The 221,922-nt window shown below is 66.2% G+C and carries 227 protein-coding genes, 5 tRNA genes and 1 pseudogene (2 of these 233 running past the window's edge); 119 read left to right on the top strand and 114 right to left on the bottom strand.

Features of this window, described 5'->3' with window-relative positions; all coding sequences use genetic code 11:
• Positions 1-108, bottom strand: a pseudogene (locus AC1DIN_RS00240) (aspartate/glutamate racemase family protein); its annotated part reaches 26 nt to the left of the window's first position; the annotation flags it as partial.
• A gap of 208 nt (positions 109-316) precedes the next feature.
• Here AC1DIN_RS00240 and AC1DIN_RS00245 point away from each other — a divergent pair.
• Positions 317-691 carry a VanZ family protein gene (locus tag AC1DIN_RS00245; RefSeq protein WP_441471754.1) on the top strand — a complete coding sequence of 125 codons (375 nt, stop codon included), beginning with the start codon at positions 317-319 and terminating at the stop codon, positions 689-691.
• Between the two features lie 152 nt (positions 692-843).
• A complete protein-coding gene (locus AC1DIN_RS00250; RefSeq protein WP_441471753.1) occupies positions 844-2,286 on the top strand; it encodes an undecaprenyl-phosphate glucose phosphotransferase in 1,443 nt (480 codons plus the stop codon).
• Between the two features lie 541 nt (positions 2,287-2,827).
• Here the strand turns inward: AC1DIN_RS00250 and AC1DIN_RS00255 are convergent.
• From AC1DIN_RS00255 to AC1DIN_RS00265, 3 genes are read right to left on the bottom strand one after another with little or no spacing between them, the layout of a single operon-like run.
• Positions 2,828-4,381 (bottom strand): DHA2 family efflux MFS transporter permease subunit, encoded by a 1,554-nt coding sequence (locus AC1DIN_RS00255; RefSeq protein WP_476808265.1) that lies wholly within the window; start codon positions 4,379-4,381, stop codon positions 2,828-2,830.
• Positions 4,374-5,654, bottom strand: coding sequence for an HlyD family secretion protein (locus AC1DIN_RS00260; protein ID WP_476808266.1), 1,281 nt, complete (start codon positions 5,652-5,654; stop codon positions 4,374-4,376). The genes AC1DIN_RS00255 and AC1DIN_RS00260 overlap by 8 nt, the downstream gene beginning before the upstream one ends.
• Positions 5,647-6,117 carry a MarR family winged helix-turn-helix transcriptional regulator gene (locus AC1DIN_RS00265; protein WP_476808267.1) on the bottom strand — a complete coding sequence of 157 codons (471 nt, stop codon included), beginning with the start codon at positions 6,115-6,117 and terminating at the stop codon, positions 5,647-5,649. The genes AC1DIN_RS00260 and AC1DIN_RS00265 overlap by 8 nt, the downstream gene beginning before the upstream one ends.
• Before the next feature lie 174 nt (positions 6,118-6,291).
• Here AC1DIN_RS00265 and AC1DIN_RS00270 point away from each other — a divergent pair, with 174 nt between their 5' ends.
• The 4 genes from AC1DIN_RS00270 (at position 6,292) to AC1DIN_RS00285 (ending at position 10,443) form a co-directional block, all read left to right on the top strand.
• On the top strand, positions 6,292-7,995 hold the full coding sequence (locus AC1DIN_RS00270; protein ID WP_476808268.1) for an alpha/beta hydrolase: 1,704 nt from the start codon (positions 6,292-6,294) through the stop codon (positions 7,993-7,995).
• 272 nt (positions 7,996-8,267) lie between these two features.
• On the top strand, positions 8,268-8,717 hold the full coding sequence (locus tag AC1DIN_RS00275; RefSeq protein ID WP_441471748.1) for a hypothetical protein: 450 nt from the start codon (positions 8,268-8,270) through the stop codon (positions 8,715-8,717).
• A 17-nt stretch (positions 8,718-8,734) separates the two neighbouring features.
• Entirely contained in the window at positions 8,735-9,370 is a 636-nt protein-coding gene (locus tag AC1DIN_RS00280) for a L,D-transpeptidase (RefSeq protein ID WP_441471747.1), read from the top strand.
• Positions 9,371-9,411: 41 nt separating this feature from the next.
• Entirely contained in the window at positions 9,412-10,443 is a 1,032-nt protein-coding gene (locus AC1DIN_RS00285) for an amino acid ABC transporter substrate-binding protein (RefSeq protein ID WP_476808269.1), read from the top strand.
• A gap of 95 nt (positions 10,444-10,538) precedes the next feature.
• On the opposite strand, the gene AC1DIN_RS00290 is transcribed toward AC1DIN_RS00285, so the two are convergent.
• Positions 10,539-10,623, bottom strand: a tRNA-Tyr gene (locus AC1DIN_RS00290).
• Positions 10,624-10,785: 162 nt separating this feature from the next.
• Positions 10,786-11,340 (bottom strand): AAA family ATPase, encoded by a 555-nt coding sequence (locus AC1DIN_RS00295; RefSeq protein WP_476808270.1) that lies wholly within the window; start codon positions 11,338-11,340, stop codon positions 10,786-10,788.
• 99 nt (positions 11,341-11,439) lie between these two features.
• On the opposite strand from AC1DIN_RS00295, the gene rlmB reads away from it, so the two are divergent.
• Positions 11,440-12,240, top strand: coding sequence for a 23S rRNA (guanosine(2251)-2'-O)-methyltransferase RlmB (rlmB, locus tag AC1DIN_RS00300; RefSeq protein ID WP_476808271.1), 801 nt, complete (start codon positions 11,440-11,442; stop codon positions 12,238-12,240).
• 55 nt (positions 12,241-12,295) lie between these two features.
• Here the strand turns inward: rlmB and AC1DIN_RS00305 are convergent, their stop codons facing one another.
• Positions 12,296-12,817 (bottom strand): hypothetical protein, encoded by a 522-nt coding sequence (locus AC1DIN_RS00305; protein WP_476808272.1) that lies wholly within the window; start codon positions 12,815-12,817, stop codon positions 12,296-12,298.
• A gap of 366 nt (positions 12,818-13,183) precedes the next feature.
• Between AC1DIN_RS00305 and AC1DIN_RS00310 the strand changes: the two genes are divergently transcribed.
• The 8 genes from AC1DIN_RS00310 (at position 13,184) to AC1DIN_RS00345 (ending at position 19,752) form a co-directional block, all read left to right on the top strand.
• Positions 13,184-14,794 carry an MFS transporter gene (locus AC1DIN_RS00310; RefSeq protein WP_441471742.1) on the top strand — a complete coding sequence of 537 codons (1,611 nt, stop codon included), beginning with the start codon at positions 13,184-13,186 and terminating at the stop codon, positions 14,792-14,794.
• A gap of 238 nt (positions 14,795-15,032) precedes the next feature.
• On the top strand, positions 15,033-15,326 hold the full coding sequence (locus AC1DIN_RS00315) for a GYD domain-containing protein (protein WP_476808273.1): 294 nt from the start codon (positions 15,033-15,035) through the stop codon (positions 15,324-15,326).
• Positions 15,327-15,524: 198 nt separating this feature from the next.
• A tRNA-Thr gene (locus tag AC1DIN_RS00320) sits at positions 15,525-15,599 on the top strand.
• Positions 15,600-15,963: 364 nt separating this feature from the next.
• The gene (locus tag AC1DIN_RS00325) at positions 15,964-16,371 is read left to right on the top strand and encodes a hypothetical protein (RefSeq protein WP_476808274.1); all 408 of its coding nucleotides are present in this window, start codon (positions 15,964-15,966) and stop codon (positions 16,369-16,371) included.
• Between the two features lie 314 nt (positions 16,372-16,685).
• Positions 16,686-17,075, top strand: coding sequence for a hypothetical protein (locus AC1DIN_RS00330; protein WP_476808275.1), 390 nt, complete (start codon positions 16,686-16,688; stop codon positions 17,073-17,075).
• Positions 17,076-17,304: 229 nt separating this feature from the next.
• A complete protein-coding gene (locus AC1DIN_RS00335; protein WP_441471738.1) occupies positions 17,305-17,769 on the top strand; it encodes a hypothetical protein in 465 nt (154 codons plus the stop codon).
• A gap of 188 nt (positions 17,770-17,957) precedes the next feature.
• Positions 17,958-18,827, top strand: a complete 870-nt coding sequence (locus AC1DIN_RS00340; RefSeq protein WP_476808276.1) for an MBL fold metallo-hydrolase — start codon at positions 17,958-17,960, stop codon at positions 18,825-18,827.
• 151 nt (positions 18,828-18,978) lie between these two features.
• A complete protein-coding gene (locus AC1DIN_RS00345; RefSeq protein ID WP_441471736.1) occupies positions 18,979-19,752 on the top strand; it encodes an NAD kinase in 774 nt (257 codons plus the stop codon).
• Between the two features lie 12 nt (positions 19,753-19,764).
• On the opposite strand, the gene AC1DIN_RS00350 is transcribed toward AC1DIN_RS00345, so the two are convergent.
• Both AC1DIN_RS00350 and AC1DIN_RS00355 read right to left on the bottom strand, forming a co-directional pair.
• Positions 19,765-20,979, bottom strand: coding sequence for a DUF2336 domain-containing protein (locus tag AC1DIN_RS00350; protein WP_476808277.1), 1,215 nt, complete (start codon positions 20,977-20,979; stop codon positions 19,765-19,767).
• Positions 20,976-22,055: a lytic transglycosylase domain-containing protein gene (locus AC1DIN_RS00355; protein WP_476808278.1), complete on the bottom strand. Its 1,080-nt coding sequence runs from the start codon at positions 22,053-22,055 to the stop codon at positions 20,976-20,978. Before AC1DIN_RS00355 ends, AC1DIN_RS00350 begins: the two co-directional genes overlap by 4 nt.
• 193 nt (positions 22,056-22,248) lie before the next feature.
• On the opposite strand from AC1DIN_RS00355, the gene AC1DIN_RS00360 reads away from it, so the two are divergent.
• From AC1DIN_RS00360 to AC1DIN_RS00370, 3 genes are read left to right on the top strand one after another with little or no spacing between them, the layout of a single operon-like run.
• The gene (locus AC1DIN_RS00360; RefSeq protein ID WP_476808279.1) at positions 22,249-22,746 is read left to right on the top strand and encodes a MaoC family dehydratase; all 498 of its coding nucleotides are present in this window, start codon (positions 22,249-22,251) and stop codon (positions 22,744-22,746) included.
• Positions 22,747-22,750: 4 nt separating this feature from the next.
• A complete protein-coding gene (locus AC1DIN_RS00365; RefSeq protein ID WP_476808280.1) occupies positions 22,751-23,629 on the top strand; it encodes an HpcH/HpaI aldolase/citrate lyase family protein in 879 nt (292 codons plus the stop codon).
• A gap of 19 nt (positions 23,630-23,648) precedes the next feature.
• Complete coding sequence (locus AC1DIN_RS00370; protein ID WP_476808281.1) at positions 23,649-23,864, top strand: heavy-metal-associated domain-containing protein; 216 nt, start codon at positions 23,649-23,651, stop codon at positions 23,862-23,864.
• A 136-nt stretch (positions 23,865-24,000) separates the two neighbouring features.
• Here the strand turns inward: AC1DIN_RS00370 and AC1DIN_RS00375 are convergent, their stop codons facing one another.
• Together AC1DIN_RS00375 and AC1DIN_RS00380 are read right to left on the bottom strand one after the other, a co-directional pair.
• Entirely contained in the window at positions 24,001-24,609 is a 609-nt protein-coding gene (locus AC1DIN_RS00375; protein WP_476808282.1) for a flavin reductase family protein, read from the bottom strand.
• 1 nt (position 24,610) lies between these two features.
• On the bottom strand, positions 24,611-25,180 hold the full coding sequence (locus AC1DIN_RS00380) for a nitroreductase family protein (protein WP_476808283.1): 570 nt from the start codon (positions 25,178-25,180) through the stop codon (positions 24,611-24,613).
• Between the two features lie 103 nt (positions 25,181-25,283).
• On the opposite strand from AC1DIN_RS00380, the gene AC1DIN_RS00385 reads away from it, so the two are divergent.
• On the top strand, positions 25,284-26,192 hold the full coding sequence (locus AC1DIN_RS00385; RefSeq protein WP_476808284.1) for a hypothetical protein: 909 nt from the start codon (positions 25,284-25,286) through the stop codon (positions 26,190-26,192).
• Positions 26,193-26,209: 17 nt separating this feature from the next.
• Here the strand turns inward: AC1DIN_RS00385 and AC1DIN_RS00390 are convergent, their stop codons facing one another.
• The 5 genes from AC1DIN_RS00390 to thrS all read right to left on the bottom strand — a co-directional run bounded on the left by AC1DIN_RS00390 (position 26,210) and on the right by thrS (position 32,573).
• A complete protein-coding gene (locus AC1DIN_RS00390) occupies positions 26,210-26,935 on the bottom strand; it encodes an SGNH/GDSL hydrolase family protein (protein ID WP_476808285.1) in 726 nt (241 codons plus the stop codon).
• Between the two features lie 23 nt (positions 26,936-26,958).
• The gene (locus tag AC1DIN_RS00395) at positions 26,959-28,185 is read right to left on the bottom strand and encodes an OpgC family protein (protein ID WP_476808286.1); all 1,227 of its coding nucleotides are present in this window, start codon (positions 28,183-28,185) and stop codon (positions 26,959-26,961) included.
• 318 nt (positions 28,186-28,503) lie between these two features.
• Complete coding sequence (locus tag AC1DIN_RS00400; RefSeq protein ID WP_476808287.1) at positions 28,504-29,121, bottom strand: GDYXXLXY domain-containing protein; 618 nt, start codon at positions 29,119-29,121, stop codon at positions 28,504-28,506.
• On the bottom strand, positions 29,121-30,413 hold the full coding sequence (locus tag AC1DIN_RS00405) for a DUF2157 domain-containing protein (protein ID WP_476808288.1): 1,293 nt from the start codon (positions 30,411-30,413) through the stop codon (positions 29,121-29,123). The genes AC1DIN_RS00400 and AC1DIN_RS00405 overlap by 1 nt, the downstream gene beginning before the upstream one ends.
• Positions 30,414-30,575: 162 nt before the next feature.
• Positions 30,576-32,573, bottom strand: coding sequence for a threonine--tRNA ligase (gene thrS / locus AC1DIN_RS00410; protein ID WP_476808289.1), 1,998 nt, complete (start codon positions 32,571-32,573; stop codon positions 30,576-30,578).
• Between the two features lie 244 nt (positions 32,574-32,817).
• Between thrS and AC1DIN_RS00415 the strand changes: the two genes are divergently transcribed.
• A complete protein-coding gene (locus AC1DIN_RS00415) occupies positions 32,818-33,051 on the top strand; it encodes a hypothetical protein (RefSeq protein ID WP_476808290.1) in 234 nt (77 codons plus the stop codon).
• Here AC1DIN_RS00415 and yidD read toward each other — a convergent pair.
• Positions 33,014-33,361, bottom strand: a complete 348-nt coding sequence (yidD, locus tag AC1DIN_RS00420; RefSeq protein ID WP_476808706.1) for a membrane protein insertion efficiency factor YidD — start codon at positions 33,359-33,361, stop codon at positions 33,014-33,016. The two genes, AC1DIN_RS00415 and yidD, sit on opposite strands and share 38 nt — an antisense overlap.
• A 215-nt stretch (positions 33,362-33,576) precedes the next feature.
• Here yidD and AC1DIN_RS00425 point away from each other — a divergent pair, with 215 nt between their 5' ends.
• On the top strand, positions 33,577-34,257 hold the full coding sequence (locus AC1DIN_RS00425; protein WP_441471721.1) for a phosphatase PAP2 family protein: 681 nt from the start codon (positions 33,577-33,579) through the stop codon (positions 34,255-34,257).
• Here AC1DIN_RS00425 and AC1DIN_RS00430 read toward each other — a convergent pair whose 3' ends face one another.
• Positions 34,258-34,704 (bottom strand): iron-sulfur cluster assembly scaffold protein, encoded by a 447-nt coding sequence (locus AC1DIN_RS00430; RefSeq protein ID WP_476808291.1) that lies wholly within the window; start codon positions 34,702-34,704, stop codon positions 34,258-34,260.
• Positions 34,705-34,889: 185 nt separating this feature from the next.
• On the opposite strand from AC1DIN_RS00430, the gene folE reads away from it, so the two are divergent.
• The 3 genes from folE (at position 34,890) to AC1DIN_RS00445 (ending at position 37,191) form a co-directional block, all read left to right on the top strand.
• Complete coding sequence (folE, locus tag AC1DIN_RS00435; protein WP_441471719.1) at positions 34,890-35,534, top strand: GTP cyclohydrolase I FolE; 645 nt, start codon at positions 34,890-34,892, stop codon at positions 35,532-35,534.
• Positions 35,535-35,612: 78 nt separating this feature from the next.
• A complete protein-coding gene (hisI, locus tag AC1DIN_RS00440) occupies positions 35,613-36,020 on the top strand; it encodes a phosphoribosyl-AMP cyclohydrolase (protein ID WP_441471718.1) in 408 nt (135 codons plus the stop codon).
• 136 nt (positions 36,021-36,156) lie between these two features.
• Positions 36,157-37,191, top strand: coding sequence for a patatin-like phospholipase family protein (locus AC1DIN_RS00445; RefSeq protein WP_441471717.1), 1,035 nt, complete (start codon positions 36,157-36,159; stop codon positions 37,189-37,191).
• 120 nt (positions 37,192-37,311) lie between these two features.
• On the opposite strand, the gene AC1DIN_RS00450 is transcribed toward AC1DIN_RS00445, so the two are convergent.
• Both AC1DIN_RS00450 and AC1DIN_RS00455 read right to left on the bottom strand, forming a co-directional pair.
• Positions 37,312-37,743 (bottom strand): CBS domain-containing protein, encoded by a 432-nt coding sequence (locus AC1DIN_RS00450; protein WP_441471716.1) that lies wholly within the window; start codon positions 37,741-37,743, stop codon positions 37,312-37,314.
• Between the two features lie 199 nt (positions 37,744-37,942).
• Entirely contained in the window at positions 37,943-38,755 is an 813-nt protein-coding gene (locus AC1DIN_RS00455) for a rhomboid family intramembrane serine protease (protein WP_441471715.1), read from the bottom strand.
• Positions 38,756-39,163: 408 nt separating this feature from the next.
• On the opposite strand from AC1DIN_RS00455, the gene AC1DIN_RS00460 reads away from it, so the two are divergent.
• The 3 genes from AC1DIN_RS00460 to AC1DIN_RS00470 all read left to right on the top strand — a co-directional run bounded on the left by AC1DIN_RS00460 (position 39,164) and on the right by AC1DIN_RS00470 (position 41,430).
• A complete protein-coding gene (locus AC1DIN_RS00460) occupies positions 39,164-39,733 on the top strand; it encodes a PAS domain-containing protein (protein WP_441471714.1) in 570 nt (189 codons plus the stop codon).
• A 60-nt stretch (positions 39,734-39,793) separates the two neighbouring features.
• Complete coding sequence (locus tag AC1DIN_RS00465; RefSeq protein ID WP_441471713.1) at positions 39,794-40,408, top strand: PilZ domain-containing protein; 615 nt, start codon at positions 39,794-39,796, stop codon at positions 40,406-40,408.
• Between the two features lie 386 nt (positions 40,409-40,794).
• Entirely contained in the window at positions 40,795-41,430 is a 636-nt protein-coding gene (locus AC1DIN_RS00470) for a transglutaminase-like cysteine peptidase (RefSeq protein WP_441471712.1), read from the top strand.
• A gap of 143 nt (positions 41,431-41,573) precedes the next feature.
• On the opposite strand, the gene AC1DIN_RS00475 is transcribed toward AC1DIN_RS00470, so the two are convergent.
• Positions 41,574-42,104 carry a gamma carbonic anhydrase family protein gene (locus tag AC1DIN_RS00475; protein ID WP_441471711.1) on the bottom strand — a complete coding sequence of 177 codons (531 nt, stop codon included), beginning with the start codon at positions 42,102-42,104 and terminating at the stop codon, positions 41,574-41,576.
• A 56-nt stretch (positions 42,105-42,160) separates the two neighbouring features.
• The gene (locus AC1DIN_RS00480; protein ID WP_476808292.1) at positions 42,161-42,487 is read right to left on the bottom strand and encodes a DUF6949 family protein; all 327 of its coding nucleotides are present in this window, start codon (positions 42,485-42,487) and stop codon (positions 42,161-42,163) included.
• Positions 42,488-42,664: 177 nt separating this feature from the next.
• Here AC1DIN_RS00480 and AC1DIN_RS00485 point away from each other — a divergent pair, with 177 nt between their 5' ends.
• The gene (locus AC1DIN_RS00485) at positions 42,665-43,384 is read left to right on the top strand and encodes a hypothetical protein (RefSeq protein WP_441471709.1); all 720 of its coding nucleotides are present in this window, start codon (positions 42,665-42,667) and stop codon (positions 43,382-43,384) included.
• Positions 43,385-43,401: 17 nt separating this feature from the next.
• Here AC1DIN_RS00485 and AC1DIN_RS00490 read toward each other — a convergent pair whose 3' ends face one another.
• Positions 43,402-43,614, bottom strand: a complete 213-nt coding sequence (locus AC1DIN_RS00490; protein ID WP_149128549.1) for a DUF3126 family protein — start codon at positions 43,612-43,614, stop codon at positions 43,402-43,404.
• A gap of 166 nt (positions 43,615-43,780) precedes the next feature.
• Between AC1DIN_RS00490 and AC1DIN_RS00495 the strand changes: the two genes are divergently transcribed.
• The 3 genes from AC1DIN_RS00495 to AC1DIN_RS00505 all read left to right on the top strand — a co-directional run bounded on the left by AC1DIN_RS00495 (position 43,781) and on the right by AC1DIN_RS00505 (position 46,849).
• Complete coding sequence (locus tag AC1DIN_RS00495; RefSeq protein ID WP_476808293.1) at positions 43,781-45,160, top strand: serine hydrolase domain-containing protein; 1,380 nt, start codon at positions 43,781-43,783, stop codon at positions 45,158-45,160.
• Between the two features lie 330 nt (positions 45,161-45,490).
• A complete protein-coding gene (locus AC1DIN_RS00500; protein WP_476808707.1) occupies positions 45,491-46,213 on the top strand; it encodes a class I SAM-dependent methyltransferase in 723 nt (240 codons plus the stop codon).
• A 294-nt stretch (positions 46,214-46,507) separates the two neighbouring features.
• Positions 46,508-46,849 carry a hypothetical protein gene (locus AC1DIN_RS00505; RefSeq protein ID WP_476808294.1) on the top strand — a complete coding sequence of 114 codons (342 nt, stop codon included), beginning with the start codon at positions 46,508-46,510 and terminating at the stop codon, positions 46,847-46,849.
• A 56-nt stretch (positions 46,850-46,905) separates the two neighbouring features.
• Here the strand turns inward: AC1DIN_RS00505 and AC1DIN_RS00510 are convergent, their stop codons facing one another.
• Both AC1DIN_RS00510 and AC1DIN_RS00515 read right to left on the bottom strand, forming a co-directional pair.
• A complete protein-coding gene (locus AC1DIN_RS00510; RefSeq protein ID WP_476808295.1) occupies positions 46,906-47,403 on the bottom strand; it encodes a GNAT family N-acetyltransferase in 498 nt (165 codons plus the stop codon).
• 24 nt (positions 47,404-47,427) lie between these two features.
• The gene (locus AC1DIN_RS00515) at positions 47,428-48,750 is read right to left on the bottom strand and encodes an aminotransferase class I/II-fold pyridoxal phosphate-dependent enzyme (protein WP_476808296.1); all 1,323 of its coding nucleotides are present in this window, start codon (positions 48,748-48,750) and stop codon (positions 47,428-47,430) included.
• 120 nt (positions 48,751-48,870) lie between these two features.
• Between AC1DIN_RS00515 and AC1DIN_RS00520 the strand changes: the two genes are divergently transcribed.
• Positions 48,871-49,788, top strand: coding sequence for a LysR substrate-binding domain-containing protein (locus AC1DIN_RS00520; RefSeq protein WP_476808297.1), 918 nt, complete (start codon positions 48,871-48,873; stop codon positions 49,786-49,788).
• A gap of 141 nt (positions 49,789-49,929) precedes the next feature.
• On the opposite strand, the gene cysE is transcribed toward AC1DIN_RS00520, so the two are convergent.
• Both cysE and AC1DIN_RS00530 read right to left on the bottom strand, forming a co-directional pair.
• Positions 49,930-50,778, bottom strand: a complete 849-nt coding sequence (cysE, locus tag AC1DIN_RS00525) for a serine O-acetyltransferase (RefSeq protein ID WP_441471704.1) — start codon at positions 50,776-50,778, stop codon at positions 49,930-49,932.
• Between the two features lie 187 nt (positions 50,779-50,965).
• Entirely contained in the window at positions 50,966-51,733 is a 768-nt protein-coding gene (locus AC1DIN_RS00530) for an alpha/beta fold hydrolase (RefSeq protein WP_476808298.1), read from the bottom strand.
• Between the two features lie 109 nt (positions 51,734-51,842).
• Here AC1DIN_RS00530 and AC1DIN_RS00535 point away from each other — a divergent pair, with 109 nt between their 5' ends.
• The 4 genes from AC1DIN_RS00535 (at position 51,843) to AC1DIN_RS00550 (ending at position 54,880) form a co-directional block, all read left to right on the top strand.
• The gene (locus AC1DIN_RS00535; RefSeq protein WP_476808299.1) at positions 51,843-52,820 is read left to right on the top strand and encodes a heparan-alpha-glucosaminide N-acetyltransferase; all 978 of its coding nucleotides are present in this window, start codon (positions 51,843-51,845) and stop codon (positions 52,818-52,820) included.
• Between the two features lie 77 nt (positions 52,821-52,897).
• A complete protein-coding gene (locus tag AC1DIN_RS00540; protein ID WP_476808300.1) occupies positions 52,898-53,149 on the top strand; it encodes a zinc-finger domain-containing protein in 252 nt (83 codons plus the stop codon).
• Positions 53,150-53,224: 75 nt separating this feature from the next.
• Positions 53,225-54,403, top strand: coding sequence for an FAD-dependent monooxygenase (locus tag AC1DIN_RS00545; protein ID WP_476808301.1), 1,179 nt, complete (start codon positions 53,225-53,227; stop codon positions 54,401-54,403).
• A gap of 162 nt (positions 54,404-54,565) precedes the next feature.
• A complete protein-coding gene (locus tag AC1DIN_RS00550) occupies positions 54,566-54,880 on the top strand; it encodes a hypothetical protein (protein ID WP_476808302.1) in 315 nt (104 codons plus the stop codon).
• Positions 54,881-55,061: 181 nt separating this feature from the next.
• On the opposite strand, the gene AC1DIN_RS00555 is transcribed toward AC1DIN_RS00550, so the two are convergent.
• A complete protein-coding gene (locus AC1DIN_RS00555; protein WP_441471807.1) occupies positions 55,062-56,324 on the bottom strand; it encodes a hemolysin family protein in 1,263 nt (420 codons plus the stop codon).
• A gap of 126 nt (positions 56,325-56,450) precedes the next feature.
• Between AC1DIN_RS00555 and AC1DIN_RS00560 the strand changes: the two genes are divergently transcribed.
• Together AC1DIN_RS00560 and AC1DIN_RS00565 are read left to right on the top strand one after the other, a co-directional pair.
• A complete protein-coding gene (locus tag AC1DIN_RS00560) occupies positions 56,451-57,098 on the top strand; it encodes a DUF938 domain-containing protein (RefSeq protein ID WP_476808303.1) in 648 nt (215 codons plus the stop codon).
• Positions 57,099-57,230: 132 nt separating this feature from the next.
• Positions 57,231-57,830, top strand: coding sequence for a DUF6778 family protein (locus AC1DIN_RS00565; RefSeq protein WP_476808304.1), 600 nt, complete (start codon positions 57,231-57,233; stop codon positions 57,828-57,830).
• A gap of 34 nt (positions 57,831-57,864) precedes the next feature.
• Here AC1DIN_RS00565 and AC1DIN_RS00570 read toward each other — a convergent pair.
• The 4 genes from AC1DIN_RS00570 to AC1DIN_RS00585 all read right to left on the bottom strand — a co-directional run bounded on the left by AC1DIN_RS00570 (position 57,865) and on the right by AC1DIN_RS00585 (position 63,323).
• Positions 57,865-57,951, bottom strand: a tRNA-Leu gene (locus tag AC1DIN_RS00570).
• Positions 57,952-58,031: 80 nt separating this feature from the next.
• Complete coding sequence (locus AC1DIN_RS00575; RefSeq protein ID WP_476808305.1) at positions 58,032-58,703, bottom strand: DUF1190 domain-containing protein; 672 nt, start codon at positions 58,701-58,703, stop codon at positions 58,032-58,034.
• A gap of 13 nt (positions 58,704-58,716) precedes the next feature.
• The gene (locus AC1DIN_RS00580; RefSeq protein ID WP_476808306.1) at positions 58,717-60,282 is read right to left on the bottom strand and encodes an AMP-binding protein; all 1,566 of its coding nucleotides are present in this window, start codon (positions 60,280-60,282) and stop codon (positions 58,717-58,719) included.
• Positions 60,283-60,503: 221 nt separating this feature from the next.
• The gene (locus AC1DIN_RS00585) at positions 60,504-63,323 is read right to left on the bottom strand and encodes a phosphoenolpyruvate carboxylase (protein WP_476808307.1); all 2,820 of its coding nucleotides are present in this window, start codon (positions 63,321-63,323) and stop codon (positions 60,504-60,506) included.
• Between the two features lie 177 nt (positions 63,324-63,500).
• Between AC1DIN_RS00585 and AC1DIN_RS00590 the strand changes: the two genes are divergently transcribed.
• The 3 genes from AC1DIN_RS00590 (at position 63,501) to AC1DIN_RS00600 (ending at position 65,569) form a co-directional block, all read left to right on the top strand.
• The gene (locus AC1DIN_RS00590; RefSeq protein WP_476808308.1) at positions 63,501-64,121 is read left to right on the top strand and encodes a DUF2239 family protein; all 621 of its coding nucleotides are present in this window, start codon (positions 63,501-63,503) and stop codon (positions 64,119-64,121) included.
• A complete protein-coding gene (locus AC1DIN_RS00595; RefSeq protein ID WP_476808309.1) occupies positions 64,118-64,561 on the top strand; it encodes a DUF1330 domain-containing protein in 444 nt (147 codons plus the stop codon). The genes AC1DIN_RS00590 and AC1DIN_RS00595 overlap by 4 nt, the downstream gene beginning before the upstream one ends.
• 114 nt (positions 64,562-64,675) lie before the next feature.
• Positions 64,676-65,569 (top strand): DMT family transporter, encoded by an 894-nt coding sequence (locus tag AC1DIN_RS00600; RefSeq protein ID WP_476808310.1) that lies wholly within the window; start codon positions 64,676-64,678, stop codon positions 65,567-65,569.
• A gap of 16 nt (positions 65,570-65,585) precedes the next feature.
• On the opposite strand, the gene gpt is transcribed toward AC1DIN_RS00600, so the two are convergent.
• The 5 genes from gpt to AC1DIN_RS00625 all read right to left on the bottom strand — a co-directional run bounded on the left by gpt (position 65,586) and on the right by AC1DIN_RS00625 (position 71,424).
• A complete protein-coding gene (gpt, locus tag AC1DIN_RS00605; RefSeq protein ID WP_441471690.1) occupies positions 65,586-66,095 on the bottom strand; it encodes a xanthine phosphoribosyltransferase in 510 nt (169 codons plus the stop codon).
• A gap of 122 nt (positions 66,096-66,217) precedes the next feature.
• On the bottom strand, positions 66,218-68,026 hold the full coding sequence (locus AC1DIN_RS00610) for a methyl-accepting chemotaxis protein (protein ID WP_476808311.1): 1,809 nt from the start codon (positions 68,024-68,026) through the stop codon (positions 66,218-66,220).
• A 324-nt stretch (positions 68,027-68,350) separates the two neighbouring features.
• Positions 68,351-69,121 (bottom strand): competence/damage-inducible protein A, encoded by a 771-nt coding sequence (locus AC1DIN_RS00615; RefSeq protein ID WP_441471688.1) that lies wholly within the window; start codon positions 69,119-69,121, stop codon positions 68,351-68,353.
• A 201-nt stretch (positions 69,122-69,322) separates the two neighbouring features.
• Complete coding sequence (locus tag AC1DIN_RS00620) at positions 69,323-70,177, bottom strand: FkbM family methyltransferase (RefSeq protein ID WP_441471687.1); 855 nt, start codon at positions 70,175-70,177, stop codon at positions 69,323-69,325.
• A gap of 65 nt (positions 70,178-70,242) precedes the next feature.
• Complete coding sequence (locus AC1DIN_RS00625) at positions 70,243-71,424, bottom strand: HD-GYP domain-containing protein (RefSeq protein WP_476808312.1); 1,182 nt, start codon at positions 71,422-71,424, stop codon at positions 70,243-70,245.
• 220 nt (positions 71,425-71,644) lie between these two features.
• Here AC1DIN_RS00625 and map point away from each other — a divergent pair, with 220 nt between their 5' ends.
• The 8 genes from map (at position 71,645) to AC1DIN_RS00665 (ending at position 80,238) form a co-directional block, all read left to right on the top strand.
• Entirely contained in the window at positions 71,645-72,469 is an 825-nt protein-coding gene (gene map, locus AC1DIN_RS00630; protein ID WP_476808313.1) for a type I methionyl aminopeptidase, read from the top strand.
• Complete coding sequence (gene radC / locus AC1DIN_RS00635; protein WP_476808314.1) at positions 72,466-73,218, top strand: RadC family protein; 753 nt, start codon at positions 72,466-72,468, stop codon at positions 73,216-73,218. Before map ends, radC begins: the two co-directional genes overlap by 4 nt.
• 32 nt (positions 73,219-73,250) lie before the next feature.
• Complete coding sequence (locus AC1DIN_RS00640; protein WP_441471683.1) at positions 73,251-73,622, top strand: DUF488 domain-containing protein; 372 nt, start codon at positions 73,251-73,253, stop codon at positions 73,620-73,622.
• Between the two features lie 203 nt (positions 73,623-73,825).
• Positions 73,826-75,241, top strand: a complete 1,416-nt coding sequence (locus tag AC1DIN_RS00645) for a circularly permuted type 2 ATP-grasp protein (protein ID WP_441471682.1) — start codon at positions 73,826-73,828, stop codon at positions 75,239-75,241.
• A gap of 73 nt (positions 75,242-75,314) precedes the next feature.
• On the top strand, positions 75,315-76,256 hold the full coding sequence (locus AC1DIN_RS00650; protein WP_441471681.1) for an alpha-E domain-containing protein: 942 nt from the start codon (positions 75,315-75,317) through the stop codon (positions 76,254-76,256).
• A 64-nt stretch (positions 76,257-76,320) separates the two neighbouring features.
• On the top strand, positions 76,321-77,148 hold the full coding sequence (locus tag AC1DIN_RS00655; RefSeq protein WP_476808315.1) for a transglutaminase family protein: 828 nt from the start codon (positions 76,321-76,323) through the stop codon (positions 77,146-77,148).
• A 42-nt stretch (positions 77,149-77,190) separates the two neighbouring features.
• Positions 77,191-77,940 carry a proteasome-type protease gene (locus AC1DIN_RS00660; RefSeq protein ID WP_476808316.1) on the top strand — a complete coding sequence of 250 codons (750 nt, stop codon included), beginning with the start codon at positions 77,191-77,193 and terminating at the stop codon, positions 77,938-77,940.
• Positions 77,941-78,012: 72 nt separating this feature from the next.
• Positions 78,013-80,238 carry a putative bifunctional diguanylate cyclase/phosphodiesterase gene (locus AC1DIN_RS00665; RefSeq protein ID WP_476808317.1) on the top strand — a complete coding sequence of 742 codons (2,226 nt, stop codon included), beginning with the start codon at positions 78,013-78,015 and terminating at the stop codon, positions 80,236-80,238.
• Between the two features lie 9 nt (positions 80,239-80,247).
• On the opposite strand, the gene AC1DIN_RS00670 is transcribed toward AC1DIN_RS00665, so the two are convergent.
• Positions 80,248-80,847: an exopolysaccharide biosynthesis protein gene (locus tag AC1DIN_RS00670; protein ID WP_476808708.1), complete on the bottom strand. Its 600-nt coding sequence runs from the start codon at positions 80,845-80,847 to the stop codon at positions 80,248-80,250.
• A 121-nt stretch (positions 80,848-80,968) separates the two neighbouring features.
• The gene (locus AC1DIN_RS00675; RefSeq protein WP_441471677.1) at positions 80,969-81,238 is read right to left on the bottom strand and encodes an usg protein; all 270 of its coding nucleotides are present in this window, start codon (positions 81,236-81,238) and stop codon (positions 80,969-80,971) included.
• Positions 81,239-81,396: 158 nt separating this feature from the next.
• Here AC1DIN_RS00675 and bcsS point away from each other — a divergent pair, with 158 nt between their 5' ends.
• Complete coding sequence (gene bcsS, locus AC1DIN_RS00680; protein ID WP_476808318.1) at positions 81,397-82,128, top strand: cellulose biosynthesis protein BcsS; 732 nt, start codon at positions 81,397-81,399, stop codon at positions 82,126-82,128.
• A 3-nt stretch (positions 82,129-82,131) separates the two neighbouring features.
• Here the strand turns inward: bcsS and AC1DIN_RS00685 are convergent, their stop codons facing one another.
• Genes AC1DIN_RS00685 through AC1DIN_RS00700 form a run of 4 tightly spaced genes read right to left on the bottom strand, consistent with a single transcriptional unit; the run spans position 82,132 to position 85,397 of the window.
• Entirely contained in the window at positions 82,132-83,733 is a 1,602-nt protein-coding gene (locus tag AC1DIN_RS00685) for an NTP transferase domain-containing protein (protein ID WP_476808319.1), read from the bottom strand.
• 12 nt (positions 83,734-83,745) lie between these two features.
• On the bottom strand, positions 83,746-84,438 hold the full coding sequence (locus AC1DIN_RS00690) for an XdhC family protein (RefSeq protein WP_476808320.1): 693 nt from the start codon (positions 84,436-84,438) through the stop codon (positions 83,746-83,748).
• 4 nt (positions 84,439-84,442) lie between these two features.
• Positions 84,443-85,072, bottom strand: a complete 630-nt coding sequence (locus tag AC1DIN_RS00695) for a LysE family translocator (protein WP_476808321.1) — start codon at positions 85,070-85,072, stop codon at positions 84,443-84,445.
• 1 nt (position 85,073) lies between these two features.
• Complete coding sequence (locus tag AC1DIN_RS00700) at positions 85,074-85,397, bottom strand: XdhC family protein (RefSeq protein ID WP_476808322.1); 324 nt, start codon at positions 85,395-85,397, stop codon at positions 85,074-85,076.
• Positions 85,398-85,557: 160 nt separating this feature from the next.
• Between AC1DIN_RS00700 and AC1DIN_RS00705 the strand changes: the two genes are divergently transcribed.
• On the top strand, positions 85,558-86,214 hold the full coding sequence (locus AC1DIN_RS00705; protein ID WP_476808323.1) for an alpha/beta fold hydrolase: 657 nt from the start codon (positions 85,558-85,560) through the stop codon (positions 86,212-86,214).
• Here AC1DIN_RS00705 and AC1DIN_RS00710 read toward each other — a convergent pair.
• The 3 genes from AC1DIN_RS00710 to AC1DIN_RS00720 all read right to left on the bottom strand — a co-directional run bounded on the left by AC1DIN_RS00710 (position 86,204) and on the right by AC1DIN_RS00720 (position 88,910).
• The gene (locus AC1DIN_RS00710; RefSeq protein WP_476808709.1) at positions 86,204-87,421 is read right to left on the bottom strand and encodes a vWA domain-containing protein; all 1,218 of its coding nucleotides are present in this window, start codon (positions 87,419-87,421) and stop codon (positions 86,204-86,206) included. The two genes, AC1DIN_RS00705 and AC1DIN_RS00710, sit on opposite strands and share 11 nt — an antisense overlap.
• Before the next feature lie 133 nt (positions 87,422-87,554).
• Positions 87,555-87,935 (bottom strand): nuclear transport factor 2 family protein, encoded by a 381-nt coding sequence (locus tag AC1DIN_RS00715; RefSeq protein ID WP_476808324.1) that lies wholly within the window; start codon positions 87,933-87,935, stop codon positions 87,555-87,557.
• A 54-nt stretch (positions 87,936-87,989) separates the two neighbouring features.
• Positions 87,990-88,910 (bottom strand): AAA family ATPase, encoded by a 921-nt coding sequence (locus AC1DIN_RS00720; RefSeq protein ID WP_441471669.1) that lies wholly within the window; start codon positions 88,908-88,910, stop codon positions 87,990-87,992.
• Positions 88,911-89,032: 122 nt separating this feature from the next.
• Between AC1DIN_RS00720 and AC1DIN_RS00725 the strand changes: the two genes are divergently transcribed.
• On the top strand, positions 89,033-89,386 hold the full coding sequence (locus tag AC1DIN_RS00725; RefSeq protein WP_476808325.1) for a SnoaL-like domain-containing protein: 354 nt from the start codon (positions 89,033-89,035) through the stop codon (positions 89,384-89,386).
• A 154-nt stretch (positions 89,387-89,540) separates the two neighbouring features.
• On the opposite strand, the gene AC1DIN_RS00730 is transcribed toward AC1DIN_RS00725, so the two are convergent.
• The 3 genes from AC1DIN_RS00730 to AC1DIN_RS00740 form a co-directional block, all read right to left on the bottom strand.
• A complete protein-coding gene (locus AC1DIN_RS00730) occupies positions 89,541-90,350 on the bottom strand; it encodes an FAD binding domain-containing protein (RefSeq protein ID WP_441471667.1) in 810 nt (269 codons plus the stop codon).
• A 17-nt stretch (positions 90,351-90,367) separates the two neighbouring features.
• The gene (locus AC1DIN_RS00735) at positions 90,368-92,731 is read right to left on the bottom strand and encodes a xanthine dehydrogenase family protein molybdopterin-binding subunit (protein WP_476808326.1); all 2,364 of its coding nucleotides are present in this window, start codon (positions 92,729-92,731) and stop codon (positions 90,368-90,370) included.
• Between the two features lie 94 nt (positions 92,732-92,825).
• Positions 92,826-93,326, bottom strand: a complete 501-nt coding sequence (locus tag AC1DIN_RS00740; protein WP_441471665.1) for a (2Fe-2S)-binding protein — start codon at positions 93,324-93,326, stop codon at positions 92,826-92,828.
• A 339-nt stretch (positions 93,327-93,665) separates the two neighbouring features.
• Between AC1DIN_RS00740 and AC1DIN_RS00745 the strand changes: the two genes are divergently transcribed.
• Positions 93,666-94,997, top strand: a complete 1,332-nt coding sequence (locus AC1DIN_RS00745; RefSeq protein WP_476808327.1) for a methyl-accepting chemotaxis protein — start codon at positions 93,666-93,668, stop codon at positions 94,995-94,997.
• Positions 94,998-95,044: 47 nt separating this feature from the next.
• Here the strand turns inward: AC1DIN_RS00745 and AC1DIN_RS00750 are convergent, their stop codons facing one another.
• From AC1DIN_RS00750 to AC1DIN_RS00760, 3 genes are all read right to left on the bottom strand, one after another.
• Complete coding sequence (locus tag AC1DIN_RS00750; protein ID WP_476808328.1) at positions 95,045-95,497, bottom strand: CoxG family protein; 453 nt, start codon at positions 95,495-95,497, stop codon at positions 95,045-95,047.
• 135 nt (positions 95,498-95,632) lie between these two features.
• Complete coding sequence (locus tag AC1DIN_RS00755; RefSeq protein WP_476808329.1) at positions 95,633-96,151, bottom strand: flavin reductase family protein; 519 nt, start codon at positions 96,149-96,151, stop codon at positions 95,633-95,635.
• Between the two features lie 141 nt (positions 96,152-96,292).
• Positions 96,293-96,982, bottom strand: a complete 690-nt coding sequence (locus tag AC1DIN_RS00760) for a GntR family transcriptional regulator (protein WP_476808330.1) — start codon at positions 96,980-96,982, stop codon at positions 96,293-96,295.
• 178 nt (positions 96,983-97,160) lie between these two features.
• Here AC1DIN_RS00760 and AC1DIN_RS00765 point away from each other — a divergent pair, with 178 nt between their 5' ends.
• The 8 genes from AC1DIN_RS00765 (at position 97,161) to AC1DIN_RS00800 (ending at position 104,747) form a co-directional block, all read left to right on the top strand.
• Complete coding sequence (locus tag AC1DIN_RS00765) at positions 97,161-97,487, top strand: cupin domain-containing protein (protein WP_441471660.1); 327 nt, start codon at positions 97,161-97,163, stop codon at positions 97,485-97,487.
• Positions 97,484-98,716 carry an NAD(P)/FAD-dependent oxidoreductase gene (locus AC1DIN_RS00770; protein WP_476808331.1) on the top strand — a complete coding sequence of 411 codons (1,233 nt, stop codon included), beginning with the start codon at positions 97,484-97,486 and terminating at the stop codon, positions 98,714-98,716. The genes AC1DIN_RS00765 and AC1DIN_RS00770 overlap by 4 nt, the downstream gene beginning before the upstream one ends.
• A gap of 392 nt (positions 98,717-99,108) precedes the next feature.
• Positions 99,109-100,032: a branched-chain amino acid ABC transporter permease gene (locus tag AC1DIN_RS00775; RefSeq protein WP_441471658.1), complete on the top strand. Its 924-nt coding sequence runs from the start codon at positions 99,109-99,111 to the stop codon at positions 100,030-100,032.
• Positions 100,033-100,036: 4 nt separating this feature from the next.
• Complete coding sequence (gene livM / locus AC1DIN_RS00780; protein WP_476808332.1) at positions 100,037-101,422, top strand: high-affinity branched-chain amino acid ABC transporter permease LivM; 1,386 nt, start codon at positions 100,037-100,039, stop codon at positions 101,420-101,422.
• Positions 101,422-102,276: an ABC transporter ATP-binding protein gene (locus AC1DIN_RS00785; RefSeq protein ID WP_476808333.1), complete on the top strand. Its 855-nt coding sequence runs from the start codon at positions 101,422-101,424 to the stop codon at positions 102,274-102,276. The genes livM and AC1DIN_RS00785 overlap by 1 nt, the downstream gene beginning before the upstream one ends.
• Entirely contained in the window at positions 102,273-103,004 is a 732-nt protein-coding gene (locus tag AC1DIN_RS00790; protein ID WP_476808334.1) for an ABC transporter ATP-binding protein, read from the top strand. Before AC1DIN_RS00785 ends, AC1DIN_RS00790 begins: the two co-directional genes overlap by 4 nt.
• Positions 103,005-103,128: 124 nt before the next feature.
• Positions 103,129-103,503 carry a DUF6867 family protein gene (locus AC1DIN_RS00795; RefSeq protein ID WP_441471654.1) on the top strand — a complete coding sequence of 125 codons (375 nt, stop codon included), beginning with the start codon at positions 103,129-103,131 and terminating at the stop codon, positions 103,501-103,503.
• Between the two features lie 128 nt (positions 103,504-103,631).
• On the top strand, positions 103,632-104,747 hold the full coding sequence (locus AC1DIN_RS00800) for a branched-chain amino acid ABC transporter substrate-binding protein (protein WP_441471653.1): 1,116 nt from the start codon (positions 103,632-103,634) through the stop codon (positions 104,745-104,747).
• Between the two features lie 78 nt (positions 104,748-104,825).
• Here AC1DIN_RS00800 and AC1DIN_RS00805 read toward each other — a convergent pair whose 3' ends face one another.
• From AC1DIN_RS00805 to AC1DIN_RS00835, 7 genes are all read right to left on the bottom strand, one after another.
• Positions 104,826-105,272, bottom strand: coding sequence for a VOC family protein (locus tag AC1DIN_RS00805; RefSeq protein WP_476808335.1), 447 nt, complete (start codon positions 105,270-105,272; stop codon positions 104,826-104,828).
• Between the two features lie 240 nt (positions 105,273-105,512).
• Positions 105,513-106,178, bottom strand: a complete 666-nt coding sequence (locus AC1DIN_RS00810) for a class I SAM-dependent methyltransferase (protein WP_476808336.1) — start codon at positions 106,176-106,178, stop codon at positions 105,513-105,515.
• A gap of 61 nt (positions 106,179-106,239) precedes the next feature.
• Complete coding sequence (locus AC1DIN_RS00815) at positions 106,240-106,818, bottom strand: RBBP9/YdeN family alpha/beta hydrolase (protein WP_441471650.1); 579 nt, start codon at positions 106,816-106,818, stop codon at positions 106,240-106,242.
• A gap of 43 nt (positions 106,819-106,861) precedes the next feature.
• Positions 106,862-108,166 (bottom strand): adenylosuccinate lyase, encoded by a 1,305-nt coding sequence (purB, locus tag AC1DIN_RS00820; protein WP_441471804.1) that lies wholly within the window; start codon positions 108,164-108,166, stop codon positions 106,862-106,864.
• Between the two features lie 141 nt (positions 108,167-108,307).
• Complete coding sequence (gene rpe / locus AC1DIN_RS00825; protein ID WP_476808337.1) at positions 108,308-108,991, bottom strand: ribulose-phosphate 3-epimerase; 684 nt, start codon at positions 108,989-108,991, stop codon at positions 108,308-108,310.
• Positions 108,992-109,027: 36 nt separating this feature from the next.
• Positions 109,028-109,711, bottom strand: coding sequence for a glutathione S-transferase family protein (locus AC1DIN_RS00830; RefSeq protein ID WP_476808338.1), 684 nt, complete (start codon positions 109,709-109,711; stop codon positions 109,028-109,030).
• A 47-nt stretch (positions 109,712-109,758) separates the two neighbouring features.
• On the bottom strand, positions 109,759-110,736 hold the full coding sequence (locus AC1DIN_RS00835) for a hypothetical protein (protein WP_476808339.1): 978 nt from the start codon (positions 110,734-110,736) through the stop codon (positions 109,759-109,761).
• A gap of 264 nt (positions 110,737-111,000) precedes the next feature.
• Here AC1DIN_RS00835 and AC1DIN_RS00840 point away from each other — a divergent pair, with 264 nt between their 5' ends.
• The 3 genes from AC1DIN_RS00840 to AC1DIN_RS00850 all read left to right on the top strand — a co-directional run bounded on the left by AC1DIN_RS00840 (position 111,001) and on the right by AC1DIN_RS00850 (position 114,585).
• On the top strand, positions 111,001-112,251 hold the full coding sequence (locus AC1DIN_RS00840) for an NAD(P)/FAD-dependent oxidoreductase (protein ID WP_476808340.1): 1,251 nt from the start codon (positions 111,001-111,003) through the stop codon (positions 112,249-112,251).
• A 195-nt stretch (positions 112,252-112,446) separates the two neighbouring features.
• The gene (locus AC1DIN_RS00845) at positions 112,447-113,586 is read left to right on the top strand and encodes a dipeptidase (protein ID WP_476808341.1); all 1,140 of its coding nucleotides are present in this window, start codon (positions 112,447-112,449) and stop codon (positions 113,584-113,586) included.
• Between the two features lie 180 nt (positions 113,587-113,766).
• Entirely contained in the window at positions 113,767-114,585 is an 819-nt protein-coding gene (locus AC1DIN_RS00850; RefSeq protein ID WP_476808342.1) for an RNA methyltransferase, read from the top strand.
• Positions 114,586-114,779: 194 nt separating this feature from the next.
• Here AC1DIN_RS00850 and AC1DIN_RS00855 read toward each other — a convergent pair whose 3' ends face one another.
• A complete protein-coding gene (locus AC1DIN_RS00855; RefSeq protein ID WP_476808343.1) occupies positions 114,780-116,924 on the bottom strand; it encodes a TonB-dependent hemoglobin/transferrin/lactoferrin family receptor in 2,145 nt (714 codons plus the stop codon).
• 501 nt (positions 116,925-117,425) lie between these two features.
• Between AC1DIN_RS00855 and AC1DIN_RS00860 the strand changes: the two genes are divergently transcribed.
• Positions 117,426-118,703, top strand: a complete 1,278-nt coding sequence (locus tag AC1DIN_RS00860; protein ID WP_476808344.1) for a flavin monoamine oxidase family protein — start codon at positions 117,426-117,428, stop codon at positions 118,701-118,703.
• On the opposite strand, the gene AC1DIN_RS00865 is transcribed toward AC1DIN_RS00860, so the two are convergent.
• Positions 118,692-119,642, bottom strand: a complete 951-nt coding sequence (locus tag AC1DIN_RS00865; protein ID WP_476808345.1) for a bifunctional helix-turn-helix transcriptional regulator/GNAT family N-acetyltransferase — start codon at positions 119,640-119,642, stop codon at positions 118,692-118,694. The two genes, AC1DIN_RS00860 and AC1DIN_RS00865, sit on opposite strands and share 12 nt — an antisense overlap.
• Positions 119,643-119,777: 135 nt before the next feature.
• Here AC1DIN_RS00865 and murI point away from each other — a divergent pair, with 135 nt between their 5' ends.
• The 3 genes from murI (at position 119,778) to rpsD (ending at position 121,851) form a co-directional block, all read left to right on the top strand.
• Positions 119,778-120,638 carry a glutamate racemase gene (gene murI / locus AC1DIN_RS00870; RefSeq protein ID WP_476808710.1) on the top strand — a complete coding sequence of 287 codons (861 nt, stop codon included), beginning with the start codon at positions 119,778-119,780 and terminating at the stop codon, positions 120,636-120,638.
• Positions 120,639-120,701: 63 nt separating this feature from the next.
• Positions 120,702-120,932 (top strand): hypothetical protein, encoded by a 231-nt coding sequence (locus AC1DIN_RS00875; protein WP_476808346.1) that lies wholly within the window; start codon positions 120,702-120,704, stop codon positions 120,930-120,932.
• Positions 120,933-121,233: 301 nt separating this feature from the next.
• Positions 121,234-121,851, top strand: a complete 618-nt coding sequence (gene rpsD / locus AC1DIN_RS00880; RefSeq protein WP_441471639.1) for a 30S ribosomal protein S4 — start codon at positions 121,234-121,236, stop codon at positions 121,849-121,851.
• 269 nt (positions 121,852-122,120) lie between these two features.
• On the opposite strand, the gene AC1DIN_RS00885 is transcribed toward rpsD, so the two are convergent.
• The gene (locus AC1DIN_RS00885; RefSeq protein ID WP_476808347.1) at positions 122,121-122,441 is read right to left on the bottom strand and encodes a DUF1059 domain-containing protein; all 321 of its coding nucleotides are present in this window, start codon (positions 122,439-122,441) and stop codon (positions 122,121-122,123) included.
• A 70-nt stretch (positions 122,442-122,511) separates the two neighbouring features.
• Between AC1DIN_RS00885 and AC1DIN_RS00890 the strand changes: the two genes are divergently transcribed.
• Positions 122,512-122,826: a hypothetical protein gene (locus AC1DIN_RS00890; protein WP_476808348.1), complete on the top strand. Its 315-nt coding sequence runs from the start codon at positions 122,512-122,514 to the stop codon at positions 122,824-122,826.
• Positions 122,827-122,857: 31 nt separating this feature from the next.
• Here the strand turns inward: AC1DIN_RS00890 and AC1DIN_RS00895 are convergent, their stop codons facing one another.
• On the bottom strand, positions 122,858-123,010 hold the full coding sequence (locus tag AC1DIN_RS00895; protein WP_441471636.1) for a hypothetical protein: 153 nt from the start codon (positions 123,008-123,010) through the stop codon (positions 122,858-122,860).
• Positions 123,011-123,220: 210 nt separating this feature from the next.
• Here AC1DIN_RS00895 and AC1DIN_RS00900 point away from each other — a divergent pair, with 210 nt between their 5' ends.
• A complete protein-coding gene (locus tag AC1DIN_RS00900; RefSeq protein WP_441471635.1) occupies positions 123,221-123,463 on the top strand; it encodes a hypothetical protein in 243 nt (80 codons plus the stop codon).
• A gap of 56 nt (positions 123,464-123,519) precedes the next feature.
• Here the strand turns inward: AC1DIN_RS00900 and AC1DIN_RS00905 are convergent, their stop codons facing one another.
• Positions 123,520-124,236: an MgtC/SapB family protein gene (locus tag AC1DIN_RS00905; protein ID WP_476808349.1), complete on the bottom strand. Its 717-nt coding sequence runs from the start codon at positions 124,234-124,236 to the stop codon at positions 123,520-123,522.
• Positions 124,237-124,355: 119 nt separating this feature from the next.
• Complete coding sequence (locus AC1DIN_RS00910) at positions 124,356-124,982, bottom strand: Spy/CpxP family protein refolding chaperone (RefSeq protein WP_441471633.1); 627 nt, start codon at positions 124,980-124,982, stop codon at positions 124,356-124,358.
• 173 nt (positions 124,983-125,155) lie between these two features.
• Between AC1DIN_RS00910 and AC1DIN_RS00915 the strand changes: the two genes are divergently transcribed.
• From AC1DIN_RS00915 to AC1DIN_RS00935, 5 genes are all read left to right on the top strand, one after another.
• Complete coding sequence (locus tag AC1DIN_RS00915) at positions 125,156-126,154, top strand: P1 family peptidase (protein WP_441471632.1); 999 nt, start codon at positions 125,156-125,158, stop codon at positions 126,152-126,154.
• Between the two features lie 123 nt (positions 126,155-126,277).
• Positions 126,278-126,592, top strand: coding sequence for a hypothetical protein (locus AC1DIN_RS00920; RefSeq protein ID WP_441471631.1), 315 nt, complete (start codon positions 126,278-126,280; stop codon positions 126,590-126,592).
• Positions 126,589-128,049, top strand: coding sequence for a methyl-accepting chemotaxis protein (locus AC1DIN_RS00925; RefSeq protein WP_476808350.1), 1,461 nt, complete (start codon positions 126,589-126,591; stop codon positions 128,047-128,049). Before AC1DIN_RS00920 ends, AC1DIN_RS00925 begins: the two co-directional genes overlap by 4 nt.
• A gap of 42 nt (positions 128,050-128,091) precedes the next feature.
• Entirely contained in the window at positions 128,092-128,880 is a 789-nt protein-coding gene (locus AC1DIN_RS00930) for an ATP12 family chaperone protein (protein ID WP_476808351.1), read from the top strand.
• 119 nt (positions 128,881-128,999) lie between these two features.
• A complete protein-coding gene (locus AC1DIN_RS00935) occupies positions 129,000-130,529 on the top strand; it encodes an acyl-CoA carboxylase subunit beta (protein WP_476808352.1) in 1,530 nt (509 codons plus the stop codon).
• Between the two features lie 9 nt (positions 130,530-130,538).
• Here the strand turns inward: AC1DIN_RS00935 and fabF are convergent, their stop codons facing one another.
• The 6 genes from fabF to AC1DIN_RS00965 all read right to left on the bottom strand — a co-directional run bounded on the left by fabF (position 130,539) and on the right by AC1DIN_RS00965 (position 136,081).
• Positions 130,539-131,804 (bottom strand): beta-ketoacyl-ACP synthase II, encoded by a 1,266-nt coding sequence (gene fabF / locus AC1DIN_RS00940; RefSeq protein ID WP_476808353.1) that lies wholly within the window; start codon positions 131,802-131,804, stop codon positions 130,539-130,541.
• 10 nt (positions 131,805-131,814) lie between these two features.
• Positions 131,815-132,330, bottom strand: a complete 516-nt coding sequence (locus tag AC1DIN_RS00945; RefSeq protein WP_476808354.1) for a winged helix-turn-helix transcriptional regulator — start codon at positions 132,328-132,330, stop codon at positions 131,815-131,817.
• A gap of 73 nt (positions 132,331-132,403) precedes the next feature.
• Entirely contained in the window at positions 132,404-133,543 is a 1,140-nt protein-coding gene (locus AC1DIN_RS00950) for an ABC transporter permease (RefSeq protein WP_476808355.1), read from the bottom strand.
• Positions 133,540-134,433 (bottom strand): ABC transporter ATP-binding protein, encoded by an 894-nt coding sequence (locus AC1DIN_RS00955; protein ID WP_476808711.1) that lies wholly within the window; start codon positions 134,431-134,433, stop codon positions 133,540-133,542. Before AC1DIN_RS00955 ends, AC1DIN_RS00950 begins: the two co-directional genes overlap by 4 nt.
• Positions 134,434-134,462: 29 nt before the next feature.
• The gene (locus AC1DIN_RS00960) at positions 134,463-135,422 is read right to left on the bottom strand and encodes an HlyD family secretion protein (protein ID WP_476808356.1); all 960 of its coding nucleotides are present in this window, start codon (positions 135,420-135,422) and stop codon (positions 134,463-134,465) included.
• Complete coding sequence (locus tag AC1DIN_RS00965) at positions 135,419-136,081, bottom strand: CerR family C-terminal domain-containing protein (protein ID WP_476808357.1); 663 nt, start codon at positions 136,079-136,081, stop codon at positions 135,419-135,421. The genes AC1DIN_RS00960 and AC1DIN_RS00965 overlap by 4 nt, the downstream gene beginning before the upstream one ends.
• Positions 136,082-136,238: 157 nt before the next feature.
• On the opposite strand from AC1DIN_RS00965, the gene AC1DIN_RS00970 reads away from it, so the two are divergent.
• The 3 genes from AC1DIN_RS00970 to dksA all read left to right on the top strand — a co-directional run bounded on the left by AC1DIN_RS00970 (position 136,239) and on the right by dksA (position 139,228).
• Positions 136,239-137,612: an MBOAT family O-acyltransferase gene (locus AC1DIN_RS00970; RefSeq protein WP_476808358.1), complete on the top strand. Its 1,374-nt coding sequence runs from the start codon at positions 136,239-136,241 to the stop codon at positions 137,610-137,612.
• On the top strand, positions 137,587-138,621 hold the full coding sequence (locus tag AC1DIN_RS00975; protein WP_476808359.1) for a hypothetical protein: 1,035 nt from the start codon (positions 137,587-137,589) through the stop codon (positions 138,619-138,621). Before AC1DIN_RS00970 ends, AC1DIN_RS00975 begins: the two co-directional genes overlap by 26 nt.
• Positions 138,622-138,805: 184 nt before the next feature.
• The gene (dksA, locus tag AC1DIN_RS00980; protein ID WP_441471620.1) at positions 138,806-139,228 is read left to right on the top strand and encodes an RNA polymerase-binding protein DksA; all 423 of its coding nucleotides are present in this window, start codon (positions 138,806-138,808) and stop codon (positions 139,226-139,228) included.
• Between the two features lie 121 nt (positions 139,229-139,349).
• On the opposite strand, the gene AC1DIN_RS00985 is transcribed toward dksA, so the two are convergent.
• The 6 genes from AC1DIN_RS00985 to flgF all read right to left on the bottom strand — a co-directional run bounded on the left by AC1DIN_RS00985 (position 139,350) and on the right by flgF (position 144,931).
• Complete coding sequence (locus AC1DIN_RS00985; protein WP_476808712.1) at positions 139,350-140,327, bottom strand: HAD family hydrolase; 978 nt, start codon at positions 140,325-140,327, stop codon at positions 139,350-139,352.
• 162 nt (positions 140,328-140,489) lie between these two features.
• Positions 140,490-141,212 (bottom strand): 2'-5' RNA ligase family protein, encoded by a 723-nt coding sequence (locus AC1DIN_RS00990; RefSeq protein WP_476808360.1) that lies wholly within the window; start codon positions 141,210-141,212, stop codon positions 140,490-140,492.
• A gap of 320 nt (positions 141,213-141,532) precedes the next feature.
• Positions 141,533-142,285 carry a flagellar basal body L-ring protein FlgH gene (flgH, locus tag AC1DIN_RS00995; RefSeq protein ID WP_441471618.1) on the bottom strand — a complete coding sequence of 251 codons (753 nt, stop codon included), beginning with the start codon at positions 142,283-142,285 and terminating at the stop codon, positions 141,533-141,535.
• 17 nt (positions 142,286-142,302) lie between these two features.
• Entirely contained in the window at positions 142,303-143,358 is a 1,056-nt protein-coding gene (flgA, locus tag AC1DIN_RS01000) for a flagellar basal body P-ring formation chaperone FlgA (RefSeq protein WP_441471617.1), read from the bottom strand.
• A gap of 16 nt (positions 143,359-143,374) precedes the next feature.
• Positions 143,375-144,166: a flagellar basal-body rod protein FlgG gene (gene flgG / locus AC1DIN_RS01005; protein WP_441471616.1), complete on the bottom strand. Its 792-nt coding sequence runs from the start codon at positions 144,164-144,166 to the stop codon at positions 143,375-143,377.
• A gap of 21 nt (positions 144,167-144,187) precedes the next feature.
• Complete coding sequence (flgF, locus tag AC1DIN_RS01010; protein WP_441471615.1) at positions 144,188-144,931, bottom strand: flagellar basal-body rod protein FlgF; 744 nt, start codon at positions 144,929-144,931, stop codon at positions 144,188-144,190.
• Between the two features lie 283 nt (positions 144,932-145,214).
• Between flgF and AC1DIN_RS01015 the strand changes: the two genes are divergently transcribed.
• The 5 genes from AC1DIN_RS01015 (at position 145,215) to AC1DIN_RS01035 (ending at position 151,867) form a co-directional block, all read left to right on the top strand.
• On the top strand, positions 145,215-145,712 hold the full coding sequence (locus AC1DIN_RS01015) for a flagellar basal body-associated FliL family protein (RefSeq protein ID WP_476808361.1): 498 nt from the start codon (positions 145,215-145,217) through the stop codon (positions 145,710-145,712).
• A gap of 43 nt (positions 145,713-145,755) precedes the next feature.
• Positions 145,756-146,883 (top strand): flagellar motor switch protein FliM, encoded by a 1,128-nt coding sequence (gene fliM / locus AC1DIN_RS01020; RefSeq protein WP_441471613.1) that lies wholly within the window; start codon positions 145,756-145,758, stop codon positions 146,881-146,883.
• Positions 146,884-146,894: 11 nt separating this feature from the next.
• Positions 146,895-147,356, top strand: a complete 462-nt coding sequence (locus AC1DIN_RS01025; protein WP_476808362.1) for a DUF6468 domain-containing protein — start codon at positions 146,895-146,897, stop codon at positions 147,354-147,356.
• Complete coding sequence (locus tag AC1DIN_RS01030) at positions 147,353-148,186, top strand: MotE family protein (protein WP_441471611.1); 834 nt, start codon at positions 147,353-147,355, stop codon at positions 148,184-148,186. Before AC1DIN_RS01025 ends, AC1DIN_RS01030 begins: the two co-directional genes overlap by 4 nt.
• A gap of 276 nt (positions 148,187-148,462) precedes the next feature.
• Positions 148,463-151,867 carry a tetratricopeptide repeat protein gene (locus tag AC1DIN_RS01035; protein WP_476808363.1) on the top strand — a complete coding sequence of 1,135 codons (3,405 nt, stop codon included), beginning with the start codon at positions 148,463-148,465 and terminating at the stop codon, positions 151,865-151,867.
• A gap of 107 nt (positions 151,868-151,974) precedes the next feature.
• Here the strand turns inward: AC1DIN_RS01035 and AC1DIN_RS01040 are convergent, their stop codons facing one another.
• The 3 genes from AC1DIN_RS01040 to AC1DIN_RS01050 all read right to left on the bottom strand — a co-directional run bounded on the left by AC1DIN_RS01040 (position 151,975) and on the right by AC1DIN_RS01050 (position 154,764).
• On the bottom strand, positions 151,975-152,319 hold the full coding sequence (locus tag AC1DIN_RS01040; protein WP_441471609.1) for a lipid-A-disaccharide synthase N-terminal domain-containing protein: 345 nt from the start codon (positions 152,317-152,319) through the stop codon (positions 151,975-151,977).
• Positions 152,319-153,062 (bottom strand): glycosyltransferase family 2 protein, encoded by a 744-nt coding sequence (locus tag AC1DIN_RS01045; RefSeq protein WP_476808364.1) that lies wholly within the window; start codon positions 153,060-153,062, stop codon positions 152,319-152,321. Before AC1DIN_RS01045 ends, AC1DIN_RS01040 begins: the two co-directional genes overlap by 1 nt.
• 181 nt (positions 153,063-153,243) lie before the next feature.
• Entirely contained in the window at positions 153,244-154,764 is a 1,521-nt protein-coding gene (locus AC1DIN_RS01050) for an ArnT family glycosyltransferase (RefSeq protein ID WP_476808365.1), read from the bottom strand.
• Between AC1DIN_RS01050 and AC1DIN_RS01055 the strand changes: the two genes are divergently transcribed.
• Complete coding sequence (locus tag AC1DIN_RS01055; RefSeq protein WP_476808366.1) at positions 154,711-155,817, top strand: hypothetical protein; 1,107 nt, start codon at positions 154,711-154,713, stop codon at positions 155,815-155,817. The genes AC1DIN_RS01050 and AC1DIN_RS01055 overlap by 54 nt on opposite strands.
• A gap of 122 nt (positions 155,818-155,939) precedes the next feature.
• Here AC1DIN_RS01055 and AC1DIN_RS01060 read toward each other — a convergent pair whose 3' ends face one another.
• On the bottom strand, positions 155,940-156,047 hold the full coding sequence (locus tag AC1DIN_RS01060) for a DUF7696 family protein (RefSeq protein WP_476808367.1): 108 nt from the start codon (positions 156,045-156,047) through the stop codon (positions 155,940-155,942).
• A 36-nt stretch (positions 156,048-156,083) separates the two neighbouring features.
• Positions 156,084-156,290: a hypothetical protein gene (locus AC1DIN_RS01065; RefSeq protein WP_441471603.1), complete on the bottom strand. Its 207-nt coding sequence runs from the start codon at positions 156,288-156,290 to the stop codon at positions 156,084-156,086.
• A 400-nt stretch (positions 156,291-156,690) separates the two neighbouring features.
• On the opposite strand from AC1DIN_RS01065, the gene AC1DIN_RS01070 reads away from it, so the two are divergent.
• Positions 156,691-156,912 (top strand): hypothetical protein, encoded by a 222-nt coding sequence (locus AC1DIN_RS01070; RefSeq protein ID WP_476808368.1) that lies wholly within the window; start codon positions 156,691-156,693, stop codon positions 156,910-156,912.
• A gap of 394 nt (positions 156,913-157,306) precedes the next feature.
• On the opposite strand, the gene AC1DIN_RS01075 is transcribed toward AC1DIN_RS01070, so the two are convergent.
• From AC1DIN_RS01075 to AC1DIN_RS01085, 3 genes are all read right to left on the bottom strand, one after another.
• Positions 157,307-157,383, bottom strand: a tRNA-Arg gene (locus AC1DIN_RS01075).
• Positions 157,384-157,421: 38 nt separating this feature from the next.
• Positions 157,422-157,727: an ETC complex I subunit gene (locus AC1DIN_RS01080; RefSeq protein ID WP_441469523.1), complete on the bottom strand. Its 306-nt coding sequence runs from the start codon at positions 157,725-157,727 to the stop codon at positions 157,422-157,424.
• Positions 157,728-157,795: 68 nt separating this feature from the next.
• Positions 157,796-157,872: transfer RNA gene (locus AC1DIN_RS01085), tRNA-Pro, on the bottom strand.
• Positions 157,873-158,363: 491 nt separating this feature from the next.
• Between AC1DIN_RS01085 and AC1DIN_RS01090 the strand changes: the two genes are divergently transcribed.
• Positions 158,364-158,663: a hypothetical protein gene (locus tag AC1DIN_RS01090; RefSeq protein ID WP_476808369.1), complete on the top strand. Its 300-nt coding sequence runs from the start codon at positions 158,364-158,366 to the stop codon at positions 158,661-158,663.
• A 94-nt stretch (positions 158,664-158,757) separates the two neighbouring features.
• On the opposite strand, the gene AC1DIN_RS01095 is transcribed toward AC1DIN_RS01090, so the two are convergent.
• Entirely contained in the window at positions 158,758-159,231 is a 474-nt protein-coding gene (locus AC1DIN_RS01095; protein ID WP_476808370.1) for a DUF192 domain-containing protein, read from the bottom strand.
• Between the two features lie 207 nt (positions 159,232-159,438).
• Here AC1DIN_RS01095 and AC1DIN_RS01100 point away from each other — a divergent pair, with 207 nt between their 5' ends.
• A complete protein-coding gene (locus tag AC1DIN_RS01100; RefSeq protein WP_476808371.1) occupies positions 159,439-161,286 on the top strand; it encodes a hypothetical protein in 1,848 nt (615 codons plus the stop codon).
• A complete protein-coding gene (locus AC1DIN_RS01105; RefSeq protein ID WP_476808372.1) occupies positions 161,276-161,989 on the top strand; it encodes a CatB-related O-acetyltransferase in 714 nt (237 codons plus the stop codon). Before AC1DIN_RS01100 ends, AC1DIN_RS01105 begins: the two co-directional genes overlap by 11 nt.
• Here AC1DIN_RS01105 and AC1DIN_RS01110 read toward each other — a convergent pair.
• The 5 genes from AC1DIN_RS01110 to aspS all read right to left on the bottom strand — a co-directional run bounded on the left by AC1DIN_RS01110 (position 161,961) and on the right by aspS (position 166,514).
• Positions 161,961-163,013, bottom strand: a complete 1,053-nt coding sequence (locus AC1DIN_RS01110) for an acyltransferase family protein (RefSeq protein ID WP_476808373.1) — start codon at positions 163,011-163,013, stop codon at positions 161,961-161,963. The genes AC1DIN_RS01105 and AC1DIN_RS01110 overlap by 29 nt on opposite strands.
• On the bottom strand, positions 163,010-163,891 hold the full coding sequence (locus tag AC1DIN_RS01115; RefSeq protein ID WP_441469529.1) for a glycosyltransferase family 2 protein: 882 nt from the start codon (positions 163,889-163,891) through the stop codon (positions 163,010-163,012). Before AC1DIN_RS01115 ends, AC1DIN_RS01110 begins: the two co-directional genes overlap by 4 nt.
• Positions 163,892-164,034: 143 nt before the next feature.
• Positions 164,035-164,337, bottom strand: a complete 303-nt coding sequence (locus AC1DIN_RS01120; RefSeq protein ID WP_476808374.1) for a hypothetical protein — start codon at positions 164,335-164,337, stop codon at positions 164,035-164,037.
• A 15-nt stretch (positions 164,338-164,352) separates the two neighbouring features.
• A complete protein-coding gene (locus AC1DIN_RS01125) occupies positions 164,353-164,724 on the bottom strand; it encodes a hypothetical protein (protein ID WP_476808375.1) in 372 nt (123 codons plus the stop codon).
• Between the two features lie 5 nt (positions 164,725-164,729).
• A complete protein-coding gene (gene aspS, locus AC1DIN_RS01130; protein WP_476808376.1) occupies positions 164,730-166,514 on the bottom strand; it encodes an aspartate--tRNA ligase in 1,785 nt (594 codons plus the stop codon).
• A gap of 138 nt (positions 166,515-166,652) precedes the next feature.
• Between aspS and rnd the strand changes: the two genes are divergently transcribed.
• Positions 166,653-167,792, top strand: a complete 1,140-nt coding sequence (gene rnd, locus AC1DIN_RS01135) for a ribonuclease D (protein WP_441469533.1) — start codon at positions 166,653-166,655, stop codon at positions 167,790-167,792.
• A gap of 132 nt (positions 167,793-167,924) precedes the next feature.
• Here rnd and fliP read toward each other — a convergent pair whose 3' ends face one another.
• Positions 167,925-168,695, bottom strand: a complete 771-nt coding sequence (gene fliP / locus AC1DIN_RS01140; protein ID WP_476808377.1) for a flagellar type III secretion system pore protein FliP — start codon at positions 168,693-168,695, stop codon at positions 167,925-167,927.
• A 148-nt stretch (positions 168,696-168,843) separates the two neighbouring features.
• On the bottom strand, positions 168,844-170,238 hold the full coding sequence (locus tag AC1DIN_RS01145) for a hypothetical protein (protein WP_476808378.1): 1,395 nt from the start codon (positions 170,236-170,238) through the stop codon (positions 168,844-168,846).
• Between the two features lie 209 nt (positions 170,239-170,447).
• Between AC1DIN_RS01145 and flgB the strand changes: the two genes are divergently transcribed.
• The 7 genes from flgB to cckA all read left to right on the top strand — a co-directional run bounded on the left by flgB (position 170,448) and on the right by cckA (position 176,408).
• Entirely contained in the window at positions 170,448-170,849 is a 402-nt protein-coding gene (gene flgB / locus AC1DIN_RS01150; protein WP_441469536.1) for a flagellar basal body rod protein FlgB, read from the top strand.
• A 17-nt stretch (positions 170,850-170,866) separates the two neighbouring features.
• Positions 170,867-171,277 (top strand): flagellar basal body rod protein FlgC, encoded by a 411-nt coding sequence (flgC, locus tag AC1DIN_RS01155; protein WP_400508392.1) that lies wholly within the window; start codon positions 170,867-170,869, stop codon positions 171,275-171,277.
• Positions 171,278-171,309: 32 nt separating this feature from the next.
• Entirely contained in the window at positions 171,310-171,633 is a 324-nt protein-coding gene (fliE, locus tag AC1DIN_RS01160; protein ID WP_441469537.1) for a flagellar hook-basal body complex protein FliE, read from the top strand.
• Between the two features lie 24 nt (positions 171,634-171,657).
• The gene (gene fliQ, locus AC1DIN_RS01165; protein ID WP_441469538.1) at positions 171,658-171,924 is read left to right on the top strand and encodes a flagellar biosynthesis protein FliQ; all 267 of its coding nucleotides are present in this window, start codon (positions 171,658-171,660) and stop codon (positions 171,922-171,924) included.
• A gap of 77 nt (positions 171,925-172,001) precedes the next feature.
• Positions 172,002-172,760 (top strand): flagellar biosynthetic protein FliR, encoded by a 759-nt coding sequence (gene fliR / locus AC1DIN_RS01170; RefSeq protein ID WP_441470023.1) that lies wholly within the window; start codon positions 172,002-172,004, stop codon positions 172,758-172,760.
• Positions 172,761-172,767: 7 nt separating this feature from the next.
• Positions 172,768-173,835 (top strand): flagellar biosynthesis protein FlhB, encoded by a 1,068-nt coding sequence (gene flhB / locus AC1DIN_RS01175; RefSeq protein ID WP_476808379.1) that lies wholly within the window; start codon positions 172,768-172,770, stop codon positions 173,833-173,835.
• Between the two features lie 71 nt (positions 173,836-173,906).
• The gene (gene cckA / locus AC1DIN_RS01180; protein WP_476808380.1) at positions 173,907-176,408 is read left to right on the top strand and encodes a cell cycle histidine kinase CckA; all 2,502 of its coding nucleotides are present in this window, start codon (positions 173,907-173,909) and stop codon (positions 176,406-176,408) included.
• 183 nt (positions 176,409-176,591) lie between these two features.
• Here the strand turns inward: cckA and AC1DIN_RS01185 are convergent, their stop codons facing one another.
• A complete protein-coding gene (locus AC1DIN_RS01185) occupies positions 176,592-177,905 on the bottom strand; it encodes an MFS transporter (protein WP_476808381.1) in 1,314 nt (437 codons plus the stop codon).
• Between the two features lie 324 nt (positions 177,906-178,229).
• Between AC1DIN_RS01185 and recA the strand changes: the two genes are divergently transcribed.
• From recA to AC1DIN_RS01200, 3 genes are all read left to right on the top strand, one after another.
• Positions 178,230-179,276 (top strand): recombinase RecA, encoded by a 1,047-nt coding sequence (gene recA, locus AC1DIN_RS01190; protein WP_476808382.1) that lies wholly within the window; start codon positions 178,230-178,232, stop codon positions 179,274-179,276.
• A 187-nt stretch (positions 179,277-179,463) separates the two neighbouring features.
• Positions 179,464-182,106 carry an alanine--tRNA ligase gene (gene alaS / locus AC1DIN_RS01195; protein WP_476808383.1) on the top strand — a complete coding sequence of 881 codons (2,643 nt, stop codon included), beginning with the start codon at positions 179,464-179,466 and terminating at the stop codon, positions 182,104-182,106.
• Positions 182,106-182,750: a hypothetical protein gene (locus tag AC1DIN_RS01200; protein WP_476808384.1), complete on the top strand. Its 645-nt coding sequence runs from the start codon at positions 182,106-182,108 to the stop codon at positions 182,748-182,750. Before alaS ends, AC1DIN_RS01200 begins: the two co-directional genes overlap by 1 nt.
• A 49-nt stretch (positions 182,751-182,799) precedes the next feature.
• Here AC1DIN_RS01200 and AC1DIN_RS01205 read toward each other — a convergent pair whose 3' ends face one another.
• Complete coding sequence (locus tag AC1DIN_RS01205; RefSeq protein WP_055728979.1) at positions 182,800-182,988, bottom strand: hypothetical protein; 189 nt, start codon at positions 182,986-182,988, stop codon at positions 182,800-182,802.
• A 260-nt stretch (positions 182,989-183,248) separates the two neighbouring features.
• Positions 183,249-184,463 carry an NADP-dependent isocitrate dehydrogenase gene (locus AC1DIN_RS01210; protein ID WP_476808385.1) on the bottom strand — a complete coding sequence of 405 codons (1,215 nt, stop codon included), beginning with the start codon at positions 184,461-184,463 and terminating at the stop codon, positions 183,249-183,251.
• Positions 184,464-184,680: 217 nt separating this feature from the next.
• Here AC1DIN_RS01210 and AC1DIN_RS01215 point away from each other — a divergent pair, with 217 nt between their 5' ends.
• From AC1DIN_RS01215 to AC1DIN_RS01230, 4 genes are all read left to right on the top strand, one after another.
• Positions 184,681-185,499, top strand: a complete 819-nt coding sequence (locus AC1DIN_RS01215) for a hypothetical protein (RefSeq protein WP_476808386.1) — start codon at positions 184,681-184,683, stop codon at positions 185,497-185,499.
• A 78-nt stretch (positions 185,500-185,577) separates the two neighbouring features.
• Positions 185,578-186,315, top strand: a complete 738-nt coding sequence (locus AC1DIN_RS01220; protein WP_476808387.1) for an SDR family NAD(P)-dependent oxidoreductase — start codon at positions 185,578-185,580, stop codon at positions 186,313-186,315.
• Positions 186,316-186,404: 89 nt separating this feature from the next.
• Complete coding sequence (locus AC1DIN_RS01225; RefSeq protein ID WP_476808388.1) at positions 186,405-186,950, top strand: 2,4'-dihydroxyacetophenone dioxygenase family protein; 546 nt, start codon at positions 186,405-186,407, stop codon at positions 186,948-186,950.
• A gap of 115 nt (positions 186,951-187,065) precedes the next feature.
• Positions 187,066-188,238, top strand: a complete 1,173-nt coding sequence (locus tag AC1DIN_RS01230; RefSeq protein WP_441469548.1) for an alpha/beta fold hydrolase — start codon at positions 187,066-187,068, stop codon at positions 188,236-188,238.
• Positions 188,239-188,289: 51 nt separating this feature from the next.
• Here AC1DIN_RS01230 and AC1DIN_RS01235 read toward each other — a convergent pair whose 3' ends face one another.
• Positions 188,290-188,697, bottom strand: a complete 408-nt coding sequence (locus tag AC1DIN_RS01235; RefSeq protein ID WP_441469549.1) for a flagellar assembly protein FliX — start codon at positions 188,695-188,697, stop codon at positions 188,290-188,292.
• Positions 188,698-188,925: 228 nt separating this feature from the next.
• Here AC1DIN_RS01235 and AC1DIN_RS01240 point away from each other — a divergent pair, with 228 nt between their 5' ends.
• The 8 genes from AC1DIN_RS01240 (at position 188,926) to flaF (ending at position 195,514) form a co-directional block, all read left to right on the top strand.
• Positions 188,926-190,059 carry a flagellar basal body P-ring protein FlgI gene (locus AC1DIN_RS01240; protein WP_441469550.1) on the top strand — a complete coding sequence of 378 codons (1,134 nt, stop codon included), beginning with the start codon at positions 188,926-188,928 and terminating at the stop codon, positions 190,057-190,059.
• Positions 190,059-190,415: a rod-binding protein gene (locus AC1DIN_RS01245; RefSeq protein ID WP_441469551.1), complete on the top strand. Its 357-nt coding sequence runs from the start codon at positions 190,059-190,061 to the stop codon at positions 190,413-190,415. The genes AC1DIN_RS01240 and AC1DIN_RS01245 overlap by 1 nt, the downstream gene beginning before the upstream one ends.
• On the top strand, positions 190,402-190,890 hold the full coding sequence (locus tag AC1DIN_RS01250) for a hypothetical protein (protein WP_476808389.1): 489 nt from the start codon (positions 190,402-190,404) through the stop codon (positions 190,888-190,890). Before AC1DIN_RS01245 ends, AC1DIN_RS01250 begins: the two co-directional genes overlap by 14 nt.
• Positions 190,891-191,116: 226 nt before the next feature.
• Positions 191,117-191,542: a hypothetical protein gene (locus AC1DIN_RS01255; RefSeq protein WP_476808390.1), complete on the top strand. Its 426-nt coding sequence runs from the start codon at positions 191,117-191,119 to the stop codon at positions 191,540-191,542.
• 259 nt (positions 191,543-191,801) lie between these two features.
• Positions 191,802-193,121: a flagellin N-terminal helical domain-containing protein gene (locus AC1DIN_RS01260; RefSeq protein ID WP_476808391.1), complete on the top strand. Its 1,320-nt coding sequence runs from the start codon at positions 191,802-191,804 to the stop codon at positions 193,119-193,121.
• 201 nt (positions 193,122-193,322) lie between these two features.
• Positions 193,323-194,714, top strand: coding sequence for a flagellin N-terminal helical domain-containing protein (locus tag AC1DIN_RS01265; protein WP_441469555.1), 1,392 nt, complete (start codon positions 193,323-193,325; stop codon positions 194,712-194,714).
• A 52-nt stretch (positions 194,715-194,766) separates the two neighbouring features.
• Positions 194,767-195,159 (top strand): flagellar biosynthesis repressor FlbT, encoded by a 393-nt coding sequence (gene flbT / locus AC1DIN_RS01270; protein WP_441469556.1) that lies wholly within the window; start codon positions 194,767-194,769, stop codon positions 195,157-195,159.
• On the top strand, positions 195,143-195,514 hold the full coding sequence (gene flaF, locus AC1DIN_RS01275; protein WP_441469557.1) for a flagellar biosynthesis regulator FlaF: 372 nt from the start codon (positions 195,143-195,145) through the stop codon (positions 195,512-195,514). The genes flbT and flaF overlap by 17 nt, the downstream gene beginning before the upstream one ends.
• Before the next feature lie 89 nt (positions 195,515-195,603).
• Here flaF and AC1DIN_RS01280 read toward each other — a convergent pair whose 3' ends face one another.
• The 8 genes from AC1DIN_RS01280 to AC1DIN_RS01315 all read right to left on the bottom strand — a co-directional run bounded on the left by AC1DIN_RS01280 (position 195,604) and on the right by AC1DIN_RS01315 (position 204,633).
• Positions 195,604-197,121: a flagellin gene (locus AC1DIN_RS01280; RefSeq protein ID WP_441469558.1), complete on the bottom strand. Its 1,518-nt coding sequence runs from the start codon at positions 197,119-197,121 to the stop codon at positions 195,604-195,606.
• 7 nt (positions 197,122-197,128) lie between these two features.
• Positions 197,129-199,000 carry a flagellar hook-associated protein FlgK gene (flgK, locus tag AC1DIN_RS01285; RefSeq protein ID WP_476808392.1) on the bottom strand — a complete coding sequence of 624 codons (1,872 nt, stop codon included), beginning with the start codon at positions 198,998-199,000 and terminating at the stop codon, positions 197,129-197,131.
• A gap of 59 nt (positions 199,001-199,059) precedes the next feature.
• On the bottom strand, positions 199,060-200,457 hold the full coding sequence (locus AC1DIN_RS01290; RefSeq protein WP_476808393.1) for a flagellar hook protein FlgE: 1,398 nt from the start codon (positions 200,455-200,457) through the stop codon (positions 199,060-199,062).
• 175 nt (positions 200,458-200,632) lie between these two features.
• A complete protein-coding gene (locus AC1DIN_RS01295; protein WP_441469561.1) occupies positions 200,633-201,646 on the bottom strand; it encodes a YcjF family protein in 1,014 nt (337 codons plus the stop codon).
• 26 nt (positions 201,647-201,672) lie between these two features.
• A complete protein-coding gene (locus tag AC1DIN_RS01300) occupies positions 201,673-203,118 on the bottom strand; it encodes a YcjX family GTP-binding protein (protein WP_476808394.1) in 1,446 nt (481 codons plus the stop codon).
• A gap of 157 nt (positions 203,119-203,275) precedes the next feature.
• The gene (locus AC1DIN_RS01305) at positions 203,276-203,803 is read right to left on the bottom strand and encodes a SixA phosphatase family protein (protein WP_476808395.1); all 528 of its coding nucleotides are present in this window, start codon (positions 203,801-203,803) and stop codon (positions 203,276-203,278) included.
• A 38-nt stretch (positions 203,804-203,841) separates the two neighbouring features.
• A complete protein-coding gene (locus tag AC1DIN_RS01310; RefSeq protein WP_441469564.1) occupies positions 203,842-204,066 on the bottom strand; it encodes a helix-turn-helix domain-containing protein in 225 nt (74 codons plus the stop codon).
• Between the two features lie 9 nt (positions 204,067-204,075).
• A complete protein-coding gene (locus AC1DIN_RS01315) occupies positions 204,076-204,633 on the bottom strand; it encodes a DUF2975 domain-containing protein (RefSeq protein WP_476808396.1) in 558 nt (185 codons plus the stop codon).
• Positions 204,634-204,729: 96 nt separating this feature from the next.
• Here AC1DIN_RS01315 and AC1DIN_RS01320 point away from each other — a divergent pair, with 96 nt between their 5' ends.
• A complete protein-coding gene (locus AC1DIN_RS01320) occupies positions 204,730-205,356 on the top strand; it encodes a hypothetical protein (RefSeq protein ID WP_476808397.1) in 627 nt (208 codons plus the stop codon).
• Here the strand turns inward: AC1DIN_RS01320 and AC1DIN_RS01325 are convergent.
• Positions 205,331-206,176: an AAA family ATPase gene (locus tag AC1DIN_RS01325; protein WP_476808398.1), complete on the bottom strand. Its 846-nt coding sequence runs from the start codon at positions 206,174-206,176 to the stop codon at positions 205,331-205,333. The genes AC1DIN_RS01320 and AC1DIN_RS01325 overlap by 26 nt on opposite strands.
• Before the next feature lie 213 nt (positions 206,177-206,389).
• Between AC1DIN_RS01325 and AC1DIN_RS01330 the strand changes: the two genes are divergently transcribed.
• Complete coding sequence (locus AC1DIN_RS01330; protein WP_476808399.1) at positions 206,390-208,183, top strand: cation:proton antiporter domain-containing protein; 1,794 nt, start codon at positions 206,390-206,392, stop codon at positions 208,181-208,183.
• Here the strand turns inward: AC1DIN_RS01330 and AC1DIN_RS01335 are convergent.
• Together AC1DIN_RS01335 and AC1DIN_RS01340 are read right to left on the bottom strand one after the other, a co-directional pair.
• Positions 208,119-209,222 carry a glycosyltransferase family 4 protein gene (locus AC1DIN_RS01335; RefSeq protein WP_476808400.1) on the bottom strand — a complete coding sequence of 368 codons (1,104 nt, stop codon included), beginning with the start codon at positions 209,220-209,222 and terminating at the stop codon, positions 208,119-208,121. The two genes, AC1DIN_RS01330 and AC1DIN_RS01335, sit on opposite strands and share 65 nt — an antisense overlap.
• Positions 209,222-210,127, bottom strand: coding sequence for a UDP-2,3-diacylglucosamine diphosphatase (locus tag AC1DIN_RS01340; protein WP_476808401.1), 906 nt, complete (start codon positions 210,125-210,127; stop codon positions 209,222-209,224). The genes AC1DIN_RS01335 and AC1DIN_RS01340 overlap by 1 nt, the downstream gene beginning before the upstream one ends.
• Before the next feature lie 141 nt (positions 210,128-210,268).
• Here AC1DIN_RS01340 and AC1DIN_RS01345 point away from each other — a divergent pair, with 141 nt between their 5' ends.
• The 4 genes from AC1DIN_RS01345 (at position 210,269) to AC1DIN_RS01360 (ending at position 214,302) form a co-directional block, all read left to right on the top strand.
• Complete coding sequence (locus tag AC1DIN_RS01345) at positions 210,269-211,048, top strand: SDR family oxidoreductase (protein ID WP_476808402.1); 780 nt, start codon at positions 210,269-210,271, stop codon at positions 211,046-211,048.
• A gap of 119 nt (positions 211,049-211,167) precedes the next feature.
• Entirely contained in the window at positions 211,168-212,091 is a 924-nt protein-coding gene (locus tag AC1DIN_RS01350; RefSeq protein WP_476808403.1) for a DMT family transporter, read from the top strand.
• A 175-nt stretch (positions 212,092-212,266) separates the two neighbouring features.
• Positions 212,267-212,887: a helix-turn-helix domain-containing protein gene (locus AC1DIN_RS01355; protein ID WP_441469573.1), complete on the top strand. Its 621-nt coding sequence runs from the start codon at positions 212,267-212,269 to the stop codon at positions 212,885-212,887.
• Between the two features lie 302 nt (positions 212,888-213,189).
• Positions 213,190-214,302, top strand: coding sequence for a GGDEF domain-containing protein (locus tag AC1DIN_RS01360; protein ID WP_476808404.1), 1,113 nt, complete (start codon positions 213,190-213,192; stop codon positions 214,300-214,302).
• A 136-nt stretch (positions 214,303-214,438) separates the two neighbouring features.
• On the opposite strand, the gene AC1DIN_RS01365 is transcribed toward AC1DIN_RS01360, so the two are convergent.
• From AC1DIN_RS01365 to lysM, 6 genes are all read right to left on the bottom strand, one after another.
• Positions 214,439-215,368 carry a c-type cytochrome gene (locus AC1DIN_RS01365; protein WP_476808713.1) on the bottom strand — a complete coding sequence of 310 codons (930 nt, stop codon included), beginning with the start codon at positions 215,366-215,368 and terminating at the stop codon, positions 214,439-214,441.
• A gap of 191 nt (positions 215,369-215,559) precedes the next feature.
• The gene (locus AC1DIN_RS01370) at positions 215,560-215,991 is read right to left on the bottom strand and encodes a c-type cytochrome (protein WP_441469575.1); all 432 of its coding nucleotides are present in this window, start codon (positions 215,989-215,991) and stop codon (positions 215,560-215,562) included.
• 130 nt (positions 215,992-216,121) lie between these two features.
• Entirely contained in the window at positions 216,122-218,431 is a 2,310-nt protein-coding gene (locus AC1DIN_RS01375; protein ID WP_476808405.1) for a xanthine dehydrogenase family protein molybdopterin-binding subunit, read from the bottom strand.
• A 100-nt stretch (positions 218,432-218,531) separates the two neighbouring features.
• Positions 218,532-219,491, bottom strand: a complete 960-nt coding sequence (locus AC1DIN_RS01380) for a YiiG family protein (RefSeq protein ID WP_476808406.1) — start codon at positions 219,489-219,491, stop codon at positions 218,532-218,534.
• A gap of 50 nt (positions 219,492-219,541) precedes the next feature.
• On the bottom strand, positions 219,542-219,859 hold the full coding sequence (locus tag AC1DIN_RS01385; RefSeq protein WP_149133446.1) for a rhodanese-like domain-containing protein: 318 nt from the start codon (positions 219,857-219,859) through the stop codon (positions 219,542-219,544).
• A gap of 140 nt (positions 219,860-219,999) precedes the next feature.
• Positions 220,000-220,443 carry a peptidoglycan-binding protein LysM gene (gene lysM, locus AC1DIN_RS01390; RefSeq protein WP_476808407.1) on the bottom strand — a complete coding sequence of 148 codons (444 nt, stop codon included), beginning with the start codon at positions 220,441-220,443 and terminating at the stop codon, positions 220,000-220,002.
• A 177-nt stretch (positions 220,444-220,620) separates the two neighbouring features.
• Between lysM and AC1DIN_RS01395 the strand changes: the two genes are divergently transcribed.
• The gene (locus AC1DIN_RS01395) at positions 220,621-221,049 is read left to right on the top strand and encodes a GlcG/HbpS family heme-binding protein (protein WP_441469579.1); all 429 of its coding nucleotides are present in this window, start codon (positions 220,621-220,623) and stop codon (positions 221,047-221,049) included.
• Between the two features lie 103 nt (positions 221,050-221,152).
• A protein-coding gene (locus AC1DIN_RS01400; RefSeq protein ID WP_476808408.1) for an NAD(P)/FAD-dependent oxidoreductase crosses the window boundary here: on the top strand, positions 221,153-221,922 show its 5' portion. Its footprint extends 292 nt past the window's final position; 770 of the gene's 1,062 nt are visible here — the first part of the coding sequence; the start codon lies at positions 221,153-221,155; its stop codon lies beyond the right edge, outside the window.

Consider the following 221,922-nt stretch of genomic DNA (forward strand, 5'->3'; position numbering starts at 1 on the left):
TGCGTGGAAAGCGCGCCTCCGGCATCAGGTGCCGAGCGGCACGCCATGGATGGCCTTGCCGCCCGGCGCGATCCGCTCCGCCGACGACGCGGCAGAACTCTCCAGCATGAAACCTCTCCCGTTCATCGCCGACATGTTGACCCGACGCTCTTACGACAGCATAGACGGTGCGAAGACATGACGCAGATTTCACCTATGCCATTGCTTCGCCGTTTTTACATTGCCATAAGGGCATAGCTGGGCATCGGCGCGAAACGATTCTTACAGTGCTGGCCTAGATCTTGCTGTGCGCCCCGCCAGCATTCGGAGTTCCGGTTTGAACGCCTCCCTCGACAAGCTGCGCCGCGCCGCCGTCCTGATCGGCTGGACCGCCCTCCTCGTGATCGTCGTTTCGACGCTGTCGCCGATCGATGCGCGGCCCCACCTCATGGACCTGGGTGCGGATACCGAACGCTTCCTCGCCTATCTTGCCGCCGGCGCATTGCTCACCTTCGCTTACCCGCGCCAGCGCTGGCTGGTGCTGCCCGGCCTGATCGGTCTGGCCGCAGGTTTGGAATGGCTGCAGACGCTGGAGATGACCCGTCACGGGCTGCCTCATGACGCGTTGGTCAAGATCATGGGGGCGCTTGTCGGCTCCGCCATGGCGAGCTCCTTCGAATATATGCTCCGGCGCTTCCGCAACGCCATCTGAACGTGCAACCCGCCAGATCCAGTGTCTCGATCTGGGCCACCTGTTGGCGGCACAGGCATTGCCACCTCAGCCTTCACGACGGATCCGCTGTGAGCCTGCGTCCCGCTTTGGGACGAGGCGTCGCTGCCGCTCGGATCTGAAGGCGGGGTGACATGAGCGTCAACGATCTGGACAGCACGCTGCTGACAACGTCCGAAAGCCGGCCGCGCCTCTGGCGGTACTGGCTCGGGCCGCTCACTGCGGCGAGCGACGCGATCATCGTCGGCTCTCTCGTCGGTGCGGCGTCGGCCGCCTATTACCTGGTAACCCAGAACGAGATTGGCATGGATCGCGCTGCCCCCGAGCTGGCGGCGATGCTGATGACGATCTTCGTCTTCATCAATCTGATGCAAGGGCGCTATCAGCTCAAAAACTACCTCTCGCCCCAGGGCCAGATCGCATCGGCCTTCTCGGTCTGGAACATCACGATGGTCGCTTTCCTGGCGCTCATCTTCGTCGCCAAGATCACTGGTCACTATTCGCGGATCGTCATTTTCACGACCTATTTCGCCGGGATACCGGTGATCGCGCTGTCGCGCTCGCTTCTTGCCCGGTGGGTCGCAGCCGGTAGCAAGGCAGGTCGGATCACGTCCGAGCGCGTGTTCCTGATCGGGCGGGAAGACAACGTGATGTCCTTCGTCGCCCGGCACAAACCCTGGCATGTCGGTTTCGCGATCGCAGACGTTGCGTTCCTGAAATCGGGCCGGGATGGCAATCCGGCGGAACTCTCGGCCAATCTGGCCGCCGCCGTGGCAAATTGCCGGGCCAGGCGGCCCGATGCCGTCCTCATCGCCCTGCCCTGGTCGGAGCAGAAGACCATCGAGGCCTGCGTCGGCGCCTTCACCAATCTTCCGGTCGCGATCCATCTCGCGCCTGAGCCGATCATGGAGCGTTTTGAGACGCCGCATTTCGTTCGCTCCGGCTCGTTTTCCAGCCTGCGCCTGACCCGTCAGCCGCTGTCCGGAGCGGAGATCGCCACCAAGCGCGCGCTCGACATGGTTGCTGCCGTCTCGGGTTTGGTCCTGACCCTGCCGCTCCTCATCATGATCGCCGCGTTGATCCGGCTCGACTCGCCCGGCCCAATCCTCTTCCGGCAGCGTCGCTATGGCTTCAATCAGCAGGCGTTCCGCATCTTCAAGTTCCGGACCATGACCACGACCGACGACGGCCAGGTCGTCGTCCAGGCCAAGCGCAACGATCCCCGGATCACCAGGGTCGGGCAGGTGCTGCGCCGCTACAATCTCGACGAACTGCCCCAGCTTCTGAACGTGATTGCCGGCGACATGTCGCTGGTGGGGCCGCGGCCGCATGCGCTCGCCCATGATGTCGAGTTCCAGTGCAGGATCGCCAACTACGCGCGCCGTCACAACGTCAAGCCGGGCATCACCGGCTGGGCTCAGGTGAACGGCTTTCGGGGCGAGACCGACACCGACGAGAAGATGGCCAAGCGCGTCGCCTATGATCACTGGTACATCGACAACTGGTCGTTCTGGCTCGACGTCGCGATCCTGTTCCGAACGGTGTTCAGTCGAAAGGCTTTCACCAACGCGCGCTAGAACCGGGTCCGGCCAGGTTGAATCAACCTGCTCGGAACCTCCTCTAACTTATTGAGAGAAAACGCATGATCCGGTCGGATTGCGGCGCAATCGGATCGGTGCGTGCTCTGACGCAAGCGTTGCGCGGCCCCGCTCGCCAGCCAGTGCGGCCGGCGCGCAGTCCCTCAGGTCAACAGCCGCCAGATGGTGCGCCCGAACCAGACGGCGCAGCCGAGCATGATCGCCAGCGCCGCCACCAGCGCCACGAGGATCACGAACCGCCCGACGAAAAAGCTCGCCATGCTCGCGGGATTTTCGGGAACGTTGTCGTTCGCCGCCCGCGGCATCCGAGCCGGGCTGGAGATGCGGAACGGGGTGGGGATTCGAGGCACGCGCTCTGGTCGCATGACACGGGCTCGTAGCGTTAAAATTGCGTTAATCCGACACCATGATAATCGACTGAAATCGATCTGCGCAAAAGCTCTAGGTGCGATTTCAGGCGAGTTTGACCGAACAAGGTTAACCTTGGGTCAGCCCCAAGGCCGACGCGCCACGCGAGGCGCTACTCCATCACCATCGCGTGGTCCTCAGCCGGCGCAGCTGCCTTTTGGCGAGGCGTGCGCAACAGCGCCAGGAAGGGCAGCGCTGCAAGGCAGAGGATCATCAGCAGCTTGAAGTCGTCGACATAGGAAATGATCGTCGCCTGCCGCGTCACGACCTCGTCGAGCGCGGCGCGCCCCGCCAGCGTCAGCGGATCCCAGGCCTCCTTGATCGCCGGCATATCGAAGATGCGGTTGAACGGCGTGACATAATTCGCGATCTCGGCATGGTTCACCTGCACGTTGCGGGTGAGCAGATAGGCGACCAGCGAGATGCCCACGCTCGAGCCGATATTGCGCGAGAGGTTGTAGAGGCCGGTGCCGTCGCCGCGATACTCGGCCGGGAGCGTCGCGAAGGTGATCGTCGTCAGCGGCACGAAGAGCAGCCCGAGCCCCGCCCCCTGCAGGAAGCCGGTCACCATGATGGTCTGTTGCGACACGTCGGGCGTCCAGCCGGCCATATCGTACATCGCCCAGGCGCTGACCAGCAGGCCGGAACCGAGTAGGATGCGTGTATCGACCTTGCCGATCAGCTTCCCGACCATGAACATGCAGGCCATCGTGCCTAAGCCCCGCGGCCCCATGACGATGCCGGCGGTTACCACCGGATAGCCCATCAGCGTCTGCAGATAGGGCGTCATCAGCGCCAGCGACGCCAGGTAGCAGATGCCGACGATGAAGATGAAGATCAGCCCGACGCAGAAATTACGGTCGAGGAAAAGCCGCGGCTTGATGAAGGAATTCTCGGCCGTGAACGTGTGCACCACGAGGATATAGAGCGCCGCGACGCAGACCGTCGCCTCGACGACGATCTCGAAGGAGTCGAACCAGTCGAGCTGCGCACCGCGGTCGAGGAACAGCTGCAGCGCGCCGATCGCGATGCTGAGCGCGCCGAAACCGACCCAGTCGAGCTTCGCCGATGCACTGGATTTCGTCTCGCTGACGAAGATCGAGACGCCGACCAAAGCCAGGATGCCCAGCGGCAGGTTGATGTAGAACACCCAGCGCCAGGAGATGTTCTCGGTCAGCCAGCCGCCGATCACCGGGCCGAGCACCGGCCCCACCATCACCGAGACGCCGAACAGCGCCATAGCCGAGCCGCGCTCCTCGGGCGTGTAGATGTCGAGCAGGATGCTCTGCGACAGCGGCACCAGCGCCGCGCCGAAGAAGCCCTGCATCAGCCGAAAGCCGACGATCTGGGGGAGCGACTGCGCCGCCCCGCACAGGATCGAAGCGACGACGAAGCCGATAATCGCCACCGACAGCACCCGCTTGCGCCCAAAGCGCGCGGCCAGGAAGCCTGAGGGCGGCGTCATGATCGCGGCCGCGACGATGTAGGAGGTCAGGACCCAGTTGATCTGGTCGGCGCTGGCCGAGACGCTGCCCTGGATATAGGGCAGCGCGACATTGGCAATCGTGGTGTCGAGCGCCTGCATGATCACCGCGAGAATGACGCAGGCGGTGATGGCGCCGCGGTTGGCGACCGGGGTCGCTGCCGCGGCGATGGCGCTAGCCATGGTTGTTCTCTGTCTTCTTGCCCATGCTCGGGTTTTTGCCCATGCCCGGGTTCTTGCTCATGCCCATCGCCGAGCCAATGAAGTCGGGCACGCCGCGCGCATGGCCGGTGTCGACATCGAGCGTCACGCTCATGCCGGCGCGCAGTTGCGGCCGGTCGGGCTGCGTCTCGATCTTCACCCGCATGGCGATGCGCTGGACGACCTTGACCCAGTTGCCGCTGGTGTTCTGTGCCGGCAGCAGCGAGAAGCTTGCCGCCGAGGCCGGGCTGATGCTGTCGACCGTGCCGCTCCAGTTCGCGCCCGGATAGGTGTCGACATAGATTTCGGCCTTCTGCCCGGGCCGCACCCAGGTCAGCTCGGTCTCCTTCGGGTTCGCCTGGATCCAGACATGGTCGGTGGAAACCAGGCTGAAGGCGTTGGTCGCCTCTGCCAGATATTGCCCCTTCTGCAGCGAGGGCACGTTGGTGACGATGCCGTCCATCGATGCGCGCACCACGGTGTGGTCGAGCTGGCGGGCTGCCTCGGCGCGGGCGGCGACGGCGTCGCGGTAGCGCGGATGTTCCTCGATCGGCGCATCGGGCTTGCCGTTCAGGCCGGCGGCGATGCCGGCGAGTTGGGTCTGCAACTGCACCAGCTTCTGCTGCGAGCCGTCGAGATCGTGCTTGGCCTGATCGTAGGTCGCCTGCGACGCGACGGATTTCGTGGCGAGGTCCTGCTGGCGCTTGAACGTGGTCTGGAAGAACGCGATATCGCTCTCGGCCTGGGCGATCTGGCTTTGCATGCCCTTGTAAGTCGCCTTCAGCGCCGCGAGATCGTTGCTGACCACGCCGATCTGCGCGTCGGCCCGCTCCAGCGCGAAGCGGAACGGCTTGTCGTCAAGCCGGAAGAGCACTTCGCCGGCCTTCACCGGCTGGTTGTCGCGGACATCGACCTCGCTGACGATCCCCGCAACATCCGTCGAGATGCCGACGATGTCGGCCTGCACGTAAGCGTTGTCGGTCGACATCACCTGACCGCCGGTGACGTAGGTGTATCCGCCAGCGATCAGCGCGACCGGCAGCAGCGCGAAGAGCAACTGGCGCTTGCGGTTGCGCGCGGGGCGCGTCGGCGAGGGAGCGGAAGCGGCGACCGGCGTCGTCTCGGGCGTATTGCCGGCGGGCGCAGGCGGCGCCTTCATCTCTCCCGCGCGCTTGATCTCGGTCACATTGTCACGCGGCTCGGGTTCGCGAGCACTCTCCACGCCGGCATCGGTTCTTCTGGCAACGTCATCCATGGCGGACCTGTCCTTCGGCCGCCGGCGATTGGCAGGCGGCCAAAAGATTCTCTTTCATGGTTTCGAGGAGGCCGAGCAGTCGCGCGCGCTCCGCTTCAGGAATCGTGCCGAACGCCTCTGCCCGCGTGACTTCGCCGAGCGCACGCATCGTTTCGAGCGTCGGCCCCGCCTTCTCGGTCAGGTACAGCTGCCAACTGCGCCGGTCGTTCGGATTGGGCCTGCGCTCGACCAGCCCGCAGCTCTCAAGCTTGTCGACGATCCGGCCGACGGTGATCGGCTCGACGTCGATCAGCTCGGCGAGCATCCCCTGCTGGATGCCGGMATTCCGATCGAGATAGGCGAGCACCTGCCATTGCGAGCGCGTCAAGCCAGTGTCGCGGGCGTTCTGCTCGAAGCGCTTGCGCAGCAGACGCGCGACGTCGTGCAGGAGGAAGCCCACGGTCGGCGGTGGCTTTGTAGGCATGCTTGTCATAAGCATCTATATAATATTTCGATACAGCTATGCACAACCGCCTATGCCGCAACCCTCCGTCGCTTCACCTGCATTGCCAGCCCGGATGTGCGGCGACTACGGTTCCGCATCGGAACATTGTCGGCGAAACGGCCGGGCCGATCCGAGCGAGGGGGATAGCCAGTCGTGACGCGTTGGATTCGCAGGCAGTTGTCGTCGCTGTCGGGCGTAGGCTTGGTCTTGGGAACGCTGCTGTTCGCAGCAGCTCTGACGCCGACTCTCGTACCGCGCAGCTATCTCACGCAGGGTGCGCTCGCCGGTATCTGCTTTGCGATCGGCTATGGCCTCGGCGTTCTGTCGCGACAGCTCTGGCGCTATCTCGAACTCCCCGAGCCGTCCGACCGGCTGCGGCGGCCGGCCAATGCCGTGGCACTTCTCTTGTCCCTGCTGATCGCGCTGCTGTTCCTGTGGAAAGCGGCCGAGTGGCAGAATTCCGTTCGCGCGGTCGTCGGTCTGAGTCATTTGCCGAGTTCGCACCCGACCAAGCTGTGCCTCATGGCATTCGCGACCTTTGTGCTGGTGCTGGTCATCGCGCGCCTGTTCAAGCGGCTGGCCGACTGGCTGGTCGGCGTCACCCGGCGCTTCATCCCTGCCCGGCTCGCCACCGTGATCGGCGTCGGCCTGGCCGCGCTCCTGTTCTGGTCGCTGGCGAGCAACGTCCTGGCGAGCGCGGTCTTCCGCATGCTGGATTCCTCCTATCGCGAACTGGATGCCCGGCTCGAGCCCGAGCGGCCGCAACCCACCGCCCCGAACAAGACCGGCAGCCCGGCCTCGCTCGTGAACTGGCAGGAACTCGGCCGTGCCGGTCGCGAATTCATCGCCGCGGGCCCGACCGCCGCGCGGATCAGCTCCGAGACCGGGCATCCGGCAATGGAGCCCATCCGGGTCTATGTCGGCCTGCGCGGCGCGCAGACGGCCGAGGCGCGGGCCAGGCTCGCTCTGGAGGAACTCAAGCGCGTCGGCGGCTTTTCGCGTTCGACGCTCGTCGTCGTGACGCCGACGGGCACCGGCTGGGTCGATCCTTCCGCGATGGATGCGCTGGAACATCTGCGCGATGGCGATGTCGCCAGCGTCGCGGTGCAGTACTCCTATCTGAGCAGCCCCCTCTCGCTCCTGACCCAGCCGGAATACGGAGCCGAGACCGCCCGCGCGCTCTTCCGCGAGATCTATCGCCACTGGACCGCCCTGCCCCATGACGCGCGGCCGAAGCTCTATCTGCACGGCCTCAGCCTGGGCGCGATGAACTCCGAGAAATCCGCCGAGCTGTTCGAGATGATCGGCGATCCGATCGACGGCGCGCTCTGGAGCGGCCCGCCCTTTGAGACCCGGAACTGGCGCTCGATCACCGAGGCCCGCAATCCCGGCACCCCGCAATGGCTGCCCGAATTCCGGGACGGCCGCATCGTGCGCTTCATGAACCAGAACGGCCCGACGGTCCCGCCCGATCGACCCTGGGGGCCGATGCGGCTGGTCTATCTGCAATATGCGAGCGACCCGATCACCTTCTTCGACTATCGCGATGCCTATCGGCAGCCGGACTGGATGAAGCAGCCGCGCGGGCCGGACGTGTCGTCCGAGCTACGCTGGTATCCGATCGTCACGATGCTGCAGCTAGCGCTCGACATGGCCGTGGCGACCAGCACCCCCATCGGCTACGGCCATGTCTATGCGCCCGAACACTATGTCGAGGCGTGGACGGCCGTCCTCGGCACCGGCCGCTGGTCGGCTGAGGAACTCGCGGCCCTGAAGCGGCATCTTGCCGAGCGGGCGCGGGCTCGGGCAGGCGCCAATCGCCCCGCCGACGACCCATACGACAACCGGGGCGGATAGCTCCGCCGATGAAAGAACGGCAAAGGGGGCTTGATCCTGATCGCGTTTGCGGCTGTGCTGCTGCATCTCTGGCCAGGGGGCCCTCCGGGAAGCCGATGGACGCCACGCGATCACCAGCTCCAGGATCAATGACAAGGGCCATGCTGTCCTAGCATCGGCCACCCCTTTGCCTTTCACCATGATGCATCGCTTCGACTCTGACCAATCGCGATGGAGGACCGATGAGACAGCTAGGGTTTAGGGCCGGAGGTTCCGGTGCCGGAATCGGTTCGTTGAGTGGAAGCCTGCTTCTGGCGCTGTTGCTCTCAGGCTGTGGCGGCGGCGAGGCGCTGTCGCCGGTGGCGAGCGTCGCGGACGCCGCCCCGCCCCCGACCAATGTCACGCGTGATGCGCTGGTGGGCCGCTGGGGCATCGCCTCCTTCCACACCGAAAAGGACCGCAAGCGCACCGAGGCCGAAGCGCGGGCGCAATGCAAGCAGCCCTATACGATCACGAAGGGCCCCGGCGACGGTGTGATGATGCATGTCGCCGACGACCCCAAGCCCTATGAGCTGCGGCTGAAGGCCGGCCCGGGCGGCAAGAGCTATGTCGGCTTCGAGGCGCCGGCCGGCGATCCGCAGGATCGCGAGCTGCTTTCGGTATCGCAGAAGGAGCTGGTGATGCGCTTCGTCGATCCGGACGCGAACCGGCGCTACGGCACCTTCGTCTACAGCCGCTGCTGATCTGGAGCTGACGGGACATGAACCTCTCAAAGACCCTCGCCGGCATCGGCCTTGCTGCCGGCTTCGCCTGCCTGCCGCTGCTAGCCCTCTCCGGCGCCTCCCTCGCGCAGCCGCGCGCCCCGGCGGGAATGAAGGAGACGATGGATATCGGGGACGAGCCCGGCCGTGTCTCCACCGAGGAGGTCAGCATCACCGAGGGCCCCTATGCCCGCCAGATGGTGCTGTTCCGCTCCAGCGAGGCGCCCGGCACCGTCGTGATCCATTCCGGCGAGCGCTTCCTCTATGTGGTCCAGGGCAATGGCCGCGCGCTGCGCTACGGCATCGGCGTCGGCCGCGAGGGCTTCACCTGGTCCGGCCAGGTCCAGATCAGCCGCAAGTCCGAGTGGCCGGATTGGCGCCCGCCGCCGGAGATGCTGCAGCGCCAGCCCTATTTGCCACGCTTCATGGCCGGCGGCCCCGGCAATCCGATGGGCGCGCGCGCCCTCTATCTCGGCTCGACCGTCTTCCGCATCCACGGCACCAACCAGCCCGAGACGATCGGCGAGGCGATCTCGTCCGGCTGCTTCCGGCTCGCCAATGGCGACATCGTCGATCTCTACGAGCGGGTCCCGGTGGGGACCAAGGTGATCATCCGCCACAACGCCACGCTGTGACTGGCGCCGTGCGCAACCGAATCCGAAGGGAAAAGAGAGCCATGTCCAAGGCCTCATGGTTTCGCCTGCCCGGCCTCGCCGCCGGCGCCGCGCTTGCCGCCACTCTGGCGGCTCCGGCCGTTGCAGGCACACTCGATACGGTGAAACAGCGCGGCACGCTCCAGTGCGGCGTGAGCGAGGGCGTGCTCGGTTTCTCGGCAAAGGATGCCGAGGGCAAATGGAGCGGCTTCGACGTCGACTTCTGCCGCGCCGTCGCGGCCGCCGTCCTTGGCGATGCGAACAAGGTCGCCTTCACGCCGCTCTCCGCCAGCGAGCGCTTCGATGCGCTGAAGGGTGGCAAGGTCGATCTGCTGGCACGCAACTCCACCTGGACACTCGGCCGCGAGGCCGAATTGGGTCTCGCCTTCGCCGGCATCACCTATCACGACGGCCAGGGCTTCCTGGCGAAGCGCTCGCTCAAGGTCGACGACGCGTTGTCTCTGGACAAGGCGAAAATCTGCGTCGAGGCCGGCACCACGACCCAGCTCAACCTTGCCGACTTCTTCAAGTCCAATTCCATGACCTATGAGGAGAAGGTCTATCCGAGCGCGGCGGAAGCCTTCGCCGCCTTCGAGAGCGGACAATGCGACGTGCTGACCCGCGACCAGTCGGCTCTGCATGGCGAGCGGCTCAGGCTGGCGAAGCCGGCGGACGCGATCGTGCTGCCGGATGTGATTTCGAAGGAGCCCCTCGGTCCCGTGGTGCGCAGCGACGACTTCCCCTGGTTCAACGTGGTGAAGTGGGTGAACTTCGCGCTGGTCAACGCCGAAGAACTCGGCATTTCCACCAGCAATGTCGACGAGGCCCTGAAATCGCAGAAGCCCGACGCACGCCGCTTCACCGGCGCGGAAGGCGGCTTCGGCAAGGCGATGGGGCTCGATGCGGACTGGGCGATCCGGGCGGTCAAGGCGACCGGGAACTATGCCGAGATCTACGAGCGCAACCTCGGGACCGGCTCGAAGCTCGGCATCCCCCGCGGCCTCAACCAGCTCTGGAGCATGGGCGGCGTGCTCTACGCGCCGCCGCTGCGGTAAAACACGCGCGACCTTCGACGGGAGCGGGCACAGGCCCGCTCTCGGCACGGCATCAGCGGCAGAAGCTGAGCAATTTCAAGTTTCAAGGAGATGGGTGGTGGGGGAAGCAGGACTCGAACCTGCGAAGGCATAGCCAGCGGATTTACAGTCCGCCCCCTTTGCCGCTCGGGACATTCCCCCGCCTGCGCCCATGATCGGCCTGTGGGGCCGAGGGCCGCCGATATGTCACTTTCGCGACGACCGGCAGGCGCGGCCGGACTTATGGTGACCGGGCCGCCCCCTGTCAACGGCAAAACGACCGAAGGCGCGAATTCCCTGTGAAGCGAGCCCGGCAGAAATCGCTCAACTCGCAGCGCCGAGGCGCTTCAGGACGAAATCGACCCGTGTTTCGACGCTTTCCTGGGGCAATTCGACGAGATCGTAGCCATAACGAGGATAGGTCCGGGCCATCGCCTCATAGGTCCGCTCGGCCTCGGCGAAATCCTGCTTGCGCTCGGCATCCTGCCCGAAGATGGCAGGCCATGGCGGCGCGATGAACACCGTCCTGCGATAACGGAATCGTTCCGCCGCAGCCCCGGCATACGGCGGCACCGGCAGCCCGCAGAGCGCGAGATAGCCCACGATGTCGGGCAATCCACGGTCGAAGAAGACAAGCTCGCCTTGTCCACACGCCTCATCGTAGCTGCGCAGATCGGCCGCGAGCATCAGCTCCGCAAAGAGCGCGCGATTCTTCCACGGCAATCCCTCGCCGCCGATCGCCCGCTGATCGCGGATGATCGCCCGGCCGGCCTCGGGCTGCACGGCATGGCCGCGTTTCGCCAGCGCCTCGATCAGGGTCGTCTTGCCCGAGCCGGGCCCTCCCGTGAGGACGATCAGCCGATCTGTCCTGTCTGTCATGGTCGATCCTTTCCTCTGCGATCCGTCCACATCCTGCGCTTGGCTCTGGCCAAGCGCCTCGCGCCATGGCACGGCACTCCGGTCAATCTGGAGAATGCGATGGCCCCGCCATTCCGCCCGAAACAAGCCAGGCCTGCCGGCGGCCGCCCAGGCGCCCCCCGACGCGCCGGCGGCCCGCCGGCTCATCGGCCCGGCGATATCGACGAGGCCGTGCTTTACGGCGTTCATCCCGTGGTCGAGGCCCTGCGCAACCCGGAGCGCCGGCACCGGCGCCTGCTCGCCACCGAGAACGGGTTGCGGCGGCTGCAGGAAGTGGTGGGCACGCTCCCGCTCGAACCCGAGATCGTGCGCCCCTCCGAGATCGACCGGCTGCTCACGCCTGATTCGGTGCATCAAGGCCTTTATCTGGTCTGCGATCCCCTGCCCTCGCCCGAGCTCGACGACCTGGCGGACGACGCCGTCGTGCTGGCGCTCGACCAGATCACCGACCCTCACAATGTCGGCGCCATCCTGCGCTCCGCGGCCGCCTTCGGCGCAGCGGCGGTCATCGTCACCATCCGCCATTCGCCCGCGGCCACCGGCGTGCTGGCAAAATCGGCCTCCGGCGCGCTGGAGCATGTGCCTGTAATCTCCGTCCGCAACCTCGGCGATGCGCTCGAGACGCTCGGCAAGCGCGGCTTCCTGCGCATCGGCTTCGATTCGGATGGAGACGTCGCGCTCGACGAAATGACGCTGAAGCGGCCGCTCGTCATGGTGATGGGAGCGGAAGGCAAGGGCCTGCGTCAGCGCACCCGCGAACTGTGCGATCACGTCGCGCGGCTTGAAGTCCCGGGTGCGATTACCAGCCTCAACGTCTCGAATGCCACGGCGATCGCGCTCTACGTCGCAAGCCGCCGCTAGCGACGAATTTGAAGCCTATCTCGGGCCCGAATCTGGATTTGGGACCAACACCCGATCAGCGGCGCGGCACCGTCAGCAGCAGCGCGCCCGTCTCGGCATGGGCGTATCGGCTGCGGGCGCCTTCTCGGGCATCGTCCGCGCCGCCAATCCGAATGATTCGAGCGACGGGACGCGAGCGTGGCTCCTCTAGCCGGTAGATCGTTGGCTCCGGCGTGGGCGAACGTTGGATTCCGGCCCGCACGGGCAGATTCTCGAACGCATCGGGATCGATCGTCTGCAGCGCCTCGGCTTGCTGCTCGATGACGGTGACACCGCCCGTTGCCGCGCCTGCATCGTACCAGGGCCAATCATAGCCCGGCGAATTCCAGCCGAAGCGGCGATGATGCCAGCCATGCGCTCCACGGCCTGCACCGCGCCACGGCCGGACGCCCCGAACGGGATACCCGGCAATGGCTCGCCCGTGGCCGATCGACACGGGGGCTCCAAGTGCGCCGCTGCGCCCGGCGGCCCAGGCGCCCGTCGGCAGCGTCGCAGCAACGAAGAAACCGCAGGACAAGGTGATCGCAAGCCGCGACATGGCGCGCCTCCTCAACCGCATCTCGTCAGGCCTCCCGAAGAGGACTATAATGCTGCCACGTCCGCTGGAAAGCCACTGGTTTTCCACAGTCGTTAGTCTCCCACCCGCCTCGTCGATAGTCTTAAGACGAACGGTGCAAGACCAAGTGCTCGATTGCCCCTGCGACAATACGCGCGCAAATCTCTGAGCCAGCCTGGTGTGGCGGAATTTGTCCGCCACCCGGCATCGCGGTCATCGCCACATCAGAAGTGCGAGCCGCGTTGAAGGAACCGGCCGGGGCATCCCGGCTCCAGGGCTTTACCAGGGGAGACAAGCGCCATGAGCATGGCATCGCAAACATCGGACTCGAGGGCTGCGCCTCGGCCGATGACCAAGGAAGAGAGGAAGGTCATCATTGCCTCGTCGGCCGGAACGGTCTTCGAGTGGTATGACTTCTATCTGGCAGGCTCGCTCGCCGCCAACATCGCCCAGACCTTCGTGCCCGGCGACAACGACACGGCGAAGTTTATCTTCGTGCTCTTCGGCTTCGCAGCCGGCTTTGCGGTCCGCCCCTTCGGCGCCCTGTTCTTCGGCCGCCTCGGCGACATGATCGGCCGCAAATACACCTTCCTCGTCACCATGACCGTGATGGGCATCTCGACCTTCCTCGTCGGCTTGCTGCCCAGCTTCCAGACCATCGGCTACGCCGCGCCCGTGATCTTCATCGCCTGCCGCCTGCTACAGGGCCTCGCGCTCGGCGGCGAGTATGGCGGCGCCGCGACCTATGTCGCCGAGCATGCCCCGATGGGCCGGCGCGGCTTCTATACGTCGTGGATCCAGACGACCGCGACCGTCGGCCTGTTCCTGTCGCTGATCGTGATTCTCGGCCTGCGCCTCAGCATGACGCCGGAAGCCTTCGCCGCCTGGGGCTGGCGCGTTCCGTTCCTGCTCTCGATCATCCTGCTCGGCTTCTCGATCTGGATCCGCCTCCAGCTCTCCGAATCTCCGGCCTTCGTGAAGATGAAGGAAGAGGGCACCCAGTCGAAGGCGCCGCTCTCCGAAGCCTTCGGCACCTGGCAGAATGCCAAGATCGGCCTCATCGCGCTGTTCGGCGGCACCGCCGGCCAGGCCGTCGTCTGGTACACCGGCCAGTTCTACGCCCTGTTCTTCCTGACGCAGACGCTGAAGATCGACGGCACCACCGCCAACCTGCTGATCGCTCTCTCGCTGCTCGCCGGCACGCCGTTTTTCATCCTGTTCGGCTGGCTCTCGGACAAGATCGGCCGCAAGCCCATCCTGCTCGCCGGCTGCCTGATCGCGGCTCTGACCTACTTCCCGCTGTTCACGATGCTCGCGAGCACCGCCAACCCGAAGCTGATGTCGGCGACCGAGAACGTGAAGCTTGTCCTCGCCGCCGATCCGGCCGAATGCGGCACGCTGTTCGACCCGGTGGGCGTGCGCACCTTCACCAAGCCCTGCGACGTCGTCCGCCGCACGCTGGCCACCAACTCGATCCACTACGATCTGGTGCCCGGCCCGGCCGGCTCGCCGCTCAAGGCAACGATCAACGGGGCTGCTGCGCCGAGCGGCGCGGCCGATCTCGTCACCGCCGCCCAGGCCGCCGGCTATCCGAAGGCGGGTGATGCGACCATCCTGAAGACGCCCTCGATGGGCCAAGTGCTGAGCGACGGCCGCGCCATGAAGGCCGTGGGCATCCTGTTCGTGCTCGTCCTCTTCGTGACGATGGTCTACGGTCCGATCGCGGCGCTGCTGGTCGAACTCTTCCCGACCCGCATCCGCTACTCCGGCATGTCGCTGCCCTACCACATCGGCAACGGCTGGTTCGGCGGCTTCCTACCCCCGACCGCCTTCGCCATCGTGGCCGCCAGCGGCAACATCTTCTCCGGCCTCTGGTATCCGATCATCGTGGCGCTCGGCACCTTCGTGATCGGCCTGCTCTTCCTGCCGGAAACCAAGGACCGCGACATCCTGAAGTGACCCCACTTCGGGCGATCATCTCGGCCCCGCTCGCAAGAGCGGGGCCTTTTCTTTGCCGCTCGAGGCCGTGACTTCTCTCGCTGCCCCAAAGCCGCTTTGCCGTGCTGTTCTGCCGCTCGCTGTGCTATCGTAACGTCAAGGTCCGGCAGATGGCAGGAGCCATCCCACCAGCGGCGACGATCAAGCCGCCGCCCGATACTTCCGATGAACAGGCCGGGCCGTTTCAGGGAGTAGCGCGATGACAACCTACATCATGCTGGCCAATTGGACCGATCAGGGAGCGCGCCACGTCAACGCCTCGCCGAGCCGTCTCGACGCTGCCAAACAGGCGCTCAAGGAGATGGGCGGCGAGTTCAAGGCCTTTTTCATGACGATGGGCAAATACGACATGGTGATCGTCTGCGAGGCGCCGGACGATGCGGTCCAGGCGCGCTTCTGCCTGCAACTCGGCATGCTCGGCAATCTCCGCACCCAAACCCTCAAGGCCTTTCCCGAGGCGGCCTATCGCGAAATCATCCGCTCGATGAGCTGAGCCCGTCAGCCAGACGATGAGGCCAGGCAGACGTTCCTGAAACGGCCCTTCCACGTCATTGCGCACGATTGCGGCGCAATGGATCGGCAGCAGTAGCATCGGAGATGCTTGCTCTCGCTGTCATCGGCTGGTAACCGCTACGGCACCGCCGACGAGAAAATTTCAGTCGGCGGCAATCCTGGCCGAGCAGTCAGGGATGCCGGTGTAGCACAGCGGTAGTGCAGCGGTTTTGTAAACCGAAGGTCGGGAGTTCGATCCTCTCCACCGGCACCACGAATTCCAGAATGGTTTCAAGATGTTGATACGAGGCGCCGGATGTAGTCCGGCGCCTCGCTCCTGCCGCCCTCCAGAGGCGAGCCGGATTGCGTCGAGATGCTCCCGTTTGGGGGCTGCGGACTTTCCTCGGATCAATTGAAATCGGCCGGTTGGAGCGTGGCGTGAGGGGCCAATGTTCGAGAACGGCGAAGTTCCGGCAATCGTCGCAGCTGTAGTGCCTCACTGGCTGCTGACGGCGATCAATATCATGGGCGCCCTGCTGGCCTTGGCTGCAGCCTCGTAAGCTCCCGGCGTCTCATTGTCCCGGCACGGTCGCAAGCCAAGCCAGTACGATCGCGACATCTGCAGGCCGGCCGCTGGCATGGCATCGCTGCCTTGGCAGGTTCGCGTGGAACCGCGTTTCGGGATTGACATCCACCCGCTGCGGGAACGTTTTGGCGCAGCGGGTCAGTTGTCCGCCTCGACAGGCCGGGAGGCTCCGATGAAGGCCATCGCTCTCACGCTCGTTCTCGCGCTGAATGCAGGCGCCGCACTGGCTCAGGCGCGCCCCTCCACCGTGTCGCGCCCTTGTGCGGCCAGCCAGAGGGATGTCCAGGTGCATGGCGCGATCGTGCTCGGCACGGGCGGCTTCACCTATGACCGCTTTGTCCGCGACCGGAGCTTCTGCCAGTTCGACGAATCGCTTGATCCGGCCTGGGTTCCAAGTCGTGATCAGGAAGCCTGCTTTGTCGGCTACCGTTGCAAATCGCAGTCGCGCTGGTTCGATTGACCGCGGCGCCTGCAGGGTCGGACCGAGAACGGAACTCCGCTTTTCGCAAAAATCCAGTGCGATAACAAATGCATAGATCGTCGTTGCCGCGTCCCATCGGACGCGCGGCGATCTAGGTGGAACTTGAGCCGCGACACAACGTTCAGCGTCTGGGGTGAGTCCCGTTCTCCGGGGAGATTCGCATGCGTCGCTCTCTGCTTCTTGCTGTATCGGTTGCGTCGTCGCTGCTAGCCACTGGATTTTCAGCGAGCGCTCAATATCGTTTCGGAGGCGGAGGCTTCCGCGCCGGCGGCTTTCACGCTCACGGGATCGGCATGAGGCCCTACGGCATTCGGCCTGGCTACGGCGCCGGTTGGCGTGGCGGCTGGGGCTGGCGTGGCGCCGGCTTCTACCCGCGCAGACCCGTTTACTGGGGTGGCTATTATCCCTATCGGCGCTATTGGGGCGGGGGCGGATATCCTTACTGGGGCGTGGCTTCCGGCCTGGCCGCAGTCGCGACGCTCGGCGCAGTGGCTGCCTATCCGGCCTATACCTACCCTGCCTATCCCGTTTATCCGGCCTATGAGGTGGTGCCCACCGCAGATGGCGGCCAATGCAGTACGCCGGTGAGGATCTGCACCCTCTACGCGCCCGCCCCTCTCGGTACGGGTTGCTCCTGCCGCGTGCCCGGCGGCCACGCGCGCGGCGCCGTCGTCGGCTACTGAAAGCCCGCTATAGCATCTGACCGAAAGGTGAAATCCACCTTTCGGAAAGATCCGGCGCGATAACAAACGCATGGACCACCGTTGTCGCGCCCGATGGGAGGCACGGCGATCCTGGATCGGCCGGCCCGTACAGATGGCTGGCCGGCATGCGCCATCATGAGGTAGATGTTCGGTCACGCCGTCGCCGTCTGGCGGCGTCACCCCTGATCGATCCTTGTGCGAACCCGGAATGGACGACCGGACTCATCTTTTGACATTGGCCGCGCGCTGCGAGACGTCCAGCAAGCCCGACCGGGAGCTGGATGCCGATATCTACGAAGCGCTCGGTTACACGGTGCGGCGCAAGCCGACACGACTCGCCACCCGCCGCACCCCGGCCGGCGGCATCTATCAGCATGGCTCCTTCTGGAAGACTCTCGGCGCGGTCAGCGCCGACATCGATGTCGCCGTCTCGCTCCTGCGGCAGAAGGCTCCCGACTGGAGCTGGAGCCTGCAATGCCTGGCAGGCGACGATGCCATTGCGTTCCAGGCACTCGTCGCCGATTGCTCGGGCCAGGGCGTGATGGGCTCGCTCGCCCTTTGCGCCGCGATGTTGCGCGCCCTCGCGCGGCGCGATTCCGCGGGCCGGCAGGGTTCCGAGACCGCGGAAGCCGCCGGTGCGACCGCTCCCGTCGGCCGCCTCACGGAAACTTGACCTATCGACACATTGTCGCGGTTGAACGGTCACCTGCCCCCGCTAGTCTGCCTGCGATCTGAGGGGAGTAAACGATGCAGGACATAAGATTTTCGCGCCGGACCGCGATGGCGGGTGCAGGTGCTCTCGTCGCAGCTGCAACCCTGGACCTTCCGGGGCTCGGTCTGGCCCAAGCGCAAGGAGTTCCCGTGAATCAAGCTCCCGGTTTCTATCGCTACAAGGTCGGCGATGTGACGGTGACCGCCATCAATGACGGTTTTGCCAAGCGTCCGCTGGAAGGCTTCGTCCGCAATGCCGAGCTCGCCGACGTCAAGAAGGCCATGGATCAGGCCTTCCTGCCGCAGGACGCGTTGAACATCACCTTCACGACGCTGGCGATCCAGCACGGCGGGAAGCTCACGCTGATCGACACCGGCAACGGCGATTCCGGCGCGCCGACCTCCGGCACCTGGATGAAGAACTTCAAGGCTGCCGGCTTCGAAGCGAAGGATGTCTCGACAGTCGTGTTCAGCCATTTCCATGGCGATCACATCAACGGCTTTCGCCTGAAGGACGGTACGGCCGTCTTCCCGAATGCGGAAATCATGGTGCCGGCGGCCGAATGGGCCTTCTGGATGGACGACGCCAAGATGAACGCGGCGCCGGAAGCCATGAAGGGCGCCTTTGCCGGAGTGCGGCGTGTCTTCGGCCCGGTTTCCAAGGACGTGAAGCAGTTCGAGCCGGGCAAGGAGATTCTGCCGGGGCTGACCCCGATCGCCGCACCCGGCCATACGCCCGGCCACACCGTCTTCGCCCTCACCTCGGGCAACGGCAGGCTGATGATCATGTCGGACACGACCAATCATCCCGCGCTCTTCGTGCGCAATCCCGACTGGTCGGCCGTCTTCGACATGGACGGGGCCCAGGCCGCAGCCACCCGCCGCAAGCTGCTCGATATCGTCTCGAGCGATCGGATGCAGGTCGCCTTCTACCACGCGCCCTTCCCGGCCGTCGGCTACATCGCCAAGGACGGCAACGGCTTCGAGATGGTGCCGGTCCAGTGGACTCCGGCGATCTGACCGGCACCGCGCATCGCCTCTCGTCAAGGCCGGGCGAAAGCCCGGTCTTTTTCGTCTCGGGGGTTTTGTCGTCGGCGTAGTCTCGCCGCCCGCCATCCGGTCGTGTTAAGCCTGCGCCGATGCCGCAGGGCCTGCCCCTTCAGGACACGCTATGACCGACCGATTCGGCGCGATCTCCTTCGTCGCCAGTGATACGCCTGAGGCGCAGGCGGCGCTCGACAAGCTGGTCGAGCGCTATGGCAACGCCAATCCAGCGGAAGCCGATGTCGTGGTCGCGCTCGGCGGCGACGGGCTGATGCTGCAGACGCTCCACCGCTTTCTCGGCACCGGCAAACCGATCTACGGGATGAATCGCGGCTCGGTCGGCTTCCTGATGAACGAGTTCAAGGAGCGCGGCCTGCGAAAGCGGCTGGAGTCCGCCCAGCGCAGCATCGTGCATCCGCTGTCGATGCAGGCCGTCGACCGTAATGGCGCGACGGTGCAGGCCAAGGCGATCAACGAAGTTTCGCTGCTGCGCCGTTCCTACCAGGCCGCGAAGCTGCGGATCTCGGTCGATGGCCAGGTGCGATTGTCGGAACTGATCGCCGACGGGCTTCTGCTCGCGACGCCTGCGGGTTCCACCGCCTACAATCTCTCGGCCAATGGGCCGATCCTGCCGCTCGATGCCCCCCTCCTCGCGCTGACGCCGATCTCGGCGTTTCGGCCCCGTCGCTGGCGCGGGGCACTGCTGCCGGATCACGCCAAAGTCTTCGTGGAAGTGCTGGAAGCCGATAAGCGGCCGGTCAGTGCCGTTGCCGATCACACACAGATCGACGAGGTCACCTCCGTTTCGATCGAGATCGACCGCGCAGTCGATCTCGTCATGATGCACGATCCCGGCCACAGCCTGGACGAGCGCATCCTGCGCGAGCAGTTCGGCTACTAGCTGACCTTCGTCTCAGGCGACGTCGCGCAGATCGCCCGCTTCGAGCTCCACCAGGAAGGCGGGGTCGGCTTCGATCAACAGGGCAAGTGCCGCATCATCGGCGAACGAATCCGCCAGAACCTTCGCCTCGTCGCGGGCAGCTTCGGCATCCGTGCGCCGCAGCAGCGCCATGAGCGAATCGGCCTCCGAACCCTCCATCGCCTCGCAGGCGATCAGGACGTCGCGCAACAAGTCACGGTCGATGCCGTGCCGTGCGCCGCCCGCATCGAAGCCACGAGCATTGAGAGCAAGGATCGCGGCCGTGAAGGCCGGTTCCAGTGCAGTCGGCAATCCGGCCTTGCGGCACAGCGCCTTGAGCCCGGCACCACGTCTGTCGCGCAGCAGGGCTGCGACCCGCGCAGCTGGCAAGTTGGCAAGCGAGACGAAGGCGGCCTCCGCCAGCGCCGGTTCTCCGCTCAGCAGAGAGCGCAGCATCAGGCCGGGCGTCAGCCGCCCGGTCGCGCGCAGAACCTCGACGACCGCCGGCGCATCTGTCGCCTCTCCTCCCGCCGCAAGCGCCACCGCGACGCGCTCGGTGGCCTCCCGCGCGAGGCGGGCGCTGCGCTCGGGGGTCAACCAGCCGCAACCGGCGACGAAGCTCGCCAGCGTGTCCGACACGCGCGCGGCGATGGTCTGCCGCAGCCCGGCGGGCAGGTCCGCCCGCTCCAACAGCGCCTCGCGCAGCGCGCCGCTGTCGCCGCGGCGCTCGACCATGCGTTCAAACGAGAAATCGGGGATTTCTGCGGTGCGGTTGCCTGCGAGCGTGATCAGCGCTTCTTCGCAACCGACCTCCGCCAACGCCGCGCAGACGCTGACCGGCAGGCAGCGGCGCATCGCTATCGCGCGCTGCGCCAGCGTGTCGCCAACCGCAGCGGCGTCGACCAGATCGGCCTCGGTCAGCACCGGCGAATGCGCCAGGACCAGCGCCGCCACATCGCTCTGATCGGCGATCAAGCCGAGCGCGAGGTTGCGCGGCGTGCGCATCGAGGGAGCCATTTCTTCTGCGATCGCCCGCCGAACCAGCGGCGAGGGGTCGTCGATCAGCGCGATCAGCGCCGTCTCCGCCTCGCGTCGATCCTCGTCCGACATTCCGGAGCGCAGATAGGCGCCCGCAAGCGCAGCAGCGCCCGAGGCGCGCGCTTCGGCCGGTGCGGTCCGAGCCCAGAGCAGGAAACGGCGAACGATCATGCTCCCCCCCGCCGGATCATGAAGGAGGACAGGTCGAGCGGGCCGCGACGTGCTTTCCCTGCCGCCACCGCCTGCGGTGCCGCAGCGGTGGTGGAGGACAGCTCGCTCGGCCGCGAGGGCGGCAACGGCGCGTTGACGACTTTGCCTGAATCGGTCGACGCGAGAGCGTCGGTCGGGGAGTTCGCATCGGACGCCGACGTCGCGTCGCTCTGGCCGGGGCGCGGAAAATAGCGCTCCCCGCCATCGAGCGACGCCATGCGCGTGCCGCCCCGGCTCGGCGTCGTCCAGAGATTGGCGACAGCCTTGGAGACCGGATCGCGCGAGCCATTGGTGGAGAACAGGCCGACGAGCCCCTTCGCGCGGCCCGGACGCAGCGCAGCGGCGATCTCGGTTTCCGGGATATCGCCCTGCCCCGCCGGAGGACCTTGCGTGGCGCTCGCCGCAACCTGGGTGTTGGCATGGCTCGCCGCCAGCACGCCATAGACCTCCTGGACACTGCGCGCCTGGCCCGCCTTGTCGTAGAAAATCGACCGGTTGGCCGCCGCGGCCTCCGGGAAGTCGCGCGCCGCGACGCGATTGGGATCACTGGCTGCCGCCTTGATCAGGTCGGAGGCACCGCGCGCACCGAGCACATGCGCCATATAGAGCTCTCCCGCCTGCGGCTGCCGCCCGAGGGCGCCGGCAAGCTGGTCGCGATTCTTCTGCGTCAACGCGCCGGCCATCAACGCCGCCACCTGCGGATCGTTGCGAAGCTGCAGGATCTTCTCCCGCGCAGATGGGTCGGAAACCGTCAGCCGCCCGCCGCTCTCGGAGATTGCATCGGCATATTGCGTGAGACCCTGCTTCGGCCCCTCCTGCTTCACCATGGATAGCCAGGTCTGCTCGATGAACTGGAAGAGCCCGGTCGCGCTCGACGTCTTGGCCTTGGCCTCCGGCTCCAGCGAGGATTCGCGCTGCGCCGTCTTGAGCAGGTAATCGAAGCCCGCACCTGTCCGCTCCGCGCCTTGACGGATGGCGCTGACGACCGGATTGACTGGCTGCGCGTCGCGGGTCTGCGGCGTGGTGAACAGGAACATCTGGAGCCTTCGGCATGCGGCTTCCGTGCATCGCGGAAAGCGCAATCCAAACAATGCTCCATTATGGTAAGCGAACCGTTAAGCGCCCCCTCCCAAAGCTTAACGCCGCGCTTTCCGCTTTCCTCCCGGCGGATGGCATTCTACGACTTCTCGTGCCGGCTCAGCGGCGGGCGAAGCGAAGGCGGAGGCGTCGATGTCGGATGTGGTGCGTCACAAGCGTGGCGGAATCTATTTCGAGGATTTCCAGGTCGGCGCGGTGATCGAGCACGGCCTGACCCGAACCGTCACACAGATGGACAACATGTTGTTCTCCAACATGACGCTCAACCCGCAACCCCTTCATATCGATGCACATTTCTGCGCGACCGAGACCGAGTGGGGCAAGCCGCTGATGAACTCGCTGTTCACGCTCGGGCTGATGATCGGCATCTCCGTCAACGACACCACAGTCGGCACCACCATCGGCAATCTCGGCATGACCGACGTCACCTTCCCCGCCCCGCTTTTCGAGGGCGACACCGTGAATTGCACGACGGAAATCGTCTCCAAGCGCGAGTCGCGCTCGAGGCCCGATGCCGGCATCGTCGACTTCCTGCACAAGGCCTACAAGCAGGACGGCACGCTCGTCGCCCAGTGCCGTCGCCAGGCCTTCATGCGCAAGCGGCCCGCCCCCGCCACGGTCGCGGTCTGACGTCATGCGTTCGCTCCTGTTCGTGCCGGGCGACAGCCCGAAGAAGCAGCTCAAGGGCCTGGAGAGCAGCGCCGACGCGCTGATCCTGGATCTGGAGGATTCCGTCGCGCTCGACGCCAAGCCGCAGGCGCGCGAGATCACCCGCGCCTTCCTGGACGCCACCCGCCCGCTGCCGAAGCGCCCGCTGCTGATCGTGCGCATCAACGGCCTCGCCACGGGGATGAGCGACGCCGATCTCGACGCCGTCATGCCCGGCGCGCCCGACGCGATCATGCTGCCGAAATCGGAAGGTGGCGCCGATGTCGGCCACCTCGCCGCCAAGATCGCGGTGCGCGAAGCGGAGTCCGACCTGCCCGACGGCACCACGCGGATCGTGCCCATCACCACCGAGAACGCCAAGGGCATCTTCGGGCTCGGCAGCTATAGCCGCTCCTCCCACCGGCTGATGGCCCTGACCTGGGGTGCGGAAGACCTCTCAGCCGATCTCGGCGCCGAAACCAACCGGCTGGAGGACGGCTCCTATACCGATCCCTACCGCCTCGCCCGCGCGCTGACCCTGTTCGGGGCAACGGCGGCGCAGGTCGAGGCGATCGACACCGTCTTCACCAATTTCCGGGACGAAGCCGCCTTCCGCGCCGAATGCCTGGCGGCGCGGCGGGACGGCTTCACCGGCAAGATGGCGATCCATCCGGCCCAGGTTGCGCCGATCAACGAGATTTTCTCGCCCTCGCCGGCAGCACTGGCCAAGGCGGAGCAGATCGTCGCGCTGTTTGCGGCCAATCCCGGAGCCGGCGTCATCGGCCTCGATGGCGAAATGCTCGATCGTCCCCATCTGGTCAGGGCGCAGCGGCTTCTCGCGCGCGCTCAGAAACTGGCTGAATGATCGGCCCGAGGCGATTCGGATGACTCAGGTTTTTGCGATTTCGGGCATGCATTGCGGCGGCTGCGCCTCGCGCGTCCAACAGGCGGCCACGGCGCTTGTCACGGGCGCGAAAGTCACGCTCGACCCGCCGCAACTGACTTTGCCGGATGGCGTCGACCTCGACGCCGAGGCGATCAACCGCGCCCTCTCCCCACTCGGCGACTACCGCGCCAAAGGGCCTCTGGTGCAGGGCTGAAGCCGGCAGTCACAGAGGGCCACGCTCGGGCGCGGCCCGAGCATCTCCGGCCGAAGGAGGCCTGGCATCCTCCTGTCACAAGATCCTCGGGTCTGCGCTTCGCTCCACCGAGAATGACGCCGGCCCGACGACCGCCCTACCCGCCCGCCGGCCGCTGGATCGAGAACAGGCTCGTCACCTCGGCATAATCGGCATAGCCGCAGCGCGCGATCGGGTTGGCGCCGGCCGTATCGAAGCGCCCGTCCTTGACGAAGGCATCATCGACGAAGGTGCCGACGACCTGCCCAAGCACCATCCAGCGCGGCACGGCGTTGCCGTCGAGATCATGAAGTTGCTGGATCGAAAGCAGCTTGCACTCGAGCGCAGCCGGTGTGCCTGCGACGCGCGGCGGCTTGACGAAGCGCGACGGCGCCATTTCGAGCCCGGCATGGATGTACTCGTTCTCGCCGCGCGGCAGCGGCGCCGAGGTCAGGTTCATCTGCTGCGCCAGCGCCTTCGTCACCAGAGAGCAGGTGAATTCGCCGGTCTCCTCGATGAAGGAGACCGCATCCTTCTTGTTCTCCGAAGAGAACATCACGATGTTCGGCCGCGACGAGATCGCGTTGAAGAAGCTGTAGGGCGAGAGATTGACCTCGCCCTTCGCGCTCAGCGCCGTGATCCAGCCGATCGGCCTTGGCGCCACGATCGCCTTGAACGGATCGTAGGTGAAGCCGAGCTCGTCCTTCGTCGCGGAGTAGTAGCTCACGTCAGGCTCCGTAATAGCTGACGATGTCGGCCATCACCGGGCGGTCTCGATCGGTGATCGGCGCGGTCGGCGTGCCGATATGAATGAAGCCGGCCATCCGCTCGTCCTCGGCGAGCCCGAACGCGGTCATCACCTCGCGGTCGAAGGAGAACCAGTTCGTCAGCCAGGAGCCGGCGTAGCCCATGGCATAGGCCGCGACGAGCAGGTTCATGCAGACGGCGCCTGCCGAGAGCTCTTGTTCCCAGAGCGGGATCTTGACGTGCTCGCGCGCCCGCGAGACCACCCCCACGATGACGGGCGCATGCAGCAGGCGCTTGCGCTCGAACTCGACCTGATCGTCGTTCGCCTGGGGGTTCTTCTTCCGGAAGACGCGCGCGACCACCTCGGCCGCCTCCTCGCGCGCCGCACCGGCGAAGATGATGAAGCGCCATGGCGCCAGCTTCCCGTGATCCGGCACACGCGCCGCGATCGTCAGCAATTCGTCGAGCTCGGCGCCTTGCGGCCCCGGAGCGGAGAGGAACTGCGGCGGCACAGAGCGACGCAGCTTGAGCAGAGAGAGCGTATCGGTCATGAAACATCCGGATGATGGCGATAGGATTGACCTATTCCTTCGCCATGATGAGGACAAGCGTGCCTGCTCATACATGGCCGCAGGGGCGTCGAGGACGGAAAGCATGTTTGAATTGGATGGTTTTGAAGCTGGCCGCCGCCTCGCCGGCGTCGTCTTCGCCATGGCCGTCCTCTTATCGCCGGCATCAGCCCAAACCACGACGCCCGACGCCGGCCCCGGCGCGGACACCCAGGCCCCCGCGATCCCCGGCGCTCCGAGCGCACAGGCCAGGCTCAGCGTCTCCGCGCAGTTCGCAAGCGATCGCAGGCCGATCAAGTCCGGGCTGAACTGGCGCATCCTCAGCGAAACCGTGGACGGATCGGCCCCGAAAATCATCGCCCGCTCCTCCGAATCCGAACCCAGCTTCTCGGTGCCCCCGGGCAACTACATCGTCCATGCCGCCTACGGCTTCGCCAGCGGTACCAAGCGCGTCAGCGTAGGCGTGCAGGGGCTGCGCGATCAGGTGCAGATCAGCGCCGGTGCGCTCTCGCTGGCGGGCTCGATCGGTGACGCCCCGATCCCGGCCGGGCAGCTCACCTTCTCCGTCTTCGTGCCCCTGCAGGGAAACTCGGAAGGGCGGCTCATCACCAGCGGCGCCAAGGCCGGCGAGATCATCCGCCTGCCCGAGGGCACCTATCATGTTGTCTCCACCTACGGCGACTCAAACGCCATCCAGCGCGCCGACGTGAAGGTCGAGACCGGCAAGGTCACCGAAGCCACGCTGCATCACCGCGCCGCCAAGGTCACCCTGAAGCTCGTCGCCAGCGCCGGAGGCGAGGCCTTCGCCGGCACCGCCTTCAGCGTGCTGACGCCGGGCGGCGACGTCATCCGCGAGGCCATCGGCGCCTTCCCGCAGGTCATCCTGGCCGAGGGCGACTATGTCCTGATCGCCCGGCAGGAGGGACAAGTCTATTCGCGCGACTTCAAGGTCGAGTCGGGCTCCGACCGCGATATCGAGGTTCTCGCGAAGTAGTCGGGATTCGCCAGCGCTCAGTTCACCGGCTTCATCTCACGGCCTGCCGTCTCGATCCGGACATTGCCGATGCCTGAGACGATCCCGTCGGCGAGGCGCAGGCCGAGGCAGCGATAGCCGGCATCGACGAGATGCAGCCCGTCCATGCCGAGCAGTTCCTCCGGCGTGAATTGCCGCGAATTCGACCAGCCCTTCATCAGCGCATAGCGCGGGAAGAGCGAGATGCCCTGCTCCTGCGCCGTCCGCATCAGGACCGCGCGATAGTCGTCGTAATGCGGATAGCGCCCCTCGCGCGGCAACCACGGCAGATCCATCAGCACCATGTCGATTCCGGCGGCGCGCGCCTTGCCGATGCCCTTGTTGAGGATCTTGGCGAGCTTCTCCTCGCCGATGTCGCGGATCGCGTCGTTGATGACGGTCTGCCAGATCACGATCGCGGGCTTCTCGTCGATGACGTCCGCCTGCATGCGCAGCAGCATGTCATAGGCCGACTGGCCGCCGACCCCCTTGTTGACGACATTGACCTCGGCGCCGGGCAGGCGGCGTCTGAGTTCGGTCTGCAGCACCGACGGATAGCTCTTGTCCTCAGCGCTGGCTCCGGAGCCGGCCGTCGCGGACGAGCCGAGCGCCACGATCGTCAGCTTGCCGGTTTCCTGCAGTGCCTTGCGCGCGGCTGGCAAACTCGGCTGGAAGACGGACTTCGTCGCATCGGCGCGGCAGCGTGTGTCGGACAGCGCCGGCATCGGCGCCGCGATGGCGGATGAATTCAGCGCGAGGAAAAGGAGGGCCGCGGCGCCTGCGCGCCACGGGCCGGGACAGGTTCGGCGCTTGCGCCGCGTTTCGTGATCGAGTGGTACCACGACAGGAAAATCCCTAACCCTGTCAAAATAGTAATGCCCGCTGTGCAAATCAGCAACTGAATGCCCAAAGCGAAGGACGTTTCCGCCAGGACGATCTGCCCGATGATCGAGAGCACGATCCCGACGCAGAACACGTGGAGCGAATTCTGCCCCGCCGAAGCCAATGCGCGCCCGACTGCCGGCTTCGCCATCGCCCCGCCCGTCGGCAGCCAGCGGATCGCGAGCCACGCCAGCGCGCCGATATGCATCAGCCGGGTCCAGGCCAGATTGGTCTTATCCGAGCCGAGCTGGACGGAATCGAACCAATCGTTCAACGCGCCGATGCCCGTCGGGTTGCCTGACGAGATCTTTACCACCCAGGCGAAGGCGATGAACGCGACGGCAGCCACATCGAGCCACAGCAGCCGCGGCGCGGCAACGCCGAGCTGCGCCGCCCGGCCGATGATGATCCCGACCGTGAAAACGACTTGCCAGGCGAAGGGGTTGAAGAACCAGACACCGGCACTGCCGTTCGGCAGGTTGAGCTCGAAGGCGAGCGCGACCTGCCAGATCGTCAGCGAGATGGCGAGCGCCAGCAGCGGGCTGATCCGCACGGCATAGTAGATCGCCGGGAACAGCGCGAGCAGCACGATGTAGAGCGGCAGGATGTCGAGATAGGACGGCTGATAGGTCAATGTCAGCGCGCCGATCAGCGCCTCGACCGTGTCGCGGAAGAAGGGTTGGATATTGATCGTCTCGATGTAGAGCGGGTTCTGCGTCTGCGTAACCGCGGTGGCGACGACCCCGCAGACGAGCACGAACACCGCGATATGAGCGATGTAGAGCGTCCATATCCGCCCGCCGAGCTTCAGCGCTGCGAGCGACAGGCCGCGTTGCTCGATCAGCCCGCCATAGGCCAGGGTAGCCGAGACGCCGGCCAGCAGGACGAAGATATCGGCCGCGTCCGAGAAGCCGTAGCTGTGCGGCATATAGGCCGAGACCACGTTCCCCGGCATGTGGTTGATGAAGATGATCAGCAGCGCGAGCCCGCGCACCACGTCGATCCGCGCATCCCGCCCGCCGGCAGAGCGCACCACGCCGTCGGCCCGTTGGCCGAGAAGCAGGAAGCGTCTGAAGGAGGGGATGGACGACACGGGGCTGTCCTTCAGCAGCGAGGAAAGGCTCGGGCGGAACGCAGGCGGCCGGTCGCGGTTCCCCGTCGACGGACCTTGAGATGAACATTCCCTGTCGAGTCTGTTCATCTGCCGTTCATATAACTGAAGAGGATTCCCGTCACGCGGCGCGTTGTCACAAGCGCGTGTGGCGACCGTTCTGCCGCTTTGCGGCGGAGGTGAGACAAATCGCCTGCGAGCGTCTGGCAACACGGCAACGTGATGCGCCCCAGCCGCTGTGCAGCTGTCAGAGCCCCGCTTGAATCCCGCGCAATCGTTGATTGGCGGACTGCCCGCCCGTCAGTAGGGCGGTTCCTGATAGACCTGCTTCCCGTCGATCAGCAGTCGCTTGATCGCGGCCTCGCCCGACGGCGACACGGCCGCGACGACCTCGATGCGGGCCTTTTCGGTGGTCTCGATCGCCTTGCCCTCGCCCTGGGGCACGAAATAGCTCTCGAGCCCGTAGGCGATGCGCAGGCGGCTGCCGCTTCGGTTGCAATCGGTCTGGCCGTTGGCGTTGATCGCGCAGCCTCCGATCGACGTCACGCGCCCGGCGATCACGACCGCCTCGCCGCCGCCTTTCGGCCATTCGCGCGAGACGCCGAGCGCCCGCGCAAAGCCCTGCTCGTCGCGGCCGAGCGTGACGAAGACGCTTTCGCCGCGCTGGTATGGCCGCGCGCCCTCCGGCCCCGTCTCGACCATGCTGATCGGATAGGCGAGCACGACATAATCACCGCGGAAGAGATCGCGCGGATCGACCGGCACCGTCTTCAGCCGCACCTCCGTGCCGTTGCGCAGGATGCGCGCCCGCTGCTCGACCAGTGCGAGCAAGGCGAGACCCAGCACCAGCGCGGCGGCGACCGTGCGCCAGAGCAGTGGCACCTTCACGGCAATCCCATCGGCCGAGAACGGACGCATCACGCGGCCTCCTTCTCAGCAGGCGGGTTCAGCCGCGCGAACAGGCGCCGCGCCCCGGAGGCAACGGCCAGCAGCGCCGCCCCGGCGACGAGGAAGAACAGCGACTGGTCGAGCAGCGTGCCGATCGTCTGCCAGAGCAGGATCAGGATCGCGATGCCGAATAGGATGGAACCCGCCATGACGAGCCGGCGAACGCCCCCCGCCGCCCCGGCGACCATGAGAGCGGTAGCCGAGAGGAGGATGAGGCTCGCCACGGCAATCTTGCCGGGCATGCCGGTGGCGGTGCCGCTCCAGAACACGGCGGGCACCAGCAGCGACAGCACGAGCGCTGCCGCCAGCGGCCAGGTGAAGCGCCGGTCACGAGCTGTTACCCCGGCCAGGATCGTCAGCGGGACCGCGACGGCATAAGCGTAGAACACGAAGAGGAAGGCATGCCCGGCGCGGGCCTCGTCATTGTCGAGGATGCGGATCAGCTCGGCATTGAGAACGACCACGAGTCCGAGCAGGCCCCAGGGCAGGCAGGCCGTCAGCAGGCCCGGACCACCCCGGTCGAGCGCGATTGCGCCCAGCGCGACATAAAGGGCCGAGACGGCCAGCCCATAGGCGAGAAGGCCGTAATCGAAGCGCTCGAACAGCCAGTAGCCGGGCGCCATGCCGATCCAGAACGCGCCGGCGAGCACGGCAAGATGCTGGATCAGCCGGTTGTTGCGCGACAGCGCCAGCCACAGCGCCGGAAGATAGAGGATGAAGAATTCGAAATGGGCGCCGCCGCGCGCTTCCTCCCAGCGCCCGAAGCTCCAGGCGCAGATGGCGACGAAGGCGATGGCGAGAGCTCCGCTCGACCGCATCAGGAAGGCGACCGCGAGTGCTCCCAGTGCGACCAGCACGGCCCCGCCTGCCCAATCAGCCGGCAGATGGTACATCTGCCCGACGAGCGCGACCCCGGCGCCGAAGATCAGCACGCCGCAGGTCACTGCCGCATCGCTGCCGCGGGCTGAGCCCCCGCGCTCCAGCCGGAAGGCGAGCGCAAGGCAGACCGCGATGCTCGCGAGGATCATGCCGAGCTTGGCGAGGCGCGGGATCGCCTCCCAGTTTGCAGCGACGAAGGCCGCGACGCTCGATGCGATCAGCAGCCCGCCAAGCAGGCCAAGCAGCGCCGGCAGGCCGAAGCCGCTCTGCTCACGGGCAACGGAGCGGCGGATCGAGCCGGCGCTCTCGGCGCTGAGCAGCCCGCCATCGACCCAGCGGATGAGATCGGCCTCGAGCCGCTTGCGATAGGAACCCGTCAGCATCGCCGGCAATCTGGCATGAGCGAAGCGGCTTTAGCTAGAGGTACGCTCCAACGACCGTCATTCTCGGGCGAAGCAAGGCTTCGACCCGAGAATCTCTCAGAGGACAGGAGCCTCTCTTTCCCGTAATGCCCGGGACAAGCCCGGGCATTACGGAGGGACAGGTCACGCCGCCTTGGCTGCCTTCGTCCGCGCGACGTCCGGCGCCGACGCCTCCTGCGTCAGCGTGGCGAGCGCTTCCGAGAGCGGCATCACCGTTTGGGCCTGGCTGCCGAGGCGGCGGATCGTCACGGTCTTCTCCTCGGCCTCGCGCTTGCCGACGGCGATGATGACCGGGACCTTCGCCAGCGAATGCTCCCGCACCTTGTAGGAGATCTTCTCGTTGCGCAGGTCGGCGCGGGCGCGCAGGCCGGCGCCCATTAGAGCCATCGTCACCTCCTCGGCATAGCCGTCGGCGTCCGAGGTGATCGGCGAGACCACGATCTGCTCGGGCGCCAGCCAGAGCGGGAAATGCCCGGCATGGTGCTCGATCAGGATGCCGGTGAAGCGCTCCAGCGAGCCGCAGATGGCACGGTGGACCATGACCGGCTGCTTCTTCTCGCCATCGGCGCCGATATAGAAGGCGCCGAAACGCTCCGGCAGGTTGAAGTCCACCTGCGTCGTGCCGCACTGCCAGTCGCGGCCGATGGCGTCGCGCAGCACATATTCGAACTTCGGCCCGTAGAACGCGCCCTCGCCCGGATTGATCTCGGTCTTGATCCGGTTGCCCGACTGTGCCGCGATCTGCTCCAGCACCTTGGTCATGACGTCCTCGGCGTGGTCCCACAGCTCGTCGGAGCCGACGCGCTTCTCGGGCCGGGTCGAGAGCTTGATGACGAGGTCGTCGGTGAAGCCGAAATCCGAATAGACCGAGAGGATCAGGTCGTTGATCTTCAGGCACTCCGCCGCAAGCTGCTCCTCGGTGCAGAAGATATGCGCGTCGTCCTGCGTGAAGCCGCGCACGCGCATCAGCCCGTGCAGCGCGCCGGACGGCTCGTAGCGATGGACGTTGCCGAATTCGGCGAGGCGGATCGGCAGGTCGCGATAGCTCTTCAGCCCGTGCTTGAAGATCTGGACATGGCCGGGGCAGTTCATCGGCTTCAGGGCGAAGACGCGATGGTCGCGCTCGGCATCGGCCGGGTTCTCGAAGGCCGCAGCCGACTTCACCGCGAACATGTTGTCCTGGTACCAGCCCCAGTGGCCGGAGGTCTCCCAGAGCGACTTGTCGAGGATCTGCGGCGCATTCACCTCCTCATAGTCGGCAGCGAGGCGCCGGCGCATATAGGCGATGATCTCCTGGAAGAGCCGCCAGCCCTTGGAGTGCCAGAACACGACGCCCGGCCCCTCCTCCTGAAAGTGGAACAGGTCCATCTCCCGACCAAGCTTGCGGTGGTCGCGCTTCTCCGCCTCCTCGAGCTGCTTGAGATAGGCGTCGAGCTCCTCCTGCTTGGCGAAGGCGGTGCCGTAGATGCGGGTCAGCATTGCGTTCTTGCTGTCGCCGCGCCAATAGGCGCCGGCGGTCTTCATCAGCTTGAAGGCGTTGCCGACCTTGCCGACCGAGGTCATGTGCGGGCCGCGGCAGAGGTCGATCCAATCGCCCTGCGCGTACATCTTGAGCGTTTGGTCGGCCGGAATCGCATCGACCAACTCGACCTTGTAGGCCTCTCCCTTGTTGGCGAAGAAGTCCTTGGCCTTGTCGCGGCTCCAGACCTCCTTGGTGAAGGGCTTATCGCGCGCGATGATCTCGCGCATCTTCTTCTCGATCGCCGGGAAGTCCTCCGGGGTGAAGGGCTCGTTGCGGGCGAAATCGTAGTAGAAGCCGTTCTCGATGACGGGGCCGATCGTCACCTGCGTGCCGGGGAAAAGCTCCTGCACGGCTTCGGCGAGCACGTGCGCGGTGTCGTGCCGGATCAGCTCCAGCGAACGCGGGTCTTCCCGGTTCAGGAACTCGATCCTGGCATCGCGCTCGATCGGATCGGCGAGATCGACGACCGAGCCGTCGAGCGCCATGGCGACGGTGCGTTTCAGGAGAGAGGGGGAAATGCCCTTGGCGATATCGACCCCGGTGATGCCGGAGGGGAATTCGCGCTTGGCGCCATCGGGAAAAGTCAGGGAGATCGTCATCGATCGCGCTCCTGCTCACTCGGGGATACGAACCCCGTAAGTCAAGGCCGGCTGCCTGTCGGAAGAGCGCGCGGGCCCGCAGCCGGTTCGGCGCGCGCGAGAGGCACTCGCCTATACGACGGTGCGACAGCGCGCAATCACGGAGAGCCGCGAGCTTGCCGATTTGTCACGCCATGGTCAGGCCCCCGCAAACGTGCTGCAATCACCCTTGAGGCTCCTGAATCCCATCCGGAAAGGACCGCCCATGATCCGCATCTCGCTGGCTGCCCTGCTGTTTGCCGTTTCCGTCCCGGCCCTCGCTCAGGATCAGGCTGCGGTGCGCGCCGCCTGTCAGGCGGATTTCGCGAAGAACTGTCCCGGCGTCAGGCCCGGCGGCGGCCGTCTGCTCGCCTGCATGCACCAGAAGGAGGCTTCTTTCTCGGATGGCTGCAAGGATGCGCTCAAGGCCGCCCAGGCCCAGCGTCCAGGGAAATCCTAGGGTCCGGCGCAGCGAGCCCTGCCGATTCAGGCACGCGGGTTCCACGCCAGCGGCCGTATCGCCACGGACGATACCAGTTCGCACCCGCGGGCAGTTCCTCGCAGACGATATCGATGCCGCTCGTTCCCCATGGGTTGCAGCGACAGATCCGCGCAAGGCCCACCCAGCCGCCGCGCCACAAGCCGAAGCGCTGGATCGCCTCGTCGGTATAGACGGAGCAGCTTGGCCAATGCCGACAATGGCGTCCGACCAGCATGGAGAGACTGAGCTGATAGCCGCGAATTGCGAAATGTGCAGAACGGCGCGGCAAAAGCGCAAGGCTTCGCAAGCGCGAAAATCTTTGCTTAACAAAGAGACGCTGGAATAGATCGTCTGCTTCGTCTTGTTCAGTCGCCACCAGAACCCGCTTTCCATTCCCGCCTTCAATTGCCTAGTACCGGAAACATGATGCGCGCCGCTCGCTTTCGCCATGCCCTCCTTCGCCCAGTCCACCTGCGCAATACACTTGCGGGTTTCGGACTGGCGTTGAGCCTCGGCCTCGCCGCGCCGGCCTCGGCCCAGCAGCGGCCTTACCTGCTCTGGCTCGACGGCGCGAAGATCGACGTCGCGCATATCATCGGCCTGCCCCCGGCGCAGAACAGCCCGGAAGCCAAGGCCGAGTTCGAGCAGGTGCAGCAGCTCACGCAGGGCCGCACACCGGAGCGCGAGAAGCAGGCGATCGCCGACCAGCGCCAGGGGCTGGTCAACTTCCTGAATGGCATGGAAACGAACTATGTCGACAGCACCCATCGCGAGGTGCGGCTGTTGTTCCGCGAAGCGCAGGTCGAGCTTGGCATCCTGCTGAAGAGCGTCCACCGCCTGACGAGTCGCACGCGCCCCTTCCAGCTCTGGTCCAAGGTCCGCGTCAAGCCCTGCCCCGGTGCGCGCCCGGAGGGCACGTCCTTCCCCTCCGCCCATGCGGCGACGGCTGCGCTCTATTCGGAACTGCTCAAGACGGCGGTCCCCTCAATGGCGGACAAGCTCGAAGAGCGCGTGAAGAGCTATGACGAAAGCCGCCTGATCTGCGGCTTCCACTTTCCCAGCGATCTCGCCGCCGGCGACAAGGTCGGGCGTGCCGTCGCCAAGGCCCTGCTGGCGGAACGCGCCTTCAAGGCCCGTTTCGACGAGACGATTCCGGAGATCAAGGTCGCCTTCGGCGTGAAGTGATCAGGCAGCGGCCTCGCGCCGCCGCGCCTCGATCTGGTCGATCGCATCAACCACCGCATCGAAGGTCAGCATCGTCGAGGCGTGGCGCGCCTTGAAGTCGCGCACCGGCACGAGCACGGCAAGATCGGCCCATTTGCCCTCCGGCGGCTCGGCATTCTCCTTCAGGATGGCGCGGGCCTGCTCGCGCACCCGGCGCAGTTCCTCCGCCGTCGAGCCGACGACATGCCGTGCCATGATCGAGGAGGAAGCCTGTCCGAGCGCGCAGGACTTCACCTCATGGCCGAAGCCGGTGACGACGTCGCCCTCCATGGTGACATCGACTGTCACGGTGGAGCCGCATAGCTTCGAATGAGCCCGCGCCGTGGCGTCCGGAGACGGCAGCCGCTGCAGCAGGGGGATGTTGGCCGCAAGCGAAAGGATGCGCTTGTTGTAGACGTCGTCCAGCATGGCGTGGTCTCTCGCCGATCTGGAATGACCGGCCTGGGAACCCAATATAGGGTTGATCGCCGCGAAACGGGAGGGCATGGAAACCTCTTCCGCCTGAGGGCGTGAAACTTGTCGCAACGGCCTCGCGGTCGCGGTCGCTTGGCCGCCGGGCGCGTGGCCCCCACCGTCCCAACGGGAGGCACCACATGATCCCTGTGGTTAAGTCCTTGTCCGTCGAGGGGGCCATCGGCCCCTCCGCTGACAAGTTTCTGGTCCGCAAGCCGACGCGGGAAGAGGCCGAGGCCGCCGTCCGCACGCTCATACTCTGGGCCGGCGACGACCCGTCGCGCGAAGGTCTCCTCGAGACGCCGCAGCGCGTCGCCAAGGCCTACAAGGAACTCTATAGCGGCTATGCCGAGGACCCCCATGACATCCTCGACCGCGTCTTCGAGGAGGTCGACGGCTACCAGGACATGGTCTTGGTGCGCGACATTCCGTTCTATTCGCATTGCGAACACCACATGGTTCCCTTCGTCGGCAAGGCGCATATCGGCTACTACCCGTCGAAGGGCGTGGTCGGCCTCTCGAAGCTTGCCCGCATCGTCGACGTCTATGCCCGGCGCCTGCAGACGCAGGAGACGATGACCGCCCAGATCGCCGATGTGATCGAGGAGGCGCTGGAGCCGCGCGGCATCGCAATCCTCGTCGAGGCCGAGCATATGTGCATGTCGATGCGCGGCGTGCAGAAGCAGGGTTCCTCGACCATGACGACGCAGTATCGCGGCGTCTTCCGCGATGATCCGGCCGAGCAGGTCCGCTTCTTCACGATGGTGAAGTCGCCGGGACTGTGATCCCGACGGTTGGCGTCACCCGGCCAGTTCCCTACAAGGCGCGTCGGATGACGCGCCTTTTCCACGATGGAGCCGCCAATGAGCCTCTTCCCCGCCGCGGCCGACAAACACGCCCTCGAGGAGGGCATGGTGCTCAGCCCCCGCTTCGATGCGAATGGCCTCGTGACGGTCGTCGCTACCGAAGCCGACAGCGGCGCGGTGCTGATGGTTGCGCATATGAATGCCGAGGCGCTGAAGCGCTCGATCGAAACTGGCGAGGCCTGGTACTGGTCGCGCTCGCGCCAGGAGCTCTGGCATAAAGGCGCGACCTCGGGCCAGATACAGACCATCGTCGAGATGCGGGTCGACTGCGATCAGGACGCGATCTGGCTCAAGGTCAAGGTCGGCGGCGATGGCGGCTGCTGCCACACCGGCCGCTGTTCCTGCTTCTATCGGGTCCAGCCGCTGCGCGAGGATGCGCAGAAGCCACTCGTCCTATGCACCTGAAGCCTGCGCGCATCGGCAATGCCGCGGCGGCGCCTTCACGGTTTCGTCAAATGCAGGCGATAATGCCGCCTGTCATGCCGTTCACTATTCACTCATCGGCTTCTGAGACCCTAAATCCCTACGGAGGAATGGGTCCATGTTCTGGGACGATGCCGCGCGGCGGGCCTTTGGTCTCGGCGGAGGTGGTGCCGCAATGAACGAGATGCGTTCGATCGAAGAGCAGTCCTTGGCGGGCAGGCCGAAGATTGGCCTGGCGCTCGGCGGCGGCGCGGCCCGCGGTTGGGCTCATATCGGGGCGCTCGAAGTCCTGATCGAAGCGGGCTTCGCCCCCGACGTGATCGCCGGCACCTCGATCGGCGCCGTGGTGGGTGGCTGCTTCGCCGCCGGCAAGCTGCCCGAACTCGCCGAATTCGCCACCAGCCTGACCAAGCGCCGCATCGTCGGCCTGATGGATTTCCATATAGGCGGCGCCGGCCTCATTTCGGGCGGACGGCTCAAACGCCTGCTCGACCAGCATGTCGACGGCATCCGTATCGAGGAATTGTCGAATCGCTTCGTCGCCATCGCGACCGAGCTGGGGTCCGGTCACGAAATCTGGCTGACGCACGGCCCGCTGGTTGAGGCACTGCGCGCCTCCTATGCCCTGCCCGGCGTATTCGACCCGGTGAAGCTCGGCGGTCGCTGGCTGATGGACGGCGCGCTGGTCAACCCGGTCCCGGTCACAGCGGCCCGCGCACTCGGTGCCGACATCGTGATCTGCGTCAATTTGAACAACGATCTCTCCGGCCGCGGTACGATCATCCAGAACCACGGCTCTGATCCCGATCCGCTCGTCCCCGAGCTGGAGATCCGCCCCGAGCCACGCTGGTATGACGGTATCAGCGGCGCGGCCAAGCGCGTCCGCAACATCGTCGGCCGCCCCTCCGAGAACCGTCCGGGCCTCGCCGGCGTCATGATCGACGCCTTCAACATCACGCAGGATCGGATCTCGCGTTCGCGACTCGCTGGCGATCCGCCGGACGTGATGATCGGCCCGAAGCTCGGCCGAATCGGCCTGTTCGATTTCCATCGCGCCGACGAAACCATGGAGTTCGGGCGGCAGGCGGCGCAGCGCGCGCTCGACGATATCGCCGCCCTCGTCGCCGCCAGCCATATCGCGCCGGAAAGCTGAGCCGGACGCGCTGGATCACCGTGCGTCCCACCGGACGCGACAACGGCGATCGATGTATTCGTTATCGTATCGGATTTTTCCGAAAAGCGCGGCTCCACTTCCGGTCCGATGCAATACCCGTCAGGCCATCGCGATATAGTCGCGCATCGCCTGGCTTTCGGCCTCGATCGCCGCGACGCGATGCTTGACGACGTCGCCGATCGAGACAATGCCGGTGACGCGCCCGTTCTCGACCACCGGGATATGGCGGAAGCGGCCCATCGTCATGATTTCCATCAACTCATCGACGCTGGTCTGCGGCCGGCAGGTCACGACCTTGGACGTCATCGACCGCGACACCGCACTCTCCAATGCCGTGGCACCATGCTCTCCCAGCGCACGGACGATGTCGCGCTCGGACAGGATGCCGACCAGCGCTCCGTCGGCCCCCATGACGACCACGGCACCGATGCGCTTCTCGCTCAGCGTGCGGATCGCCTCGGCCAGCGTCCGGTGCGGCAGCACCGAGATGACTTCGCGTCCCTTGTCGCCCAGCAGCTTCTCGACATTCATGGAAGTCCCTCCTCGCAGGCGCGCCAATTGCCGGCGCGCGGTTCCGCTGGAACCCCGCGAGCCACCGGCAACCTCGCGATGCCGGATCGGCTCGAAGAGTGCTTCGCAATGATTGAGAGTGTGGGGGAAGAGACCGGCGCAGGCAAGGCTCGCCAGCCGTTCGCCGAACGCTATCTCCCTCCGGATCGAACCCCGCCGCTCAGCGCCTGAGCGTGCCTCGATCGAACAGCGGAAACAGCAGCAGCCCGACGACGAAACCGCCGATATGGGCTTCCCAGGCGATGCTCGTCTCCTCGCCGAGGATCGGCACCAGCCCCGCCCCGAACAGGATGTTCGTCGCGAACCAGATGGCGATGAACAGGAGCGCGCGCGAATTGCGCCAGAGCTGGCCGAGCGGTTCGGCCGGGATCGCCCGCACCACCTCATCGTTGCCCAATTCACCGAAGCGCAGGCCTGGAGCGAAGACGAAACGAATCGCCGCCGCGGTGGCTCCGGAAACGCCGGCCGACGCGCCGACCAGCGGCAGGACGTCGAGTTCGCGCGACCACCAGTGCAGCAGCGCACCACCGATCGTCGAAAGTGCCATCAGATTGAGGAAGCGGCTCGTCCCGAGCCGCCGCGCCACCGGACTGCCGAACGCCGCCAGCCAGACCGCATTCGACACCAGATGCAGCCAGGAGCCATGCAGGAACCCGTAGGTCAGCAGGGTCCAGAGCCTGACGCCGCCGTCAGCGAGGAGCAGCCGCACGAGCTGCAGCCTCTCGACCACATCCTGCCCCGCCGTGGATTGCGCCATCGCGCCGACCACGTCCTCCAGCCGCCCGGGCGAAAGCCACAGCGTCAGCCGCGCCGGCACGAAGGCCAGCCACGACATCAGGACGTAATCGTCATAGTCGGACAGCAAGGAACGGCCCGCCTGGATGAGCGCCAGAGCGGCGAGCAGCCAGACGACGGCCGGAGGCAGGTTGAGCGCCGGCTCACGTGCCGGCCGGGGAGGATCTTGAAAAGCCATGCGGCGTCACACTTGCCGAAGCGTCCATGCCGCGCAAGCACCCCCTGCACATGATGCAACGAAAAAGGGGAGTGGCTCGCGCCCTCCCCTTCTCCGCAGGCTGTGACGCCGCCCGGTAGCACCGGACGGCAAGGTCACGCCCCCTTCCACCTCGCATTGCGGGCAGGCTCAGCGCCCGCGAATTCCAAAGCATTTTATACGCATTCTAGCGATCTTCCACAAAGGTAAGATTTGGTTAACCCTAATGCCCCCGCCTGCCTCCCCCGACTCAGACGACGGTGGCAAGACGGCATGGCGAATGCGTCTTCGGTAATCAGGGGAAGCGATTCGTCTCTCTTTCGAACGGTTCTGCGCCAATCTCGGTCGCCGCACCGTCCCGGGGGGCGCAGCCGGCAGCATGGGCGCAGGATGAAAAACACAAGCACACGTCTGGTTTTCGAATATTGGGACGCGCTGCGTGGCGAGCGGGCCGCGCCAGAGCGTGGCGAGATCGAACCCGGTGCGTTGCGCCCTGCGCTGGCCGACACCTTCGTGCTGGAGAACGAGCCCATCGGCCCCGTCTTCCGTCTGGCGGGAACGCGCCTCTGCGCGCTGATCGGGCACGAGCTGAGGGGGCGGGCCTTCACGGCGCTCTGGCCGGATGTCGAATCGCAAGGCGACATGCGCCGCCTCGTCCAGACCGTGATGGACGAGAGCGCCGGCGCCGTCGCCGGTCTCTCCGGGGAATCCAGGACCGGCGCGCCGATCTACCTGGAGTTGCTGCTGCTGCCGCTGCGCTATCGCGGCCGTACCCATGCACGCATTCTCGGCGCACTTTCGCCGGCGGTCTCGCCCGACTGGCTCGGCCTCGATACCATCGAGTCGATGCGCATGATCTCGCTGCGGATGCTTTGGCCCGCCGCCGCCTCGCGTCCGCCCGCGGCAGCACGCCGAGCGGAGCCGCCGCGTCTCGTCGTCCTGCCGGGCGGACGCGCCTGATCGGAACGATCCGTTAACCAGACCGCGCCTACGATCCGCCCGAATCTAGGTCGGTCATAGATGCTGAGCGCGCTCCAAACGCCCCGAACGGCTGCCATTCCTGCTGAGCGCAGGCGGCATCACCGTATGAAGGTGGTGCTGCTGGGCCGCTACATGCTGCCCAACCGCATGGAATATCCCTGTCAGACGATCGACATCTCGCCCGGTGGCGTGCACATGGCCGCTCCGGCCAAGGCCAAGCCGGGCGACCGCGTAATCACCTATCTCGAACATCTCGGCCGGATCGAAGGCACCTGCGTCCGTACGACGTTGGAAGGCTTCGCGATGACCATCACCGCGACAAGCCGCAAGCGCGAGAAGTTCACGGCCCAGCTCACCTGGCTCGCCAACCGCGAGGAGCTCGGCCTGCCGGAAGATCGCCGACACGAGCGTGTCGTGCCGCGCAATCCGCGCTCCATTCTCACGATGGAGGACGGCTTGGAATACGTCGTCCGCATCGTCGACATTTCGCTCTCGGGCGCCGCCTTTTCGAGCGATCTCGATCTGCCGATCAACACTGCGGTGCGGATCGGTTCGACGCCGGCGCGGATCGTGCGCCGCTTCGACGGCGGCTACGCGGCGGAATTCCGCTTCCCGCTCTCCGCCGATCTGCTCGACGAAAACCTCGAGCTCTGAAAGCCGGCCCGGCCGGCCGCTTCGCGCAAACCGCCTGAGCGGCCGAATTTGCGCGGCCACGTCGTGCGGCGATCTCGGCATCCTCTTGTGAAACTGGAACTCCGTGGCGGCGTCGCAGCCGGAGCGCAGGCAGCTGGCGCGCTGGCTCCACACCCCCCGCTTAAGGGATGCGTAAGTTAATGATCCTCTACCGAACAACAAAGAATTAATGGTTAACATCCCGTTGTGCGATTGATACGAATCGTTACTTCCCCATTCCAGCAAGATTGATACTGATCTATTCTTCGCTGACCGCTCGGTCGAATACATAAATTTGTACGTTTCCATTTCAGCCGGAATCCATTTGCCTGCACGCATCGTCAGCCCCGGGACAGAAAGGGGACGACATGCTCTCAATTCATCGCAATCTGATTGGTACCGCACTCGCCGCTCTGGTCACGCTCGGTGGAGCAACCGTGGCGAATGCTCAAGGCTCGGTCGGCATCCCGGTCGCGAGCCTTCCGGCCGAAGCCTCTGGCGATGCCCGCGCGCCCTATGCGTGGACGGACTTCTGCAAGCGCACACCGTCCGAATGCCGCACCGACACCCGCGAGCCGGAGCGCGTCGAGCTGAACGCCAAGCTGTGGAAGACGATCGTCACCATCAACAACAGCGTCAATCGGGAGATCGAGGCCGTCACCGACGACGAGCACTGGGGTGTCGTCGATCGCTGGGACATCCCGACCGACGGCAAGGGCGATTGCGAGGACTACGCGCTGCTGAAGCGCAAGCGCCTCGCCGAAGCCGGGCTGCCGCGCCGCGCCATGCTGATGACCGTCGTGATCGACGAGGAGAACGCCGGCCACGCCGTGCTGATGATCCGCACCGACCGCGGCGACTTCGTGCTCGACAACAAGCGCAACGCAATCCTGCCCTGGAGCCAGACTGGCTACGTCTACGTCAAGCGCGAGTCGCAGTACCGCACGGGCTGGACCTCGCTCGGCGGCGCGCAGACCCCGACGGTCGCCTCGGTGCAGCGCTGATGAAGGTTTCCGCAGCCACCAGGCGGCTGCGGCGATAGGACGGCGAGGCTCGGTCACGTCCCCACCCACCCGTCCCCAAGGATCGGGTTTCGCCAGGGCCGGCTTTCCTCCCCGGAAGGCCGGCCCGCTTCTTTTTTTAGCTCTCAGTCCAGCCTTTCGAGACCGGCCGCGAATTGCCGCCAGCGCCGGACATAGGCCTGGGCTGAAGCGGTGATCCCTGCCGCGGCCGTTTCGTCCAGCGTCCGCACCGCCCGCGCCGGCGCGCCGACGATCAGCGAATTGTCGGGAAACTCCTTGCCCTCGGTCACCAGCGCATTGGCGCCGACGAGGCTGTTGCGGCCGATCTTCGCGCCGTTCAACACGGTCGCGCCCATGCCGACCAGGCTGTTCTCCCCGATCGTGCAGCCATGCAGAATCGCGCGATGGCCGATCGTGCAATTGGCTCCCACGGTCAGCGGAAAGCCCATATCGGTGTGCAGAACGCAGCCTTCCTGGATGTTGCTGCCCTCGCCGATGGTGATCCACTCATTGTCGCCGCGCAGGACGGCGCCGAACCAGATACCGACATCGGCAGCGAGCCTTACGTGTCCGATCACATGCGCATCGGGCGCCAGCCACCAGGCCCCCTCGCCCGGCACGTCGGGTCTTGTTCCATCGAGCGCGTAGAGCGGCATGAGCGATATCCTGATGCTTCGGCCGCCTGAGGATTGCAGACGACAGCCCCTCGCCGTCAAGCGCCGAGCACGTGCAGTAGATCGAGCACCACCCGGCCGGAAGCCATGCCCCAGACCCCGGCCGTCATGCCGGCGATCATCACGAACATGAAGGGCCGCCCTTCGATCTGCCGGCTGCGCGCGGTATCGCGCAGGATCAGGAAGGGCGCGCTGAAGACCACGACCGGCACGCTCGCGACAGCAGCAAGACCGCCCATCTCCAACAGCTTGAAGTCGGCCCGATGCGAGGTGAACAGCTCGAACGCGCTGGCCAGCAGCCCTGCGAAGGCAAAGCCGATGAGAAGCGATTGGAGCGCTTCGATCGCGGCAGGCTGAATGGTCACGAGCGCGGTCCCTCCCCGGAATGACGCGCGAGAGCCTGCCGCATGGTTTACGAACTGTGAAGGCAAGTCTTTACCGATAGTTAACGATAAACACCCGGTTATGGTTTACGCCCCGTTAAGCCGGTGGTGTTTCAGTGATTCGGAGCCGGTCCGAAGGATCGGGCGAGAGTATCCGGAATGACTGCGTCTCTGTCTCATCACCGGCCCGGCCAGCAGGCCGCCCATCTCACCTCGATGGTGCGCACACGCTTGCAGCGGCCACGCGCGCCCCTGCCGCGTGCTGATGGCGCCCTGCTCAGGGTCGCGCTGCTGATCATGCTAGCAGGCGCGCTGGCAACCGGGCTCGGGCTCTATCTGACCCATCGCCGCCCCGAGGAGCCCGCCGCGCTGCAGCCGGCCCGTGTCGGCAACGTCGCCCTGCTGATCCCGAAGGATCTGACCGGGCTCGACGAGGACGATGACACCAGCCGCCTCGTCGGCATGGCTCGGTTGCGGCTCGGCTGGCCGAACCTCGGCCCGGCTCAGCCGCAGAACAGGAAGCGCCTGCTGATCACGCTGAGCCCGCCCGACAAGGTCAACGAGCCGGCGCGCCAGCTTGCGACCTATGCCCGCTTCCTGACGCCGACTGTCTGGTCGAATCCCGGCGGGCTGGTCGTGCGCGGCTTCCGCAAGGGCTCACCCTTCGAGGGCGACGAATTCTATGTCTCGGTTCCGGACGGGAAAGGCTTCGCTGCGCGCTGCCCGATCGAGACCGCCGCCCATCTCGACGAGCCCTGCCGCATCACCTTCCAGCATCGCGGCATGGATGTGAACATCCGCTTCCCGCGCAGCATCATCGCCGACTGGGCGCTGATGCTCGGCGGCGTGCGGCAGACGCTCGACGGGCTGATCAGATAGCCCGTCGCGCTGCGGCCTCAGTCTTCGAGATCGACGTCGAGGATCGCCATGGTGAAGTTGAAGGAGCGGTCGCCATCCTCATCGTCGACATGGATGATGCCGATGAACTCCTCGCCCAGATAGACCTCGGCCGAGTCGGTCTTCTTCATCCGGGCGCGCACGCTGATCGCGTGGTTGTTGAAGGTGCGGCGCAGATAGGCTTCGAGCTTGGCGAGTTCTTTCTTGTCCACGATCAGGGTCCTTTCGATTGGCCGGGAGCGATGCCACGGCAGGCCGTGAAGGGCAAGCGAAAGCAGCCGCCCCGCACATGGCCGTCCTACATCTCCACGGCTTGCCGGCAGCCGGCGGAATCATGCGATGCTGGCCACCTGCCGCAACCGTGCCGGATGCCGACCTATGAAGCCATGGCTTGCCCCCGCCCTCGCCTATGTCGCGAGCTGGCTCGAATTCCAGCGCCGCTACCACGACCAGCCCGGCTGTGCCGTCGCGATTGCGAGCGGCACGGAGATCGTGCTCGAAACCGCCTTCGGCAGCGCGAACCTCGCGACTGGCGAGGCATTGACGCCGCGCCACGGCTTCCGCATCGCCTCCCATTCCAAGAGCTTCACCTCGGCCGGCATCCTGCGCCTGGTCGAGGAAGGCCGGCTGCGGCTCGACGACAAGGTCGGCCGCTTCATCGACGGGCTGCATCCCGAGATCGCCGACGTCACCATCGAGCAGGTGCTCTCCAACAGTGCGGGCCTGACCCGCGACGGGCCGGACAACGGCCAGTTCCTCGACCGCAAACCCTATTGCAGCAAGGCGGAACTGCTCGCCGATCTCGCCGTGGCTCCGGTCTATTCCGGCTCGCAGCGCTTCAAATACTCCAATCACGGCTTCGCCCTGCTCGGCCTCGTCATCGAGGCGGTGACGGGCCTGAGCTACGATGAGTGGATCACCGACGAGGTCGTCTCCAAGGCCGGGCTGCTCGAAACCAAGGCCGATATCGAGCTCTGGGGCCACCGCCCCATGGCGAAGGGCCATAGCGGCACGCAGCCGCTCGGCCGGCGCGTCGTCATCCCCGCCGACAATCCCGGCCACGCCATGACCTCCGCCGCCGGCTTCGTCGCCACGGCCGCCGATGTCGCGCGCTATTTCGCGCAGCTCTCGCCGAAGGCTGAGACCAGCATCCTCTCGGCCCTCAGCCGCCGTGAGATGACGCGGCGCCTCTGGCCGGACGACGAGTCGAGCCTGGGGCGCCATTACGGCCTCGGGACCATCTCCGGCGGCGAAGGCGGCTGGCGCTGGTTCGGCCATTCCGGCGGCTTCCAGGGCTTCATCACCCGCACCTGCGTCTTCCCCGAGCAGGACCTTACCGTCGCGGTGCTGACCAACGCCATCGACGGCCTCGCCCACCCCTGGCTCGACGGCGTCGCCCATATCCTCAAGACCTTCGCCGAGCGCGGCGCGCCGCCGGCGGAAGCGCGGGATTGGGCCGGCCGCTGGTGGACCATCTGGGGCGCGAATGATCTCGTCCCGGTCGGGAAGCAGGTGCTCGTCACCGCCCCGGCCCTGCTCATGCCCTTCCTCGACGCCCCCGAGATTACGCTGGAGGCGCCCGATCGCGGCCGCATCACGCGCGCCTCCGGCTTCAGCAGCCCCGGCGAGACGGCGGAACTCCAGCGCGACGAGACCGGCGCCGTGCGTTCCGTTCGCCTCGGCGGCGGCCGTCTCGTCGGCGAAGAGGAAATGCGCGCCGAGATGCTGGCGCGCTATGAGCCCCCTAAGGGAGCCTGACGGCATCCGCACATTCGGGTCTCGAGCCCGGGTCCCTGCCCCCTTCATGCTCGCCCTTCTGGCGAGCAACCGGTCGTCACTTTCGCTCTCGGACATCGCCGTTTCCGATGCGCCAGAGTCGTAATTTTGCGTGTGCCATGCCAGCATTCCATGGCCGCTCTCAGCTCATCTCGGGCATTGCCGGCGTCCGCTCTTGGGCAGAAGCGCCATGCGCAAGGCGCGCCCTGCCCCTGGCTGTCGAAATCTTGCCGTGGCGGCCTGCATGAGCAATTGAAAGGCTCATGTCGCCCAACAACGACGCGGGCACTCGCAAAACTTCGCCAGGTAGCCATGGCCTCTGCTGAACCGACGCCCATCTCCGTCGCGAAATTCGACGCCGACCGCGCCGGCGAGTATCTCCTCCAGAGCCGCATTGCGCTGGCAGGTTACGAAGCTTGTCATGAGCTTTCGGCCTGCATGCTGGCGGCGACGCTAGGTCCGGGCAACGCAGCCCGAGTGCTCGCCGTTGGGGCTGGTGGCGGCGGACAGGAGATTGTCAGCGCCGCATCTCTCGAACCGGGCTGGAGATTTGTCGCCGTCGACCCATCCGCACAGATGATGGATGTTACGGCGGGGCGGTTGCAGGAGCTCGGATTCCTTGATCGGACGGAGATCGCGATCGGCTATGTCCAAGAGCTTCCCGCCGGGCGCGATTTCGACGCCGCGACGCTGATCGGCGTGCTGCATCATCTCCCGGGAAGAAAGGCCAAGGGCGACATTCTCGACTCCATTGCGTCACGGCTGAAACCCGGCGCTCCACTCATTCTTGCCGGCAATCGCTTTGCCTACGCCGCCGAACCTCTGCTGCTGGCGGCCTGGGCAGAGCGCTGGCGCATGCACGGAGCAAAGCCCGCCGAAGTCGAAGCGAAGCGCGCCAAGATTTTGCAGGGCGCCGATCCGCCCGCATCGGAGAACGAGGTCGCTGCTTTGCTGGAGGCTGCCGGATTTGGGCCGCCAACATGGTACTTTTCCAGCCTGTTTTGGGGCGCCTGCCTGGCTACGTACCGCGGCTAATTGCGAGCCGGCAGGCAGATGGTGTCCGCTTGCTGGCAGATCGCCAGTGTCGGCTCTCCGCCCGCTCCGGACATTGCCGCTGGACCGCGCACGGCCCTCGACCTGAACCCGCACATGCAGAGGTCGATAGCCACACAAGACCTGGATGCTCGGCGCACGGCCGAGCCCGGTGGTGCGGCACGCTGACGGCACAGCCTGGCGCGAGCAGCGCTTTCCGGCGATGGCGCAATCATCCGCGCCACCCGCCACGCATTCGCCGCCTTTGCGCCGCATTTTAATTGCGAGGGCCGGCCGATGCGTGTGATCGCTTCAATCGCCGTGGCGGCTTTGCTTGCCTTGGGAGCGACGCGCGCATTCTCCCATCAGGCGCCAAGCCGCTGGGACTACCCGTTCTACTGCTGCTCCGGCGCCGACTGCGCGCCGCTGGAGGCAGAGGCCGTGCGGGAAGTCCATGGCGGCTTCGTCGTGACAGTGCTGCCGGGCGAACACCCGATGTGGCCGAAGGAGCGCCGCGTGCCCCTGAAGCTCGAAATCCCCTACGACAAGGCCACGCCGTCGCCTGACGGGCACTGGCATCTCTGCATCAACGATGCCGGCGAATTACTCTGCTTTTTTGCGCCAGCTGGCGACTCCTGACGACTGCGCGGCAAGGGCACTTCCGCGCTTCCTCGAAACGCGGAAATGGGCCGCCTTCAGCCGAAGGCCGGGTGGTAACGCACCTCGCCACGCGGCGCCGCCGCCTTGAAGGCCAGCCATTGCAGAGCGGCCGGCGGGGCATCGCCGAACCGCAACTCGCCATCGCTGGCAAAACCGAAGCGATGGTAGAAGGCCGGATCGCCCAGCACCACGACGCCGGTCGCCCCGCTCGCGCGCAACTGGGCGAGGCCTTCCTCGATCAGCGCTCCGCCGATCCCGCGGCGCTGCCGCAAGGGCGAGACCGAAACCGGGCCGAGCCCGTACCAGGCGCCCATCACTTCCGCGATCTCGATTGGTGAGAACGCGACATGGCCGATGACGCCGCCGCCCTCGACGGCGACGAGCGACAGACTCAGCGCCCCCGCCTCGCGCAGGCCGGAGACGATCGCCGCCTCCGTGCCGCTGCTGTGCTGCGCCTTGGCAAAGGCCGACGTGGTGATCTCCGCGATTTCTGCCTCGTCGCCCGGCCGCTCGAGCCTGATGTCGATGCTCATGAGCTCCTGCCTCCGGAACCCATCCTAGCGCATGAAATGCAGTTCCCGGAATCGTACGCGGAAGGCCGTCACGTCCCTCGCCACGGCCGCGGCGGAGCGTGCGCCATTGAGGCCCTCGGCGATGTAGCCCGCCAGTTCCGGCATATCGGCCGCGGTCATGCCGAAGCGCACGATCTCGGGCGTGCCCAGCCTGAGGCCGTTGACGTCACCAGCGACTGCCGGCAGCGGCAGGCCGATGCCGCAGGACAGGATGTTGACCGCGCGCAGCTTCTTCGCCGCGGCCTGCCCGCCGCCATAGGGCGCGGCCTCGATCGCGAACTGATGCGAAGTCGTCATGCCGCGATCGCGGGCGAAGACCGGCACCTGCCGCTCGGAGAGCGCTTCGGCCAGCGCCTTCGCGGTCTTGGCCATCTCCTGAGCATAGGCGCGGCCATGCGCTTTCCAGTCGAGCAAGGAAACCGCGAGCGAGGCCGATTTCGCCGCGTCGAAATTGGCGGTGAGGCCTGGATAGGCGATGGCGTCGAGTTTTTTCGCGATCTCGGCATCGTTGGTGAGGATCAGCCCGGAAGGCGGCCCGCCCAGGCTCTTATAGGTGCTCATCGTCATCAGGTGAGCGCCCTCCTCCAGCGGTTGCTGCCAACCATGGCCGGCGATCATGCCGGACATATGCGCCGCATCGAACAGGACGAGCGCGCCGACCTCGTCGGCAATGGCGCGGATCTCGCGGATCGGATGCGGAAACAGGTTGAGGCTGCCGCCGATCGAGATCAGCTTTGGCCGGAGCCGCAGTGCATCCGCCCTGAGCTTTTCGACATCGACCGTGTAGTTCACCGGGTCGATCGGCGCCGGATGGGTGACGATCCCGTAGAGACCGGCAGCGCCGGCGCCGTGATGGGTGACGTGGCCGCCGATCTCGCCCGGCGGCGCGATGATGCAGTCGCCCGCCTTGGCCGCGACCATGAAGGCGTAGAGATTGGCGATGGCGCCCGAAGGCACCCGGATCTCGGCATATTCAGCGCCGAAGACCTCGGCCGCCAGCTCGGCGGCGATGATCTCGATCTGCTCGATCGCCTCCAGCCCCATCTCGTATTTGTCGCCGGGATAGCCAAGCGAGGGCCGCGCCCCGATCCCCGCCGAGAGCAGCGCTTCAGCTTTCGGGTTCATGACGTTGGTCGCGGGGTTGAGGTTGACGCAGTCGCGCTCATGGATGGCGCGATTCTCCGCCGCGAGCGTGTCGATCCGCGCCGCGATCGCCTCGAGCGGCTGGCTCGCCGTCTCGCCGGCGACCTTGAGCACATAGTCCTCGCTCGCCTGCGGCACCCAATCGCGCCTGCCCAGTGCCGTCATGCCACCTTCCCTCCGCTGTCGCCTGCCTTCTGGCATATCAGCGGTTTGCCGCGTCGCGCGCAAACGAGTATTCCTCGCTCGCAGGCTGAGAAAATCTCAGCCTCGAACTGGATGCTCGCCGTGCCCGTCAAACCGCCCCGCCCGCGCCTGCCCTCGCTCAACGCGCTGCGCGCCTTCGAGGCGGCGGCGCGGCTGGAGAGCTTCACCAGGGCGTCGGACGAACTCGGCGTTACGGCCGGCGCCGTGACTCAGCAGATCCGGCAGCTCGAAGCGACGCTCGGCTTCCCGGTCTTCCGCCGGCTGGCGCAGGGCGTCACCCTGACCGATGCGGCGCGCGAGGCCCTGCCGAGGCTGACGCGCGGCTTCGACATGCTCGGTCAGGCCGTTCAGGCACTGCGGGAGGCGGAGCCGCATCGTCCGCTGGCTATCGCAGCCCTGCCCTGTCTCGCCCAGCTCTGGCTCTCGCCGCGCCTGCCGGCGCTGCAGCAGGCCTTCCCGGACCTGCAGATCTCGCTCACCGCCATGGAGGAGCCGCCCGATCCGCGCCGGGAGCCATACGATCTCGCGCTGTTCTACCGGGTATCGGCCGAGTCGGGAGCCCAGCAGCTAGGCGACGACGCCATCCTGCCGGTCTGTGCCCCGACTCTCGCCAGCCAGATCTCGTCCGCCGCCGACCTCGCACGACAGACGCTGCTGCACGATGCCGTCTGGCGCAACGACTGGGCGCGCTGGCTTGCCTTTGCGCTTCCCGAAGCCCGGATCGACTCCGGGCGCGGCCCGGCCTTCTCGCTTTACAGTCTGGCGCTGGATGCCTGCCTGTCAGGCTCGGGCGTGCTGATGGGCCGGATGAGCCTCGTCGCACCCCATCTCGCGAACGGGCGGCTCGTCGCGCCCTTCGCACAGGCCATGCCGACGCCGGACCGGCCAACGCTGACGCCGGCTATCGGCCCCGGCGCGCATGCCCGCCGAGGCGAAATCATGGAATGGCTGGCGCGCTCGGCACAGGAAGGCTCTCCGAGTGCCTTCGCGGTCTTGTGAGCCCCGATCCTGAGGAGCAGCGCGACCGGCGTCTCGAAGGATGCTCCAGCTGGTTCCGGAGCCTCCTGAAACATCCTTCGAAACGCCATTCCCAACGGAATGGCTACTCAGGATGAGGGCTACCGAAAATAGGGGCCTGGCTCAGATATAGGCGCCGCAATTGCCTTCGAGGATCTGGTCCATCGAGCGCGATGGCTCGGCGCAGCCGGCCTCGCCGACGACCTTGGCCGGCACGCCCGCCACGGTCTTGTTGCGCGGCACCGCTGTCAGCACCACCGAGCCCGCCGCGACGCGGCTGCACTGGCCGACCTCGATATTGCCGAGGATCTTGGCGCCCGCGCCGATCAGCACGCCCTTGCGGATTTTCGGATGGCGATCGCCGCCCTGCTTGCCGGTGCCGCCAAGCGTGACGCCGTGCAGCAGCGAGACATCGTCCTCGATCACCGCCGTCTCGCCGACGACGAGGCCAGTGGCATGGTCGAGGAACACGCCCTTGCCGATCTTTGCGGCCGGGTTGATGTCGGTCTGGAAAACCTCCGAGGAGCGCGCCTGCAGATAGAGCGCGAAATCGCGCCGATCCCGCGTCCAGAGCCAATGCGCCAGGCGGTGGCACTGCAACGCGTGGAAGCCCTTGAAGAACAGCACCGGCTCGAGCACGCGGTAGCAGGCCGGGTCGCGGTCGAGCACCGCCATCACGTCGGCACGCATGCCGGCGCCGATCGTCTCGTCATCGGCCATCGCCTCGGCGAAGCCCTGCTCGATCAGATCGGCCGTCACTGCCGGATGGCCGAGCCGGGCCGCGACGCGATGGGCAACCGCGCATTCGAACGAGGGTTGGTTGAGAATCGAGGCGACGATGAGAGTGCCCAGCGCCGGCTCGGCCGCAACGGCCGCCTCGGCCTCGCCACGCAGGCGAGACCAGACGGGGTCGAGCCGGTTGAGGCCGGTCGTGAGATCGCGTGCTTCCACGGCAGAGCGCCCTGACGGCATGATCATTCTCCGGAAAGGGTCGTCAGCAGGAGGACAGCCTAGCCACAAGCTGGCGTCCGCACCAAAGGCTCAAGCCGACCAAAGTTGAATCAAAAAGCGAGGCAGCGGATTCAGTTTTTCAGGGAATGTCGACAACACATTGGCGTCGCCCGCTTTTCCAGATTGCCTCTATTCATCCGCGACGTTCTCACAAACGCGCGAGAAAGTCGAGGACGGCCTGCTTATGGCTCTTGTCGCCGACCGCKAGGTTGTGGTCCCGCCCTTCGATCGCGAAGGATTCCGCGTCGGGAATGAGCTTCGCCAGCTCCGGGCCGGAGCCTGAAACATCGTCCTTCGTGCCGACGCTGATCAGGGTCGGCATCGCGATCTGCCCGACCTGCTCGGCAGTGAGAGTCTGGCGCGAGCCGCGGATGCAGGCGGCCAGCGCCTTGAGATCGCTCTTGGTCTGCTCGGCGAAGGCGCGGAACATGCGCTGCATCGGGTCGGTCAGCACGTCGAGCGAGGGCGCTTCCATCGCATCGGCGATGCCGAGCGGTAGCCCCACCCCCTCGACGAGATGGATGCCGAGCCCGCCGAGCAGCAGCGCATCGAGCCGGCGTGGATGCGCCAGCGCCAGATGCGCCGAGATGCGCGCGCCCATCGAATAGCCGATCACGGCCGCGCGCGGGATGTCGAGATGGTCCATCAGCCGGCGCACGTCCTCGGCCATGATCTCCGAGGAATAGGCAGCGGGCTCATAGAGCTTCTCGCTCTGGCCATGGCCGCGGTCGTCGAGCGCGACGACGCGGTAGCCGGCATGGGTCAGCGTCTTCGTCCACTGGGTGTTGACCCAGTTGGTCATGTGGGAAGAGGCGAAGCCGTGGACCAGCACCACGGTCCGGTGCTGCGGCGTGTCGCCAGTCGGGGCCAGATCGATGAAAGCGATCTTCACGCCGTCGGAGGAAAAGCTCTGCATGCGGATCTCGGAACGAGGCGGGATGACGAAACCGGTTGTTGCCCTTCCCTGCCATGCAGGTCGGGCTTTGGGTAGCCGCTGCGGCGCGGCTTGCTTATGAACTATCGCCATGAGCCAGACCGCCAACAGCGCGCCAACCACCTCCGCGACGACGCAATCGCCCCGCTTCGCCTTCGTCGACGTCGCGCGCGGCATCGCGTTGCTGGCGATGTTCGTCTACCACTTCGCCTATGATCTCTCCTTCTTCGGGCTGATCGAGACCGACGTCGTCGCCGAGCCAGGCTGGCGGATCTTCGCGCGCTGCATCGCCGGCTCCTTCCTGATCGTCGTCGGCTTCAGCCTCGTCCTGGCCACGCGCAAGGGCCTCAACCGCCCCGCCTATCTGAAGCGCCTCACGATGGTCGCCGGTGCCGCCGCCCTGGTTTCGCTGGGCACGTGGTTCGCGATCCCCGGCAACTTCATCTTCTTCGGCATCCTCCACCACATCGCGCTGGCGAGCGTGCTGGCCCTGCCCTTCCTGCGGCTGCCCGTCGCCGTCGTGACGCTATCGGCGGTGCTCGCTTTCGCGCTGCCGCGCTTCGTCGCCCACCCGCTGCTCGACGCCCCCTGGCTGTCCTGGCTCGGCTTCTCGCATGCGCCGCTGCAGACGGCCGATTTCGTACCGGTCTTCCCCTGGTTCGGCTGCGTGCTCACCGGCATCGTGCTGGCGCGCCTGCTGCTGCCACGCCTCGAAGGCACGCGGCTCGCGGCCTGGCGCCCTCGCATGCTCGCGACGCGAATCGTCGCCTGGGGCGGCCGCCACAGCCTGCTCGTTTATCTCGTCCACCAGCCGGTCTTCATCGCCGCCCTGACGCTGGTGACCTTCGTCGCCCCGCCGCCTCCGCCGGCCGAGCGTGCCTTCCGGGCCGAATGCCAGCGCAGCTGCGGGCCCGACGTGCCGCAGCAGCTCTGCCGCGCAGTCTGCGGCTGCACCATCGACAAGCTCAAGCGCGCGCAGCTCTGGCAGAAGGCGCTCGACGACCTGCTCTCACCGGACGAAGGTGCCCGCGTGAGCGCGCTCGCTCAGGCCTGCCTCCGCGAGCGTTGATGCAAATCCCGGACTGGCGTCGCGCCGGCTGACGGGATAGGTTGCGCCCGAATTCCAGCTTCTGAAGAGCGACGACCATGGCCGCGACCGGCATTCCGCATTTCCACAACGACCCCGGCGTCGCCGTCGTCCATGTCGGCGCGCACGAGTTCATGTGCATCGGCGCCAAACCGCCCTTCGACCACCCGCATGTCTTCCTCGACATGGGCTCGGACAGCGAGATCATCTGCCCCTACTGCTCGACGCTGTTCAAATACGAGCCGTCGCTGAAGGGCTCCGAATGCACCCCGCCGGAATGCGCCTGGCACGACACCGCCAAGGCGGCCTGAAGCCGGCTCCGCCGAAGCGCGGGTTCTGAGGGGCACCCGCGCCCTCCCCGGCGCCATCGATCAAGGGCATCCTTCGTGTCTGCTCCTCATTTCGTCATCGCCGGCGCCGGCATCGGCGGGCTGACCATGGCGCTGTCACTGGCCCGCCGCGGCATCGCCGCCACCGTCGTCGAGAAGCGCACCGGCTTCGGCGAGACGGGCGCCGGTCTCCAGATCACCTCCAATTCCGGCCGCGTGCTCGATGCTCTCGACCTGACGCTGCCGCTGAAGCGCGTCAGCGTCTCCTCGCACGGGCTGATGATCCGGCGCTGGCGCGACGGCTCGCAGGTGTTGGAGATGCCCTCCAGCCCGGAGCACATGCCGACCCCGTTCCGCATGCTCAGGCGCAACGACCTTCACACCGTCCTGCTCGACGCCGCGCGCGCCATGCCGAACATCCGCCTGATGGTCGGCCGCGGCGTACAGGAGGTGAGTCAGGACGAGAACGGCGTCGCGGTCAGGCTCGGCGGGCAGAACGGCAGCAGCGAGACGATTTCCGCGCTCGGGCTGATCGGCGCCGACGGGCTGTGGTCACGCGTGCGGGAACTCTCCGGCGATGCCTCGCCGCCAGTCTTCACCGGCTACGAAGCCTGGCGCGCCGTCGTGCTGGCCCGCGCCGTCGACAAGCCGCGCGTGACGCTCCATCTCGGCCCCGGCCGGCATGCGGTGCACTATCCCGTCGCCGGCGGCAAGGAGATCAACGTCGTCGTCGTCCGCCAGGCCAAGGAAGCCCGTGAGGGCTGGTCGCGCGACGGCGACGCCAGCGTCGTCACCGAGCATCTCTCCGGCGCTTCCCCGGCGCTGCGAGAGCTTACGGGTGCGGCGCAGGGCTGGCAGGTCTGGTCGCTGTTCGACCGCAAGCCCGCCGCCATGGCCGGAGGGCGCATCGCGCTGATGGGCGACGCCGCCCACCCCATCCTGCCCTTCCTCGCCCAGGGCGCCTCGCTCGCGATCGAGGATGCCGCCGTGCTGGCGCGCCTGCTGGCCGAGGCCCTCGGCCGCGACGGCGCCGCCGGCGTCCCCGCCGCCTTCGCCGCCTATGCGGGAGCCAGGGCCCGGCGCGTCGCCCGGGTGCAGGACGAAAGCCGCGGCAACGGCCGCAACTACCATCTCGGCTGGCCGCTCAGCATCGCCCGCGATTTAGCCCTGAAAAGGCTCGGCCCCGAGGGGCTGCGCAACCGCTATGGCTGGCTTTACGACTGGCGCGACATATAGCATCGGACCGAAAAGCGGAATCCCCTTTTCGGAAAAATCCGATGCAATAACAAATAGATAGGTTACCCTCATCGCGTCCGGCCAGACGTGCGGCGCTCCAGCTGATCTCGTCATCGCCGCATTCCATCCCTATCTGTAGGTTCGGAGAGGGATGAAAGAAAGATGATCCGCGTCAACCTTTACGAGCAACTCAATGGCCGGGCCCGCGCGATGCCGCGCTGGGCAGCATGGCTTGCCATGGCGGCGAGCTTCGTCGTCGGCATCACCCTGTTTCTGGTCGCGGCGAGCCTCGCCCTGATCTTGATCCCGATCGTCGCCATAGCCGGCGTGATCGCGGTCTGGCGGCTCAAGGCCAAGTTGAAGGCGGCCGGTTTCGACCGTGCCGATCCCTTCGCCGGCGGACCGCAGCAAACCGAACGGATCGAGGTGATCGATGCGGAATACCGCATCATCGAGCCGGACGAGCCGCGCCGCTAGAGCATTGGCCGAAAAATGGAATCCACTTTTCGGAAGAACGCGATGCTTTGACAAAGGGACAGATCGCCACTTCGCGTCCGAAGGGACGCAAGGCGATCTGGAACCCGTTCCGAACAGCCTGCTGGTGCAGGCTAATCGGTAAGACGGCTCTGTATTTTGAGTGAGAGCCGGCTTTGGAGGCTCATTCGATCCTGCTGACCAGGATCTTGTCGATGCGGCGGCCGTCGAGATCGACGACCTCGAAGCGCCAGAACCCCTTGTCGAAGCTTTCGCCGACATTGGGCAGATGGTTCATCTCCGCGAGGATGAAGCCGGCGACCGTCTGGAAGTCGGCGTCGCGCGGGATCGGAATGCCGAGTTCGTGCGAGAACTCATCGACCGGCATCCAGCCCGCAACGAGATAGGACCCGTCGGCGCGCGTCACGATGGCCGGCTCGTCCTCCTCCTCTTCCTGGAAGGCGCCGATGATCGCCTCGAGCACGTCGCCTGGGGTGATGATGCCCTCGAAATGGCCGTACTCGTCGAAGACCAGCGCCATATGCACGCGGCTGGAGCGGATTTCGCGCAGCACATGCAGGGAGTCAGCGGTGTCCATCACCATCGGGGCATCCTGCACACGTCGGCGCAGCTCCTCGATGTCGCCCGCGGCCAGGAAGTCGATCAGATCCTTCACCAGCACGACACCGATGATCGAATCCGACTCGCCGTCCTGAACCGGCAGGCGCGAGCGGCGGCAGTCCTTCAGCTGCTGGCGGAGCTCCTCGGCGCTATCCGACAGGTCGATCACCTCGACCTCGCGGCGCGGCGTCATCAGGGCGCGCGCCGAGCGATCCGCCAGTCGCATCACGCCAGCGATCATCTCGCGTTCGTCGCGCTCCAGCACGCCGGCGGTCTCCGCCTCGGCAATGATGGTGCGCACCTCCTCCTCGGTCACCTTCTCGTCAGTTTCGCCCTTCTGGCCGAGCAGTGCGAGCACCGACTTGCCGGAGACGTCGAGCAGGAAGACGAGTGGCGCGCCGATCTTCGACATGAACAACATCGCGGGAGCGACGCGTGCCGCCACGCGCTCGGGGTCGCGCAGCGCGATCTGCTTCGGAACCAATTCGCCGAGGATCAGCGACAGATAGGTGATCGCGACGACGACGATGCCGACACCAAGCGTATCCGACACCGATTGCGAAAAACCCTGGGTGCCGAGCCATTCCGACAGGCGCGCGCCCAGCGTGGCGCCGGAGAAGGCACCGGAGAGCACGCCGACAAGCGTAATGCCGATCTGAACAGTGGAGAGAAAGCGGCCGGGGTCTTCGGCTAGGCGAATCGCGGTCGCGGCGCCCTTGTTGCCCTGGTCGCTAAGGACCCTGAGGCGAGCCGGCCGCGACGAAACCACCGCGAGCTCGGACATGGCGAGAAGTCCATTCACGATCGTCAGCGCCAGGACGATCAGGATTTCGGTTAACAAAACCAATCCGTTTGCTGCGGCGCTGCGACATTTGGCAGCCCGCTTCCACGCTCCTTATAGCGGATCGTTGCACTAACGCGATAAGCCAGACTAAAGAATCGTGAGCGAATGATGACGAAGTCGAGGTTCTGGCAACCGACGCAGGGCGAACATGCGGGCATCGACCGCCGCTTGCAGGCGCCGGCCGCCGAGCGCAATCGCGATGCGATCCTGGACGTGTTGCGCCATGCGCTGCCGCCTTCCGGGCTTGTGCTGGAGATCGCGAGCGGCTCCGGAGAGCATGCCATCCATTTCGCGGCCGCCCTGCCCGCCCTGACTTTCCAGCCAAGCGATCCCGCTCCCGACGCGCTGGCAAGCATCGCAGCCTGGACGCAGGCATCCGGGCTATCAAACATCCTGCCGCCGCTGATGCTCAACGCCAGCACCCCACAATGGCCGGTCGAAGCTGCCGACGCCATTCTCTGCATCAACATGATCCATATCTCGCCCTGGAGGGCCACCGAGGGCTTGTTCCACCAGGCGCGGCTGCTGCTGAAGCCGGATGGCCCACTCTACCTCTACGGCCCCTATCGCCGGCCCGGCCGGCCGCTCGAACCGAGCAACGCGGCCTTCGACGAAAGCCTGCGCAGCCGCGATCCTGAATGGGGCCTCCGCGACCTCGGAGAGATTACGACCCTCGCCGCAGCGAACGGCTTCGGCACCCCGCAAGTCATCGAGATGCCAGCCAACAATTTGAGCGTGATCTTCCGAGCCGGTTGAGAGAAACCGCCGTCGAAAGCGCCGCAGGCGCCTGCCAAGCCAACCCCGCAAAGCCTCCGTCTCGTCCCTTCGTCGGGCTGGCGAATCCGGCGAGCGCTGGATTACGCCGGCCACTGATCCAAGGGGGCATTCATGATTAAGCGTATTCTATGCCTAGGCTTTTTGGCGTTTGTTCTTGCTGGCTGCGTCACCATGCAAAACCCGCTGTCGCAGCGGGACGTCGAAACCTTTCGCCTCGTCAGCATCCATGTAGAAACCGACGCCGCAGCGACCCTGTGGTGGGGGGACGGGGACCGCGCCTATGCGAGATCCAAGGGACGGCCGGAGACTGAATCCGAAGAACTCTCGAAGACGCCTGAAGCGCGCGCTTTTGTCGCCAAGCTGGCTTCCGCGAAGATCGGCAACGCTCTCGAGGAGCAGCTGAAGCCGGTCATGACCGGTCACCGCCCGGTGAAAATCAGGATCAATCTGCGTCGGCTCTACATCGCCTCGGCGATCCAGCGGGTGGTCGTGGGCGGAGGCCACGAGATGGTCGCCGATGTCAGCGTGACAGACGCCAAAACCGGAGCTGTCCTCGTGAACTATCCTGAGTTCAGCGCGATCGCGCTGGCCGGCCAGGGAATCGGCGGAACAATACTCGATGCGGCCTTGATGGCCGATCCGATCGATCGTCTGGCCCTGAACTTCGCCACCAAGTATCGCGACTGGTTGGCGCCGCAACCCGCTCCCTAGACCGGGTGGCCGATGAATCACCTCGCGACCAGCTTGGTGCGGACGGCGGGACTCGAACCCGCAAGCCTTTGAAGGCGCAAGATTTTAAGTCTCGTGCGTCTACCAGTTTCGCCACGTCCGCAGGCGTCACAGCGATAGCGGGCGGGCACGGTGCGCGCAAGCCTCCGGCCCGCCTTCGCACAGGGCTATCGCAGCTGCCCCTCAGTGCGGGCGCGCCGGCTTGTACCATTCGACCCCGTCGGGATCGACATAGAGCCCCGGCGGTACGTTCGAACCGATGCTCTTCTCCTCCATCGGAACGCGCACCGTGTCGTCGCGGTCGCCGCGTTTCACATAGGTGCCGGAGGCCTGTTCGGAATGGCGGTGTGCGCCGCGCCCGACGCTGCTGGCAAGCCCGATCACGCCCTGCCGGCCCCCAACCTTGTCCTGCAGTTCCGTCACCGGGCGGCCGACGAAGGCGACCTTGGCGCTGCCTTCGACCACGGGCAGGGCCCGCCTCGCTGCGCCCTCGCCCGTCACCCTGACGCCGACGAAACGCGGCACATAGGTCGCGCCACCCTTGCCGAAGGATTCCCAGCCGCCGGCCGAGACGACCTGCGCGCCGCAGCGCTTGTGGGCACGCTCGCAGGCCGTGCGCGTGGCGTACCGTGGCGCCCGTTGCTCGAATTCGGCGCGTGCGTTGCGATAGGCGAACTCGCATTGCTCTGCGCTGAGCAGGCCGCCTGCGATGCATTCGTCGCGCCGGACATAGGTGTTTCCGGGGCTCTGGGCCGCCAGATCGCCTGGGCTCGCAAGCGAGAGGGCAGGCGCAAGCGCGGCGACGCGCAGCGTAACGAGAATCGAGGCCGGAATCATCATGCGGTGAAACAACATTACAATTATGGCTTTACAGCAGCGCGCGCCGCGAGGCGGCGAGCTCCCGGGTTGCGCCATAGTCGATTTTGCCATTGCCGAGCACGGGGATCGATGGCGTCACCAGGATGGCGCGCGGCACCCACAGCTCCGGGAAGCCTTGCGCCTTGGCCGCCTCCTGCAGCGCCGCACGGTCTGCGTCGGGCTTCTCGGTGACGAGGATGAGCTGCTCGCCCTTGCGCGGATCGGGCAGGCCGACCACGACATGGTTCTGGTCCGGCCAGAGCTTGGCGATCATGGTCTCGACCGCTGCGAGCGAAACCATTTCGCCGCCGAGCTTCGCAAAGCGCTTGGCCCGGCCACGGATCGCGACGAAGCCGTCCTCGATCACGACGATGTCGCCGGTGTCGTGCCAGCCGCCCTCCGGCGGGATGACGCGACCCGGCTGCTCCGGGTCGAGATAACCGGCCATGACGTTCGGCCCGCGCACGGTAAGCCGGCCGCCCTCATGGATGCCCTCGACGGGCTCCAGCTTCGCCTCTATGCCGGGCAGGAGCTTGCCGACAGTGCCCTCCCGGATCGCCGCCGGCGTGTTGACCGCGAGCACCGGCGAGCACTCGGTACAGCCATAGCCTTCGAGGATGGTGGTGCCGTAGGGCTCCCACATCCGCTTCGTCTCGGCCTTGACCCGCTCCGCCCCGGCAACGACGTAGCGCACACTGCCGAGATCGTTCTTTTCCGCAGCGCGAGCGTATCCCTGCAAAAACGTATCGGTCGCCAGCAGGAAGGTCGCCTTCATGTCGCCGATCAGCTTCGGCACCTGCTTGTAGTGCAGCGGGCTCGGATAGAGCACGACCTTCATGCCGTGCAGCAGCGGCACCATCATCCCGGCGGTCAGCCCGAAAGAGTGGAAGGCCGGCAGCGGATTCATGAAGACGTCCCGCTCGGAGATCGCGCCGGCGGCATGGGCAAAGACCTGCCGCGCATTGGAGACGATGTTGGCATGGCTCAGCGCCACGCCCTTCGGCTTGCCCTCCGTTCCCGAGGTGAAGAGGATGACGGCCGTGTCGTCCGGCTTGGCCTCATAGGAACGATGGACGAGCCCCGGCAGCAGGCTCTGCAACGCGCCGAGCGCCTTGTCGAAGCTGGTGATCTGCTTGCGGAGGTCTTCGAGATAGACGACGCGCCGCCCCTCGCCGAGCGCCGCGACCTCCTCATCCAGCTTGCCCTGATCGACGAAGCGGCGCGAGGTGACGATGGTCTTGAGCTGCGCGACCTCCGCCGCCGCCCGCAGGTTGCGGACGCCGGCCGTGAAGTTGAGCAGCGCCGGCACGCGGCCATAGGCCAGGAGTGCGAACAGCGTCACCGCCATACCCTGCATGTTCGGCAGCAGCACGCCGACATGCTCGCGCTGTACCGTCAGCGCCGCAAGCCTGCGGCCGAGCACCAGCGCGCCCAGCACGAGCCGGCCATAGGTGATCGGCTGACGCTCGGGGTCCTCCAGCGCGATGCGGGCCTTGCCGTGGCGCGCGATGGTCTGCAGCAGGGCGCGAAAGATCGTGATCCGCGCGCCCGCGGCGTCGAAGCTGGTGGCGGCCATATCTGGCGCGTCTCCCGGTCAGCATTTCCTCTGCCGGTCAAACTAGTGAGATCGGCGCCGGTTTCAACGCTGCTTCAGACAATGCGCGGGTGCCACAGCCGTCATGCTCACCCTTGTGGCGAGCATCCACGTCTTGAACACTGCCCTCGAAGAAGAGAAGACGTGGATGGTTGGGATAAGCCCGACCATGACGCGCGGGGCGCGGCAGCCGCCTCCCGGCATTACCCGAAGGCCCCGATCTCGTGCTGGATCGCCCCTGAAATCTCGCGGATCAGCGCGAACAGCGCCAGGATCGGCGCGAAGACGTCGCGGTGCAGGGCCTCGTAGGTGCCGCCTTCGCGCGGACCCGGAGGCTCGCCGAAATCGAGGCCGATGGTCGGGTCGGGATCGCGGGGGAATATCTCGGCCAGGAAAGCGAGACAGGCCGGCACATCGAGGCGCAGCAGCCGCTCGATCAACGCCTCGCGCGTCAGCCCCGCATGCGGCCGAAAATCCGGGATATGGGCGCAGGCAAGCCAGATCCGGTGCATCGCCGCGAGCCGGAGAGCATGGAGCGCCGCGAGCCGCGCCGGCATCTGCGGGGTGTCCTCCGCCGCCACCTTGAGCTTCAGCGCATCGGCCGAGAGCCGCCAGAACAGGCGGCGTAGCGCGGGCGCCAGCTCCAGCCGCGACAGTGCTTCCGCCACCGCCAGCAATTCCTCGCGCCGGCCTTCGCGCACCGTTCGGCGTGCCCGGTCGAACCAGCTGCCGGGGTCGAGCGAGTCGAGATAGGCCCGCAGCACGTCGAGGTCGCTATGCGCCATCGCATAGGCTGCCAGCCGATAGGCGCGGTCGAACCGCTCGGAGCGCTCGCGCATGGCGCGGAAAAGATCCGGCGAGCGCGAGGCCGCGTGGCCGACGCCGTGCATGCTGTTCGCCATCCAGCCGAGCTGCTGGAGGATGGCGTTGTTGGGGATGGCGCGCAGCTCGCGCGGATGCCGGATGCGTGTCGGCCCCGTCCCTTCCGACTGGCGCGCGGCCGGGCGCGAGCCGGTCTTGTCGAGCAGCGAGGGGCCGAAGGTGCCGATCAGCGCGGCGTAGCCGGGGTCGTCGACCAGTACGTTCATCTCCTCGCGCACGGTCTGGAAGAACTCGCTGGCAAAATCCGGCTCGTCATAGATCGGGTCGTCCACCTCCTGGGTCGGCGCGAACACCGCTTCGGCGATCCGGCCGACAGTCGCACCGGCGAGCTGCGGGGTGCCGAACAGGAGATAGCCGTCGCTGCCCTGGAAGCTGGTCTCGCGTACCGTCCTGATGCCGGCGCGCGCGAAGGCCTGCCGCGCATAGGCCGGATCAAGATAGGCCAGCCGGTCCGACAGGCTGTCGGGATGGGCGCCGCGCCCGACCGACTCGCCATGGGTGTCGAAGATGACGAGCTCGACATCCTCGAGTTCGTAGCGCGCGAGCAACTCGCAGATGCGGATGCGCAGCCGCTCGACCCAGAAGGTCGAGGCGACCTGCCCGATATAGCGCCCGGAATCGGAATAGCCGAACTGGATGCACAGCCGCCCGTGGCGCTTGAGGTATTCGCGGAAATGCGGGCTACGGAGTGCCTCGTCGATGATGCGCGGCCCCTGTTCCAGCGCGTCCGAGGTCTCGAACAGCGGCGAGATCTCGATCCGATCGGCGATACCGAAGCGGCTGGCGAGCCAGAGCGCGCAGAGCAGCGTGTAGCCGGTCTCGGTTTCCGCGATCAGGAAGCGCACCGGCTTCGTGCCGTCGACATGCTTCACGATCTGCGCGATCGTCATCATCATCCGCGCCGCCGAGGCCCGCTCGGCCGCCAGCGCCCCGAAATCGACGGCAACCGGTTCGACCTTGCCGAGCTCGGTATTGGCCGCAGCGAGGAAGGCGCGCCGTTGGGCGGGCTGGCCTGGCTCCTCCTCCAGCGGAATGACCGAGCGCAGCGCGTTGTGGAGCTGCGAGGCGTTGAGCCGGAAATGCGGCAGCGCGATCGAGACGCCATGGGCGAGGCAGCCGGCCCGGATCTGCGCAAGCGCGAGCCGCGTCTCGTCGTCGGCGGCATCGGCCAGGGCTGCGTCGAGCATCTCGATCAGGCCGGAGGCCTCCGGCAGCGCGGTCTCGCGTTCATGCACAAGCGAGAGCGCGAAGGCCTGCAAGGCCTGCAGCGAGGGCTGCGTGCCGATCGGCGGCGCCAGCGCGAGCTGGCGCTCCACTGCCGCCAACGCCGTGCCGACCAGCGCGTGGACAGGCCCAGCCACCGGCACGTTCGGCAACTTTTCGAGGATGCGCGCGAACTGCCCGCTCTTCGATTCCAGCCGGTAGCGCAGCGTGTCCCACCAGCCGATATCGGTGCGCCCGTCCGTATCGCAGCCGACCCAGGAAGCGAGCGTGATCGGCTTCGGCGCAAGCTCGGTCCAGCGCTCGGGCCAGCGTTCGAGGGCGATAGCAAAAAACGCCGCGTTCAGCCGGTCGAGGGCATCGCGCGCATGGCGCACGGCGTAGCGCGCCTGCTCGAACTCGTCCTGCAGCGTGATCCGGCCATCGGGGCGGAAGCTCAGATCGGCCTCTCCGACGACCGCCTCCCCCGCAGTACCGCCGGAGGCGAGATCGGCGAGTGCGTGGCAGAGCCGGCGCGCCATGCCGAAGGTCGGATGCGCGGTGAAGACGGCGGCAAAGCGCGCCCGCTCCACGGCCTGCCGGAAATCGTCGAAGGACGCGGCCGCACCGGCCACTGCCTCCGCCAGCCCGGAGAACACAGCCGCTTCATCCTTGTCGAGCCCGACATAGCGGGCGACGCGCACGGCCCGCTGCCGCAGAGCCTGCCGCCCCAGCTGACGAACCAGTTCGCCTGCCCCTTCCACGGTCAGTTCGTTACGGTCCATCAGCCGGGTCAGCCAGAGCGTGACCCGCAGTACCGGGTTGCCAAAGGGGTCGTCGCGAGAATCCCGGCGCGCCTCCTCGATCCGACTCAGCAGTTCGTCTGCGAGCGCCTCGACGTCGGGAACTACCGGGCTTTCCTGCGCGATCTCTGCAGCCATGACCGCCCTCCCGTGGCGCGTCCGGCTTCGTAGGCACAGCCGGTTCGTGCTGCATTGCAGCATCGGATGACCGCAGCCGCAAGCCGGAACGGTATCGCCGACTCGGATAAATTTTACCCGGACCATATTGCGCGGACAAAACTACCCGGATAATAAACCCTCCGTCGAGGAGAACAGATGTCCACCAGCCTGCCCATGCACTGCACCGCCTTCCATGACGCCACCCGTATCGCCGGGGGGGCGCTGCCCGACGTCGCGCTCGCCGTGAAGGCGGCGCTGGCAGCCGATGCAGCAGCAGCGATCCTCGTCTTCGACGACGCAAGCGGAAAGGTCGTCGACCTCGACTTGCGCGGCAGCGATGCGGAGATCGTCGCACGGCTTGCGCCTCAACCAGACAAGGCCTCGAACACCGCTTCGGAAACAGGCGGTGCCGAAGCGCCGCGCGGGCGGGGCCGGCCCAAGCTCGGCGTCGTCGCGCGCGAGGTCACACTGCTGCCGCGGCATTGGGACTGGCTCGCTCTGCAGCCCGGCGGCGCTTCCCAGGTCCTGCGGCGCCTCGTCGACGAAGCGCGCAAGAACGATGGCGGGCGCAGCCGCGCCCGCGCCGCGCAAGCTGCCGCCTATGCCTTCATCTCCGCCATGGCGGGCAACCGCGAGGGCTTCGAGGAAGCCTCGCGCGCCCTCTTCGCCAGCGACGGCGAAGGTTTCGCCACCCACAGCCGGTCCTGGCCCGCCGATATCCGCGCCTACGCGCAAAAGCTGCTTGCAGGTTCGGCCGATCCGGAGCCGCGCCCGTGACGGCCTATCTCGCTCCGAGCTGGGAATCCGGCCGCGACCTCTTCAAGCGCAACATCGCCGGCGACGTCGTGATGCTCAATCTCCTGCGATTGCGGGAAATTGCCGACTACTCCGCCACGCCGCAGCTGGCGCCGGACGAACCGATCAGCGGCGCGCAGGCCTTCGAGCGCTACGTCGCCCACACCCTGCCCTATCTGGAGGCCAGCGGCGGTTCTCTGCTCTTCATCGGCGAAGGCGGTCCGTTCTTCATCGGCCCGGAAGCCGAGCGGTGGGATCGCGCCATGCTGGTCAGGCAATCCTCCGTGCAGAACTTCCTCGCCTTCGCCAGCCACGAGGCTTACCTCGCCGGCTACGGGCACCGCCTGGCCGCCGTCGAAGATTCGCGCCTGCTGCCGCTGGTCCTGACGCCGCCGCCGGCAGGCGGCAAGCGCGCGGCATAGGCGGCACGCCGGGGCGGGCTGCGCTCAGCGCCATTGCCGGGCCTTCCGCCCAACGGCATAGCGGCGGCACTGCGCTCGCCGCGCCCCGCCCGGATCTCACAAGGCCGCCTCGACATGACCACCCGCGCGCAATGGCTCGGCATCCTCTGCGGGCTGCTGACCTCGATGATCTGGGGGGTGCAGGCCGTGGTGTCGCGGCACGCCATGCTGATCGACCTGACCCCGGCCGACGTCACGATCCTGCGCTTCGTCTCGGCCGGAGCCGTGCTGCTGCCCTGGGCGCTGAAGAACATGCGCCCCTTCCCGGTCGGTTCGCTCGGCTGGCCGCGGGCCTGGGTCATGGCCCTGCTGATCGGCCCGCTCTACAGCCTGATCCTCGTTGGAGGCGCCCATTTCGCGCCGGCCCTGCATTCATCGATCATCTCGCCCGGCCTGATCCCGGTCTTCACCGCCCTGCTGGTCTTCCTCGTCACAGGCGAGCGCGCCGGGCGGATGCGGCTGATCGGCCTCGGGATTCTCGTCATCGGCATCGGCATCTTCTCACGGGACGCGCTGGCGGTGACGCCGTCGCGGCCGGACGCCTGGATCGGCGATCTGCTCTTCGTGCTGATCGCCTGCCTGTGGTCGATCTTCGGGTTGCTGGCCAGGCGCTGGGGCGTGAGCTCGCTCGAGGTCACCGCCGCCTCATGCCTGCTCTCGGTGCCGCTGCTGGTGATCGTCGCGCTGGTGCTACCCATTCACATGGCGCGGGCCCCCCTCGCCGAACTGCTGCTGCAGGCGCTCTATCAGGGCGTGCTCGTCGGGGTGGTCGCGCTCTATCTCTACGCCCGCACGGTGGCGACGCTCGGCGCGGCGAAGGCAACGCTGTTCCTGCCGCTGGTGCCGATCGCGACCGCTACCGCCAGCGCCCTGCTGCTGGCGGAAACCCCCACGCCGACGGAGCTCGTCGGCATGGCCGTGGTGGTGACGGGTATGCTGATCGCCTTCCGCTCACCCTCCGTCGGCTGACCGGGCGGGCGTCTTCTCAGCCCTGATGCCCCTTGGCGATCGGCTCGACATAGGTGAGAGCCATATCCCAAGGGAAATAGATCCAGGTGTCCTGGCTGACCTCGGTGACGAAGGTGTCGACCGTCGGCACGCCGGCCGGCTTGGCATAAACCGTGGCGAAATGCGCGTTCGGCAGCATTTCGCGCACGACGCGGGCCGTCTTGCCGGTGTCGGTCAGGTCGTCGACGACCAGCACGCCCTTGCCCTTGCCGTCGCCGATCGCCTTGATGTTCGGCGCGATGTCCTTGAGCACCCTGAGCTCGGACTGGTTGCGGTAATCGTGATAGCTCGCGACGCAGACCGTCTCGATCATGCGCAGGCCCAGCTCGCGGCAGATGATCGCCGCCGGCACCAGACCGCCGCGGGTGATGCAGACCATGGCCTCGAAGGGCCCCTTTTCGGCGAGGCGCCAGGCGAGCGCGCGGGCATCGCGGTGGAACTGATCCCAGGAAACCGGGAAAGCCTTGTTCGAGGACGGTTCGGCCATGGCGTCGCGCTCCGGGCTGGTGGCGGCGCAGGACGCGCCGGTTTTAAGTCCGAAAAGCCTATCGGCGCGCGCCTGACAAGAGGCACGCGCCGAACATCCCCAGCCGAGCCGGCGATTGCGCCTCAGAATTCGGCCCAGCCATCCGCTCCGCCGCCGGACGCCACCCTCCGGCTACGGGGGATGGACACCGCTGACGGCACGGCGCGCAGCGTCGGCGCCGCAGCGCGGACGGGCTGTAGCGCCGGCCTGGAATGCTCGCTTCCAAGCCGGAAGGACGCCGCCATCGTGCTCAATTGCTCGGTTTCCTGCTGGAGGTCGCGGGCAACCCGGGCGCTCTGTTCGGCAAGGAGCGAGTTCTGCTGCGTGATCTCGTCCATATGCGCGACCGTGCGGGCCATCTCGTCGATGCCGTTGGCCTGCTCGGTCGTTGCCTGCGAGATCTCGCTGACGGTCGAGGCGACTTTCGAGGCCGCATCGACGATCTCGTGCAATGTCGTGCCGGCATCCTTGACGAGGCCGACACCCGCTTGAATCTGTTGCGCGGAATTCGCGATCAACGCTTTGACGCCGTTGGCAGATTCGCTGCAACGGGCAGCCAGCGCACGCACCTCGGTCGCAACCACGGCGAAGCCGCGACCCGCGTCGCCGGCCCGGGCAGCCTCGACCGCGGCATTGAGCGCCAGCAGATTGGTCTGGAAGGCGATCTCGTCGATCATCGAGATGATCTCGGAGATGCCCGACGAGGCCTTCTCGATCCGCCCCATCGCCTCCACCGCCTGCGTGACGATGGCGCCGCCGCGCGCGGCAACTGCGCTCGCATCATTGCCGAGCTGCACCGCCATTTTCGAATTGCCGGCGCTGTGCTTGACCGAAGCCGCAAGCTCTTCCGTCGTCGCCGCCGTCTGCTGCAAACTGGCGGCATTGGCCTCCGTTCGCTCCGCCAGCTGCTGGCTGTCGGAGGTGATCTTCAGCGAGGCGCCATCGATGCGTCCTGAGATGTCGCGGACCGAGCCGACCACCTCCGCCAGCGTATCGAGCAGATCGTTGACCCCGTTGCAGAGCGTGGCGACTTCCCCGCTCTTGCCGTCGAGCGGCACGCGGCCGGTCAGATCCTTGTTCTTGGCGAGCGCGATGACCTCGCTCGTCTCCTTCACGGCAGCTTCGAGCTGCTTGCCCTTGAAGGTCGCGGTGATGTCGCTGGCGAACTTCACGACCTTGTAGGGCCGTCCCTGCGCATCGAGGATCGGGTTGTAGCTCGCCTGGATCCAGACCTCCTTGCCGCCCTTGCCGATGCGCCGGTACTGCCCGGCGTCGTATTCGCCGCGTCCCAGCCGCTCCCAGAAGGCGCGGTAGGTCGATGATTCGCGCTCTGCGGGATCGACGAACATCCGGTGGTGGTGGCCGACGATATCCGCGAGTTCATAGCCGAGAACGCTCAGGAAGTTCTCGTTCGCGTGCAGGATCTTGCCGGAGAGATCGAACTCGATCACGGCCTGCGCCTTGTCGATTGCGGCGCGCTGCCCTTCGAGATCGGCAAGGCGGTTCTTCTGTTCGGTGACATCGAAAGCGTATTTGATCACCCCGATCGGCTTGCCGCCGGCGCCCATGATCGGATTGTAGCTCGCCTGGATCCAGACTTCCTTGCCGCCCTTGCCGACGCGAAGGTATTGCCCACGCGAAAATTCGCCTCGCCCAAGATCGACCCAGAACTGCTGGTAGCTCGCGCTGATCTTTTCTTCCGGCGTCACGAACATGCTGTGGTGCTGACCTTTGATTTCGGCCAGCGTGTAACCCATCGTAGCGAGAAAATTTGCGTTTGCGTCCAGTATTTTCCCGTCGATATCGAATTCGATGACCGCTTGCGATCGGTTGATCGCCTCAAGCTGGCCCGCGGTATGCTTGTTCGAGAATAGGCCGGAAAAGAGCGACATCAATATCCCCCCTTTTGGCGCGGCCCCGCGCATCAGGCTTCGTCTCGGGCCAGCGCCGTCATGAAAGCCGTCATCGAACGCCCGCTACGCGAAAACGTAGCGACAAGAGCCGAATTCTTTTCGGCTACTGGGGGATCATGGCGTCAACTGATTGATGAATGATGTATATGTAGTTCAATATGCCATAAGACATAAAATCAAGAAATATTCACGTATAAAATACTGCTACAAAACAATAAGAAGACCGGCCATTACCCTATTCCGCATCGTTTTGGAGCAGAAAACAAGAGTTGAATCGTGCCCTAGCCGCAAAGGCCGAAACACTTATTTATCGTCTTTCCTACTTTGATTTTCGAAAGCAATCATAGCCTTCACATCGCCCATGGCAGCCTGGAGCTTGTCTGCTTCGCGCGACCGCACGACGATGTTCGTGTCCGGCCCGGTGTCCGACCAGAACGGATAGGAGCCGATCGAGACCGCCGGATGAGCCCTAGCGATCTCCGCCAGCGGGCCACCTATATCGCCCTCGCGGAGACCGGCGCGGACGGTGTCGGAGAGGATCTTGGTCCCGGTTCGCAGCGTCGGTGCCACGACATCGAGCATGGCTTGCATGATCGCCGGAACGCCGGCCATCACATAGACATTGCCGATATTGAAGCCCGGCGCCTTCGAGATGGCATTGGCGATCAGTTCGGCGCCGGCGGGAATACGGGCCATCCGCATGCGCGCCTCGTTGAGTTCGGCCGGCGAGAAGCGCTCCGAGAGCATCGCGACCGCGCGCGGATCGTAGTCGATGTCGACGCCGAAGGCGGCCGCGACCGAATCAGCCGTGATGTCGTCATGGGTCGGCCCGATGCCGCCGGTGGTGAAGACATAGCTGTAGCGGTTCCGCAGGGCGTTGAGCGCCGCGACGATCTCCTCGGTGACGTCCGGCACCACCCGGACCTCGCGCAACTCGATGCCGATATTGGTGAGGTACTCGGCGATATAGCCGATGTTCTTGTCCTTCGTGCGCCCCGACAGGATCTCGTCGCCGATCACCAGGATCGCGGCCGTCACTATGGCGGCGGAGGAACTGGCTTCACTGGCGGTCATGGCGGCGCTCCTGGCTTGCAGCACAAGAGCTATAGCATCAGGCCGCAAAGTGGAATCCACTTTTCGGAAAAATGCGATGCGATAACAGATAGATAGAATACCACCGCCGCGTCCGGCGGGACGCGCGGTGGTCTATGGCATATTTGAGCGGTGCTCAAGCAGCTCCGCAGACGCGCCCCTGCGCGGCACGGACGCGCCGGTTCAGGCGCGTTTGCGCTCGAAGGCGAGATTGAGCCGCGTCTGCGAAACGAGCTCGTAACCGCTGCGCGTCAGCAGCCCGACGAGGTCGCTCTGCCAGCGCTGGCGCGAATCCTCGATGATGATGAAGCTCGGCCAGAGCGCCTCCGGCGCATCGCGCAGGAAAGGCTCGAGAATGATGTCCTCGGCGCCCTCGACATCGAGCTTGATCGCGTCGATCCGCTCATAGCCCTCGCCCTGGACCAGAGCGAGCAGCGTCATCGCCGGCACCTTCAGCGCGGTTCCCGCGCTCGAATTGATGATACGGACGCTCGACTCGCCGCGATTGGCCTGATCGATGAACAGGGTCAGCTCGCCCGGCTTGTCGGCCAGAGCGCAGGCCACCGCCTTGATCGTGCCGAACGGGTTCTGCGCGATGTTGAAAGCGAGCCGCGCGAAAATATCCGGCTGCGGCTCGACCGCGAGGATGCGCGCGCCGCGCCCCGCCTGCGCCGCCACGAACAAGGAATAGGCGCCGACATTCGCGCCGACATCGATGAAGGTGAAGCCTTCGCGCAGCCGCGCCGTCAGCATCTCGCGCTCCGACACGTCGAAACTCTGCGGCGTGAACAGCACGCGCTTCTCGCAGATATTGCCGTTCGGATGGAGCCGCATCCTGGCGCCGAGCGCCTCGATGTCGACCGGGGTACCGTCGAGCGCGCGCACGGCGATGCTGCGCAGCGCAAGGGCGAGCTTGCGCCCCAGGAAGCTGTTGGTGGTCGCGCGTGTCCAGGCGATGATGCGTGCGACGAAGGCTTTCGGGGCAAAGGCGCCGTAAGGCCGCTCCTCGCCAGCGGATTGATCGATCATGGTGGCCATCGGGCCAGCCTGATACACCTCACGGCGCCGGGACGCCAGTCGTCAGGGCACACAATCGCCTGACGTCATCGCGCGTCTGCGAAACGCGAATGGATCTCGCCGAACAGGGGCGCGATCTCGATGAAGACATCGACGAGCCGGGGATCGAACTGCCGGCCACGTTCGCTCAGGATCACGGCGACCGCCTCGTCATGCGTCATCGCCGCCTTGTAGACCCGCTCCGTGACAAGAGCGTCGTAGACGTCGGCAATCGCCATCAGCCGCCCCGCCAGCGGAATGGTCTGGCCGGCGAGACCTTGCGGATAGCCGGTCCCGTCCCAGCGCTCGTGATGCGTATAGGCGATTTCCTTGGCAAGCCGGAGAAAGGAGCTCGATCCGCCCAGATGGCGCTCGGCATTGGCGATGGCGACACGTCCGAGCTCGGCATGGGTCTGCATCACGGCCCGCTCTGACTCGTCGAGCCTTCCGGGCTTCAGCAAGATGCTGTCGGGAATGCCGACCTTCCCGATGTCGTGCAGCGGAGCCGACTTGAACAGCAGGTCCAAGGCCGCGTCGTCCAGTTCCTCGGAGAAGAGGCCTCGCTCCCGGGCGCCCTCCGCAAGCGCTCGCAGATAGTGCTGGGTGCGGCGGACATGATTGGCCGTCTCGTTGTCGCGCGTCTCCGCGAGCGACGCCATGGCCAGGATGATGGCATCCTTCGCCCGCTCCGCTTCCTCCAGCGCGGCCGAGAGCGAATTCACCAGCGCGATGTTCGTCATGGCGACGGCCGCGCTGTTGGCGATCCGCCTCAGGGCCCGGATCACCTCGGGCTGGGGACGATGACGGCGGGCCCAGTAGGCACCGATCGCGGCGACCGGGTCGTCCTGCCTCACCGGCACCATGACCAGGCTGCGCACGAAGGTCGGACGATAGGCGGCATGGGGAACGCGGTCGTCCGCGTAGATGTCCTCGATGACGACGATCTCGCCGTGCCGCATGGCCCAGCCGGAAATGCAGGCCTCCATCGGAAAACGCTGGCCTTTCCAGAGCGGCGTAACGGCGTCCTCGTCGGCATAGTAGCAACGGCCGTTCTCACGCAGGACGAAGCTGATGCCGTCCGCGCCGGTCAGCCCCCGCGCGTTGCGGCGCACCACGGCCATGACCTCGTCGAGGCCGCGGGCCATTGCGAGATCGACGACCAAGGCATCGAGCGCGCTGAGCGTCGGGTCGGGAGTATCGGCGGCCAGGCTGGAAACAGACGCTTGCATGTGTCCAAAGGGAAGCGAGCCGGTCGAATCGAGGGTGCGGCGACGAATTGCCTCAAAAAAGTTACAATCCCGCAAATCCCGAAGCAACAATCATTCGCGCGCCACGAACCTTACGGCATCACGGAAGCTGCATGCCCGCACCCGCATGCCTCCCGCATTCAACCGGCTTGCGCCTCCCACCAAACGCAATAGATATGGGGGGAGGAGTTTTCCGCGCGCGATGACATTCGAAGACACCATCGGCCGCTCGCGTTCGCGCGAGCCCGCCATCAAAATTCATGGCCCCGAGGCCTTCGCGGCCATGCACAAGGCCGGGCGCCTGACGGCGGAGGGGCTCGACATGCTCGGCTCTTATGTCAAGCCGGGCGTCACCACCCAGCGCCTCGACGATCTCGCCTTCCAGTTCGCCACGGACAACGGCGCCTACCCGGCGACCTTGTTCTATCGCGGCTACACCAAGTCGATCTGCACCTCGATCAACCACGTCGTCTGCCACGGCATTCCCGACGACAAGCCGCTGCGCGAAGGCGACGTCCTCAACATCGACTACACGCTGATCGTCGATGGCTGGCACGGCGATTCGAGCCGCATGTACGGCGTCGGCGAGATCTCGCGGAAGGCCGAGCGGCTGATCGAGATCACTTATGAGAGCTTGCTGCGCGGCATCAAGGCCGTGCGCGCCGGCGCCACGACCGGCGACATCGGCTTCGCCATCCAGCGCTATGCCGAGGCCGAGCGCTGCTCGGTGGTGCGTGACTTCTGCGGCCACGGCATCGGCCAGCTCTTCCATGACGCGCCGAACATCCTGCATTACGGCAGCCCCGGCGAAGGCATCGAGCTCAAGCCGGGCATGGTCTTCACCATCGAGCCGATGATCAATCTCGGCAAACCGGGGGTGAAGGTGCTTTCGGATGGCTGGACTGCGGTGACGCGCGACCGCTCGCTCTCCGCCCAGTTCGAGCATCAGATCGGCGTCACCGAGACGGGCTGCGAGATCTTCACGCTCTCGCCGGCCGGCCTCGACAATCCGCTCGCCGCAAAATGAGCGCCGGCGTCGGCAAGGGACCACGCAAGGCACCCTCGCCTGACGTCTTTGCCGAAGCCCCTGCCCCGCAAGCGCCGGCGCCGCATTATCACGGCCACCGCGAGCGGCTGCGCGCCCGCTTCCAGGAAGGCGGGGCTGACGCGCTGCCCGATTATGAGCTGCTGGAGCTGCTGCTGTTTCGTTCCATCCCGCAGCGCGACATCAAGCCGCTCGCCAAGGAGCTGATCCAGCGCTTCGGCTCCTTCGCCGAGGTGCTGGCCACACCCGCCTCGCGTCTCACCGAGGTGAAGGGCGTCGGCGAGGGCGTGGCGCTCGATCTCAAGATCGTCGAAGCCGCGCTGAAGCGCATGGCCAAGGGCGCGGTCTCCAAGCGGCCCGTCCTGTCCTCCTGGTCCTCGGTGCTCGATTATTGCCGCATGGCGATGGCCTTCGCCGAACGCGAGCAGTTCCGCATCCTCTTCCTCGACAAGAAGAACGCACTGATCGCCGACGAGGTGCAGCAGACCGGCACGGTCGATCACACGCCGGTCTATCCGCGGGAGGTCATGCGCCGGGCGCTGGAACTCTCGGCTTCGGCGATCATCCTCGTCCACAACCACCCGTCCGGCGACCCGACCCCCTCGGGGGCCGACATGCGGATGACGCGCGAGCTCGTCGATATCGCCAAACCACTCGGGATCGCCATCCACGACCACATCATCGTCGGCCGCGACGGCCATGCGAGCTTCCGCAGCCTCGGCCTGATCTGAGCCGCACACCACCTCCACGGGAGGCAGAGCACATGTCGCAGCTGACAGTGAAACGTGTCTACGATTCGCCGGCCCCCAGCGATGGCATGCGAATCCTGGTCGATCGGTTGTGGCCGCGCGGCATCGCCAAGGACAGGATCGACCTCTGGCTCAAGGAGATCGCGCCCAGCGACACCTTGCGGCACGAATTCCACGGCCATCCCGACCGCTGGGACGAGTTTCGCGCAGCCTATGCTGCCGAACTCGGCACAGCGCCGGCGCAGGCGGCCGTTGCCACGCTGGACGAGAAGCTGAAGGAAGGCCCGGTGACCTTGCTTTACGCTGCGAAGGACGAGCATCGGAACAATGCCGAAGCCTTGAGGCTCTGGCTGCAGGAACGATCCATTTCGACTAAAACCGCCTAGAAGCGCCCTCGCCGCGAGGCTTGGCGGCAGAAGTGCCCGCCATCGGCGCGATTTCATCTTCGCGTATTTCCGCTCGGTTGCGCGAACACCTCACGCAATCTTGCTCATGAATTAGGCAGACCCGACCAATTGGCGGCCTCTCCCCCCTCTTCCCGAACGCCAGCGAATGCGCATAGGCTGGCCGAAAAGGGGAAGAGGGCAGCATGGTCGCATTCGATGAAATGACCGGCTCGGGCACGGAGCTGCGGCCCGCCTACGAAGCTCTCGACCGCTGGCTGAAGGAGGCCCCGCCGGAAACCCTCGCTTTGAGGCGTAGCCAGGCCGAACTGTTCTTCCGCCGCATCGGCATCACCTTCGCCGTCTATGGCGACGCCGAATCGACCGAACGGCTGATCCCCTTCGACATCATCCCGCGCGTCCTGACCAAGCCGGAATGGACCAAGCTGGAGAAGGGCCTGCGCCAGCGTGTCACCGCGCTCAACATGTTCCTTGCCGATGTCTACGGGCCGAAGGAATGCCTGAAGGCCGGCATCATTCCGCCGGATCTGGTCTACCGGAACGCCTGCTACCAACTCGAAATGGTCGATTTCAAGGTGCCTCACGGCATCTACTGCCACGTCGCAGGCATCGATGTGGTGCGGGTCGACGCGGATACCTTCTACGTCCTCGAGGACAATGCTCGCACGCCCTCCGGCGTCTCCTACATGATGGAGAACCGGGAGGTGATGCTCAGGCTCTTCCCCGAGCTCTTCGCCACGCATCGCGTCGCGCCGGTCGATAATTATCCGGACCAGTTGCTGGCGACGCTGCGCTCGGTCGCACCGCGCAGCGCCCCCTCCGACCCGACGATCTGCCTGCTGACGCCCGGCCAGTACAATTCGGCCTTCTACGAGCACTCCTTCCTCGCCGACAAGCTCGGCGTCGAGCTGGTCGAGGGCTCGGACCTGCTGGTCAAGGACGACGTCGTTTACATGCGCACGACGCAGGGGCCGAAGCGCGTCGACGTGATCTACCGGCGTATCGACGACGATTTCATCGATCCGCTCGTCTTCCGCAGCGACTCGATTCTGGGCGTGCCGGGCATCATCGGTGCCTACAAGGCCGGCAACGTCACGCTGGCCAACGCGGTGGGTACCGGCGTCGCCGACGACAAGGCGGTCTACAGCTACATGCCGGAGATCGTGAAGTTCTTCACCGGCGAGGAGCCGATCCTGAAGAACGTCCCGACCTTCCGCTGCCGCGAGCCGGAAGCCAACGCCTACGTCCTCGACAATCTCGAGAAGCTCGTCGTCAAGGAGGTCAACGGCTCCGGCGGTTACGGGATGCTCGTCGGCCCGCACGCCAACAAGGCGCAGATCGAGACATTCCGGCGCAAGCTCAAGGCCCAGCCCGAGGGCTTCATCGCGCAGCCGACGCTGGCGCTCTCGACCTGCCCGACCTTCGTTGCCTCGGGCGTGGCGCCGCGCCATGTCGACCTGCGTCCCTATGTGCTTTCCGGCGCCAACGGCATCTCCTGCGTGCCCGGCGGGCTGACCCGTGTCGCACTCAAGGAAGGCTCGCTCGTCGTCAATTCGAGCCAGGGCGGCGGCACCAAGGACACCTGGGTGCTCGACGCATGACGGACGCAGCCTCACGCCACGCCATCATGTCCCCGCAACCGACTGCCCTGCTGCGGAAAGGCTCTCGCTGATCATGCTTTCGCGTACTGCCGACAGCCTCTACTGGGTTTCCCGCTATGTCGAGCGGGCCGAATATCTCGCCCGCATCCTCGACGCGACCACCCGCCTCACCAACCTGCCCTCGACCTATGGCGGCGCCGGCACGGAATGGCAGAGCGCGGTCTTGACCGCCGGCTGCGAGGACACCTTCGCCCGGGCGTATGGCGAAGCGAACGAGCGCAATGTCTGCGATTTTCTGACCTTCAATCCCGACAACCCCTCCTCGATCCGCAACTGCCTCGCCCAGGCGCGCTCCAATGCGCGAGCGGTGCGCACGGCGCTGACCTCGGAGATGTGGGATGCGCTGAACGGCGCCTGGCTGGAACTGCAGCGCTTCGAGAAGAAGCGCATGGATCGCGAGGAATTCGCCCGCTTTCTCGACTGGGTGAAGAACGTCTCGCTGGTCTTCGATGGCTCGGCCTACCGCACCATGCTGCGCGACGACAGCTACTGGTTCTCGCGACTGGGCGTCTATATCGAGCGCGCCGACAACACCGCTCGTATCCTCGACGTGAAGTACCATATGCTGCTGCCGGCCAACGAGCAGGTCGGCGGCTCGCTCGACTACTTCCAGTGGACGACAGTGCTGCGCGAGGTTTCCGCGCTGACGGCCTATCACTGGGTCTATCGCGAGGCGGTGAAGCCGATCCTGATCGCCGATCTGCTTATCCTGAACCGCCGCATGCCCCGCTCGCTCGCCGCCTGCTACGAGAACATCTCGCGCTTCCTCGACCATCTCGGCGACGCCTATGGCCGGCAGGGCGCGGCCCAGCGCCAGGCGCGCAAGACGCTGGCGGGCCTCAGCAACACCCGGATCGACGATGTCTTCGATCATGGGCTGCACGAGTTCATCGAGGAGTTCATCACGGAGAACAATCGCCTCGGCAACACCATTTTCGAGCAGTATCTGCAATGAAAGGCTTGCTCGCATTCAGGCTCGCCGCAAAAACGCGGCTGCGGTAACCCGCTCGGATTGGATCATGCGGATCAGGATTTCCCACACGATCAGCTACGACTACGCCGAGCCGGCGCGCCACATCACGCAGATCCTGCGTCTGACGCCGCGCGACCATGATGGCCAGCATGTGATGTCCTGGCGCATCGAGCCGAGCGTCGACGGCCGTTTGCGCGCGACGCAGGATGCGCACGGCAACATCGTCCATAGCTTCTACGCCGAGGGCCCGATCTCTTCGCTCGGCATTCGCATTGACGGGTTGATCGAGACGATCGATCTCGCCGGTGTGGTTCGCGGCGGCCTCGAACGGGTTCCCTGCGATGTCTATCGACGCGAGACATTGCTGACCGGACAGGACGAAGCGCTCCGCAGCTTTGCGGACGAAGTGACGGCGGGCGCCGCCACGCCGCTGTCGCAGATGCATGCTCTCATGGCTGCCGTCGGCGACAGGATGAATTGCGTCGATGCCAGCGGCCGCAGCGGCGTCGGCGCGATCGCGGCCTTTGCCGAGCAGGAGGCGATCGCGCAGGATATTGCCCATGTCTTCATGGCCTGCGCCCGGCATCTCGGCATGCCCGCCCGCTACGTCTCGGGCTATGTCGCGCAATCAGACGGCCTGCCGCACGGCAATGGCGCCCATGCCTGGGCGGAGGTTCATCTGGACGACTATGGCTGGATCGGGTTCGACTGCGCCAACGGCCTATGCCCGATCGATACGCATGTTCGCGTGGCCGTGGGGCTCGACTTCGCCGATGCTGCGCCGGTCCGCGGCTCGCGTCAGGGCGGCGAGGGCGAAAACCTCAACGTGCTCGTCAGCGCCCGCGAGGCCGAGGGCCGTTTCGCCAACCAGTGATCGCGCCTCCCCGGGAGTGCCGCAGATGCAAGGACAAGCCCCGTGACCTACTGCGCCGGAATCCTCGTGCAGGATGGCCTCGTCATGATCGCCGATACCCGCACCAATGCGGGGCTCGACGACATCTCGACCTTCCGCAAGCTCCACGTGTTCTCATGGCCGGGCGACCGGAACTTCGGTCTGATGACCGCCGGCAACCTCTCGATCACCCAGTCGGTCGTGAGCTTCCTGCACGAAGGCCTGCCCAATCCGGAAACCGGCGAGGTCGACACCCTGCAGAATGTGAGCTCGATGTTCCGGGCCGCGCAGCTCGTTGGGCGCTGCATTCGCCATATCCGCGAGATCGACGGCACCGCCCTGGAGGAAGCGCGGGTCAAGTTCGACATCTCGATGTTGTTCGGTGGCCAGATCAAGGGGCAGCCTATGCGGCTCTTCATGATTTATGGCGCCGGCAACTTCATCGAATGCGGTGTGGACGCGCCCTTCCTCCAGATCGGCGAGCACAAATACGGCAAGCCAATTCTGGACCGTGCCGTGACCTTCAAGACGCATCTCTACGATGCCCTCAAGGTCGGATTGATCTCGATGGATTCGACGATGCGTTCCAATCTCGGCGTCGGCTTGCCGATCGACCTGCTCGTCATGCGGCGCGATGCCGACGATCTCGAACTCAACCGGCGGATCGAGGCTGGGGAGCCCTATTTCCACGACCTGCGCGAGCGCTGGTCCGCCGCTTTGCGGGCGGCCCACATGGCGATCCCGCGCCCGCCTTACCTCCCCTCCGACTCCTGATGCCATCGAACGGCAACGGGATATCAATAATTTCGGCTTTAGATCGCGGCAACGACCTGCCTTGGATAACGAATGCTGCAACCGTTTGCCGCGAAGATGACGAATGCGGGGGCCTCCGCTCGTATGTTCGCGAGCACGGTGGTGACTCTCGGCTGCGCGTTCCTGCTCCTGATGGCAGCCGGCATCGGCGTCGTCATCGCGATCACCCGCGAGGCCAATCGCCTCGAAGTGCAACGCCAGGCGGAACGGATCGAGGCCGCCTTCAACGCCCAGATCAAGGCCAATGAACTGCGCCTGCAGGGCCTGACCGCGACCGGCGAGCTGCCGGATGCCTTGGAGGGGGAAGATCCCAAGCCCGCGCTTCAGGCGGCCTTCAAACGCCTGCGCGGTCAGTTCGCCGATTTCGACGGGGCCTATATCGCGTCCGCGCGCGGCATCGTGCTGGCCGGCATCGAGACGGACACGCAGTTGGGCCGGGCGGGTGCGGAAGGGCTGCGCCATCTCGAGATGTTGCTGCACGGTGCGAAGGAATCTCCGGTTTCCGCCGCCGTCGGCGAGGAGATCCTTCCACAGTTCGGAGCCACGCGTTCGACGATTGTCCGGGACGGGGACGAAACCCTGATGCTGACGGTCGTCGACCTTTCACGCGTCATGCCGTTCAACGCCGCGAGCACGCCGGAAGCGCTCTTCCTGCTTGCCTACCGGCACATATCGACAGGCCTGCTGGCTGAGCTGTCCAACCGCTATCGCATTGCCGACATCCGCCTGGTCGCCGCGCAGCCTAGCGACGCGCTTAACGGGTTGGCATTGCGGGCTCCCGACGGGGCGGTCTCCGGCTGGCTGAGCTGGACACCGGCTCGCCCCGGCGACGTCATGCTGCACCGGTTCCTCTGGGCCCTGATCGCAGTGGCATTGCTGTTTTCGGCGATCTTCATTTTCGTCGTTCAGCGCCTGCGCGCAGCCGCCGGGCAGATCGAACTGCGCGAGCGCCAGATCCAGCGTCTCGCCGGCCAGGACGAGCTCTCGCTCCTGCCGAACCGGCGCAGCTTCGACCTGACTCTCGACCAGACCCTCGCCGATATGCAGCAGGACGGCCAAAGCCTTGCGGTGATGCTGATCGACCTCGATCGCTTCAAGGCGGTCAACGACACCTATGGCCATACTGCGGGCGACGAGCTGATCCGGCAGGTCGCCACGCGGCTCGCAAGCGCCACGCCGGCCGAAGGCACGGTCGCGCGCATCGGGGGTGACGAGTTCGGCATCATTCAGACGCAGGCCACGCCCGCCCGCTGCACCGCGCTGGCGGAACGCATCCTTGCGCGCCTTACCGAGCCCTTCCTCGTCATGGGCATCGAGGTCACGATCGGCTGCTCGATCGGCATCGCGATGGGCCCGCGCGACGGCAAGGACCGCGAGATGCTGCTGAAACTGGCGGATACGGCGCTCTACCAGTCCAAGAACAACGGCCGGAATCGGTTTGCCTTCTTCGAGACGCAGATGAATCGGTCGCTGCAGCTCAAGCGGATGGTCGAGGATGATCTGCGCCGCGCCATCGAGAACGACGAGCTGACGCTGCACTACCAGCCGCAGGTCTCCGTCGACGGCTCCACCATCGTCGGCGTCGAGGCGCTGGTGCGCTGGCCGCACCCGGTGCATGGCATGATCCCGCCATCGGACTTCATCGCCATCGCCGAGGAACGTGGCCTGATCGTGCCGCTAAGCGAATGGGTGCTGCGGCGCGCCTGCACGGAAGCCAGGCGCTGGTCGGGCGTCCGGCTCGCCGTCAACGTCTCGCCGATCCAGTTCCGCCACAAGGACTTCGTCGCCAACGTCATCCGCATCATCGAGGAGACCGATTTCGATCCGGCACAGCTGGAGCTCGAGCTCACCGAAGGCGTGCTGATCGAGGATGCCGATGCGGCCGAGACCGCGATGATGGATATCCGCGCTCATGGCGTCGGACTGGCGCTCGACGATTTCGGCACCGGCTATTCGAGCTTGATCTATCTGCGGCGCTTTGCCTTCGACAAGATCAAGATCGACCGTTCGTTCCTCGAATACATGGAAGCAACCGGCGAATCCGCGATTCTGGTTCACTCCATGGCGCATCTCGGCCGCGCACTTGGCCTGCGCGTCTGCGCCGAAGGCGTCGAGACGGCCGAGCAGCATCGCTTCCTGCAGGCAATCGGCTGCCATGAGCTCCAGGGCTTCCTGTTCTCGAAGGCTGTGCCCGCCAATGAGATCGACCGGCTGCTGGATCTCAACAACCCTTTTGCTGAAGTCCTCGTTGCCGCCTGAAATCCGTCTTCAGAACAGCAGCTCGTGGATGCCGCTGAAGATCGCGTAGGCGAAACCGGCGCTGAGCAGCAGCCCCGCCGCACCGAAGACCGCCCCGATGATGATCAGCACCCCGTCGCGCTCGACGAGGCCGAGTCCAACCAGACAGACGGCGAGGCCGAGCGGTATCTGGCCGATGAACGGCGCTGCGACGATCAGACCCAGCGCCAGGACCAGTATCAGAAGTCCCAGTATCGGGACCGCGTAGGGGCTGCCCAGCATCGTCAGGCGCGGCTTGGAGAAGCGTTCGAGCCGGACCAGCGCTGGAAGCGCCCGCTGCACAGCGCGATTGAGCTCGGGCTTGCCGATGCTGCGGTTGAGCAGCGCCTGCGGAAGCCACGGCATCCGCCGGCCCATCAGCATCTGCAGGGCAATGAAGGCGAGGACCAGACCGCAGACCAACGGGATCGGCGGCGGCATCGGAAGGCAGTTCGGCAGGCCGAGCAGCACGACGAGCAGGGCGTAGGCCCGGTCCTGAAGTGCGGCGACGATCGTACCGACCGCAATCCGTTCCCCGGGCAGTCCGGCGAGAGCCGTGAGAAGTCCGGAGGTGCGCAGGGAAGATGACAAGGGAACAAAGGCCGTGCCGAAGCGGAAGCGCCCGCCTAGCATGGCCGACCGCCGCCCAACAAGCACGCCCCGCGCAGGCGTTCAATGTCCGGCGCTCAAGGCCACCCCAAGGGCGGCCTGCTCAGTGCAGCGTCAGCACGCCGTTCAGGTTGCGGATTTCGGCCGGCCGGATCAGGCGTGAATGCGCGACGGTGACCGAATGAAGCGGTCCATCGAGCTCGCGCCGCCAGAAGGCGAGAAATTCCTGAAGCACCGGAAAGCGAGGCGCCAGGTCGTATTGCTGCCAGATATAGGTCTGCAGGACGTGGAGGTGATCCGGCATACGATAGAGGATCGTCGCCGTTGTCAGCCCGTAGCCTTCCAGCTGCTTGATGAAGTCTGCCGAGACCATCGCCACCTCCTCTCCTGAAACGGAATGAAAGCTTTGCCGGATATGTCGAGGCTGCTCCCGGTTGGTTAACAAACCCTTGCAACTTTAATGCCAACCTGCTGCAATCTCAACCGGTACGTGGGTCGGCGCCCGCGACATCGCGTTATCGGGGGGTGTGCGTGGCGTATGGCTGGGGCAAGGCCAAGCGGGCCGGGCTGGTGCTTGTCGTGACAGCCGCTCCTGTCGATCTGCCTTGTGCGGAGGAGGCCTCGGACGAGCGTTCCCCCGTCTCGGTGGTGATATTCGGCTCGATGGAAGCGGGGCCGACAAAAACCTTCGCATCGGTCGGCACGAAACGGGCGCTCGGCGGCGGGCTTGCCGAAAGTGGCTTCAGGCTCTTCCTCAAAGCCGGGGGCTCGCAGGAACAGACGCGCCGCCAGCCACCGCATGGCACCACCTACAAAGCCGAGTCACAGGCGATGCTGGGCTATGAATGGCGCATTGGCGACAGCTTTTTCGCGCTTTATGCCGGCTCCGACGTCGAAAGCGAGCAGAGCGTCGAAACCTTCGGTCCATCGATGATCACGACGCGCTACGGCGCGCGGCTCCAGGCCGATCTCTGGGCAATGCCTGCCGATGGCATGATGCTGCAGGCCAATGCCTATGTTTCCTCGGTCAATCATCGGCTCTGGGGGCGGCTTGCACCCGGCTGGCAGATGCCGACCGGGTTCTATGTCGGCCCCGAAGTCGAGGCCTATCGCGAGCAAGACTATCGCAAGCTGCGGCTCGGGCTTCACCTCACGGGCCTGCGATTCCTCAATCTGGAATGGCGCCTGTCCGGCGGCTGGCAGAGAACAAGCGACCGGCCTTCGAACGCCTATGGCTCGCTGAGCCTGCACTGGCTCCTCTGACGCTCAGCCCTGCAGCGCCCGCAACGCCTCCGGCGTATCGACGTCGATCGCGATCGCCGGATCTTCGAAGGCGACCTCGACCACCCGCTCGCCGGCTTCGTCGAGCAGCCGCCGCGCCCCGCGATCGCCCGTGAGCAACGACACTGCCGGGAAAACCTCTCGCGCCAGCAGCACCGGGTTGCCCCGCTGCCCGAACAGCGTGGGCACGACGGCGAGCGCCTCCGGCCGCGCTCCATGCGCGTCGATCAGCCGCTCGATCACATTCGGGGTCACGTTCGGCATGTCGCCGAGCGAAACCACCGCGCCCCGCACCTCGCCGGGCAGGGCCGCGATCCCGGTTTTCAAGGAGCTCGCCAGGCCCGAGGCATAATCGGGGTTGTGCACGACCCGGACAGGCAGATCCGCAAGGGCAGCCGCGACGGCACCCTGCTCGTGACCGGTAATGACGAGGACCGGAGACAGGCCGGCTTCGAGCTGCGCCTCCACTGCGTGACGCAGGATCGGCTTGCCGCGCAGCGGCTGAAGCAGCTTGTTGCTTGCCCCCATGCGCGTCGACTGCCCGGCGGCGAGCACGATTCCGGCAATCGAGCCGGCTTCGCCATGCCCGGGCGCGCGCGGCTGCGGCCGCGAGACGATCTCCATCAGCAGCCCGCCGACGCCCATCCGCTGGACGTCCGACCGTCCGACCCGGATGCCGGCGAGGCTGCGCTGCAGCACCCAGTCGAAGCTGTTTTCCTTCGGCGAGCGAGCACAGCCGGGCGCCCCTATCACCGGCTTGCCTTCGAGCCTGCCGAGCATCAACAGATTGCCGGGGTCGACCGGCATGCCGAGATGTTCGACCTCGCCGCCGGCTTCCACCAGAGCCTGCGGAATGACGTCGCGCCGGTCGGTGATGGCCGAGGCGCCGAACACCACGATGATGTCGGCATTTCCCTTCGCCTGCTCGGCAATGGCCTCGGCGAGCGGCCGCGGCTGATGCGGCACGCGCTTGTCGGCCGCCAGAACGGCCTGTGCCGGCGCCAGACGCTCCTCCATGATCCGCAAGGTTTTGTCGACGACGCTCGGCTTGAGGCCCGGCAACAGGGTCGAGATCACCGCCACCCGCGATGGACGATAGGGTGCGACCGCGATGGCCGGCCCGGCCCCGAGCGCCGCCAGCGCCTGCTGCATCTGGGTCTCGGCAACCGCGTAGGGAATGATCTTGACCGTCGCAACGAGCTCGCCCGCCACCACTGCCTTGAGGGCCGGCAGTGTCGCGACCGTGATCGCCTCATCCACCGCGTTGAAGGCATCGATGGCGGCCACGTCGATCTTGAGAACGCCCGCCGCGGCGGCGAACATGTTGACCCGGCCGGTGAAGGGCAGCTCGGCGGTAATCGCCTCGCCGGTCATCTGTGCGGCCAGGCGCTCGGCAGCTGCGTTCTCGCCGATATCGCCAGGCTCCAGACGGACCGCGACGATCTCGCGGACACCGGCTTCCTGGAGCCGCGCCGCCATCTCCGCCTTGATCGTGGCGCCCTTCTTCACCGTCGCCCCGCCGGCGCGAATCGTATGCGCCGCAATGCAGCCGACAGCCTCGGCGATGGGGACGGGCCCGAACCTCATCTGCTGCGCCTTTCAGGCCGGCTTGCGGCGCGGGCCGCGCAAAGTCGAGACGATCTCCGCGAGGATCGCGAGCGCGATCTCCGCCGGCGAAACCGCCCCGATATCGAGCCCGATCGGCGCGCGGATGCGCTCGATCGCGGCAGTATCGAAGCCCGCCGCGGTCAGGCGCTCGACACGCTTGCCATGGGTCTTCCGGCTGCCGAGCGCGCCGACATAGAAGCAGTCCGAACGCAGCGCCGCTTCCAGGCCGGGATCGTCGATCTTCGGATCATGCGTCAGGGCGACGAAGGCAGTGTATCTGTCGAGGCCGATCCGGCCGATGGCCTCATCCGGCCATTCCGCCAGCAACTCGGTCTCCGGAAAACGCTCGGGCGTCGCGAAGGCGGTGCGGGGGTCGATGATGACGAGGTCGAGGTCGAGCGTCTTCGCCATCGGCGCCATCGCCTGCGAGATATGAACGGCGCCCGTCACCACGATCCGCGGATGCGGGGCCTGCACGGTGAGGAAGTACTGGACACCCTCGACCTCGACCATGCCGCTCTTGCCCATGCGCAGCTGCCGTTCCAGCGGCTCGGCCAGCGGATCGCCGGTAATCGCCGCCTGCCTGACGAGCCGCTGCGCACCGCTGGCGATATCGGTGACGAGCACGGTGGCGCGGCGTGCCTGGCGCTCGGCATTGAGCGCCGCGAGGAGTGAGAGATCCACGGGCTCAGCCCCTGTCCACCGCGAGTTTCAGCCCCAGCCCGATCATCAGCGAGCCGCCGATCCAGCGTCCGAAGGCGAACCCCGCCCTGGTCTTCTTCATCGCGCCGACGACGAAGGAGGCGCCGAAGACAGTGACGAGATCGGCCGAGGAGAAGGCAAAATTGACGATCGTGCCGAGGATCAGGAACTGCACCCAGACCGGCAGCGAGGCGGCGGGATCGACGAACTGCGGCAAGAGCGCGATGAAGAACAGCGCGACCTTCGGGTTCAGGATCTCGACGATGAAGGAATCGAGCAGGGCGCGCTTCACCGTCTTCGGAGGCGCGACAGGCTGATCGGGCGCGCCCATCCGCGAGCGGATCATGCCGATGCCGATCCAGACCAGATAGATCGCTCCGGCGATCTTCACCGCCATGTAGAGTTCCGGCACATGCTTGAACACGGCGGAGAGGCCGAAGGCGGCGGCAAAGACGTGGACATAGCAGCCGAGATGGATTCCGAGCATCGCCATCAGGCCAGCCTTGCGGCCATGGCTGATCGTCTGGGCAGCGGTGTAGAGCAGCGCCGGCCCCGGAAAATAGGCGACAAGGATCGTCACCGTCGCGAAGGCGATCAGCGTTTCCCAGGAGGCCATCTCAGTTCACCTTCTCGACATAGACCTTGATGCGGCCGCCGCAGGAGAGGCCGACCTTCCAGGCCGCCTCGTCGGCAACGCCGAATTCCAGCATGCGCGCCTTGCCGTCGGCAATCACCTCGGCGGCCTCGGCCACCACCGCGCCCTCGACACAGCCGCCGGAGACCGATCCGAGGAAATTGCCCTCGCCGTCGATGACGAGATGCGAGCCGACCGGGCGCGGCGCCGAGCCCCAGGTCTCGACCACCGTGGCGATCGCCACATGCCGGCCACCGCGGCTCCACTCCTCGGCAGCGCGCAGGATGTCGGTGTCGGTGCTGATCATCGCCGGGCCTTTCGCGGATGACGCGGAAACGAGATGCGATCTTATGCGCCAATGGCCGGTTCGCGTCGAGCGAACCCAGCACGGTCGTTATGCTCAGCCGATATATGTGCTAGCGCTCTGCCAAGTTCAAAGCCCTTCCCGCTCAGATCCGAGGAAATCCATGGCCGCGACCGGCCAAGACGGCGTCGTCCTGCTGCACGGCATACTGCGCCGCGCAACCTCCATGAAGCTGCTCGAACAGGCCCTCACGGCGGCGGGCTATCGCGTCCTCAATCTCGATTACCCCTCGCGCCGGCAGGATCTGTCCGAGATCGTGGAAGGGCTTCACGACCCGATCGCGACCTTCGAGGCCGCGCTGACCGGGCATCTCCACTTCGTCACCCATTCGATGGGCGGGCTCGTCGCCCGCGCCTACATCAACCGTTTCCCCCCGGAGCGGCTCGGCCGCGTGGTCATGCTCGCCCCGCCGAACGAGGGCAGCGAGATCGCCGACCTGCTGCAGCGGAACTGGCTGTATCAGAGCGCCTTTGGCCCGGCAGGCGGGCAGCTCGCGACGCAGCGCAGCGAGGAGTTGTGCCGCCTGCTCGGAGAGGTGGACTACCCGCTCGGCGTCATCGCCGGGGATCGCTCGCTCTATGTCTTCGCGTCGCTGGTGCTGCCCGGCCCCAATGACGGGCGCGTCTCGGTCGAGCGCACCCGCGTCGCCGGCATGAGCGACCACATCGTCCTGCCGACGAGCCATCCCCTGATCATGCGCGATCCGGAAGCCATGGCCCAGACCATCCACTTCCTGCAGCACGGCCGCTTCAGGCGCTGATCCTCGGTACCTGCGCCCGTTTCAACCACAGGCGCGGATCGTTCTCACGCCCCACCTCCCGCGAAAGCGCCGTGCAGAGATCCGCCATGGCAGCGAGATTGTGGATCGGCCGGAAGCTGTCGACATGCGGCAGCATCGCCCGGATGCCGCTCGCCCGCGCCGCGAAGGCGTCGTAACGCAGCAGCGGGTTGAGCCAGATCAGCTGCCGGCAGGAACGGTGCAGCCGGTCCATTTCGAAGGCGAGGCTGTCGTCGAGATGGCGCTCGAGCCCGTCCGTGAAGAGCAGCACCACCGCCCCGCCCGCCAGCACGCGCCGCGACCAGACGCGGTTGAACTCGTGCAGTGCCGCGGAGATGCGGGTGCCACCCTCCCAATCCGGCGCCGCCCTCCCGGCAAGCGCCAGCGCCTCGTCCGGATCGCGCGCCTTCAGCATCCGGGTGACGTTGGTCAGCCGGGTGCCGAAGACGAATGAATGCACGCGCCGGCGCTTCTCGGTCAGCGCATGCAGGAAATGCAGGAATATGCGCGAATACTCCGCCATCGAGCCGGAGATATCGACCAGCGCCACGATCGGCGGATGCATCTCGCGCCGCTCACGGAAGGCCAGGTCGATCGAGCCGCCGCCTCCCCTGAGCGATTGCCGGAGCGTACGGCGCAGATCGATCGTCCGTCCATGCGCCAGGGGCCTGAACCGCCGCGTCGGCACGCTGTCGTCCGGCAGCCTCAATTCGGCCATGAGCTGCTTGGCGCGGGCGATTTCCGCCGCGGTCATCTGCGCGAAGTCGCGCGATTTCAGCATCTCGCGATCCGAGACCGTCAGCCGCGCCGTAAGCTCAGTCAGCTCAACCGGCGGCTCATCCTCGCGGGCCGGCGGCGAGAAGGCCTCGGCCACGCGCAACGCCCCCGCCTCGGCCTTCTCCGGCTGGCGCTCGGCCCCGGGCGAAACCGGCGACATCTGCGCCATGATCTTCTCGATCAGGTTGCGGCGGCGCCAGAACAGCCGGAACGCCTGGTCGTAGATCGGGCTGTCCTCATGCTTCTTCACGAAGATCGCGTGGAGGGCCCAGTAGACGTCGTCTCGGTCGCCCAATGCACCATCGCCCAAGGCCTCGACCGCCTCGACCACCGCCCCGGACCCGACCGGCAGCCCGGCCGCGCGCAAGGCTCGCGCAAAATAGGCAACGTTCTCGGAGAGCTTTCCGGTCATGGGGGACAGCACATAGCTCAACCCTCCTCCTGAGGAGCGGGCACCGCCCGCGTCTGGAAGGATGTTCCAGTTCGCTCTGAAGCATCCTTCGAGACGCCGCTGCGCGGCTCCTCAGGATGATGGCCGAGGTTGATCATACCGGCTTCGTCTCCGTCATGAACACCTTCTGGACAACCTGCCAGCGGCTCTCGATCTTCAGCAGCGAGAGCAGATCGGTGAAGTAGCGCGGCGGCATCTGGCATTTGACCTTGACCAGCGCCAGCGTCGGCCCGACGAGATCGATGGTCAGGATATGGTCGTCGCGCTGCAGCCCCGCCGCGTGGGGCGAAGGCCGGTTCCGAACGAGATCGAGCCATTGATCGCGCGGGACGATGTGGAGCGTGCCGTCCTCGCGGGCGGTGGTGAGCGCGCTTGTCGGATGAAAGACATGCGCGAGCTTTTCCGCATCCCCCTCATAGAGCCCATCGAGATAAGTCCGCACCGTCGCTTCAACGGCCTTGATGTCTGCGTTCACGACACCCCTCCTCACGCTGCTCCGCCGATGTCGCTTGTTGTCGCGAGTTGAAGACTAGCGACCCACCTCGGCCTTGGCCTGATCCAGCAACTCCTTCACCTTGGAGCTCTGCATCGCCTGGATATCGTCCTGGTACTTCAGCAGCGCGCCCAGCGTGTCGGAGACGATGGCCGGATCGAGCGCAACGGCGTCGAGCTCGACCAGCGCCGTCGCCCAGTCCAGCGTCTCGGCCACACCCGGCGCCTTGAACAGCTCCTCCTTGCGGATCGCCTGCACGAAGCCGACGACCTGCTTCGAGAGCTTGGCAGGCGCGTCCGGCACCTTTGCCTTGAGGATGGCGAGTTCGCGCGCCGCGTCGGGATAGCCGACCCAGTGATAGAGGCAGCGCCGCTTCAGCGCGTCATGGATCTCGCGCGTGCGGTTCGAGGTCAGGATCACGATCGGCGGTTCGGCAGCCTTCACCGTGCCGAACTCCGGGATCGTCACCTGCGCATCGGCCAGCACTTCGAGCAGGAAAGCCTCGAAGGCCTCGTCGGTGCGGTCGAGCTCGTCGATCAGCAGGATCGGCGCACCGCCGTCCTGCGGTTCGAGCGCCTGCAGCAGCGGCCGCTTCACCAGATATTTCTCGGAGAAGATATCGCCTTCCAGCCGTTCGCGATCCTCGGCAACGCCGCCGGCCTCGGCGAGGCGGATCGCCATCATCTGCCCGGAATAGTTCCACTCGTAGACGGCGGAGGCAAGGTCGAGCCCCTCATAGCATTGCAGCCGGATGAGCCGCCGGCCCAGGCCCGCGGCGAGCACCTTCGCGATCTCGGTCTTGCCGGTGCCGGCCTCCCCTTCGAGCAGCAGCGGGCGCTTCATCCGGAGCGCCAGAAACAGCACTGTCGCCAGCGCGCGGTCGGCGACATAGCCCTGCGACTGCAGCAGGGCGAGCGTGGCGTCGATGGAGGCGGGAATGCGGGAAGCGTTCAGCATGACCGATTTTCTATCGCGGCGGGCAGGATGAAGGAAGGCGCGGCGCGCACGGCCATGCTGCTGACATGGCAGGGCGGTAGGAAACTCCAGGCTCGCTATGCCTGAACGACGGAGCGCAGATCATGACCACCGATCAGATCGCCAAGGACTTCGTTGCCCTGCTCAAGGAGGGCAAGCACCACGAGGCCGCCAACCGCTTCAACGCCGACGACATCGTCAGCTACGAGAACATGTCCGGCCCGATKGCCGTCTGCCGCGGCAAGGAAGCCGTCAGGCAGAAGGGCGAGTGGTGGGTCGCGAACCACGAGATGCACGAGTTCAGCAGCGAAGGCCCCTATCTCAACGGCGACCAGTTCGCCGTCCGCTTCCATGTCGACGTCACCGTCAAGGAGACCGGCGAACGCCGAGTGATGGACGAGGTCGGTCTCTACACCGTCGCGAACGGCCGGATCGCCGAGGAACGTTTCTTCTACTGAAGCATCTCCGTAGATCGTCATTCTGGGGGCAGCGCGAAGCGCTGACCCGAGAATCTCCTGCCGGAAGAAGCACGCCTCGCCTTCACGAGATGCTCGGGTCGAGCCCGGGCATCACGGAGCATGTGCCGCCACGCCTCGGACAAACCCTCGGCCGTCAGCCCGCCTTCGCCGTCGCCTGCGCCACGGCTTGCTTGGCCATGGAGCCGATCAGGTGGGCGCGGTACTCGGGGTCGGCGTGAATGTCGCCGTTGATGCCGTCAGCCGTGTGCTTGAGCCCGTCGAGCGACTTCGGCGCAAAGCGCGTCTTGAGCGCCGCTTCCGCTTCCGGCCAGCGGAAGACGCCGCCCTCGCCCGCCCCCGTCACCGCGACGCGGATCTCGCTGCCGCGCTTGGCGACGAAGACGCCGACCATGGCATAGCGGGAGGCCGGATTGCGGAACTTGGCGTAGCCCGCCTTCGATGCCAGCGGGAACGAGACCTTCGTGATGATCTCGCCCTCTTCCAACGCCGTCTCGTAGAGCCCGGTGAAGAACTCGTCGGCGGTCAGCTTGCGCTTGTTGGTGACGACTGTGGCGCCGAGCGCCAGCAGCGCCGCAGGATAGTCCGCCGCCGGGTCGTTGTTGGCGACCGAGCCGCCGATCGTGCCGCGGTGGCGCACATGCGGGTCGCCGATATGGTCGGCGAGGAAGGCGAGCGCCGGAATGGCTTCCTGCACCTCAGCCGAGGCAGCGACCTCGGCATGGGTCGTCATCGCGCCGATGACGAGGTTGCGGCCCTTGCGGGCGATGCCCTTGAGATCGGCGCAGCCACCGAGATCGACGAGCGCGGTCGGCGAGGCCAGCCGCTGCTTCATCGTCGGCAGCAAGGTATGGCCGCCGGCCAGCAGCTTGGCGTCCTCCTTCTTGGCAAGCAGCGTCGCCGCCTGCCGGGCGCTTGTGGGCTTGTGATAGGTGAAAGCGTACATTTGCTCTTCCTTTCAGCTCACTCGGCCGCCATGCGGCTGATCGACTTCTGCGCCGCGCGCCACACCGCCTGGGGTGTGGCCGGCATCGCGATGTCCTCATGGCCGAGCGCGTCGGTGATGGCGTTGATGACGGCGGGGGGCGATGCGATGGCTCCGGCCTCGCCGCAGCCCTTGATGCCGAGCGGGTTCGACGGGCATGGCGTCACCGTCATGCCCACATCGAAGGACGGCAGGTCGTCCGCGCGCGGCATGCAGTAGTCCATGAAGCTCGCGGTCACGAGCTGGCCGTCGTCATTGTAGCGCGCGCCTTCCAGCAGCGCCTGGCCGACGCCCTGAGCGATGCCGCCATGGACCTGCCCCTCGACGATCATCGGGTTGATGATGTTGCCGAAATCGTCGACCGCCGCCCAGCGATCGATCCGGGTCACACCCGTGTCCGGATCGATCTCGACCTCGCAGATATGGACGCCGGCCGGGAAGGTGAAGTTGGTCGGGTCGTAGAACGCCCCCTCCTTCAGCCCCGGCTCCAGCTCCTGCCCGTTGAACTTGTGGGCGATATAGGCCTGCAGCGCGCAGGAGCCGAAATCGAGCTTCCGGTCGGTGCCCTTCACCGCGAAATGCCCGTCGGCGAAGTCGATATCGGCCTCATCCGCCTCCAGCACATGGGCGGCGACCTTCTTGCCCTTGGCGATGACCTTGTCGAGCGCCTTGAAGATCGCCGACATGCCGACCGCGCCCGAGCGCGAGCCATAGGTGCCCATGCCCATCTGCACCTTGTCGGTGTCGCCGTGGATAATCGAGACATTGTCGATCGGAATGCCGAGCCGGTCCGAGACGAGCTGGGCGAAGGTCGTCTCATGGCCCTGGCCATGGCTGTGCGAACCGGTCAGCACCTCGACGGTCCCAACCGGATTGACCCTGACCTCCGCCGATTCCCACAGGCCCACGCCCGCTCCAAGCGAGCCCACCGCCGCCGAAGGCGCGATGCCGCAGGCCTCGATGTAGGAGGAGAAGCCGATGCCGCGCAGCTTGCCGTTGCGGGCGGAGTCGCGCTTGCGCTTGCCCAGCCCCTTGTAGTCGATCATCTCCAGCGCCTTCTTCAGCGAGGCGCTGTAGTTGCCGGTGTCGTACATCATGATGACCGGCGTCTGATGCGGGAACTTCTTGATGTAGTTCTGCAGCCGGAACTTGGCCGGATCCTTGCCGAGCTGGCGCGCCGTGACCTCGACCAGCCGCTCGACCACGAAGGTCGCCTCCGGTCGCCCGGCGCCGCGATAGGCATCGACCGGGGCGGTGTTGGTGTAGACCGCGTCGACCTCGCAATAGATCGCCGGGATGTCGTACTGGCCCGAGAGCAGCGGGGCGTAGAGATAGGTCGGCACCGAGGAGGAGAAGGTCGAAAGATAGGCGCCGAGATTGGCCGTGGTGTGCACCCTCATGCCGAGGATCTTGCCCTCCGCGTCGGTCGCGAGTTCCGCGTGGGTGACGTGGTCTCGGCCATGTGCGTCGGAAAGGAAGGCCTCCGTCCGGTCCGCCGTCCACTTCACCGGCCGCCCGACCTTCTTCGCCGCCCAGACGCAGACCGTCTCCTCGGCATAGATGAAGATCTTCGAGCCGAAGCCGCCGCCGACATCCGGCGCGATCACGCGCAACTTGTTCTCCGGCGCGATGCCGATAAAGGCAGAGAGCACGAGCCGCGCCACATGCGGGTTCTGGCTGGTCGTATAGAGTGTGAAGATGCCGTCTCCGGCATCGTAATCGCCGACGGCAGCGCGCGGCTCCATCGCGTTCGGCACCAGCCGATTGTTGACGAGGTCAAGCTTCGTGACGTGCTTGGCCGCCTTGAACGCCTTCTCGGTCGCGTCCTTGTCGCCGAGATGCCAGTTGAACACGCTGTTGTCGGGCGCCTCGTCATGGACAACGGTCTTGGCGCCGATGGCCGTGGCGGTGTCGACCACCGCCGGCAGCTCCTGGTAATCGACCACGATCGCCTCTGCCGCGTCGCGCGCCTGCGCCAGGGTCTCGGCAACCACCACGGCGACATGGTCGCCGACATAGCGCACCTTGCCCTGCGCCAGCGCCGGGTGCGGACCGGCACGCATCGGCGAGCCGTCCTTGTTGTGGATCATCCAGCCGCAGATCAACCCGCCGATCTTGTCGGCGGCGAGATCGGCACCGGTGAAGATGCCAAGCACGCCCGGCATCGCCGCGGCGGCCTTGGTGTCGATCGACCCGATCTTGGCATGGGCATGGGGCGAGCGCAGGAAGTAGGCATGAGCCTGCCCCGGACGGTTGACGTCGTCGGTATAGCGGCCCTGGCCGGTGATGAAGCGGTGATCTTCCTTGCGGCGGACTGCGGCGCCGATTCCGGTAACGGACATGGTGTTCCCTCCTCGCACAGCGCCTCTTTCGGACGCCTCACTGCTGGAACGCATGAAGGATGAAAACCCGCGCCACGGGGCGCAGGCGGGTGCCTCACTCGGCAGCCTGGCGCACCGGCGCCGCGCTCTTGCCCATCGCCTCCGCACCGGCGGCGATCGCCTTGACGATGTTATGGTAGCCCGTGCAGCGGCAGATGTTGCCTTCGAGATCCTCGCGGATCGTCTTCTCGTCGAGCTCGTGGCCGCGTCGGTTCACCATGTCGACGGCGGCCATGATCATGCCGGGCGTGCAGAAGCCGCATTGCAGGCCGTGATGCTCGCGGAACGCCTCCTGCATCGGGTGCAGGGTGGCGCCATCGGCCAGCCCCTCGATGGTGGTCACGTTCGCACCGTCGACCGAGACGGCCAGCGTGGTGCAGGATTTGACGGCCTTGCCGTCGAGATGCACGACGCAGGCGCCGCACTGGCTGGTGTCGCAACCGACATGGGTGCCGGTCAGTCTCAGATCTTCGCGAAGAAGCTGCACCAACAGCGTGCGCGGGTCGACATTGGCGGTGACGGCTTTGCCGTTCACCGTCAGCGAAACAGTGGTCATGAGCACATCTCCTGTGACCCGTCTCTGATGCCCGCCCACCCCCTCCCTGGGTCTGGGTCAGGCTGAGCGCTTCCGGCAGCTTCGCCCCATCGGGCAGCTTTTCCTTGGAACAGCTCAAAAACGAATGTGGACCCACGATTTTGCCGGGTCAAGCGGCAGGTACTTTCAGTGTGCTATGCATTTTGCGCCGAATTAGGACGGTTTTCGTCTTGCTCGGACACTGACCGGAAATCGTGAGCCAGCTTGCAGCGTTGGTGCTTTTTTAAGGGTATTGCCACAACATCGGCGCTCGTGGCCGCCATCCCGGCCGCGAACGAGGGTCGCCGCGTGCCCGTGTTGATGGAACAGATTCAACGCCGGCTGCTGGCGATCGGCTACGGCGAGAAGCAGCGCACACGTCTGCGCCTCTACCGCCCTTTGGTCGACGACGTGATCGACCAGTTGGTTGCAGCCGATTTCGAGCGCGCCTTTTCCATCCACAGCGAGCTTCGCAACAGCGTCGCCCCCGTATCGGAGACGCTCTACCCAGCCTCCGCCGCGCATTTCCGCCTGTTGTTCGAAGGCGATTACGACGAGAACTACGTCACTTCGGCCGAGCGGCTCTGTCTGCTCGAGAGGGAGGCCCGCGTTCGCGCCAGGGCTCGCTCCTCGATCGCTTTCTCGCTGTTCCGCGAGCTCTGCCTCGAGAGCCGCCGCCGCTCGCTGTTCACACCGCGGCAATTCGCCGAGGATCTTTTCGTGATCGAACGAGTGCTGACCTACGACGTCAACACCGCGATGACGATGAACCGCGAGTACGAGGAAGCCGATGCACGGCGGCGGGCCTCCGCCATCGATCAGACCGCCGCGACCCTGCGATTCCGGATCGGCAACCTGGACAACACCATCAGCGAAGCGGTCGAGCAGTTCGTCTCCACGGCCACCGAAACCGGCCGCGCCACCGCCTTCATCAAGGATACGGTCGGCAAGGTCGCGAGCGCATCGGTGGTCGTCCGGGAAAAGTCGATCCAGACCGCCGCCGCCACGGAGGAGATGTCGGCCAACATCGCCGATATCGGCCAGCGCGCCCGGCAGAGCCTGTCGATCACGCAACAGGCCGTGCTCGATGCCGGGCAGATGAACGAGGCGATCGCCCGCTTGCGCGAAGTGACGGGCAATATCGGCAAGGTCGTCGGCATGATCGCCGACATCGCGGCGCAGACCAATCTGCTCGCCCTCAACGCCACGATCGAGGCGGCGCGCGCCGGGGAGTCCGGACGCGGCTTCTCCGTGGTCGCTTCCGAAGTGAAGTCACTGGCGACGCAGACCGCGAACGCCACGCAGGACATTGCCGGCCAGATCGCCGAGCTGACCGCCAGCGCCCAATCCTGCAGCGCCCATGCCGCAGCCATCGCCGCCACGGTTGACGCGATCAGGCAGGATTCCGAGGCGATTTCGGAAGCCGTCTCCCAGCAGAGCCGGGTGACGGCGATGATCGCTCACGATGCCTCGCTGGTCGCCGGCAGTTCGGATGTCGCGATCGAGAGCGCCAACGCCGTCAATGACAGCCTCGACATGACGCAGGGCGCCCTGGAACGGGCAAACGCGGCCGCGGCGGACGTCGCCCTTCAGGTCGGCGCGGCCGAGACGGCGGTCTCCCAGGCGCTGGACGCTCTGCGCAAGGCCTCCTGAGGTCCGAGATACATCGCCACTTCGCGTCCGAAAGGACGCGCGGCGATCTAGCCTTCGCTGACCGCCTTGGCGAAATTGGCGAAGAACTCGTCGGCGAGCTTCTTCGAGACCGAATCGATCAGCCGCGAGCCCAGCTGCATCAGCTTGCCGCCGACCTGGGCCTCGACCTCGTAGCGCAGCAGCGTCTGACCGCCTCCGGCATCGCTCAGATTGACCCGGGCCCCGCCCTTGGCGAAGCCGGCGATGCCGCCCTCGCCCTCGCCTGCGATGCGATAACCGTTCGGCGGGTCGAGGTCGTTGAGCTCGACCTTGCCCTTGAAGTTGGCCTTCACCGGCCCGAGCTTGACCTTCACCACGGCGGAGAAATGCGTTTCATCGTCCTTGTTGAGCTGCTCGCAGCCTGGAATGCAGGCCTTCAGCACGTCAGCATCGTTCAGCTTGGCCCAAACCACTTCCTTTGCGGCGGGCAGAGTCACCTCGCCGTTCATCGTCATCGCCATGGCGCATCTCCCGAGCTGTAGGCCGCGGCTCGGACGACTGCGGCCGGCGCGGTTCGAAGGCTGTCCAGTTCCTATCCATGGTCGCAAAGCGCTCGTCTGCACAAGGGGCGAGGCGGACAGGTGCTTGATGGAAAGTCAGACGGAACCGAACAGCCGCTGACGATAGATCAGGCTCGCACCCTGCCCCGCCCCGCCGAGTCCTGCGACCTCGCCGATCAGGATGCGATGGCTGGCAATATCGTGCGCAGCGACCAGCCGGCAGTCGAAGGCGGAAATCGCGTCGAGCAGGACCGGCGCGCCGGTCGCAAGCGTGCCCCAGCGCGCCGTCATGAAGCGCGCATCGCCATCGATGCCGCGCCGGCTCGCGAAAATCTCCGCCAGCTCGGCGAGATGGGCCGGCAAGGTGTTGATGCAGAAGGCGCCGCTTGCCTCGATCGCCGCCAGCGTGCGGCTCGCCCTTGCGAGGCAGGCCAGCACCGTCGGCGGCGAATCGGAAACAGAGGCGACCGCAGTCGCCGTCAGCCCCACGCGACCGCCAGGCCCCTCCGTCGTCACGACATGCACCGCACTGACGACCTGCGCCATGGCATCGCGGAACGCGGCAGCATCCGGGCGCTCCAGGGCGGGCGGCAGCGGGTGAACGGTTTTCGTCATGGACTAGGGCGCCGGCTCACTGTTCCGGATCAGAGGATACCTGACCATGTAGAGGTTTGGAGCCGCCAGTACCAGTCGCCGCCGGGCACGCGCCGACCCGGGTCGCATCATCAGATATATCAGATGGGAACCGCGGTCATCTCAGCTGTCCAGCGTCGCCAGCAACCCTTTGCGAAGATGCGACATCAGCGCATCGCTCGCCGCCGTGGCGGCAAGCGAATCAGCGCCGGCGATGGCTTGGGCAAGGCTGCCATGGTGCAGGGCCGCGGGCACGAGGTCGTCCTGCCGCTCGAAATGATACCAGGCGCGCCGGATCAGCGCCTGCAGAGGCTCGACCGCGCGGGTCGCATAGGGGCTGCGCGCCGCCTGGGCCACCAGCCCGTCCAGTTCCTTGTCGAGCCTCATATAGCCCGCAACATCGCCAGCCTCGGCGGTCCGGCGCATTGCCTTCGCGGCTTCGACAATCGCGATCCGCTCGACAGGCCCCGCCCGCTTCGCCGCCTCGCCGACCACGAGGCGTTCCAGCACCTCGCGCGCATCGAGAGCCGCAATGATATCGATCGCGCTGATGTCGGCGACAAGAATGCCCTTGCGTGACAGGATCTGGACAAGCCCGTGTTGCGCCAGCCGGATCAAGGCCTCGCGAACCGGCGTCCGCCCGAGCCCGACGAGGTCGATCAGCTGCGCTTCCGTCAGCACCGCGCCGGGGCGCAGGGACAGCGTGACGATTGCCTCTTCCAGGCGCCGGTAGGCGACCTCGGCCAGGCTTTCGCCAGCTCCGGCGACGTCCGCGCCGTCACGGCTCGGATCGATGGTCTCCTTTTGCTTCATAGCTTCCCCGAGCGATGCCGCGGCACCTTGATCTCGCCTGCCAGCTTGATATATCAATCCAGATATATCAAGCTCGCCAGCGATCGCCGCGATTGGTTGGCAACAGCCCGACAACCGGTCCGATGGATCGGAGCGCTGCACCGACCAATGATGCGGCGGGCCGAGAAGGAGTTAGAGGATGGCCTTCGCCTGTTCGATTCCCGCCGTGCCGACCGTCCAGCAGGATGACGAGACGATCCGGATCACGCGCTGGGATTTCGAACCGGGCGCCGTGACGGGCTGGCATCAGCATGGCTGGCCCTATTTCGTGGTGATGCTCATCGCCGGCACGCTGCGTATCCATAATGGCAACGATGTCATCGATACGCCGCTGGATCAGGGGCAGGCCTATATGCGCGCGGCCGGCATCCGCCATGACGTGATGAACGGGTCCGACCACCCGATCGCATTCATCGAGATCGAGGTGAAGCAGCCTTCGGCTCTCCAGGAGCTCGCCCTGTCATGAAGGTCGCGGTTGTCGGCGCAGGGATCGTCGGCGTCGCGATCGCCCATGCGCTTCTCGATGAGGGGGATGAGGTCCTGATCGTCGAACGCCAGGAGCCGGCCTTCGGCCCCTCGCGCGGCAATGCCGGCTGGATCGCCCATACCGATATCCTGCCGATCGCCAGCCCCAAGATCCTGCGGCAGGTGCCGAAGTTCCTGGCCGATCCGCTCGGCCCGCTCAGCATCCGTCCGGCCTATTTGCCGAAGCTCCTGCCCTGGTTGCTGCGTTTCGCACTCGCCTCGCGCCCGCAAGCCTATGAGCGCTCCATCGTCGGAATCGCCGCCCTGCAGAAGCGCGCCCTGCCGGCCTGGCTCGCGCGCGCCGAGCGCACGAACCTGACGCGCCATATCCATCAGAAGGGCGGACTTTACGTTTTTGACGATGCCGGGGCGCTGGCCGCGGCGCACAAGGTCGCGGAGCGCCAGGCAGCCTTCGGCATCAAGGTCGAGATGATCGGGGCCGCCGAACTGCGTCAGCTCGAGCCCGCGCTAAAGCCCGCTTTCGTCGGCGCGGCCTTCCACCCCGACGCCGCCCATATCAGCGACCCTCACCAGCTGACGCTCGCCTTGTTCGAGGCCGCGCTGGAACGCGGCGCCGTCTTCGAAAAGGCCGACGTCAGCAATATCTCCCTCGGCGATCGCCCCGCCCTGATCGGCCCCGATGGCTGGCAACGCGTGGTAGACCGCGCGGTCGTCGCAGCCGGCGCCTGGGCCAGACCGCTGGCGGCAGCGTTGGGCGATGCCGTGCCGCTCGACACCGAACGCGGCTACAATGTCAGCTTTCCCGATGTCTCCGGGATCTTGTCGCGCCCGGTCGGTTTCGAGGGCCACGGCTTCGTCACGACACCGCTCGACTCAGGCCTGCGGATCGGCGGCGCGGTCGAGTTTGGCGGTCTCGATGCTCCGCCGAATCATGCCCGCACCCGCCGCCTCTACGACAAGGCCAACCGCCTGATCGACGGTCTGCCTGGATTCGACAGCGGCAAGCTCTGGATGGGCTTCCGCCCTTCCCTGCCCGATTCGCTGCCGGTGATCGGCACGGCGCACCGCAATCCGCACGTGATCTATGCCTTCGGCCACGGCCATTACGGCATGACGCAATCCCACGCGACGGCCGATCTCGTTGCCGCACTCGTCGCCGGGCGCCAGCCGCCGATCGATCTTTCCCCCTTCAGCCCCGCGCGGTTCTGACATGGCGAACCCAGGAGCAATCATCCCCTTCGATGACTGCCCTGGAGCGGAAAAACCGCTGACCGCCCGTCAACCGCTATCCCGGGCGCACCTCCCTGAAGAGTTCCTGTTTCGAACCGCCGTTGTCGTTCGGAGCCGCTCGCCGAAGCCGTACGGCACAGATGGCGCGCGCGCATGGCGCAATCATCATGCGCCGAAAGCGCGCTGCGGCGCAGAGTATTCTGCACAATTTCGAGGCGTTTCGTTCGTAATTGCTTTTGACAGAAATTTGACGCGGAGCGATTGTCGGTGGCGCAAGCCATTGGTAGCTCTGCATGGAAATCGCATCCCGCATGCGTCAGCGTCATGCTGATGACGAGAACGGGAGCTGGTTCGAGGGGTCGGCGTCGTCAATGGAAGTCTTTCTGCAGCAGCTCATCAACGGGCTGACACTGGGATCGATCTACGGTCTCATCGCCATCGGATACACGATGGTGTTCGGCATCATCGGCATGGTGAACTTCGCCCACGGCGATATCTTCATGCTCTCCGCCTTCATCGCCCTGATCTTCTTCATGCTGGTCACGGCGGTCCTCGGCACGAGCGCCGGCATGATCCTGCTGGCGCTCGTCATCGTCCTGGCGCTGGCGATGTTCTTCACCTCTCTCTGGAACTGGACGATCGAACGGGTCGCCTACCGGCCCTTGCGCGGCTCCTTCCGCCTCGCGCCGCTGATCTCCGCGATCGGCATGTCGATCTTCCTGGTGAACTTCGTGCAGGTCGTGCAGGGCCCGCGCAACAAGTCGATCCCGCCGATCCTGAACAAGTCGATCACGCTGATCGACAGCGCGGTCTACACGGTGCAGATCTCCTACAAGCAGATCGTCATCATCCTGACGACGGCGGCGCTGCTCGCGGCCTTCTGGTACATCGTCCAGAAGACGCCGCTCGGCCGCGCCCAGCGCGCCTGCGAGCAGGACCGCAAGATGGCCGCCCTCCTCGGCATCGACGTCGACCGCACCATCTCGATCACCTTCGTGATGGGTGCAGCCCTCGCCGCGGTGGCCGGCGTGATGTACCTTGTGCTCTACGGCGTGGTGAACTTCGCCGACGGCTTTACGCCGGGCGTCAAGGCCTTCACCGCGGCGGTGCTCGGCGGCATCGGCTCACTGCCCGGCGCGGTGATCGGCGGCCTGCTGATCGGCCTGATCGAGGTGATGTGGTCCGCCTACTTCACCATCGACTACAAGGACGTCGCCGCCTTCTGCATCCTTGCCCTCGTGCTGGTCTTCATGCCCTCGGGCATCCTCGGTCGCCCCGAAGTCGAGAAGGTCTGACGTCATGGCGAGCAAACCGACCACACCCACGGCCGCTCCCGGCCGCGACTTCAAGGCGGCCTTCAAGGAGGCCGGCTTCGCAGCCCTGGTCACGCTCGGCCTGTGCATTCCGGTCGTGGCCTGGGGCACGCGCCAGAACATGGACAACGTGCTGGTGCTCGATCCGCGCTGGGACGCCGTCGCCTGGGCCATCGGCATCGTCTTCGTCGGGCGCTTCCTGATCGCGCTGCGCCAGCAGGGGCGCGGCAACGAGAAGGCGCGAGTGCGCCTGCTGCCGCACGGCACCATCGCCTTCTTCCAGCGCCATTCGCGGCTCTTTTCGCTCTTCGGCCTCGGCTTCCTCGTCAGCTTCCCCGCGATCGCGATCGGCCTCGCCGGCTGGGGCGGCGCGCTGAAGTGGATCGACAATTTCGGCGTCCAGATCCTGATCTACGTCATGCTCGGCTGGGGGCTGAACATCGTCGTCGGCCTCGCCGGCCTGCTCGATCTCGGCTACGTCGCCTTCTACGCGGTCGGCGCCTATTCCTATGCGCTGCTCGCCAAGAACTTCGGCCTCTCCTTCTGGATCCTGCTGCCGCTCGCCGGCATCCTCGCCGCCTTCTGGGGCATGCTGCTCGGATTCCCCGTATTGCGCCTGCGCGGCGACTACCTCGCCATCGTGACGCTGGCCTTCGGCGAGATCATTCGCCTGGTGCTGGTCAACTGGACGGAGTTCTCCAACGGCTATGCCGGCATCTCCGGCATTCCGCGCCCAACCTTCTTCGGCATTCCCTTCACCGCGGCCGATAATGGCTTCGCAGCGACGTTCGGGCTCGAATTCTCGCCGCTGTACCGAACGATCTTCCTCTACTACCTCATCCTTTGCCTGGCCTTGCTGACGGCCTTCGTCACGCTGCGCCTGCGCCGGCTGCCGGTCGGCCGCGCCTGGGAGGCGCTGCGCGAGGACGAGATCGCCTGCCGCTCGCTCGGCATCAACACCACCAACACCAAGCTCACGGCCTTCTCGATGGGCGCGATGTTCGGCGGTTTCGCCGGGGCGTTCTTCTCCGCCCGCCAAGGCTTCATCAGTCCCGAATCCTTCGTCTTCATGGAATCGGCGGTCATCCTGGCCATCGTCGTCCTCGGCGGCATGGGCTCGCTCTGGGGCTGCGCCATCGCGGCGATCGCCATGATCGGCGGCACCGAATTGCTGCGCGAACTCGATTTCCTGAAGCAGATCTTCGGGCAGGATTTCGACCCGACGAAGTACCGCATGCTGATTTTCGGCTTCGCCATGGTTGTGATCATGATCTGGAAGCCGCGCGGCCTGATCTCGGTACGCGAGCCGACCGCCTTCCTGAAGGAAAAGAAGACGATCTCGGCCGATCTCGTTCAGGAGGGGCATGGCTGATGGCCTCGACCACCTCCTCCGGCCGTTCCCTGCTCGAAGTCGAGCAGCTCACCATGCGCTTCGGCGGCCTGACCGCCGTCAACGCCCTCTCCTTCGAGGCTCGCAAGGGCGAGATCACCGCGCTGATCGGCCCCAACGGCGCCGGCAAGACCACGGTGTTCAACTGCATCACCGGCTTCTACAAGCCGACGCAGGGCCTGATTGCGCTGAACCATGACGACGGTTCCAGCTTCCTGCTGGAGCGCATGCCGGACTTCCGCATCTCCTGGAAGGCCAAGGTCGCCCGCACCTTCCAGAACATCCGCCTCTTCGGCGGCATGACGGTGCTGGAGAACCTGCTCATCGCCCAGCACAACCCGCTGATGATCGCCTCTGGCTTCACCTTCCTCGGCCTGCTCGGGATCGGCGGCTACAAGGCCAGCGAGCGGGCGGCGATCGAGAAGGCCAAGTTCTGGCTCGACAAGATCAACCTCACCCATCGCGCCGACGATCCGGCCGCCGACCTGCCCTATGGCGATCAGCGCCGGCTCGAAATCGCGCGCGCCATGTGCACCGACCCGGTCCTGCTCTGCCTCGACGAGCCGGCTGCCGGCCTCAACCCGCGCGAAAGCCTCGACCTCAACGCCCTGCTGCTCTCGATCCGCAAGGATCTCGGCACGGCCCTGCTGCTGATCGAGCACGACATGTCGGTCGTCATGGAAATCTCGGACCATGTCGTGGTCCTCGACTACGGCACCAAGATCGCAGACGGCACGCCGGCCGAAGTGCAGGCCGACCCGAAGGTCATCGCCGCCTATCTCGGCGTCGACGACGAAGAGGTCGAAGTGGTGGAAGCGGAGGTCGGCATCTCGTGACTGTGGCCCAGCCTCTCCTCGCCGTCCGCGGCGTCAAGACCTACTACGGCAAGATCATCGCACTGAAGGGCGTCGACATCGACGTCAATGCCGGCGAGATCGTCACCATGATCGGCGCCAACGGCGCCGGCAAATCCACCCTGATGATGACGATCTTCGGCAGCCCGCAGGCGCGCGAAGGCTCGGTCACCTATGAGGGCCGGGACATCACCCGGATGCCGAGCCACCAGATCGCCCGTCTGGGCATAGCGCAGTCCCCCGAAGGACGACGCATCTTCCCGCGCATGACGGTGTTCGAAAACCTGCAGATGGGCGCCGCCGTCCGCAATTTCGAGCATTTCGACGAGGACCTCGAGAAGATCTGCGTGCTCTTCCCGCGCATCAAGGAGCGTCTGCAGCAGCGCGGCGGCACGCTCTCGGGCGGTGAACAGCAGATGGTCGCTATCGCCCGCGCACTGATGGCCCGGCCGAAGCTGCTGCTGCTCGACGAGCCCTCGCTCGGCCTCGCCCCCCTGATCGTGAAGCAGATCTTCGAGGCCATCCGCGAGCTCAACAGAACGCAGGGCCTCACCGTCTTCCTGGTCGAGCAGAATGCCTTCCACGCGCTGAAGCTCGCCCATCGCGGCTACGTCATGGTCAACGGCGTCATCACGATGAGCGGCTCCGGCAAGGAACTGCTCGCCAATCCGCAGGTGCGCGCCGCTTATCTCGAAGGCGGCCGCCACTGATGCCTGGCGGCCGGGCTTGCCCCTGCCGCTGCAACTTTTTGATGAGAGACGGCTGCGCGCCCGCCATGCCATCGCTGTGGCGACGCTGGCCGCTTCCACCCTCGCATGAAGCCGGGAGCACGAGATGCAGGGCATCATCTACGAAGAACCGACGGTCTGGCTCTTCCTGCTGGTCACCGTGATCATGGGTGGCTGGCTCGCCTGGATGTCCGGCCGCGCCATCGCCCTGACCTGGCGGCCGAACTGGCAGCTCGTCGTCTACATGCTGATCCTCGGCCTGTTCGTGCGCTTTATTCATTTCGCACTGTTCCAGGCCACGCTGCTGACGCTGCACTACTACATCGTCGACTGTGTCGTGCTGCTCGCCTTCGGCTTCGCCGGCTGGCGCTACAACCGCGCCAAGCAGATGACGCGGCAATATCACTGGCTCTTCGAGCGCGCCGGCCCCTTCGGCTGGAGGCCGCGCCCCGGGGTCCCGATCAGGCCTGAATTGCTCTGAAGAGCTCGCGAGCTTGGTGCGTGACAGACCACCGAAAAAGCGCAAGACTGCTGCTTAGGGTGACGAAAACGCACCGAGACGGGTGGACCGTCCAACCCGTTGTCAATCATAGAGGGGAGTTGCATCACATGAAGAAACTGCTGTTGGGCGGCATTGCACTCGGGGCGGTCCTCGCCATGTCCGGCGTGGCCAATGCGCAGATCAAGCTCGGCGTCGGCGGCCCGATCACCGGCCCGAACGCTGCGTTTGGCGCGCAGCTCAAGAACGGCGCCGAGCAGGCGGTCGAGGACATCAACGCCGCCGGCGGCGTCCTCGGCCAGAAGATCACCATCTCGGTCGGCGACGACGTCTCCGATCCGAAGCAGGGCGTCTCGGTTGCCAACAAGTTCGTCGGCGACGGCGTGAAATGGGTTCTCGGCCACTTCAACTCCGGCGTCACCATGCCGGCCTCGGAAGTCTATGCCGAGAACGGCATCCTGATGATCTCGCCTTCGGCCACCAACCCGAAGATCACCGAGCGCGGCCTGTGGAACACCTTCCGCACCTGCGGCCGTGACGATCAGCAGGGCAGCGTCGCCGCCGCCTATCTGCTGAAGAACTTCAAGGACAAGAAGATCGCCGTCGTCCACGACAAGACGACCTATGGCCAGGGCCTCGCCGACGAGACCAAGAAGGGCCTCAACGCCGGCGGCGTGAAGGAAGTGCTCTACGAAGGCGTCAACGCCGGCGAGAAGGACTTCTCTGCGCTCGTCTCGAAGATCAAGGCGGCCGGTGCCGACTACCTCTACTGGGGTGGCCTGCACACCGAAGGCGGCCTGATCGTGCGTCAGATGCGCGACCAGGGCCTGAAGACCGTGCTTGTCTCGGGTGACGGCATCACCACCGACGAGTTCGCCACGATCGGCGGCCCCGGCGTCGAAGGCACCCTGATGACCTTCCCGCCGGACCCGCAGAAGCGCCCGGAGGCTGCTGCCGTCGTCCAGAAGTTCGCGGCCAAGAACTTCAAGCCGGAAGCCTACACGCTCTACAGCTACGCTGCCGTCCAGATCATGGCGGAAGGCGCCAAGCGCGCGAACTCGACCGATCCGAAGAAGATCGCCGACGTGCTGCATGGCGGCCAGCCGGTCAAGACCGTGATCGGCGACATCGGCTTCGACAAGAAGGGCGACATCACCCGTCCGGACTACACCGTCTACACCTGGAAGAAGGGTGCCGACGGCAAGATCACCTATATCGAGAACTGATCTCGGCGGCTGATCCGGCCCGACGTGAAGAACCCGTCCCGGACCTCCGGGGCGGGTTTTCTATTGAGGAGAGGAAGCTCAGGCGTCGGCCCGGACGATCTGCTCAAGTTCAAGAATGTTGCCTTCTGGATCGCGCGCATAGGCAATGAGAAATGGCTTCGCCGCCGTTCCAAAGTCTACGATTTCACCGACCTGCGTTCCGCCTGCTGCGATGATCTCCGACAGACCCGCGCTGATATCTCCCATCTGAAAGGAGATATGCCCGAAGCCAGGTTCATTCACCCTGGGCCGCTTCCGGTCATGCGTGACTTTGTGCTCATGTATCTCCAGGAATGGGGCGTCGCAATCAGGGAATTTCAGCCAGATCGAGTATATCTCTGAATTCGGAAGGCCGTTCCCTCGTGATACTTTCTCGCCCGACAACACCTTGGGTTCACGAAGGTGCTCGCATTTGAAGACATTCACATAGAAGGCCGCGAGCGCTTCTGCGTTACGGGCGACCAAGTTGATGTGAGCAAGTTTCATAATGTTGACGGCCTTCGTGATGGGCAGACCATAGCGACTGATGGAATTGCCGCTTGAGGGCTCTCCCGCAATAGAGTCTTGACCGGATTGGTATCCGCCAGCCAGCGCGGCGACGGCGACTGCCGCGCTGCCTCAGCGAAGGATCGATGCTCAAGTGACAATTGCCGGCATCATCCAAACTATGGAGACAGGCGCTCGGTCTTCGCCTGGATGTTCGGCGCTGCGGCGATGGCCGCTCTCCTAAGCGTAGGCGACCCAACCGCGGAACGCGAAGCCGGCATAGAAGAGGCTGACATCGCTGAACCCGGCATCGCGCAGAAGCCGCTCGTCCTCCTCGGGAGCGAGGATAGGCAGGCGCGCGGCGATCATCGACCGGGCCTTCTGCGCCTGCGATGCCTCGATGCCGGACGCCGTCGCAAAGGCGGCATAACGCGACAGCCAGAGATCGCGATCGCCCTGGGGGAAGCTGAAATGCGCGACGGCGAAGGGGGCGCCAGGTTTCAGGCGCCGCCGCACCTCTCCAAGCGTGCGCAGGCGCTCCTCCCTCTCGACGAAGTGCAAGGTCAGGATGCACGCCGCGGCATCGAATGGCCCCTCGGGCGCGATGTCGATGAGCCCATGATGCAAATCTGTGCGGGCGACGAGAGGGCCGAGGGTCAGCCGTGCGAGATCCAGCATCTCGGCGGACGGATCGACCCCGTCGAAGCGCCAGCCGGGCTGCGCCTCGGCAAATGCCTTGATTTCCAGGCCGCCACCAGCGCCGAGGACCAGCACCCGCGCATCATCCGGGGCCCGCTCCGCAAGCAGGAGCATGACCATGCGTTGCAGATCGGCAAAGCCGGGCACCAGACGCTGCGGACCCTCTGCATAGCGGGCGACGGCCTGCGGATCGGAGAATGCATCCATGCTCGAACAGTCTCGCCCGCGAAATGCCTCTCGCGAGATGTCGCGAGGGCGGGCAGCGTGCCTACTGGCTCAATCTCTGAGGAACCGCAGTCAAGCTTTTGAGAAACCCGCCGAACCGCAGCAGGCCATCCGGCCACGGACCATGCCCGGACTCGCTGTTGAGATGGCCGCTGTCCCCGGCATCGACGAACTCCGAACCCCAGGCTTTCGCCAGTTCCCGCGCCTCATCCTGCGTGCAGTAAGGGTCGGTCGCACTGGAGATCAGCACCGAGGGAAACGGCAGCCTCTCGCGGCGGTGCTCGATGAAGTCCGGCCCCATGCCGGGGATCGCGCGCTTGGCCGCCTCGGAAGCCGGGGCGACGAGAAACGCGCCGGCGACCTCGCCCGGATGCAGGTGTTCCGCCGCATGGGCGACGGCACTCACGCCGGCCGAATGGGCGACGAGCACGACCGGCCGCGTCGCGCTGCGCACCGCCTGCACGATGCGCCCGGCCCAGACATGGCGAGACGGCTTGTACCAGTCGTCCTGAACAACGCGGCGCGCCGTCTGGAGCCGGGACTCCCAACGGCTTTGCCAATGATCCGGGCCAGAGCCCGACCAGCCGGGGATGATGAGGATATCGACGTCGGAGGATTTCATCAGCCGTAGATAGCCCTGCCGTCGCCGAAGTCCAGACCGTCAGTTATTCCCCGAACACCCGGCGGAAGATCGTGTCGACATGCTTGAAGTGATAGCCCTCGTCGAACATCGCCTGCAGTTCGGAAGCCGAGAGCTTCTCCGCCACGTCCTTGTCGGCGAGCAGATTGGTCAGGAAGTCCTCGCCATGCTCCCAGGTGCGCATCGCGTTGCGCTGGACCATGGAATAGGCGTCCTCGCGGCTCGCGCCCGCCTGCGTCAGCGCCAGCAGCACGCGCTGGGAATTGTGCAAGCCCCCGAGGCGGTCGAGATTCCGGCGCATGTTCTGCGGATAGATCAGCAGCTTGTCGACGACGCCCGTCAGCCGCGCCAGCGCGAAATCGAGCGTCACCGTCGCATCCGGGCCGATCATGCGCTCGACCGAGGAGTGCGAGATATCCCGCTCATGCCAGAGCGCAACATTCTCCAGCGCAGGCGTGACCATGCCGCGCACGAGGCGGGCAAGGCCGGTCAGGTTCTCGGTGAGGACGGGGTTGCGCTTGTGCGGCATCGCCGAGGATCCCTTCTGGCCCGGCGAAAAATACTCCTCCGCCTCATAGACCTCGGTGCGCTGCAGATGGCGGATCTCGGTGGCCAGCCGCTCGATGCAGGAAGCGACGACGCCGAGCGTCGCGAAATACATCGCGTGCCGGTCACGCGGGATCACCTGAGTCGAGACCGGCTCGACGGTGAGCCCCATCTTTTCGGCCACATAGGCTTCGACCTGCGGGTTGATATTGGCGAAGGTGCCGACCGCGCCCGAGATGGCGCAGGTCGCGATCTCGGCCCGTGCAGCGATCAGACGAGCCTTGCATCGATCGAACTCGGCATAGGCCTGCGCGAGCTTGAGCCCGAAGGTCACAGGCTCGGCATGGATGCCGTGCGAGCGGCCGATCGTCGGGGTGAGCTTGTGCTCGAACGCACGGCGCCTGATCGCGGCGAGCAGTGCATCGACATCGGCAATCAGGATATCGGTGGCTCGCGCAAGCTGAACCGAAAGCGTGGTGTCGAGAATGTCCGACGAGGTCATGCCCTGATGGACGAAGCGCGCCTCCGGTCCAACGATCTCGGCCAGATGGGTGAGGAAGGCGATGACGTCGTGCTTGGTGACGCGCTCGATCTCGTCGATGCGCGCGACATCGAAGACGGCGTCCTTGGCCTTGGCCCAGATCGTCGCCGCGGCCTCCTTCGGCACCACGCCGAGCTCGGCGAGCTTATCGGTGGCGTGCGCCTCGATCTCGAACCAGATGCGGAAGCGGGTCTGCGGCTCCCAGATGGCGACCATCTCGGGGCGGGAATAGCGCGGGATCATGCTCGTTTCAGCCTCTGCACCGCCGTCATGCTCGCCCTTGTGGCGAGCATCCACGACTTGAACACCACCCTCGATCTGCCAAGACGTGGATGGTCGGGACAAGCCCGACCATGACGGTCGGCGCCGAAAACGGCAATAATCTCAAACCCAGTCGCCGCGCGCGGCTTCTGCCGCCTTGCGGATCGCTTGGATATTCCCGGCATAGGCCGAAGGCCCGCCCTTGAACACGGCCGAGCCGGCGACCAGCGCGTTCGCGCCGGCCTTCACGACCAGCGGCGCGGTCTCCGGCGTCACGCCGCCGTCGATCTCCAGCGCAATCGGGCGGTCGCCGATCAGCGCCTTCACCTGCGCAACTTTCTCGACCACCGAGCGGATGAAGCTCTGCCCGCCGAAGCCGGGATTGACCGTCATCAGCAGGATGAGGTCGACGTCCGCGATCAGTGCCTCGATTGCGCTCGCCGGTGTACCGGGATTGAGCACGATGCCGGCCTGCTTCCCTTGAGCCTTGATCGCCTGCAGCGTGCGGTGCGGGTGCGGTCCGGCTTCGACATGGAAGGAGATCAGATCGGCGCCGGCCTTGGCGAAGGCTTCGACATAGGGGTCGACGGGCGCGATCATCAGATGCACGTCGAAGAACTTCTTGGTGTGCGGGCGGATCGCCTTCAGCACATCGGGGCCGAAGGTGATGTTCGGCACGAAATGCCCGTCCATCACGTCGCAATGGATCCAGTCGGCACCGGCCGCATCGACCGCGCGCACCTCCTCGCCCAGCTTGGCGAAATCGGCCGAGAGGATGGAGGGGGCGATACGGATGGGGTGCGTCATGGCTGGCGGTTTAACGCCATGCCCCTGCCGCCGCAATCATGCCGAGCGCAGTTTCACCGGAAAGGACAGCCTTCTGTCGGCTTCCACGATCTCCGCCGCCACCTTCGCGAAGGCCGGGCGCAGCTTCAACCGGGCGAACCAACCGGCCAGCGCCTCGAAACCGTCGAGCGGCGGCCCGCCGAGCCGGCGGGCGAAGAGCACGCTCATGAACAGCGCGATATCGGCCAGCGAAAGCCGGCCGCCGAAGAACTCGCGCCCCGCCAGCTTCTGCTCCAGCACCTCGTAATGGCGCACCAGCGCCTCCTCGGCGATCAGTGCATCGGCCTCCTGCGCGATGCGCCGGTCGCGGTCGGGCGAAGGCGGGCTCGTCCGGTTCATCAGCGGCCTCAGCGCCTGCAGCATGATCTCGTCGGCATAGAGCTCGTCGAGCCGGCAGCGCGCTCGCTCGACCGGGCTGTCGGGCATCAGCTTCGGCTCGGGATAGGCCTCGTCGAGATATTCGTTGATCACTGTGGAGTCGTAGAGCACAAGCCCGCAATCGCTGAGGACCGGCACCTGCTCTTTCGGGTTGAGCGCGACCACCTCGGGATGCTTGGGATCGTAGCCGGTCGTCTGGTTGAACGGCACCATGATACGCTGAAAGGCGAGGCCCTTTTCTTCCAGCGCGATCTCGACCTTGTGCGAGAACAGGCTTAGCGGCCCGGAATAGAGTGTGATCATGGCGCGGTTCTCCTGCGGCGGTGAAAACCTCGCAGGACGGCGCGTCATCACCCGTCAGCAGCCTGACTGGGCTCCTTGCGCCGGATTCGCGCCGCGATGCCGCCCAGCAGCCACGGCAAGAGGTAGATCGGGAACTGCGCCAGCGCGAAGAACAGGAAGGTCGTCGGCGAGACGCCGGCGCCCAGCGCCGCCACGAGCAACCCCATATTCCGCTGGCCCGTGCCGTAGCCGATCATGAAGCGCTCCGATGCGGGCAGCTTCCGCAACACGAGCCAGCTCGAGAGCAGCCCCGCTGCGGAGACCGCGAAGACGCAGGCCAGGACGAACAGGACGAGCCGGGGATTGCCGAGCGCGGCCCGCGTCACACCATCCATCGCCGCGATGGCGAAGATGAAATACATCAGCACGCCGCAGCCATCGAGATTGGCCTTCATCGCCTTGATCCGCTTGGTGCCGAGCCACGCGCGCAGCGCGAAAGCGACCGCCATGCCGCCGCCGATGAAAATCAGCAGCCGCAGCATCAGCACCCCGCGGTCGAGCGGCACCGCCGCCCCCGCCAGCAACTCGACCAGCAACGGCGCGATGAGCGGACTTAGAATGGTGGTGACGATGACACTGGCGATGATCAGCGACGGCTCGAAGCCGTAGAGGATCGCCACCGCCGGCGAGGACATGATCGGCGGCGCCGACCCCATGATCGCGAGCCCGAGCACGATCCCCGGATCGAGGTTCTCGCGCCCGACGAGCAGCAGCGCCCCGCCGATCAGCAGCACCGGGCCGGTGATCAGCCACAGGCAGGAGGCCGCAAGCTTGGCCGGCCGGCGCAGCAGCCGGGCGGTGACTCCCAGATCCACCCGCATGAATACGACGGTCGTGAAGCAGAAGATGGTGATGGGCAGCACCGGACGCGCCGCGGCGGAAAACTGCGGGAGCGCGAGACCGAGAAAAATGGACAGCGCGAAGCCTTGCGTGCCGTAGCGCCCGAGCCATGCGAGCGCGGCGGCGAGAAGGGCGACTGGACGCATCGGCATAGCTCTGGAATCGTTCGCGAAACGGCCCCACACTGGCCCATCGCGCCCGGGGCGTCACCTGCACGCCGAGCGGAGCGGTCCTGCGCCGGCATAAAGTTGCGCCCATACGCCTCGAATGCTGCCTTGACGGGACACTTTCACAAGGAAGACGCAGAACTTGCGAAAGATACCGCGATCCGACGCAAAATCCGGTCGCGCCGCTGACAAGCCGGTGCAAACCGGTATTTTGCGGAAAAAGGGGTTGGCAGGAGTAGGTTCATGAAGGTGGATACGATCGTTCTTGGCGCCGGCATCGTCGGCATTTCGGTCGCGCTTCACCTGCAGAAGGCCGGCCGTTCCACGCTGCTCGTCGACCGGCGCGGGCCGGGCGAGGAGACGAGCTACGGAAATGCCGGCCTGATCCAGCGCGAGGGCGTCTACCCCTACGGCTTCCCGCATGATTTCGGCGCGCTCTTCCGCTACGCGATGAACAACACCATCGACGCGTCCTACCATTGGAGCGCGATCCCGAAGCTCGCGCCCTTCCTGCTCTCCTACTGGATGCATTCGCGCGCCTCCCACCACGAGGCGATCGCCCACAAATACGCGAAGCTGATCGAGCACTGCGTCACCGAGCACGACGCTCTGGCGCAGGAAGCCGGCGCCACGGAGCTTCTGCGCCGCAAGGGCTGGATGAAGGTGTTCCGCACCGAGAGGGAGCGCGAGGAGCGCCTCGCCGAGGCCGCCCGCTGGAAGCGTGAATTCGGCGTGAACTACCGCGCCCTCGACATGGCCGCCCTCAGGGCCGAGGAGCCGCATCTCGACCATGCCAGCCTGATCGGCGGCCTGCACTGGACCGATCCGGTCACCGTCATCGATCCGCTGGGCCTGTCCAAGGCCTATGTCGCGCTCTTCGAGAAGCTCGGCGGCAAGCTCGCCATCGGCGATGCCGCGACGCTCGCGCAGAGCGGCGCCGGGTGGAGCGTCACCCTCGCCGACGGCACCAAGGCCGAAGCGAAGGACGTCGTCGTCGCTCTCGGCCCCTGGGCCGACGTGCTGACCAAGCAGCTCGGCTACCGGCTGCCGCTCGCGGTCAAGCGCGGCTACCACATGCATTACAAGCCGCAGGGCAATGCCGTGCTCAACCACCCGGTGCTCGACACCGAGCGAGGCTATTTCCTCGCGCCGATGCTGCAAGGCATCCGCCTGACCACCGGCGCCGAGTTCGCCGATCGCGACGCACCCAAGACCCCGGTGCAACTTGCACGGGCCGAGCCGATCGCCAAGGCGCTCTTCCCGCTCGGCGAGCGTGTCGATCCCGAGCCCTGGCTTGGCCGCCGGCCGTGCACACCGGACATGATGCCGATCATCGGCCCGGCGCCGAAGCACAAGGGTCTGTGGTTCTCCTTCGGCCACGCCCATCACGGCCTGACGCTCGCCGCCGTAACCGGCCGCATGGTCGCTGAGATGGTGAGTGGCCAGAAGGTCTTCGTCGATCCGTCGCCCTTCGCGCCGTCGCGCTTCGCCTAAGCAGCGCCGTCATTCTCGGGCCGCGCCTGCGCGGACCCGAGAATCGCCAGCCGATAGAGGCGCCCTGTCGGCATGAGATGCTCGGGTCGAGCCCGAGCATGACGCGGGAAGACGGTCAGCCCTGCGCCAAGCCCCCTCGCCTGCCAGTCCGCGCCCTGCCACGATCCGGCTCCCGATTCTCACCGAGACCTCGCCATGGCCCTCGCCAAACCGCCCGTCCAGGACAATGCCTACGCCGCCGCGCTCGCCCTGCTCGACCGTGTGCCACTGATCGACGGCCATAACGACCTGCCCTACGTCATCCGCAAGGACCGCAACGCGAAGGGCGATGTCGCCGCCTACGGCCTCGACAAGGTCCACGCGGAAGGCGACACCGATATCCCGCGCATGCAGGCCGGCAAGATGGCGGCGCAGTTCTTCGCGGCCTATGTCCCGCCGAAGCAGGCCAATCCCGCCGGTTTCGCGCTCGCCCAGATCGCGCTGATGCGCGACATCCTCAAGCGCCACGCGAGCTCCTTCCGCCCCGGCCTCTCCGCGGCGGATGTCGAGGCCGCCAAGGCCGAGGGGCGCATCGCCCTGTTCATGACGATCGAGAACGGCTCTGCCGTCGACGGCGAACTCGACGCGCTCGACGCCTACTACGATCTCGGCGTGCGCTTGATGACGCTCTGCCACAACGACACCACCGACTGGTGCGATTCCGCTACCGACGCCCCGCGCCACAATGGCCTCACCGCCTTCGGCAAGGACGTGCTGCGCCGAATGAACAAGCTGGGCATGGTGATCGACCTCGCCCATGTCGCGCCGAAGGTGATGCATGACGCGCTCGACGTCTCAAGCGCGCCGCTGGTCTGGTCGCATTCCAACGCCTTCACGCTCTGCGACCACCCGCGCAACGTTCCCGACGACGTGCTCGACCGTGTCGCCGGCAATGGCGGCGTCGTGATGGCGACCTTCGTGCCGGATTTCATCAGCCAGGCCTCGCGCGACTGGCACCGCCCGGCCAAGGACCAGTACGGCAAGACGCCMGAGAGCATGGACTATGCAAAGGTCGAGGCCGAGATCGTCGCCAAGTCAGGCCCGCGCCCGACCGCGACGCTGCCGGAGTATTGCGACCATGTCGAATACCTCGCCAAGCGCATCGGCCATGATCACATCGGCATCGGCTCGGACTTCTTCGGCTGGGTCAATCCGGACGGGTTGGAGGACACCACGACCTTCCCGTCGGTGATCGCCGAGCTGATCCGCCGCGGCTGGTCGGAGGAAAACCTCGCCAAGCTCGCCGGCGGCAACATGCTGCGCGTGCTCCGCGCGGTGGAAGCGGCGGCGGGCTGAACGCTCCCGATGGCGTCATGGTCGGGCTTGTCCCGACCATCCACGTCTCTCCTTGTCTGGCGTGGGATCAGGACGTGGATGCTCGCCACAAGGGCGAGCATGACGTATGAGCTTGCCCATCGCGCTCAGCCAGTCGAAGTGCGATGCCAGCCTCATCGCAAAGACAAGACCTGATTTCCCATGACCGGTTCCGGCACCGACCGCACCCGCCCGGCCGTCCAGGCCCCTGCCCCCATCGTCATCCTGGTCGAGCCGCAGCTCGCCGAGAATATCGGCATGTGCGCCCGTGCCATGGCGAATTTCGGCCTCTCCGAGATGCGCCTCGTCGCGCCGCGCGACGGCTGGCCGGGCGGTGGCGGCCTCAAGAAGGGCGCGACGGCGGCGGCCTCCGGCGCGACGCATATCCTCGAGAATGCCCGGCTGTTCGGCAGCGCGGCCGAGGCGATCGCCGACCTCAACCATGTGCTGGCGACGACGGCCCGTGAGCGCGGCCAGATGAAGCGCGTGCTCACCCCGGCCGAGGCGATGCCGGAGGTCGCGGGCCGCATCGGCGGCGGCGAACGCGTCGGCATCCTGTTCGGGCGCGAGCGCATCGGCCTGACCAACGAGGAAATCAGCCTCGCCGACGCGATCCTGACCTTCCCAGTCAATCCAGCCTTCGCCTCGCTGAATCTTGCCCAAGCCGTGCTGCTCAACGGCTATGAATGGTTCAAGGCGACCAATGGCGAGCCGCCTTTCCGCGAGAATAATCCCTCTCCGCCGGCCAAGCGCGAGATGATCCTGTCGATGTTCGACTATCTCGAAGCCGAGCTCGACCTCTGCGGCTTCTTTCCCGCCGGCAAGAAGCCGGTCATGACCGCTAACCTCCGCGACATCCTGCACCGGCTCGACATGACCGAGCAGGAGGCCCGCACGCTGCGCGGTGTCTTCAAGTCGCTGGTCGAGGGACCGAAGAAGGCTCGCCTGCTCGCACGGCAGGCCGAAACTTCGGAAGACTGATCGACAAAACGCACCGTCATTCCGGACGGAGCGAAGCGCAGACCCGGAATCCACCGCAGAGCGCCACGCCTTTCGATGGCTTCCGGATCGGCGCCGCTCTCGCGGCTTGTCCGGAATGAAGGCGCGCTCTTCTCAAGAAAAAAGCCGGCCCCGAAGGGCCGGCTCGTCTGGTCGGGGGGTCTCGAAACACCCGGTCAGAATTGATACTTCAACGTCGCCTTCACGGTGCGGCCCGGCTCGGTATAGTAATCGCGAGCCTGCGCCAGTACCCCGGTGGGAACGTTAACCGCATCCCAGTACTTGCGATCAAAGATATTATAGACGCCGATCTGCAATTCAAGGTCTGCGATCTGCGGCATCGGTCGCCACCAGGCCGAAGCATTGAAGATTGCATAACCCGGCGCCCGGAAGCCCTGGTTGGCGCCCGTCGTCGCCGCGACATCGTCGCGCTTGCCGGCGAGCTTGGTCGAAACCTCCGCGCCCCAGCTGTCCGTGCCATACGCAATGGCGAGGATGCCCTGCACCGGCGGGATCGAGTTCAGGTAGGTATTGTCGGTCTGGTTCACGCCACGGGTGTAGGCGAAGGAGCCGCGGACCAGCCAGTTCTGAGCGAAGGCATATCGGCCGTTGATCTCCACGCCCTGGATCTCGGCACGCGGAATGTTGCGGAAGCCGACGATCCCGCCCTGCGGATAGAGCGCGTTCGGAGGAGCGATCTGCTCCTGCTCGATGAAGTTGTGATACTTCGTATAGAAGTAAGTGATCGAGCCGCCGAGCTGTTTGTCGCCGAAGCGCAGGCCGACATCGATGCCGTTGCCTTCTTCAGGGCGCAGGTCGGGATTGCCGACGCGCAGATAGGTCCCCGGCCCGCCGAAGCGGCCATAGAGCTCGTTCGCCGTCGGGGCGCGGAAGGTCTTGGCCCACTGCGCGAAGAAGGTGACGTCCTTCACCCAGGGCGCGTTCTTCAGGATGTCGTATTCGAGGCGCACCCGCGGCGACCAACCGGTATCGCTGGAGGACGCCGGCAGCCCCGTGGGGCGGGAACCGCCCAGCGTGTAGGCCGGCGTGTTCTGCGGCTTCTCCTCATACCAGTCGAAGCGCGCACCCGGCGTCAGGCGCAGGCGATTGTCGAGCATGCCGATCTCGTCATGCAGGTAAATGCCGACGAGCTTGCCATCGACCTTCGGCTGGTCGGCCTGGTTGGTGTGCAGATTGTTGCAGGTCGTGAACGGCGCGGCGAAGAGGCCGGAAGCCGGCCGCGCCGGGCAGTTGTCGATACCCGAGGAGAACTGCTCCAGCGTCGACATGCGCAGCTCAGTACCGGCCAGCACGCGATGCGAGAACGCGCCGGTCTGGAAATTCTTGATGACGTGGCCGTTGAAGCCGTAGGCGTTCTCTTCGTTCTCGTTGTCGCGCGCATAGGGGCCGACGATGCTGGTGTAGCGCCAGGCGTTGACGAGATCGTTGCGCTTCAGGCGCTGCCAATAAGCGACGGCATGGGCCTCATCGAAGAACGAGCCCGGCATGTTGTAGTCGTAGCTCAGCGAGACGCGATTGCGCTCGACATCCTCGCCGGTCTCGTAGGAACCGGGGCGGAAATTGCCGGTCAGCGAAACAGCGTTCGTGCGGGTCTGGACGCGGTCGGCGCGCTTGAACATCTCACCGGTCAGACCAAAGCGATGCGCCTCGCCGACCTGCTGATAGATCTTGCCGAGGAAGTTGTACTGGTTGAAGTCGGTCGGGTTGGGCGCCGTGCGCGCCGCCCCGATGGTCTTGTCGTCGCCCCGGTTGTCGGTCTCGTGCCCGTTACGGAAGCCGCCCTGCAGCAACACGGAGGTATTGCCCATGCGCGCTGCCGCAGCGGCGCTGCCGAACCAGGCGCGGTCGGTGCTGTCATAGCCGGTCTTGGCGAGCGCGCCGTAGGAGCGGCCATTGCGCAGCAGGTCTTCCGGATCGAGCGTGCGCACCGCGAGCGCGCCGCCGAGCGCGCCGCCGCCGAGCGTGCTGGCGCCGCTGCCGCCGCGCAGCAGGTCGAGCGTCGACAGTGAATCGAAATCGAAGGCGTTCTGGGCGCCGCGATTGACGCGGGTATCGATGAGGAAGGGCTGGCGGATGCCATCGATGGTCGTCAGCACGCGCGCGCCATCGAGGCCGCGGATATTGAGCGAGTTGGTCTGGCGGTTGAGCGTGATGCCCGCCTCGACCCGGTTCGACAGGTCCGTCAGGCTCTGGATCTGCTCGCGGTCGAGTTCCTGGCGCGTCACGCGCGTCGTCGTCGGCCCGCTCACCAGCGCGCCGCCTGGCGCACCCTCCCCCTGCACATTGATCTGATCCAGCACAACCGGCGCCTCGCCGACGGAGCTCGGTGCAGGCGCCGCCTGCTGGTTCCGCTGTTGCGCTTCAGCAGTCGAAACAAAAAGCACCAATGCCAGGCTTCCAAGCGCAACACTGCCGCGAAGCCGGCCGGAAAGATTCCCCATCGCCCGTATCCCGTCCTTGCCGCTCGGCCCTTCGGCCTTGAGCGGCAATTTAAAATGAGTAAAAAGAAGGCCTTATACGCTAATGCAAGGCGACAGGATCGATATTGATTGAGTCGTATACTGTCAATTGTCGGAAAACATTCGCATAAACAATAGATTCATTCCAAAAGAGAACTATTCTAATGTAGAATTACACGCGATAGATTTGTGGCCACGCCTCGCTCCCGATGTCGTGATCGTCAAAGCCGCGTCTTCCGCGCTTCCGGCCATTGCAACGTCGCAGACAGCGCGCATTGTCGTGTCATGAATCTCCGTCATGCCAGAGTGACCCGCCGCAGGCTGCTGACTGGGGGCAGCGCCATGGTCACTGCTTTCGCCGTCGCCGGCCGCAGCTCTGCCGCGACCGATGCCGATGTTGTCGTCGTCGGCGCGGGAGCGGCAGGCATTGCCGCGGCTCAGGCGCTGCGCGCCGCAGGTCGCAAGCCCATCGTGCTGGAGGCCCGCGGACGCGTCGGCGGACGCGCCTTTACCGATGCCTCTCTCGGCGCGGCATACGACGCGGGCGCAATGTTCATCCATTGGGCGGAGCGCAACCCTTGGGTCCAGATTGCCCGCGATCTCGGTGTCGAGACCGCATCGGAACCCCGGGGTGGCGGTTTCCGGGTCTTTACCGACGGCCACCCCATGGCTGACGCCGATCGCCGCCGCCGGCGCGATGCCTTCAACCAGATCGACCGGCGGCTCGAGACGGTAGATCTCGCCGGGCGCGACATGTCGATCGCAGAATTGCTCGGCGATCTCGGCCCGAACAGCGCCCCCATCGCGGCGTCGGGCCTGCTGCTCTCGATCGGCGAGGAATCAAGCCGGATTTCGGCGCGCGACTATCAGCGTCTCTGGGCCGGCGACGATCTCGTTGTCCCCTCGGGCTATGGCAATCTCGTCACGCGCTCCGCCGCGGGCCTCGATATTCGCCTCAATCAGGCGGTCGAAGCGATCCGCTGGGACGGACCGGCCGTGACGGTCACCACGCCTTCGGGCGACATCCGCGCCAATGCCTGCATTCTCACCGTGCCGGTCGGCGTGCTCAAGTCGGGCGCCATCCGCTTTGCCCCGGACCTTCCGGCAGCCACCCGCGACTCCCTCGGCGGGCTGCACATGGGGGCGCTGACCAAGATCGCGCTCAAGGTCGAAGGCGATCGCTTCGGCCTCACGCCTGGCGCGAGCCTGCTCGAGACCGGCGCACCCGAGCGCATGATGAATTTCGACATGTACCCGGACGGCAAGGACATCGTCATCGGCTATTGCGGCGGCGATTATGCGCGCAAGCTCTCCGAGGCCGGCCCGGAAGAAGCGCGCGCCCATGTCGTCGACCTCCTGGCGAAGATGGTCGGCGCCGACTTCCGCAAGACGGTCAAGGCCGCTTCCTTCCCGGCCTGGTGGACCGACCCGTTTGCGCGCGGCTCCTATTCCGTCTGCGATCCCGGCCATGAGAAGGCCCGGGAAGCCCTCGCCCAGCCGATCGGCGGGCGCCTCCTCATTGCCGGAGAGGCGACTGCGGGCGGCGGCGCGATGACCGTGGGCGGGGCCACGCTCGCCGGCCGGGCAGCAGCCGCAGCACTGGCGCGGCTAAAGGCCTGACGCCATCTCGGGCTGGAGCACAAGCTCCCAGTTCTGCCCGACCAGGTCCTGGCCAAAAAAATGGTGCCGCTCTTCCGCAACCAGGCGGAAGCCCGCCGCGACATAGATCGCGCGGGCGGCATGGAGAATGTCGTTGGTCCAGAGCGCCATGCGCCGGTAACCCGCCCTGCGGGCGAAGTCGACGGCATCGCGCACCAGCGCTTTGCCGAGTCCCAGCCCCTGCGCGCGCTTCTCGACCAGCACGAGCCTGAGCTTCGCGGTCTCTTCGTCCTCTTCGACGACAAAGGATGAACCGGCCGGCGTCCCCTCCAATTCAGCGATGAAGCAGCGCTCGCGATCGGGCTTGAATTCGCGCAGGAATTTGGCGGCAATCTCGGCGACCAGCGCCTCGAAACTCTGATCCCAGCCATATTCCTCGGCATAGAGCCGTCCATGGGCAGCAATCACCCAGCCGATATCGCCGGGCTGGTGCTCGCGGATAGTGGGACGGGGACAGGCTTGCCGCTCCCCCGAGAGAAGGCGCTGCGTCGTGGCGAGCGCGTCAACCAGTTCCGCCTGCTCGGAAAGAGGAAGTCGCGACAGGATCGACCGCGCCTGCGCGTCTGACGCGCCGTCGAGCGCGGCGAAGGCGGCCCTGCCCTCATCGGTCAATTGCAGGCGCCATGCCCGCCCGTCGACCGAAGACCGGCTGCGGTTGAGCCACCCGCGCGTCGCGAAGCGCTGCAGGATGCGCGACAGATAGGCCGGATCGAGGTCGAGCGCCTTGGCCAGCTCCGCCGCCTGCCAATCGTCGCGCTGCGCCAGTTCGTGGAGCACCTGCGCCTCCGCTGGCGACAGCCCGGAGCCATGCAGGCTGCCGCCGAGCGCCCCGGCCCAGCGGGTATGAAAGCGATTGAACCGCCGGATCGCAGCGACGGCTTCGGTCTCAATGGCATCCATGGCTCCACTCCGCCGCGACACCAATTCAACTAGTAGACAGAATCAACTAATTTCGAGACAGGCTGACGATACGACGTTGACCATCCTTTAACCGGTCTCTGGCGAAGTCGGGTTTTGATGTCTCACGGCGCTGACATGCAGGTCGATCTTCTCGCCGGAACGGGATACCGCCCCCTCGCGATCCCGCGCCCCCAACCCACCATCCTTGTCTTCGATTCCGGGCTCGGCGGCCTTACCGTGCTCTCGCGCACGACGCAGGCCTGCCCGGGCGCCCATATCGTCTACGCCGCCGACGATGCCGGTTTTCCCTATGGCCGGCTCGCGGAGGACGCGCTCGTCGCCCGCATCCTCGCCGTGATGGAGCGGCTGATCGCGCGCTGTCATCCCGACCTCGTGGTAATCGCCTGCAATACGGCCTCGACGCTGGTCCTGCCGACGCTTCGGGCGCGCTTTGCCATCCCCTTCGTCGGCACCGTGCCCGCGATCAAGCCGGCAGCAACCGCGACCAGAAGCGGGATGATCTCCGTGCTCGCCACCCCCGGTACGGTCGCGCGCGTCTACACCCGCGAGCTGATCGAGACCTATGCCGGCGCCTGCGACGTCACGCTCATCGGCGCGACGCGGCTCGCGGGCCTGGCCGAGCAGGCGCTGAAGGGCGAACCCGTCGATGACGAGGCGCTGCTGGCCGAGATCGCGCCCTGCTTCGTCGAGGCGAACGGCCGACGCACCGACGTGGTCACGCTCTCCTGCACGCATTACCCGCTTCTGCTGGAGCGGATGAAGCGGCTCGCGCCCTGGCCCGTGGAATGGATCGATCCCGCTCCGGCGATCGCGCGCCGCGTTGTCGAGTTGCTCGGCCCGGTGGGCGACGTCCCCTGCCCGAACGCCACCGCCATCTTCACTTCCGGCGCAGGGCTGAGCGGTCCCTTGCGGATCGCACTCGCCGGCTACGGCCTCGCGCATGTGGCGATCGAGCCCATGCCGCTGGCGAGCTGACAGGAACTCTGATTCCCTCCTCGCGTTCCTTGTGATGGCGACCATGGCAAGGAAGGCATGCGCATGAGAAAATTGCTGCTTCTGTCGGTGCTTGCACTCGGCTTCGCCTTCATCGGTTTCGGAGCGACCTCCGAAGCGCAGGCGAAGCCTTACGGCTGGCACGGGGGCCACGCACATCATGCCTATCATCGCCATGGTCCGCGCCGGCACCATGGCTGGCACCGCGGCCATCACTATGGCTGGTACAACCACCACCGACATCACCACCACTATTATCGCCGCTATCGCTACTAGCGCTGAGCGGTGGTTTCCGCCGGAGCGGAATTGACTCGAAGCCGGCTTTAGGTCATAGGCCTCTCGTCACGCGGCTCCTCACGGGGCCGCGTGACTTTTTCCGCACCCGTGATCCGCTTTCCTTCGGAAGCCGGATCTGTCGCCCCGGTGCATCGGCCCGAAAAGTGGTTCCCGCTTTTCGGGCAAACCGATGCAAAGAAAATGGCAGCTTACCAACGTGGCATCCGCAGGATGCCCGGCAAGCTGCCAGGGAGCAGGAGGGCGCGGTCCTCAAACTCGCGAACCATAGAGGACACGCGACATGTCGAAGCGCCATGAGGCGAAGTACAAGATTGACCGCCGTCTCGGTCAGAACATCTGGGGCCGCCCGAAGTCCCCGGTCAACCGCCGCGAATACGGCCCCGGCCAGCACGGCCAGCGCCGCAAGGGCAAGCCGTCCGACTTCGGCACCCAGCTGCGCGCCAAGCAGAAGCTGAAGGGCTACTACGGCTCGATCTCCGAGAAGCAGTTCCGCCGCTATTACGCCGAGGCCATCCGCCTGAAGGGCGACTCGGGCGAGAACCTGGTCGGCCTGCTCGAGCGCCGTCTCGACGCGGTGATCTACCGCGCCAAGTTCGTGCCGACCGTCTTTGCGGCCCGTCAGTTCGTCAACCACGGCCACGTCACCGTGAACGGCAAGCGCGTCAACATCGCTTCCTATCAGGTCAAGCCGGGCGACGTCGTCGCGATCAAGGAGAGCTCGCGCCAGCTCGCGATCGTCATCGAGTCGGCCACCCTCGCCGAGCGTGACGTTCCCGATTACATCGACGCCGACCACAGCAAGTCGACCGCCACGTTCGCCCGCACCCCGACGCTGTCGGACGTGCCCTACGCGGTGCAGATGGAACCGAACCTGGTTATCGAGTTCTACTCGCGCTAAGCCGTTCGGCACGGGTAGAATATCCGTTTATGTTCAATGCTTTGGGGGAGGGCAAGATTTTGCCCTCCCCCAAAATGTTTTTACCTCCCTTCGGGTGGCGGCATATTCGGCCGGCTCCCTCAAGGCACCCTCAGAGACGCCCGGCAGAATTCCGCAGGCCGCCCGCTCTCCTGGTAGAAACCAGCCTTCATGTGCTCATGGCCAACGCTGCGAGGCGCTTTATCGCTGTCCAACTGTGCTGTGTAAGCCGAGCCGCCACGTTTGGCGCGTCAAGCGGCGCGATCCGGCGCCCTCTCGGAGGGCATGCCATCCCGGATGACACTTTTGATCTGGTCACGTAGCTCGGGCGTATCCTGATGCCTGTGCACCGCGACGGCATGCTGCACCGCCGCTTCCAGCAGTTCGTTTTCAGTATCGGCACTGATCGCGATTGAGCACTTCATCTCACTCGGAAATGCCCGGCAGTCGATGAACTTGCGACCCATGGCATCCTCCCTTGGGAAACAGCAAACCCTCCGCTGCATCAGCTGAAGGCTGCGCAACTCACCATACGCTTCTGCCGCGGCCGCCGCAAAAAGATACAGCGGCAAGCGAGCCCCTCCGATCCAAGGGCAGCCGCCCGTCCTTGAGCACTCGGCGCCGCTTTCCTAAGATTCACCGATGCCAATGAAGACGACGACCGCGCATTTCGCCGGTAATCCCGATGCCCGGGCCCGCAGATGCCTGCGCGGCCGCGCCCTCGGATGGCTCGCCCTGTTGGGCTTGCTGGCAACGCTATCGACGGCGCAGGCCGAGGTGCGGTTCGGACGCAACGTCCGCGTCGGAGGCCATGATTTCTCGAACCAGAGCTTCGACCGCAAGCGCCGCGCGGCCGTCCATCTCTATGATCGGACGCCGAGCAACTCCGGCTGCGTCTGGCGTTCGGATGGACGGGGCGGAAGAGTGAAGACCTGTCACCTGCGCCGGATCAGGTGAACCGCGACCGAGCAGCAGCGGCGGGCATCTCCTAGAGATGCGAACCGACCTCGTCACGGAAGAAGTAGCAGCCCAGCCCGATGCAGCCGATCAGGATCGACAGCGCGTAGGGCCCGAAAAGGCACACGACAAAAACGGAGCCGATAAAGGCCCGCATAGCCCATGCTAACCACATCTGCTTCATGGCTAACCTCTCGCATTGCCTTTCCTGACAAAACGTAAACGGCAAGCCGTGAATCCACTCTGAACGGATATGGTAAATCACGAAATCCCTATTCAGATCCGTACGTTAGCGAGTTCGGCAAAATCGGGGCGAAGCCGATGAATTCCGTTCTCAGTGTCGCCATAATGCCGTAGCGTCATCGTTGCCCTCGCTACCGCGGAGAGATTCGCCATGACCAAAACCTTGTTGATTGCCCTCGCGCTGTCCTGCTCCGCGAGCCTGGCCTATGCCCAAAGCTGCAATATCCAGGCTTCGGACAAGAAGTTGGCTGGCGCTGCCAAAACCAGCTTCCTGACCAAATGCGAGAAGGACGCCACCTCGACCTGCGACAAGCAGGCGGCCGACAAGAAGCTGGCCGGCGCCGCCAAGACGAGCTTCACCAAGAAATGCGTGACCGACGCCGTCGGCGGCTGAGCGCCGGAGCAAAGTCGGCAGCATCGCGATACGGCCGCTCGTAATTACAGGTCCGGTCAATCGGCGGTGCTGCTCTCCCAGGTCGCATGGCTCACAGCCGGCAGGCGCGCCAGCCTGTCGACGACCTGATCGAGTTCTTTCCGGTCGACCGCCGTGCTGATCAGCTTGGCAACGATCTCGACTGCGTCCTCGCCACGCTCGACCGTCGTAATGTCGCTGACCGGATATTGCGCCGCTTCGAGATAGTCGACGAGTGTCTCGCGCACCTCGGCGAGCGCCTGGGTCCTTGCGGTGACAACGACTTCGTAGGTCGCCTCGAGCGTCCGCTCGTTGAGCGGGATGCGGTTGATCGCGTTGACGAGCGGCCGCAGCAGCGTATTGCCGAGGATGACGAAGGCCGCGACGAGCACCGCCTCGGCGATCATATCCGCGCCGGCACAGGCCCCCACGGCAGCAGAGCCCCAGAGCGTCGCCGCCGTGTTGAGGCCGCGAACGTTCGTGCCCTCCTTCATGATCACGCCGGCGCCCAGGAAGCCGATGCCCGAGACGACATAGGCGATCACGCGGATGGCGCCGGGCGCTCCCTCGATGCGCATGCCGAGATCGACGAAGGCCGCAGCCCCGAGCGCGACGAGGACGGTCGTGCGCAATCCCGCAGTGCGCTGCCGATACTGGCGTTCGGCGCCGATCAGTATGCCCAGCGCGAAAGCGGCCGTCAGGCTGACGACCGTGTCCAGGAAAGGTGCGAGTTCGAAGGTCTGGATGAAGCGCATGGCCGCTGGCTCGCGTGGCTGGCGGCGGTGCTTCGCATGAAGGTACGCCTCCGGCAAGCCGGAGGCGCCATGTCGTCAGGATTCAGTGCTAGGCAGGAATTGGCGGCTGTAACCCTGGCTCACTCGTCGTCGTCGTACCCACCACGATCGCGCCGGTCTTCCCGGTCGCGCCAGCGGCGCGGCCCGCGATCGTCCTCGTTCTGCTGCCAGCCGCCGCGCCCGGCCCGCATCTCGCGGAAACGCTCACGCCCTTCCGCCACTGCCTCGCGCACCGAGCGGCGCAGCACGGTCTTCTGCTCGTCGCTGAGCGTGACCCAGAGCGGGCGAACCGTGTCCGCCAGTTCCTTGGAACGCACCGCCCGCTCATTCTGCCGCGTGGCCGCTGCATCCAGGCGCTCCATCAGATCGGCATGGCGCAGCTTTTCGCGCTCCTCGCGCATCCCCGCCATTTGCTGGACACGCTGCTCGCTCCGTCGCTTGACGAGCGCCTCGACCTTGTCGAACAGCGGGACCTGCTCGGGCTTGAGCTTGAGATCGGCGCGCACCTTCGCCAGCCGCTCGTCAAGCCGCGCCTTGGCGCGCTCGGCGCGCTGCTCGCGCCAATCCTGCCGGCGCTGGTCGCGGCTGTCGGTACGCTCCTGCTTCTGATCGCCACCTGCCGGTGGAACCGGCTGCGGCTGCGCGAATGCGAGGGTGCCGGCGAGCATCGCAATCGACGAAGCGGCGATGAGGGCGATGGGTTTCATGGGAATCTCCCTTGAGGCAGTCCGGTCGGTGTGTCGCGCAGCGGGTCTCGAAGCCGATTGGCGATGAGGTCAGCCTGCCTCCTGATGTCTGACCCGGCAATGGCCTCAAGATGAAAAGATCGTAATGTGGCGACAACGCGCGCGACGCGATTCGGTTCGCCATCGGACGTTCCATGCAAAACCTCATCACTGACGTCCGCGGCCTCCATGTCGGCCATGCCGATGACGTCGCGGCAGCGACCGGCGTGACGGCAGTCGTCTTCGAGCGCCCGACGGTCGCCTCCGTCGCCGTGCTCGGCGGCGCGCCCGGCACCCGGGAGACGGCGCTGCTCATCCCGGAGATGACGGTCGAGCATATCGACGCGATCGTGCTTTCCGGCGGCTCCGCCTGGGGGCTCGGTGCGGCCGACGGCGTGATGCGCTGGCTGGCGGGAGAAGGGCGCGGGTTCCAGGTCGGCGCCTTCCGCGTCCCGATCGTCCCGCAGGCCATCCTCTTCGACCTCACCAATGGCGGCGAGAAGCCCTGGGCGCGTGGAGACGGCGACACGCCCTATGGCGAACTGGGCGCGAAGGCCGCCGCTGGCGCATCGACCTCTTTCGCGCTGGGTACTGCCGGAGCCGGCTTCGGCGCGACGACGGCCAACCTCAAGGGCGGCATCGGCTCGGCGAGCGCCCGTGCCGCGACCGGGCAAATCGTGGGCGCCCTCGTCGCGGTCAACGCCGTCGGCACCGCAACGATCGGCGACGGCCCGCATTTCTGGGCCGCGCCCTATGAGCGTGAAGGCGAGTTCGGCGGGCTCGGCTGGCCGGCGACGATCGCCCCGGCGGACCTGGCCCTGCGCTTCAAGGGAGGCACCGGCCAGAACACGACGATCGCGCTCGTGGCGACCGATGCGGTGCTGACCAAGGCCCAGGCGCGGCGGCTTGCGCTCGCAGCTCATGACGGGCTTGCCCGCGCCCTGCGACCGGCCCACGCCCCGCTCGACGGTGACGTCGTCTTTGCCGCAGCGACGGGCCATAGCGGAGCGCCGTCCGACGCTTTCGCTCTCACCGAACTTTGCGCCACCGCAGCCGATGTCCTGGCCCGTGCCGTCGCCCGCGGGGTATATGCCGCAACGGCACTGCCCTTCCCCGAAGCCAGACCGGCCTGGAGAGACCGTTTCGGCAGCTGAGCGGCGACGCAACCACCGCGGGCACACCGCTTCCGAACCCAGCCGATTTACCAAATCGCAAGCCTGCTCCTGCAACCTGAGCGATAGGTTCAGCCTGCAAGGCCGGAAGGCTAGGGGGGCAGGATGCGGGAGATCGGCTTTGGCCTGGTCTGCGGTATTGCCGCAGCGTTAGGTGCCTTCCTGATCGCGGCGTGGCCGGTGCAAGGCCGCCCCGTCGCGGCCTTTTTCCCGGCCGGCAGTTCGGCGCACGACATGGCCGCCGCCATTGCCACTGCCGGCGGCAGCCTGATCCGGATCGACACGACACCCGCCGTCACCGTCACGCTTGGCGAGAACGACCGCTTTATTGGAGCGCTCTATCAGGCCGGAGCCTGGCTGGTGATCGATGCTGGCCTCGCCCGACTCTGCGTAGGCTCTGCCGAATGGAGCAGTCGATGAACGACGTCGCCCGGTTTCGCGCACATTTCGCCCGCCTGCTCCTCCTCCTCCTGTGGATCAATGCGACCCTTTTGGCGCTCGCCCCGCTCACCGAGCCTCTGATCAGCCGGCGATCTCTTGTTTTGGCGGGGGCGGCGCTGGCCGCGCTCGGCACGCTGGCGTGGCGCGTCTATGGCACGGGCTGGCCCACCCGGCAGATCACCAGCATCGCGACACTTTGCCAGGTCATGCTGCTGGTCTACGCCTTTGCCGGGCACCCCTACCAATCCGACATGCACATGTACTTCTTCGCCATGCTGGCCGTGCTCGCCGGCTGGCTCGACTGGCGCGTCTTCGTCCCGGCCACCATCGCTATCGCGGCTCATCATCTCCTCCTCAGCCTTCTGCAGCCGACAGGCGTCTTTCTGAACGGCAACGATATCGGCCGTGTGCTGCTCCACGGCCTGATCGTCGTCGTGCAGTCCGCAGCACTCAGCTGGCTCGTCTGGTCCTTGCGACAATCCCTCGAAATCTCGGAAACCGAACGCCGGCAGGCCGACGCCGCGCGCGAGGTCGCCGACGAGGCCCGCCGCGACGTCGCCGAGACCACGGCCCGGGCGGCGAACGAAAAGCAGCGGATCCTGCACAGCGTCGCGAATGACTTCGAGCACGCCGTCGCCCGCATCGCGCGCGACGTGATCGCGTCCGTGCAGTCTCTTCGCACCGCCGCGCAGCAGATGAAGAACGGCGCGCTTGAGGTATTGCAGCGCTCGACCGCAGCCTCGCAATCTTCGCGCCAGACCTCGTCCAACGTTGTGGCGGTGACGCAGGTCACCTCCGAGCTGGCACAGTCCTTCGCGGAGGTGGACCGGCAAGTAACGGAAACAGCACGCATCGTCGGCGCCGCCACCCTGCAGGCCGGCAACGTCCTGCACACTGTCGGCGACCTCTCGCGCAAGGCCGACGAGATCCGCAACATCGCCGGCGTGATCTCGACGATCGCCAAGCACACCAACCTGCTGGCGCTGAATGCCTCTATCGAGGCGGCGCGGCTCGGGCGCTCCGGCGGCGGCTTCACCATCGTGGCGCAGGAGATCAAGTCCCTTGCGAACCAGACCTGGCGCGCGACGGAGGAAATCCAGGGCCAGATCGAGGCGATCCATCGTTCCGGCTACGAGGCCATCGCAGCGATCGACGCAATGAACGCAACCATTGGCTCGCTGAACCAGATCTCCGGCACGGTCGCGGTCGTCGTCGAACAGCAGAACGTGGCGACGGCCGGCATCGCCGACAACATTCGTCAGGCTGCCGATGAAACGATCGCCGCCGCCGGCCACATCGATATCGTCAGCCGCGTCGCGGCCGAGACCGACGAGGCCGCCAGCCACATTGCCCAGTCCGCCGATCAGCTCTCGCTCCAATCTTCACATCTCGATGCCGAGGTCGCGCAGTTCCTCGGGCGCGTCCGAGCTGCCTGAAGACCGGTTTCATGCCTGGCGCGAATGCGGTATGGCAGCGCCATGTCCACTGACGATTTCCTCGCCCGCTTCGGTTCGCCCGGCGCCAGCCAGCCCGATCCCGTGGCGGCCGCCCAGCAGGCCATGCGTAATCCCCTGCCCGCCCGCTTCTACAAGGAGGCCGGCGTGCTCGAGCGCGACGGCCTGTTTCATGTCGCGCTCGACGGCCGCATCGCCCGCACCCCGGCGCGCAAGCCGCTGGCGGTGGGCTCCCGCGATGTCGCAGACGCGCTCGCGGCGGAATGGGAGCGGCAGGCCGAGCGGATCGACCCCGCGCAGATGCCGCTCACGCGTCTGGTCAATTCGGCGCTGGACGGCGTCGAGGATCAGCAGGAAGCGGTTCGCGCCGAGATCGTGCGCTACGCCGCTTCGGACGCGCTCTGCTATCGCGCCGGCGAACCGGAGGCGCTCGTCGCGCGCTACGACGCGGTCTGGCAGCCCATCCTGAAGAGCGTCGAGGCACTGATCGGCGCCCGCTTCGTTCTGGCCGAGGGCGTCGTCTTCGCCGAGCAGCCGGCCGAGACGCTGGCCGCCGTCGCCCGGCAGGTCGAGGACATCCCCGCACCGCTCGCTTTGGCCGGCGCGCACAACGTCATGACGTTGACGGGCTCGACGGTCATCCTGCTCGCCCTCGCCAGCGGGTCGATCGACGCGGAAGCGGCCTGGCAGGCTGCCCATCTCGACGAGGACTACCAGATCTCCGTCTGGGGGCAGGACGAGGAAGCCGCCGAGCGCCGCGCCATCCGCCGCCGCGAGTTCGACGCCGCAGCGCTTCTGCTGTCGAAAGGCTGAGCCGCCGGTCGTCTGCAGAATGCGCGGGCGCGGTTCGGCAAACGTCGCAATGGACTCTCAACACAGCCCCGCTTAAGCCGGCTTTCGAGACGCGATTTCCGGCCGGGAGCCTTGCCGCCATGAAGGACATCCTCGAACAGCTCGAAACCCGGCGCGAGGGCGCCCGCAAGGGCGGCGGCGAGCGCCGCATCGAGGCCCAGCACAAGCGCGGCAAGTTGACGGCCCGCGAGCGCATCGAGCTCCTGCTCGACAAGGACTCCTTCGAGGAGTTCGACATGTTCGTGCAGCACCGCGCCGTCGACTTCGGCATGGACAAGGGCGAGAAGATCCCCGGCGACGGCGTCGTCACCGGTTGGGGCACGGTCAATGGCCGCACCGTCTTCGTCTTCTCGAAGGACTTCACCGTCTTCGGCGGCTCGCTCTCCGAGACCCACGCGCAGAAGATCATCAAGATCCAGGACATGGCGCTGAAGATGCGCGCGCCGATCGTCGGCCTGTTCGATGCCGGCGGCGCCCGCATCCAGGAGGGCGTCGCGGCGCTCGGCGGCTATGGCGAGGTCTTCAAGCGCAACGTGCAGGCTTCGGGCGTCATCCCGCAGATCTCGGTGATCATGGGCCCCTGCGCCGGCGGCGACGTCTATTCCCCGGCGATGACCGACTTCATCTTCATGGTCCGCGACACCAGCTACATGTTCGTCACCGGGCCGGAGGTGGTGAAGACCGTCACCAACGAGACCGTGACCTCCGAGGAGCTCGGCGGCGCCAAGGTCCACACCTCCAAGTCCTCGGTCGCCGACGGCTCCTTCGAGAACGATGTCGAGGCGCTCCTGCAGGTGCGGCGCCTGCTCGACTTCCTGCCGGCCAACAACACGGCCGGCGTGCCGGAATGGCCGAGCTTCGACGTGCCCGACCGTGTCGACATGAGCCTCGACACGCTCGTTCCGGACAATCCGAACAAGCCCTACGACATCAAGGAACTGATCCTGAAGACGGTCGACGAGGGCGACTTCTTCGAGATTCAGGAAGCCTACGCGAAAAACATCGTCACCGGCTTCGGCCGCATCGAGGGCCGCACCGTCGGCATCGTCGCCAACCAGCCGATGGTGCTGGCCGGCGTGCTCGACTCCGACGCTTCGCGCAAGGCCGCCCGCTTCGTGCGCTATTGCGACGCCTTCGAGATCCCGATCATCTCACTTGTAGACGTTCCCGGCTTCCTCCCGGGCACGGCGCAGGAATATGGCGGCCTGATCAAGCATGGCGCCAAGCTGCTCTTCGCCTATAGCGAATGCACCGTGCCGCTGGTTACGATCATAACCCGCAAGGCCTTCGGCGGCGCCTATGACGTGATGGCCTCCAAGCATATCGGCGCCGACGTGAACTATGCCTGGCCGACGGCGCAGATCGCGGTGATGGGCGCGAAAGGCGCGGTCGAGATCATCTTCCGCGGCATGGACGCGGATGGCATCGCGGCCAAGACGAAAGAATACGAGGACCGCTTCATGTCGCCCTTCGTCGCCGCCGAGCGCGGCTATATCGACGAAGTCATCATGCCGCACTCGACGCGCCGGCGCATCGCCCGCGCCCTGGCCATGCTGCGGACGAAGAACGTCGAGCGTCCCTGGCGCAAGCACGACAACATTCCGCTCTGAGCGGTCTGCCTACGGCCAGCGCCTGAACACGGCGCTGGCATTGACCCCGCCGAAGCCGAAGCCGTTCGAGATGGCATGTTCCATCGCCAGCGGCCGCGCCGCCTTCGCGACGAGGTCGAGCCCGGCCGCCGCCTCGTCCGGATTCTCCAGATTGAGCGTCGGCGGAACGATCTGGTCGCGCAGCGCCAGGATCGTGAAGATCGCCTCCAGTCCGCCGGCGGCGCCGAGCAGATGGCCGGTCGCCGATTTCGTCGCGCTGATCGCGATGCCGCCCTCATCGCCGAATACCGCCTTGATCGCGGCCAATTCGCCACGGTCGCCGACCGGGGTCGAGGTCGAATGGGCGTTGAGATGGGCGACATCGGCCGGCCGCAGCCCCGCCTGCTTCAACGCGGTCTCCATGGCGCGCCGCGCGCCGGAGCCGTCCTCAGGTCCCGAGGTGATGTGATAGGCGTCGGCACTGGTGCCGTAGCCGGTCAGCTCGGCCAGGATCGTGGCGCCGCGCGCCTGCGCATGCTCCAGCGCCTCGATCACCAACAGGCCGGCGCCCTCGCCCATGACGAAGCCGTCGCGATCCGCGTCGAAGGGCCGCGAAGCCTTCTCGGGCTCCTCGTTGAAGCCGGTCGAGAGCGCGCGCGCTGCTGCGAAGCCGCCAAGCGCGACGAGATCGACGCAAGCCTCGGTGCCCCCGCAGAGCGCGATATCGACCTCGCCGGCCCTGATCATGCGCGCCGCGTCGCCGATCGCCTGCACGCCGGCGGCGCAGGCCGTGACGGGCGCGCCGATAGGCCCCTTGAAGCCGTGCTCGATCGAGACATGGCCGGCGGCCAGATTGACGAGAAAGGACGGTATCGTGAAGGGCGAGAGCCGACGGGCCCCGCGCTGGTCGACGGTTCGAACAGCCTCGGCGATCGCCGGAAAGCCGCCAATGCCCGAGGCGATCACCGTAGCGGTACGCTCGCGTTCGATTTCGCTTTGCGGTTGCCAGCCGGCTTGCGCCAACGCCTCCTTGGCGGCGACCAGTGCGAACTGGATGAAGCGGTCCATCTTGCGCTGGTCCTTCGGCGCGATGACCGCATCGGGATCGAAGCCGCCCTCGGCATCCTCGGCCTTTGACGGCACGATGCCCGCGACCTTGGCCGGCAAGGTCTCGACGATGGCGTCAGGCAGGCGGCGCAGGCCAGAACGCCCCGCGAGCAGGCGCTGCCAGGCGATCTCGGTTCCACAGCCGAGCGGCGAGACCACGCCCATTCCGGTGACGACGATACGGCGCATGCGAAAACTCCTATGTGCGGTGGACCGGCGCAGCCACATCCCGCGCCGCCACGATGGCGAGGCGTTGCAGCATGCCGGGGCTGGCCTGCGGGCCAGCGATGACGGTGACGTTGTCGGAATTCACGGGCTGTAGGGTTTCTGCATCGGCATAGGCCGGAACAACCGGCCGCCCGCTTTCCCGATCAGCGAGCAGCAAGGCTTGCCCTTCCGGCGCGAGATGCTGGTTGCCGAAGGCCACCAGCGCAGCGACGACCGGGAAGAAATCCCTGCCCCGCTCGGTCAGCACATAGTCGTAGCGCTTGGGCCGCTCGCTATAGAGCCGCCGCTCGAACAGCCCGGCCTCGGTCAGGTGCTTCAGGCGCCGCGCCAGCATGTTCGGCGCGATGCCGAGGCTGCGCTGGAACTCGTCGAAGCGAGTGAAGCCCTGCAAGGCATCACGCAGGATCAGGATGCTCCACCACTCGCCCACCGCCTCGACGGCGCGGGCGCAGGGACATTCGGCGAGCGGGACGAGCCGGGGCTGCATGGGCCCCAGCTAATTCAGTTACTATCATTTTGCAAGTCACTTCGGCGACCTGCATTTCATGCGGCAGCTCCGCTCAATCCAGCGTGTTCCGGAACCGCATCAGTGCAACGCTGGCATAAACCGGCACGAACAGGCTGAGATAGAACACCTCGTCGCCGATATCCCCGAGATCGGCGCCCTTCAGCATGATCGCGCGGATGATGCGCAGGAAGTGCGTCAGCGGAAACAGTTCGCCCAAGGTCTGCGCCCAGCCCGGCATGCCTGCGAAGGGGAACATGAATCCGGACAGCATCAGCGATGGCAGGAAAAAGAAGAAGGTGAGCTGCATAGCCTGAAGCTGCGTGCGCGCCATCGTCGAGATGGTGTAGCCAAGCAGCACCAGCGCCAGAACGAAGATCAGGACACAGCTCAGGAGAAGCGCAAGCCCGCCGAGGAACGGCACGCCGAAGAGCAGCTTGGCCGCGCTGAGCACGATCACGACCTGTATCGCGCCGACCACCAGATAGGGCAAAACCTTGCCGAGCATGATCTCGCCGGCCGTCGTCGGCATGGCCAGCAGGTTCTCCATCGTGCCGCGCTCGATCTCGCGCGTCAGCGCCATCGCCGTCATCATCACCATCGTCATCTGCAGGATGACGCCGAGCAGGCCGGGGACAATGTTGTACTGCGTGATGTTCTCGGGATTGTAGCGGCGATGGACCACGAAGGAGAGCCCGTCCGCGCCGGCGGCAGCCGGGTTCGTTTCGGGCTCGCCTTGCACGCGCAGCAGCGCGCGGCCGACGATCGTCCCCAGCGCCGAGACCGCGCCGCTCGCAGCAGCCGGATCAGTCGCATCCGCTTCGACCAGGATGCGCGGCTGGTCAGCCCGCTCGACCCGCACGCCGAAATCGCTGGGAATGGTCACGAGGAAGGAGATATCCCCCTTGGCCATCAGGCTCTCCGCCTGCGCCGCGCTCTGCGGCCGCTCGCGAAAGCGATAGTAGTCCGAGACCTCCAGCGCCGAGACCACGGCGCGCGTATAGCGGTCCTGCCCGAGCGCCAGGATCGCGGCCGGCAGGCCACGCGGGTCGTTGTTGATCGCGTAGCCGAAGAGCAGGAGCTGGAGGATCGGCACCGCCAGCATCATCGCGAAGGTGATGCGGTCGCGCCGCATCTGCACGAATTCCTTGGCGAGCAGCGCGCCAAGCCGGCGAATGGAGAAGAGCGCGCTCATGCCGCCCGCTCCCCTGCGTCGGCCATGAACTTGATGAAGACATCCTCCAGGCTGGTCTCACCCGGCTCGACCCGGACACCGCTCTCGCGCGCAAGCGGCGCAAGCGCGGCTTCCAGCTTGTCCCTGTCCGTCCCGACGACATGCAGCGCCGCGCCGAACGGAGCGACCTGCTCGACTCCCTCGGCCGCCGACAGCGCCGCGATCTGCGCGGGCTTCAGCGCCCCATGGACGACATAAGTGACGAGGCCGGAACCGCCGACCACGTCATCGACGGTTCCTGTCGCCAGCATGCGGCCATGGGCGATGTAGCTGATGCGATGGCAGCGCTCGGCCTCGTCCATGTAGTGGGTGGAGACCAGCACGGTGATCCCCTCGCCGGCAAGCCGATGGATCTCGTCCCAGAACTCCCGTCGCGCCTTGGGATCGACGCCCGCAGTAGGCTCGTCGAGCAGCAGCAGCTTCGGCTGGTGCATGATGCAGGCCGCAAGCGCGAGCCGCTGCTTCCAGCCGCCGGAGAGCGTGCCGGCGAGTTGGTCCTTGCGCGAGGCGAGCCCGAGCCCGTCGAGCGTCTTCGCCACCGCCTCCTCGACCGACTCCAGCTCGTAGAGCCGCGCCACGAAGGTCAGGTTCTCGGCGATCGTCAGGTCTTCGTAGAAGGAGAAGCGCTGCGTCATGTAGCCGACCTGGCGCTTTATCGCGGCGCTCTGCGTGCGGATATCGAGCGCCAGCACCGTGCCCTCCCCGGCATCGGGCTTGAGCAGGCCGCAGATCATCCGGATCGTAGTCGTCTTGCCCGAGCCATTGGGGCCGAGAAAGCCGACGATTTCCCCGGTCCCCACGGCCAAGTCGACGTTGTCGACGACCGTACGCCGGCCGAAGCGTTTGGTCATGCCGCGCACATCGATGGCGAGCGGCGCGCTCACCGCTGCCCCCGCAACATGACGTCGACGATCTGGCCGGGCTGGAGTGCCGATTGCGGCCCGCCATCCGGGCGTGCCTCGACGAGATAGACCAGCTTCTGGCGCGTCTGCGCCGAATAGATCACCGGCGGCGTGAATTCGGGCTCCGGCGAGACATAAGTGACGCTCGCCGTCAGCCCTGCCGCGCAGCCATCGCAGTGGACATCGAGCCGCATCCCTGGCTCTACGCTCGAAATCCACGCTTCCGGCACATAGAGCATCAGCTTGGCTGCCCCGTCAGGCAGCATCAGCAAGACCGGCGCGCTCGGTCCCGCGAGCTCCCCGACGCGCCGCAGCACGTCGCTGACGCGGCCGGCCGAGGGAGCCGCAAGGCGGCGCTGTTCCAGCTTCCAGCGTGCCTGTGCCAGCGTAGCCTTCGCCTCCTCGACAGCGTTCTCGCTCGCCTTGATCTCGTCGGGACGTGCCGCCAGCTTCGCAACGGCGAGATTGGCGGCGCTTTGGCGCACGCTCGCGGCGGCCACGTCGCGCGCCATTTCCGCCTGGTCGAAATCGGCCTGGGTCGAGACGCCGCGCCGCAGTAGATCCTGTCGCCGCTCCAGCGCCCGCTCGGCCTCGCGCTGCTGCGCCTGGGCCGAGACGAGGCTCGCCTCGATCACGGCGATCTCCTCCGGGCGCCTGCCAATGCGCAGATTGTCGAGCTGCGCCTGCGCCTGGATCAGCCGGGCCTCGCTTTCCGCGACCGCATTCTGCGCATCCGTCGTCTCCAGCGTAGCCACGACCCTTCCGGCCGCGACGCGCTCGCCACGGCGCACGTCGATTCGTTCGATACGAGCCGTATCGATCGGTCCGAGCCGCACATATTCGCCCTCGACATAGCCGGCGATCCTGATCGAATCCGACACGCAGCCCGGAACGATCGAGCCCAACAGAACGACGGAACAGAGAAAGCCGAGAATCATGAGCGTTCTCCTCGCGCTGCCAGAACCGAGGCCGTGACCGCCGCGCGGATGGTGCTGGCTATGGCTTCGCTCTCGACCTCGCCGATCGCCTGCCATTCCATCCGCCGGATGACGGCGGGCCGTGCGAGCCGGAAGTAGAGGACCTGACCAATCATCGCGAAGACGGCGAGCTTGGTTCCCTGCGCTTCGCGATCCCTGCCGGTCGCCATGCCCCACAAAGCGCAAAGCCGGCCGTGAATCGGCCCCACCATGCCCTCGTAGAGCAGATCGAAGGCGGAAGACGGCTCCATCATCTCGCGAACGACGAAGCGGGCGATCGCCTCGCTCTCGGGAGCGCGGGTGGCGAAGGCGATCACGCGGCTGACCGCCATGAGCACGGCCTCCAAGGCCTCGTCCGGATGCAACCCCGACGGCAAGGGAGCGAGCTTTTCCTGCCCCAGAACCCGCTCCCGCATCGTGGCCACGATCGCCTCGGCACAGGCCCGGCGCAGACCGTCCTTCCCCCCGAAATGATAGGCGATACCGGCGCTGTTGACCCCTGCAGCCTGCGCGATTTCGCGGATCGAACTCGCGTCGAAGCCGTTTTTTCCGAACAGCTCCAGCCCCGCATGGATCAGGGCCTCCCGTGTTCCACGGTCTGCATCTGAGGTCGCGATCATCCGGAGAAAATACTCCTTGTGCGATATTCAATCAATTGATTGATTGAATATCGCACAAGAACTCCCGCGGCTTTCCCGGCAACTCCGCCGCTCCATGACATGACTTGCGCGGGAGAATGGGCTAAGGCGGCAGCCATTCCCTCACCCACCCCGCCCGATGCTTTTCAACTCCTTCGCCTTCCTGCTCGCCTTTCTGCCGCTGGCACTGGCCCTCCACTGGCTGGCCGAGCGCTTCGCGCCGCAATGGCGGCTGCCGGTGCTGGTCGTGCTGTCCTTCGCCTTCTACGGCTATTGGGACTGGCGCTTCCTGCCGCTGCTCGCCCTCTCCGTCGGGGTGAACTGGCTGATTGCCGAAGCATTCCTGAAGACGAAGTCGAGCGGGCTCATCACGCTGGCGATCGTGCTGAACCTCGCCGTTCTGGCGGTATTCAAGTACTTCAACTTCTTCGCCAGTCTCGCCGGAATGATTCCCGGTTTGCCGGCGCCGAAATTCGACATCGCGCTGCCGCTCGGCATCTCCTTCTTCACCTTCCACCACATCATGTACCTGACGGATCTGAGGCGCGGGCAGGCGCCGCGCTACGATCTCGTCCGCTACGCGCTCTACATCGCCTTCTTCCCGCAGGTGCTCGCCGGTCCGCTGGTGCGCTGGCGCGAGATCATGCACCAGTTCGACGAGCGGCCCTATCAGCGCCCCGACGCCGCCGAGCGGATCGCGCGCGGCCTGATGCTCCTGACCTTCGGCCTCGCCAAGAAGGTGCTGATCGGCGATCCGCTGGCGGAATATGCCAACCCGATCTTCGCAGCCGCCGCTGCCGGCAAGGTCGTCAGCGTGATGGAAGCCTGGCAGGCGACGCTCGCCTTCACCTTCCAGATCTATTTCGACTTCTCCGGCTACACCGACATGGCGCTGGGCCTCGCGCTGCTCTTCGGTATCGTGCTGCCGCAGAATTTCGAGGTGCCCTATCGCTCGCTCAGCATCCAGGATTTCTGGCGGCGCTGGCACATGACGCTGTCGCGCTTCCTGCGCGATTATCTCTACATCCCGCTCGGCGGCTCCCGATCCGGCCTGCCGACCCAGGTCTGGGCGCTCTTCGCCACCATGGCGCTCGGCGGCCTCTGGCATGGCGCGGGCCTCACCTTCGTCGCCTGGGGCGTGGCGCATGGTCTCGCCCTGATCCTCGCACTGTTCTGGCGCCGCGCCGGCTGGCCGATGCCGGCGCCGCTCGGCTGGCTCCTGACCTTCCTCTTCGTGGTACTCTGCTGGGTGCTGTTCCGGGCTTCGAACTTCGAGGCGGCGATGACCATCTACAAGGGGCTGTTCGGCCTCGCCCCGATCGGGACCGGCTTCAAATGGCGCGCGCTGGTGCTGGCCGCGGCCTTCGCCATCATCGGCCCGACCGCCTGGAACCTCGTCCACAAGCTGCCGCCGGCCCGCTGGATCGCCGTGCTGACCGGGCTGCTGTTCGTCATCATCCTGCTGAAGATCGGCGAAGACGCGAATTATGAGTTCATCTACTTCCAGTTCTGAGCCGGCCGGCACGCCGGGTCAGGCGGCCAGGTGGAGGAACTTCATCGCGACGCTGCTTGCCGCGGCCGCGCTGATCTCGGCCGCCTTCCTGACGCTCGCATTGCTGGTCGACCCCTATGATTCCGGCCGTACACCACTCGCCTTGAAAGAGGGAGTGCGCCCGCAAGGGCCGCGAACGGCCTTGGCCAGCCGCGGGCGAGATCCACAGTTCACCGGCGCGATCTTCGGCAATTCGCAGATCCAGCTGATCTCCCCCGGGCAGTTGCGCGAGAAGACCGGCATCCCCTTCGTCTCATTGATCGCTCCTGGGACCATGCCGCGGGAGACACTGGCAACGATCGACTGGTTCCTGAGACACCATCGCCAGCCCCCGGCCCGGGCGATCGTCGTCGGCATCGACAGCTACTGGTGCACCTCCAACCCGGCCCTGCCGAACGAGAGGCCCTTTCCGTTTTGGCTGCTGAGCCGCAGTATTCTCGACTATGTCGGCGGACTGATGCGCTACGACCTGATCGAGGAAATTCCGGGCCGTTTCGCCTATCTGACCTCGCGAAAGACCGAGCGCGCCCGCCCCGACGGCTACTGGGACTACGAGGCCGGCAATGAGCTACAGGGCCATGAGCAACGGCCTGAGCTTCGTGCGCGCCTGGAGCAACCGGTGGAACTGGGCGGCGGCAACGTCGACGGTCCCTTCCCCGCTGCGGCGAAGCTCGAGGAATTGATGAAGTCGGCGCCGCAGCGGACGGCCCTGATTCTCGTGCGGCCGCCGGTCTACGTCACCGCGCTCTCGAAGCCGGGAACACCGGACGCCGCGGCTGACGCGGCCTGCCGAAAGGCTTTCGCCGACCTCGCCGCTCGGCGCCCGAACACCGCTCTTGTCGACTGGCGGGTTGATCGGCCAGCCCTGCACGAGCCGAATCTGTTCTTCGACCACAACCATTATCGCGGGCCTATTGCCCGGTTGGTCGAGGCCGACATCGCGGAAGCACTCGGCAAGCTCGAACGATAGGCGGTTAATCGCGGTTTTCTTCACGTTTTCGGCCTTTCGGCGGGCCGCGATCACGAAGGCGTTGATTGCGATGTCGGAAGCGATTGTTCCGCTTGAAACGGATCGCTATAAGGGCGCCAAATCGGCTCACCCTCCCACGGCAAAGCCGAGGGGCGCGTGAGCGGACAACTCAGAGAGCGCGCCCATGTCGAAGCAGATCATCCTCGATGCGGACTACAAGCCGAGCGATGACGAGCCGTTCATGAACGATCGTCAACGTGAGTATTTCCGCGGCAAGCTCCTCGCCTGGAAGGACGAGATCCTGAAGGAGGCGAAGGAAACCCTCGTCACCCTGCAGAGCGAGAGCGAGAATCACCCTGACATCGCCGACCGGGCCTCGTCGGAGACCGACCGGGCCATCGAGCTGCGCGCCCGCGACCGCCAGCGCAAGCTCATCGCCAAGATCGAGGCCGCCATCGCTCGCATCGACGACGGCTCCTATGGCTTTTGCGAGGAGACCGGCGAGCCGATCTCGCTGAAGCGTCTCGAAGCCCGCCCGATCGCGACGCTCTCGCTCGAGGCCCAGGAGCGCCACGAGCGCAACGAACGCGTCTTCCGCGACGATTGAGGAACGGCGCCTCACTGCCTACCAGCTCGAAGGCCCCGCACCCATGGCGCGGGGCCTTTTTTGAGATGGTCAAGAGTTGCGGCGGAATGGCGCCTTCCGACCCAAATCGGGACCTTAGCTGCTACTCAAACGCAAATATGCGCTTCCAGTCGTTCTTCATGTCGACCACCGTCCACTTATTCAGGATCGCGGCATCTAGCGCCTTGTCGAGACGTCCGAAGGACGAGTCCCTATCGTAAGCGTATTCACGCTCTGCGTCGGTATGGTGGACAATGAGGCCGAAGCGTAAGCCTCCAGCCAGCGTCGTCCATTGCAGCATTTCTAAGTCGCCGTCGGAATTGCCGAAAGCGGCGACCGGGCGGCGTCCGATGAACTCGTTTATGCCGACCGGTTTGCCGGCCTTGTCGTCGATGAAGTTCATCTCCGCCAATCGGAAGAGTTCGGGCCTGCCGTCGCGCAGCTCAAACCTGGTCTTGATCGAGGAGCCGACAACGTGTTCCGGCGGTACACCATAGACCCGCTCGGTCCATGGACGCATGAACTCGATGCCGCCGCCTGAGACGATGTAAGTCCTGAACCGATTGGAGCGCAGATAGGCGAGCAACTCGACCATCGGCTGATAGGCAAGTTCGGTGTATGGTCGCTTGAAGCGCGGGTGCCGAGCGGTCGCGAGCCAGTCGATGACGATCTTCTGAAACTCCTCTGTCGTCATTCCCGCGTGGCTCGCCAAGACCAACTCGGCCAAGCCCCGCTCCCCAGTTTTGGAGAGCGTTTCCATATCGTTTTCCAGCACTGCCTTGAATGGTTGTGTGTCTTTCCATTCTGGATGCAGGGGCGCCAAAGCCTTCACCCGGTCGATTGCGAATGCCAACTGAGTTGGCCCAGGCTGCTCCACCCAAAGGGTGCCGTCATTATCGAATGTCGCGATGCGCTCTTCGGGAGGCACGAAATCCGGCGAACCCTCGCGTGTCACAGCGGCTACGAATGCCAGGATCGCTTGCTTGGCTGAGCCATCGTTCCAAGAGGGGAGCGGAATGCTCGCAGTCTCTGTTTGTGCCAATGCGGAGAAGGTTAGGGCTCCGGAAAACGCCGGAAGCATTGCCAAGGCCGAGACCAGTTTGCGACGGCTAGGCCTGGAGAAAAGCGCATTCGGTGACATGATTGGCTCCTTTCGAGGCCAGCGCCTGCCATGAAAGCCAAATATACTGTGCCCACGCGGGCGCGACGCGTGTCCTGAGCTTAAGCGTCCTCTCCGCCTCCCCTAGGGTGTCAGTGCCAAAGCCCTGAGTTCCTTGCGAGCGGTGCCAAAACTGCCAAGCTGATAAACTGAAGCTCCCACTGGCGAGAACGTAAAGGCGGCGAAGGGTTCCGCGAGCATGGTGTCTAGATAGGGAATGGTGCCAACACCGATCGTGACGTGGGGATTGAATTTCTCGCCGGCTGCTATTTTCGGAAAATTGGAGACGTAGCCAATCAAGAATTTTTGGATGTCACGGCCATTTTCAGTACTCATGAAGGCTGCTGGCGTTCCAGTCTTCGCCGTGAAAGGCGCAACTGCCGCGATTATTTTCTGCTGCAGCCGATGTAATTCATCTGTCGGTTCAACGACGATTCCCGCCAGCCCGATCGGTGGCGAGGGGATATAGTAATACTTGTATGCTTTCAATTTCCAACTTGTCGGCTTCTCGGTAGACAAGACGTTATTGACCGCCCCGTAGACTTTTTCGAGATCGGCGGTGCGGACAAATGTCTGCAGCATCGTGATGTGCGGATGGTGTGTCGCGTCCAGAGCAAAGCCTTTTGGGAAGGCTTTCAGCAGGCGGGCATTATCCGCCTGTGCATGCTGGATCATTGTTGCATCTGGTTCCAGCGCGATATCGATGGCGGTGACCGGATTTTGCTGAGAATTAGACGGCGACACACTCATCAGAGCTGCCGCCAGACCAAAGAACAACGCGATAAGGGATTTTGCATTGTTTGACATGGCGAAACCCTTCAAATCGATGCAGCGCACATCCTATCACATTCGCCGCCGCCTATGGTCGAACCAGGTCAAGATCGGGCGATGTCCGCTTGCGGAGCGGCACTCAGGTTCTGCTTCCCACCGATCCCGGACACTCCCCACGCCATCGCCCAACGACGAAAGCCCCGCGTCGGGAGAACGCGGGGCTTCTGGCCGCCAGCTGGTTGGCTTGGGGAGCGTTGCGGGCGGCCGGGGTTGTCGGCGGCTCGGGAGAGACCGCCGGCTCGGGCCGGCGCGGAGACAAGGGGGAGCGTTCCGCGCCGTCCGGATTTCGGAAAAGGTCAGAAGGGCAGCAGGATATCCATCACCTGCTGGCCGTAGCGCGGCTGCTGGACATCGGTGATCTGGCCGCGGCCGCCATAGGCGATGCGGGCCTGGGCGATCTTGGTCGAGTCGATGGTGTTGTCGGACTCGATGTCCTCCGGCCGGATCACGCCGGCCACGATCAGCTCGCGTATTTCGAAGTTGACGCGGATCTCCTGCTTGCCCTCGATCACCAGGTTGCCGTTGGGCAGGTTCTGGGTGACCACGGCCGCGACATTGGTGGCGAGCTGCTCGCTCCGACGCACGGAGCCGGCACCCTCGCTCGAACCTTCGGAATCGAGCTTCAGGAGCTCGCCGGCATTCGCACCGTCCGGCAGGAACTTGTCGAGCTTGTTCTCGAAGCCCATGATCCTTCCGGCACCGAAATCCTCGCCGTTCTTGCGGCTGCGCTTGGTTGTATTGTCGAGCTGCGCCCGGTCAGTGACCTTGACCTTCACGGTGACGAGATCGCCGACATTGCGGGCGCGCTGATCCTTGAAGAAGGCCCGCGAGCCGGTGCGCCAGAGCGAGTTCGGCGCGTAGGAGGCATGCTCCATCGCCGGCATCGGCATCTGCACCGGCTTGTAGCCCTTCGCGGCGGTCGGATCATCGACAGGCGAGAGCGTCGGCGCCTGGCCCACATTGGCGAGCCGGTCACCGATGCCGCAGGCCCCGAGCGAGGCGGTGAGCATCAGCAGGCCGGAGAGCTTGGCGAGGCGGTGCGCATACATAGCGGTTTCCATGAGGGTCACTGGGCGCTGGCGATGCGGCCGTTCAGGGAGGGCTGGACGGAGACCCGCCCCGGCCCGCTGACCTTGCCCTGCAGCACGCGCTTGGATTGGGGATTGGTGACGGAGACGACATCGCCCATCGCACCGGCCTCGTTGGCCTTGCCACGCAGCGTGATCATCAGCCCCGGCGCCTCGTAGACGATGGTGACGAGATCGCCCTTGCCGACGATCTCCTCGCGCTGGACGTCGCTGCCGCGCAGCGGCACACCGGCGAGCAGTGCCCGGCGCGCGACCTTGTCGACCGCCGCGCGGGCGTCGCTGATGATCTCGCCGCCCTGCCCGTCGCGCGGGCGGCGCTCGACGATGACATCGTCCTTGCCCAGCGTCTCGCCGCGGGAGATCAGGCGCTTCGGCACCACCACCTCCATCGTTTCGACGAGCTGACCGGAGATGCGCAGCGGCTTCAGCCGCATCGCCATGCTGCCGGGCACCGCAAGCCGTGCCTGCAGGCGACGCGAGCGGGCGTCGAAGGAGAGGTCGAGGACGCCGACATCGCCGGTAAGCTCGGGCTCGACCGCAACGGCCGGAGCGCCGCCATCGATTGCCAGCGCGAAGATGCGGGCATCGATGCCGAAGCGCTCCTGCAGCCCAATCTTCACCGCGATCTCGATGTCCGCGGCAGTGATCCGGCGCGCGGCGCGCGTCACGACCACCTGGGCGAAGCCCTGGCTGTCGAAGTCCGACGTTTCGCGGATGATGCCGGCAGCCCGCGCCGCCTCGATGATACGCGCGACCTGGATCGTGCCGGTCTCGCCGAGGCCCGGCGCGCGGAAGGCGGCCGTCGCGGCGGTCTCGCCCGAGAGCCCCGGGATGAGATCGCCGAAGGTGACGAGATCGCGGGGGAGGTTGACCTCGGAGCGCAGCTGCAGCTTGCGCGGCAACGCGGCAACCGGCGCCGCGGCGGCAGGTGCGACGGAGGCCGGCGCAGGCTGCGGGTGCTGCTGGCCGTGCTGCGGAGCCGCCAGGGTGGCGGTGCCGGAGAGCAGGAGAGCGATCAGGGAGAGGCGGACCATGATGCGAAGCCTCCGATCAGCCGCGGAACATCTGGGTCGTCGCCGACATCATCTGGTCGGCGGCCGTGATGACCTTGGAGTTCATCTCATAGGCGCGCTGCGCCGCGATGAGAGAAGAAAGCTCCGTCACGGCCTGCACGTTGCCCTCTTCGAGATAGTTCTGCTGCAGCGTGCCGAAGCCCTCGCCGCCGCCGAAGCCGTCGATCGGCTGCCCTGAAGCGGCGGTCTCGACATAGAGGTTGTCTCCGATCGACTCGAGGCCGACCTTGTTGACGAAGCGCACCAGCTGGATCTGGCCGAGCTGCTGCGGCGCAGTCTGCCCCGGCAGCATGGCCTCGACGATGCCCTGCGCGTTGATGCTGACGCTGGTGGCGTTGTTGGGCACGGTGATGCCGGGCTCGACCTGATAGCCGTCGCGGGTCACGAGCTGCCCTTGCGAGTCGAGGTCGAAGGAGCCGTCGCGACTATAGGTGGTGCGGCCGTCCGGCATGCGGACGCGGAAGAAGCCCTCGCCGCGGATGGCGAGGTCGTAGGGCTTTTCGGTCGGGCTGATATTGCCCTGCGTCATCACGCGGCCGGTCGAGACCGTTTTGACGCCGGAGCCGATGAAGGTGCCGGCCGGAGCCTGGGTGTTCTGGTCGGAAGTGGCCGAGCCGGCGCGCCGGAAATTTTCGTAGAGCAGGTCCTGGAAATGGACCTGCTGGCGCTTGTAGCCGGTGGTCCGGACGTTGGCGATGTTGTTGGAGATGACCTGGACGTTCATCTCCTGGGCCATCATGCCGGTCGCGGCTGTCTGCATGGCGCGCATGAGAGTCGCTCCTTTCCGCTATCAGGCTTGCTGGTCCGCCAGGCGCGAGATCGCCCGGCTGCGCAGCTCGTCGGATTTGGTGATCATGTTGGCGACGCTCTGGTAGTTGCGCTGCACCTCCATGAGCCGGGTCAGCTCGACCACGGCCTTGACGTTCGAACGCTCGATCGCGCCAGGCTCGAGCCGCGCCTCGGGGCCGGCAGGCTGGACGCCGGCCGTCGCCGAGAACAGGTTGGTGCCCTCGCTGACGAGCTTGGTCGCGTCAGAGATGCGGACCTGACGCAGCTTGCCGCGCGTGCCCTGGTCGCTGCTCACCGTGCCGTCGGCCGCGATGCGCATCGCATATTCGCTGGAGCCGAAGCTGATCGGCCCGGAATCGCCCATCACCGGCAGTCCGGTCTGGGTCACGAGGCGGCCTTGCCGGTCGACCGTCAGCGATCCCGCCCGGGTGTAGCGCTCGCCGCTCGGCGTCTGCACGACGAGGTAGTTGTCGCCTTTCAGCGCCACATCCAGCGGATTGCCGGTCATCTCGATCGTGCCCTGCGACAGGTCGATCGGCGTGCCGTTGTCGATGACATAGGACAGCGGCCGGTCGGACGGCTTGAAGGCGTCGGCCTTGGCGACCGGCATGATGAATTCGTTGAAGCGCGCACTGCGCGCCTTGAATCCATTGGTGCCGACATTCGCCATGTTGTTGGCGATGACGTCCAGCTCGCGCGCCAGGGCAACCTGGCGCGACAGGCCGATGAGAAGCGCGTTCTCCACGGCTCAACTCCCGATCATGTCCCGCGGCGACCTCGACGCTCCCCAGCGCAGTCGCCACGGCCCATTCCCCGCAATCGCCGTGCCAGCATGGCTAATTTTCGTAAAGCACTGATATTATTTGTTTTATTTTCATTCCGATTGCTCGCCACAACCCGGCACGAACGGCAAAAGCGGCAAGAACGACCCGGCAAGTTCTGCCGTCCTTAACGACGCGTTAACCGTAATTGGCGAAGGTGCGTACATGGGCGGCAGAACGCGGCCCGGCGGCCGGGGCGCAGACGAGATGGCGAAGAAAGCCAAGACGGAAGAGGGAAGCGCGTCGGGTCCGGATGCGCCGAAGAGCAAGAAGAAGCTCTTCATGATCGGCGGCGTCGTGCTGCTGGCGGCTGCCGGCGCCGGCGGCTGGTTCTTCCTGAAGAAGCCGACGCCGGAGCAGGTCGCCGCGACCGAGGCGGCCAAGGCGAAGAAGCCCGCCACCTTCCTCGAAATGAAGGACATGATGATCGGCATGTCCAATGGCGGCCAGCAGGACCGTCAGCCCGTCATGAAGATCAAGGTCGTGCTCGAGATCGCCGATGCGAAGGTCTCCGAAGAGGTGAAGCCGCTGTTGCCGCGCGTCGAGGACGCCTTCCAGGTCTTCATGCGTGAGCTGCGCCCCTCCGACCTCGAAGGCTCGGCCGGCATGTATCGGCTGAAGGAAGAGCTTCTGCGCCGCGTCAACCTGACGGTCTATCCGGCCAAGGTCGACGCAGTGCTGTTCAAGGAACTGCTGGTGCAGTGAGCCGGGGTATCCCCGAGCCCGAGAACGAGATGACGGCGGAACGATGAGCACCGAGCGCGACAACCCCGCACCGACCGACGAGCCGCTGACGCCGGAAGGCATGGCGGCCGGCTGGGCCGCGATGCCGGACATCATCGAAGAGGACGGCGAAGCGGAAGGCGGCGTAGACCGCCTGATGTCGCAGGACGAAATCGACACGATGCTCGGTTTCTCCAGCAGCGACGACGGCGCGTCCCGCAACGGTATCCAGGCGATCGTCGATTCGGGCTCGGTCGCCTATGAACGCCTGCCGATGCTCGAGATCATCTTCGAGCGTCTGGTGCGCCTGCTCTCGACGAGCCTGCGCAACTTCTTCACCGACAACGTCGAGGTCACGCTCGAGAGCATCCGCTCGGTGCGCTTCGGCGACTACATCAACTCGATCTCGCAGCCGGCGCTGCTCTCGGTGTTCAAGGCCGAGGAATGGGACAATTTCGGCCTCGTCACCATCGAGTCGGCGCTGACCTATTCGGTGCTCGATGCCATGTTCGGCGGCAAGCGCGGCCAGCCGGCTCCGCGCATCGACGGCCGCCCCTTCACCTCGATCGAAATCCGCATGGTCCGCCGCGTCATCGAGCTGGTGCTGGGCGATGCGGAGGCTGCCTTCAGGCCGCTCTCGCCGGTGACCTTCACGGTCGACCGCGTCGAGTCCAACCCGCGCTTCGTCTCGATCTCCCGCCCGGCCAACGCCGCGATCCGCGTCGAACTCAAGTTCGACATGGAGGGCCGCGGCGGCGCGCTGCATATCCTCCTGCCCTACGCCTCCATCGAGCCGATCCGCGAATTGCTGCTCGAAAGCTTCATGGGCGAGAAGCTGGGGCGCGACCCGATCTGGGAGAACCATCTCGCGACCGAGGTCTGGCAGGCCGATGTCGACGTCACCTGCGTGCTGCACGAGACGCAGATGCCGCTGAAGCGCGTCATGAAGCTCGAGATCGGCGACACGCTGATGTTCGACACCCGCCCCGACTCCACCGTCTCGCTGCGCTGCGGCGACTTCATCGTCACCGAAGGGCGGATCGGGCGCGTCGACGACAAGATCGCCGTCCAGGTGGTCGCCCCGCTCCGGCGCTCGAAGACCACCCTCGCGGCCTTCGACAGCCTTGCCAGCCATCTCGGCGCCACGACCTGAAGCAGGATGCCATGACGATCAATCTCATTGCCGACGTGCTGGTCGCCAGCCTGCTGGTCGCCACCATCATCACCTGCTTCGCGCTGACCAAGCGCATCGAGCGCCTCAAGGCCGACGAGGCCGGCATGCGTCAGACGGTCGGCGCCCTCATCACCGCCACCGACAATGCCGAGCGCGCCATCGCCGGCCTCAAGCTCACGCTTGGCGATTGCGACCGCACACTTGAGGAGCGTCTGCGCACCGCCGAGCGCTATGCCGCCGATCTCGCAGCCCAGGTCGAGGCCGGCCAGGCGGTGATGGAGCGCATCGGCCAGATCGTCAGCGCCGCCACCCTGGTCGGCGCCAAGCCGCCGGCGGCGGATGCCGCTCCGGTTGCCGAGCCCGCGCCGGTGTCCCGCCTTGAAAGCGCCGCCCAATCGGCTGCGGCCATCCGTGCCCGCGCCGCCCGCCGCCTCGAGGAACAGGCTGCGTGATCGAAAGACCCCGCCTCCTGCCGGCAGTTATCCTCGGCGCCATGGGTCTCCTGGCGCTGAAGCTGCTCGCCTGGACGGCGGACCCCGCCCCCGGCAAAATTCCCCCTGACGCGCCGTTCTTCGCGAAGGCCCCCGCCGGCAAGGCCGTTGCCGAGAAGGACGTCTGGGGCCAGGCGAAGATCATCGCGCGCGCCCAAGCGCCGGACTTCTTCGATCCCGAGACGACCGGCTCCGTGCCCGCTCCCGACCCGAAGAAGGAGCAGGAAAAGAAGGAAGCCGAGGCGAAGGCCGAGGCTGCCCGCGCCGCCAACCCTAACAACAAGGCCGGCGTCATGAACGGCACGGCCAAGCCGCTCTCGCCGGCGGAGAAGGCCATTCTCGAACGCCTCGGCGAACGCCGCGACGAGCTCGAAGGCCGGATGCGCGAGCTGGAAATGCGCGAGCGCCTGCTGGATTCGGCCGAGAAGAAACTCGACGGCCGCGTCGGCGATCTCAAGACCCTGGAAGAGAAGGTCAGTCCAGCCGCCAAGGCCTCCGCCGACGAGGCGAAGGCGATCAAGAATCTCGTCATCATGTACGAGGCGATGAAGCCGAAGGACGCCGCCCGCGTGTTCGACCGCCTCGGCCTCGACGTGCTCGTGCCGGTGGTGCAGCAGATGAATCCGCGCAAGATGTCCGAGGTGCTCGCCGCCATGTCGCCGGAGCGCGCCGAAAAGCTGACCGTCGCGCTGGCGACCAGCGGCCGGATGCCGGGCTTCGAACGGGTGGCGAACGAGGCTTCGCTGCCCGGCAACGAACTGCCGGCGATTGCGCCCGCCCCGCTGCGGTAGAACTGCTGTGCTCGGCTAGAAGGCGGCGCCATTCAGGGCTTGACCCGGAATCCATCATAGAGTGCCGAACCCTCCGATGGTTTCCGAATCGGCGCCGCCAGCGGCGGCTTGCCCGGAATGACCGCACGGCTCTCTCAAAATGCAATGTACTCCAGCTGCGACGGTCCCCATGCCGCTCCCGTTAAGACGGCATTATGGTTGACGCGCTAGCGTGCCCGAGGGCCGCCGCGTCTGCGTGATGCAAAGGCCATAGTCGCGTTGGGTCGAGTATTCCGTTTGCCTCTGTCGCGTTCCCTCGCCTTCGGTATCGGGCTGGCCGCTCTCGCGCTCGCCGCCGGCCTGAACGCGCCTGCATGGGCCGCCAGCGCCACGATGCGCGGCGAGGCCATGCAGGCCGGCTTCGGCCGCGTCTCGCTCGCCTTCGACGAACCGATCCAGACCCGCATCCGCGTCGCCAACGGCGTGCTGATCGTCGCCTTCGGCAGCCCGGTCCGCGTCGATATCGCACGCATCGCCCGCGAATTGCCCAATTACGTTTCGGTTGCGCGCGTCGACCCCGATGGACGCGGCATGCGCTTCGCGCTGACCCAATCGTACAAGGCGAACCTGATCGAGGCCGGCGACAAGGCCTTCATCGATCTCCTGCCGCAGAACTGGGCGGGCGTGATGCCCGGCCCGCCGCCGGAAGCCATCGCGGAATTGACCGAACGGCTGCGCGTCGCCGAAGCGAAGGCCCGCGAAGCCGCCCGCCAGCCGGCCGCTCCGCCTGCGGTGCTGACGATGCGCTCGGCCAGCCTGCCGACGCTGGAGCGCCTAATCTTCAAGGCCCCCGCCGAGACGAAGCTCTCCAGCGACCTCTCGGACGGCACGCTCAAGCTCGTCTTCAACAAGCCGATGAACGTCGAGGCGGCCGAAATCCGCAACGCACTCCCGGCCGACGTCGCGCTGTCCGGGCTCGACGCCGGCAAGGATGCGCTCGCCCTGACGCTCGCCCTGCCAAAGGACTGGCAGGCCCGCAGCTTCAACGACGAAACGGGGCTGGTCGTTGACCTGTTGCGGCCTGCCAAGATCGACGCGCTCTCGCTGCCCGGTACCGACAAGCCGCAGCCCCCGGCCACGCCGACGCCCGCACCGGCCGCCGCAGAGCCGACCAAGCCTGCCGCCCCTCAGCCGGCCGTGCAGCCGGCCACGCCCGCGCAGCCTGCCGCTGTAGCGCCAGCCCAGGAACCGCCGCCCGGCCCGGTCGCTATCTCCGCTGCCGAGACGCGCCTCGATTTCCGCTTTCCGCGCCAGACCGGCGCCGCCGCCTTCCTCGATGCGGGCGTGATGACGCTGGTCTTCGACACGCGCGACACCATCGACCCCGCCCGCCTCGCCGGCCTGCTGCCGAAGCTCATCGCGGAGAGTTCGGTGACGCGCGAGGGCCGCGTGACACTCGTCCGCTTGCGCCTGGCCGGCCAGCCGCTCGCCCGTTTCTTCGATGATGGCAATGGCTGGTCGCTCGATCTCGGCGAGGATGCGGGCAAGCCTGCCGCCGTGATCAAGCCACAGCGCAGCATGGATGAGCGCGGTCAGACCATCCTTGCCGTTCCACTCGCCGGGCTCACCGGCATCCACTGGCTGGAAGCCGGGCCCGCAGGCCTGCCGATCGCGGTCGCCACCGCAACCGGGCCGGTGCTTGTCACGCCCAAGCCGTATCAGTTCGTCGAATTCGGCTTGCTCCAGACCGCGCAAGGTCTCGCTGTCCAGCCGCGCTCGGACGATATCGCGGTGCGCGCCGGCACCGAGCAGGTGCGCATCGGCCGCACCGGCGGCCTCACTGTTTCGCTCGATGTTGCCGAGCCGAACAAGCAGCAGGCCGAGGCACAGGCCGAGAAGAGCGAATCCCCGCCGCTGCTCGACGGCGATGCCTGGGCGAAACTCAGGCTCGGCAACCTGCGCGACCGCGCCCGGACGCTGATGCTCGACGTGACCGACGCCTCGCGCGGCCGCAAATCGGATGCACGCCTTGCGCTCGCCCGCTTCTACGCCGCCAACGGCCTGATGCCGGAAGCCGCCGGCCCCCTCGGCGCGATGATGGCGGACGACCCGGCCATGCGCGGCAACCGGGAGGCTCTCTTCCTGCGGGGCGTCATCGCAGCCCAAATGCACCGCGATCAGGATGCGGTCGCCGCCTTCAACGCCGAGGCCATCAAGGACGACATCGAGACAGGTCTCTGGCGCGCTCTGGTCGAACAGCGTTTGAACCGGAACGCTCAGGCGATGGTCGGCTTCCGCCGAGCCGAGGCGGTGCTCGACCGTTACCCCATCGACCTTCAGGGCGAGTTCCGCGAGGCGATGGCGCGCGCCGCGTTCGCCACGCAGGACATGGGCGTAGCCGAGCGACAGGTGCAGGCGCTCACGGACATGCCGCGCGGCAGCTTCGACCAGGAGCACCTCGCCCTGCTGCAGGCACGGCTCGACGACGCCAGCGGCCGCCCCGAGGCGGCAATGAACGGCTACAAGGCGCTGTTCGAGGCGAAGAGCCGGCCCGTCGCCGCCGAGGCGCAGCTGCGCGCCGTCAAGCTCGCCGACGCCGAGAAACGGACGGACCTCAAGCCGGAAGAGGCCATTGCCCGCCTGGAGACCGTCTCGGTGATCTGGCGCGGTGGGCGGCTCGAGATTGAGGCGCTTGCCGAGCTCGGCCGGCTCTATGCCGACCAGCAGCGCTGGCGCGACGCCTTCCTGATTGCGCGCCGGGCCAATGAGAACTTCCCCGACGATCCGCTGACCCGCCGGATGCATGATGAAACGGCTCAGCGCTTCGCCGAGCTCTTCACCGGCGCAGGCCTTGGTACCCTGCCGCGCATCGAGGCGCTGGCGCTGTTCTACGACTTCAAGGAATTCCTGCCGATCGGCCGGCGCGGCGACGAGATCACCCGCCTCCTCGCCGACCGGTTGGTCGAACTCGACCTGCTGGATCAAAGCGCCGAGATCCTGCGCTACCAGATGGATCGCCGCCTGACCGGCGCAGCCCGCTCCACGGTCGCCGCCCGCCTCGCCATGATCGACCTGATGAATGGCAAGCCGGCCGAGGCGGTCCGCGCGATCAACGCGACCCGACTCGTCGAATTGCCCGCCGACGTCAAGCGTGCCCGGCTGCTGCTGGAGGCCAAGGCGCTCTCCGATCTCTCACGGACCGACCAGGCGCTGGAGATGCTGGAGGGCGAGCGCGGCGCCGAGGTCGACCGGTTGCGCGCCGACATCTACTGGACCGGGCGGCGCTGGCGCGAGGCCGGCGAGGCCTATGAGCGTATCCTCGACGAGAGCTGGCGCGGTGACGCGCCCCTGACCGATGCCGAGCGAGCCGACGTGATGCGCGCCGGCGTCTCCTATGTGATGGCGAACGAAGCCCTGTCGCTGGACCGTCTGCGCAGCAAGTTCGCGACGAAAATGGCGCGCAGCGCCGATGCCCGCACCTTCGCCTTCGTCACCGGCGCCAACCGTTCCCGCGCGGCCGATATCCGGGAGATGGCACGCGCGACCGCGAATGCCGACAGCGTCTCGGAATTCCTGAAGGCCTATCGCGAGCGCTATCCCGGCCTGTCGACCTCCATGCGCAAGCCGCAGCAGCCAACAGACCCCCTGCCCTCGCCGGCGCAAGGCGCGACCGCCGAACCGTCAACGCCGCAGCGCAGTTGAACGTCCGTCATACTCGGGCCTGACCCGAGCTTCTCGTAAGGAACGAGACTCTTGCGCTTTGTCATGTCGGCGTTTCTCGGGTCAAGCCCGAGAATGACGCCCTTTGCCTAGCCCGGCCCGGAATTCGTATCCTCGCCGCGCGCCTTGGCGCGCAGCACGAATTGCAGGTTGCGGATGTAGACGAAGACGCCGAAGCCCTGCCCGAGGATGAAGACCGGGTCGCGCCGGTAGAGCGCGTACATCAGGAGCAGCGCACCGCCGCCGATCGAGAACCACCAGAAGGTCATCGGCACGACGGAACGACCGGCCTTCTCGCTCGCCAGCCACTGCACGACGAAGCGCATGGTGAAGAGCCCCTGCGCCACGACGCCGAGCAGCACCCACCAGTCGATGTTGTTGACGAAGACGTCGTGGAAGTAGTTGCCGATAGTTTGTTGCAGGTCGATCAGCATCACATCGTCTCCGAGACGATCTGGGGCACGCGCTTGCGCCGCCGGATCAGCCACCAGACGCCGGCCAGGTCGAGGATGCCGACCCAGAGCCGGTCGAAGAAACCGTAGTTCGAGACGCCGGTTAGGCGCGGCCGGTCGCGTACGTCGACATGAAGCACCTTGTAGCCCTCGCGCGCCATCAGCGCGGGCATGAAGCGGTGCAGTGCGTCGAAATAGGGCAGCGCCAGATAGGCCTCGCGCCGGAAGCACTTCAGCCCGCAGCCGGTGTCGCGCGTATCGTCCTTCAGCACCCGCCCGCGCACGCCGTTGGCGACCTTCGACTGCCAGCGCTTGAAGCCGGTGTCCTTGCGGCCGACCCGCTGGCCCTGCACGAGCCCGGCATGGAGGCCGCCCTTCTGCAGGGTCTCCACCATTTCCGGCAGGAACACGGGGTCGTTCTGGCCGTCGCCGTCGAGCGTCGCGACGATGGCGGAACGCGCATGGCGCACGCCGCTGCGCACCGCCGCACTCTGCCCGCAGGATTGGCCATGGGTCACGACCCGCAGCCAGGGCCGCGTCGCCGCCAGCTCCGCGAGTTTTTCGGCCGTGCCGTCGGTCGAGCCGTCATTGACGTAGATCACCTCGAATGGGCCGATCATCGCGCAGGCCTTCTCGATATCGGCGACGAGCGGCGCGATGTTGCCGGCCTCATTGCGCACGGGCACGACGACGCTGAGCAGGGGATGGGAGGAGGTTTCGGTCAAAACGGCATCTTCCGGCAAAATGGCCCGCAAACTGCGTCAGCGCAGCCCATAGGGCATTGCGCAAAAAAGTGGGAACCGGTTTTTCGCTTAAAGCAATGCTCCAAGCGACAGGAAACGATCACGCTTTTTTCCCATTTTGACAGTTCCGTCAAAATGCGACGCGACCGGGGGCAAGCATTTATCAACCCGGCTCCCTGACGAAGACGGCGATTTCGAGGAGGCGGCCGCCATTGAGGTTGAAGCCGCGGATCGTCGTGAACAGGCGCGGCTTGACCGGCTGGTTCGCGAGCGCGGCCTGGAACTCGTCGGCGAAGCGCCTTTCGACGAAGGCGACGCGGCATCCGGGCAGGCTGAGGAAATCGGCCGCCTGCTGGCCGCTCGCAGCCATGCCGAGATTCGTGCCGGTCAGGAAGACCAGGCTCGGCTCACGATAGCCCAGCGTCTGCACGGCAGGGTCTGGACAGGCCGCCCGCGCCGCCTCGGCGAGCCGCGGCGAAAGCTTCAACGAGCGCAGGCTCTCGATGGCGAAGGGGTAGACCGAGGCCGTCAGCAGCAAGCTCGCGAGCACGCAGCGCCAGAGCGCGCCTTCAAGGTCGAGACGCCGGAAGGCGGCAATGACGCCGGCAGCAGCGAGGAGCACCAGCGCGAAGCCGGGCAGAGCCAGCCAGGGCAGGGTCTGGTCGAGCTTCCAGTTGCCGAAGAGGATCACGCCCATCAGCGCAAGCGGGACGATCAGCACGAGGCAGGCGGTTGTCACCGCGCCGCGCCGATAGCGGTCGATGCCGCCATTGATCATCGCCAGCAGCAGCAGCGCGGTGATCGCGGGATAAAGCGGCAGCACGTAATGCGGCAGCTTGGTCGGCACCGCCTCGAAGACGAGCCAGCTCGGCACGATCCAGGCGATCAGGAACAGGATCTGCGGTTCCTTGCGCCTGATCCAGGCGAAGGGCACCGCCATCGCGGCGAAGGCCGCCGCCGGCCAGTAGGTCGCGAAGAAGACCAGGAGGTAGAACCCAGGCGGCCCCCAATGCTTCTCCTGCCCCTCCGCGACCTTGCCGAGCATGTCCTGCCCGACGCTCTCAGCGAAGAAGCTGCCGCCGGTCTTGAGCATGATCGCGACGAACCAGGGCAGCGCCACGATGAGGCAAAGCAGCAGCCCCGGCCCGAAACGCAAGGGCTTCAGCCAGCGGAAGGAACGCTGGCTCGCGCTCAGCACCAGGATGGCGAGGCCCCAGACCATCGGCACGATCGGCCCTTTGATCAGGAGCCCGATCGCGGTCGCGCCCCAGAACACCAGCCAATTGCGCCGGTCCGGCACGAAAGCGAGCGAGCGCGTCCAGTCGAACCAGGCCCGTGCCAGCGCGCCCATGCTGGCAACCGCGCAGGCTGCGAGCACGGCATCCGTCTTGGCGATACGGGCTTCGACGCCGAGCAGCACCGCGGCCGCCATCAGCGAGGCGCCGAGCAGCGCATAGCGCCGCGCCAGGAAGGCCAGCAGCGCCCAGTAGGTCAGCAGCACCGTCGCGATGGCACCGAACAGCGAGGGGATGCGGTAGAGCCAGATCTGCGTGCGCGCCCGCGGCACGCCGAGCGCCTCGCCCGCCTTCACCGCCGCGCTCTGCAGCCAGTAGATGCCGACCGGCTTCTTGTGCCGGGCTTCATCCTGGAAGCGGATGTCGACGAAATCGCCGGTCTCAAGCATCTGCTTGCTGGCCTGGGCGAAGCGCGGCTCGTCGCGGTCGAGCGGCTGGAGCGTGCTGAAGCCGGGCAGAAAAGCGGCGAGCGACAGAAGAACCAGAAAGGCGCAAACGCGCGCATGGCTGACCGTCAGGAAACTCGTCAGGCGGTCGATCGCTGGCGTGAGCGAAAACATCATCCATCCTCGCGACCGCCGGGCCGCGCCTGTGCTGAAAGCCGGTCGCGCTGGAACGCCGCACGCTTGCCGGGCCTTTCGGGCACGATCAAGGCGAAGCCGCGCGCGGTTTACGCTGCGGGGCGCGAGCGGGCAAGCGCGAGGACGACGCATGATCGCCGCCCGGCCCGTGAAATTGTGGCGCGTATCCCCGCGGAACGCTATCGAAGCATATGGCTGCCCCGCGCTCGGCGCGCTGATGACGACGCTGTTCTATCCGCCGCTCTTCAGTGCGCTGGTCTTCGAGCCGCCGCAGATCGTCGACCTGATCACCTCACTCGTCGTCGCCCTCGCCGTGGGGCAGCTCGCCGGCAAGCTCAGGCGGCAGATGGTCAGGCGACGGAAGGCGAGCAGACCATACGGCGCATCTACGAACTCCGCAGCGCGCTCGCAGCTGCAACCGGTGTGGACTCGGTCTACCGCATTGTGGCCGAGCAATTGTCGCAGGCACTCGGCCGTCCGGCAGCGCTGTTCGCCATGGCGGGGCCGGGGCAGGCGGCGACGGTCCATTCGCCCTTTTCCCGCGATGTCACGGAAGCCCTCGCCGGCCGCGCCCGGCCGATCTTGCTCGACTCGGCCGCTCCGTTCGCGGCGGCGACCTTCACGTTGCCGCAACGAGGGCACTGGCTTCTCTGTCGGCTCACCGGGACTGATGACGCCCGCGCGATCGTCGCGATCGAGGTCGATACTGCCGACGACGCTGCCCATGCGGCAGGGCTGGAGCGCGTCAGGCTCGTGCTCGCCGAGGGAAATCGCTCGCTGGAGCGGCCGGGGCTGTCGCAGATCCTGGAGGAGCGGCGGCGAGGGCGCGCAACAGCGCGAACTGCTTGGGCGAAAGTATAATCGCCGTGCCGCCTCGGCCGACGAGAGGGCGGGCGATGTCAAACCGTCTTAGAAGCCAGAAAACGCCGACAATACTCGTCAATTCGCCATAGATGTGCCGATCCGGCAAGTCTTGGATCAATCTACAGCCGTTGGTGATCGACCTCGGCCAGAGACCGCACCTCGCACTCGTGCTTCCATTCCTCCGACCAGGCCGAAACCTCGTGGCCGGCGAGGATAGAGAAGGTCATGGGCGGGTTGTCGGGTGGGTAGGACATCGGCGCAAATCAGTGCTTGGAACGAAGCTTAGCCTGTTCCAGATTCGCTTGCCCCAGGAAAGCCTCGAGCTTCGTTAGCGCTTCAGGCGCTAGCAGGATTTCGATTTCACGATCGTCAAATCCGCGTCCAACAATGACCGCGGCCCCTCCCGGTTCTACTGTGACAGCAAGATGAGTGATATCGCGCAGCTCGAGCTTCAGCGGTTTGGTCGTCACCGGAGCATCCATCGACGTTAGTGCTCGCACCGGATTAGCATTTTCCCCGATGGAAGTGAGAAGCGGCACTCATCTTCATAGTGAACGGGTGTGCCGTCCTTGAGCGTGTAAGATGTCGTTGGGAGGCCGGGCCACTCGCGCCAGACAATGACGATATGGCGGCTGCCATACTCATCCTGGCAGCACTCTCGATAAAGCTCACACTCAGGCGGCATCGCCCCCGCGCGCGGACGGCCCTGCAGGCTTTCGTAACGCAACCATTTTTCACCTCCCACAACGCTCTTTCGAGGGTTCAACCTGATCAATCGGGGCGGGGTTCCGCACTGGTGTGAAAGCTCTTGCGAACCGCTCCTCGGCACCTAAATTTTTCCCCACGGTTCACTTCTAGGGGAAAGGAGTCATGCCGTTTTTATCGTTGACTGATCCTGCCGATCTCGCTGTGGCCTATGCCGTGCTGGAGGCCGTCTGGGATGAAGTCAAGAGGTCCATTCCCGAGCCCGAGCATGAAAGGGAACGGACCAGAATCGCCTGTCTCGTCGCCGGTTTTGCGCCCTTGGCGCTCGACGAGGAGGATCTGAAGCAGAACGTCCTGCTTCATTACAATCATTCAGTGCTCAGCTGAGCCACGCCCGCCGACGATTGCCGGCGGGCTCCTCGTCGACTTGTCACGGCGCTCCCCGGCTTTCTCGTAGTGTTCGCTGATTCTCCCGCGAGACGAGAGATTGTGCCGCCGCACTTGGAGCAGCGATAGCGCAGGCAGATGTCCGGGATCGGCAGATCGCCAGGCAGCCCGTACAGGCTGATCTCAGCATAGCGAACACAGTCGTTACACCAGACCGCCGCCAGCTTGTATCCGGGAGATCGAGCGGTATTGCCGTGAAGCCCAGCGGAAGGTGCTGGCCAGAGCCGCCATGGCGAAATCCGCCGCGGCATTCGATCAGGATTTGACTAACGACAAACCGGCTAGTCAAATCGGCGGATCTAACCCCTTAAAAGGAAAGGAGTTTTTAGGAAAATGGCGAGCCCGGCAGGATTCGAACCTGCGACCGATAGCTTAGAAGGCTATTGCTCTATCCAACTGAGCTACGGGCCCGAAAGCGAAGGGAAGGCCCCTCGCCTGTCGTCATCGCGTCAATGCGTCCACTGACCGACGCGCGTATACTTGAAATTGTCCGAGTAGGAGACCGAGCGACGCTTCGGCTCATGCGGCTGCTCGACGCGGAAAGGAATGCCGTTGCGCGTGGCATAGGCGACGGCTTCCGCCTCGTTGTCGAACCAGAGCCTGAGCTGGCTCTTCATGTCCGACGAAGAGGTCCAACCCATAAGGGGCTCGATCTCGCGCGGCCGCTCCGGCTCGTATTCGAGCAGCCAGCGCTCGGTCTTGGCGGTGCCGGACTGCATGGCCGTACGGGCCGGTCGGTAGATGCGTGCGGTCATGAATAGCGCTCGGCCGTCACCAGATTTGCTCCGGCCCGGGAGCCGGGCCGTATTGTACCGGTCTGGAATGGTCGGGGCACCAGGATTCGAACCTGGGACCCTCTGCTCCCAAAGCAGATGCGCTACCGGGCTGCGCTATACCCCGACAGTCCGCAAGTGTATCGTATCACTCGCAAAACCATCACGACAGTTCCAAAACCACCTGCCGCAACGCGGAACGAAATAGCATCGTCGGGACGGTTTGGGAACAGGAAGTTCCCATTAACGCCCAGCGATGTTTTCCGGCCGTTTGTCTCGTCCCTCCATCGCTCTTGGGAACGGGCATCGCTCCCCTCCCATGTAACCCGGCGGCCGACGCTATCGCCGCTCGAGAAGCGGCTCGCCTGCTGCGGAAGGCGGCGGCCTTCGGCGGGCGCCGGTGGCGCACTCCTTGAAGCGCTCGACTCCACGCCACAAGGAACGCGCCGATATGAAACAGGTCGCACCGTTCCGGCACAGCCGGGGTCCTGCCGAAGCCTCACCGATCAACGCCTGGATCAGAGTGCTCGTTGTGCTCGTCCTGGCTGCGTACATCGCGCGTGCAGCCCTGCATCTCCACCAGCTTCTCATAGCTGCAAAGCCCTGAAGGAACGCGCCATGAAACGAGGAAATCCGCTCTCGCGCGCTGCGCGCCTGGCAAAGACGAGGCGCGAGCAGGAAGAGGCCAGAAGGGAGCGCGAGAAGCACTTCCCCAAGCCGCACCTTGTGCGGGAGATCGACCCGTCGAACAGGGACGAGAACGACGAATCGGAGAAGCCGCGGCAGGCCCTGACAGCGGAAGCGGACGGATCCCACGTTCGCCGGGAGCTGCCGCGTTCGCTGCGCTGGCGCATCCCGGGCGTCGTCCCCGCCTCGTCGTGGGAGAACGTGATCTTCGCCTTCGTCCCCGCACGGTAGCGCAACCCGAAGCCTGGCCCGCCGTTCACGAAGCCTTGCGGGCGGTCGTCACGACGCGGACTTTATTTGCCAGCAGCCCCCGCCTCGCCGCCTCTCAGCGCTTGAACAGCGGATGCTCGACCTTGTCTCCGGGCTTGAGGCCAAGCTGCTTGCTGACGCCGCCATTGATCTCAAGCACCGACAGCACCGGCTCGCCGGCGGGAATCGTGCGCGTCGAAAGCGGCTCCGTCCGCTCCGCGATGCGCGCGATGGTGCCGTCCGCTCGAATGAACAGCATGTCGAGCGAGATGTAGGTGTTCTGCATCCACATCGCCACCGGCTCGCTGGCGCCGAAATCGAACAGCATGCCTCGGTCGGCCGGCATGTAGTTGCGGAACATCAGCCCCTTCGCGCGCTGGTCGGGCGTGCGCATCACCTCAACCTGGAAGGCATGCCGCGTGCCGCCGCTCACGATCACGAGCGGTTCGAGCCCGGCGCCGGCTGCGGCGGGCTGGCTCTGCGCTGCGGCGGGCATCAGCGCCATCAGGACGAGAACGATTGCGGCGAAAGCGGTCTTGAAGGCGTGCATCGCGTCCCAACTCCATGGCGGCCATCGCCATTCTCATGCTTTAGAAGCGGCGGATGGCGAATCTTCGGCAGATGGCCGTGTCCGCCATCTTCCGGTCAAGCCTTTCCTCGTCATATGAATGCAGGACGCTGCCTCCCAGAGTTCGGCGGCTTTCTTTCGCTATCCGCTCGCGGCAGTTTCGCCCGGCCAATGAAGCAGGAGTCCCTTATGTCGATCGCGCGCCTTCGTCGGCCGACGCATCTCACCGGCACGGCCTTGACGGCCGTCCTCATCGCCTTTGCGTCTCCCGTCTGGGCCGCCGATTTCCAGATCGACAACGTCAAGATCGATCTCGGCCGGATGGTGATCAATGCGCCGAAGATCACCGTCAAAGGCTCTACGCTGGAGAAGGATGCCTTCCTCGCCCTGTTCACCAGCACCGCCGGTGATTCGGCGGCGGCGCGCGCGGGCCGGCTGAATGCGACCGAGATCAGCGCACCCGAGCTGACCATGGTGCAGAATTTCGGCGATCAGAAGCAGACGACGACCTATCGCGACATCCGCCTCACCGACATCCGCGAAGGCAGGATCGGCCACGGTGAATCCGCCAGCGGAACGATCGTCGGCGACGGTGGCGCCACCGGCCCGATCAAGGGCGAGCTGAAGCGCACCGCCTTCGACGCCTTCGACCTGCGCCAGAGCGCGCGGGTGCTGACCGAGAAGGTTGCGCCGGGCGTCGAGGAGAAGATGTTGCCGCTGATCGGCAGCTTCGAGCAGGACGGCTACACCCTTGACATGGGCAAGGCCGGCAAGGCGTCGCTGGGCAAGACCACTGCGCGCGGTTTCGCCGCCAAGGTCGGCCCCGAGCCACTGCTCGACGTCGTCAACCAGCTCGCCGCCGCCTCCGAGGAGGTCGAGAAGAAAGAGGCCGGCAAGAAGGACGGCAAGGCCGAGCAGAGCGAGGAGAAATCCGCGCAGAAGAGCGACGCCGAGAAGCGACTCGGTCTGTCCATGCTCTCGCTCTTCGATATGTTCGAATATGGTAGCGGCGAGGCCCGCGACTTCGCCATGACCGTTTCTGCTCCGCCGCAGTCGGACACCAAGCCGGATGCCGTCGACATCAAGATCGCCCGCATGGCCTTTGGCGAGAATACGCCGGCCAAGTCGGGCTTCGCTCTCGAAGGTTTCCGCTTCAGCTCCGGCCCCGCCAAGGGCGGCATCGACACGATCAGCTATTCCGGCTTCTCCTTCGCGCCGGTCTTCCGCGAGCTGCGCGCAGCGCTGACGGAGCCTGACAAGCCGATCGAAGAGCTCGACTTCCGCCGCTTCATCCCGACCATCGGCACGGTGCGTCTCGCCGGGATCTCGATCGACGCGCCGCCGGCCATCACCGGCAAGGACGCGATCAAGATCGCGCTCGGCACCTTCGAGCTCAAGGCCGGCGAGCAGCTCAACGGCATCCCGACCAGCCTCGCGCTGACCATCGACAAGCTGGTGACCCCGATCGTCGACACGGCCGGCAACCCGGCCGCCAAGGACATGATCGCGATGGGCATCCGCTCGCTCGATCTTTCGGCCAAGCTCGACCTGGCCTGGGAGGCGGCGAAGAACGAGCTTGCCATCCGCAGCCTGTCGCTGGGCAGCGCCGGCCTCGTCCAGCTTGACGCCTCCGGCACGCTCGGCAACGTCACGAAGGACCTGTTCTCCAGCGATCTCGCCCTCGCCCAGGTCGCCGCGCTCGGCGCCACCGCGCGCAATCTGCAGGTCAAGCTGCAGAATTTCGGCCTGGTCGAGAAGATGATCGAGAACGAGGCCCGCAAGTCGAAGCGCAAGGTCGAGGAAGTCCGCCAGCAGTATGCGATGATCGCAAGCCTCGGCCTTGCCGCGATCCTCGGCCCCTCCGACGCCGCCAAGACGCTGACCGCGGCGGTCTCGCGCTTCGTCGCCAAGCCCGGCACGCTCAACGTCCAGGCCAGCGCCAAGTCGCAGACCGGCCTCGGCCTCGCCGACGTCATCACCATGACCGAGCCGACGGAAATCTTCGACAAGATCGACCTGAAGGCCGATGCCCTCTGATCTGGAGGGCGTCATCGCTACCGAGGATCGCGACTGGCGCCCTTCGCGCCTGCAAGGATGGTGGGCAGGGCTGCCCGCCGTCCCGCGCGGCTGGCTGCGCAAACGGCTCAACCCGAACAACCAGACCCGGCTGCATCTGGCGCATCTCCTCGCACGGCGGCCGGGGCAATTCGTCTTCGGCCCCTATACCTACGGCCGGCCGAAGGTGCGCTTCCCCGAAAACGGGGCGAGGCTCGCCATCGGCCGCTACGGCTCGATCGCCGACGGCGTCGAGATCCTGCTGGGCGGCAATCATCGGCTCGACTGGGCGACGACCTACCCCTTCCCCGCCCTGCCTCGCCTCTGGCCGGAGACGGCGGGCGTGAGCGGCCACGACACCACGCGTGGCGACGTCGTCATCGGCCACGATGTCTGGCTCGGCTCGCAATGCATGATCCTGTCCGGCCTCTGCATTGGCCATGGCGCCGTGGTGGCGGCCCGGGCCGTCGTGACGCGCGACGTACCGCCCTATGCGATCGTCGCGGGCAATCCGGCCCGCGTCGTCAGGCTGCGCTTCGACGAGGCAACTGTCGCGGCACTTCTCGAGAGCCGCTGGTGGGAGCTTCCGCGCGAACGGCTAGCCCCCCTCCTTCCGCTCCTCATGAGCGAGCGGATCGGGGAGTTCGTCGCCGCGGTCAGGACGCGCGCAGCAACCGGCGCTTGAGGTTGAGCGCCGGCTTCTCGACCAGGAACCAGGACAAGGCCGCGATCACGAAGGTCGCAACCATCGAGGGCCAGAGCAGCGCAACCGCGCCAAGGGCCGGAAACAGCGCGTGCAGAGCCTGCTGCACCGGCCAGCCATAGAGATAGACGCCGTAGGACAGGTCTGCCGGCGGCTCGACCGAGCGGCGCGTCAACGCCGGGGCGAGCGCGATCACGAGAACGCCCCAGGCCGTGACGAGATAAAGCGCCGCCTTGTAGAACGGCGTGTAAGCGAGCGGCACCATCGCGAGAAGCGCGAGCGCCAGCAGCGGCAGCGAGAGCGTCACCCGCTCGCGATAGAGATAGATGACGCCGCCGGCGAGGAAGATCAGCGGCAGGCGAAGGGCCGTCTCCGTGCCCTTCGGTCCGTGGGGCATCAGCACCTCGCGCAGGACCACCGCCAGGGTGAGGCCAGCAAGCGCGGCCAGGGCCAGCCGCGGCCTGGCGAGCAGGCCGGCTAGGCCCGCGACCAGAACGCCGAGATAGCAGAGCGTCTCGTATTTCAGCGTCCAGACCGTCCCCATCGGGAATTGCAGCGGATTGCCCTCGAACACGCCCGGCAGGGCGGCGGCGCTCTTGAAGCTGGTCAGCGTCGCGCTGATGAAGCGCCACAGCCGCGGATCGCTGAAATACGCCGCCCGGTCGAGGTTCGTCATCAGCGCGCCGAGCACGAGGGCCACGATCAGCGTCGCCGCAATCAGGCCGGGCGCGATGCGCAGCACCCGCGCCAGCACATAGTCGCGCCAGCCACGTCGCAGGAAGCTCATCGTGACGAGGAAGCCGGAGATCGCGAAGAAGCCATTGACGGCATGCTCGCCCAGCGTGAAGCCCGTCGTCGCGAACCAGGGCTCCTGCTCGAGCCGCCCGTCGGTGACGCTGAAGGCGTGCGAGATCACCACGGCCACGGCCATGACCAGGCGCAGCACGCCGAAATTGTTGTGCGGATTGGCGAGCGCTTTCGCGACCCGCGGCGCACGCCCGATCATGGCGAAACCTCCAGCCCCTCATGCGCCAGCGCCGTCCTGCCGCGACGCCAGGCCCGCGCCCCCGCGACCGAGCCGGCATGGGCGCTCATCTTCTCGCGGTTGAGCAGAAGGCCGTAGCCGATCGCCTTGCCGAAATTCTCCAGCGTGCGGATCGGGCCCGGCTCCGGCAGGCGGTATTTGCGGGCGATATAGCCTTCTGACCACGCCAGATGCCAGCGCGCCTTGAACCGGCGCTGCGGCGATGGCGCACTCGAGCGACCGCGGCCATGCCGCGCCTCGGCGCGATGGACATGGATCAGCGCATGGCCGGCATCGCGCATGCGCCGGCACAGGTCGTCATCCTCGTAGAACAGGAAGATCGCCGGGTCGAAGCCGCCCAGCGCGACGAACAGCTCGCGCCGGATCAGCAGGCAGGCGCCGGAGAGGAAGGGCAGGCAGGCGTCGCCTTCCGGCACGACCATGCCACCGCTGCGGTTGAGATGATCAGGCGAGAGCAGCGAACGTGGCTGCAGGAAGACCCGGCCGGAAGGCTCGATGATACGCGGCGCCAGCATCCCGGCATCGGGATAGCGCCCGGCCGCTTCCAGCAGCGCTGTGGCCGCGCCCGGGCGTAGTTCCAGATCGGGATTGACGATCAGCACATACGGCGTGTCGGCCGCGGCGATACCGATATTGTTGCCGCGTCCGTAGCCCTCGTTGCGGGCGTTCGCGATCACTCTTGCGCCCTTCGCCGCGGCGACGCTGCGGCTTTCGTCCTGGCTGGCATTGTCGACGACGATCGCCGGCACGCCCTCGGCCGCCAGCGCATCAAGGCAGGCGGGCAGAACCTCGGCGCTGTCGTAGCTGACGACGATGGCGGTGATGGCGGCGGCGGGCATTGCGGCCTTGTGGCCTCGACACTGCGCGGGACGCAAGCGAATTCACAGCATCGGACCGAAAAGCGGAATCCGGCTTTCGGAGGAATCCGATGCTTTCACAAAGAGCTAGTTGCCGCGCTGCGTCCGGCATGACGCACGGCGATCTAGCGCCGGGCGAGCGCGCCGATCTCGCCTTGCACGCGCTCGCGCTCCGCCGTGTCGCAGCGGTGCGGCGCCTTGTAGGATTTCACCGCGTAGCCGGCATTGGCCTCGATGAAGCGCTGGCGGTCCTGCCGGTCGAGCCGGGCGATGATGCGGCCGCGGTCGACGCGCAGGCCGCAATCAAAGGCGCGCGAGACCGTCGCGGCGGCATACTCCACGGTGCCTGGCGGCGGGCCGGCCACGCTGGTGCACCCGGCAATCCCGAGGAGCATCAGCCCCGCGGCGAACAGCTTGGCAGTGGTCATGAAATCGGCAGCCGCTCAGGAGGCGTCGAAGTTCCCGCCGCGGATGCGGCCCATCCGTTCCTTGAGCTGCCCCCGCTCCTCGACCGTGCAAGGCTCGGGGCGGATACCCTGGTTGACGGTCTCGGCCTCGGACACGCTGACATAGGCAGAACGGGCAGCGGCAAGCTGTTCGTCACTCGCCCCGCGCGCCTTCTCCGCGGCGAGGAAGCGATCGAGCGTGCCGCGCTGCGGCCTGGCCGCCTTGCAGGCCGTCGCGCGCGAGACGGTCGTGGCCAGCGCCGAGGCACGCCCGGCGCTGGTATCGGCTTCGCCGGCGACGCAGGCACCGAGCGGCAGCGCAAGAAGGCAGGCGAGCGACAGGGCTCGCCCGGCAGGCAGCGAAGGCATGGTGGTCAGCCGTTCTTCTCGGGCAGGTTGACGCGCAGATGCGCCTCGCGCAGCTGCTTCGGCGTCGCCTCGGCCGGCGCGCCCATCAGCAGATCGACCGCCTGCTGGTTCATCGGGAACAGCGCGACCTCGCGCAGGTTCGTCGCGCGCGCCAGCAACATGATGATGCGGTCCACGCCCGCCGCCATGCCGCCATGCGGCGGCGCGCCGTACTGGAAGGCGCGATACATGCCGCCGAAGCGCTCGATCACCGTCTCCTCGCCATAGCCGGCGATCTCGAAGGCCTTCACCATCGCCTCGGGGCGGTGGTTGCGGATGCCGCCGGAAGCCAGCTCGAAGCCGTTGCAGGCGATGTCGTACTGGAAGGCCTTGAGCGAAAGCGGGTCTTCCTCGGTCAGCGCCTTCAGGCCGCCCTGCGGCATCGAGAAGGGGTTATGCGAGAAATCGACCTTCTTCTCGTCCTCGTTGTATTCGAACATCGGGAAATCGACGATCCAGGCGAAGGCGAAGACGTTCTCGTCGATCAGGTTGAGCTCCTGGCCGACCTTGTTCCGGGCGCTGCCGGCGAACTTGTAGAACTTGTCCGGATCGCCCGCGACGAAGAAGCAGGCATCGCCGCCCTTCAGCCCCATCTGCTTGATGATCGCGGCGACGCGCTCAGGCCCGATATTGTTGGCGATTGGCCCTTGGCCCTCGCCGTCTTCCTTGACCATCAGGTAGCCGAGGCCGGGCTGGCCTTCGCCCTGCGCCCAGGAGTTCATCCGGTCGCAGAAGGCGCGCGAACCGCCGCCCGGAGCCGGGATCGCCCAGACGCGGTTCTTCTCGCCTTCCAGGATGCGGGCGAAGACCTTGAAGCTCGAACCCCGGAAATGCTCGGAGATGTCCTGCATTTCGATCGGGTTGCGCAGGTCCGGCTTGTCGGAGCCGTATTTCGCGATTGCCTCGGCATAGGGGATGCGCGGCCAGTTCTTCTGGACGGTGCGGCCCTCGGCGAATTCCTCGAACACACCGGTGATGACCGGCTCCATCGTCGCGAACACGTCCTCCTGCTCGACGAAGCTCATCTCGACGTCGAGCTGGTAGAACTCCCCCGGCAGGCGGTCGGCGCGCGGATCCTCGTCGCGGAAGCAGGGCGCGATCTGGAAATAGCGGTCGAAGCCCGCCATCATCAGGAGCTGCTTGTACTGCTGCGGCGCCTGCGGCAGCGCGTAGAACTTGCCCGGATGCAGGCGGCTCGGCACCAGGAAGTCGCGCGCGCCTTCCGGCGAGGACGCGGTCAGGATCGGCGTCTGGAACTCCGAGAAGCCCGAATCCTTCATGCGGCGGCGCATCGAGTCGATGACCTTGGTGCGCAGCATGATGTTGTTGTGCAGCTTCTCGCGACGCAGGTCGAGGAAGCGGTACTTGAGGCGGGTGTCCTCGGGATATTCGAGATCGCCGAAGACCGGCAGCGGCAATTCGGCCGAGGGACCGAGCACCTCGATGCCTGTCGCGAAGACCTCGACCGCACCGGTCGGCAGGTTGGCGTTCTCGGTGCCGGCGAGACGGGGCTTGACCTTGCCGTCGATGCGCACGACCCATTCCGAGCGCAGCGTCTCGGCATCCGCAAAGGCCGGCGAATCCGGATCCACCACTACCTGCGTCATGCCGTAATGGTCGCGCAGGTCGATGAAGAGCACGCCGCCATGGTCGCGGATGCGGTGGCACCAGCCGGAGAGGCGAACGGTCTGACCGATGTCGCTCTCGCGGAGCGCGCCGCAGGTGTGGGAACGGTAGCGATGGAGGGTCACGGCACTGTCTTTCGGAAAGGCAATGGAAGCCGGCCAAATCGGGCCGGCCGCAGCTTGCGGGCTAACCACACGCGCGCGCCTAAAATGTCAAGAACGGCCGCGACATCCGGCCCCGGACTCTGCTAAGAGCCGAAGGCCATGCATCTGATCACTGATACCGCCGAGCTCGCCGCCGCCTGCGACCGCCTCGCCGCCCACCCTTTCGTGACGGTCGATACCGAGTTCCTGCGCGAGACGACCTATTATCCGAAGCTCTGCCTGATCCAGCTCGCCTCGCCGGACGAGGCCGTTCTGGTTGATCCGCTGGCGCCCGATCTCGACCTCGCCCCGTTCTTCGGGCTGATGGTCAACGCGTCCGTGGTGAAGGTCTTCCACGCCGCCCGGCAGGATCTGGAAATCGTCTGGCTGCTCGGGCGCGTGCTGCCGGCGCCGCTTTTCGATACTCAGGTCGCCGCCATGGTCTGCGGCTACGGCGACTCGGTCGGCTACGAGCAGCTCGCCAACGATCTCGCCAAGGCCCGCATCGACAAGTCCTCCCGCTTCACCGACTGGTCGCGCCGCCCGCTCACCGAAGCACAGCTCGCCTATGCCGAATCGGATGTCACCTATCTGCGCCAGATCTATCTCGCGCTGAAGGCCGATCTCGATGCGAGCGGCCGCGAGAGCTGGGTCGCCGAGGAAATGGCGGTGCTGACCTCGCCCGGGACCTACGAGGTCAAGCCGGAGAATGCCTGGCAGCGGCTGAAGGGGCGTGTCCGTAAGCCGCGCGAACTGCCGATCCTGATGGAGGTTGCCGCCTGGCGCGAGCGTGAGGCTCAGGGCCGTGACGTGCCGCGTCAGCGCGTTCTCAAGGACGACGCGCTGATGGACATCGTCCAACGCGGCCCACGCACGGTCGAAGCCCTTGCCGAGTTGCGCTCGGTCCCCAACGGCTTCGAGCGCTCGCGCAACGGTGCCGAGGTTCTCGCCGCGATCGAGCGCTCGGCCGCGATCGATCCAAAGACCTTGCCCAGGCTGGAGCGCGAACGCGGCCGGCCGGCCAACGGCGCCGTGCTCGACTTGCTCAAGGTGCTGCTCAAGGCGGTGGCCGATGCCGAGCGCGTCGCACCGAAGATCATCGCCTCGAGCGACGATCTCGAAGCCATTGCCTCGGACGAGCTCTCCGATGTGCCCGCACTCAAGGGCTGGCGGCGGGAAGTCTTCGGCGAGAAGGCCCTGGCACTGAAGAACGGTTCGCTCAGCCTGCGCATCCAGCGCGGCCGGGTCGTGGTGAGCTGAAGCTTACGGGAGCCGCACCGTCATTCTCGGGCGAAGCGAGCGCAGACCCCGAGAATCTCCTTCCGGTCGAGGCTCCCGCGGCCACGCGTCACGAGATGCCCGGGTCAAGCCCGAGCATGACGAGCGACTTCCTCAGCCCCCGACCCCGTAGCTCTTCACCAGCGAGCCGGTGACGAGCCCCCAGCCGTCGACCAGCACGAAGAAGATCAGCTTGAACGGCAGCGCCACCGTCACCGGCGGCAGCATCATCATGCCCACCGACATCAGGATCGAGGCCACCACGAGGTCGATGATCAGGAAGGGCACGAACAGCAGGAAGCCGATCTCGAAGGCACGCCGCAGCTCCGAGATCATGAAGGCGGGAACCAGCACCTCGACACCGACGTCCTGCGGCTGCTGCGGGCGCGGCCCCTGCGACATGTCGAGGAAGAGCGCCAGATCCTTCTCGCGGACATGCCTGAGCATGAAGGTCTTGAAGGGCACGACGCCGCGGTTATAGGCCTCCTGCGGCTGGATCTGCCCCGCGACAAGCGGCTGCACGGCGTTGGTGTAGGCCTCCCGCAGCGTCGGCGCCATGACGAATCCGGTGAGGAACAGCGAAAGCCCGATGATCACGGCATTGGGCGGCGCGGTCTGCGTGCCCAGCGCCGAGCGCAGCAGCGACAGCACCACCACGATCCGGGTGAACGACGTCACCATGATCAGGATCGAAGGCGCCAGCGACAGCACCGTGATGACGGCGATGAGCTGCAGCGCCCGCTCGGCGACGCCGCCACCCTGCCCCAGATCGAGCGACAATGTCTGCGGCAGCGCCGGTGTCGCCTGCAGCGCGAGCAGCAGCGCGGCGGCCAGCAGGGCGCGCCCGAAACGATAGCGTCTCGCTGGTCTGGAACTCGGTGTCACACGCGGCTGCCGATACGCCCGACTCACGCGATCGGACCGCACGAGGCTAGTCACGGCAAAGCGCCGCGCAACCGGTGCGCGGCGCCTCAGGACCGGAGGGCCGACATTCCTGTTGATGGCCGCCGGCAGCGGCATCAACCGAGATCGTTCAGGACTTCGCCTTGGGGTCGCGTCCGAGCAGGCGGGCGAATTCCGCCTCGATGGCATCGACAGAGAAGGGATCGAGCTCCTTCGTCTCGGGCTCAGCCGGCTTGTCGGCCTTGGGCTTCACCTCGGGCTCGGGCTCGGGCACGGCCTCGGGCTTGGCCTCCCGCTCGGGCTCCGGCTTAGCGACGGCCGCGAAAGCCTCCTCGAACTCGTCCTCGTCGATCACCGGCGTGGGCTCGCTCGGCTTGGGAGGCGCAACCGGCGGCGGCTCCGGCGCCTTCATCTCGACCGGCTTCGGCTCGGGAGCCTTCACGGCGGGCGCAGGAGCAGGCGCCGGGGCGGCGGCAGGCTTGGGAGCCGTACGCTCCGGCGTCAGCCCCAGCGCGGCCGCAAGCTCCGCCTCGACATCGCTCGGGAGCACCGGCTGGCGCGGCGGCGCGGCCGGGACCGGGGCCGGTTCAGGCTTCAGCGCGACCTTTGGCTCGGGCGCCGGTGGCGGCGGAAGCGGCGGTGGCGGCGGTGGCGGCTCGACCGGCTCGGCGGGCGGCTTCGGCGCTTCCGCAACGGGCTTCTCGAAGGGCCTGACCGGCGGCACGGGCGGCTTCACCGGCGGGGCAGCGCTTTCCTGCACCGCTTCGCCCGGCAGATTGGCGGGGCGCACCGCAGAGAACGGGCGCTTCAGCGCCTCCTCGAGCTGGCGGGTCATGTCGTCGAGCTCGCCCGCGCTGACAGCCGGCGGCGGCGCATGTTCGCGTGCAAAACTCGGGGCTGGGCCCGTTGTGAGGGGCGGAATCGGAGCTGGCGGCGCCGGCGGAACGACAGGTTTCGGCGCCGGCTGTGTCTCGCCACCACCAAGGCCGAGCGCAGCTGCAACTCCCGCGCTCGCGGCGGCAGCAGCGGCGACCTCGCCATGCGTCGGCCCCGAACGCGTCGGCAACGGCGGCAGAACGTCGGGAGCCTCGGCGACGGCAGGCGTCCTGCGCAGTTCGTCGCCGGGGCGCGCAGGCGGTTCGGCCGGCGGAACCAGCGTCTCGAAAGGCGGCAGCGGGCGGTCGGGCAGCGCCGTCTCATTGTAGTTCGGCGCGACCGCGCGGCTACCGCTGCGCATGATATTGGCTTCGACCACGACGTCGGAGGCACCGCCGATCATGACGAGGTGTTCGACATTGTCGCGCCTGATCAGAACGAGCTGGCGCTGGCGGTCGAGATCGTAGCTGTCGACGACACCGAGGCGAGGCTGGCGCTGGCGCCCCCCGGCCTGGCCGCGCAGCCGCAACCGCCCGCCCTGGATCTGCCGCACGAAAAGTCCGAGCAGGGCGAGAAGCACAAGGATGACGACAGAGGCGACGATCACCTTCTGTGCGGTCGAGAGTTCCAATCCGAACAAGCTCTGCAAGGTCTGCCTCATCTGCGAAGACGGCCCCGGGCGGCCGAAGTTCCGCACGAGGTTCAACACCTTAGCTATAGCATAACGCTTTCACCATCGGGAAACATGGTGAACGCGTGGTTAACGCGACCCATGAAATGCCGCAGACTTAACCGGCTGTTAACCATGAGCCCGGCAGGATTTGCCTAGTATCCGGCAGTGCAGCGAGGGGCTGGGCCATGGCGAATGACGGCTTGAGCATCGGCGGCGGCCTGATGCAGGCGCTGAAGCTGCGCATGCAGTACCAGCAGTCGCGCCAGAAGATTCTGGCCGAGAACGTCGCCAATGCCGACAGCCCGGGCTTCCGCCCGGTCGACCTGAAGCAGCCGAGCGTCGACCCCGCCCGCGCCGGCGTGGCCCTCGCCCGCACCAGCGCCGGCCATATGAGCCTGTCCACCGGCAATGGCGGCTTCGACGGCACCGGCGCCCCGCGCTTCGAGACGACCCCGAACGGCAATGCGGTGAACCTCGAGGACGAGATGCTCAAGGTCGCGCAGAACCAGTCGGACTACCAGCTGGCCGCCTCGCTCTACAGCAAGGGTCTCGGCCTGATGAAGATCGCCATCGGCAAGGGACGCTAAAGGATGGGGCGCTGATCATGGATCTGATCAAGAGCATCGCCGTTGCCGCTTCGGGCCTGCGCAGCCAGTCCGGCCGCATGCGCGTCATCTCGGAGAACATCGCCAACGCCGATTCCGGCCCCGAGCGCGCCGGCGCCGAGCCCTATCGTCGCAAGGTCCCGACCTTCCAGCGCCATTTCGACCGCGAGCTCGACGCGCAGCTGGTCGCGCTCGGCAAGGTCCAGCGGGACCAGAGCGCCTTCAAGGTCAAGCATGAGCCGGGCAATCCGGCAGCTGACGCCAAGGGCGACGTGCAGATGCCCAACGTCAATTCGCTGGTCGAGATGGTCGACATGCGCGAGGCCCAGCGCAGCTACGAGGCCAACCTCAACCTGATCTCTTCGACGCGCCGGATGATCCAGCGCACCATCGATATCCTGCGCGCCTGAACCGCGCGGCTCCAGAAGGGGACTGAACCGCCATGGCTACTCCGGGTTTCGCTGCGGGCGCCTACGCCTCCATCCAGGGGGTGGGCGCCGGCAATCTGATGCGCAAGCCGCTCGCCACAAGCGGCACGGAATCAGGCGGGCCGGACTTCTCCGCCCTGCTGGGCAAGGCGCTGGACGCCACGGCCGAGGCAGGCCGCAAGGCCGATACCCAGACCGCCACCGTCGCCGGCGGCCGGGCCGACATCGTCAATGTCGTCACTGCGGTCGCAGAAAGCGAGGCTGCGATCGAGACGCTGGTCGCCGTGCGCGACCGCGTTATCGCCGCCTATGAAGAAATCATGCGGATGCCGGTCTGACGGCCAAGGGATCGAGATAAGATCATGACCTCCGGAGCCATTCTCGACGTCGCCCGCGACGGTATCGTCGTCTTCCTCAAGGTCGGCGGGCCGCTGATGGTGATCGCGCTCGTCGTCGGCCTCGCCGTCTCGCTGGTACAAGCACTGACCCAGATCCAGGAACAGACACTCGTCTTCGTCCCGAAGATCGTTGCCGTCTTCGCCGCGCTGATGCTGTTTCTGCCGTTCATGGGTGACGCGCTGGCGGGTTATATGGGGCGAGTCGCCGCCCGAATCGCCACGGGCGGATGAGCCTGTCGCGACTGCAGCCGGCCTTTGCCGGCGCAGGCCCGCGGCACCCGCGCTGGCGGAAAGGTGCCTGCGGCACGATGCAGATCGCGATCCTGCCCGAGATCAGCGCCCTTTTTGTGCTCGTCTTCGCGCGGGTCGGCACGCTCGTCATGCTGATGCCCGGCATCGGCGAGCGCTTTATCTTTTCGCGATCGCGGCTGTCGCTCGCCTTTTTCATCGCCCTGATGATCGTGCCGGTCGCCCGCCCTTCCCTGCGCATCCCGCCCGATGTCTCCGGTATCGTCGCGCTGCTCATCGGCGAGCTGCTGATCGGCCTGATCATCGGCGTCTGCGCCCGGCTGGTGATGGCGTGTCTGCAGACGGCCGGCACGCTCGTCGCCCAGACGATGGGCCTCGGCTTCGCCATGACGGTCGATCCGACCGGCGGCCTGCAGAACCCGTCGATCGGCAACTTCCTGACCATGCTCGGGACCACGCTGATCCTGACGACCGATCTGCACCACATCGCCATCGCGGCGATCCATGAGAGCTACCGCCTGCTGCCGCCCGGCGGCGTGCCCGAGATGCCGGATATCCTGACGCTCGCCGTGCAGTCGGCAGCGCGCGGCTTCGCCCTCGCCGTGCAGATCTCGGCGCCCTTCCTCGTCTTCGGCCTCCTTTTCAATCTCGGTCTCGGCGTGCTGGCGCGGATGATGCCGCAGCTCCAGGTCTTCTTCCTCGCCGTGCCTGCCTCGATCCTCGGCGGCATGCTTGTCCTGCTCGTCGTGGTCGGGGTGATGATGAGCGTCTTCCTCAACGATCTCGGCGCCTTCCTGCGTCAGTTCACGGGGGGCTGAGCACGCCATGGCCGAAGATACCGAGAACGAGGACAGGACAGAGGACCCGACCCAGCGAAAGCTGGACGAGGCCACCGAGAAGGGCGACGTCCCCCGATCGCAGGAGATCGGCACCTTCTTCGTGCTTTGTGGCTTCACGCTTGCGTTGCTGGTCGCCGCGGGCTGGTCGGCGCGCGATGCCATGCTCTCGCTGCGCTCCTTCCTGATGAACGCCCATCAGGTGCCGCAGGACGGCGCTGCCTTCATGCATGTCACACGGCAGGGCGTGCTGACCGGCTTCATGGCGCTGGGCCTGCCCTTCGCCTTCATCCTCTGCGCCGGGCTCGCCGGCGCCCTGCTCCAGCACAAGCCGCTGTGGACCTTCGAGCCGCTGATGCCGAAATTCGACCGCATCTCCCCGATGGCGGGCGCCAAGCGCATGTTCGGCAAGGAGGCCTGGGTCAATTTCGCCAAGGGCCTCGCCAAGACGGCGCTGATCGGCGCGGTGGTCTGGATCACGCTCTGGAACCAGCACGACCGGCTCGAAGCCTTCGTGCAGATGAACGTCTCCTCCCTGATGCCGGCGACACTCTCGCTCGCCATTAAGCTGATGGGCGCGGTGCTTGCCCTCTTCGCCATCGTCGCCATCGGCGATTTCGCCTGGCAGCGCTTCAGTTGGTACCAGCGCCAGAAGATGACGAAGCAGGAAATCAAGGAGGAGTTCAAGAACTCCGAAGGCAATCCCGAGGTCAAGGCGAAGCTGCGCCAGATCCGCGCCCAACGCGTGCGCAAGCGCATGATGGCCGCGGTGCCGAAGGCGACGGTGATCATCACCAACCCGACCCACTTCGCCGTCGCCCTGCAATACGAGCCTGGCATGGCGGCGCCCCTCTGCCTGGCGAAAGGTGTCGACACCATGGCCCTGAAGATCCGCGAAGTCGCCGGCGAGCATCGCGTGCCGATCGTCGAGAACCCGCCGCTGGCGCGCGCGCTCTACGCCACGGTCGACATCGACCAAGAAATTCCTGTCGAACACTATCAGGCGGTGGCCGAAGTCATCGGTTACGTCTTGCGCCTGAAGGGCCGGCGCGCCTAACTCGGCAGCGATGCGAAGAAGGATGGCCGCAACGTTCCCGATGCGGCCCAGCAGCGAACGGACTTCACCGCATGAGCGGCACCACGGCGACCACAATTGATCGCTCCGACAAGCCCGGCCATATCGGCATCATCCTGCTGGTCGCGGGTCTGCTCGTCGGCGCGGCCATCGCGCTCGGCTTCCTCGCCAATGAATGGGCGCAGCCGCTGATCCTTGGATTGCTGGCCCTGCTTTCGGTCATCGGCGTCTTCGGCCTCTTCGCCTTCGCCATCGGCCTCGTCCAGTTCTCGGGCCGCGCCGCCCGCAACGACCTGACCAAGACGATCGTCGACAGTGCGGACGAAGGCATCGTCGTGACTGAGGGCGAGAACGAGATCGTCTACGCCAACGAGGCCTATCTCGCGCTCGCGGGCGCCACAGGTGCGAACGACCTCAAGCCGGTCGGGCGTCTCCTGACTGGCCGCGCCGACGTCTCGGAGGCGATCTACAGGCTCGCCGCAGCCGCCCGCGAGAACCGCCGGCTGGTCGAGGAGGTCCGTCTCGAACCTGCTCTCGGTGGGCGCGGCGAGGTCGGCTGGTATCGCGTGCGCGTCACGCCGGTGCGCCGCGAGACCGGCAACGCCACGCTCTGGTCAGTGACCGACATCACGCCCGAGCGCGAGCGGCAGGAGAACGCCTTCCAGGAGCTCCAGCACGCGATCGACTATCTCGACCATGCGCCGGCCGGCTTCATCTCGATCGACGCCGACGGCGAGGTCTCCTATCTCAACGCCACGTTGTCGAGCTGGCTCGACTTCGACCTAGCCCGCTTCGGCTCCGGCGGCCTGCAACTCGACGACATCTGCACGCCGGCCGCTGCCGCGCTGCTCCAGGCGATCCGCGGCCAGCCCGGCGATGTCCGCGTCGAGGTGCTCGACGTCGACCTCAAGCGCCGCAATGGCAACCCGCTGCCCGTGCGGCTGCACCATCAGGTCGCATTCGGGCAGGACGGCCGCGCCGGCCCTTCCCGAACGCTGGTCCTCAACCGCGCGCCCGGCGAGGCCGGCGCCGATCACGGCAGCGATGCCGAGGTCCGCTTCGCCCGCTTCTTCCACTCGACGCCGATGGCCATCGCCACCGTCGACAAGAGCGGCGCGATCCTGCGTTCCAACGCCGCCTTCGCCCGGCTCGCGCCATCCGGTACGCCGCCGCGGACGATCTACGATCTCGTCGCACCCCATTCCGGCCTCGAACGCGGCGTTGCCGAAGTCGTGGAGGGCAGCTCCGCAGTGAGCCCACTGGATCTCGCCCTCGCCGGCGAGGACGGGCGCTCCGCCAAGCTCTACCTCGCACCGGTCTCCGCCTCCGAGGACGGCGACGGCGAGCGCGCCATCGTCTATGCGCTGGAGACCACGGCCGAGCGCAAGCTGCGCGACAACATGGACCAGGCCGGCAAGATGCAGGCCGTCGGCCAGCTCGCCGGCGGCATCGCGCACGACTTCAACAACGTGCTGCAGGTCATCATCAACGCCTCCGAGTTCCTGCTCGCGAGCCACCGGCCGACCGACCCGTCCTTCCCGGACATCATGCAGATCAAGCAGAACGCCTACCGCGCCGCCGCGCTGGTGCGGCAGCTGCTCGCCTTCTCGCGCCGCCAGACCCTGCGCCCGCAGGTGCTGGAGCTCGGCGAGGTGCTCTCCGACCTCTCGCTGATGCTGAAGCGCGTCGTCGCCGACAAGGTGACGCTCGACGTCCGCCAGGGTCGCGACCTCTGGCCGGTCAAGGCGGATCTGGGGCAGCTAGAGCAGGTCATCGTCAACCTCGCCGTCAACGCCCGCGACGCCATGCCCGACGGCGGCAAGCTGACGGTCCGCACCCGCAACGTCGCCCGCGAGGACTGCGTGAGCTTCAGCCACGCCGGCCTTCCCGCGGACGACTATGTCCTGCTCGAGGTCGAGGACACCGGCACCGGCATCCCGCAGGAGCATCTCGACAAGATCTTCGAACCGTTCTTCACCACCAAGGAGGTCGGCAAGGGCACGGGTCTCGGTCTTTCGATGGTCTACGGCATCGTCAAGCAGACCGGCGGCTATGTCTTCGTCGATTCCACCATCGGCAAGGGCACGGCCTTCCAGATCTTCCTGCCGCGCCATGTCCCGAGCCAGGAGGAGATCGCTGCCGAGGTCGCCGCCAAGGAGGCACCGAAGAAGCTCGCCGCCGACCATACCGGCGCCGGCGTCATCCTGCTGGTCGAGGACGAGGATGCGGTGCGCGCGCTGAACGCCCGCATGCTGGTCTCGCGTGGCTACACCGTCCACGAAGCCGCGTCCGGCGTCGAGGCTCTCGATCTCTTCCTGAAGAATGACGGCCAGATCGACCTGGTCGTCTCCGACGTCGTCATGCCCGAGATGGATGGCCCGACGCTGCTCGGCGAGCTGCGCAAGCGCAACCCGAACACCAAGGTCGTCTTCGTCTCCGGCTATGCCGAGGAGGCCTTCCGCAAGAACCTGCCGGAAGGCGAAGATTTCCACTTCCTGCCCAAGCCGTTCACGATGAAGCAGCTCGTCGAGACGGTGAAGGCGGCGATGGGCTGAAGGCGCCGGGTCGTCATCTCCGGAGCAGGCCGGTGGCCTGAGCCCGGGATCGACGAGTGCGACGATGTTCAGGACGCCGTCATGCTCGCCCTTGTGGCGAGCATCCACGTCTTGAACACCACGCTTACCCAGCGAAGACGTGTGGATGGTCGGGACAAGCCCGACCATGACGCGAAGCGGGCTTCAGCGCGCCGGAACCGCGCCGGCCTCATCGTCCTGGCGCGAAGCCAGCGCACCCACCCCGATCAGCGCCAGCATTGTCACCATGGCCGAGAGGCTGAGATAGTAACCGACGAAGGGCAGGCCCTTCTCGGTCGCGAGCCAGGTCGCCACGTAAGGAGCGAGCGAGGCGCCGACGATCCCACCCAGGTTGAAGGTGAGCGAGGCGCCCGTGTAGCGCACGGCCGTCGGGAACATCTCGGCCAGCGCCGTGCCGAGCGGTCCGTAGGTGAAGCCCATCAGCGACAGCCCGACGACGAAGAAGGCGAGCACACCGAGCGTGCTGCCAGAGCCGAAGAGCGGCGCCAGCAAGAAGCCGAAGATGGCAATGCCGAGCGTCGTCGCCAGGAGGGTCTGGCGCCGGCCGAAGCGATCGGCGAGCACGGCCGAGACCGGGATGGTCAAGCCGAAGAACACGACGCCGATCATCTGCAGCGGCAGGAACTGGTCGCGCGAGAAGCCGAGCTTGGTCGTGCCCCAGCTCAGCGAGAACACGGTCATCAGGTAGAACAGCACGAAGGTCGCGAGCGCCGCGAAGGTGCCGCAGAGCAGCGCGAGCTTGTGTTCGGCGAAGATGCTGATGAAGGGCACGCGCACCCGCTCGTGCTTGTCCATCGCCTTGCGGAAGGCCGGGGTCTCGCTGATGCGAAGGCGGACATAGAGCCCCATGAAGACCAGCAGCGCGCTGGCGATGAACGGGATACGCCAGCCGAAGCTGAAGAACTGCTCGTCGGTCAGGAGCGCATCGAGCGCAAGGAAGCTGCCAGTCGCAAGGATGAACCCCACGGGCGCGCCGAGCTGCGGGAACATGCCATACCAGGCTGACTTGCCCGGAGGGGCGTTCTCGGTCGCCAGCAGCACCGCTCCGCCCCACTCGCCGCCGAGTCCCAGCCCCTGCCCGAGCCGGCAGAGCGCCAGCAGCAGCGGCGCGAGTACGCCGACGGCGGCATAGGTCGGCAGCATGCCGATGGCGACGGTCGAGAGCCCCATCGTCATCAGCGCCGCGACGAGCGTCGCCTTGCGGCCGATCCGATCGCCGAAATGGCCGAAGATGGCGGCGCCGATCGGCCGCGCGAAGAAGGCGATCGCGAAGGTCGCGAAGGACTGGAGCATCGCGGAGGTAGGATCGCCGCCCGGGAAGAACAGCTTCGGGAACACGATCACCGCAGCCGTCGCATAGATGTAGAAGTCGAAGAACTCGATCGTCGTGCCGATCAGGCTGGCCAGCAGGATACGGCGCGGCGAGTTCGGGGCCGTTTGGGCGGGGGCGGAGGACACGTTGGCAACTTTCGAAAACAAATGGAGATTCCCGGCGCAATAACAGGAAACAGCAGGCGCCGGGATGGGGAACGCAGCGCCTTGGTATGCGCATAGCGCATGCAATAACGGCTCAACGAAACTCAGACCAATAAAATAGCATGACCAGAGACATAAAAAGCCACTCCTGCCACAAGCTGACATCTGGAACAAAAAAAGAACTTGCTGACAGGAACAAAGAGTGATCATTCTCCTGTCAAGACTGATTGAGATGTCCCCTTAGCCCTGTCATAAGGAGCCCGAACCGTGAATCAGGCTAATCTCAGACTCGTGGAAGGCTCCTCGATGGACAAAGCCAAGGCGCTCGATGCAGCGCTCTCCCAGATCGAACGCGCCTTCGGCAAGGGTTCGATCATGCGGCTCGGCAAGAACCCGCAGTCGATCGAGATCGAGACGATCTCGACGGGCTCGCTCGGGCTCGACGTCGCGCTCGGCGTCGGCGGTCTGCCGAAGGGGCGTATCATCGAGATCTACGGGCCGGAATCCTCGGGCAAGACCACGCTCGCGCTCCACACCATCGCCGAGGCGCAGAAGAAGGGCGGTGTCTGCGCCTTCGTCGACGCCGAGCATGCGCTTGACCCCGTCTACGCCCGCAAGCTTGGCGTCAATCTCGACGACCTGCTGATCTCCCAGCCCGATACCGGCGAGCAGGCGCTCGAGATCACCGACACCCTCGTCCGCTCCGGCGCGATCGACGTGCTCGTCATCGACTCCGTCGCCGCGCTGACCCCGCGCGCCGAGATCGAGGGCGAGATGGGCGAGGTCCAGCCCGGTCTGCAGGCCCGCCTGATGAGCCAGGCGCTGCGCAAGCTCACAGCCTCGATCTCGCGCTCGAACTGCATGGTGATCTTCATCAACCAGATCCGCATGAAGATCGGCGTGATGTACGGCTCGCCGGAGACCACCACCGGCGGCAACGCGCTGAAGTTCTACGCCTCGGTGCGCCTCGACATCCGCCGCGTCTCGACGCTCAAGGAGCGCGACGAGGCGACCGGCAACCAGGTTCGCGTCAAGGTCGTCAAGAACAAGGTCGCGCCGCCCTTCAAGCAGGTCGAGTTCGACATCATGTTCGGTGAGGGCATCTCGAAGGTCGGCGAATTGATCGATCTCGGCGTCAAGGCCGGCATGGTCGAGAAATCCGGCGCCTGGTTCTCCTTCGACAGCCAGCGCCTCGGCCAGGGCCGCGAGAACGCCAAGACCTTCCTCAAGAACAACCCCGATCTCGCCGCGAAGATCGAGGCCACGATCCGACAGAACTCGGGCCTCGTCGCCGACCGCATCCTAGATCAGGCGAACCCCACCGACGACGATCTCGACGAGGGGGAAGCCTGAGCCTGAGCGCTCCGGCACTGAACGATGCAAGGGCGGCCTTCGGGCCGCCCTTTTCGTTTGAGAATAAGGCCTTGCCAGATGTGCGCTGCATCAAGCTTTCTGGACAGCGGCGAGCCGCCTGACTAGAACCGGACCTTCCCGCCGGGCGCGCCCGGTCTCCTGCCCAAGATTCAGAGCGCAAACAGCGATGAGCGGCGTCAACGATATCAGGTCGACCTTCCTCGACTACTTCAAGTCCAACGGCCATGAAGTCGTGCCGTCGAGCCCGCTCGTGCCGCGCAACGACCCGACGCTGATGTTCGCCAATTCGGGCATGGTGCAGTTCAAGAACGTCTTCACCGGGCAGGAGAAGCGTCCCTATTCCCGTGCCACCACCGCCCAGAAATGCGTGCGCGCCGGCGGCAAGCACAACGACCTCGACAATGTCGGCTACACCGCGCGCCACCACACATTCTTCGAGATGCTGGGTAACTTCTCCTTCGGCGATTATTTCAAGGAGCAGGCGATCCACCACGCCTGGACCCTGGTCACGCGCGAGTTCGGCCTGCCCAAGGACAAGCTCCTCGTCACGGTCTACTCCGAGGATGACGAGGCGCATGGCCTCTGGAAGAAGATCGCCGGCCTGACCGACGACAAGATCATCCGCATCCCGACTTCGGCCAATTTCTGGCGCATGGGCGACACCGGCCCCTGCGGCCCCTGCTCCGAGATCTTCTTCGATCACGGCGACCATATCTGGGGCGGCCCGCCCGGCTCGCCCGAAGAGGACGGCGACCGCTTCATCGAGATCTGGAACCTCGTCTTCATGCAGTATGAGGAGGCCGCGGGCGGCATCAGGACCGACCTGCCCCGCCCCTCGATCGACACCGGCATGGGCTTGGAGCGCATCGCCGCCGTGCTCCAGGGCACGCATGACAATTACAATATCGACCTGTTCCGCGCCCTGATCGGCGCCATCGCCGACCTGACCTCGGTCGATGCCGACGGGCCGATGAAGGCGAGCCATCGCGTCATCGCCGACCATCTGCGCTGCTCGTCCTTCCTGATCGCCGACGGCGTTCTGCCCTCCAACGAGGGCCGCGGCTATGTGCTGCGCCGGATCATGCGCCGCGGCATGCGCCATGCGCAGCTCCTCGGCGCCAAGGAACCGCTGCTCTACAAACTCGTCCCGGCGCTGACCCGCGAGATGGGCCGCGCCTATCCCGAATTGCTCCGCGCCGAGGCGCTGATCACCGAGACGCTGAAGCTGGAGGAGACCCGCTTCCGCACCACGCTGGCGCGCGGCCTCACCCTGCTCGACGACGCCTCGAAGGACCTGAGCGCCGGCCAGAGCCTCAAGGGCGACGTCGCCTTCACGCTCTACGACACCTATGGCTTCCCGCTCGACCTGACGCAGGACGCGCTGCGCGCCCGCGAGATCACGGTCGATACGGAGGGCTTCGACGCCGCCATGCAGCAGCAGAAGGCCAAGGCGCGCGCCGCCTGGGCCGGCTCCGGCGAGGCCGCGACCGAAACCCTCTGGTTCCCGCTGCGCGACAAGCTCGGCGCCACCGAATTCCTCGGCTACGACACCGAGACCGCGGAGGGCGTTGTCACCGCGCTGATCCGCGACAATGCCGAGGTCCAGTCCCTGAAGGCCGGCGAGAGCGGCTTCATGCTGGTCAACCAGACGCCGTTCTACGGCGAATCCGGCGGTCAGGTCGGCGATGCCGGCCTGGTCAAGGCGCCGGACACGGTGGTCGAAGTCAGCGACGTCCAGAAGAAGCTCGGCGACGTCTTCGCCCACAGCGTCACGGTCAAACAAGGCGAGCTCAAGCTCGGTGCGGCCGTCGAGCTGATCGTCGACCATGAGCGCCGCACCGCGATCCGCGCCAACCACTCGGCGACGCACCTGCTGCACGAGGCGCTGCGCCTCGTCCTCGGCGACCATGTCGCGCAGAAGGGCTCGCTGGTCTCGCCCGATCGTCTGCGCTTCGATTTCTCGCACCCCAAGCCGATCAGCGAGGGGGAGCTGCGCGAGGTCGAGGAGATCGCCAACGCGATCGTGCTGAAGAACGAGCCGGTGACGACCCGCCTGATGAGCGTCGACGAGGCCATCGCCTCCGGCGCTCGCGCCCTGTTCGGCGAGAAGTACGGCGATGAGGTCCGCGTCGTCGCGATGGGCACGAATCCGGCCGGCCGGGCCTATTCGGTTGAGCTTTGCGGCGGCACCCATGCCACCCGCACCGGCGATATCGGCCTGGTCAGCATCGTCGGCGAAGGCGCCGTCGCGGCTGGCGTGCGCCGCCTCGAGGCCATGACCGGCAATGGCGCACGCCTGCGCCTCAACGAGGAATCGCGCCTGCTCGAAGGACTGGCAAGCCTCCTTAAGGTCCCGGCCTCCGAGGCCGGCAATCGTCTCGCCGCGCTGATCGAGGAGCGCCGCAAGCTCGACCGCGAGCTCACCGAAGCCCGCAAGAAGCTCGCCATGGGCGGCGGCGGCGCGGCCGAGGATCCGGTGCGCGAGATCGCGGGCGCGAAGTTGCTCGCCCGCGCCGTCACCGGCATCGAGATGAAGGATCTCAAGAGCCTCGCCGACGAGGCCAAGGCGCGTGTCGGCTCCGGCGTCGTCGCCATCGTCGGCGTCGCCGATGACGGCAAGGCCGGCGTCGTCGTCGGCGTCACCCCCGATCTGACCGAGCGCTTCGATGCGGTGGCGCTGGTGCGCGCGGCCTCCGAGCAGCTCGGCGGCAAGGGCGGCGGCGGCCGGCGCGACATGGCCCAGGCCGGCGGCCCGGACGGCAGCAAGGCGCAGGCTGCGCTCGACGCCGTCGCGGCCGCGATGGGCTGATGACGATCGGCGGGACAGGCCAGGCGCTCTCCCGCCGCGCTTTGCTGCTGGCTGCCGGCCTCTGGCCGGCCGCTGCCTTGGCGCAGAAGAAGATGCCGGCGCCCGCGGCCGAGCCCGCCATGTCGGCGGCTCGGACCATCGTTGCCGGCGCACCGCTCAGCGTCTTCCTCACCCGACCACCGCAGGGTGCACGCCTCGCCATCGCCCGCCCCGACGATGCCGCAAGCACCGCCATCGTCGTGGTCGAGCCGCGGAACACGGTCCCTGCCCTGCCCACGCCCGGCCTGGCCGGAACCTATGAGCTGCGCCTGACCGTCGAGAAGGACGGGGCGCCGGTCATCCTGCTGCGTCAGCCGCTCGTCACCACCGAGCCCGGCGCGACGCTCGCCGCCCCCGCCCGCGTCGGCCGCGGCCAGACGCTCCCGGTCCGCGGCATCGGGCCGAACGGCGAGCAGGATCGTGTCGTGCTGGTTCCCGCCGGCGCTCCCGCCGAAGCAGAAGGGCCCCGCTTCTTTCCGGCGGAGAATGTCGAGGCGGTGCTGGAGGCGCCGGAGCAGTCCGGCGCCTACGAGCTGCGCTATGTGATGAACGCCCCGATCAGCGGACCGCGCATCCTCGCCCGCCATCGCGTCATCGTGGAGTGACGCGGACTGCCATAAGGCACTCGGCAGCAGCAGCCGTTCGGCGGACGCCTCAGCCCATCGCTTCGCGCTTCTTGAGCAGCTCGTTGAGCAGATCCTGCTGCTCGTTGAGCCGCGTCGCCAGGCGCTCCTCGGCGGCGGCGCCTGACACGCCCGTCGCCTGCTCCATCAGCTCGGCGATATTCCTCCGGGCAATGGCGATCCGCTCATCGAGCTCCATCTGCGAAGCGTTCTCAGGCATCCCAGCTCTCCGTATCGGCCAGTCTTCTTCAGAATGCGGCGACAGTCAGCGCCCCTCGCCCGCGGGATAGGGCTCGCCATCCCTGCGCACGAGGCGCCTATCCGCATCGGCGCTCATCATATCGATATAAGAGCAAGCGGTCACGTCGTCCGGCGGTCGAGAACGCCCGGAGGGCCCGCGCGTTCCATCCGTTGCGCAAGGCGCCAACGAAAAAGCCCGGCCTTTCGGCCGGGCTTGATGACGTACGCGGGGAGCCAATCTCAGGCCGCCATCGCCTTCTTCATGTTCTCGCTGACCTTCTCGAGGAAGCCGGTGGTCGAGAGCCACTTCTGCTCGGCGCCGACAAGCAGGGCGAGATCCTTGGTCATGTCGCCTGCCTCGACGGTGTCGACCGTGACCTTCTCGAGCAGCGAGGCGAACTTCGCGAGCTCGGCGTTGTTGTCGAGCTTGGCACGGTGGGCGAGGCCACGCGTCCAGGCGAAGATCGAGGCGATCGAATTGGTCGAGGTCTCGCGGCCCTTCTGGTGCTCGCGGTAGTGGCGGGTCACCGTGCCATGCGCGGCCTCCGCCTCGACGGTCTTGCCGTCCGGCGTCATCAGCACCGAGGTCATCAGGCCGAGCGAACCGAAGCCCTGCGCCACAGTGTCGGACTGCACGTCGCCGTCGTAGTTCTTGCAGGCCCAGACATAGCCGCCGGACCACTTCATCGCCGACGCCACCATGTCGTCGATCAGGCGGTGCTCGTAGGTGATGCCGAGCTTGTCGAATTCGGCCTTGAACTCCTTCTCGTAGATCTCCTGGAAGATGTCCTTGAAGCGGCCGTCATAGGTCTTGAGGATGGTGTTCTTGGTCGAGAGATAGACCGGGTACTTGCGGATCAGGCCGTAGTTCAGCGACGCCCGCGCGAAGTCGCGGATCGAATCGTCGAGGTTGTACATCGCCATGGCGACGCCGGCGTCCGGGGCCTTGAAGACTTCCTTCTCGATCACCGCGCCGTCCTCGCCGACGAACTTGATCGAGAGCGTGCCCTTGCCCRGGAACTTGAAGTCGGTGGCGCGGTACTGGTCGCCATAGGCGTGGCGGCCGATCACGATCGGCTGGGTCCAGCCCGGTACGAGGCGCGGCACGTTCTTGCAGATGATCGGCTCGCGGAAGATCACGCCGCCGAGGATGTTGCGGATCGTGCCGTTCGGCGACTTCCACATCTGCTTGAGCTTGAATTCCTCCACGCGCGCCTCGTCCGGCGTGATGGTGGCGCACTTCACGGCGACGCCGTGCTTCTTCGTGGCGTTGGCCGCGTCGATCGTGACCTGGTCGTTGGTGGCGTCGCGGTTCTCGACGGAGAGGTCGTAGTAGTCGAGCTCGAGGTCGAGATACGGGAAGATCAGCGTGTCCTTGATCTTCTGCCAGATGATCCGGGTCATCTCGTCGCCGTCCATGTCGACGACCGGGTTGGCGACCTTGATCTTGCTCATGCGATGACCCCTGTTCTCTCCAGATAGAACGATCCGAAACTGCGGCTTTCGGCCACGGTCCGCGGCTGGTCGCTTCCTAGCGGGTTCGGGCCGGCGGGGGAAGCGCAGCTTTCGGGCAATCTGTCGCCCCCCTGCCGGTCATGTTGCACCGCCGCAAAATCGGCGCCTTCCCAGCCTAGCCTGATCTGCCGCTCGTCATAGCGACAGGACGAACGACGTGTTTCGCTTCATCTCTGCCCGCAGTGCTGCCTGGAAACCGGCAGCCCTGCTCCTTGCCACCTCACTCTCTCCTGCTCCGGCGTCGGCTCAGGACGCGCTGCAGGAAGCTGCCGTGCAGTTGCCGATCCCACGCGCAGCCCTGCAGGATCCCGATGCCGCCGAGATGGAAGCCGCCGTCCCGGCCGACTCCAGCGGCGATGCGGTCCTGTTCAATCCGGCACTCGCGGCGCTCGGCCGCGCCAACGCCAACTCCGGCGCTCACCTGCGCGCCCGCGCTCCGATCCCGGTCGACATCATCCGCAACGGCTTCGCGGCGCGGCAGGATACGATGGGCGCCGCCCAGGACCGGTCTGTCGGCTTCAAGCTTGGCCAGGATGTCTTCTCGCTCTCGACCGCGCTCTCCGCTCCGGCAAGCGCCGGTGCAACGCGTGATGCGCGGCTGAACTGGCGGCTCGCCCAGCCTATCGGCACGGGGCCGGGATTCATCTGGGGCGTTGCCACCGGTGGCGGCGGCTCGCTCTACGGCAATCCCGAGCAGATCGGCGAAGCGCTGATCGGCTATCGACAGGAGTTGCTCCCCCACCTCACCCTGACCTCGCAGCTCGCGATGGCCGGCAATTACGTCTTCGCCGCCGGCGACGGTCTCCATACGGCATTGACGCCGGAGATGAAGCTCTCGATCGATCTCGCCAAGCTCGCCGACCTGCCCTGGCAGACCTCCTTCGATGTGACGCTGGCGCGCAAGCTTCCGCTCGTCGCCTCCGACTACGAGACGCGTGGCCAGGCCATGCTCTCCCTCAAATACAAGCTCCAGTAGCCGGCCCGGCCGCCATTGCATGGCGGCCTGCACGGGGCCGCCTTTCCCGTTGCCGAAGGCCGCACTAGCCTTCGGTCCATGACACAATCGACCTCGACCAAATTCGCTCTCGTCACCGGCGGCACGCGGGGCATCGGCGCAGGCGCCGCCCTCGCTTTGGCCCAGGCCGGCTACGACGTTCTCGCCACGGGCCTGACCCAGGAGGAAGTCGTGGCGTCGCCGGCCCATCCGGCCATCCGCCATGCCCGGCTCGACGTGACCAGCGACGACCAGGTCGCTGCCATCGTCGCGACCTGTCCGCGCCTTGACGCGCTGGTGAACTGCGCCGGCATGATCCAGCGCGGCGGCAAGGAATTCGAGATCGACGCCTTCCGCCTGACCATAGAGGTCAACCTGAGCGGCACGATGCGGATGTGCATCGCCGCCAAGGACAAGCTCGCCGCCAATGGCGCGGACAAGGCCGGCGGCGCCATCGTCAACATCGCCTCGATGCTGACCTTCCACGGCTCGCCCTTCGCCCCCGGCTATGCGGCTTCCAAGGGCGGTATCGGCCAGCTCACCAAATCGCTCGCTGCCGCCTGGGCACCGGAGGGCATCCGCGTCAACGCGGTGGCGCCGGGCTGGATCGAGACCGAATTGACCCGGCCGCTGGTCGAGGACGCCGAGCGTTCCGCCCCGATCCTCGCGCGGACGCCAATGGGTCGCTGGGGCAAGCCGGGCGATGTCGGCGGCGCCATCGCCTTCCTGCTGTCCGATGCGGCTGAGTTCGTCACCGGCGCGGTCCTGCCGGTCGATGGCGGCTATCTCGCAGTCTAGAAAAGCGTTTCCGTCTCAATAGCTTGGATGGAAGCGTTGAATCGGATTGAGCACCACTTGAATCAGAACATCAGCACGGGAGAGACGCCATGAACACGACGAGCCCGATGCCCGTCGCGGCCACGCAGGAGGAGCGCTGGACGCCCTATCGCCACCCGCAACCGAAGGAATCGCCGCCGGAGCTGATCGTCCCCAATGTGATCCCCACCGACGAGCGCGTCTGGGTGCCGGTGGACGACAATGTCTGGTTCCGCCCCCTGCTTTTCTGCGTTTCGCGGGGATACTGGATGAACCTGCTCAAGGTCCGCCGCGCCGGTGTGCTCTCGCGCCATCGTCATCCACTGCCGGTCCATGGCTATGTGCTCAAGGGCAAGTGGCGCTACCTCGAGCATGACTGGGTCGCGACCGAGGGCTCTTACGTCTACGAGGCGCCGGGCGAGACGCATACGCTGGTGGTCGATCCCGATGTCGAGGAGATGATCACCATGTTTCAGGTGAACGGCGCGATGATCTATGTCGACCCGGATGGCAAGTGCCTGGGCTATGACGACGTCTTCACCCGCATCGACAAATGCCGGGCGCACTATGCGGGCAATGGGCTGGGCGCCGAATACGCAGACCAGTTCATCCGGTGAGCGGCGCCGGCGCCCGGCTGCGACCGATGCCCGGCCGCTGAAGCAATTGCTAAACGATATCTGGGCTAGTCACCGGAGAAGCTGAAGTCTGCGCCCGCTCGACGGAGAAACATTTATGCGGCTCGTCATCGCCCTACTGATCTCGATGTCGGCTGCCTTCTCCACCTCCCCGGCCGGGGCACAGTCGGATTTCTACACGCCGACGACCGCCGAAATCGCCGGTGGGCGCCCCGGAACGGTGATCCGGACGGAAACCCTGAACGGAACGCCTGAGGGCGCAACCGCCTATCGGATGCTCTATCGCTCGCTCGGGCTCGACGGAAAGCCGATCGCCGTGTCCGGCGTCGCGATCGTCCCCTCAGGCCCGGTTCCGCCGGGGGGCCGTCCGATCGTGGCCTGGGCTCATCCGACGACCGGCGTCCAGCCGCAATGCGGACCATCGCGCGCCGGCGACATCTTCCAGTCCATCCAGGGCCTGCGCGCGATGATCGCGCGCGGATACATCGTCGCGGCGACGGACTATCCGGGCCTCGGCGCGCCGGGGACACATCCCTATCTGGTCGGTGAGAGCGAGGGCCGGTCCGTGATCGACTCGGTGCGGGCGGCCCGTCAGCTTGCCGGCGCCTCCGCCGGGCGACGCTTCGCCGTCTGGGGTCATTCGCAGGGGGGACACGCGGCGCTGTTCACCGGCATTCTGGCGAAACGCCTGGCCCCCGAACTCAATCTGGTCGGCGTCGCGGCCGCCGCCCCTGCGACCGAGCTCGGCCCGCTCCTGGCCGACGACATCGACACCGATGGCGGCCGCAATCTGACCGCGATGACCCTCTGGTCATGGACGCGCGTCTACAAGGCCCCCCTGACGAAGATCATCTACGAGCAGGCGATCCCGGTCGTCGACACGCTCGCCGCGGACTGCATCGAAAGCCTGCCCGACATCCTGAGCCGGTTGCGCCCGACCAAGGCGCTGGAGCGCAAGTTCCTCATTGACGAAGACTTTGCCGCCCGCCAGCCCTGGCACTCTCTTCTCGACCGGAATTCGCCCGGTCTCGTGCCGCGCGGCATCCCAGTCTTTCTCGCGCAGGGCACGGAGGACACGCTGGTCAGACCGCAGGTCACGCGCAACTATGCAGACAAGCTCTGCGCCGCCGGAAGTGCGGTGCGGTTCGAGGCCCTGCAGGGCGTGGGCCATCTGCCGGCAGCCCAGGACAGTGCCGCCGCTGCGGTGGACTGGATGGAACAGCGCTTCAAAGGCGCGCCGCCACCGAGCGACTGCACCCCGCTCAAATGAGGATTCGCGCTCTGCCGCGATGCTCCGTCTCGGGCAATCCGGCGAAGCCGGCTACCGGCTGAGCTTGGCGAGTTCCACCGCGGCACGCAGCTCGATATGGGCCAGCACCTCGTCGAGCCGCGGATCGTCGGTCGTCTCGCGCCGGAGCGCCAGCGCCGTGCGCAGCCTCTCCAGCTCGGAAGGCAGCACCCGGCCGGCGAGCAGCGCCGCCTTCAGCCGGTCGAGCCCGTCGAGCAGATCGTGCCCGCGCCGGGCCTGCCGGCGCTTGCGCTCCTGCGTATCCTCCTGCGCCTGCACCGCCAGCAGCGTATCGAGCGGCCCAGTCGCGCCGACCCCGCTGCTGCGACTCGCCGTGGCGGAATCCTGCGTCGGAAGCGCGAAGGAAGCGCCGCTCGAACGCCTCGCGGAACTGGCCGGGCCGGCGTTCGAAACGGGCGCGCGCTGGTCGATCCTGATCATCGGCGGCCTCGTGTAATGGAATTCCCAACCTCGCCCGGCGTGGTTAACAGCCGGTAAATTACCCGGCAGAAACTGCCGCCCCGGCAGGAAGCGCAGCGTCGGCAAGTCGAAGCCGACAATGGCGCAAAACTCCAAATGACTGACAAACAAGGCTTTTCAATTTTGAGCTGACTGGCACGCCGCTCGCAAGGGCCGACGGACTTTAAAACTGTCCCCTGGTGCCGCAGCATGTTCCGCAACTCCGCCCTGTCGACTCTGCTGAAGCCGCTGGCCGCCCTGCTGGCCGTGGCGATCGGCTTGTCGTCGCAGCCGGTGTTCGCGCTCTCGCGCATCAAGGATCTCGCCGCGGTCGAGGGCGTGCGCACCAACCAGCTGCTCGGCTACGGCATCGTCGTCGGCCTCAACGGCACCGGCGACACGCTCAACAACACCCCCTTCACCAAGCAGTCGCTGCAGGCGATGCTCGAGCGCCTCGGCGTCAACACGCGCGGCGCCAACATGCGCACCGCCAACGTCGCCGCCGTGATGGTGACCGCCAACCTGCCCCCCTTCTCCACGCAGGGCACCCGCGTCGACGTCACCGTCTCGGCCATGGGCGATGCCAAGTCGTTGCAGGGCGGCACGCTGCTTGTCACCCCGCTGCTCGGCGCCGACGGCGAGGTCTATGCGGTGTCGCAGGGACCTGTGGCGATCTCCGGCTTCTCCGCTGAAGGCGAGGCCAGCAAGATCACCCGCGGCGTGCCGACCGTCGGCCGCATCGCCAATGGCGGCGTGGTCGAGCGCGAGATCGACTTCGCCCTGAACAAGCTCTCGACGCTGCGCCTGTCGCTGCGCAACCCCGACCTGACCACGGCCCGCCGCATGGCCGCCGCGATCAACGATTTCGTCGGCGGCGACTCCGCCGAGCCGACCGACCCCTCGACCGTCGTCCTGCAGATCCCTCCCCGCTTCAAGGGCAACATGATCCGGCTGCTCACCGACATCGAGCAGCTGCGCATCGAGCCCGACCAGCTCGCCCGCATCGTCATCGACGAGCGCTCCGGCATCATCGTCATGGGCAAGGACGTGCGCGTCTCAACCGTCGCGGTCGCTCAGGGCAACCTCACCGTCACGATCAGCGAAACGCCGCAGGTCAGCCAGCCCAACGAATTCGCCCGCGGTCGCACTGTCGTGACGCCGCAGACCAGCGTCAAGGTCGACACCGGCGGTGGCAACAAGCTCGCCCTCGTCAAGGAAAGCGTGACCCTGGCCGAGCTCGTCGACGGGTTGAACGCGCTCGGCATCGGCCCGCGCGACCTGATCTCCATTCTCCAGGCCATCAAGTCGGCAGGCGCCCTGCAGGCCGAAATCGAGGTGATGTGATGACCGCCGCTCTCGCCCTCCCCGCCGCCAATCTCGCGCTCGGCATCGCCGGAAAAGTCGCCAATGGCATCGCCGACGCGCTCGACCCGGCCAAGGCCAAGCTCAAGAAACAGGCGGATGATTTCGAGACGATGTTCCTCGAGCAGATGACCGACCGCCTGACGGCGAGCGACGGCACCGAAGGGCCGCTCGGCGAGAACGGTACCGGCGGCGGCATCTGGCGCTCGCAGCTCAGCCAGCAATACGCCAAGCAGATCCAGAAGGCCGGCGGCGTCGGCCTTTCCGACCAGATCATGCGCGACCTGATCAATCTTCAGGAGCAGTCCGCGTCCGGAGCACAGAATGTCAGCGGCTAACCTGATCCTGGATGAGAGGCCGCGCATCGCCGATGCGCTGAGTGCGCGTGCGCTGATCGAGGCCGTGCTGGAGGCGCTCGGAGCCTTGTCGCATCTCGTCGGCGAGGAGACCGAGCTCGTCCGCGCAGGCCGCCTGCCGGAGGCGATGACCCGCGAGCCGCGCAAGACCGAGCTGGCCGGCATCTATATGCGCGGCGTCGAGCAGGTGAAGCTCAACGCCGTCGCTCTCGCCCGCTTCGCGCCCGATCAGGTCAAGCGCCTGAAGAACGCCCACCTCGCCTTCCAGAACCTGATCGAGACCAACCAGATCGTGCTGGCGACCGCTCGTGCCGTTTCGGAATCCGTCATCCGCGACCTGGCCGCCGACGCCAACAGGCCCATGCGCGCGAATGGCTATGGCCCCGCGGCCTCCGTCGGCGCCGGCGCCTTCGCCCGGCCGAACTCCGGGCCGCTCGTCGTCTCGCGGAGCCTGTGAGACGCGGTTCGCTCCAGGCGGTAACTCGTCTTGCGTAGCCGGCGCGGCTGCGCCGGAAGCCCTCAATATTTACCTAATTCCCTAACGGCAGATTCAATCTTTTCTGTCACGATCGGCAGTGTCGGGCAGGTGTGTCCTGCTTCCGGCAACCGAGAAGACCGGCGCAACGGCGCCGCGAACGGCTCCAGAAGGAGTGGTCATGGAATTCGGCAACGCACCCAGAATCGTGGCGCCGACCGCCGGCCCGCCGGTTACCCGCTCCGACGTTACCGCGCAGCCGGGCAGCGTCGCTGTCGACCTTCCGCCCGAGAAGACCGTCCAATCCGCTTCCGCCGGCGCAGCGGTGAATGTCGAGGTTCGTGCGGAGGCTCGCGATGCGCAGAGCCGTGCAAACGGCGAACGCCGCGCCTTCTTCAATGACCAAATTGGACGCACCGCCAATCGCACCGTCGACGAGACCGTGGAACGCAAGCTCGTCATCGACCCGCAGACCCGGGCGGTCGTGCTGCAGAAGAAGGATCGCGACACGGGCGAGACGATCTCCCAACTGCCCGACGAGGTCCTGCTGAAGCTGCGCGCCTATTCCCGCGAACTCAGCGACCGGGCGCGCGAGACCGAGGAAGAACGCCACCAGGTCGAACGCACGGCCTGACGTCTCGCTCGTTCCATCCCGATTGCCGACGGCATGTCGCCCGCGCCCCGCGCGGGCGTTTTTGCGTCGGCGCACCGCCGCCTGTTCAGGCGTTCCGAGACCATTAGTGCCTGCTTAACCATGGTCCGACGAGCCTCGCCTTGCGCTCAATTTGCGGAGGGAAATTTACCGGTTGTTACGGGCTGGCGCTCCAGGGTCGCCCCGTCCTGGCCAGAACGGCCCGGACGCCAGAAGGCATCCTACCAGAAGGTAAAAACAGATGGCCGTCTCTCTCAATGCGGGCGTGCGCAACGCGCTCTCGTCGCTGCAGTCGATCACCGCCCAGGCCCAGGCTTCCCAGTTCAAGCTGGCGACGGGCAAGAAGGTGAACTCGGCAGTCGACAATCCCGTCAACTACTTCACCGCCGCTTCGCTCAATGACCGCTCCAGCCAGCTCACCGGCTTGCTCGACGGCATGTCGAACGGCATCCAGACCATCCAGGCGGCCTCCAAGGGCATCGACGGCATCACCAAGCTGGTGAGCTCCCTGCAGTCGACCATCAAGCAGGCGCAGTCGGACGCGGCTCAGAACCGCCCGACCAAGGCCGGCACCGCGCTGGCGACTGCGGCCGAGCAGGCCGTGACCTCGAAGAGCCTGAAGGACATCGCCCTCGACAAGAAGATCGCCGGTGCCGATGCCGTCGCCGATGCCGCTACGGCCACCACTTCGGGTGACGTCGGTATCGACACGTCGGCCAGCCCGAAGGCTGCGCTCTTCCTGAAGTCCGGCAGCACGACCTATACCGCCAGCTTCGATGTCGCCAACATGACGGTTCGCGATGTCGTCAACGAGGTCAACAAGTCGGGCATCGCCACGGCTTTCGTTGACGAGAAGGGCCAGCTCAACGTCAAGGGCACCGGCTCGGAAGAGGTCCAGTTCGGCTTCGGCGTGGGCGCCGACGACGCCACGGCCAACACGGCCGCAGCCGCTGGCGGCGCCAACGCCGCGATCGGCTTCCTCGCGGCGGACAGCGTCGCCGGAACCGGCATCAAGGGACAGGCGATCACCTCGGCAACGCGTTCGAACCTGATCGACCAGTACAATGACCTGCGCGGCAAGATCGACGATCTCGCCAAGGACGCGAGCTTCAACGGCATCAACCTGCTGAAGGGTGACCGTCTGTCGATCCAGTTCAACGAGAAGGCCGGCAAGAACCAGACCAAGCTCGACATTCAGGGGTCGGACGTCACCTCCGACAATCTGGGTATCGCCCAGGCTGGCAACACCCAGCTCGCCGGCCAGGTCAACTTCCAGAACGACGCCGACCTCGAAACCGCGACCAAGGCCCTCACCGGCGCCCTGACCTCGCTGAAGTCACTGTCGTCCAGCCTCGGTGCCAGCCTCTCGGTCGCGCAGACCCGTCAGGACTTCACCAAGGACATGGCGGACGTGCTGAGCACCGGCGCCTCCAATCTGGTGAACGTCGACGCCAACTCGGAAGCCGCCAACCTGCTCGCGCTGCAGACCCGTCAGCAGCTCTCGCAGACGGCGCTGTCGCTTTCGAACCAGAGCGACCAGGCGGTCCTGCGCCTGTTCTGATCTTCGGTCCGCAGAAGCGGATCAGCCCGCAGAACGCGGGGCGAAGTCAAAGAGCGGCGGAGCTTCGGCTCCGCCGCTTTTTCGTTTGGGCGCGGCAACGGGATCGGCGCCGCGATTAACCTTTTGTTATCCCTAACGCGGGATGATCACCCCTGAAATCAGGTTGCATCGCGCCGGAGTCGCGCGTTCAGGGGACCGAAGATGGCCAGCACGATCCTTTCCAGCGGTGTCCGCAACAACCTGCTGACGCTGCAGCAGACCACGGCCCAACAGAGCGTCATCCAGAACCGCCTCGCCACCGGCAAGAAGGTCAACTCGGCGATCGACAACCCGGTGAACTACTTCACCGCCCTGTCACTGAACGATCGCTCCAGCCAGCTCACCGGCTTGCTCGACGGCATCTCGAACGGCATTCAGACCATCCAGGCAGCCTCCAAGGGCATCGACGGCATCACCAAGCTCGTCCAGTCGCTGCAGTCTACGGTCAAGCAGGCCCAGGCCGATGCCGCGCAGAACCGTCCGACGAAGGCCGGCACGACTCTCGCCACGGCGACCGAAGCGGCGGTGACGAGCAAGAGCCTCAAGGACATCGCCCTCGACAAGCGCGTGGTCGACGACAACGGCGCCGGCGCCAATGCCGCAACCGCTACGTATTCCGGTAATGTCGGCGGTCCGGTTCTCGCCGCGGGCGACGAGGCGACGACCTCAATCACGCTGACCTCGGGCTCGACGACCTATACCGCCAGCTTCCTCAGCACGAACGCCACCGTTCGCGACGTCGTCAACGAGATCAACAAGTCGGGCATCGCGACCGCCTTCGTCGACGAGAAGGGCCAGCTCAACGTCAAGGGCGTTGGCTCCGAAAAGGTTCAGTTCGGTATCGGCACCGCGACCTTCACACCGGCCGCGCCCGGCGCCCCGACCGCGGCTGAAATCGCCGGCGCCGGCGCCACAGCCCTGACCACGGCCTCCGGCGTCGCCAGCGACAACACCGATTTCGGCTTCGCGCTGACCGACAATACCGCCGCCGGCACCACGATCGTCGGAGCCAGCATCACCTCCGCGGTGCGCTCGAACCTGATCGATCAGTTCAACGACCTGCGTAACAAGATCGACGACCTCGCCAAGGACTCGAGCTTCAACGGCATCAACCTGCTGGCCGGCGACCGTCTGACCATCCAGTTCAACGAGAAGACCGGCAAGAACCAGACCAAGCTCGACATCCAGGGCTCCAACCTGACCTCGGACAATCTCGGCATTCCGAAGGCCGTCAACACACAGCTCACGGGCTTCGTCAATTTCCAGAACGATGCCGACCTGGACAAGGCCACCCAGTCCCTGACCGGCGCCCTCACCTCGCTGAAGTCGCTCTCCTCGACGCTGGGCTCCAACCTCTCGGTCGCGCAGACCCGGCAGGACTTCACCAAGGAGCTGTCCAACCTTCTGACGACCGGTGCGGGGAACCTCGTCCTGGCCGACCCGAACGAGGAAGGCGCGAGCCTCCTGGCGCTCAACACCCGCCAGCAGCTTTCGCAGACCGCGCTCTCGCTGGCGAACCAGGCCGACCAGGGCGTGCTGCGCCTCTTCGGCTGACGCCTTCGGGTTAGGTTCGCCCCCCTCCCCTCCGCCAGAAGGCAGGACAGACATGGCTCTCAAGGTCGAGCTCAAGCCGCGCGAACGGATCATCATCGGACAGGTGGTGATCCGCAACGACGAGCAGCGCACGCGCTTCTTCATCGAAGGCGACGCGCCGATCCTGCGGGAGAAGGACATCCTGACCGCAGCAACCGCCGACAGCCCGGCCAAGAAGATCTACTTCGCCATCCAGCTGATGTATCTGGCGCAAGACCCGACGCACCAGCACGAGATCTTCTTCGAGCTCGTGCGCGATTTCGCCCAGGCCGCACCCAGCGCTCTGCCGCATATTCACGAGATCAATAACTGCATCTTAAGCGGGGATCTCTATAAGGCTCTCAAGGCAGCCAAGAAGCTGATCGCCTACGAAGCGGAACTGATCGAGCATGCAAAACGGGTTTAACGCCTACGCCGCCGCCGCCAAGACCGCCCAATCCGTCGTTTCACCCCGCGAGCTCGAAGCCTCCCTCCTGATCAAGGCCGCTACCCGCCTCCAGATCGTCGCCGACGACTGGGCCGCGCGCGAGCGCGAGCTCGACGAAGCCCTGACCTATAACCGCAGGCTCTGGACGCTGCTCGTCTCGGCCGTGATCGCAGAGGACAATCCGCTGCCGGTCGGCATCAAGCAGAACATCCTCAGCCTCGCCAATTTCATCTTCAACCACACCTTCAAGCTCGCGGCCGATCCGCAGCCTCAAGGTGTCGGCATCCTGATCAACATCAACCGCGACATCGCGGCCGGCCTGCGCGGCCGCTGACGGGTTACCCAAAGCAGCTCACGAGATCGCAAGCGAAAACGCCGCCCGAAGGGGCGGCGTTTTCGCTTGTAGCCAGGCGAGTGCGGCGTTCAGAGGAAGTTCGTGAGCGACAGCTTCGAGAGCATCGAGGTCACCTGATAGCTCGCCTGAAGCTGCGTCTGCAGCGACAGGATCTGCGTCGCGACGTCCTCGGTCGAGACGTTCTCGATGCCCGAGAGCGTCGTCGTCAGGTAATCCTTCGTGCTCTGGTGGCGCTCCTTGGCGCTGGCGAGCGCCGTCTGGGCGGAGCCCAGCTCGGTGATGATCTCCGCCGGCTTCTGGGTGCTGCCCCCAAAACCCAGCTTCTCGCTGACGCGGGACGTCATCGCCTCGTAGCGCGCCTGCGAATTGGCGTCGCCGGCCGGGAAGTTCTCGACCGCCATGATCGCGAACTGCGCGAGGCCGACGCGGAACGCCTCCTCATTCGCCCGGGCGCCTGTCCCGACCGTTTGCCCCTGGTCGATCTGGACCGTCGAGGTGCTGCGCGCCGGATCAGCGCCGTCATCGCCGCGATACCAGATCACGGTCGTCGCCGCGGCACCCGCATTGGTCGGCGCAGCTGTGGCCGTGTCGAAGGGCGGTCCCGGTACCCGCTTGGGCGGATTGTTGAGGCTGCCCGCGAAGAAATCCTGGGCCGCAACCTGCGAGGAGGCGGCCGAGAGCGTCGTCTTCGCCTCCTTGCCGAGAGCCGCGTTGATCGAGTTGCGCAGATTGGCCGCCGTGGCGTTGGGATCGGCGCCGATCTCGAAGGAATCGGTATCCGAGCCGGTCGTTCCCGTGGCGCGGGCCGTGAGGACGATTTCCTCCTGCGTCCCGTCCGGCAGGTTGAGCTTGAGCCGCACCGTGTCGCCCGCCACCGGCTGCGACGCGACGTTGACGGAGACATCCGCCGGCGGCCCGGGATTGAACGTCGTCGCCAGCGCTGCGGAGCTGCCGGAAATGCCGGCGATCTTGAAACCATAGGGATGAACGGTCGCCTCTTCGGCGATGGTCGCCGTCGTGCCGGCGCCGCCGGCCGTCAGCCGCCCGAGCCCGGAACCGAAATCGGCCTGCCGGCGCTCGTCGATCAGCTGCTTCAGCCCGGCCTTGCCGGCACCGTCGCCATTGATGATCTCGTCGAAGCCGGCGGCGGGCTGCGTGTCCGAGGTCTTGCCGGAGAAGAGGTAGCGGCCGTTGACCGAAATGTTCAGCAGGTCGAGCGTCTGCTTGAACTTCTCCTCCGCCAGCACCTGCGGCGAGGACCGCCCGCTGGCGCTCGGCACATAGCTGTTGGAGCGCGTGTCGTTGCGCGTCTCGCTGGTGAGTTTCGCGAAGTTCTCGACCGACGTCGTCTGCAGCTTCACGTTCACATTGCTCAGATCGATGCCGCTCAGCCAGGAGTTGAGGGTGGAGATCTTGGCATTGAGATCGAGGCTGACGCGCCGGTCGATGCCGAGGTCGCCATAGCTCGTGCTGCGCTGCTTGGTGTCGAGCTGGCGCTGGAGATCGTCGAACTGGGCGCGGGTCGAGACGAATTCGTTGGGCTTGGCCGCGCGATAGGCACCGGTTCCATAGGCGGTGATGGTCATGGCGGGCTCACACTCTCAGCAGCACGTCCATCATCTCCTTCACGGTGGAGATGATGCGGGCATTGGCGGCGTAGGCGGTCTGCAGCTCGATCAGCATCGACATTTCCTGGTCGACATTGACCTGTGCGGTTTCCTGGAAGCGGCTCTGGATCGAGGCGAGCGCGACCTGCTGGCCCTCGTCGAGGCGCTTGGCGGCCTCGACAGCCTGTCCCTGGGACGAGACCACGCGCTGAACGAAATTGCCGATCGTCGTGTTCGAGGTCGCGCCGTTGCCGTCGAGACCGACCGTGTTGGTGAAGGAACGCTGGCTCTGCGTCAGCCGGTCCAGCATCAGCTTCGGCCGGGTGACATCGCCCTGCGCCGTCGCCGGCGACGTGCTGTAGACCGCGAGCAGCGAGCGATCCGCGACGAGCGCCGGATTGACCGCGATCCGCGATGCGAAGCCGACGGTCTGCGAGCCGCCTTCATAAGAGCCGGTGAAGGGGACGCCCGCCGAGCCATCGACGAAGAAGGGCAGTTCCGGCGTGCCGCCTGCCGAGGACAGCGCCGTGTTGGTCGGCCGCGACGTCAGGCCGATCACGTCACGCGTGCCCGCAGCACCATCGTCGACGATGCTTAGCACCGAGCCGGTGTTGGAGACCGTGAAGCCGGGGCCGACGGCCGCCTGGATCTGAGCCGCGACCGAGGCCGGACCGCCGGAGAAATCGATGCCGACCACGCGGTTGTTGGCATCGCCACCAGCCGAGGCCGGCAAAGGCAGCGAGGAGGAGGAATCGACGCGAACGAAGGTGAAACGCTGGGTCTGGCCGCCCGGCGTCACCTTGTAGTCGAGCGTCATCGTGTTGCCGGACTGCAACCCGGCCATGTCGACCTCGAGGCCGGAGGCCGCGCCGGCCGTCACGGCCGTGCCGGCGATCTCGCGGTCCGAGAGCGCCTTCGATATCTGCGCCGCGATCTCGTCGAGCTGGGCCTGCGCCTGCACAAGCGTCTTGTCGCGCAATTCGATGTTCGCCGCGATCTCGCCCGAGCGGAAGATGCGGTTGGCGATCGCGTCCGAGACGTTGCCGGACGAATCCTTCATCGTGATCGTGCCGACGCCGCGCTTTGCCGGGTCGGCGTTCCACTGATCATCAGGGCCGAGCCCGCTATGCTCGTCGAAGCCGAAGGTGACGGAGGGCTGGCCGTCGAAGAGCTGCGTGCCCGATCCGGTGACGACCGAGACCGAGCCCCGCGCATCCTCCGTCGTCTTGATGTCGACGTATTGCGAGAGCTCGGACAGGATCAGATCGCGCTGATCTTTCAGAGTGGCCGTCGAGCCGTTGTTCGGCGCCGCGACGATGCGGGAGTTGACCTTGGTCAGCGCGCCGAGCAGGTCGTTGACCTTGGTGACGGCATTGGCGATGCCGTTCTCGGCCTGGGCGCGCAGGGCCTGCACGCCGTTCGAGAGCGTGTTGAGCTGCCGGGCCAGCTGCGTCGCATTGTCGATCACCTGCGAGCGCAGGCTGTAGGATGACGGGTCGTTCTGCAGCGACTGCAGCGCGCCGGTGAACTTGCTGAAGATCGTGTCGAGCGCTGTCGAGCTGCCCGGCGCGCCGTAGAGCTTGTCGAGGTTCGACAGCGCGCTCGCCCGCGTCGAGGTGTAGGCGGCGCCCGAGGCTTCCTGCCAGAGCTGATGCTGGACGATCTTGTCGAGCAGGCGCTGGACCTGCGTGTTCTGCACACCGATCGTGAGCCCGGACAGGCTGTCGGCAGTCGATACCGACCGCCGGACATAGCCCGTCGTCCCAGCATTGGCGACGTTTTGCGAGACGACGCCGATGCCGACCTGCGTGGCATTGAGCCCGCTGATCGCCGTGTTGAGGGAAGTACTCAGGCCCATCGCCAACTCCTGTCGCTAGCCGCGGCCCTTCTGGGCAGCTCTCAACCCGGATGCGCTGCTCAGCGGATGATGTTGAACACGGAGGTCAGCATCTCCTGCGCGGTGGTGATGACCTTGGTGTTGGCCGAATAGGCCTGCTGGGTGACGATCATCTTCGAGAACTCGTCGGCGATGTCCGTGTTGGACTGCTCGACCGAGCCGCCAACGAGCTGCGACGTGCCGAGGCCGATGATCGGCGGGCCGGATTCGATCGTCTCCTCGAACGCACCGCCATCGAGCCGCTTCAGGGAGTTGTCGGCGTTGAAGCGCGCCACCGAGAGCTGGGCGAGCGCAACGACCTGACCGTTGCTGAACGTGCCGATCACCTGCCCCTCGGCCGAAACCGAGACGCGATCCAGTGTGCCGGCGGTGTAGCCGTCCTGGCGGATGCTGCGCGCATCGATCTGGCCGCTGACGTCGCCGTTCTGGGTCAGGCCGTTGCCACCGGTGGTGAGGTTGATGCCGGTGACGGTCGTCCCGCCGATCGTCATCGTCGGCAGCGCGATATTGCCACCCGCCGGATTCGTTATCTGCCCTGTCGCATCGAAGGTGATCGAGGTGTTGGCGTTGCGATAGGCGACGGCCGCGCCGGCCGCCCCGGTGTTCTCGGCGACGAACAGGTTCCAGGTATCGGTCGTCGCCGGCGGGCCGGCCGAAGCATTCGTGGTCTTGGCCCAGCGCAGCTCCACGCTCGTCGCCTTGCCGAGCGTGTCGTAGACCGTCACGGACCCGCCGGGGATCGACTGGCTCAGGAAGCTCGTCATGTCGCTGCCGATGACCACGCCGGCGCCGCCCTGGGTGGTCGAGAGCGGGTTGGACGTGAAACCCGCCGGGCTCAGCAACTCCGAACCCGGAACCGTGCTGTCGGCCTTGTTGGTCTTCGGATAGGCCGGGATATTGGCGCGATACTCGATCGAAGTCGTCGCCTTGGCCGGGAACTGCTCCTTGGTGATGCGCAGCACGTCCGGCTGGGTGCCGATGAGCTGGCCGGTCACCTGGTCGATCTTCAGGCCCTTGAGGTAGTAGCCCGCGCCGTTGACCAGATAGCCGTTGGCGTCGAAGTCGAAGTCGCCGCGGCGGGTATAGAGGTTCTTGTTGGCGAACTGCGTGTTGGCGCCCACGCCGCTCGAGCGTTGATCGACCACGAAGAAGCCATCGCCGTTGATGGCGACGTTAGTGTCGATGCGGGTCGGGTTCAGGTCGCCCTGGATCGAGTTGGTCGCCCGGCTGTAGGCCGCGACCGAACCGGCGATCTGCCGGTTGAGCGCAGCATCGGGCACCAGATCGGCGAAGCTGGTATCGACGCGCTTGTAGCCAGCCGTCCGCGAATTGGCGATGTTTCCGGAGATGTTCTCGAGCGCATAGGACTGCGCCGTCATCCCCGAAACCGCTGTCGTCAGCGCACTGAAAACACCCATGGAACCCTCACCTCGACCGGCGCCCCCCAAGGGCAGCCCACAACTCGAGGCTTGATCTGCATGGCGCATGCCATAGGTGTATTCGTTTTATTTCAGAGGGTTACATCGTTTACGAAGGGTTTTCCGGCAGTCCTGACCGGGCAGATTCGCCTGCGGCCGGCAGAATTTGCCGGGCTCAGGCCTCGTTGTTCTTGCCAGCGCGCCAGGAAGCGAGATCGCCCGCAACTTCGGCGAGCGTCGGCGGCTTCGCCTCGACGAAGGGCAGCGGCCGACAGACCTCGAGCGCAGCAAGCCCGATGCGGGCGGTCAGCATGCCGTTGATCACGCCCTCGCCGAGCTTGGCCGAGAGCCGCGCCGCGAGCCCCTGCCCGACGACCTGCTGAATCACCGCATCGCCCGCTGCGATGCCGCCGGTCAGGACGAGATGGTTCATCACCTGCCGCGCCAGCCTGAGCAGGCCGAGCGTGCCGGGCCGCCCCGCATAGATGCCGGCGATCGAACGCAGCAGGCGGGCGCAGGCGACCAGCACGAAGACGACATCGACCAGCGCCCGCGGGCTGACCGCCGTGACCAGCGAAACCCGCCGCGCTGCCTGCGCAATCTGCGCCTGGGCCATCGCGTCGAGCGGCACGAGCAGGTTGCGTTCCGCCACCGTCAGCATGTCGCGCGCCGCGAAGAGCTGCGGCAGCGCCTCCTGCAGTGCCGCCCGGCCCTGCGCCGTCTGCGGCCGGGCCTTGTAGAGACCAACGAGCTCTTCCGTGATTGCTCGGCCCTCGTCCGGAGTCCCGCCCGCGAGCGCCAGTGTCGCGCGCTCGCGCAGGGCCTCGACCTTCCGTTCGCGCAGGATGTCGCGCAGAACCCGCGCCAGCATGACGAGCAGCGCCAGCGCGGCGATGGCGGCGCAGACCAGCGCCGCATAGCCGAGCACCGGATTCTGGCTCATCAGCGCCGAGATCGTGTTCTCGACCCAGACGCCCGCCGCCAATGCCAGGAAGCCGGAGAGCCCCGCGACGAACAGCGAGCCCCAGGAGAAGCCGCGCTTCGCCGCGGGGGCGGCCACCGGCACGATGGTGTCGATCGGCTCGCTCTCCGGCAGGATTGCGACATCGCCGCGCCGAATGGCGCTCTCGCCGACCACTTGCTCCTGCCCCGGTTGGTCGAGGCGGATCGCGCGCGGTGCCTTGGTCATGGCCGGAATCTGCTCATGACAGCCTCCTATGCCAGCCTGTCGCCGATCAGGAATTCAAGCGCGCGGTCGAGGCGAATCTGCGGCGGCGGCTTCGATCGCCCGCCCGCATCGGGCGCGACCAGCGGGGGCCGGAAGCGGGGCGCCCTCACCTGCCAATGCGCCTTGGGGTCGAAGATCGCCTCCGGCCGCTCCGGCAGATCGCCCGGAAAGATCGCCGCTTCCGCGACGCCGTCGAAGACCTGTCCGTCGATCTCCTCGCCCGCCTCCGGCACGCCGGCGATCGCCGGCAGCTCCTCGCGGCCCTGCTTGATCCGGACCTCATCCGTTGCGCGCACCGCCGCAAGCGCCATCGACTCGACCCTTGCGCCGGCGCCCTGCGCCCGCGAAAGCGCCCGCCCGACCAGATGCGCCATCACCGCCGCAAGCCGGTCATGGCTGCTGTGATGGATATGGTCGGCCTTGGTCGCAGCGAAGAGCACGCGCTCGATGCGCGGCGCGAACAGGCTCGACAGCCAGGAATTGCGGCCGACCGAGAAGGCGGCGAGCGCCTGCCCCAACGCGGTCTCGAGATCGGCCAGCGCGGGGGCGCCGGCATCGAGCGCCGCCAGCACGTCGACCAGCACGATCTGCCGGTCGAGCCGGGCGAAGTGATCGCGGAAGAATGGGGTGACGACGACGCGCTTATAGGCCTCGAAACGCTCCGCCATCAGGCCGGCGAGCGTGCCGGGCCTGGGCTCGCGATCATGACCGAGATCGAGCGGCGCGAAGGTCAGCGCCGGCGAGCCTTCGAGATCGCCCGGCATCAGGAAGCGCCCCGGCGGCGTCACCGCCACCGCCTCGGGATCGGCCCGGAGGCGCGCGAGATAGCTTTTGAACAGGTCGCTCGCCGCCTCGGCCACGAGCTCGTCCGGCGGCCCGTCCGGATCGCGCGCCGGGAGATCGGTGAGCCAGGCCTCGGCGGCAGCGCGCCGGTGCGCCTTGCGCGCATCTGCCACGGCCTGCGCCGACCACGTCTTGTAGTCCTGTCCGATCAGGGCAAGGTCGAGCAGCCACTCGCCGGGATAGTCGACGATGTCGAGCGTCAGCGTCGCCGGGCCTTTGAACCACCCGGAGGCGCGCTCGTAATCAATCTCGACGCGCAGCTCCGCGATGCGCTTCGTCGAGTCCGGCCAGCGCCTGTCGGCCCCGGTCATAGCGGCGCGATGCGCCTCGTAAGGAAAGCGCGGCACGTCCGGGTCGGGCTGCGGCACCAGGCGCACGCGGGCGATGCGGCCTTCCGAGGCTGCCTTCAGTACCGGCAGCCTTGCCCCTTCCATCAGGTTCTGGATCAGCGCCGTGGTGAAGACCGTCTTGCCCGAGCGCGACAGGCCGGTGACGCCGATCCGCAAACGCGGCCGCGCCAGCCCGAGCAGGCTGTCGCCAAAGGCGAGCGCCGCATTGCGGGCACTGTCGAGATAGGAGGTTTCGCTCATGAAGAGGAGGCGCGCAGAGAGCGCCCGAGGCTTCGCCGAGGCAAGCCGGCCGGCGCGGTTGCCGAGAGCCGGAGCGGAACGGACATGCGTCCGCGGGCACAGGAAACACGGGCAGCCACGGTGGACGGTCGCGCCAGTAGAAGTACCGGGTATTCTCTCACTCGTCGGGACCTTCGCCGAGCGAGGCCGGAGTGACAAAGCGGTCGAGCCTGCCGCCGCGCTCGGCCACGTCGCGCCAATCCTCGACGGCGAAGTCGAGCACGGCAAGGCCGCAGGTCGGGTATTTCTGGCTCATCCGCGCCGCTGCATAGCGGTCGCCATAGCCGGTCAGAAGCGTCGCAAGTTCGGCGAAGCCAGGATTGTGACCGACCATCAGCAGAGTGCGGACATCGCCTTCGACGTCCTGCACGACATCGAGGAGGCGCTCCACCTTGGCTTCGTAGATGCGCGGCTCGTAGTGCGTCGCAGGCTTCTCCGGCAGCATCGGCGCCACCAGCTCCCAGGTCTCGACCGTGCGCTTGGCAGGTGAGATCAGCACGAGGTCCGGCAGCAGCAGCTCATCGGCGAGATAGCGCCCCATCACGGGGGCGGCCTCCCGGCCGCGCGCAGCAAGGGGGCGGTCGCGGTCGGCCACACCGGCGGGCCAGTTGGACTTGGCGTGGCGCAGAAGCATGAGGCGTCGCATGGGAAGAACCTAGCGATGCCGTCGATGATTTGCGAGGGTCAATCGCCCTCGATTTCCTCTCCCGGCTCGTAGCGCAGCAGATCGCCCGGCTGGCATTGCAGCACGGCGCAGATGCGCGACAGCGTATCGAAGCGCATGCCGCGGACCTTTCCCGATTTCAGCTGCGAGACCTGCTGCTCGGTCAGGCCGATCCGCTGGGCGAGTTCCTTCGAGCGCATCTTGCGGCGCGCCAGCATGACATCGAGTTCGACGACGACGGGCATGGCGCCGGCTTACACGAAACTTTGATTCTCGTCCGACAGCCGGATCGCTTCCCGCAGCACATGGCCGAAGGCGATGAGCGTTGCTCCAGCCGCCAGCGCGGCGAAGATGCCGGGATCGAGCATGACCGCAATCTGCCTGTGGCCTGCGGGGTTGTCGAAGGTGAGCGCCATGCTCTGCACCGCGCGGACGATCGGGGTCGCGGCGCCGAAGCCAGCCAGAAGCCAGCCGACGCTCAGCAGCCCCGCAGCGTTCTCCTCGACGAGAACCCTCCCCTCGCCGAACGCCCGAAACAGCCTCCCCAGCCGCAGCATCGCCAGAATGAAGAGCCCGGCCGGGACCCAGGCGAGAGCGTACGCCGTCCAGTAGCCTCTCGCCGAAGGGGCGCCCGGAGCATTGTCGATCCCGATCCCGATCGTACTCCGGGCATGGCGAGCGAGCCCTTCCGCATCGGTCCACAGCCAGATGAGACCGAAGAGCATGAGCAACCCTGCGGCATAGCTGAAGGCGCGTGCCCACAGGGTGACACTGCGCAGGCGGCCGGTCGCCTCCCGGGAAAATGCGGTCATAGGCAGGGATGATGTCGGCACGATTGTTCCCTCGATTGACAAAATTAAACTAATAGATGAATTTTTGAATGTCAAAGCCAATATCGGAAGGACATCATGCGTATCGCCCCGCCAGTCTGCCTCGTCCTTGCAGGCCTGCTGGCCGCCTGCGGCCACGTCCCGCTGACGTCGCTGCCGAAACTGTCGAAGATCGATCTCCGGACGACGCAACTCACCGACCTGCGCGCCGGTATCAGCCTGCCCGCCGACATCCGTCCGCTTCCGGGCGGCGTCACCATGACGATTGTCGCCTTGCCCAAGGACGGCGGCCGTCATGAACGCAAGGTCGTACTGGAGGAAGTGCGGGACGCGAACGAGCTCGCGAAGCTACCGGTCCTAGCGGCTCCCGGGCGCCGCTTCACCGTGTTCAGGCTGAGCGACGGCGACGCCGCCCGCATCAGTGCATTCCGGGAGGAAATGTTCGTCGGACCGCAGAACAGCGGCAATCGCGGCAGCCTGGCCCTGATGGCCGAAAAGGCCTGCCGGCTCGGCGACCTCTTGGGCAAGCCGATCCCGATGACGAGCTATCTGAAGACATCCGAGACGCAGGACTATGTCCTGCTGACCCGCGATGTCGATCTGGGCGAGGCCGTCCGCTCGGTCGATCCCAAGCTCGATCTGGCGACGGCGATCCCGCCCTGCGATGCGGTCGCCGGCCTCAGCGGCTCTCGCGCCGCGCCATGAAGGCGAGTTTCTCGAACAGCGAGACGTCCTGCTCGTTCTTGAGCAGCGCGCCGTGCAGCGGCGGGATCAGCTTGCGCGGGTCGCGCTCGCGCAGCACCTCCGGCCCGATATCCTCGGCGACGAGCAGCTTCAGCCAGTCGAGCAGTTCCGAGGTCGAGGGCTTCTTCTTGATACCGGGCACCTCGCGCACCTCGAAGAACAGGCGTAGCGCCTCCTCCATCAGCCGCTTCTTGATGCCAGGGAAATGCACCTCGACGATCGCCTGCATCGTCTCGGCATCGGGGAAGCGGATGTAGTGGAAGAAGCAGCGCCGCAGGAAAGCGTCCGGCAGCTCCTTCTCGTTGTTGGAGGTGATGATCATCACCGGCCGCTGCGCCGCCTTAATCGTCTCGCCCGTCTCGTAGACGTGAAATTCCATGCGATCGAGCTCGAGCAAGAGGTCGTTCGGGAACTCGATGTCGGCTTTGTCGATCTCGTCGATCAGCAACACCGGCCTCGCCGGCGAGGCGAAAGCCTCCCAGAGCTTGCCGCGCTTGATGTAGTTGGCGATGTCCGAAACCCTGCTGTCGCCGAGCTGGCTGTCGCGCAGGCGGCTCACCGCATCGTATTCGTAAAGACCCTGCTGCGCCTTGGTCGTCGACTTGATGTGCCAGGTGATGAGCGGCGCCCCGAGCGCCGCCGCCACCTCCTCCGCCAGCACGGTCTTGCCGGTTCCCGGCTCACCCTTCACCAGCAGCGGGCGCTCGAGCCGGATCGCGGCATTGACCGCGACGGTGAGATCCTCGGTCGCGACATAGTTCTCGGTGCCGGCAAAGCGCATGGACAGTCCTTCTAAACGAACCGGCGGACGCTACCCCATCCCAGCCGGCGGCGGAAACGGCTTTTCGCGGGGCGACCTGAACCCTCTTGCGTAAGGGCTCGGCAGGTAAGGCAAATTCCTCACCGCCATAGCGATTCCAAGGTTGTGTTGCGCCGCGGCGAAACGCAAGAATTGCCGGACCAATTCCGCTCGCTCGAATCGCAGGATCGCCCTTTGGCCGGAACAGTCGATCCCTCCTTCTACAAGGACGCCGTCGTCGTGCTCGCGACGGCAGGGGTGATCGTGCCGCTGGCCAAGAGCCTGAAGGTCAATTCGATCATCGCCTTCATCGCCTGCGGCGCCCTGGTCGGCCCCTATGGTCTGGGCGGCCTCGCGGCCAAGCTTCCCCTGCTGAGCACGGTCACGGTCTCGAATGCCGAGGCGCTGGCCGGCCCGGCGGAGCTCGGCGTCGCCTTCCTGCTCTTCGTCATCGGGCTCGAACTCTCCTTCGAGCGCCTGATGACGATGAAGCGCCTCGTCTTCGGCCTCGGCCTCGGCCAGGTCGGGCTGAGCGCCGCAGCCATCGGCCTCGCCGCCTATGCCGCCGGCCAGCCGGCGGCGGCCTCCCTCATCATCGGCTTCGGCCTCGCTCTCTCCTCGACCGCAATGGTGGTCGAGCTGCTCGCCGCCAAGAGGCGCATGACGACCTCGGCGGGCCGCACCAGCTTCGCGATCCTGCTGTGCCAGGACCTCGCGGTCATCCCTCTCCTTTTCCTGATCAGCGTGCTCGACGCGCAGAACGGCTCAGGCTCGCTGCTCGTGGGCCTGGCGCAGGCCTTCGTCCAGGCTTTCGCCGCCATCGCCACCATCATCGTCATCGGCCGGTTGGCGCTGCGCCCGCTCTTCCGCCTGGTCGCCTCGACCGAGTCGACCGAGAGCTTCATGGCAGCGACGCTTTTGACCGCGCTCGGCACCGGGCTGATCGCGGCGGCGGCCGGCTTGTCGATGGGGCTCGGCGCCTTCATCGCCGGGCTGCTGCTCGCCGAGACGGAGTTCCGCCGCGCCATAGAAGTCACCATCGACCCGTTCAAGTCGCTGCTGATCGGCGTCTTCTTCCTCACCGTCGGCATGGGCGTGAACCCGGCCGAGATCGCGGCCAATCCCGGCGCCATCATCGCTGTCGCGGTCGGGCTGCTGCTGGCCAAGGCCGCGATCATCTTCATCCTCGCCCGCCGCTTCCGGCTGTCGGCCGCGACGGCGCTCGAAACCGCGATCATGGTCGCGCCGGGCGGCGAATTCGCCTTCGTCCTGCTCAATGCCGCGACCGGCACGGGGCTCATCGACCATCGGGCAACCAGTATTGTGCTCGCCGCCGTGTCGCTGACCATGGTCGCATTGCCGCTGCTTGCCCGGGTAGCCCGCCATCTCGCGCAGAAGCTGGCGCCCCCCGTCATCTTGCCCGACGAGGCGGCGGTGCTGCCTCCCACCGACCATGCACCACGCGCGATCGTGGTCGGCGGCGGGCGCGTCGGCCGGCTTGTCGCCTCGATGCTCGACGAGCACGGCAAATCCCACATCGTCGTCGATTCGGATGCCGCGCTGATCACCGCCCAGCGCCGCGCCGGCCGCCCGGCCTTCTACGGCGATGCTAGCAAGCCGGAATTCCTGCGTCTCTGCGGCCTGGAGGAAGCAACCGCCCTGATCGTGACGATCGACAATTCGCGCGCTGTCGACGCCATCGTCCAGGCCGCCCGCACGCTAAGCCCCGATATCGTCATTGTCGCCCGCGCCCGCGATGCGGCCCATGCCCGCCATCTCTACGAGATCGGCGTCAACGATGCCGTGCCTGAGACGATCGAGGCGAGCCTGCAGTTATCGGAAGCGGCGCTGGTCGGTCTCGGCGTGCCGATGGGTCTCGTCATCGCCTCGGTCCATGAGCGGCGCGACGGCTTCCGCGCTCAGCTCAAGCCGGCAGGCGCCGCGAAAGCCCCTGCCGTTCCGCGCCACGCCCGCTCGCGAAGGTTGTGAAGCTGGCGGCTCCCGCCTCGCGCGGCAGATAGCCGGCCTGCTGCGCCACGCGCCTGATATGGCCGTAGAACTGCGCCGCGCTGCTCGCCCAACTGTGCCGGCCAGCCAGTTCGAGGCAGGTCTCGTGCGGCACCCTGAGCGCCTGCATGGCGGCGCTGCGTAAATCCTCGTCGAGCACCGCCGCGCCACTGCCGGCGAAGACATCGCGCGGTCCCTGAACGGGGAAGGCGGCGACCGGCAGGCCGCTCGCCGCCGCTTCCAGCAGCACGATACCGAAGGTGTCCGTCAGGCTCGGGAAGATGAAGGCATCCGAAGAGGCATAGATCGCCGCCAGTTCCTCGCCTTCCTTCACCCCCAGAAAATGAACGTCGGGATAGGCGCGCTGGAGATCGCTGCGCGCCGGCCCATCGCCGACCACGACCTTGCTGCCCGGCAGCCGCAGCGACAGGAAGGCGTCGAGATTCTTCTCCACCGCCACGCGCCCGACGCTGAGAAAGATCGGCCGCGGCAGATCGAGCACGCTCTGCGGGCGCGGATGAAACAGGCCGAGGTCGACGCCGCGCCCCCAGCGCACCAGATTCTGGAAGCCATGCTGGCGCAGTTCGTCCTCCACCGTCGTCGTGGAGACCATCACGGCGGCGGCAGGATCATGGAAGCGGCGCAGCAGCCGATAGCTCCAGCTCTCCGGAATCGGCCAGCGGGCGGCGATATATTGCGGGAAGCGCGTATGATAGCTGGTCGTGAACGGGCGCTTCTGGGCAAGGCAGACGGCGCGCGTCAGCCAGCCGATCGGCCCTTCCGTCGCGATATGGATATGGTCCGGCCCGAATTCGGCAACGCGCGCCGCCAGCGCACGGCGCGTCGCCAGAGCCAGGCGGATATCCGGATAGCTCGGCAGGCCGATCTGGTGGAAACCTTCCGGCGTCAGCGCCTGTGCGGTCACTCCGAAATCCGGCGCCGCCGCGATCATCCGCTCCAGCGAGCGCACGACCCCGTTGATCTGCGGGCGCCAGGCATCCGTCGCGACGAGGACGCGCATCAGTGCGCTTTCCGCTCAGCCGTTTCCGGCTGAACGCCAAGAATGCGCGCCAGCTCAAAGGGCCGGAGCTTGCTCCGGGCCGCCTCAGCCAGTTCCGGCACGGCGACTGGGCGGGTAGGCACGACGACCGGCACCGCCGTTTCGCCCTTCAGGCGGCCTTGCGGCCAGCGGATCAACTCGAAGCGCCCGTCATGGTGCTCGACGAAGGCCGTGCAGCTTTCGACCCAGTCGCCGGTGTTGATATAGGTCAGCCCCTCGATCTCGCGATAGGCAGCATGGTGGATGTGGCCGCAGATCACACCGTCGGCATTGTGCCGTCGCGCTTCGCTTGCAAGGCAGGTCTCGAACTCGCCGATATAGTTCACGGCGTTCTTGACCTTGTGCTTGGCCCAGGCCGAGAGCGACCAGTGCGGCAGCCGCAGGAAGCGCCGGACCTTGTTGATCACCATGTTGAGCCCGAGCGCGACCGTGTAGGCCCAGTCGCCGAGCAGGGCGAGCCATTTGGCGTTGCGCACCACGAGATCGAACAGGTCGCCATGGATGACGAGCAGCCGCTTGCCGTCCGCCGTCTCATGGACGATGTCGTCGACCAGTGTGATGCCGCCGAACTGCAGCCCCGTGAAGTCCCGCAGGAAATCATCGTGATTTCCGGTGACGTAGATCAGCTTCGAGCCCTTGCGCACCTTGCGCAGCAGCTTCTGGACCACGTCGTTATGCGCCTGCGGGAAGTACCAGCCGCTCTTCAGCCGCCAGCCGTCGATGATATCGCCGACGAGGTAGATGGTCGGCGCATCATAGGCGCGCAGGAACTCCAGGACGAGATCGGCCTGCGCTCCGCGCGTGCCCAGATGCAGATCCGAGATGAAGATGCTGCGAACCTGCTTCGCGTCGTCCTCGTCGGCCATTCCGGAGAGCCCCCGCTGTTGCGATGCTCCGGGCGTGTGTCTGATTTGCGTTGCGCTTTGATGACGGCGCGTCCAATCCATGGTCAGGCTTGCCGATACGCATGGGCCGACGGCGCCTTGCCGAGCTTACGGAGAAACGTGATGGATCTTGGAATTTCGGGCCGCACCGCCATCGTCTGCGCCTCCAGCAAGGGGCTTGGCCGCGGCTGCGCCGAGGCCCTGGCCCAGGCCGGCTGCACCGTCGTCATCAACGGCCGCGACGCCACGACGCTCGAGGCCACCGCCAGCGCCATCCGCGCGGCCACGGGCGCAACGGTCATCGCCGTCGTCGCCGACGTTTCGACCAAGGCCGGGCAGGACGCTCTGCTGGCGGCCGCTCCCAACCCCGACATCCTCGTCAACAACAATGGCGGGCCGCCGCCGAAGCCCTTCCGCCAGGTGACGCGTGAAGGCCTGCTGGAAGGCGTGGTGCAGAACATGGCGACGCCGCTGGAGCTGGTTCAGCGCGTCATCGACGGCATGATCGAGCGCCGCTTCGGCCGCATCGTCAACATCACCTCGGCGAGCGTCGTCACGCCACTGACCGGCCTCGACGTTTCCTCGGCCGCGCGCGCGGGCCTCACCGCCTTCCTCTCGGGCGTGGCCCGTGAGGTGGCGCATGCCAACGTCACCATCAACAACATCCTGCCGGGCGTGTTCGACACCGACCGGATCAAGACAGCGACCAACAAGGTCGCCGAGATGCAGGGCATCAGCATCGAGGAAGCGACCAAACGGCGGCTCGCCGCCGTGCCCGCCGGCCGCCTCGGCACCCCCGACGAGTTCGGCAAGCTCTGCGCCTTCCTCGCCAGCACCTCTGCCGGCTACATCACCGGCCAGAATTTCCTGATCGACGGCGGCGCCTTCCGCGGCACCTTCTGAGCCGCGCGTCGCCGGCCTGACGGGGTTGCAGAGTTCACGCTTCGCCTCCCTGCCTCGACGTGGTCTAAGGAGGAACGGTTTCGCCCGAAACCGTTCCCGCCCTCCCGTCGCGCGCTCCGTTGTCCCCTCTTCTCGGCATCACCCTCAAGCTGATCTCGGCGCTCGCCTTCACGCTGATGTCGGCCGCGATCAAATCGATCTCGACGCGCTATCCGACGGGCGAAATCGTCTTCATCCGTTCCTTCTTCGCGATGATTCCGCTGCTCATCTGGCTGGCCTGGCGTTCCGAGCTGCCGGCGGCGCTGAAGACCAGCAATCTGCGCGGCCATTTCAAGCGCGGCATCATGGGCTCGACCGGCATGTTCTGCGGCTTCGCGGCCCTGCAGTTCCTGCCGCTCTCGGAGGCTGTCGCCATCGGCTATGCCGCGCCGCTCGCCGTGGTGGTGCTCGCCGCACTCGTGCTCAAGGAAAAGGTGCGCATCTATCGCTGGACGGCCGTGACGATCGGCTTCGTCGGCGTGCTCATCATGCTCTCGCCGCATCTCGGCGCCGGCAGCCACCCGGTCGGCGGCAATGCCGCGATCGGCGCGGCGCTGGGTCTGGCCGGCGCGTTCTGCTCGGCCTTTGCCTCGGTCGAAGTCCGGCTTCTCACCCAGACCGAGCGCACGGGCGCCATCGTGTTCTACTTCATGCTGCTGACCAGCCTGCTCGGTCTCTCGACCATCCTGCTCGGCTGGAACATGCCGGATCTCAAGGACGCGGCGCTGATGGTCGTCATCGGCATCCTCGGCGGGCTCGGCCAGATCCTGATCGTGCAGGCCTACCGCTATGGCGACGCCTCGCTGATCGCGCCATTCGAATACTCGACCATGCTCTGGGCGGTGGCGATCGGCTGGCTCTGGTTCGGCGAATGGCCGGCCACCGCGATCCTGATCGGCGCCTTCATCGTCATCAGTTCCGGCATCTATGTGATCCTGCGCGAGCGCCAACTCGGCCTCGCCCGGCGCGAGCAGCGAGAAGTCGGCCCCAGCCGCATCACCTGAGCATCAGGCGCGCGCTTCGGCGGCCCGCAGTCCGATGCGATGTCGAAAGCACGGGTCACCGTTGCCGCTTCCCATCGAACGCACGGCGGTCCAGCGCCGGGCTTCGGCATTGTTCGCTTGTTCAAACGATCGTCCGCCGTTACAAACGGCTTCACAGTCGAAAGGGGCCGAATTCATGGGAATCGAGACGAAAGAGCGCGGCGGGCGGGAGCTTGAATCCGGGGCTCAGGTGATCTCGGGCCAGCTCGGCAAGACGATCCAGCGCCTGCGCAAGGCGTATAATTTCTCGCTCTCGGACCTCGCCGAACAGTCGGGCGTCGCCAAGTCGATCATCAGCCAGATCGAACGCAACGAGACCAACCCGACGCTGGCGACGATCTGGCGGCTTTCGCAGGCGCTCGACATTTCGATCGAGCGAGTCCTCTCCAGCGGCGAGGAAGAGCCCTTCATCGAGAAGACCACGCGTGCCGACACGCCGATCCTGGTCTCCGAGGACGGCAAGCTGCGCCTCGCCATCATCGGCTGGATCAAGACCGTCGAATGGCTGCAATGGTACGACGTCTCCGCCGAGCCCGGCGGCGAGCTCGACTCCGAGGGCCACCAGCGCGGCTCGATCGAGTCGCTCTCGGTCACGGCCGGCGAATTCGAGGTCGAGGTCGGCGACATCATCCAGCGCGCCAAGGCCGGCGAGACGCTGCGCTATCGCTGCGACCGCCGCCACGTCGTTCGCTGCGTCGGCAACGAACCCGGCCACGCCCTGATGGTCTGCATCCTCAAGGCTGCGGTGATGGAGTAGCCCGCTGCCGCCCCGGCTCGGCCGGGCTGGCGGTCAGCGCGCGGCATCGGAAGGCTCGCATCCCGAGCCAACCGCCGTCTGCCATCAGCATCGCTGGGCAGAAGCGTCAGCGCATTGCCTGATCGGCGCACAGCTTGGTCCCACAAGCTGTAATTAACCTATCTGCCTCAGATTGCCCGCGCTGGGGAGCTGGGAGCGTTCGATCATGTCTGGAACCGGACGCAGGGGCTGCTGACGACGGGACCGATGGACCTTGCTACCTCTGGTATTTGACGACCGGCACGCTGCTTGTCGCCACCGCTATGACTCTCTGGGAGCGCAACGCGCAGACGCAGCGCTCGCGCGAGCTCGGACTCTGGGCATCGGCCTACGCCGCGTTCGCCCTAGGCTGCATCCTGGCGATGAACCGGAACGTCCTTCCCGGCGTATCCGGCCCTGCCCTCACCAATGTCGTCATGATGCTCGGCTATCTGCTGGTGCTTCAGGGAATCCTGGCTCTCGATGGCCGGAAACTGCATCCCGCCCTCATGACCGGCCTGCTGGTGGCCATCGGCGCCGCCTGGTTCCTGGCCGGAGCCGGAGCGGTGGGCCTGTTCTGGAACCATGTCAGCTCATTTCCGATCGCGGTTATCTCCGCGCTGACCGCGTTAGCACTTCTTCGCAGCCGCACCGCGAGACGGCTGCGCTCTCGCCCGGTCGCGATCACCGTCTTCGCCTGCCACGCCCTGTTCTATGCCGGCCGCACCTTCGCGGTCCCCGTCATGACCTCGATCTACGGCAGCGACGTGCTGAGCACCGTGGCCGAGATCACGATGTACGAGGCCGTGCTGTTCACCGTCGCGATGTCGATGTCGATGCTGACTCTCATCCGTGAGGAGGATCGGGCGCGCCTTCTTGCGACGACCCGCACCGACTTCCTCACCGGGCTCAACAACCGCCAGGGCTTCTTCGAACTCGCCCCCAGAAGCCTCAGCCGACACGGCAAGGGCACCGCACACTCGCTGCTCGCCATCGACCTCGACCACTTCAAGGCCATCAACGACCGCTACGGACACGAGGCCGGCGACCACGTGCTGAAGCTCTTCGCCAGCATCGCCAGCGAAATCGCCGGGTCCGAGGCGACGAGCGCGCGTCTCGGCGGCGAGGAATTCGCGATCCTGCTCCCGAATACGAACGGCGAGGACGCCCGCGCCATCGGGCAGAGCATCGCCCAGCGCTTTACCGAGACGGCGGCACGGCGCGACGGGCTCGCGATTCCGGCGACGATCAGCATCGGCCTCGCCGAGGCCAAGGCGCAGGAAGCTGATCTGGTCGCCTTGCTCGCGGCGGCTGATCACGCCCTCTACCGAGCCAAGACACTGGGCCGCAACCGCATCGAGAGCGCCAAGCCCGGGCAGGTCGCCAAGGCGGCCTAAGGGTCTTGTGCTCGCTCTGAGCGCTCCGCCGCTTCCGACGTCGACTATCAGGGCCTTGAAGGGCATCAGGCGACGTTAAGGGCACCGCCCTCCATCCGATAGGCTGTTCCCGCCGCCGGCCCCGATTCGGAAGCCGCTACTTCGTCTGCGGTCGCGGCGGGCCATCCACCGCCGGCAGCGACTTCAGATACTCCGCCATCGCCATCCGGTCGGCATCGGGGAGTTGCGCCATGTTGCGCACCACCGCCCCCATGGAGCCGCCGACGCTGTCGAAGCTCGGGGTGAAGCCGGTCTTGAGGAGTTCGGCGATCTCCTCCTTCGACCACTTCGCCAGGCCTTTCTCGGACTGGGTGATGTTCGGCACCCAGCCCTTGCCTTCCGGGTCCGGACCGCCGGCGAGGCGGGTCGCCGGAATGATCGCGCCGAGCGCGTTGCGGGCCGAATGGCACTCGGCGCAGTGGCCGGGGCCGTTGACGAGATAGGCGCCGCGGTTCCAGGCCTCGCTCTTCGTCGGATCGGGCCGGAACGGCGCGCCCTCGAAGAACAGCAGCTTCCAGCCGCCGACGATGCGCCGGATGTTGAAGGGGAATGGCAGGTCATGCGGCGGGGCCCTGCCCTCCACCGGGGCCAGCGTGCGGATATAGGCGAAGAGATCGGCCAGCGCCCTGGGCGGCATCATCCGGTAGGAGGTGTAGGGAAAGGCCGGGTAGAGATGCTGGCCGCGCGGCGAGACACCGGCCGCCATCGCATCGACGAAGTCCTGCACGCCCCAGTTGCCGATTCCATCGCGCGTATGCGGCGAGATGTTGGGCGCATGGAAGGTGCCGAAGGGGGAGGCCAGCGCCAATCCGCCGCCGAGCCTCAGTTTGTCGTCCTGGCCGGGCGTCGCGTGGCACGAGGCACAGCCCCCCGCCGAGAACAGCAGCTTGCCGTTCTCGATATCGGCCGCCGGCAGCGCACCGATTTCTGGGGACGGCGAGACGACGCGCGGATCGGTGAGGACAAAGAAGCCGGCGAAGGCAAGAGCCGCCAGTACGACGAGGGTCACGAACAGGCGGCGCAGCAACAGCATCGGCATCTCCAAGGCGTAATCAGCAGGGCGGTTCAGTTGGCCTGGGCAGGCCGCCAGCTTCGAACCGCGGCAGTTCTAACGTGGCGCAGCCGCAAGGGCTCCCGCAAGTCGGGAAAACGAGGTCATGAAAAAGCGGGCGGCCAATGTTGGCGCCCGCTTCCGGCTCTCCGCCTAGGCGGACCGCCTCACTTCTTGATGCGATAGGCCTCATGGCAGGCGCCGCAGTTCTTGGTCGCCGCACCGAAGGCGGTGCGGAAACCGTCAAGGCTGGCCACGTTCGCGCCGGCTGCGGCATCGCTCTCGAACTTGACGAAGGCCGCCTTGAAGCCGGCCTGATCCTCCCAGATCTTCGGCGAGGCCGTCGTTTCGCCGCCGGTCTTGGAGCTGTCGGGGAACAGGGCCGGCACCTTCTTGGCGGTGTCGGCATAGGTCTTGAAGACCGCCTGCGCCTTGGTGGCGTCAAAGGGAGCTTCGCCCTTGGCCATGGCTGCGCCTTCGCGCGTGGCAGCGCCGAGCGCCTTCATCGCCTGCTGGCGCTCCGCGATGGGGTTTGACTGCGCCAGGACGGCGGTGATGCCAAGCCCGAGGCCGGCGAGCACGAAAGCGGTGCGGATCATTCAGTTTCCCTTTGAGACCAGCCGCTCCGAATGGCACGGCTTAGAACGCGTCCAAATCAAACGATGATCACAACACATCCAAATAGCTTTTGCGTGAACGAGCTTGCAAAACCGCAAGTCGATGCTTGCATCAAAGCCGATACCCTGCCTCCTTCAGCGCGGTGAACACCTTGAGCGGCGTCGCCGGCATGTCCATCGCCTTGATGCCGGCGGCACGGTCGAGGGCATCGACCATCGCGTTCATCACCGCCGGGCAGGCGCCGATCGCCCCCGCCTCGCCCGCGCCCTTCACGCCGATGGCGTTGGTGATGCAGCGGACATTGCGCGTCTCGAAATGGAAGTTCGGGATGTCGACCGCGCGCGGCAAGGCGTAGTCCATGAAGGTCGCGGTCAGCATCTGCCCGTCGGGATCGAAGCGGATCTCTTCCATCAGCGCCTGGCCGATGCCCTGGGCCGAGCCGCCATGGACCTGGCCCTGCAGCATCAGCGGGTTCAGCGTCACGCCGAAATCATCGACCACGACATAGTTCAGGATCTCGGTCGCCCCGGTGCCGGGGTCGATCTCCAGTTCGCAGACATGGGTGCCGTTGGGATAGGTCGCCTCCGGCGGTGTCCAGCTCTGATGGACCTTGAGCATGGTCGGCGTCGCGCCCGGCAACGCCGCGATGGTGGCGAGGTCGAGCGACTTGTCGGTGCCGACGATGCGGACCGCACCATTGGCGACCTCGAGATCGCCCACCGCCGCCTCGAGCTTCTCGGAGGCGAGCTGCTTGAGGTTGTCGGTCAGGATCTCGGTCGCCTTGTTCAGCGCCGCGCCTCCAACGGGGATCGAGCGTGAGCCGCCGGTGCCCGAGCCGGTCTCGACCCGGTCGGTATCGCCCTGCACCACGCGGATGCGGTCCATCGGAATATCGAGATGCTGCGAGACGAGCTGCGAATAGGCCGTCTCATGCCCCTGCCCGTTCGACTGCGTGCCGATCAGCACGGTGACAGTCCCGTCCTTCTCCAGAATCACGGTCGAGCTTTCCAGGCCACCGCCGCCGCAGGCCTCGATATAGCTGGCCATGCCGATGCCGCGGATCTTGCCGGCCTTGGCCGAAGCCTTCTGGCGGGCCTTGAAGCCCTTCCAGTCGGCCACGTCCATGGCGCGTCGCATATGGCCCTCGAACTCGCCGGAATCGTAGACCGGGCCGGTCTGCGTCTTGTGCGGCATCTCCGACGGCTTGACGAAGTTCTGCGCGCGCACCGCATCCGGCGTCTTGCCGGTCTCGCGGGCGATGGCGTCGACCAGCCGCTCGATCAGATAGGCAGCCTCCGGGCGCCCCGCGCCGCGATAGGCATCGACCGGTGTCGTGTTGGTCAGAACGCCGCGGAAGACGACGTGCACGGCCGGAATGTTGTAGCAGCCCGGCGTCATGGTGGTGCCGACCCAAGGGATGAAGGGCCCATACTGCGAGAGATAGGCGCCCATCTCGGCCGAGAGATCGACCTTGAGTCCGATGAACCTGCCCTTGGCGTCGAGCGCCATCGTCGCCGTCGTCAGATTGGCGCGGCCATGGGTATCGGCGAGGAAATGCTCGTTGCGGTCAGAGACCCAGCGAACCGGGCGCTTCAGCTTCTCGGCTGCGATCATCGCCAGCGGATATTCGCGGTAGAGGAAGATCTTGGTGCCGAAGCCGCCGCCGACATCCGGGGTCACCACGCGGATGCGCTTCGGGTCGACCTTGAGCACGTAGTTGGCGATCAGGTCGCGCATGCCGTGGCTGCCCTGGCTGCCCAGCGTCAGCGTCCAGCGCTTCTCGGCCTTGTCGTACTCGGCGATGCAGGCGCGTGTCTCCATGTAGTTGGAGGCGAGCCGGTTATTGACGACGGTCAGCGAAACCGTGCGCGCGGCCTTCGCGAAGGCCTTCTCGGTCCTCTCGCGATCGCCCTGCTCGGCCTCGAAGGCGACATTGCCCGCCCGATCGGCCCAGACCTGCGGCGCGCCGTCCTCCAGCGCCTCGGCAATCCCTGTCACCGCCGGCAGCGGGTCCCAGTCGATCTCGATCGCTTCGGCCGCGTCGCGCGCCTGTGCCAGCGTTTCGGCGACGATGAAGGCCACGGCCTCGCCGACATGGCGGACGGTGTCGGTCGGCAGCACGGGGACCGGGAGGGATTTAGACATCTCGCCCGAGACGGTCGTGACGTGCCCCTTGCAAGGCAGGTCGCCATACTCAGCGACATCCTTGCCGGTCAGGATCAGCTTCACGCCCTTCAGCTTCCGGGCGGTCTCGATGTCGCCGATGCTGAAGCGGGCATGGGCATAGGGCGAGCGCAGCACGAAGGCGTGCAGCGCACCCTCCGCGGCGATGTCATCGGTATATCGGCCAGTGCCGGTCGTCAGGCGTTGATCTTCGACCCGCCGCACCGGCTGGCCAAACCCGAATTTCATGGGACGCATGAGGCATATCCTCAGTTAGGTCTAATGAAAGAGTGAAGCAGAAATCGCGCGACGTCAGCCCCGGCATGTGCCGCGCCGGGGTGCGTCGCACGCATCGATCTCAGCGCGGCATGCGGACTGCCGTCTCCGAGAGTGAAACCATGGTATTGTAGTTGTTGACGATCCAGTTGGCGTCATTGGCCGCCCCGCGGCGGACATCGCCCTTGCTCTTGGCGAGCTTCTCGCTGAAGTCGCGCAGCTTGCCGAGCCAGGAGCTCGCCCTGCTCTCGATGAAGGGCACGCCGCCCGGGTTCTTCTCCTTGAAGGCGTCCATCTCGCGGATCGCCTCGGCATAGTCGGCGATGGCAGCGTTGAAGGCCTTGAGATCGACGATCGGCTGCTCGTTGCTCGGCATCAGGTCCATCGCGGTGCGCGCGTTGATCATGATGTTGCGCACCTGCCAGCGGACGGAACGCCCCTCGCGCTGCTCCACCGAGGCGAGTTCGCGCTGATCGAGCCCGCGCTTGTAGACGCGCATCAGCGCGTCGAGCTTGGCGCGCTCCTCCAGGAAGGTCTTGGCCGCCGGCACCATCGCCGCGTGTAGCTTCTGCCCCTCGGTGAGGTTGTCGTCGCGATAGTCCTTGCGGTCGTAGTAGCGCTCCGCGCGGGTGATCAGCGGCGCCAGCTCCTGATAGGCCTTGATGTAGCGGCCCATGGTCTCGTCGATCGCCGGCAGCTTCGGCTCGCGCGCAATCGCCTCCTCTGCCTTGTTGATCTCGCCGGTCACGTCATAGAGGCTGTAGAGCCCGTAGGTGATGTAGCGCTCCTTGCCGGTCGGGCCCTTCTTCATATCGACCCAGCTGCCGTAGCGCTCCCAGGACTGGATGGCGCGCAGCGTGCGGTTCATCAGCGCCGTATAAGCGTTCGACTTGGTGATCGCGGCCTGGAGGTCGTCATCCTGCGCCTTGCTCGCGCTGCCGGCCGGAACGGTCGCCGCCCCTTGTGCCCAGGCGCCCGCTGGCGCGGCGAGGACGAGGGCGGCGGCGCAGGCCGCACCTCGGAGAAATGCTCGGGTCGTCATGTATCCAGTTCCGTCGTCTGCAGCATGTCGCGCGGATCAGGCACTCGCCGTCAGTCTTCAGCGATCGGCTCGCCATGCATCAGCCAGTCCTTGAAGCCGCCGGCATAATGGCTGTCGATGTCGAGACCGGCCGATTGCGCGAACTCCAGCGCCCGCCGCGAGCGGACGCCGGCAGCGCAGGAAAGCACGACCCGCTTGCCCGGCTCGTTCGGCAGGTCGGCCGGATCGAACTGCGAGAGCGGCCGCGAGACCGAACCCGGGATATGCCCGGCCGCGAATTCATGCGGTTCGCGCACATCGACGAGCAGGATGGAGCCGTCGCTCAGCCCCGCCTTGATGGCGTCGATATCGAGGTCGTTCACGATCATGGCCAGCATCTCCCGCTCGGTCCCGTTGATCCGTCCAGATAGGGCGGCGCGGCAGGGTATGCCAGCAGGAGGATGGCGGTGTCGGTCGAAAAGGCAGCAGCCGCGGACGGACGGTCCGCGGCTGCGCGATGGTTGAAGGTTCAGCCCTGCGGCGGGATGCGCAGCACCCAGCCCGGCAGGATCAGGTCGGGGTTCTTCACCGGCGGCGTATTGGCCTTGACGATCTCGGTGTATTTCGCGCCCTGGCCCTTGCCGTAATGCTCCTCGGCGATCTTCCAGAGCGTGTCGCCCTTCTTCACCGTGTAGAAGACAGCGGCCGGCGCTTCCTTGGTGACGGCGAGGTCCGATTCAACCTGTGCCACGCCGGTGGTGTTGCCGAGCGCGAGGATGATCTTCTCGGCCTGCTCGGTCGAGACGGCGTTGCCGGAGACCTTGACCTTGTCGCCGTCGATCTGGATGGCGACGTCGGAGGGCAGGCCGTGCCCTGCCAGTTCCTTCTGCAGGTCATCGGCCGTCGCGGCCTTGGCCGAACCGGAACCGAAGATCTTGGCGCCCGCTTCCTTGATGAAACTGAACAAACCCATGGAATGCCCTCCTTGTCTCGGGTGGCTATCAAGCCCTGTCGCGGCGCCCTGCGCAAGCCGTGGCGGAAAAGGTGTTTTCTTCCGACCCGACCATCGATTGCGCGGAAAGGGCTCGAAGGGCCCTTTCCTGCTCGCCGCGCGGCTGGCAAGAACGCGGTATTCAAACCGGAGTTCCCCATGCTCAGTCTCGCCCAGGCACAGACCATCCTCCAGGTCGCGCTCGCCCATGCCGAAGCCAACGGCTTCAAGCCGCTCGCCATCGCCGTCCTCGACGCGCGCGGCGCGCAGAAGGCCTTTGCGGCCCAGGACGGCACCAGCCTGAAGCGCGGCGAGATCGCGCTCGGCAAGGCGCATGGCGTCGTCGCGCTCGGCGTCGGCTCGCGCGCACTGCACAAGATGGCGCTTGACCGCCCCTATTTCGTCGAGGCGGCCACCCATGCCGTCGGCGGCTCGCTGGTGCCGGTTCCCGGCGGCGTGCTGATCCGCTCGTCCGAAGGCGCGGTGCTCGGCGCCATAGGCATCTCCGGCGACACCTCCGATAACGACGAAGCTGCGGCCTGTGCCGGCATCGCTGCGGCGGGTCTCAACGCGGACACCGGGGCCTGATCCCCCGTTTTTTGCACTTGCCATTCGGCCCCCGAAGGCTCATTTCCTCCCGGAATCTGAGTTCGTTATACCGTACAGTTTGGACCGGATCGAAGGTAGAACCATGAGCGAAGCGGCAGCGGCCAACGAAAACGAAGTCATCACCACCGACGTCGTCATCATCGGCGCCGGCCCCTGTGGTCTCTTCGCGGTCTTTGAGCTCGGCCTGCTCGACATCCGCGCGCATCTCGTCGACATCCTGCCGAAGGTCGGCGGGCAGTGCGCGGAGCTCTATCCGGAGAAGCCGATCTACGACATCCCCGGCTTCCCACTGGTCACCGGTCAGGCGCTGGTCGACAATCTGCTCGAGCAGATCAAGCCGTTCGGGCCGACCTTCCACCTCAACCAGATGATCGAGTCGGTCGAGCCGACCGGCACGGCTGCGGCACCGCGCTTCCGCGTCACCACCGACGCCGGCACGGTCTTCGATACGAAGACGGTCGTCATCGCAGCCGGCGGCGGCTCCTTCCAGCCGAAGAAGCCGCCCATCCCTGGCATCGAGTCTTATGAGAACGGCTCGGTCTTCTACGCCGTGCGCAAGATGGAAACCTTCCGCGGCCGCAACATCCTGATCGTCGGCGGCGGCGACTCCGCCCTCGACTGGACGCTGAACCTCCAGCCCATCGCGAACCGCGTCACGCTGATGCACCGCCGCGACGATTTCCGCGCCGCGCCGCACTCGGTCGAGCAGATGCGTACGCTCGTCGCCGAGGACAAGATGGACATGAAGCTCGGCCAGATCACCGGCCTGAAGGGCGAGAACGGCAAGCTCGAGGCAGTCGTCTGCCGCGGCACCGACAACGAGCCCTTCGACATCGCCTGCGATACGCTGCT

The organism is Allobosea sp. 05T438 (assembly GCF_056396025.1).

Bases quoted from the DNA above. Each gene is read 5' to 3' on its own strand.
- AC1DIN_RS00840 (WP_476808340.1), top strand. From the start codon at position 111,001: ATGAAGGTGGATACGATCGTTCTTGGCGCCGGCATCGTCGGCATTTCG.
- AC1DIN_RS01095 (WP_476808370.1), bottom strand. From the start codon at position 159,231: ATGCACGCCTTCAAGACCGCTTTCGCCGCAATCGTTCTCGTCCTGATG.
- AC1DIN_RS00905 (WP_476808349.1), bottom strand. From the start codon at position 124,236: ATGCGCTTCATCCAGACCTTCGAACTCGCACCTTTCCTGGACACGGTC.
- AC1DIN_RS00405 (WP_476808288.1), bottom strand. From the start codon at position 30,413: ATGCTGACGGGTTCCTATCGCAAGCGGCTCGAGGCCGATCTCATCCGC.
- AC1DIN_RS00450 (WP_441471716.1), bottom strand. From the start codon at position 37,743: ATGAATGTCGAGAAGCTGCTGGGCGACAAGGGACGCGAAGTCATCTCG.
- AC1DIN_RS01070 (WP_476808368.1), top strand. From the start codon at position 156,691: ATGCCGTTTTTATCGTTGACTGATCCTGCCGATCTCGCTGTGGCCTAT.
- AC1DIN_RS00590 (WP_476808308.1), top strand. From the start codon at position 63,501: ATGTCCACCAGCCTGCCCATGCACTGCACCGCCTTCCATGACGCCACC.
- AC1DIN_RS00625 (WP_476808312.1), bottom strand. From the start codon at position 71,424: ATGCAAGCGTCTGTTTCCAGCCTGGCCGCCGATACTCCCGACCCGACG.
- AC1DIN_RS01040 (WP_441471609.1), bottom strand. From the start codon at position 152,319: ATGCTGATCGACCTGCAACAAACTATCGGCAACTACTTCCACGACGTC.
- AC1DIN_RS00400 (WP_476808287.1), bottom strand. From the start codon at position 29,121: ATGCGTCCGTTCTCGGCCGATGGGATTGCCGTGAAGGTGCCACTGCTC.
- flhB (WP_476808379.1), top strand. From the start codon at position 172,768: ATGGCCGAAGATACCGAGAACGAGGACAGGACAGAGGACCCGACCCAG.
- rpsD (WP_441471639.1), top strand. From the start codon at position 121,234: ATGTCGAAGCGCCATGAGGCGAAGTACAAGATTGACCGCCGTCTCGGT.
- map (WP_476808313.1), top strand. From the start codon at position 71,645: ATGACATTCGAAGACACCATCGGCCGCTCGCGTTCGCGCGAGCCCGCC.
- AC1DIN_RS01375 (WP_476808405.1), bottom strand. From the start codon at position 218,431: ATGCGTCCCATGAAATTCGGGTTTGGCCAGCCGGTGCGGCGGGTCGAA.
- AC1DIN_RS00890 (WP_476808348.1), top strand. From the start codon at position 122,512: ATGCCAATGAAGACGACGACCGCGCATTTCGCCGGTAATCCCGATGCC.
- flgB (WP_441469536.1), top strand. From the start codon at position 170,448: ATGGCGAATGACGGCTTGAGCATCGGCGGCGGCCTGATGCAGGCGCTG.
- AC1DIN_RS00775 (WP_441471658.1), top strand. From the start codon at position 99,109: ATGGAAGTCTTTCTGCAGCAGCTCATCAACGGGCTGACACTGGGATCG.
- AC1DIN_RS01290 (WP_476808393.1), bottom strand. From the start codon at position 200,457: ATGGGTGTTTTCAGTGCGCTGACGACAGCGGTTTCGGGGATGACGGCG.
- dksA (WP_441471620.1), top strand. From the start codon at position 138,806: ATGTCGAAGCAGATCATCCTCGATGCGGACTACAAGCCGAGCGATGAC.
- fliQ (WP_441469538.1), top strand. From the start codon at position 171,658: ATGACCTCCGGAGCCATTCTCGACGTCGCCCGCGACGGTATCGTCGTC.
- flgC (WP_400508392.1), top strand. From the start codon at position 170,867: ATGGATCTGATCAAGAGCATCGCCGTTGCCGCTTCGGGCCTGCGCAGC.
- AC1DIN_RS00505 (WP_476808294.1), top strand. From the start codon at position 46,508: ATGCGTGTGATCGCTTCAATCGCCGTGGCGGCTTTGCTTGCCTTGGGA.
- AC1DIN_RS01245 (WP_441469551.1), top strand. From the start codon at position 190,059: ATGACCGCCGCTCTCGCCCTCCCCGCCGCCAATCTCGCGCTCGGCATC.
- fliM (WP_441471613.1), top strand. From the start codon at position 145,756: ATGAGCACCGAGCGCGACAACCCCGCACCGACCGACGAGCCGCTGACG.
- AC1DIN_RS00640 (WP_441471683.1), top strand. From the start codon at position 73,251: ATGTCGCAGCTGACAGTGAAACGTGTCTACGATTCGCCGGCCCCCAGC.
- thrS (WP_476808289.1), bottom strand. From the start codon at position 32,573: ATGACGATCTCCCTGACTTTTCCCGATGGCGCCAAGCGCGAATTCCCC.
- purB (WP_441471804.1), bottom strand. From the start codon at position 108,166: ATGATCCCGCGCTATTCCCGCCCCGAGATGGTCGCCATCTGGGAGCCG.
- AC1DIN_RS01295 (WP_441469561.1), bottom strand. From the start codon at position 201,646: ATGACCAAGGCACCGCGCGCGATCCGCCTCGACCAACCGGGGCAGGAG.
- AC1DIN_RS00920 (WP_441471631.1), top strand. From the start codon at position 126,278: ATGCGGGAGATCGGCTTTGGCCTGGTCTGCGGTATTGCCGCAGCGTTA.
- AC1DIN_RS01335 (WP_476808400.1), bottom strand. From the start codon at position 209,222: ATGCGCGTCCTCGTCGCGACGGATGCCTGGCGCCCGCAGATCAACGGG.
- murI (WP_476808710.1), top strand. From the start codon at position 119,778: ATGCAGGTCGATCTTCTCGCCGGAACGGGATACCGCCCCCTCGCGATC.
- AC1DIN_RS00835 (WP_476808339.1), bottom strand. From the start codon at position 110,736: ATGCGTCCAGTCGCCCTTCTCGCCGCCGCGCTCGCATGGCTCGGGCGC.
- fabF (WP_476808353.1), bottom strand. From the start codon at position 131,804: ATGCGCCGTATCGTCGTCACCGGAATGGGCGTGGTCTCGCCGCTCGGC.
- AC1DIN_RS00345 (WP_441471736.1), top strand. From the start codon at position 18,979: ATGACCGACCGATTCGGCGCGATCTCCTTCGTCGCCAGTGATACGCCT.
- AC1DIN_RS01340 (WP_476808401.1), bottom strand. From the start codon at position 210,127: ATGGCCGACGAGGACGACGCGAAGCAGGTTCGCAGCATCTTCATCTCG.
- AC1DIN_RS00800 (WP_441471653.1), top strand. From the start codon at position 103,632: ATGAAGAAACTGCTGTTGGGCGGCATTGCACTCGGGGCGGTCCTCGCC.
- AC1DIN_RS01225 (WP_476808388.1), top strand. From the start codon at position 186,405: ATGAACACGACGAGCCCGATGCCCGTCGCGGCCACGCAGGAGGAGCGC.
- AC1DIN_RS00430 (WP_476808291.1), bottom strand. From the start codon at position 34,704: ATGCTGGACGACGTCTACAACAAGCGCATCCTTTCGCTTGCGGCCAAC.
- AC1DIN_RS00390 (WP_476808285.1), bottom strand. From the start codon at position 26,935: ATGCCGGCGCTGTCCGACACACGCTGCCGCGCCGATGCGACGAAGTCC.
- flgG (WP_441471616.1), bottom strand. From the start codon at position 144,166: ATGCGCGCCATGCAGACAGCCGCGACCGGCATGATGGCCCAGGAGATG.
- recA (WP_476808382.1), top strand. From the start codon at position 178,230: ATGGACAAAGCCAAGGCGCTCGATGCAGCGCTCTCCCAGATCGAACGC.
- AC1DIN_RS00960 (WP_476808356.1), bottom strand. From the start codon at position 135,422: ATGATTCTCGGCTTTCTCTGTTCCGTCGTTCTGTTGGGCTCGATCGTT.
- AC1DIN_RS00465 (WP_441471713.1), top strand. From the start codon at position 39,794: ATGCTGAGCGCGCTCCAAACGCCCCGAACGGCTGCCATTCCTGCTGAG.
- AC1DIN_RS01050 (WP_476808365.1), bottom strand. From the start codon at position 154,764: ATGCTTGAGACCGGCGATTTCGTCGACATCCGCTTCCAGGATGAAGCC.
- AC1DIN_RS00250 (WP_441471753.1), top strand. From the start codon at position 844: ATGAGCGTCAACGATCTGGACAGCACGCTGCTGACAACGTCCGAAAGC.
- AC1DIN_RS01315 (WP_476808396.1), bottom strand. From the start codon at position 204,633: ATGACCGCATTTTCCCGGGAGGCGACCGGCCGCCTGCGCAGTGTCACC.
- AC1DIN_RS01200 (WP_476808384.1), top strand. From the start codon at position 182,106: ATGACGATCGGCGGGACAGGCCAGGCGCTCTCCCGCCGCGCTTTGCTG.
- AC1DIN_RS00355 (WP_476808278.1), bottom strand. From the start codon at position 22,055: ATGTTCCTGTTCACCACGCCGCAGACCCGCGACGCGCAGCCAGTCAAT.
- AC1DIN_RS00380 (WP_476808283.1), bottom strand. From the start codon at position 25,180: ATGACCGATACGCTCTCTCTGCTCAAGCTGCGTCGCTCTGTGCCGCCG.
- AC1DIN_RS00460 (WP_441471714.1), top strand. From the start codon at position 39,164: ATGAAAAACACAAGCACACGTCTGGTTTTCGAATATTGGGACGCGCTG.
- AC1DIN_RS00580 (WP_476808306.1), bottom strand. From the start codon at position 60,282: ATGGCCGCCACCAGCTTCGACGCCGCGGGCGCGCGGATCACGATCTTT.
- AC1DIN_RS00720 (WP_441471669.1), bottom strand. From the start codon at position 88,910: ATGCTGAACGCTTCCCGCATTCCCGCCTCCATCGACGCCACGCTCGCC.
- AC1DIN_RS01385 (WP_149133446.1), bottom strand. From the start codon at position 219,859: ATGATCGTGAACGACCTCGATATCGACGCCATCAAGGCGGGGCTGAGC.
- AC1DIN_RS00295 (WP_476808270.1), bottom strand. From the start codon at position 11,340: ATGACAGACAGGACAGATCGGCTGATCGTCCTCACGGGAGGGCCCGGC.
- gpt (WP_441471690.1), bottom strand. From the start codon at position 66,095: ATGGCCGAACCGTCCTCGAACAAGGCTTTCCCGGTTTCCTGGGATCAG.
- AC1DIN_RS00500 (WP_476808707.1), top strand. From the start codon at position 45,491: ATGGCCTCTGCTGAACCGACGCCCATCTCCGTCGCGAAATTCGACGCC.
- AC1DIN_RS01205 (WP_055728979.1), bottom strand. From the start codon at position 182,988: ATGCCTGAGAACGCTTCGCAGATGGAGCTCGATGAGCGGATCGCCATT.
- AC1DIN_RS00735 (WP_476808326.1), bottom strand. From the start codon at position 92,731: ATGTCCGTTACCGGAATCGGCGCCGCAGTCCGCCGCAAGGAAGATCAC.
- AC1DIN_RS01300 (WP_476808394.1), bottom strand. From the start codon at position 203,118: ATGAGCGAAACCTCCTATCTCGACAGTGCCCGCAATGCGGCGCTCGCC.
- AC1DIN_RS00495 (WP_476808293.1), top strand. From the start codon at position 43,781: ATGAAGCCATGGCTTGCCCCCGCCCTCGCCTATGTCGCGAGCTGGCTC.
- AC1DIN_RS01015 (WP_476808361.1), top strand. From the start codon at position 145,215: ATGGCGAAGAAAGCCAAGACGGAAGAGGGAAGCGCGTCGGGTCCGGAT.
- flgK (WP_476808392.1), bottom strand. From the start codon at position 199,000: ATGGGCCTGAGTACTTCCCTCAACACGGCGATCAGCGGGCTCAATGCC.
- AC1DIN_RS00310 (WP_441471742.1), top strand. From the start codon at position 13,184: ATGACCAAGGAAGAGAGGAAGGTCATCATTGCCTCGTCGGCCGGAACG.
- AC1DIN_RS00750 (WP_476808328.1), bottom strand. From the start codon at position 95,497: ATGGCGATGACGATGAACGGCGAGGTGACTCTGCCCGCCGCAAAGGAA.
- AC1DIN_RS00930 (WP_476808351.1), top strand. From the start codon at position 128,092: ATGTCCACTGACGATTTCCTCGCCCGCTTCGGTTCGCCCGGCGCCAGC.
- alaS (WP_476808383.1), top strand. From the start codon at position 179,464: ATGAGCGGCGTCAACGATATCAGGTCGACCTTCCTCGACTACTTCAAG.
- AC1DIN_RS00850 (WP_476808342.1), top strand. From the start codon at position 113,767: ATGACCGGTTCCGGCACCGACCGCACCCGCCCGGCCGTCCAGGCCCCT.
- lysM (WP_476808407.1), bottom strand. From the start codon at position 220,443: ATGGGTTTGTTCAGTTTCATCAAGGAAGCGGGCGCCAAGATCTTCGGT.
- AC1DIN_RS00815 (WP_441471650.1), bottom strand. From the start codon at position 106,818: ATGAAATCCTCCGACGTCGATATCCTCATCATCCCCGGCTGGTCGGGC.
- AC1DIN_RS00695 (WP_476808321.1), bottom strand. From the start codon at position 85,072: ATGGCCTCCTGGGAAACGCTGATCGCCTTCGCGACGGTGACGATCCTT.
- AC1DIN_RS01120 (WP_476808374.1), bottom strand. From the start codon at position 164,337: ATGACCACTGCCAAGCTGTTCGCCGCGGGGCTGATGCTCCTCGGGATT.
- AC1DIN_RS00620 (WP_441471687.1), bottom strand. From the start codon at position 70,177: ATGGCCACCATGATCGATCAATCCGCTGGCGAGGAGCGGCCTTACGGC.
- AC1DIN_RS01100 (WP_476808371.1), top strand. From the start codon at position 159,439: ATGTCGATCGCGCGCCTTCGTCGGCCGACGCATCTCACCGGCACGGCC.
- AC1DIN_RS00700 (WP_476808322.1), bottom strand. From the start codon at position 85,397: ATGATCAGCACCGACACCGACATCCTGCGCGCTGCCGAGGAGTGGAGC.
- AC1DIN_RS00470 (WP_441471712.1), top strand. From the start codon at position 40,795: ATGCTCTCAATTCATCGCAATCTGATTGGTACCGCACTCGCCGCTCTG.
- AC1DIN_RS00935 (WP_476808352.1), top strand. From the start codon at position 129,000: ATGAAGGACATCCTCGAACAGCTCGAAACCCGGCGCGAGGGCGCCCGC.
- AC1DIN_RS00665 (WP_476808317.1), top strand. From the start codon at position 78,013: ATGCTGCAACCGTTTGCCGCGAAGATGACGAATGCGGGGGCCTCCGCT.
- AC1DIN_RS00515 (WP_476808296.1), bottom strand. From the start codon at position 48,750: ATGACGGCACTGGGCAGGCGCGATTGGGTGCCGCAGGCGAGCGAGGAC.
- AC1DIN_RS00970 (WP_476808358.1), top strand. From the start codon at position 136,239: ATGCTTTTCAACTCCTTCGCCTTCCTGCTCGCCTTTCTGCCGCTGGCA.
- AC1DIN_RS00805 (WP_476808335.1), bottom strand. From the start codon at position 105,272: ATGAAACTTGCTCACATCAACTTGGTCGCCCGTAACGCAGAAGCGCTC.
- AC1DIN_RS00860 (WP_476808344.1), top strand. From the start codon at position 117,426: ATGGTCACTGCTTTCGCCGTCGCCGGCCGCAGCTCTGCCGCGACCGAT.
- AC1DIN_RS00655 (WP_476808315.1), top strand. From the start codon at position 76,321: ATGCGGATCAGGATTTCCCACACGATCAGCTACGACTACGCCGAGCCG.
- AC1DIN_RS00585 (WP_476808307.1), bottom strand. From the start codon at position 63,323: ATGGCTGCAGAGATCGCGCAGGAAAGCCCGGTAGTTCCCGACGTCGAG.
- AC1DIN_RS00575 (WP_476808305.1), bottom strand. From the start codon at position 58,703: ATGTTGTTTCACCGCATGATGATTCCGGCCTCGATTCTCGTTACGCTG.
- AC1DIN_RS00280 (WP_441471747.1), top strand. From the start codon at position 8,735: ATGAACCTCTCAAAGACCCTCGCCGGCATCGGCCTTGCTGCCGGCTTC.
- AC1DIN_RS00985 (WP_476808712.1), bottom strand. From the start codon at position 140,327: ATGCTTCCGGCGTTTTCCGGAGCCCTAACCTTCTCCGCATTGGCACAA.
- AC1DIN_RS01125 (WP_476808375.1), bottom strand. From the start codon at position 164,724: ATGCCTTCGCTGCCTGCCGGGCGAGCCCTGTCGCTCGCCTGCCTTCTT.
- AC1DIN_RS00765 (WP_441471660.1), top strand. From the start codon at position 97,161: ATGGCCTTCGCCTGTTCGATTCCCGCCGTGCCGACCGTCCAGCAGGAT.
- AC1DIN_RS01025 (WP_476808362.1), top strand. From the start codon at position 146,895: ATGACGATCAATCTCATTGCCGACGTGCTGGTCGCCAGCCTGCTGGTC.
- AC1DIN_RS00795 (WP_441471654.1), top strand. From the start codon at position 103,129: ATGCAGGGCATCATCTACGAAGAACCGACGGTCTGGCTCTTCCTGCTG.
- AC1DIN_RS00550 (WP_476808302.1), top strand. From the start codon at position 54,566: ATGATCCGCGTCAACCTTTACGAGCAACTCAATGGCCGGGCCCGCGCG.
- AC1DIN_RS00955 (WP_476808711.1), bottom strand. From the start codon at position 134,433: ATGACCAAACGCTTCGGCCGGCGTACGGTCGTCGACAACGTCGACTTG.
- AC1DIN_RS00510 (WP_476808295.1), bottom strand. From the start codon at position 47,403: ATGAGCATCGACATCAGGCTCGAGCGGCCGGGCGACGAGGCAGAAATC.
- cckA (WP_476808380.1), top strand. From the start codon at position 173,907: ATGAGCGGCACCACGGCGACCACAATTGATCGCTCCGACAAGCCCGGC.
- AC1DIN_RS00745 (WP_476808327.1), top strand. From the start codon at position 93,666: ATGGAACAGATTCAACGCCGGCTGCTGGCGATCGGCTACGGCGAGAAG.
- AC1DIN_RS01060 (WP_476808367.1), bottom strand. From the start codon at position 156,047: ATGACCTTCTCTATCCTCGCCGGCCACGAGGTTTCGGCCTGGTCGGAG.
- AC1DIN_RS00945 (WP_476808354.1), bottom strand. From the start codon at position 132,330: ATGCAGCCCCGGCTCGTCCCGCTCGCCGAATGTCCCTGCGCCCGCGCC.
- AC1DIN_RS00760 (WP_476808330.1), bottom strand. From the start codon at position 96,982: ATGAAGCAAAAGGAGACCATCGATCCGAGCCGTGACGGCGCGGACGTC.
- AC1DIN_RS01360 (WP_476808404.1), top strand. From the start codon at position 213,190: ATGACTCTCTGGGAGCGCAACGCGCAGACGCAGCGCTCGCGCGAGCTC.
- AC1DIN_RS01325 (WP_476808398.1), bottom strand. From the start codon at position 206,176: ATGCGCTTTGCCGGCACCGAGAACTATGTCGCGACCGAGGATCTCACC.
- AC1DIN_RS00610 (WP_476808311.1), bottom strand. From the start codon at position 68,026: ATGTCGCTCTTTTCCGGCCTATTCTCGAACAAGCATACCGCGGGCCAG.
- AC1DIN_RS01250 (WP_476808389.1), top strand. From the start codon at position 190,402: ATGTCAGCGGCTAACCTGATCCTGGATGAGAGGCCGCGCATCGCCGAT.
- AC1DIN_RS00755 (WP_476808329.1), bottom strand. From the start codon at position 96,151: ATGACGAAAACCGTTCACCCGCTGCCGCCCGCCCTGGAGCGCCCGGAT.
- AC1DIN_RS00325 (WP_476808274.1), top strand. From the start codon at position 15,964: ATGGCATCGCTGCCTTGGCAGGTTCGCGTGGAACCGCGTTTCGGGATT.
- AC1DIN_RS00565 (WP_476808304.1), top strand. From the start codon at position 57,231: ATGATTAAGCGTATTCTATGCCTAGGCTTTTTGGCGTTTGTTCTTGCT.
- AC1DIN_RS00975 (WP_476808359.1), top strand. From the start codon at position 137,587: ATGAGTTCATCTACTTCCAGTTCTGAGCCGGCCGGCACGCCGGGTCAG.
- AC1DIN_RS00305 (WP_476808272.1), bottom strand. From the start codon at position 12,817: ATGTCGCGGCTTGCGATCACCTTGTCCTGCGGTTTCTTCGTTGCTGCG.
- AC1DIN_RS00650 (WP_441471681.1), top strand. From the start codon at position 75,315: ATGCTTTCGCGTACTGCCGACAGCCTCTACTGGGTTTCCCGCTATGTC.
- fliR (WP_441470023.1), top strand. From the start codon at position 172,002: ATGCAGATCGCGATCCTGCCCGAGATCAGCGCCCTTTTTGTGCTCGTC.
- AC1DIN_RS01105 (WP_476808372.1), top strand. From the start codon at position 161,276: ATGCCCTCTGATCTGGAGGGCGTCATCGCTACCGAGGATCGCGACTGG.
- AC1DIN_RS00830 (WP_476808338.1), bottom strand. From the start codon at position 109,711: ATGATCACACTCTATTCCGGGCCGCTAAGCCTGTTCTCGCACAAGGTC.
- AC1DIN_RS00900 (WP_441471635.1), top strand. From the start codon at position 123,221: ATGACCAAAACCTTGTTGATTGCCCTCGCGCTGTCCTGCTCCGCGAGC.
- AC1DIN_RS01220 (WP_476808387.1), top strand. From the start codon at position 185,578: ATGACACAATCGACCTCGACCAAATTCGCTCTCGTCACCGGCGGCACG.
- AC1DIN_RS01260 (WP_476808391.1), top strand. From the start codon at position 191,802: ATGGCCGTCTCTCTCAATGCGGGCGTGCGCAACGCGCTCTCGTCGCTG.
- AC1DIN_RS01310 (WP_441469564.1), bottom strand. From the start codon at position 204,066: ATGCCCGTCGTCGTCGAACTCGATGTCATGCTGGCGCGCCGCAAGATG.
- flgA (WP_441471617.1), bottom strand. From the start codon at position 143,358: ATGGTCCGCCTCTCCCTGATCGCTCTCCTGCTCTCCGGCACCGCCACC.
- AC1DIN_RS00485 (WP_441471709.1), top strand. From the start codon at position 42,665: ATGACTGCGTCTCTGTCTCATCACCGGCCCGGCCAGCAGGCCGCCCAT.
- AC1DIN_RS00705 (WP_476808323.1), top strand. From the start codon at position 85,558: ATGGCCGCGACCGGCCAAGACGGCGTCGTCCTGCTGCACGGCATACTG.
- AC1DIN_RS01380 (WP_476808406.1), bottom strand. From the start codon at position 219,491: ATGACGACCCGAGCATTTCTCCGAGGTGCGGCCTGCGCCGCCGCCCTC.
- AC1DIN_RS01090 (WP_476808369.1), top strand. From the start codon at position 158,364: ATGAAACGAGGAAATCCGCTCTCGCGCGCTGCGCGCCTGGCAAAGACG.
- AC1DIN_RS00865 (WP_476808345.1), bottom strand. From the start codon at position 119,642: ATGGATGCCATTGAGACCGAAGCCGTCGCTGCGATCCGGCGGTTCAAT.
- AC1DIN_RS00260 (WP_476808266.1), bottom strand. From the start codon at position 5,654: ATGGATGACGTTGCCAGAAGAACCGATGCCGGCGTGGAGAGTGCTCGC.
- livM (WP_476808332.1), top strand. From the start codon at position 100,037: ATGGCGAGCAAACCGACCACACCCACGGCCGCTCCCGGCCGCGACTTC.
- AC1DIN_RS01230 (WP_441469548.1), top strand. From the start codon at position 187,066: ATGCGGCTCGTCATCGCCCTACTGATCTCGATGTCGGCTGCCTTCTCC.
- folE (WP_441471719.1), top strand. From the start codon at position 34,890: ATGATCCCTGTGGTTAAGTCCTTGTCCGTCGAGGGGGCCATCGGCCCC.
- fliE (WP_441469537.1), top strand. From the start codon at position 171,310: ATGGCTACTCCGGGTTTCGCTGCGGGCGCCTACGCCTCCATCCAGGGG.
- AC1DIN_RS00285 (WP_476808269.1), top strand. From the start codon at position 9,412: ATGTCCAAGGCCTCATGGTTTCGCCTGCCCGGCCTCGCCGCCGGCGCC.
- AC1DIN_RS00965 (WP_476808357.1), bottom strand. From the start codon at position 136,081: ATGATCGCGACCTCAGATGCAGACCGTGGAACACGGGAGGCCCTGATC.
- AC1DIN_RS01355 (WP_441469573.1), top strand. From the start codon at position 212,267: ATGGGAATCGAGACGAAAGAGCGCGGCGGGCGGGAGCTTGAATCCGGG.
- AC1DIN_RS00535 (WP_476808299.1), top strand. From the start codon at position 51,843: ATGAGCCAGACCGCCAACAGCGCGCCAACCACCTCCGCGACGACGCAA.
- rlmB (WP_476808271.1), top strand. From the start codon at position 11,440: ATGGCCCCGCCATTCCGCCCGAAACAAGCCAGGCCTGCCGGCGGCCGC.
- AC1DIN_RS00475 (WP_441471711.1), bottom strand. From the start codon at position 42,104: ATGCCGCTCTACGCGCTCGATGGAACAAGACCCGACGTGCCGGGCGAG.
- AC1DIN_RS01280 (WP_441469558.1), bottom strand. From the start codon at position 197,121: ATGACCATCACCGCCTATGGAACCGGTGCCTATCGCGCGGCCAAGCCC.
- AC1DIN_RS00600 (WP_476808310.1), top strand. From the start codon at position 64,676: ATGACCACCCGCGCGCAATGGCTCGGCATCCTCTGCGGGCTGCTGACC.
- AC1DIN_RS00330 (WP_476808275.1), top strand. From the start codon at position 16,686: ATGAGGCCCTACGGCATTCGGCCTGGCTACGGCGCCGGTTGGCGTGGC.
- AC1DIN_RS01240 (WP_441469550.1), top strand. From the start codon at position 188,926: ATGTTCCGCAACTCCGCCCTGTCGACTCTGCTGAAGCCGCTGGCCGCC.
- AC1DIN_RS00710 (WP_476808709.1), bottom strand. From the start codon at position 87,421: ATGACCGGAAAGCTCTCCGAGAACGTTGCCTATTTTGCGCGAGCCTTG.
- AC1DIN_RS01320 (WP_476808397.1), top strand. From the start codon at position 204,730: ATGCGTATCGCCCCGCCAGTCTGCCTCGTCCTTGCAGGCCTGCTGGCC.
- AC1DIN_RS01110 (WP_476808373.1), bottom strand. From the start codon at position 163,013: ATGATCGGGCGTGCGCCGCGGGTCGCGAAAGCGCTCGCCAATCCGCAC.
- AC1DIN_RS00445 (WP_441471717.1), top strand. From the start codon at position 36,157: ATGTTCTGGGACGATGCCGCGCGGCGGGCCTTTGGTCTCGGCGGAGGT.
- AC1DIN_RS01080 (WP_441469523.1), bottom strand. From the start codon at position 157,727: ATGACCGCACGCATCTACCGACCGGCCCGTACGGCCATGCAGTCCGGC.
- AC1DIN_RS00335 (WP_441471738.1), top strand. From the start codon at position 17,305: ATGGACGACCGGACTCATCTTTTGACATTGGCCGCGCGCTGCGAGACG.
- AC1DIN_RS01305 (WP_476808395.1), bottom strand. From the start codon at position 203,803: ATGCGACGCCTCATGCTTCTGCGCCACGCCAAGTCCAACTGGCCCGCC.
- AC1DIN_RS00915 (WP_441471632.1), top strand. From the start codon at position 125,156: ATGCAAAACCTCATCACTGACGTCCGCGGCCTCCATGTCGGCCATGCC.
- AC1DIN_RS00350 (WP_476808277.1), bottom strand. From the start codon at position 20,979: ATGATCGTTCGCCGTTTCCTGCTCTGGGCTCGGACCGCACCGGCCGAA.
- AC1DIN_RS01370 (WP_441469575.1), bottom strand. From the start codon at position 215,991: ATGATCCGCACCGCTTTCGTGCTCGCCGGCCTCGGGCTTGGCATCACC.
- flaF (WP_441469557.1), top strand. From the start codon at position 195,143: ATGCAAAACGGGTTTAACGCCTACGCCGCCGCCGCCAAGACCGCCCAA.
- rpe (WP_476808337.1), bottom strand. From the start codon at position 108,991: ATGACGCACCCCATCCGTATCGCCCCCTCCATCCTCTCGGCCGATTTC.
- AC1DIN_RS00740 (WP_441471665.1), bottom strand. From the start codon at position 93,326: ATGACCACTGTTTCGCTGACGGTGAACGGCAAAGCCGTCACCGCCAAT.
- AC1DIN_RS00875 (WP_476808346.1), top strand. From the start codon at position 120,702: ATGAGAAAATTGCTGCTTCTGTCGGTGCTTGCACTCGGCTTCGCCTTC.
- AC1DIN_RS00910 (WP_441471633.1), bottom strand. From the start codon at position 124,982: ATGAAACCCATCGCCCTCATCGCCGCTTCGTCGATTGCGATGCTCGCC.
- AC1DIN_RS00315 (WP_476808273.1), top strand. From the start codon at position 15,033: ATGACAACCTACATCATGCTGGCCAATTGGACCGATCAGGGAGCGCGC.
- AC1DIN_RS00560 (WP_476808303.1), top strand. From the start codon at position 56,451: ATGACGAAGTCGAGGTTCTGGCAACCGACGCAGGGCGAACATGCGGGC.
- AC1DIN_RS00360 (WP_476808279.1), top strand. From the start codon at position 22,249: ATGTCGGATGTGGTGCGTCACAAGCGTGGCGGAATCTATTTCGAGGAT.
- AC1DIN_RS00685 (WP_476808319.1), bottom strand. From the start codon at position 83,733: ATGAGGTTCGGGCCCGTCCCCATCGCCGAGGCTGTCGGCTGCATTGCG.
- flbT (WP_441469556.1), top strand. From the start codon at position 194,767: ATGGCTCTCAAGGTCGAGCTCAAGCCGCGCGAACGGATCATCATCGGA.
- rnd (WP_441469533.1), top strand. From the start codon at position 166,653: ATGCATCTGATCACTGATACCGCCGAGCTCGCCGCCGCCTGCGACCGC.
- hisI (WP_441471718.1), top strand. From the start codon at position 35,613: ATGAGCCTCTTCCCCGCCGCGGCCGACAAACACGCCCTCGAGGAGGGC.
- AC1DIN_RS00370 (WP_476808281.1), top strand. From the start codon at position 23,649: ATGACTCAGGTTTTTGCGATTTCGGGCATGCATTGCGGCGGCTGCGCC.
- AC1DIN_RS00770 (WP_476808331.1), top strand. From the start codon at position 97,484: ATGAAGGTCGCGGTTGTCGGCGCAGGGATCGTCGGCGTCGCGATCGCC.
- AC1DIN_RS00730 (WP_441471667.1), bottom strand. From the start codon at position 90,350: ATGTACGCTTTCACCTATCACAAGCCCACAAGCGCCCGGCAGGCGGCG.
- AC1DIN_RS00810 (WP_476808336.1), bottom strand. From the start codon at position 106,178: ATGGATGCATTCTCCGATCCGCAGGCCGTCGCCCGCTATGCAGAGGGT.
- AC1DIN_RS00990 (WP_476808360.1), bottom strand. From the start codon at position 141,212: ATGTCAAACAATGCAAAATCCCTTATCGCGTTGTTCTTTGGTCTGGCG.
- AC1DIN_RS00255 (WP_476808265.1), bottom strand. From the start codon at position 4,381: ATGGCTAGCGCCATCGCCGCGGCAGCGACCCCGGTCGCCAACCGCGGC.
- AC1DIN_RS01345 (WP_476808402.1), top strand. From the start codon at position 210,269: ATGGATCTTGGAATTTCGGGCCGCACCGCCATCGTCTGCGCCTCCAGC.
- AC1DIN_RS00415 (WP_476808290.1), top strand. From the start codon at position 32,818: ATGATCCGCATCTCGCTGGCTGCCCTGCTGTTTGCCGTTTCCGTCCCG.
- AC1DIN_RS00895 (WP_441471636.1), bottom strand. From the start codon at position 123,010: ATGAAGCAGATGTGGTTAGCATGGGCTATGCGGGCCTTTATCGGCTCC.
- AC1DIN_RS00455 (WP_441471715.1), bottom strand. From the start codon at position 38,755: ATGGCTTTTCAAGATCCTCCCCGGCCGGCACGTGAGCCGGCGCTCAAC.
- AC1DIN_RS00925 (WP_476808350.1), top strand. From the start codon at position 126,589: ATGAACGACGTCGCCCGGTTTCGCGCACATTTCGCCCGCCTGCTCCTC.
- AC1DIN_RS00785 (WP_476808333.1), top strand. From the start codon at position 101,422: ATGGCCTCGACCACCTCCTCCGGCCGTTCCCTGCTCGAAGTCGAGCAG.
- AC1DIN_RS00675 (WP_441471677.1), bottom strand. From the start codon at position 81,238: ATGGTCTCGGCAGACTTCATCAAGCAGCTGGAAGGCTACGGGCTGACA.
- AC1DIN_RS01235 (WP_441469549.1), bottom strand. From the start codon at position 188,697: ATGATCAGGATCGACCAGCGCGCGCCCGTTTCGAACGCCGGCCCGGCC.
- flgH (WP_441471618.1), bottom strand. From the start codon at position 142,285: ATGTATGCGCACCGCCTCGCCAAGCTCTCCGGCCTGCTGATGCTCACC.
- AC1DIN_RS00645 (WP_441471682.1), top strand. From the start codon at position 73,826: ATGGTCGCATTCGATGAAATGACCGGCTCGGGCACGGAGCTGCGGCCC.
- AC1DIN_RS00950 (WP_476808355.1), bottom strand. From the start codon at position 133,543: ATGAGCGCGCTCTTCTCCATTCGCCGGCTTGGCGCGCTGCTCGCCAAG.
- AC1DIN_RS01395 (WP_441469579.1), top strand. From the start codon at position 220,621: ATGCTCAGTCTCGCCCAGGCACAGACCATCCTCCAGGTCGCGCTCGCC.
- cysE (WP_441471704.1), bottom strand. From the start codon at position 50,778: ATGCCGTCAGGGCGCTCTGCCGTGGAAGCACGCGATCTCACGACCGGC.
- AC1DIN_RS00365 (WP_476808280.1), top strand. From the start codon at position 22,751: ATGCGTTCGCTCCTGTTCGTGCCGGGCGACAGCCCGAAGAAGCAGCTC.
- AC1DIN_RS00540 (WP_476808300.1), top strand. From the start codon at position 52,898: ATGGCCGCGACCGGCATTCCGCATTTCCACAACGACCCCGGCGTCGCC.
- AC1DIN_RS00615 (WP_441471688.1), bottom strand. From the start codon at position 69,121: ATGACCGCCAGTGAAGCCAGTTCCTCCGCCGCCATAGTGACGGCCGCG.
- radC (WP_476808314.1), top strand. From the start codon at position 72,466: ATGAGCGCCGGCGTCGGCAAGGGACCACGCAAGGCACCCTCGCCTGAC.
- AC1DIN_RS00385 (WP_476808284.1), top strand. From the start codon at position 25,284: ATGTTTGAATTGGATGGTTTTGAAGCTGGCCGCCGCCTCGCCGGCGTC.
- AC1DIN_RS01115 (WP_441469529.1), bottom strand. From the start codon at position 163,891: ATGCCCGCCGCCGCCATCACCGCCATCGTCGTCAGCTACGACAGCGCC.
- AC1DIN_RS01265 (WP_441469555.1), top strand. From the start codon at position 193,323: ATGGCCAGCACGATCCTTTCCAGCGGTGTCCGCAACAACCTGCTGACG.